This is a genomic window from Ferruginibacter paludis, assembly GCF_030409685.1.
GTDB lineage: Bacteria > Bacteroidota > Bacteroidia > Chitinophagales > Chitinophagaceae > Ferruginibacter > Ferruginibacter paludis.
Genome location: NZ_JAUFQJ010000001.1, coordinates 57672 through 288357, shown reverse-complemented (window position 1 = coordinate 288357; position 230686 = coordinate 57672). Strand labels below are relative to the sequence as shown.

Genomic DNA, 230686 nt, shown 5'->3' with positions numbered 1-230686 from the left:
AAAAAGCACCACACCGAGATGATATAATGAGTATAGAAAACCTGTGAAATCATATAGGAGAACAGAATTGACGAACCCAGCAGCCACATTTTTTTCTGATGCGAAAAGAAAGAAGGAGCAACTGTCGCGATAACATACAGTATACCTCCAACGTCTCCTAGCGCATCAGGGTAATTCTGCCGGTACGAGATATGAGCTCCGTCAATTTGTGCAGAAACATGATTAAACAATAAACACCAGGCCAGAAAAGACGAAACACAAACACCTGTTGCAACCAGCATTTTCAGTAGGCCTCTTCCGCCTGCTCCCCTTTTTTCCAGCATTAATACGGACACCGGTGCCATTACAGGCCAAACAACTTGCGCAAAAAATAAAAACAGGTGGGTAAGTGCGGTCTGAATGATAATGCTGCCTGGCCGGGGAAGTGTTATCCATAAAAAGCCTTCTATAATTTGCTGTATCCCGAAAAGAAAGGGAATACTGGCAAACAAAAGCTGTCGCGGATGCTGCACTTTTTTTATGGTGGCAATTCCTATAGCAGTTAATACCACGCCTGCAGTAAAACTTGCATTTGCAGAAAAACACATGATGTTCAATTTAAAAGATAAAAGGAGCGCAGGCCGAATGAAATAGCAGAATAAATATCTGTAACTGAACTGCGGATAATTTTCAGTTTAGATGTAAAGGGTAAAAAAAAGAAGGCCAGGATAGAAATCCAGCCCCGTTTCTAGTCTAATATCCTATGAAAACCGTCTAACAAAAGTAGAAGGAGCCGTGTTAAAAAAAAATAACCATGGTCAATAAAATGGCTGATTGCGAGCAGGTAAATAATTGCAATAAAAGTACACCCACTAAAAATAATGAAGCATCAGTCTGGAGCTATAAAGAAAAGAATTGACTATTTTACGGATGGAAGCACGATTGTAAATTCTGTGCCTTTTCCAGGCGTGCTTTCAAAACTGATTTTTCCGTTGAGCAAATCAATATATTTTTTCACGATGCTTAATCCCAGCCCGGTACCCGGTATTTCGCCGGCATTGCCTGCCCTGAAAAATTCCGTAAACAACTTTTTTTGATCTTCCAGGGGAACACCCATGCCATAATCTTTTACGATGACTGTGATGTGATCACCGGTAACAATAGATTTAAGCTCTATTTCATTTCCCTCATCAGAATATTTGCTGGCATTGGACAAGAGGTTTAAAAATACATTTTTCAATATTGTCTTCGATTGTTCCACCATCTTTCCGCCGGAATGAGTATAACTTATTCGTTGATTTTTTTTAACTGTCATGCCTTCCAGGTCACCCACTATCGTTTCTAAAAAATCTGGCAGATTGAAAAGCGAATTCTCTGCTTCTACAAATCCTTTTGCCAGTCTTTCCAAAGTAAGAAAATTGGTTAACAGGTCGGTAAGATTTTTTACCGCGGCATTTATGCGGTTGATGTGCACCATCCGCTTTTCCTGCTGGTCAGATTCTGTATACATTTCCAGTAACGAAGAGCTGGAAAGAATGGTTGATAAAGGCGTGCGGAATTCATGTGATGCCATGGAAACAAAATGTGATTTCATTTCATTCAATTCCTTTTCACGGCCAAGCGATTCAGTCAATTCCCGCGTACGTTCTATCACTTTGGCTTCCAGCTCTTCCTGGAAATGTATCTGCCGGGTTATATCAACCACCACAGTTTGGGCGTATGTTTTTTCTGCATTCAATGTTACAAACATACCTGCCCAAAAATGCTGCCCGTTTACCTTTTTCATTTCAAGAACAGCAGTATTAAACTTGCCTTTTGTTGAAAGTGCTCTTAATATTTTTCCCCAATCATCCGGTTTTACAAAATGCTTTACTGAAGCGTAATTTGCTAAAAAATCAGCTTTCGATTGGTACCCAAAAACCTCTACGGCCATATCGTTTACGTCTGCAGCTTTAAAATTCAGCATATCTGTGATATGCATTGACACCAGCGAGTTTTGAAATAAATTTCTGTATTTTTCCTCACTGGCAGCCAGCTGTACGATAGCCTTTTTTTGCTGAGATGTATCAATTATCACTGAATGTGCCAGGCTTTTGTCTACATTTAGTTTCACAAACAGCTTTGCCCAAAAGCGGCTGCCATCGAGTCTTTTAAATTCCTGCTCCAGGTTATTGATCTCACCCTTTTCCCTAAGCGTTTGGATATTGTTTGCCCTGTTTTCAATCTGTCCAAAATGGAGTTTGGGATTGTAACCATTTAATAAACCCTGCTTTGAAGGGTAACCAAAAAGCCGTACACCCATTTCGTTTACATCAATTATGCTCAACGAGTGCATATCGACTGTAAACATGGCTACAACTGAGTTTTCAAAAAAACTCCGGTATTTTTCTTCGCTTACTTTTAGCTTTTCAATTGATAGTTTCCTTTCAGTAATATCTATCATTACCGATTGGGCGATGCTGGTTTCAAAATTCATTTTGGCAGAGGCGATTCCCCAGAATTCAGTACCACCCAATTTTTTGAGCCTCGCTTCCCGGTTTATTATTTCACCTTTTTCGATAATTGTCCGGGCAATACTTTCAACATCTTGCGGATCAGCAAAGTGAGTTTGCAAATTAAAATCTCTTATAAAATGCGCTTTAGATTGATAACCAAAAAGCCGGGCTCCTGTCGCATTTACATCAACCGGCTTTTGTGTCGACATGTCGAGTGTACAAATCGCCGCCAGTGAATTTTCAAAAAGATCACGGTATTTTATTTCATTGAGCTGTAATTCCGATGTGGCCCGTTTCTGCTCAGTAATGTCAGACCGGATGGCCAGGTATTTATAGGGTTTACCCTGTTCATCCAAAAAAGGTACAATGGTAGTGTACACCCAGTATATTGAACCATCCTTTGCCTTATTTTTAATTTCTCCTTTCCAGATTTTTCCGTTGGCAATAGTTACCCATAGATTACGGATGAAATCTTTTGAATGATAGCCGGAGTTTACAATGCGGTGATCCTGGCCAATCAGTTCTTCTTTTGTATACTTTGAAATTTTACAAAAATTTTCATTGGCATATTGTATAATTCCTTTTTGATCTGTTACAGCAACTATATCTGCTGCGTCAAGTGCATATTTATAGTCAGCAATATCTTTGTGTAAATTTTCCAGTGTAGATGTTCCTTCGGCCACGTTCTGTTCCAATCCCTGGTTAAATTGCTTAATAATTCCGTCGGATTTAACAAGCGCTTCGTTTACTACAAGCAATTCTGAAGCCCGTTTTTCTTTTTCGACGTTTTGAAACAGCAATTCCTTATTAGCGACCGCCAGTTCGGATGCCCGTTTTTCTTTTTCCTGGTTTTGAAATGTAAGTTCTTTATTTGCTACATCCAGCTCTGACGCACGTTTTTCCTTTTGCAGATTTTGAAATGCAAGTTCCTTATTGGCAATCATCAGTGCAGAAGCCATTTCCAGCAATTGATTCTGCAGATCGTTGGTTACTTCACCTTTTTTAATATGATCTTTTTGCAGTTGTATAAGCGGAGTTACGTCCTCTACCCGATGGATAATATAAGCCACTTCGTTGCTGGCATTTAAGATAGGCTTATTAACAGCGCTCCAGTATTTTTCTTCAAAAGTGCCATCAGGTCTTCGTATATCGTAGCGCTGAACAGGCATGGCATGCGAGGCTTTATTCTTAACGACAAAATGCATTGCTGCTGTAATATTCGAAACAGCATCTTCAAGTGCAGGATCTGGGTTAACAGGAAATACGTCAAATAAATGTCGTCCGGTTATTTTTTCCCGTTTTGTAAGTGTGGCAGCGGCATAGGCATCACTTACAGCCACAATGGTTAGATCTGGCAGCAGCAAGAGGAATAATCCCGGTGCAGATTCAAACAATGATTTGAAATCAACTTGCTTTTCAACTTTTTCCATCTAAAACAAAATACAACTTTTTGAATACTTATTTTATAGCCTTCCCGAATATTCTATGTTTTTACTGTTATGGATAATTCAGTTTCAATTTTTCCTGTTGTGTATTTTATTTTAAAATATTTTTTCAATGTACTGTTATAACATTGCTGCATGATGGAGTTGCATACTGTCATTTTTTTCTGCGGCAAGAATATTTTCGATTCCCGTCAGCAAGGCGTCAGGGTTAAAGGAAATGCTGTCAATGCCCTGTTCTACCAGGAAGGCCGCATACTCCGGAAAATCGCTGGGCGCCTGGCCACACAACCCAATCTTTACACCCGTCGTTCTGGCCCGTTGTATCATTAAAGCAACCATTTGTTTTGCTGCTTCATTTTGCTCACTGAACAAGTCACTGATGATGGAAGAATCCCTGTCGATACCCAGTGTGAGCTGGGTTAAATCGTTGGAGCCGATAGAAAAGCCATCAAATATTGTTGCAAATTCCGCCGCTAATATCACATTGCTTGGTATTTCTGCCATCACGTATATTTCCAGGTTGTTTACACCCTGCTCCAGCCCGTACTTTTTCATTACAGCAATTACTTTATTTCCTTCGCTGATGGTGCGGCAAAAAGGGATCATCACTTTCACATTGGTTAAACCCATTTCATCCCGCACTTTGCAAATCGCTTCACATTCCAGGCGAAAACCATCCCTGTATAAATCATTGTAATAACGTGATGCGCCGCGAAAGCCCAGCATTGGATTTTCTTCCACCGGTTCAAAGTCCTTTCCGCCAACCAGGTTGGCATATTCATTGGTTTTAAAATCGCTCATCCGCACTATTACATCTTTGGGATAAAAAGCTGCAGCAATGGTAGCCACGCCTTCCGCCAGTTTATCAACAAAATATTTTTCCTTGTTTTGATAGTGATGGGTCAGCGCTTCTATTTTTTCTTTTACGGCAGGGTCTTTCAGTTCATTGTATTTTACCAATGCCATCGGGTGTACCTGCACCGCATGTGTAATGATAAATTCCATCCGCATCAGGCCGACACCGTCGTTTGGATAAAAAGATAATTTAAATGCCTTGTCCGGGTCTCCCACAATCAGCATCACTTCCGTAGCTTCTGGCTTATGAACGTTTGAAAAATCCAGCGCTGTTTCTTTGTAGGCAAGCTTTCCCTTGTAAACAAATCCGGTTTTTCCCTCACAGCAGGAAACGGTAATCATTTCGCCATCTGCAATGGTATCAGTAGCGTTGCCGCAACCAACAATGGCCGGCACGCCCAGTTCTCTTGCAACGATGGAAGCATGACTTGTTCTGCCGCCTTTATTGGTGATGATAGCAGTCGCATTTTTTAAAATCGGATCCCAGTCAGGGCTGGTTAAATCAGTTACCACAATTTCGCCGGGCTGCAATTTAAATGCGTCTGCAGGCGATTGCAAAATTCTTGCTATGCCGGTTGCTATTTTTGAACCGATGGCTTCGCCTGATGTTAATGCTTCTCCTTTATTGACCAGTTTATATTCTTTTACCAGCAAGGGATTTTTTTGTGAATGCACGGTCTCCGGCCTGGCCTGTATGATGAACATTTCGCCGGTATTGCCGTCCTTTGCCCATTCAATATCCATCGGCTTTTTGTAGTGAGATTCGATGATCAGCGCCCAGTTGGCAATCCTGGTAATTTCTTCATCGGTCAGTACAAATTGCTCCTGTTGTTGCTTTGGTGTAGCAATATTTATAACAGGATTTTTTTCATCGCCATAAATCATCGTCTTCGCTTTTTCACCCAGGCGTTTTTGAACAATGGCATTTTTATCCTGCAACAGGGTTGGTTTAAAAATAAAAAATTCATCTGGTGTTACGGTGCCCTGCACAATATTTTCGCCCAGGCCCCATACCCCACTGATGTGTATGATATCCCTGAAACCAGATTCAGGTTCCAGCGTAAAACATACGCCGGAGCAGGCTTTATCGCTGCGCACCATTTTTTGTACCCCAACGGAAAGGGCCACTTTTTCATGCGCAAAACCATTGTCTTCGCGGTACTTGATTGCCCTGTCAGTATACAATGATGCAAAGCATTTTTTTACAGCGGCCAGTAAGGCAGCTTCGCCTGTTATATTAAGAAACGATTCATGCTGACCTGCAAAACTTGCTTCCGGCAAATCTTCTGCCGTGGCACTGCTGCGCACACCAACCTCAATTTCCTTTTCCCCGCACAGGGCTTTGTAAGCCTGCAGCACTACCAGTTTTAACTCTTCCGGCAGCTCAGCATCGAGTATTAATTGCCTGGCTTTCGCACCGATACTTTGCAAATTATTATACGTCGTTTTATCCAGCTGCTGCATCAGGCTTTGTAGATGTGCCTGCAATGCATTTTGTGTCAGAAATTCGTTGAATGCTTCAGCAGTGGTGGCAAACCCGTCGGGAACCGCAATACCTTCTGCGGAGAGTTTTGAAAACATTTCGCCAAGCGAAGCATTCTTACCACCAACAATGCTTACGTCGCCGATGCTTGTTTCTTTAAATTGTTTGATATATAATTTCATTGGATATTGTTTTGGTTCAGGAATGATGTAAGGCCATCACCGGAACATGGCTGTGCAACACCCATTGTTTGGTATGACTTCTATGAATAATTTTATCAATCAGCGAATGACGTTTGGGCAGCACCATCAGCAAATCAATGTTATTTTGATCTGCAAAATCTAAAATACCCTGGTCGGTATTTTCATTGGTAATAAAATGGAAAACAGGGTGGAGCCCTTTCAGCATTTCCCTCAGCATACCCGACTCAAATACAGTATCTGAATTATACACTTCTTGCTTACCTGTATTTAAAACGTGCAGTTCGCAATGAAAGTCGTTTACCATTTTTTTGATTGCATCTACGGGTACAGTGTCGGTTACGTCATCGCAATCGCAGGCGAGCGCTATTTTTTTAATGGTATAAAATGCAACTCCCGGTGGAACCGCTATCAATGGCCAGGATAAATTCTTCATCGCCTGCACAGTGTGGCCGCCTAACAACAACCGCTCAGCGGAAGTGGTTCCCTGGCTTCCCATTACCACTGCGTAAGGACGTATGCTTTCGCACAGATTTTTCAACTCCCTGAAAAAATCACCTTCGATTATTTCAGCTGCAATTTTTACATTGCCATTGGTGCGTTTAAACAAGACTGTTTTTAAATCACTCATATTTGCTTCCGATTCCTTCAGCCATTTATCTATATCAGCTGTTACGGGCACTTCGGTAAAAATTACGGGCACCTGCCAGATATGCAATACAAGTAAATCTGCTTTAATTGCCAATGCCATGTCAGCAGCATAATTGGCTGCGTTGGCTGCAGCGGGTGAAAAGTCGGTGGCAACAATGATCGTTTTCATAAAAATATTTTAGTAATCAGTAATATTGTATCAGTGCAATGTGATCATATTCTTTCAACAGTCCTTCATCTGTAAATTCAACATCACCTCCATTCTCCAACACTTTTTCAATCACATCATCCACAGCGTCTTTTATATAAGAAAATGAATTCAGTGTTTTTCCCGCTTTGCCAATGTCTTCTTCTTTGCCTCCATGCTCTGCCGCGTACATGTAATTTTTTTCTACCACCAACAAACTGCCTTTTCGGTTGGTGGCTTCCCGCCATACATTGCGCATGCCAATGGCTAGCTTTTTATTGCCCGCAGCATTTTGCAACTGGTTAAGAATATCTTTTTGTATCACTTGCTTCCAGTCAGCTACATGCGGCTCCAGCAATACTTTCAATTGCGGTAATGTAGCATCTTCATAATTGCCATGCACATACTCAATGACCGCATCTGCATGTTTGGTTAATTTTTTGAAATGCCCGGCAATCCGCTCCGTTGCCAATACAAACAACGGCAACTGGTGTGCTTTCAATATTATATCCAGCGTTTTATCTACCTGGTGCAAAAACTTATGCATCTGAATTTCCTTTCGTTCTTCCATGTCAGAAAAATTGGCTACCCGCTCAGGCAAATCATTTTCAAGCGCTTTGGACGATTCGCTTGCATTCACCAAAATGCGGATAAAGGTGGTAGAGTTGCCAATGTAAATACTGCTTTCTTTACTGCTCAGCAGCAACACGAGGTATTTGTGAATTTGCTTTTTGCTGTATACCAGGTCGCGTATTTCAAATGAGTCATCTACCACAACTCTTTCCTGTACGGCTATATCCAGGTACAATACTTTTTCAAACAGTGGCGATACATAAATAGCGATGCTCTTTTTATGTGTATTAAAATTTAAGGATTTGATAATGGACCTTAATTTCTGCATCACTAATTCCCGCATCTCTTCAGGGTAATTTTTTTCCAACTCCGCTTCCACCTGGTCGGCAGCAACTTTTAAAGAATAGGTTATTTCGTTTTTCAGCCCCATTTTAGGTTCAAACGGCAGTATAATTGAAACTGCAGGGCGATAGTGTACTGCGTTCAGTACAGTTTGTATTTCCGGCATTATTTGCGTTTTCATTTTCATACTGTTTTAGACAACTAAAATAATACCTGAATTGTGTGAAAACATTGACAGTCATCATTCCAAATCTTGACAGTCCTCAGCTTTAATAAATAGCTGCGGCGGCTTTCCGAAAAATGCAGTTCTTTAATTTGCGTTACAACACTGCAGTCTTCTTAAAAACCCACCTTTTAAACGCTGTATTGTAACATATTACATACATCGCCGCAAAATGAAATATTTCCATGCGGCACGATCTGGATTTCATGGCCAGAAAAAGCAACTCAAATTGAAACCGATATTACCGGAGATATCATCAGGAATATTAGGTTGAACAATGGATTCGTGGATGTGAAGGTATGTTCGGTAGATGAAACCTGGTCAGCGATAAAATTGATTGTTTCCCTTAAAGACAGAAGGGTTGCCCCTTAGTGGAAATTTCAAAATCATTCTGTCATGACTATATCCAACTTCACTTTATTGGCTAAGGCGATAATAAATATTGCACATTACTCTCCGGCTACAATTCGCACCGGGCCAATCAAACCCGAAGACACGAGCGGTGCATCTTTATCAAAATAATTCCACGTAGTAAAACAGTATCTCTTTTTGGAAGGTCTTGGTTGTTTGTTTAAAAACCAGCCAGGAAATTCTTTTAACTGGTAACCGCTGTTATAAAAATACTGGTTAGGCAACCATTCACAATCAGCCGGCTGCTGTTCATCTCCTATCAAGCGGTTGGCCCAAACATTGGTTACTTCAATCACCAGCTGATTACCTTGTTTTTTTAATAAGGCAGAAGGGATCCTGGTGCGCCATGGAGCAGTCCAGATAACGCCCAAATCTTTTCCATTTAACAGTACACGGGCAATATGATTTACAAGGCCCAGGTCAAGATAGATGGTTGACTTATTTCCGACAGATTGGACAGCAGGCGCATCAAATTTTTTTGTATATACAGCCGTACCGCTGTAATATTTTATTCCCTCATCTGCATTGTAAGTCCAGTCCTGCAACGCTGTAAATTCAACAGGTTTGGCCGGCCCTCCCCAGGCTGCATCGAACTTCACCTGCCATGCACCATCTATATTTGCCAAATCTTTTATGGCGGCAAAATTAGATTTTTTTGCAACAGCTGAAGACATCAGTTTTTTACGGAACACTACAAAAAAGCTCTGGGCTTTATCAAAAGGCAAATTGACAGCAGTAAATCCATTGGCTATTTCAAACTGTGGTAACGGACGCATGGTGGAAGTAACCGGATCCCATAACTCAGGCTGCATACCTGCTATCTTAAACCTGCATTGGGCACTCCCTGCCTCCCTGGACGTATTGGCTACAAAATAAATATCAGTATTGTCATCACGGCGATGAATGGATTTTACTTTAATGCTGTCATTGGTAGTAACTGCAAAATCATTTTCCGCCGTAGCAAACCTGCCCCACTGCAATAATGCCTGGCAACGTTGCCAGTAGGCCACCATGGCTTTGGCAGGCTTCCACCAGGTTTGTGTGCGGTCGAAATGAGTACCCCATTGCCCCATGGAATTACCGGGCTTGTAATGTTCATCCCAGGGCTGGTGCACAAAACGGTGCAACACCATGCGGTTAACGCCGGCGCAAAAAGCCGCGTCACCAATGGGTTTCAGCCAGGCTGGATTTTCGCTCCATTTGCTGTCTGCCGGCTGTCCCGTAAACGCCTCCGACTCAATAAGGTTGTGATCCGATTTTCTCAAAGCAGCTACCGTGGGGTCCAGTTCATAAGGTGCGTATACACCTTTTTCCGTCCAGAACTCCGTCATCACATGATGTACTAACGGTATCACATCTTCCTGGCGCCAGGGGCCACCATAAGGTTCGCTCAAAAAAGTAAGGTGCGCTGCTTTTAATTTTTTTGATATGGTGGTATAATAAATATCCCGGTACAAGTCTTTTATGGTGGCATCAAAATCATTTTTAAAACGAAGTGAATCCTGGCGGCTGTTGATAATCCGGCCTGCGAAAGTGGCCAGGTAAGGTGTTAAATCGTACCCTCTTCTCTTTAAAAATTCTGCTTTCATTTTCGGTGTCCATGTCGGTTCACCTGCTTCGTAACTGTCGAAATGTACGTGGGTAAATCCGGTACCTATTAAATCACCCAGGTGCTTTTTTATTTCATTTATAATGTGATCAATATGAAAACTTACCGCCACTTCGCTCATTTTATCGCACTCCAGTCCCACTGCTTTTGGATGCGCCGGCTGAATGAGGGCGCCCATTGTGGTATGTCCAAAACGGTAAATGGTCCAGTCGCCTGCCGGGGCATTCCAATCCAGTTTTCCATCCGGTTGCATCCTGTCAGTAAGGTCATATATTTCGTTGAGATGTACTATACCGCTGGCTGGCAAGGCCAGTACGGCAATGTCTTTGTAATAATTTTTTCTGCCGGGAATAACGGGTTTTTCAGTCAACCCGTTTTCAAGATTAAAAACAGGGAAAGGCATATTGGCTCTTGGATCAACCGCCGGTTTTTCCAGTTTTATCAACGAATTATTGCTACCGTTTACTGGTGTGCTGCTCCAGCAAATTTCCTGCATGGAAAGCTCAGGTGTAATCCATGGGCCGCCGCTGCTCTCGTAACCGGAGCCATTGAACATACCAAAATCCATCCCCAGCCGTTTGGATTCCTGCGCCGCAAAACGGACCAGTTTCCACCACGGTTCCGTCCATGAAATGTATTGAGGTGTGGGTGTTTTACCAATGATTGCGCTCCAAGGGTTTACCACGTCTGCCAGGCTAAACATGGTGGTTCTGCTAAAGCCTTCTTCCTTTAATGCTTCCAGATCTTTGGTAATATTGGATTTACTCATATTGGTACCCATCCACATCCACAGTACGCCGGGCTTAGCTGTGGCCGGGGGGTGCAAAAAAGCCATCTCCGGACTTGTAAAAATAGTGGCGTCGGGTGATTTTTTGTACTGTGCCTGCGCCCTTCCCAATAGCATTATAAAACAGGTTAAAATAGCCAGGTAAGATGAAATGTGTTTTTTGCCTGACAATACGTTGTTAGAAGACATGCCTATTTTATTTATGATTGAATGTAAGGATTGCTGGTGAAAAACTGGTTGATTTTTATTTATGTGACTACCCCTGCGCATTAATTATCTTTTAAACATGACCGGTGTAATATTGGCAATTACCAAACCGCCAATTACCAGTAAACCACTTATTAAATGAATGGTAGAAAATGCTTCACCCAAAAACAGTACGGCCTCAATGGTACTGAATATCGGAATCAAATTACCAAATAAAGCAGTACCCGATGCACCGAGTTTTTGTATAGATGCGTTCCAGCAAAAAAAGGCGATGATAGAGTTGCCGATACCAAGATACAAAATGATTACCAGGATATGAGCATTCCATTTCACCGGTGGCTGGTGCATTGTTTCAAAAATATAAAATGGTAAAAGGCACAAAGTACCAACAGTAAATATGGCGAAAAGAAACACCATTGGCGAAATACCTGCAGGCTTTTTTCTTACCAGGATATTGTAGATGGCAAATGTAAATGCGCTGATAAGTATTAAGACATCTCCCTTACCAAACTTAAAATGGGACAGCGCCGCAAGGCTACCGTGACTAATTAAAAATAAAATACCCATGATGCAAATGATCATCCCGGTCATTCTTAGTTTGCTCACTTTTTCCTTTAAAAAAGCGGCCGCCATCAAAGTAATAAAAACCGGGGACGAAGTAGTACCAATCAACGCCAGGTTGATAGCCGAAGTATAATGACCAGCCAGGTAAATAAAGGTATTGAAAATGCTTACACCGGTTAGTGCTGTCCACAACAGGTATTGTTTGTGCTGAAAAATGATATGTTTTTCCTGGTTAAATTTTTTAAAGGCAATGGGTGCAATGCATAGAGAGGCCAATCCCCACCGGTAAAATGCCAGGCTTACCGGCGGCACTTCGGTTGAAATACCGCGGGCAATAACATAATTACCCGACCAGATAAGGGTTGTAAGAACCGCCAGTAATACACCTGTATAAAAGTTTTTTTGATTGGGTGACAATATGAATGTGTAAAGAATTTATTTGGGTAAAAATAAGTAAAACAAGGGGTAAATCTCAGCGGAAAAATGTAGTAAAGAGACGAAAAGTTTTGTAAATGAAACAAGGCTATGACCGCGGTCAAGTACCCGGTTAACCTTTGTCATAAAAAAATCTATTTGATTCTGGTATTTTTAATCCTATCATACAACAATACGACAGCAAAAAGCCAGAAGTATTTGCGAAAAAAGTATTTTTCAAATACCCGTTAAATTATGTACCAGCTTATTTATTGCTCAATAGCTCGTCCTGGATTGTATCCGGCGGACATAAAAGCGATTTTAAATACATCCCGGAATTTTAACTGGGCCAATGATATTACCGGTTGCCTGATCTATTACAATGATGAATTTATTCAGATACTGGAAGGCAAAAAGTTGACCGTAAAAAAAATGTATGAAAAAATTGAACAGGATGACAGGCACTTTAGCGTAATAATGATGTCGGAAGAAGAAGCGGACGAACGCATTTTCAGTAACTGGTCCATGGCTTAATGCGGTTTTAACGGAGAAGCCAATGGCCGTAGAAATTTTCTCTTTGAACAAAACCCGATTGCTCTCAGTGAACTGGTTGAGAAACCCACACAGACAATTAAATTATTTTTTCATCTGACAAAACTGATGCTGGAAGGGGAATTGAACGACAAAGTGAACAAGCCTAATTGAGCTTTTGTGCCAATTGCTGTAGCTAAATTATTTGCATCAATCCCTGCCGGAGCAGGCGAAGCGTTCCTAAGCAAACTGGTTTCTTCTTCCTTATCATCATGAAAAATAGTAGCAAGGATGGTGGTTTCAGTATAATTGACCAGTATCGCTTACAACCATTTCAAAAAAAAATATTTCAATAGTAACACATTAGTAAAACATATTCCTTACTTTGCAACCAGTTTTCATAGGGTACGGATTAAATCGGGGCACTGTTTCAACAGTTAGCCCTTTTTTTATGCCTCAAAAAAATATTTCTCCTTTATCCGGCTTAAAAATCAACCAGTAGAATCCAGTACTGATTTTTGCACTACGTACCACTCCTGTTATAACTGCGTAAGTTTTGGTATCAGTGAAAATCCCAGCTAAACTGTCTTTAGTCAGAAATACTGCTGCACGGGAATTTAGCTGGTAATCACATTGTACATAGGTAACCAGTTTAGTTGAAGGCTTCTCCCGTGGCTTTTGATCTGTAGCTGTCGTTATGACTACATTAAAATTCACAACCTGTTTTCCTGATTGCAGGCTTCTGATTGTACCATCACTTGTTACTCTTGCTGTCATTTCCATGATTGTAAACTTTAGTTGTGTATAAATATCAATCTAATAAAATGCTTCATTCCTTTACCGATAGCGACCAGCTGTAAGCCTAGGGAGGAGAAACAAGGTTTTTTCAAAAAAATACTTCCCCATCAGGAATTTTATTTTTTGCCGAGTGGAGATTTTTTTGGAAACAGGCTGTCAGCCTGAGTGTATGCAAGTGCAGACCTTATTGCGCAGGCAACAGGACAATTATTTGCTGCACGGTCAGCTGAATAAACCATAATAAAAAGCATACAAAGCATTCGGCTGTTACATAATCACTTTTGGACACTCTGAAAAAAGCCTTTTGCAAATTTTATTGTTAAAAAATAGTCAGCCGTCATTTTGGCTAATAAAAGCTGCAAAACGGCAACATGTTCCTTACTGATACACCGGAAATTTGCAGTCCAAATAAACTATACCATAATGCAAAAGACCATTTTTATTACAGGAGCTTCAACAGGTTTGGGGAAGGCTGCTGCACTGTTATTTCAAAGTAAAGGCTGGCAGGTTATCGCCACCATGCGTAATCCGGAAAAAGAAACCACACTGGATAAATTAGACCATGTCATATTGCTGCCGCTGGATGTTACCAATCTGGAGCAAATCAATTCCACCGTTAAAAGTGTAACGGAAAAGTATTCCGTTGATGTAGTACTCAATAATGCAGGATACGGTTTAATAGGTCCCCTGGAGGCATTTAGTGATGAACAAATTCAACGACAGATAGAAACCAACCTGTTGGGTGTGATCAGGGTTTCAAAAGCATTTACTACGTATTTCCGGGAGAAGAAGAATGGCATTTTTATCAATATCACTTCAAAGTTCGGACTGATGGGTTATCCCACCTGTTCCGTTTACAGTGCTACCAAATTTGCAATAGATGGCTTTTCAGAAAGTATGGCTTATGAACTTGCACAGTTTGGGATCCAGGTAAAGCTGATTGCGCCGGGAGGTATGCAAACTGATTTTGCCGGTCGCTCCATTGACTTTGGACAACATGATGCCTATAACCAGCTCACGATAGAGGTAAGCAAAGGTTACAGTGCGGAGAAAATAGCGGAGTATTCGAAAGTAGAAGAGGTGGCACAGGTGGTATATGAAGCCGCTACGGATAACAAAAATCAGCTCCGTTACATTGCCGGAAAAGATACCATAGAAATGTATCAGGAACGCATGGAGAATGGAGTGGAAACGCAGGTTCAAAATATTAAAGCGATGTTCAGCTTTTAAATTTCCCGCAGCCGGGATGCAGGCAAACAGGCAGTCTTAAAATCAAAAGCTGCCAATGCACCATCAGCTGAAATCAGTGTCGCTACAGAACATTTCCTAATTTTGGTAACAGTAAATACTGCATATAAATGAAAAGTCAACCCAAGATATTCCGTTCTATAACTGAACTGCATAAGGCAATGGGTCAGGCAAGGCCTTTGCATCCGCTGATCAGCATTTTAAATTACGGACAGGCCGTGTTTGACCCAACGGATTTTGAACAGGGAATCATTTTAGATTTTTACAAAATATCCTTTAAAACAAATTTCAGTGGCAAGCTACGTTACGGGCAGGGATATTATGATTTTGAGGAGGGAGGAATGTCATTTGTGGCACCGGGACAAATTTTAAAGATGCAGGATGAAGAGGCCAACTACGATGGTATGTCCCTGCATATTCACCCGGATTTTATCCGGCCTTATCCGTTAAATACGACCATCAAACAATACGGTTTTTTTAATTATTCCGCTTCCGAAGCGCTGTACTTGTCAGACAAGGAAAAGGAAACCATACTGGGGGTGTTCCATAAAATCCAGGAGGAACTTGAGGAACGGCTGGATCATTTCAGCCAGGACGTGATCATCGCCCAAATAGAATTACTGCTCCATTACAGCAATCGATTTTACAACCGCCAGTTCATCACCCGTAAGGCAGTAAACCACGATGTGCTGAGTAAACTGGAGTTATTGCTCCATGACTATTTTAATGACGAAGCGTCGATGAAAACAGGACTTCCTACTGTACATTTTGTGGCTGAACAATTGCACCTTTCTCCCCGTTACCTCAGTGATCTGCTGCGTAACCTTACCGGTCAGAATACGCAACAGTTTATTCATGATAAATTAATTGAAAAGGCGAAGGAGTATCTGTCAAAAGACAACCTTACGGTGGCCGAAGTAGCCTATCTGCTTGGCTTTGAACATCCCCAATCCTTTAATAAACTGTTCAAGAAAAAAACCAATTTCACCCCCACTGCATTTAAACAATCATTTCATCACAATTAGAGGTCGGCCAATACTTAAAGCGGCCGGATAATTGACCACCACATTCATCATCAGACACCTGTCAAATCTGAAGGGTAACAGGCAATTAAAATAAATCAAAGATGTCCTACTGCAGTTACATTGACCACATGCAACCGGAAGAAAGAAGACTGTTGCATAAAAATTACCACGATAATCATTATGGCTTTCCTATCCATCAGGATAACGAATTGTTCGGCCGGCTCATCATGGAAATCAACCAGGCAGGTTTAAGCTGGGAAACTATTTTGAAAAAAGAGACTGCTTTTAGAAATGCCTATAGTGATTTCAATATCAGCAAAATCGCAGCTTATACAGAAAAGGACAGGGAAAGGCTTTTAGCCGATTCGGGGATCATCAGAAATAAGTTAAAAGTAACTGCAGCGATTGAAAATGCAAAAGTCATTATTTCCCTGCAAAAAGAATTTGGCTCTTTTGAAAAATGGCTTGACCACCATCATCCGAAAAGCAAGGAAGAATGGGTGCAACTGTTTAAAAAAACATTTCGTTTTACGGGTGGTGAAATTGTAAATGAATTTTTGATGAGCACAGGATACGTAAAGGGTGCGCACAATGAAAGTTGCCCGGTATATAAAAAAATAATGAAAGCAAAGCCCGCCTGGTCGAGCAAATAACTGCATCGGTCTATTGACAGGTTATAATAAGTTACAGGCGATGGTTTGGCTGCGGTCAATCCTGTTTAGAAACCATCAACTGTGATTTTGCCCGGGTAAAAGCCCCCGTCATTATTGGTGGAAGAAGTATCTTATTTGTTCTTCATCAATCCAGATAGGCCTCAATGGTTTTAATAAGGCCGTCATTATTAACGTTGAATTCAAGACCTCCGGTTTCATGGCCAAAATCTCCGGTAAAATCAACAAGTGCGATGGCATGTTGAGGGGTATCGATCTTAAAAGATTCTGCCCTGGTTTGTGTATGGTAATCAATAAAAAAACGTTCGAGATACCTGCGGACACCCGTGGTGTTCCTGAACGTTTCGCCCACAGAGACATCCTTAATCACTGCATCTTTAGCAAAAAGTGTAAGTAATGCATCGATATCAAATTCATTGGCAGCATTTATAAATTGCTTGATTATTGTCTCAATTTGTACTTTTTTCATAGACTTGTTTTAGTTATTAACGGTTCTATTTACCAATCATTTTCATTGAGATGTTCCATAGTCGGTTCGCATTTCCTTTGTCAAGTGCATACATTGCAACTCCCTGATAATTGGCAGGTCGCTTTGTAACAGTTTCAACTTCGTTACAGTTTTCAAAATAGCGTCCACCAACATTATTGAGCAACGGTGAAGTTGCCAGGAGGATTGAAGTTGCTGCCCCTTGTTGTGGCGTTTTATGAAGTTCTGGTGCAGAACGAAGCTTTCCACCAACGTGTTTTTGAAGATTTGTCAATATGGCTCCAGGGTTCAAAGCATTTACAGTAATTCCGTCCTTTAACCAACGTTCAGTCGCACCAACAGCGAATAAAATGCAAGCCGTTTTTGATTGTCCATAGGAAACCAAAGGGTCGTAAGGTCTAAACAAAAAGTTTATGTCGTCAAAGGCAACAGGTGAAAATAGATGTCCACTTGAAGCTACAACTACTATTCTTGCAGAACCTGCACTTTCCAAAGCATCATGTAATCCAACAGACAAGGCAAAGTGCCCCAAATAGTTTGTCATAAATTGCATTTCAATACCGTCTGGCGTTTTTTGCAAATCTGGTATTGCCATTACGCCTGCATTGTTAACCAGTATATCCAGGGCACCTTTCCAATTGTCAACAAAATTATTTATTGAGCCGAGGTTATCTAGGTCAAGTTGAGCAACGTATATTTTATTATTTCCCGTGGTCGAAATTATTTTATCTGCCACCTCTTTTCCGCCTTCAACATTTCTTGCAGCAATGGTTACTTCTGCACCTGCCTTTGCCAAAGTTTTTACGGTTTCTATTCCAATCCCTGATGCACCGCCTGTTACAATGGCTCGTTTATCTGTCAAGTCAATCCCTTGTATAACTTCATCTGCTGTCGAGAGGAAGCCGAAATTTGTCTTTATTAATGTCATTAATAATAGATGTTTAAATTTTGTGGGAATAATTACCGCTAACAGAATATCTTTTACTACCCGAGCATTTTATTACCACACTACATTGTGACAAAAAAGTATTTACATTTTATTTTTGAATATACCCGGTTGCATCACCCCGTGTGTCATTTTATATTTTGCTCACTACATGATAGATCAGGATTCCTCTTTCATAATGATTTAAAATCTGAATACCCATAATAAAGGAAGTACGCATAATGGCTTTACCCTGTCTGACAAAGCGGTAGGTTTCCAGAACTGATACATAAGGCTCGTTTACATAAATTTTTTCCTGGATCCACCATAACCCCTGTTTTGCAAACTGGAAATCACTCGTAAATCCTCTTTCATGTAAATCAATAATTACAGCATGTTTTGCTAATTTTTTTTTCATGACGCAGCAGCATTTAATGCAAATGCTGAAGTCAATTTGAATGCCATTCATTAAGACTTTAAGAGTCATGTACTTATAAAATAAACCTGCATTTAAAAAAATGATATTTCGCGATTAAGCGAAACCAGTGACGAAATGTAGTGATCTGCCAGGCTGTTTTCTAAATACAGCAACCATTTGACTGAATGCAATTGCAGGAGTCGCTGAATATTTTAAATCTCTATCAGATATCGAATCATTCAATTGACGTCATTTGACATTGAACTTTATAACAAAGTAAATTGAGCCTCATTACAAAGTAAAGCAATAAGTTTTAGCAGAGTTTTGCACAAACAAAAACACAGATTATGCAAATAATAGATAAACAATTCATTAATGGAACATTTATTACGCCTCACGGCATACAGCAATTAGAGCTTGAAAATCCTGCCACGGGAGAAATCATCACCAGGGTAACTTTAGCAGATGAAACAGATACACAAAATGCAATAGCCGCTGCTAATGCCGCATTTAAAATCTATTCGCAAGCCAGTTTAGAGACCCGGCGGGATTACCTGCAAAGGATTCATGATAAAATGACTGAAAGGCTGGACCCTTTACTGGAGATTATCAGCAATGAATATGGCGCACCGCAATGGTTTGCCCAATTCGCTTTACAGGATGCTGCGAGATCCTGGTTAGTAGCCAGGGAGCAGGTAAATCCTGAAACATTCCGTTATAATTTAAAAGAAGGTACCGAGGTAATACTGGACCCTGTTGGCGTTGCCGGTTTAATAAGTCCATGGAATATTAGTGTTTGGTTCATGTGCGTAAAAGCATCTACCGCCCTTGCTGCCGGATGCACCGTTGTAATGAAACCAAGTGAACTCAGTGCCCGGCAGAATAATGCAATGGCTGAAATATTCAATGATGCCGGCCTTCCCCCGGGAATAATCAATGTTTTGCAGGGAACAGGCGATGTTGTAGGCAGCGAGATCACCCGTAACCCGGGCATTCATAAAATCTCTTTCACAGGTTCAACAGCTATAGGAAAATTAATTGCCAGGCAAGCCGTAGATAGCATGAAAAGAGTGACCCTGGAATTGGGAGGAAAGTCGCCATCCATAATAATGGACGATGCGCAACTGGAAAATGCCATTCCTTTTGTGTTGCAGGTAGGACTGCAAAATAGCGGGCAATCCTGTACAGCAGGAACACGTATATTGATTCCTGAAAGCAGGGAGGCAGAAATAATTGAAGCGTTAAAGAAAGGGATTGAAGCAATGAAGGTAGGTCCGTCAACAGACCCGGATTCAGCCATCGGTCCGATTGTTTCAAAAAAACAATACGAACGGATTCAGTCCTATATAAAAAAAGGTATAGAAGAAGGAGCGGAATTATTGACCGGAGGTTTGGCGCATCCGGAAGGTTTGGAGAAAGGAAACTTTGTAAAGCCAACCATCTTTGTAAAAGTCGACAACCACATGACCATCGCTGCAGAAGAAATTTTTGGTCCTGTGCTATCAGTTATTACCTATAAAGATGATGCTGACGCCATCCGGATAGCCAACGATTCTGCTTATGGCCTGCATGCCTATATAGCAGGTGCAGATATTAAAAGAGCGAAAGCCATCGCCGAAAAGCTCCAGGCGGGCAGAATCGCTATTAACGGATTTGTAGATGAGCCGAGAGCTCCATTCGGAGGCTTCAAACAATCTGGTATTGGAAGAGAATTTGGCAAGTTCGGCCTGGAAGCTTTTTTGGAACCTAAAGCCATATTTGAAGTTAGAAATTAGTATACTGATGTTTGGTCTTGACTTAAAATTCAGCTGTACTTATGCCAAAAATAATTCCGACGATTTTGTTATTAAAAGTGGATATTCAACATACATTGATGAGCTGTAAATTTTAAAAGTCCGCCGTCAATGGTGGAATTCGCAGGAGGACCAGCTGCAGCCGGAAATTCCATTAGTATTCTCCGGCGCACTTTTCCAGCATTTACCCTATGGCTGGATGATGAACTGGAAAAGAAATAAAAAAGGGGGAATGCATTGAATATTTTGTGCCATTGCTGGCGATACTTTACATTGTTGTGATTAAGGGAAACGGTGTCAGTTGACAAGTGGTTAAAAAGCCAGATTAAAAAAAAGATAGGCAAATCCATTTTTGACCTCAACTGAAATACTCAACTAAGAATAAGCTACTATAAATTATTGAAAACCTAGAATATTTCTACAGGCTTTCAATTTTTTGCTTGCCAATGCAGGATAATTTAATTTAGTGCTATTAATTCCCGGCAGCTTATGCTTGATAATGAACGGAATCAAGATAGTATTCTCTTGGCTTTGAACACTCAAATCATCCGTATACGCGGTAAGGGAGACATGTTGTACCTGGTACGTGACAGTTTAAAGCAATTCCTTTCCTTTGATGACAGTTTTATTTTGAGGTACAACAAAAATAACAGGACTTGCAGACCGTATATTTTTCATGCAGAAAAAGGCAGATCGGGAAATGCAGAATTTGAATACAATGTTAACACTGAATACCCAATAGACAATGACAGTATAACTGATTTGAACACCCCTGTTGTACAAGATGTAGAATCACTTTTTCTCAGCGGTAATAAAAATGTTTCCTTTATTCATCGTACCGGTATAAAGGAATATGTGGTATTGAAACTGGTGGAAGGAAATGAATTAATTGGATTGTTTGTATTGCTGTCTGAAAACAAAAACAACTTTAACAAGGAAGCCATTGAACTTTTGGAAAAGTTATCTTACCCAATCTCTATCGCTACTGCCAATATTATTGCCAATGAAGATATTGTAAAGAGAGAAGAAGAGAAAACAGTACTCCTTTCATTAAGCAAGGAAATTGCGATGTTGAATAACAGGGAAGACCTATTTGAAGTGGTAAATACAAGAATAAAAAAACTGCTGGAGGTCGAGGAATTTGGCATTGTCCAGATTGATGAAGGTGGGGAAACCTACAGTGCATTTATGTTGGATTTTTTGGACCGGACGAAAAGCATCAGGACATATAATGATCTGGCCTCAGCCAGGTACAGTGTTAATGACCCATTATTTACGCTGGTAATGAATAATGAAGACCCCACCCTTCTGGATTTAAAAGAGATGATAAAAAAACCCGGAATGCCAGGGTATATTAAGTTTTGGAAACCTGCAAGGTACAAGTACTATCTGACCGTTCCGCTTCGGGTAGGCCGGGTAAATATAGGCTTCGTAAATTTTCATATCGACAACCCGGAATCCATTGGTGAAAAAAAGAGTCTAATTAAAGGCATATGTGCGCAGCTCGCCGTTGCCGTTTCAAATATACTTGCCAAAGAAAGAATACAGGCCAGGGACGAAGAAAAAAACCTGCTGCTCTCCCTGAGCAATGAAATAGCGGCACTAAAAAACCGCGAAGATTTATCCCGGGTAGTTAACACTAAAATAAAGACCTTGTTTTCTCTGGAAGAATTTGGTATTGCACAAATAGATGAGGGTGGAGAAACCTACAGTGCTTTCACATTAGAGTTTAATTATAAAACAAAACAATTCTCAGACTATACATCCATCACTTCTGCCAGGTACAGTGTTCATGATCCGCTATTTACTCAAGTGATGCTTTCTGAGGATCCGGTTATGTTTGATGTAGCCGAAATTGCCAAACAGCCAGGTATGCCAGACTATGTTGGTTTTTGGAAAAAAGCCGGATTTAAATATTATTTAACTGTGCCACTTCGTGTAGGCGGAACCAGTATTGGGTTTGTAAATTTTCATTGTCAAGATAAAAAAACAATCGACACAAAAAGCATTTTGTTAAAAGGCATTTGTGCTCAATTAGCTGTTGCTGTATCCAACATTTTGGCCAACGAAGAAATTCTGGCAAGGGAGGCTGAAAAAACCAGGCTGCTGGAGTTTAGTAATGCAATGGCTTCAGTAAGCGATAAACAAATGCTGGCTAAAATTCTGAAAAATCAGCTAAACGAACTATTTGGAATTGAAGATTATGTTATCCATGTACTAAGCAAGGACAAAAGGACACATCGTCCAATTTTATTTGACCCTGAAGCCGAATTTGCCCGACACCCCGATTTTCTGAAACTACTGGAGATTGATACAGATGTTAATGACGGAGTGTTCAATACCATCCTTGCTTCCGAAGAGCTGGTTATTTTTAATGTTCAGGATTGGTTCAGATCTGACACGCCTCCTACCTATGCTAACGCCGCAGCGTCTATCAACCTGAGACAAATGGCCGGTGTTTCAATCAGACATGGCCAGGAGAATATAGGAATAATGAACTTTAAAAAGGATGGAATAAGTGACATTAGTATACAACGACCTTTATTTAAAAGTATTTGTTCCCAGATTGCCATAGCCGTATCTAACATTATGGCAAATGAAAAGATACTTGCACGAAACAAGGAAAAAAAACTCCTGCTTTCTTTTAGCAACGAAATTGCGGCGGTACAAAGCCGGAGAGATCTTTTTAAAGTGGTGAATGGAAAAATAAAGCAGTTATTTGCAATTAAACAGTTAGGCTTTTCAAAAATAGACGAAGGGGGAGAAACCTACAGTGCTTTTTTAGTAGATGTCGGTGAACACATAGAGAGCAACCCTGATTTTGCCAAAATGGTTAATGCAAAATTTGACGCACATGAGGCTGTGTTTAAGGAGGTGATGAATTCTGAAGATCCGATCTTGTATGAAGTATCCGATTTAATGAATAGGCCCGAAAAACCAGCATATGTTGATTTTTTAGCTGCAACAGGAATTGAGCGGATAGTATTAGCCCCTTTGCGAGCTGGTGGCGTTAACATAGGAACTGCGCAGTTAATACTTGAGAATGGTGCTGCGTTCGATATAAAGAGTAACCTGCTTAAGGGAATTTGTTCGCAATTGGCTGTAGCGATTTCAAATATCCTGGCGGCTGAGAAAATTCGTGAAAGCGCCAGCGAAAAGACAAAACTGTTGGAATTAAGCAATGCCATCGCCTCCATTCATGACAAGTTGAGTTTTCTTCAACTCATTAATACTAAACTGACAAAGCTTTTTTCGTTTTCACACGCCATGATAGCTTGTATAAATGAAGACAAAGAAACGTGCATTACCTATTTACTGGAGCCACAGGGAGAAAGCCCGGGAAACTGGGACTATAAAGAAGTTATTGTCGCCAACATACCACTCAAGAACGGCGTGTACGAATTAGCGGCAGAGGGTTTTGTAATTGTAGACCTGGAAAGATTCAGTGAAGCACCGGATTTCATAAAAAGAAACTATGCCATTGGAAGCGTTGAAATGCTACTTGCACCATTGAAAGAGGATAAAAATACTATTGGTTTTTTTATGTTTTTTGCAAAAGTGAAAAATGGATTTGATGCTAACCAACTGAATATTTTATCCGCCGTTTCTCACCAGCTTTCTATAGCAGCAGCAAATATTGTTGCCAACGAAAAAATTCAAAAACAATTAGAAGAAATAAAAAGGTATAAACAACGACTGGAAGAAGAGAATTTATACCTGCAACAGGAGATCGAAACATCAAATAACCATAGCGATATTGTCGGTACAAGTGCCGCAATTAAAACTGTATTCAGGCTTGTATCGCAGGTTGCCTCTTCGGATAGCACTGTTTTGTTGTTAGGTGAAACGGGCACAGGAAAGGAACTTATTGCAAGGGCCATTCATAATGCATCGCCACGGAAGAATAAATTAATGATTAAAATTAACTGTGCTGCGCTGCCAGCTAATTTAATTGAGAGTGAATTGTTTGGTCATGAAAGAGGAAGTTTTACCGGGGCATTTGAAAGAAGGATCGGAAAATTTGAATTGGCTAATAATGGTACTTTATTCCTGGATGAGATTGGAGAAATGCCATTAGAGTTACAGGTAAAATTATTAAGAGCGCTGCAAGAAAAAGAAATAGAACGTATTGGAGGTAAAACCACCATCAAAACCGACGTACGCATCATTGCAGCTACTAACCGTGACCTTGAAAAATTGATGGAAGAAGGCAAATTCAGAAGCGATCTGTTTTACAGGCTAAATATATTTCCGATTCAACTTCCGCCACTCAGAAAAAGACGTGAAGATATCCCACAACTGGCATCGCATTTTACCATGCGGTTTTCAAAAAAAGCAGGAAAGAAAATAACAAATTTCAGCAATAAGGCGCTGGAACAATTACAGCAGTATGATTGGCCCGGTAATATCAGGGAACTGGAACATTTGATCGAGCGAAGCGTACTGCTTACTACTGGTGATACGATTAAAGAGGTAGATCTTCCAAATAAAAAATCCAGGGCGGTAACTGAGTCAGGATCAGAAAGTTTTAAAATCCAGACGATCTTTGAAAATGAGAAAGAATATATTCTAAAAATTCTTCAACATGTCAATGGTAGAATTGCTGGTGAAGGTGGAGCTGCAGAGATCCTGGGAATTCCTCCCAGCACACTGAATTCCCGAATCAAAAAATTGGGCATCCGCAGAGAGCACAGAGGCTGACCACTACCTGATCACCACATTGCTATGCAGAAGCTAATTGCAGCCGGTATTCTGAAGGAGAATGTCCGAACTCAGATTTAAATAACCTGGAGAAATGAGCAATATTTTCAAATCCCAGGGTATAACAAATATCAGTTACAGTCATTTTCGTAGTCACTAAAAATTCCTTGGCTTTCCTTAATCTCCTTTCACGTATCCATTGCGAAGGAGGCATATTATAAGTCGAAATAAAGTCTCTTCTAAAGCTTGATAAACTTCTTCCACACAGGCTGGCAAGTTGATTGATTGACAGCGGATTCAACAAATTATCTTCCACCACAGTGGTGATATTGGGGCGGTAACTTTTTTTAAGATTAAGCAAAAGATCCAGCATTTGTGTATTGGTACTGGCCAGGCAGAACAATAATTCCAGCAGCTTAATGCGCAGCAGGCTGCCTTCAATTTTAGCGGCATCTCCAATATAAGGAGTAAGAGAATTGATGTATACCTGCAGGTGGCTATTCAGTAAACTTACAAATATTTCTGAGGCCTCATCATTGATGATCTGAGATAACCGGGTAATTTTAGTAAACTCTTTAATTAATTCATGACTGATTAGAAAAACAATAAATTCAACTTTACCCCCTTTCTGCTGATCCGTTTCTGCACGAAAATCCACCATCAGATTATTCTTAAGAAATGCCATCTGATTTTTACCAACTGCATAGCTCGATTTTCCATAATTCAAATTAAGCTTTCCATTTACTGTTACCAGTAAAATATTATCATCGCAAAACACCCGGTCCGACTGGCCTTGATCGAAGCTGTAATGCCTCACTGCCGCTTCTCCGTGAAAAGCAGTACCATTTATACCGAAGTTAAAAAGACCGGCTCCAGCGCCGCACTGCCTGAACGATTCCTGTTGTAACATAATTGAGTTTTAATGGTTCAATAGTTCCTGAATACCCACAACAAATTCATAACTAAAATGCGTTATTGCAATCGTTGAAAAAGCTGAGGGTCCAAATGACCGCATAGTAATTTCAAACCAGATGCCAGGTTATAAAATGTTGATTATCTGTTAGATATATAAAACGAAAGAGATTTTAAATAGCGATATTTCGCCATTTCACTATTCAGTGGTTAAATATCGAAAGAGGAGAATCGCAAACAAAGCTGGATGATGCTTGTTGAAGAGGATGAGTATTGGAGAGTAAAAAAATGGAGCAATGTATAATAGCAAAACCGGATGTCATTTCCTGACATCCGATAAAAATTTTATTGTGATTGACCGACTTCAAAGCATTTACTCAATGTCCGCTAAGATGCGCCCTTATCATCCAGGCCATTTTTTCATGCTTTTCCAGTAATTGAACTGCAAAATCGCTGCTTCCCACGTCTTTGTGTTTATCTGCAAAAAGTGTAATCAGCCTACGCAGATTATTTATTATTGTTTCGTGTGAACCCAACAGATTTTTTAACTGATCATTCTGGGAATTAGTGAACGGTTGCTCTATCAGGCTGGTCAACTTCAGGTAATCTTCCAGTCTTCCTTCAGCATAAAAGCCAATGGTGCGGATCCTTTCAGCAATATCGTCAATCATATCATTTATCTCATTCACCTGCCTCTCGTAAAACTGATGCATTTCGCTAAAATTTGAGCCTTCAATATTCCAGTGATAGTTTCTTGATTTAGTGTACAAAATGAACTCGTCTGACAGTAATTTATTCAATTCACTACTAATTACCTGTAAATGGTTTTCCGGGATGCCAAGATTTGGTTTCATATTTTTCTATTGATGCTGCTTGTTAAAAGATGATGAAGTTTTTAGGAATAGCAAATAATTCCTGGCAAGGTAAAATGAAGCTCCTGCAATGACTTTACTATTTCATTATTTTATGTTGATTTTTTGATTCAGCCTGTTGACTGCTTTTTAACCATTGCGAAAGCGGGTGATCAACTTTGGTGAATCTTCATGTTAATGAAAATGACTGCCACAGTCAAATACGCCTCATTCATAATCGCCAATTTTGTAGACGGAATTTATCCTTGGGGGTGCAATGGTAACAGAGATACAAAAAGCAACCCAGTAATGGCAGCCAGGCAATATAAAAAATTACATTCAACACTATGGTTCGTTTTAATAACAGTATCCCAATTCGGGAAGTAAAGTGATCATAAAATCTTCTGGTAGAATTATTATTGGCTATAGATAAACTAATTAATTTATGTCAAATTTAAAAAAGGTCTGGTTAATAACAGGATGTTCACGTGGCATTGGACGTTCACTTTCAGAGGCTGTACTTGCTGCAGGTAACGAGCTCGTGGCAACGGCAAGAAATCCTGAACAAATTAAAGATCTGGCAGAACGTTTTGGAGACAAAGTAAGAGTATGTGCACTTGATGTAAAGAGCGAAACAGATGCCGAATCTGCGGTTAAAACAGCCATTGGTGCATTCGGACGATTAGATGTATTGGTAAATAACGCAGGCTATGGTAATATCAATTCGATTGAAGAAACCACCATCGCTGAATTTCGTGCTGAAATTGAAACCAATTTGTTCGGTACTATCATCGTTACTAAAGCTGTCCTTCCTTTTATGCGTAAACAAAGGTCCGGACATATCATTCAATTCTCTTCTGTGGGTGGCCGCATAGGGCCAATAGGAAGAGGACCCTATGCTGCTGCAAAATGGGGAGTGGAGGGATTTTCTGAAGTACTTTCAAAAGAAGTTACACCACTAGGTATCAAGGTTACAATAATTGAACCGGGAGGTTTCCGTACAGATTTTGCCGGTAAATCTGCTATCATAAAAGAAGGTTTAGCAGATTACGAAAATACAGTTGGCCGAACAGCCCGGTTTCAGCATGACTATAATGGCAAACAACCCGGCGACCCGGCTAAAGCTGCCAATATTATACTCCAGATTACGCAGATGGAACAACCGCCCTTGCGATTATTACTCGGTAGTGATGCAGTGAATGCAGCAGAACAAAATGACCTGGTTAAAATGGAAGCTGATAAAAAATGGCGACACCTTAGTACTTCTACAGATATTAATTAAATGTAAAAACCAGCATCCTAGTGAATTTTGACACCAGGGAATATTATAAAACGAAAGATGAAACAAGCTATTAACGTACCCATAATTTTAAATATAGTTAAAACCATCGGAGATGAGTTTGCCATGGATTTTAAGAAAGAAAGAATACCTGCAGGTTCATCCCAATTTCTCCTGTTATTTAATACAATCGAACAAAAATGCCTGAGTTATATGAAGGATACTATTTACAAATATTATCCCGGAATTCCCTGGGTTGAAGATGAATTGAATTTCGAAAAACAAAAAAAAGCAAATGATTTACCTGACTATTGGATTTGTGATACAATGGATGGTGCAGTACAGTATATGCAGCATTTGCCGGGTTGGACAATCAATCTGGTGCTGATCAGAAACGGTCAACCGAATCTGGCGATAATATACGACCCAATACATAAGGAAATGTTTTGGGCAGAAAAAGACCAGGGTGCGTTTTTGAATAATGTCAAGTTAAAAATAGCTCAAAAAACAGAGTCGAAGTACATGCTGACTTCTTTCAATCACCCTCCTTTACAAAACAGTGTGGATGGTTTAAATGAAAAAACAGGAGCGCTTATAGTAAGATTATTGAATGAATATGGTGCAGTTAGAAATTACGGCCCCTGCGGATTACAGATTGCGAATGTAGGCGCAGGAAGAATCGATCTGTTTTGCCAGGAGGGTTTAGATACCTACAACTGGATTGCCGGAATATTAATAGCAAAAGAAGCAGGAGCAGCCGTATTAAATATAAATGGCGATGCGTGGCAATGGGGTGACAATAGTTTATTGGTAGGCTACTCTCCTGTATTATTAAAGTTGGTAAACACTTTAAGAGAACAAGATTAAAAATAAATAAAAAAGAAAAAAATGATAGAAAAAAATCAAATAACCGGCGCTTATCAAATGAGTGATGAAAGAGCAATTCAACAGGTACTTGCGAAATATGTCAGAGCAGCAGATGCACTTGACGGGGCATCTTTAAGCAGTCTTTTTACTGAGGATGGTAAAGTTGAAATCTATTCTTTCAACAGCGGAAATCCTGTACGATTATTTGTGTTAACAGGCAAAGAAGAAATTGCAAATGCCATTTCCAACCTGATGAAACCGCATCCTGTAAGAGGCTGGAGTCATCACACAACACACGATCACATCATTTCAGTACATGGTGAAGTGGCTTTTATGGATGCTCAATTTATCAGGTTCGACTGCGTTGGTGCCGGTAAGCCTGAAGGCGGCTGGCCGGCAGGAACACTTGGTTTGATGGGTACAATAACTCCGACTGAATCCGGTTATTACAAACCTTCTCTAATTAAAACAAATGGGGAATGGAAGATTACCACTCACAGAATTTACCACGATATGACTTTCGTAATTCCCGGACAATAAAGTCAGCAAGCCATTTGTACCGAATCCCTGAAGCTGTTCCTTTTTACGGAACTGTCGCAGGGATTTTTTATTAGCGAATAATCGTAATGATAATTATCGTGGTATTGGTAGAAAGCTGATGCACCCGTTGCTCATCACTTCAGTAGTCTTTGTTTCTTCGGACAAATATCAAAGCAAATAACAAACAGCCTTCCATTTTCTACAAGGCCAGCTTAAATAGGATTCCCACTGTTTCCTGTAGACTGTCTCCAGGATGATTTTACTTTCGCTCATTAGGCGGAACCAATGTAAAAATTGAATAGCAATATTAGATGAAGTTGAAAGGAGGAAAAATGAGTAATCCGGTTTTGTAAAACAAATGCTGCGCTTAAACTTTCCCATAACCAAAACTATCCAGGTATCCAGGTATCCAGAATAATTCAATTGACATAGTATAAATATCATACAAAAAAATCCCTTAAAATTATACATGACCTGTGACTGTTTTGAAAAAATCCAATGCACCGGAAAGAGGGCTGTAAAACTGAAAACAAAAATGCAATATTCATAAAATAACGCTTTTATATAGTTGCTGTATTGTGCCTCTTGCAAGGAATCCCCTTCATAGATTAATGCACATTTTAAGACCAACAAACTGAACTAAAAAATCAAAAAGTTTGAATATTACGGAAAAATGAAAGCCAACAGTACAGCTGATCTTTACATGGGAAAGAAAACAATAGCAACCGGATAATATGTTTAAGGTATTCTGCCGCAAAACATCAGTGCCTGAGCTGGCACATATTTATAAGTAGATAAAAAATAAATCACCAATTATGAAAAAGTACATGATACTGGCAGGTGCACTGTGTGCAATGGGTTGCACCAATGGCCAACCGTCAAATTCCAAACAACAAAACAACACCGAAATGAAAAATGAAATTGCAGTTGCTGACTATGCAGCCGATCCTTTACTTGACAGTAAAACAAAAGCATTTTTAAAAGCCCTGAATACAAGTGGAGGAAAACCGTTGGAAACTTTAAGTCCAGAGGAGGCCAGGAAAGTGCTGGTTAATGCACAGGCTTCAGTTAAGGTTGATCTTTCAGGTATCGATGAATCCGAAAAAACCATTACTGCTGACGGACATACCATTAAACTGAATATAGTGCGTCCTGCAGGTGTAAAAGGCATCCTGCCGGTATTTATATTTCTCCATGGCGGTGGATGGGTACTGGGAGATTATCCCACCCACAAAAGAATGGTAAGAGACCTTACCGCACTCACTGGTTATTCAGGCGTCTTTATAAACTATACCCCTACTCCGGATGCCAAATATCCCACACAGGTAAATGAGATTTATGCTGCCACAAAATGGGTGGCCGAACATGGTGCAGAAATAAATGTAGACGGTAAAAACATGGCAATTGTCGGCAATAGTGTGGGAGGAAATATGAGTGCAGTAACCGCCATCAAGGCAAAGGAAAACAATGGCCCGGCCATCAAAGTACAAATACTGATGTGGCCGATAGTCGATGCAGACTTTGAGACCGCGTCGTACAAACAATTTGGTAAAGACCGTTTCCTCACTACTTCTGTGATGAAATGGATGTACGACATGTATACCACAGATCCCAAGCAACGCAAAGAAATCTATGCCTCTCCCCTGCAGGCTACAATTGAACAATTAAAAGGCTTACCACCTGCGCTGATACAGGTAGCAGGCAATGATGTATTGCGTGATGAAGGGGAAGCCTATGGGAGGAAATTAGATGAGGCAGGTGTACCCGTAACTGTTGTACGTTACAATGGCACTATTCATGACTTTGGCCTGCTCAATGGCCTGGCTGATTTGCCCGCAACACAATCTGCATTTATCCAGGCGGCGGCGGAATTGAAGAAATACCTGAAATAAAGCGTTGTTAGCAAGGTATCAACCACCATGCCCGCTAAAATCAACGTCCGATTCTTGTTGGATCACCTGATAAAGGGCGTGATAAAACACCTTTTAATCCAAAATATAATCATCATCATTTTCACAAACTACCGTTATGGGTAACAATAATAAATTAATGAAAGCGGCTATTTTAGAAGCACATGAAAGCTCCTTTAAAGTGTCGGAATTAGAGCGTCCATCCGTAGGAGATAGCCAGGTTCTTGTGCGTATTAAAGCAAGCGGAACAAATCCTCTGGATGTAAAAATCAGCAGCGGCAATGCTCCTCATGCCAAAGTCAAATTACCCGCCATACTGGGGATAGATTTAGCGGGCATTGTGGAATCAGTAGGACATGGTGTTTCCAATTTTAAAGTTGGGGATGAAGTCTTTGGAATGACAGGGGGGATTGGCAATGTGCCTGGATCTCTGGCAGAATATGCTGTTGTAGACGCCGACCTCATTGCCAGGAAACCCACCAATTTTACAATGAAAGAGGCTGCTGCCACCCCTCTGGTATTTATTACCGCATGGGAGGGATTAGTAGATCGGGCAAAAATTAAACCAGGGCAAAAGGTACTGATACACGGTGGAGCCGGAGGTGTTGGCCATATGGCTGTCCAGATTGCAATGGCTTTCGGAGCAGAAGTTTTCACCACTATTGCAGCAGAACAGGAAAAAACAATTGCCCATTTCGGAGCAACGACCATAAACTACGAGACTCTTGCCGTTGAACAATATGTGGAAGCATTAACGGGTGGCGAAGGTTTTGATATCGTTTATGATACAGTGGGGGGAACCACACTAGATAATTCTTTTCATGCGGTAAAAAAATATACCGGCCATGTGGTGAGCTGTCTTGGATGGGGCACCCATAAACTTGCCCCACTCTCCTTCAGGGCTGCCACTTATTCAGGGGTCTTTACCTTACTTCCACTTTTAACAGGAATCGGGAGAGCGCATCACGGAGAAATCTTACGGGAGGCAACAAAGCTTGCCGAGGAAGGAAAATTGAAAGTGCTCGTTGACCCCAGAAATTTTACGATGGAAGAAATTGAAGAAGCACATGGGGTGCTGAAAAACGGAAAGAACCTTGGTAAAATTGTAATTGATATTGACTGAATCAACCTAGATCCAATTTCAGGTTAATAGCAGCCAAATAAAAGTAAACATCAAATTAATCACTAAAAAAATATACTATGCCTTTTGTAAAAGTTACGTTGGTAGAAGGAGTATTTACCACCGAAGAAAAACATGCTCTTGCAGCAGCACTCACTGATGTTATGGTAAAATTCGAGGGATCAGAAGCCTTCCGGGAAGTAGTCTGGGTTTTAATTGAAGAACTCCATACAGACGGATGGCATATCGGAGGCCGGCCATTCCAGGGGCCAAAGTCACTGGAAGACACTTTAAGGCGCTCAGCGTCTGTTGTAGAAATGCTGAATGGTCACCCTGTCACCCGTCCGGAATGGGCTGCAGCGGTTCCGGTGAATGAAAAAAAATAATTCCACCATTACTGCGTCTATGCGGCAGCAGAGAAAGACCTTATTTATAGAACTTCCTTTTGTATTGGAGGTGGAGACAAATAGCTACAGGATAAGCAGCAGCGCACTACAATGATTTCATAAAGATGTGAAAATTAATGATCAGATTATGAATAAAGAACAAACAAATAAAATTTCACGTGTTGGCTTTTTACGCAGCGTTGGTATCATTACAGCGGGAACCATTCTTATGCCCAGGAGCCTGTTTGCACAAAACAGCCCGGTCATTACTATAAAAAACGAAGCCGCAAAAGCCAGCATTTCTGTTCAATCCCTTAGGGGGAATATTTACCTGTTGCAAGGTTCAGGCGGAAACATTGCAGTATTTAATGGGCCGGAAGGAATATTAATGGTGGATGGAGGAATCGCTGTATCCCGGAAGAAAATAGCTGCTGCTATTAAAGGCATCAGTACTAAGCCGATAAAATATCTGATCAACACCCATTGGCATTTCGATCATGCGGAAGGCAACGAATGGATTCATAAAACAGGGGCAACGATTATTGCTCACGAGAACACAAAAAAGAATCTGGGAAGCAAGATTACTGTCAAGGACTGGAATTACACCTTCCCTCCTGCACCAAAGGAGGCACTTCCCACCATCATTTTCCGGGATGAACACAAACTGAAATTTAATGGTACAGAAATTCAAATGAAGTATTACAAACCTTCCCATACGGATTGTGACATTTCTGTTTATTTCCCCGGGGCAGACATTCTTCATGTGGGTGATACCTGGTGGAATGCACATTATCCTTTTATTGATCATGATAGTGGCGGAACCATTGATGGCATGATTGAAGCCTCAAATTATAATCTTAGTGTTACAACAGACAAAACAATGATTATCCCCGGTCATGGTGCCGTCGGTAACCGCAACCAGTTACTCCAATTCAGGGATATGCTGGTTGCAGTCAGGGAAAAAGTAGGAGCATTAAAAAAAGATGGAAGAACCATGCAGGAAACTGTTGATGCAAAACCTACCGCTGCATTTGATGCCCAATACGGAAATTTTGTTCTGAATGGAGCTTTTTTCACCAAGCTTGTTTATGCGGATGTGTAACGCTAGGCAGCAAAAATTTAGGTTGTACGTAATTGTTAGTCTTTATTGAAACTGGCCCGTTCAAGGGATGTACAGTGTATGCCCGACAACTATCAATTTATCAAAAAGCATTACGTAAAATATCTGCCATGGAGCAACGACACCCCCTTCCGCCTTTTACATTGGAAAAGGCGAGACAAAAAATACAATTGGCCGAGGATGCCTGGAATAGCAAAGACCCTGTCAGGGTTTCAAAAGCATATTCCGTGGATAGCGAATGGCGAAACCGGAATTTATTTATTAATGGCAGAGAAGAGATTGTGGCTTTCCTGTCTGAAAAATGGAATAGGGAATTAGATTACAGACTAGTGAAAGAGTATTGGGCACATACCGATAACAGGATAGCTGTGCGGTTTGAATATGAATACCATAATGATGAGGGACAGTGGTTCCGGGCTTATGGGAATGAGAACTGGGAATTTGATGAGAATGGTTTAATGACCAGACGTTATGCAAGTATCAATGAACTGGAGATACTGGAAAGCGAAAGAAAAATAAAAATATAAAAGCGTCCGAAAGACATTAAAACAATTCAGATGGGTTCAGCTAAATTAAATACAAGTTTTATTTCGTTTCTTCCCGTTAGCCTTTTTGGCGGAATTCTGGGAATGACTGGATTAACTTTTTCCTGGAGGTTGGCAGAAGCAAAATGGGGCTTCCCGCACTGGATGAGCAAAGCCATTGGCCTGTTAGCTATTGTTCTCTTCCTTGCTTTATTCACTGCTTATCTGGTGAAATGGATTAAATACCCATCAACAGTGATCAATGAGTTTAATAACCCGGTCTCCTCCCCTTTCTTTACCACTTTTATTGTGAGCCTGCTTTTGTTGCCCGGTATTGTACTGCCTTTTTCAGAACGAATTGCCACAGTTGTCTGGTCAGCAGGTGTAGCGCTGATCATACTATTCACGCTGTTGGTATTAGGCAAATGGATGAGGATTCAGCAAAACACATCTGATGCACAGCCATCCTGGTTACTACCGGTGGTGGGGATGCTGGATGTTCCGATTGTGGGAAGCCAGTTACATTTCGCTGGCGCCAGAGAAATCTGTTTGTATTGTTTTGCAGTGGGGGTATTCCTGGCGATCATTATCCTGCCCATTGTCTTTGCAAGATTATTTTTTGGGCCCCCTCTGCCCGAAGCGCTGCAGCCTACCCTTCTGGTATTATTGCTCCCTTTTGCGATAACCTATTCGGATTATGAAGATTTAACCGGGGGCCGGGATATCACGGGATCAATACTTTATTATGCAGGTTTATTTTTACTGGTGTTATTAGCCAGCAAAATCGCCTTATTACCTAAATGCTGTCCGTTCAGGGTATCGTGGTGGTCAGTAAGTTTTCCATTAGCCGCAATAACCATTGCGTCCTTCAGGTATACTTCGCATCCCACACCAATTCCGGTCCAGTGGATTCCCGCAGTTTTGTTACCCCTGCTGACACTGACGTTGCTATACCTGCTGACAATCACTTTTTACCGCATTATAACCAACCAGCTTTTCTTAAACAACAGTACAGCGGAAAATGCCACTAAAGGATTACAAACATCGGTGCGCTAAGACTTCCGGAAAAGCAGGCACATTTGATCCAGGATTAGGCAGAGAATTGCGGCATTCTATTTAAACCAAAATAACATCGGCAAGCTCCAACTAGTCCGTGTAAATTCGTATGGGAATATCGAATATTTTTTATTGAACTACCTACTTGAAGCACACACGCATTTAAATACGATTACATCGCCCTATCATATTAATCAGATCATTTTACATAGCTCAGCAAGCATTCCCCGTTGCAAAGGATGGAGCAGTGATTAAAATTGAAGGAGATGAATTTTAATTTTATCAATAAACATTAATTTAAAGAACAACGAAGGGCTAGGAGCTTCCGTACCAAAGCAACAGTGTACTGAAAGTAGTGTCACTGTGACTTGATTCGGCTTTGAGGTCCTCCCTTATTCCGTAGCAGTCTCATATAGTTTGCATCTTTACCGGTACATACTTTAGCATACAATAAATGTGATACAGGATCTTTTGCAGCATTGCAGTGCCTATTGAAGTTCAAACTAATTTACAGTGCCTGGTTGTTACTCGACGGCTTAATTATTTTATCTTGTTTATAAAGTATCCTGATAATAGGGATGGCAGCAGTGAGGCAAAGCAACACAGCTTGTATTGATCCTTCCGGTCCAAACTGCCCACCAGTCAATAGTTCGGAGCCAGTGATTTGCGTGGTTAACAAACTGCTTGTTTTTTCATTGCCGGAAGTGATGGCACCAAAAATTCCGTTCTGTGTAAAATTCCAGGCAAAATGTATAGCTATGGGCACCCATAAATTTCTGTAATACATATAGGCCGCACCCAGCAGCACACCCACCACGGTGATACATACAATCGATACCAGGGTAACATGCGGGTTAACAAGGTGCAAGCCTGCGAAAATCAATCCCGAAATAGTTAACGCAATCACGCTGCCCCATTTTTCTTCTGTAATTCTAAACACGATACCTCTCAGCAGTATCTCTTCTAATATCGACACCGTAAATGCAACGGTAAAAGGGATGATTAATGTGGCAACTGGGTTGACAGCAATTACCCGGAATCCGCCATACAGATATACCACAACAATAGTGAGGCATTGTAAACCGCTGCCGGTTACGATGCCCGCCAATAATTTCTTCCCGATACCTTTTGCTGATAGTTCCGTAACGATCCTGCTTTCGTACTTACGGTAAAAAAGCCAGTAGCTGCCGATTGTCAAAATGGATACGAAGATGCCTTTTATCAGATTTCTCGGATTGGTGTTGAGCGAATGAATACCGGGTATTTGCTGAAATAGCTGCTGCCCGATAATTACGGCTACCAGGCAGATCAATACGCCGAAAATTATTCTTACTAAAGCAGAATGTAATAGCTGCTGTTTAAAAATGGTTGTTGTCATGATTATTATTTTAGTTGTTTAAAATCTGTTCAGCAATTCGGCTCCGTTATCCGTGATTACTTTATTAAATGTGCATTACTGGTTCTCTTTTCTTCAAACACGCTTCCATCATTCACGAGTATTTTTATATCAGCATACTGTCCTTTGCTGTTTTTCACAAATTCTACCTGGGCATCTTTATCAAGTACAAAAAGATGGTTGGTTATAAATTTCAACTCTGAAACTGCACCGCCGTTGTTATCATTTTTACAATACAATTTATTTTTCTCCGGGTAGATAATCAAGCCCCCATAGGTACCTGCAAAAGGCAGTAATTCCTTTAAAGAAAGCCCCTGATTTGCCACATCTACCAGCAGCGCATTTAGGTAGTATAAATATTTGTTTTTCTCTTTTTGATCGGTTGCTGCTAATAACCGGTTCCTGAATATCATTTCCTGTGCTTTTAAGTAAGCCTTACTGGCAGTAGTTTGTGCATCCGGTATCACACCTTTTCCTTCCCAGTCTGTTTGCGTAACAGGGTTAAGTGAACGGGCGAATGGAATGAATACCATGAAGCTCTGACCAACTGAAAAAGGCATTTGCGGATGGGCGCCACCACCGGTTGTTTCGCCTACCACAATGGCTCTTTTCGCAACCTGCATTCCGTAACTAAAATCCTCTGCTCCTGAAAATGTATGCTGGCTGGTTAAAATGTAAACAGGCATAGAAAGGTATAGACTATCTGCTTTGGCAGGGTCTGCGTACAGAAAAGTGGTGACCAAATTAGTGCGGTTGACCAGGTCATTCATATGCGTCTTCTCTTTAAAAAAATAACTTTCAAGCTGGCTTACCATTTGCGGACTGCCGCCTATATTTTCTCTTAAGTCAATGATCAGCGCATCGGTATTGATTAAAAATTTAAGCACTGCAGTGATGATGGGTTTCGCCGCTTCAATATCATCTGTAAACAAATCAAATGGCAGGTAGCCGATATTACCGGGAAGTATCGCAGCTTTCTTAAACATGTAATTATTTTCTTTCCAGTATTTTTTTACACGCTGCACTTCTTCAGGACTGGATTGGGAAACCTGCTGCGGTATAAATCCGGGATCAAATTTTACCCGCATGTGAGGGTCGTGATACACAACATTTATATCATGGCCTATTTGTTCAGCCAGCTTTTGAGGACTGCTCAGCAAGCCTGCATAAGCGTTCTTATTTAGTTGCGATTTAAGATAGCCGGATATAATGACTGCCTTTTCGGGAAAAATATAATGCCTGTTTAGACTATCTGTTACAGAATTGATTAATTGACTGATGTTAACGGGTTGCGGTTTACTAATTTGTGCGCTACCTGTACACGGTATTATAAAAGCAAAAAGAAAAAGCAGGTGCGTAATTTTAAAAAGTTGCATTTGAATTTATTCATTGATTGTTGTGTGGCTAAATGATTTTTACAAATGGTAGCAGCTTACTGATAAATGCAGATCTTTAAATGACCTGGAATTTTATCTGCATCCCTGAGGCTTTCATAATAAATATTTCATCCCAGGTCTTGATATTGCATTTTATAAAGGACTTATTTCTTTTGCTTCAATCATGTTTCAAGCTTTAGTTTTGTCTCCGGAATGTTCCTTAACGACAACGTTTTTTTGAAACTTGCTATGACATTTAATGTATCTCCTTTTGCCAGGCACAGATCTCCCAACCCATCATAACAATTCGCTGTTCCCGGATAGTTTGCAATATTTAGTTTAAGCAATGCATCTGCCAGAACCAAAGCTGAAAGCGAAATGCAGCCATTACTTCAACGTTTACTCCTACTATTGGCAATACTCTTGGTGTGCGCCGTTTTTTATTCGCTTTTTAAAAAATCATCAAGAATTTTATTAAAAATTTCGGGTTGATCCATTAATGGTAAATGTCCAGCATCTTGAATTAAATGAATCTTTGCATTTGGGATAATTTTAGCTGCTGCTTCACCATATTCAACAGAAAATAATTTATCATCTTCCCCCCAAATGATAAGTGTTTCATTTTTTATTTGCTTTAATAATTCTTCTGATATTTTAGAGACTGCGGTTCCACGCCCTTGCTTAAATGCATTTTTTCCTCCTTTATATTTGAGAACGGCTATTGAGTAGCTACTATGGTTCGGGTCTCTGTTTATAGGTTTATGAAGTATATAACGGGAATTAAAACGATTTGCCATTGATGATGGAAAACTATTCATCCATATTGTTCCAATTAAAGGCCAAAAAGAGACTTTTGCACCTAAACCTGCAGAGTCAACTAAAACAAGCTTATCAACCATTTCAGCATTTTCTATGGCAAAATGCAACGCAATGGCACCACCTTGAGACAATCCGACAATATGAGCCTTTGATATTTTCAATTCTTTCATGAAATCTTTGAGCCAGGTTGAAAAATATGACCTGTTATAAGGCGCATCAGGTTTATCAGATTCTCCATATCCAACTATATCTGGTGCTATTACTTGAAAATTTTCAGAGATAGTATTAATTGATGGATACCAGGTAACAGCACCTGCACCAGCTCCATGCAGGAAAATGACAGGTTTACCATTTCCACATAATAAGTAGGTGGTTTTAATTGTTACAATAGTTACTTCTCTTTGTTCAACTAATCCTTCTATTTTGTCGATTAGAAGTTGCCTATAGTTTTTTTTATTCTCTTTTTTCATGTTTTTCCCTCGTTAGAATTAATGAATGTCAAAAATTGCCGCTAACTTAAAGGTTGGTGTATGCAATTGCCTGCTGTTCTTTAGCGATTCTCTTTATTGGGTAAACTATAAACAATTTTGCCTGTAGGGTCGAGAAAATTTATTTTTGAACCTGCAATAGTGACTATCAATTGTTGAATATTTTTTAAAGTTTATTTTCAAGTTTTTTGATTGCTAATTTATGATACAAAACTACCCTGGCTTTCAGCGCCTCAAAGGACAGCCCAATGTCAGATACAGACATATACAATCATTCGCTTTCCATTTGAATACCGGCAGTGATTCCCGATGGCCTGAATCCTTTAACTACCAGGTAAATGCCCAGCGAGAATTCAAACAGTGCAACCAGTACTGCGGACAATCCTGCCAGGGGCGAATGTTGCCCGATTACACCGAACAGCATAGCTACATAACCCGCCACCAACGGCACTGCTCCCACCATCCCAATGATCGCAAGGCCTCGTGGTACCAGGCGGGACTTGTACAACATGAAACCAAGCAGCAGATCGCATATAGCCGGCATAAAACTTTGCCCGAGTAAAAAGATGCGGTCATAAAGCACTGAAAGTGCATGACCGGTAACCGATGCAGCTGCACCGGATCCTGCTTGTCTTAACGTTACTATTGACAGCAGAAAAGCCACACCAACGAAGATGGTGCCCGATTCAAGAATGCGTGCGGCAACAAGGCCCAATGCGGCACTTTCATTTTGTTTCCTTAGCACCGGGTACAACACCACTGCGGTGCTGATGCCGGCGAGTGCCACGATGATTTCGAGAATGGCACCAATGATGGCAGCGGTATCAGGCCCAGGACCTGTGATATAGTTTGCAGCATGCACCGGACGATAGAGTGCCAACGTTGGGATGGATACAAATGTGAGCAGGTACAATATGCCTGCAGTGAGCGATCTTTTCCGCAGTGAAGTCATCGGCACGCTTGCTGTTGGTACATCCATGCGGAGAGCTATATTTTGAATGGTATTCATGTTGCTATTTTTTAAAATTGATCAACTGTTTTTTGTGAAACGATGGACAACACTGTGTTGAAAGAACGCCGTTAGGAGTATCAATTTCTTCCCAATGGGTTTGTTAACCATGCTTTGGAAAAATGCACACTCACCATCACTGCCCTGTTGTGTATTTCCCTGTCATACGATATGTCGCTTAAACCATAGCTGTACCGGATGTCAATGGCGATTCTTTTTTGTTTAAAAGGAAACTCAACACCACCACCCATCTGAACACCTGCATCCCACCGCTTAAAACCTCCGTCGGTATTATTGAAAGAGAGTTTGGTTGACAGATCGCCCATGGTGTTTTTGCCACTCAGGTTGTAGGCAATGGATGGCCCTGCATTCACGTAAAATCTACCCATGTGTAAACGGCCCAGCAGCGGTAATTCCAAAGTGTTTAAACGAAGGCTTGACTCGTTAGTGGTGATCGGATTGTTTACTTTTAATTTGCCACCTTTCCTCATATAATACAATTCGGGAACAATTGAAAATGCGGGTGTGATACCAGCCTGGAAGGATACGCCAGCCTGTATACCATTGGTTGACTTTTTATAGTCGGCCAGCGATTTGTTGGCATCACCGTAATTGAGGTTAGTGCTTACCACATTGATCATCAAATCCAGGTAAGTGTTGGTTTGACCGAAGGTGTTTGCTGCCAAAAAAATCATACCCGTTACGAGTACTGTTTGTAATTTCTGCTTCATAATAATTTTTTTAAAGTTGGTTAATTATTTAACTGAAGCAAAAGTATAGGAACGGCTGTGGGCGTGCAATTCAGCTATGCAAAGCGAAGAATGATGTCTGCCAACGGGGCTTTTTAATCTTCCAAATTCCGGATGGATTATGGCTTGCTGTTGATGAGTTGAAGGAAGGCTTCCTTGTAGGTATCTGAAACTGGAATCAGCTGATCTGCAATTTTAATCCTGCTGCGTTCGATAGATTCTATTTTATTGATGGCAACCATAAAACTCTTATGTACCCTGCATACCAGGTGAGCTGGTATCAGCTGTTCGAGCTCGCTGAAACCCTGCAAGGTCATGATCTTTTTACCGGGCGTATGAATGCGTAAATAATCTCTCATCCCTTCTATGTAAAGGATGTCATTGATCATTATTTTTTCAAGTCGGTTTTCTGTTTTCACGAAAATAAAATCCAATGATTTTTCCGCTACACGCTTGCTTAAATTTTCCTGTGCTTTATTTACGGCTTGTAAAAAGCGATTGAATGTAAATGGTTTTAGAAGGTAGTCTGTAATGTGCAGCTCATAGCCCTTTAAAGCATATTCCTGGTAGGCTGTTGTAATAATAACCTGGCTGGTTATTTTAGAACTTTCCAGTAATTCTATGCCGGATAATTCATCCATATTAATATCCAGGAAAAGTACATCTACCTTATTGTTGTTCAGGTAGGTAAGGCCACTCAAGGCATTGTCGAACGTGGCGCTTAAATTTAAGAAGGGAACTTTGTTTACAAAGTCTTTTGTTTTTTCCAGCGCCAGTGGCTCGTCTTCAATAATGATGCAGGTATATTTATCCATTGGTAATCGTTAAGTTTACGGTGTATAATTCAGCTGTTTTATGCACTTCCAGCACATGTTTTTCCGGGTAAATAAGTTGTAGCCGTTTTTGAATCAGCTCATTGCCTAAGCCGCTGTCAGGTGGCCGCACGGTCGGTTTCGAATCAAATTTATTTTCACATACCAATTGTATGGTTTTATCATTTATTACGATATGAACGGTGATGGCATTCGCCAGTTTTTTATTGTTGGTATGTTTAAAAGCATTTTCAATAAAGGGAATAAAAACCATCGGGGCAATCATCTTATTACCAATCGGACCGGTTACTAAAAACCGTACATAATTGGCGTTGGATGTTCTTATTTTTTGCAGGGCGATGTATTTTTCAATGTATTCAATTTCCTGCGACAGCAGTATCTGGTCCGCCATTGTCTCGTACAACATAAACCGCATAATGTCGGATAACTTATTTAAGTAGTTGGATGCTTCAACAGCGTCTTTTATAATAAGTGCATCGATGTTATTGATGGTATTGAAGAGAAGATGCGGATCCAGCTTGGATTTAATCAGTGCCAGTTCCATTTCATGGTTCTTCTCTTTTAATGCCTGCTTCAATTTTATTTCGTTGAACCAGGTGATAAAACCTTTAATCACTAACGCCACCATGCCACAAACAGAACCAATAAAAGTCATGATAATAATTACCCTTACAGCAGTAGACCGGCCGTTTTTTCCACCCTGGTCCATGTCGATCACACGGCCTGTCTCTATTAAATAGCGGTGCAGGATGTAGGCTATAATAGATGCACAAATGGATATAAGCAAGCCGACAGCAATGGACTGGAGAAACTTTTTTTGCTGCAGGTATTTAGGAAATAAAATAACATAGTATAAATAAAATGTGATAAAGGAGGGTGTAAAGGCAAACAATAAGATATTTTTAAAAGCAATCACCATGCGGGAGTTGGGCGCACTGGCATACAGGCTGCTGCGATAGTAAACACTTAACATGATTACAATCAAAATAAAATAGCAGGCCCAAAAGCCGATGTGTAATAAGACAATAAAAGACTTTTTCATAATAAGTACTTAAAGAGTATGAAGGTCTCTTATTAATTTCACTTTTGTGAAACTGATATGCAAACAGGCCATATTTGTCTGCAAAATGAGTTGTTGCAAAAAGGCTCCGGTCCCTTCAAAATATGGCAAGATTTTCAGCCATTTAAATATCCTGAATGCCTCCTCCTATGCAGGTATAACTTTCAGGAAGTCTTGTTCAACGATATTTTTGTGCTGCCAAGCCAGGGAATATCGTAGTAAAAACTTTTTTATTGATTCCTTTTTGCAATATAATCAAACCCCTCAAAATCAATGTTCAATAATCAAATCCCCTTGCACAAAATCTCCGTCAACTAATTTCCTTTTTTCGTTGAGCATTATTTTTCCATTTGGTAATAATTCCGGGATAAACTTACCGCTTCCTGCAATTAACACCAGTTGGGTGGTTACATGTTGATAGTTCATCTCCATACTACCGTCATTGCCAACAATGGTAAGTACTTGTCCCCTTACGATATTCTCACCTGAATAATTTGAGCTAAGGATGTTGCCTGTTTGCCTGAATACAAAGAAAGTTTCTGTACTGAAATCACCGCCAGTTTTATTATTAGCAGGCGAAAATATTTTGCCGTTATAATTAATCATAAATGGTCAATACAGATTTATTCAATGAATGCGTAAAAAATTAGATTATAACCATCTGAAAATCATATTTATCAATGGCCTCTTTACTGTTTATATTTAATAATACCGATGCCTGCAGGCCATCCTCAACAGACCATCGTTTTCCCAGTTTAAGGGCGGCCAGCAAAGGTAAGTCTGCATAATATAGACGGGTGTACCTGGTGACCTTGTTATAAAACTGGATATTGCTGGCAATATCATTCAGGTAAACCGCTTTGCTTACACCGTGACCGCTGGTTGTTACTACAGAACCAGCGGTTAAACCCATGCTTACATAAAAATTTGAAGAGGCGTTTTAAAGTACCTCTGCGGCAGGAAAAGGTTGCAGGCTTTGCTGCTAACCTGGAGTTGCGTTTACAGCGATGCCAACAGAAAGCGGAAAATCCACTGCCCTTACCCGCCGGTAAAAATTTAAAAAAGGCTCAATCACAAACACTATTTTTTATAACCTACTATTTGCTACCGGCATTTTTTCAGCATGTCCTTTTTTGACATCAAACTGTCCCTTCGAAGGATGAAAGCCGCTGTAGCTTTGCATCATACGATAACCAATTAAATATAAAAATGAAAAAGAAAGCAATTTTACTCACACAAATCTTCGCATCAACAAGTGCAATTATGTTGCTTTTTCTACTTGGCTCATGCAAAAAAGAATCCTTCAACTCAGGTGCAACAAAAGAGTTTACTTTACAATCTGCTGCAAACGATGCCTCCTATCAAATCAGGGTTGGGTTACCCGCCAATTACAATCCCCTGGTGGAAAAATATGCAACTATCTATGTGTTGGACGGGAATGATATTTTTGATTTCGTCGCTAATAAGTGCAAAGAAATTTCCGATAACCTTGCTGTTAAAAATGTAGTGATTGTAAGCATTGGGTACGGGCAAGACCGCAGTATAGATTACACTCCAACAAAAATTAGCTCAATAACTGGCGGTGCTCCTCAATTCCTGAATTTTATTAAAACGCAATTAATACCCAAAATTGAGCAGGATTATAAGGTAGATACTGCCCGAGCCAGCAGGGTAATTCTTGGTCACTCATATGGAGGTTTATTTGGTGGATATGCTTTTAGTATTCATAATAAATTGTTTGGTAATTATATCTTACTGAGCCCTTCATTTTGGTTTGATGATCTTATTGCTTTACGGCAGGAAAAGGATAACAGGAACGATAATAAAACAAGACAACAACTGGTATTTATGGGCATCGGCGAAGCAGAAAATGCAGGAAGGATGCAAGCCCCTTTTGAGGCATTTTACCAAGCGCTGCAAAAAAACTATTCTGATATTAAACTCGAAAAAAATCATGAAAAGAATTTAGATCATCTGGGGTCAAGAAATCCAAATATAGAAAAGGGCCTCCATTTCTATTTTCAAAACAAGTAATAGCAATCAGCATTCATTTAATTCACTTTCTAAAACATCATTTATATGAAACAGCATAAATTTTTATTCTTCATTATATCAGTGTTAACCTTTAGTAATAGTCTTGCACAAACAGAAAAACAGGCAATAAAAGAAAAACATTTTGCAGTAAGGCAATTAACCATTGAGCTGGGCATTGGTATCCATTCTAATTTTGGAACAGATTTACTCATCACAAACCTGGTTCAATGGAATCCTAAGAAACATCTTGCCTTTGCTTCACATTCGTCTTATAATATCAACAATTTACTTCAGCGAAATTTTAATGGTATCAAAACTGAATACAATTATTCCATTAACCAAAAGTTTGGCGTAGGTACTACATTCTATTCAAAAAGAAGCTCCAATACATTTCTATTAATGGCTGGTATAAAATATACTTCCTTTAAGGAAATTTTACTTAATCCAGATAACAAAAATGTAAGTGCAGGAGTAAACGCTTTAAGTCCTGATTATGGATTGATGTATAGCCTGAAGAAGGGCGTAAAAAAGTATTTTTTCAGTTTTCGTATGTATGTACCACTTTATCCCTGGCCTGTTAAAGCCACTAATATTTCCGCTGTGGATGGCAATATGAATAATATTGCTTTAGAATTTGGTGCAGGCATAAAAATTAAATAAAAACAGTGCTGATAATTTTGTTGAGCCTGAATTTGAGTAACTAAACTACCTGTTGATATAATTGCCGTCAGCGTAACCATAACCAATTCCAACAACGCTTCTAAATAAAACATGATGAAACTTAATCTAACTGTGATATTGTCACTCCTCATCGCTAGTACATTTGCACAGCCCCAAAAAAAGGTGGAGGTATTGACATTGGGGTCATTCCATTTTGCTTTTCACAATTTAGACTTAATAAAAACTACCAAAGATGACCAGATTGATGTACTTGACCCTAAATATCAAAAGGAAATTGAAGACATTGTTGCACGGATTGCTAAGTTTAAACCCACCGTTATCGCCATTGAAGAAGATCCGGAGAAACAAGCTAAATATGACTCATTGTATAATCAATATTTGCAAGGCCACTATAATTTAAAACGGGGTGAAGAAGAACAAATTGGATTCAGGATTGCGAAAATGATGCACCTGAAAAGACTCAATTGTGTTAACGCCTGGGGAACAGACTATGAGGCGCTGAACAAAGTTTTGGAGGGAAAGGACACCATGGAGAATAAAAAATTCATGAACTATTTTAATCAATGTGCGGATACTTTAAAACGATATTTTCCAAAACCAATTTTCAAAACAAAAGGTATTAAGGCAGAACTCATACAAAAAAATGATCCCCAAAATATCAAATCAGATTTGGGCACCTATTTGATTGGTATTTTCAAGTATGAAACCACCGACAATAAATTTTTCGGGCCAGACTTTGTTACAGGTTGGTGGTTCAATAGAAATTTGAGAATTTTCAGAAATATTCAAAAATTAAACACAACACCAGCGGACAGAGTATTGGTTATCTTTGGTGCAGGGCATATGACCCTATTAAATTCATTTTTCGACGCTTCCCCGGAATACCAATTGCTTAAAGTAAACGATTACTTACAATAAATATCCGCTAACGTGAAGGGCTTGCCGATACTTTAAAAATAATTTTTCATTTTCTAACCAAGGTCAACGAAAGCAGTAAATGACTCATCTGCATTAATCCATTGCAATAATTAAATAAAACAAATAACAATGAAAGCAGCCGTCTACATTCAATATGGTTCGCCAGAGGTGCTCCAGGTTAATGATGTTGAAAAGCCAACTCCAAAGGATAATGAAATTCTATTAAGGGTTAAAATCACCGCAGTCAATTCAGGTGATGTGAGATTGCGAAAAGCCGATCCATTTGCAGTGAGATTTTTTTTCGGCTTGACAAAACCAAAAATTAATATTCTTGGAAGTGTGTTCTCAGGCGAAGTTGAAAGTATCGGGAAAGATGTAAAAAAGTTTAAAGTGGGTGACTTTGTGTTTGGTCATACGGATATGAGTTTTGGTTCCTACGCTGAGTATAAATGTCTGCCCGAAAATGGGTCTTTGGCTTTAAAACCTGCTAATATTTCTCATAAGGAAGCAGCAGTAATTCCTTTTGGTGGAGTTACAGCATTGCATTTTATAAAAAAAGCAAAAATAAAAAAAGGGCAAAAAGTGCTTATAGTAGGCGCTTCCGGTGCAGTGGGAAGTGCCGCCGTTCAATTGGCCAGGTCATTTGGAGCCAATGTTACCGGTGTTTGCAGCACTGCAAATATTGCTTTAGTAAAATCGATCGGAGCAGATAAAGTAATTGATTATACACAGGAGGATTTTACCAAAGATGGGGAAACTTATGATGTCATCTTTGATACAGTGAAAACAATACCTGTTTTTCGAAGTTTGAAATCACTTAATAAAAATGGCATCATGATTCTTAGCGCCGCAGGAATGTCAGAAATGCTGCAGGGCTTTTGGGTTTCGATGACAAGTAACAAAAAGGTAATCACAGGTGTAATTAGTCATACAGCAGCAGATATTAATTTTCTAAAGGTGCTTATTGAAGCAGATAAATTGAAACCTGTAATTGACAGAACTTATTCATTGGAGCAAATTGCAGAAGCGCACGCTTATGTTGACAAAGGACATAAGAAAGGAAATGTTGCAATCGAAGTCTAATATAAAAACCTATACGCTATCCATTTCTGAAGAGAAACCATAGCAGCGCAATTAGTAATTTCAGGCATTCGTGTTAAGATAATTGTGCATGCTAAAAACAATATTCCTGACTCCGGAACAATATAGAATATCAATAACCAAAAGTGATTTTTTACTAACAAGTGCAGTCTGGATAAAATAAATTGAAAGGATTACTAAAACTGCAATGAAGGAAATTGTTGATAATAAACGCCTCCCCTTTTTTTATTTTTCCTCAGCCTGTATTTAATCTACACTGATTTATATCATCGCTTAGCACCAACGATAATAGCTTTTTCAATTTGCCAGTTGTCTTCCACTCTGCGTAAAAATATCCATGTCAAAATGGATATTTTTTATTTTCCAACATGCTTATTTTTTTCTTGTCCGTTTTTGACATCAGCCTGTCCTTCCGGCCGCTGAAAGCCGCTCTACCTTTACATCATAAAATAACAACTAAATAAAATAAAAATGAAAAAAGTAGTATTTGCAATCCAGGTTTTTGGTTTATTAGCAATGTTCCCGGTATGTATTACAGCCGAATTAAATCGCGGAAGTGAAACCGTTCCTGTAAATAATACATCCCGGAATATTATTAAGGAGCCAACAAAAACAAGCATCCAATCCAAAGTAAAAACGCCGAAAGAAAATATTGACAAGGTTCTGTTTTTAACGGATTTACTCCACTTTTAAAATTATAAATCATGAAAGCGTTAAAATTGACTGGTGTCATTATTCTCCTACTTTGGCCTGGTTACCTTATGTTGTTTGCCCAGCAAGTAGTAAATCCTGGTAAGGTGCTGGAACAATATATCAGGCTTGGCTTAAAAAATAATTTAGCAATGCAGGAGAAGCAGTTTGACCTTCAGAAATCGCACCTTGCCCTCCAGGAAGCCAGGAGTTTTTATTTACCAACCATTAGTTTTCAAAGTGATTACAATTTAGCAAAAGGAGGTCGGTCAATAGATCTGCCACTTGGTGATTTGCTGAACAGTGCTTATGCAAGTCTTAATAAACTAACTGCGTCAACTGATTTTAAGATGGTGAAGAATCAACAATTCGCTTTGATGCAACCTGTTTTCCAGGATACCAGGATTCAAACGAATGTTTCCCTGGTAAACCAGGAGATCAGGTATTTTAACCTGATACGAAAAGAAGCAATTACAGAAAAACAGGCAGCAGTAAATGTGTATAAGCGGGAACTGATAAAAGATATCCAGGCAGCTTATTATCATTATCTGCTGGCGCAGCAAATGATCGAAATCTATAAAAATGCCGGTGAGCTATTACGGGATAATATCAGGTACACTGAAGTGTTGATCAGGAATGAAAGGGCTTTAAAAAGTAGTCTGCTGAAAGTACAGGTGCAACTCTCAAGCAACGCCGCTTTGCTTTTAGAAGCAGAAAATAAATCGAAGACAGCGGCAGCTTATTTTAATTTTTTGATCAATGCACCACTGGATGCATCGATTGTCACAGACGCTGGTTTTTACCAAACATCTAATCTTGCGGCAAAGGATAATTTAAAAGAAAATAGGTTTGGCAGAGAAGAAATCAGCCTTGTTCAAAGTCTGACCAGGCAATCGGCGCTGTTAGTAAAAAAAGAAAAAGCCGCCTGGTTGCCACAGGTAGGAGCATTTTTCAATGCAGGTATCCAGGGGCGTAATTATAAAATGAATTCAGACAATGCATACCTGTTTGGCGGCGTACAACTAAAATGGACTATTTACAATGGTTCAAAAACATCCAGCCGAGCAAAACAGGCAGCCACCGATTTTCAAATGCTCCAGGTACAATTAACTGAAACAACGCGGCAGATTGAAGTAGAAACTATCAACAAAAAGCTGGAACTAAATTCTGCACTGGCTAAATTAACCGCTTCAAAATCCAATCAGCAACTCGCTTTAGAAATTTACAGGGAAACCCAACTACGGTATCGCCAGGGCCAGGCATTAAGTATCGAATTACTGGATGCCTTTACACAGCTGATTAACAGCCGGCTTGAATTTGAAACGAACCAGACAGACATATTAATCAAGCAAGCAGAGGTTGAAAGAGCAACTGCATCTTACATTTTCCCAAATACATAAACAACAAAAAATGAAAAAGAAACTATTATTAAAACTGGTGGCGATGGTGTTGCTTTTGCAAGCCTGCCACCACAAACCAATTGCAGATAAGCCAAGCCAGCCCATTGCCGTAAGAACACAAAAAGTAGAGTTTAAAGAGTATGCTGTGCCGGTTATCAGCAGCGGAATTGTTAGTTCCGGAAAGGAAGCAAGACTTAGTTTTAAAACCGGTGGAGTTATCTCCCGCATGTATGTTAAAGAAGGCGAGATGGTGCACAAGGGGCAACTGCTTGCCATGTTAAATATGACGGAGGTTGATGCCCAGGTTACCCAACTTCAATCTGCTTACAAAAAAGCAAAACGGGATTTTCTGCGGGCTGATAACTTACTAAAAGACAGTGGCACCACTAAGGAACAATGGGAAAATGCCAATACAGAATTGCAGATGAGTGGAGAATCGCTGAAGATAGCCTCGTTTAACAAACAGTACTCTGCGATTTACTCCACTGTGTCTGGAAGGGTCATCAGTAAATTAGGCAACGAGGGCGAAATGGCGGCGCCTGGTATGCCCGTGTATATCATCAATTCTACCAATGAAGAGGACTGGGTAATTCGCGTTGGCGTAGCTGATAAAGACTGGGCCCGCATTCGTTTAAGAGATAAAGCAGCAGTAACATTAGATGCTTACCCGGGACAAATCTTTCCCGCCACGGTTTCCAACATAGCACAAGCTTCAGACCAGGGTTCGGGAACTTTTGCGATTGAGTTAAAAATCAATCCGGGGTCAAAAAAATTTGCCAACGGCCTCATTGGTAAAGTGCAGATTTTGCCAACAATAACAGACAAAGTATATCTTATCCCGGTTGCCGCAATTCACGAAGCTGATGCAAAAAGTGCGAACGTTTTTTCTGTATCTCTTAATAGAAAAATGGCTACCCTTCACAAGGTACAGGTCGCCTACATATTAAAGGATATGGTTGCTGTCAGGTCCGGTCTTGAAAATGTGCAGGAGGTTGTTACTGATGGCGGTGCTTACTTATCTGACAAGCTCCCCTTAGAAATTCAACATTAATCATCTTAATAATTTAAATCATGAGAATCACGGAATTTTCGGTTAAAAATTACCAGTTTACCATCATCATTTTTGTATTGCTGCTGGCACTGGGTCTCGGATCATTATTACACATGCCAAGAGGCGAAGATCCAACATTCACGCCACCCACATTTGTTGTTGTTTCGGTTTACCCCGGTACGAGTCCAAATGATATGGAGAAACTGGTGGCAGATCCTATTGAAGAAAAATTAAATGAACTGGATAATATTAAAAGAATCCGTTCTGATATCAATGATGGGGTTTGTGTTACCGAAGTGGAATTCATGTACAAAGAAAATCCGGATGAAAAATACAATGAAGTGGTAAGGGAAATGAACGCTTTGAGGTCATCGTTACCTGCGGATTTATTGTCAATAGATATTCAGAAAATTACGGCATCTGATATCAATACTTATCAACTGGCTTTGGTGGGAGACAGTGCCACTTACCGGCAACTTTATGATGAAGCGGACCGTTTGAAAAAAAGCCTGGAAACAATCAGTGATATTAAAAAGGTTAAAATAAATGGCTACCCCCAGGAGCAGGTAAGGATTTCAATAGACCTGGAAAAGATGGCTCAGAACAAACTTTCTCTGAATGCTGTATTGGCCATCGTTCAAAGCGATGCTAAAAATATTCCCGGGGGAAGCGTTGATGCAGGTGGAAAAAAATTCAATATCAAAACCAGTGGCGATTATGCTTCATTGGATGAAATTAAAAATACGGTTGTATTGGCTACAGCCGACCGGATTGTTTATTTAAAAGATATTGCTGCGGTTGAAATGAAACATGCGGATGAGACCTACATAGCCCGCTTCAACGGAAAAAAAGCATTGTTTGTTTCAATCAATGAAAAAGACAAAACGAATATCATTGCCGTCAACAAACAGGTGGAGAAACTCTTGTCCCGTTTTACTGCGACACTGCCAACTTCTGTAAAACTTGAAAGAGGTTTTGTGCAAGCTGAAGATGTAAGCAGGCGGCTGTCTCATTTCTCTAAGGATTTTTTAATAGCGGTATTGCTCGTGCTTATAACACTGATTCCACTTGGTAGCCGGGCATCTGTAATTGTAATGATCTCCATTCCGCTTTCAATAGCAATCGGATTATTCTTATTGGATAGTTTTGGTTATACCATTAACCAGTTGAGCATTGTAGGTTTAATTATTTCATTGGGCTTGCTTGTAGATGACAGCATCGTAGTGGTGGAAAATATCGAACGACATCTACGCAACGGATATTCAAGAATGGATGCTGCAATTAAGGGAACCAAACAAATTGCAATTGCAGTGCTGGGTTGTACGGCCATCTTAATTGTTGCATTTTTACCAATCGTTTTTCTTCCGGAAACCTCGGGCGATTTTATTCGTTGCCTGCCTATGGCTGTTATTTTTACTGTATTGGCTTCCCTTTTTGTTTCCATGACCATTGTCCCATTTCTTGCAAGCAGGTTGCTCAAAAAAAACCACAACCCGGCAGGGAATATATTTATGCAGGCTTTGCAAAAAATAATTGCCGGCTCTTATTCGAAACTGCTCGACAAGGCTTTATCTAAACCTAAAACAACGCTTGGTATTGCCTTATCACTTTTTGTTGGAAGCCTCTTTTTGTTTAAAGTTGTTGGATTCAGTTTATTCCCAAGATCGGAAAAACCGATGTTTCTGGTTAATATAGAAACGCCGCTTGGTACCAGCATTTATAAAACGGACAGCCTTGCCCATGAAGTGGAACATGTAATAGCAGCGCAACAAAAAGTGAAGTCAGTTTCCAGCAATGTAGGTAAAGGCAATCCCCGTATCTATTACAATATTGCTCAAAAAAATGAATCGCCTAATTATGCTCAACTATTTGTGCGGCTGGAAGAAATGGATTTCCCGGAGATTGAACAATTGATTCAGCAATTAAGAAGCCGGTTCAATAATGTGGCGGATGCCAAAATTGAAATAAAGCAATTTGAGCAGGGCCCGCCGATTGAAGCGCCCATTGTGATCAGGGTATTTGGAGAAGACCTGGACTCGTTGAAGCAAATGGCAAAACAAGTGGAAGGGATTATCAAAGCTACCGAAGGAACGATTTATGTGAGTAACCCTTTACAAACCTATAAAACCGATATTAAAGTAGATATTAACAAGGATAAAGCAGCCTTACTGGGCATTGCGCTGAAAGAGATAGACCGTACCATACGTTTAGGTGTTTCAGGTATCAATATCGCCAACTATAAAGATCAAAAAGGAGATGATTATCCTATTTCGGTAAGCCTTAGTAGGGAAAAAAATCAAACATTGGATGTGTTCAATAAAATATATGTGCCATCTTATTCTGGTGCCATGGTGCCCGTCAATCAACTGGCCAATCTTAATTTTCAAACCTCTGTTCCAACAATCAAACACTACAATAAAAAAAGGTACATCATTATTTCAAGTTCAGTAGCCCAGGGATTCAACACCGAAGCCGTTACTAATAAAGTGGTGGAATCACTTGAGAAACTTCGTATGCCTGAGGGCTTTAGTTATATGGTTGCGGGCGAAGTGGAAAGCAAGGCGCATAGTTTTGGCGGCCTTGGAAAAATTATACTCATTACCGTATTTGGCTTCCTGGCAATTTTATTATTGGAGTTTAAAACTTTCAAAAGTACCCTGATCGTGCTTTCTGTTATACCTCTTGGAATCATCGGAGCTGTAATAGCATTATTAATTTCCGGCAACACCCTTTCATTTATTGCGGTCATCGGCATTATTGCTCTGGCAGGCATTGAGGTAAAAAATTCAATCCTGTTAGTAGATTATACCAATCATCTCCGCCGTGAGGGAAAGACATTGGATGAAGCCATTCACGAAGCGGGTGAGACACGCTTTTTACCGATCATTCTAACCACTATGACAGCCATTGGCGGCTTAATTCCACTTATACTGGAGCACTCTCCCTTATATTCTCCGCTTGCATGGGTATTGGTCGGTGGCCTGATCAGTTCATTAATTCTTTCACGGGTTGTAACGCCTGTTCTATACAAATTACTGGCACCAAAAATTTAAAATTTAAAAACTTATAAAGATGAAAAAGATTATTCTATTTATTGCCATCGCTGTATCAATTACAGCAAGGGCACAGGTTAGTTCCGTTTCTTTACAGGCTAGTGGTTTAACATGCAGCATGTGCAGTAATGCAATTAACAAAGCATTAAAAAAACTCGATTTTGTTCAAAAGGTAGACGCCAAAATTAAGACATCCACTTTTGAGATTTCATTTAAACCAAACAGTGTTATCAATTTTGACATGCTAAGAAAAAGCGTTGAAAGTGCAGGCTTTACTGTTTGCGCTTTTGTTGCCCATATTCATTTTGACAATGTCCGGGTGAAGGACCGGCAACCTGTTATATTTCAGGATAAAACATTTCTTTTTGTAAATACCGGAGAGTATATTTTAAACGGTGACAAACAAGTTAAAATACTGGACAAGGGCTTTGTGTCACCAAAGGAATATAAAATGAATTCTTTTATAGCTTCATCTCCTGAAATCTTTCATGTCAGTCTGTAGCCATCAGATTTGTTAATATCATCACTAAAAATTTAAGCAATGACGAAGTTACTTTTATTGGGAATGCTTTTTCTTTCCCTGTCCTGTCATGCCCAGGAATTGTTTTCAATGACGGAACCGGCCAGTAATATGGCCGCAGGAAGTATTGGTTTCAGGATTGATAATTCTATTATGGATGAAACCAACTCTTCAAAAATAAACTATCATCTTATTCCCGAAATACGGATCGGTATATCGAAGAAATTAATGATCGATGCCAACGCCTTTTTTAGTAACCGCACCAAACAACTTAAAAAAGAAGGCGGCGGTATTTATGCCAAGTACCGGTTCCTGAGTAATGATGCAGTACAAAAGCATTTCCGTATGGCTGCTTTTGGAACAATGAGTTTTAATAACAGTGATATTCACCAGGAAGAAATCAATATGTACGGCCATAACACCGGCTTTGAAACAGGCATGGTCGCTACTCAATTATTACATAAGGTTGCTTTGTCGTCTTCCATATCATTGGCAAAAGCATCGGACAACGGCAACAACAACAAATATGTATATGGCACAAAAAATAACAAGGCAATTAACTACAGTTTATCAATTGGTAAATTAATGTTACCGAAGGAATACAGCAATTACCATCAGACAAATATAAACCTGATGGTAGAAACCTTAAGCCAGGTTAACACCGGATCAGGAAAATATTACCTGGATATTGCGCCTTCAATTCAATTGATATTTAACAGCGAAAGCAGAATAGACATAGGCTACAGAAAACAAATAAGCAGCAGTTTATTAAGAACCGCACCAAATGGCTTTTTTATCCGGTTAGAGCATAACATCTTTAATGCTTTATAGTTGTCCGTTTTTGACATTATGATGTCCGTTAGCCTCCCAGGATCCACTATACTTTTACATCATCAAACTGCAGTTAAATAATAACAAAATGAAAAAAATCCTGTTCGGACTAAAGGTTGCTGGCTCTGTTGCTTTATTTCTGCAATGTGTGTCTCTTGAAATAAAGCAAGTACCTGGCAAGTCGCCTGGAACTTTTAATGCTCAAATGTCCAAAGCCGATTCAACATCAAATCTTAAACAGGAAGTATTCAATAATTTAATCAATCAAATTAAAAACAAATAAAATGAAAAAATTTATCATAATAGCTGTCGTCCTATTGTATTCACAGGCTTCAAACGCACAGTCAGACACTTCTAAGATTGAGCAATACTGCCAGCTAATCGCTACCCAAAGAATACTGAGTAATAAAGTAACCATTGATATTGACTTTGGTGAAGAGAAAAGTTTTTGGCGGGATACAAGGCTTAAAACTTATGATGGAAAAATTAAAAAATTTAATACCATTATTGATGCCATGAATTATATGAGCAAAGACGGTTGGGTATTCATTAACGCCTATCCTGTTCGCATTGGTGAAAGTGAGCGGTATCACTTTGCGTTTAAAAAGCAATTTGCAAAATCTGAAATTCAGGACTACTAATTCAATACTTCGTCAATAGAATGGCTGTCATTTTTAGCCGTCTGTTTTTGACGGCTGGTTCTCCGAAAAAATATTAATTACAAGGCATTTTTTTGCCATCAAAAACTATCATCATCGTGAAAATATTTAAAACTTCAGCTTTAGCAGTAAGCTTACTATTGTTAGCAGCACTATGCTTAAATGCCTGCGGCCCTGTTCGTAATCTTACACATCCGCCAGCCCCCTGGCAGGGTGAACGTAATTTTGAGATGAAACAGCTGGTCCATGATGCAGCAAAAAAAAATGTCTTCATCATCGCAGATTCCAGATTGACCGTACTGTTTGATATGTTGGCTCCATTCTATTTATTCAACGCAACTGAAAAAGCCAATGTGTATATCATTACAAAAGACAAAACGCCCATTTTAATAAAGCGGGACCTGTTTGTGGCACCACAGTTAACTTTTGACGAAGCCGACGCTATGCAACTACAAGCTGATGTTATTGTAATTCCGGCCTTATCAACAAGGGATGAACACCAGGATTCGACAATTACCAATTGGATAAAAGTCCATTTTACACCAACCACTAAAATGCTGGCCGTATGTGATGGCGCATCTACCGCAGCTGCCACGGGGCTCTACGATGGCAAACCCTTAACCTGTCATGCATCTGACTTTACCGGTTTGAAAAAACACTTCAGTAAACCGGATTGGATAAAAGATGTTGCGGTTGCAAATAGCGGCAATCTTTACAGTACCGCAGGTGTATCCAATGCCGTGGAAGGCAGCCTTACAGTTATCAATGAATTGTTTGGCAGGGAAACAATGCAAACCGTTTTGAGAAGTATTTATTATCCTGTTAATGCAATTAAAACAACTCATACAAGTGTGGCACTCGGTAGCAGCAATATATTTACTGTGGTTAAAAAAGTTATGTTCAGAAAGAACAGGAACATAGGTATGCTGCTTGAAAATGGGATGAATGAATTTGAAATGGCAAGCATCATAGAGACCTATGGCCGCACTTTCCCTGCATCGTTTACAACCTTCAATTTAAACGACACTACCATCCAAACAAAATATGGACTGACATTGATAAATAAAGGTAAAGCCCGGTTAAAAGGATTAGATGAAGTGCATTTATTGAAGCCCTCCTCATTTCAAAAAGATGCCGGATCGATTTTTAACAATGCTAAAATAATCTGTTACGACACCCTCCAACAGCAATACCCGATTGATATTTGTTTAAAAAGAATCAATGAACAATATGGAAGCCGCTTCGGCGAATTTGTGAAAATATCGCTGGATTACAACTAATAATTTAACGCAAAAATAAAATCAATAAAAAGAATATAATCACTAACGATCAACTTAAATAAAGATTATGAAAAAAGTACACACAGTTATCTTTTTGACTTTACTGTCACTGTTTTGCCAGGCATTTATGGAAGCGAAACATATTTCTCCCAACGAGATTATCGGGATATACTGGTCGCCTAAAAAAGATGCAAAAATTGAAATTTATTTAAAGGGCCAGCAATACTTTGGGAAATTTATATGGCTGGCAACACCCAGAAAGGACACTAAAAATCCGGCGAAAGAATTACAAAACAGGGATGTGCTGGGATTGGAATTATTAACTAAGTTTTCTTACAATGACGGGGTATACAGTGGCGGTGAGATATATGATCCGGAAACTGGTAAAACATACGCCTGCAAAATGAACCTGGAAGGAGACAAACTTAAAGTAAGAGGTTATATCGGGATTTCTCTGTTTGGCCGCACTGAATATTTTGAAAGAATAAAATAAATACATTGACATACTAAACTATAAAACAATGGTTGCAACAATCATCGGAGTTTCTTCGGGGCTTTTAATAATATTATTGATTGGTCTTTTAAAACAACTGGATAAAAAGATAATTTATGGTCTTGCACTTGCAGGAATTGGATTTCTCTATGTTGGATTTGCCTGGACGAATTTGCAGGCACTCATTGTAAATTGTGCGCAGGCAATCCTGTTCCTGTTCCTGGCATATTATGGAATTAAGAAAAGCCTGGTCTTGTTGGCAGCAGGCTATTTGCTTCATGGCTGCTGGGATATTGCATACCACTATTTTCAGAACCCCGGATTAATTCCCCCGCACTACGGTTTATTTTGTTCATCGCTGGACTTCTCCATTGCTGTATACCTTTTGATTCTTAACAAGCGAAACTTGAAAATGAAGGCACATAATTAAAATACCATCGTTATGACTTCAACAACATTACTTATTAAAAACATGGTATGTCATCGCTGCATACTTGCGGTGGAGGACATTTTAAAAAAGGAATCAATCCCATTTCAAAATGTAAATTTTGGTGAGATCAATTTGGCGGAAAAACTGTCGCCGGACCAACAGGAGCGGCTGGTAAATAAGCTGGGTAAAATTGGCTTTGAACTGATTGACAATTATACGGTAGGGCTCATTGAAAAAATTAAGCAGCTTGTCATTAAACGGGCCCGAAACGAAGTCGATGAAAAGGAAAGCAAAATAAAACTGTCACGTTATCTTACCGAAAAAGTGAGTCATGAATACACTTACCTGAGCAGTTTATTTTCTTCTGTTGAAGGAAGAACTATTGAAAATTATTTTATTGAACAGCGGATTGAAAAAGCCAAAGAGCTATTAATTTACGGGCAACTGACTTTGTCGCAAATTGCCTTCGATCTGGAGTACAGCAGTACAGCCCATCTGTCTACCCAGTTTAAAAAAATAACAGGGCTAACGCCTACTTACTTTAAAGAGATCGGCATTGCAAAGCGTAAATCCCTGGATAAAATTTAAACCCAAAATTGTACAACGTTTACCCAAAGTAATGTAACAACCACCCTTCTGTCTCCACCTACTTTTGTGATATCAAATAACAATTAAAAAATAAAAACATGAAATCAACGACAACAAAAAACCAGGCCACACAAAATGTAAAATGCGGTAACCCAAACTGCGACTGTGTTAATTGCAACTGCGGTACTGACTGTACTTGTGCAAACTGTAAGTAAGTTAATCCTGCTGAAGCAACCACCAGCCGTTCCTTAATGGGGCGGCTTTTTTTATGTCTGTTTATGACAGAAGTTTGTCTTCCCGGATTATCCCATTCCGGATAACTTTATGTTCAGAGCACCAGTAAAAATCAAAATAAGTACAGACATAAACGGCACACCAAATAAATACTTATACCACGATAGATGAATGGTCAAAGTAAGGCAGCTGCAAAACGCATATTAAACAGCCTGAAAAAAATATTATTTGATGCCGGAGTAGATTTTGACTTACATGATCCCGTCAAAATTTATGATTAAATGGAAGGAAAATTCCCATACAGAGGAATTTGTAAAAGATCTGAATAACCTGGGATTTAAATGTGAAATTTTAAATTAACTTGAAACAGGTTAGCTTGTAGCAGGGGTAAAATATAAATGAATGAAAAAGAAAATAAACATCTTAATACTCTTTGTCATTGCGAAATTGCTGCTCCAATACATGGTAGTGGGCCAGGAATATGAGTTGCACCGGGACGAGTTTTTACATCTTGACCAGGCAAAACATTTGGCCTGGGGATATACTTCGGTACCTCCTGTTACAAGCTGGATTTCCAGCATCATCATCTTTTTAGGCAACTCCCTTTTTTGGGTTAGATTTTTTCCTGCTTTATTTGGTGCGCTGACAATAGTTGTTGTCTGGAAAACCATTGAAGCATTGAAAGGAAATCTTTTTGCATTGATATCAGGCGCCACCTGCGTATTATTTTCCGCTCTTTTGCGATTGAACTTATTATATCATCCCAATTCGCTGGATGTACTTTGCTGGACCACCTTTTGCTTTGTTTTGGTGAAATACTCCAATGATGAACATCCGAAATGGTTTTACATAGCAATGACTGTGTTTGCTATCGGGTTTTTAAATAAATACAATATCGTCTTTGTGCTGGCAGGACTTGTGCCCGCTCTCTTACTAACAAGGCGCTCGGTTTTTACCAATAAACATTTTTACCTTTCAATTTTGTTGGGCCTCGCACTTATTTCACCCAATCTTGCATGGCAGTACCACAACAACTTTCCTGTATTTCACCATTTGGAACAGTTGGCTAAAACACAGCTGGTTAATGTAAACAGGTGGAATTTTTTAAAAGATCAGTTGCTCTTTTTTATCGGGTCATTGTTGGTGATTTTTTCAGCACTATATGCACTGTTATTTTACCCGCCGTTCAAAAAATACAGGTTTTTCTTTTGGACACTGTGCTTTACGCTGGCAATTTTTACTTATCTGAAAGCAAAAAGCTACTATGCCATCGGATTATATCCAGTTTACATAGCTTTTGGTTCCGTTTACCTCGAAAGGGTTTTACAACCTGGCTGGAAAAAATACTTAAAGCCCCCTGTAATAGCCCTGCCATTATTATTTTTCATCCCTATATACAAAATAATATTTCCAAATAAAAGCCCTGCCTATATTGCAGGTCATCCGGGGGCATATAAAAATTGGGGCTTATTACGCTGGGAAGACGGCAAAGACCATTCCCTGCCACAGGACTTTGCAGACATGCTTGGCTGGAAAGAGCTGGCGTACAAGATTGACTCAATTCATTCAACGCTTCCGGAGCGTGAACACACGCTCATTCTTTGTGACAATTATGGCCAGGCCGGGGCTATTAATTACTATACAAAAAATAAAAACAACAGGGCCGTTTCTTTTAATGCAGATTATATCAACTGGTTTGTATTGGATAAAAAATTTGATAACTTAATCAGGGTAAAAACTGCAGAGGAGAAAGACAATGAATTAAAAGAAACGGGGCCTTTTTTTGACACTGCGTATGTAGCTGGGGCCATAACAAATTCTTTTGCCAGGGAATATGGAACAACCATATTTGTTTTTATAAAGGCTAAGATTGATATAAATAAAAGAATACAGAACGAAATTGATGAAGAGAAAAACGATCGATGATATGACTGCAGCAGCAAAGGAAAGCCATGGATACGGATTCAATTTGTTACCCGGCTGGCAGCTTAAATATTTATCAGGCATTTTTAAAATTTTCATGAAACTGATAGCAATTTAACTGTCTGTAATTGACACCATCTTGTCCGGATCTCAGCAAAACATCTCTTTACCTTTATTAAATAATTTAAAGAACAAAATAATATGCAAAAGGTAGCCTTTATCATCCCTCCTACGGTCGAACTGCTGGACCTTGCCGGACCTGTCCAGGTTTTTACGGAAGCCAAATTTTATGGTTTCGAAATCGAGATGGAATTTTATCAGTACAGCGAGGAACCCGTTAGCACGGCCGGTCTTGGATTTGGCAAAATTGAAAATTATAAAAAAGCAAAATTAAAGGAAGGAGATTTTGTTTTTGTACCCGGCATGGACAACGACTATATTAACAGTATTCCATTCAAGGCCGAAAGGGCATTCTTTAACTGGCTGAAAGAATGTTCGGAAAAGAAAGTAATTGTATGTTCAATTTGCAACGGAGCCTTTGCATTGGGGCATGCAGGACTGCTGAAAGACACCGAATGTACTACGCACTGGAGAAGAGTGAAGGCTTTACAAACGCAGTTTCCACAGGCAAAAGTAGTTGAAGATATCCTATATATAAAAAGCAACAATGTTTACACAAGCGCAGGTATCAGTGCCGGTATTGACCTGGCATTAGCTATTCTTGAAGATTTAAAAGGTGCGCTTTTTACGCATAAAGTCGCCCGTGGACTGGTGGTATATCACAGAAGAAGTGGCAGGCACAAACAACAAAGCATATACCTCGACTACAGGAATCACATTAATCCCCAGGTACATGAGGTGCAGGATCACCTGATTGATAATCTTTCCAAAGAGAACAGTATTGAATCCCTGGCGTCGCTTGTGGGTATGAGCCCAAGAAATCTGAGCAGGGTGTTTAAAGAAAAAACGGGCTCTACGGTATTGGAATATTTAACACTGCTACGAAAAGAGTATGCTAATACTATGCTGAATAATCCTGATTATACTATTGAATATATCGCCTCCCAGTGCGGCTTTAAAACAGCAAGACAATTACAGCGAATCTTAAAAAACTGATGCACTTCAGGTGTTAATAAATTAAAATCCGCTCTGAAATGAATCAGAAATTGCAGGCTTTATAAGTGAAAGTCTAAATTACCCGCAACACCGTATTGCAGGCAATTTAGACTTTGATATGAGTGGCTGGCGCAAGTCAGCCTTCTTCCGGTTTCAAGTAGTTATTCTCCAGCTGCTTTTTTGAAATTGCTATGGCATCATGTAACTTCTGTTGCAGTAATTTTTTGCTGGGCAACTCAGTCAGGTATTCAGCTACCTTAATGCCTGCTTTATCGCTGGCCAGTTGTTCTTTGCTGCTTCGGCTATGTAAAACTCCCGTTTTTCTTTTTTATCAATGCGTATGAGTGTGCGGTAATGTGTCCAGCTGAATTGCGAACGCAGTGCGTTCGTAATTGGAAATGTGCGGCAAAACTGGCGGCACATTTCTAACTGGCGGATGGAAAAGCCACTATCAAACTGCTGCTGAAGCATTTCTGATAATGATTTTATAAGAAACTCGCCGTAACCAGCCCTTTCCTTGCCTTCCTGCTCCTCTTCCAAAATTACCTTGCCTATTTGCCAATACATCAGCACCCGGTCAGTATCAACCGAACGAATGGCTCTGTCCTTTGCGGTGGCAATGATGGACTGTATTTGTTGTATGAGTTCCTTTTTTAATTGCATACTATCTGATTTCCATTTCTTAATGGTAAAGTGTGGTAATTCTATCCACTTATAGATGTATTGAATGGTTGATTATTATCCAATAATTGGCTTAGTATTTAATTAGGCGAAAAGAATTCGAAGCGGCTCCGGCAACGCCACCATGAATTGTTATTGAATTGCTACCGCCTGGCAATTGCTTCTTTTTGTAAACGGGATTTTTTACATTAGGGTAAGCATCAATATTACAAAAGACAATTTTCAATTGTACATTTTTTTAAATCATCACAATATGAAAAAGATCCTTTTAGCTATTGCCTTCATTTCATTGGGTCAATCTATGCTGGCTCAAATCATCAAAGGTAACCTTCCCAAAAACAGCCCTGTTTTAATTAATGCAGTAAGTCAAAATGTTGTAACGCTTTTTAAAGACGACAACTTTGGCGGGCAAAGTAAAACCTTTGGTATCGGCTCATTCGCTTTAACTGATTCCGGCAATCTGGGCAATATGGTTAGTTCAGTTAAAATACCAGCAGGCTTAGTGGCAATTATTTATGACCATGCAGATATCGGTGGCGGGTATGGCGCATCCGTTGATTTGATGGAAGACTGTGCTCAGCTGGGGCAATATAACTTTAATGACAAGACCGCTTATATTACAGTGTTTAACGCAAAAAATACTGATGGGTTGATTTGGGTTAGGGGTAAAATGCTAAATGGACAATTTGTTGCAGGCCATTGGGAAAGGCAAAGAGCCAATGGATTTAACCCCAATGGTTCTGTTGCGGTTGTTGCACCGCCCACTCCGCCACACCAGCCCGACCCAAACGATTTGGCAGTGGCTCCGCAGGCAACCCAGGCTGAAATAGATGAGTTTAATAATATTAATACCAATCAAATGGGTGCAGGTGTAATTGGAGGAACCAATAACCAGCCTTTTTATTATCATGCAAACCAGCCCAACGAAACGGTGTACAAATATCAAAAACTGATCGACGCCTCCAGGTTACCGAGCGGCTTTTTGCAATGGGCTACTGGCAAGGTAGCCGGAATTTCAGTGGTTGGTGGTGCACTGAGTATGATTCCCTATACAGGAAAAGTACTGATAGAATTTGCGGATGAAATAAAAGACTGGCTGTTTGGAAGTAGTTCCACCGCTATGTGGATTGATGCCTGGTATCCGGTAAGTGCCAATAAAGTAACCGTATGCGGAAAGATGAATGAGGATGTATCCATATGCTCCCAGGATTACCTGCATACAAAACTGACTGTTGATAAAGATGTAAATATTGAACTTACTCCTGCCAGCAATTTTTCGTGGGCAACCAACAACAGGTGGTTAAAATCTTCTGAACAAAAAACGACCATTGAGGGTGAGGTAAAAATGAAAAACCTTTATAACATCAATACAGGCAATGGAAATACAAACGAAACAACGAGCCCGCACAATCCTTTGCTGGTAAAAATTTTAAAAGACAGCAATGTTTGCATATATGGTCCGTGGATGGCTGATATCCTGGACTTTCACGCAAAGGCATCTATCCCCCTCACTGGCAGCAGCATTGGTTTGGGAAAATTAGATATCAATACAAACAATGAAATACACCCGGTAAATCAACTTTGGTACAAAGCCGGTAAAGACCTGCAGTTAATTGCGATAGCTGACGGCAACGGCTACTTTGATAAAACAAGCAATGCCGAAATAGCAGCTTCAGGCTTACATCTTACGCGGAGCTTTTATATTCCATTTCAACTTCCAAAACCCGGTTCCAGAGCTGCCACAATAACCGGGTTCACTTCGTACGAATATGATATTGATGGAATTGGTTTTGATTTTACAAACAATACACCGCAAGAAGTAAAAGCACAAACCTTTTCACGTAAATACAACGGAGTCGAGGTATTAAAGGTTGTTGATAATTCTATCATAAAGCTGCAGAAAACCCATGATGTCTTATTTGATAAAATAAGAACCAGGCCCGACGGCTCTATACAAGGTTATATTATCGTTGAAACAGTACCACTTGATCTTCCTGGTGGTTCAATAAATATCACCGTAAGAAAAATTACCAATCAGCAGGGGCCGATCATTCATAATATACATACAGCGGGTGTGGAACAATAATTTTTTATTAAAAAATTTGGTTACGCGTGAAAGCTTTCTTTCCCTCAATAATAACCATTCATGGCAAGTGAAGGTGACTCAGTGGGTGCATTATTATTGTTATCGCATTTGTTCTCTGGCACAAGGATAGCGACGCTTATTCCCACCCTGCGCCTTGCACCAAAGCAAACTTCATTTTTGTAGTCCACTCTTGCAACTGGGGCGAATGGTTTAAGCCGAATAATTAATGCCGCATTCTCATTAATGTCAAAATCGCAATCATATCCCATACAAAATGACAAATGATTATCATTTTTATATTCCTGTATTTCGAGTAATAAAGCGCAAAAATAAGACCGATAAAAAAGGGGCCGATAACATTTATGACCGTACCATACTTGTAATGCAGCAAGCCAAACAGCAGCGAAGAAATGATGATGGAGGCGGATAAATTTGTTAGAATACTCTCCAGCCTTGGCTGTATATAACCCCTGAAAATAACCTCTTCCACAATACCTGCCGTTAGGGCTGTAAAAACAGCCAGCAGGAAATGATCCCGCAAAATACCTACGGTGTCTGCCAGTGCAGTACTTGTTTTGCTTAAGCCCGTTAAAGAGTAGAGAAAGTTAATTATTATCATCCCAATGATGAGAATCAAAAAAATTAAAAAAAATGATCCGATGTATTGCAGAGCGGTATAACTTTTTTCCTTCCAAATTAAAATCGGTTGTTTTTCGATTTTGGCCGCATAAAGCCATAATAAGCCAAGGGCTAACCAATAAATCAACCTGGAAATAAAGAAAGTGGCAGGAGTTAATGTCAACAAACCAAAATGGCTCAGCGACGAAGCAAGTGGGCCAATCAGAAACAGGAATAAGAAAATGAATACAATTCCCCTGATGGAAAAATAGTTACTGTCCTTTGTTGAAAATGTCATTATCAGTTTGGATGGTTTCTATATAAATTGGCAAATAGTAATTCTGCACTTTTATTTGAGTGCGCATGCTGTGCAGGGTAATAACTAATGAACCGGCTTCGTATATTTTTTTTCTCCTGCCAATATCGGAATCTCCAATGCATTTTCTTTTGGCGGAATTGGACAGCTATAGCCGGCAACATAACAACAGTAAGGATTATAGGCTTTATTAAAATCAATTTCCAGTGTATTGTTTTTAATATCCTGCATGGTTAGATCTATATATTTTCCGCCTTCATACGTTTCCACTCCATTGCTTGGATCAGTAAAAGGAATAAACAGGTAATTGCCATAATCTTTTGTAGACATTAAATCTTTTGACTGGTATACAAAAAGGTGGCAGAGGTGATGGTTGATTTTAAAAGTTATTCTGCCATACTTATAATATTGCTGCATTGCTTTGGTTGAGGTTGGCATGCTGAAACCCTGCACATCATTTAGTTTTTCAAAGCTCGCTAATACTTTATAGGTTTCATCCGGAGCAAAGAATTGTAAATATTTCCGGTCTTCTCCTTTTACCACTTCGTGGGTATCGATGTAATTTTTTTGAAACGCTTTTATTGTATCAATATAGGCAGCATGGCTATTACTTTGGGCAAAGGCAACGTTGCCAAGAAGCAGCAGAGCGATTAATGTTTTTTTCATTTGTGGAACTGGTTGTTGTGTTAGTGTTGTTTAATGTTTTGATTTGTTATAGTTGAGTTGAGTGTTGAAAAAATGAATTCAATTGGGGTTAATTCCTTTTCGCTCAGTAATTATGTTATCCTCCCGCCTTTCTACCCGGTACCAGGGTAATTGCAACAAGCCTGGTTTTAATCGTACAAGTACAGAATCTCCAATAAAAGTGTTTTGATAAAACTGCCGGCCAATTTCCACTTTGCTTGGTTCGGTTTGTGGTCCCCATGGACTAAGTTTAATAAAATATCCCCGGCCCCTGCCGGTTGTATACCAATGCCGCAATACTTCAGCCTGGTATAGTTCTGCCGGCTTGGCATCAAAAGCACAATTTATTAACCTTATACTGGCAAAACCATATATTAAACCGGCAACTAAAATAAAAATTACCTGGCCTTGCAGGCTTCCGGCTGCAGCATTTCTACCTCTCAAATACAAGGGAACAATAAGAACAGTAGCCGCAAGCATTGAGGGAATCAAGAGGGGTGCTATATTCAGCAGGGTATACAATTTTGCCGATTTTACAAGCATGCAGACGGAAGACAAAACAATGCCAGGCATAACATATGGGTTGATGCTTCTGTTGCTTGCACCATACAACTTAATCAGGCCTTTGTTACTAAACATTACCACCACACCAATCCAGGGAATTAGCAATAAACAAATATTGCTAAAAGCCGAAGAAATTAACGCCATGACAATGCCTGTTATAATCGCTATAGTATTGTACCCGTATGCAAAGACTTTTGCCCGCTGATAGCTTTTTTCACGTTCTTCCGGCGAATTACCAACGGTGGGATCTTCCAGCATTTGATGGCGAGCTATTGCAAGGTCTTCTGCATTTACATCTTTGAAATTAGCCATTACCCATTTCCGGATATCACTGCTGTTAGCTAAATCAGTATAGTTTCCGATATAGATACGGCCGTATTCCGGCGATGAAGGTTCTATCACGATTGCTTTGGAAGAAACTCTATATCCCCGGATTGATTGTATCGGAAGTTCCCTGGTTGAAAACAGGCTGGTGTATAAAATGCGGTCTTTAGTGATGACCAGTTTCTTTCTCGCTACATTAAGAACAATTAAGCCTGCAAGTAACATTAAAACCGATACAACAGTCAATGAAAATGCTATACCTGCCGGCGAAGGGGTTGAGCCCAGGTAAAGGCCAAACAGGAATATTGCAGCGGACGTTAAACTGTAAAATATTTTAGTAAATCCAGACAACGGGTATTCCCATTCCTCTTCTTCATTCAGGTCTTCCATAGGCGACACTTCTTTGATTTATGTGTTAGATGTTTAGCAGCAAAAGAGACAGGCAAAGGTTGTAATTGTATAATGAAGCAATCAATTTTTCATATTCAACGCCGCAATAATCGCCCTGAAACTTTCAAGCCCTGCTTCCAGGTTTTCTACAATATCCAGTGCCAGCACATCCGGGTCCGGCAGGTTATCCAAGTCAGCGAGGGACTTATCTTTCAGCCAGGTGATGTCTAAAGATGTTTTATCCCTGGCAATGATTTCATCGTAGCTAAACTTTCTGAAACGTCCTTCGGGGTTGGTTGTTGTGTGGTAAGTTTCTTTTCGCTTGTTGCGATTTTTGGGGTTGTAGCATTCTATAAAATCTTTCAGGTCATCCAGCTTAAATGGATTTTTCTTTAGCGTGTGGTGAATGTTGGTTCTGTAATCATATACCCATACGTCTTTTGTCCATGGGGTCTTTGCTGCTGGCTTGCCATCCCAGAACAACACATTTGCTTTTACACCATTGGCATAAAAGATACGCGTGGGTAAACGCAGGATGGTATGACCGTTGGCCTGTGCTGCAAAACTGGCTTTTTCTTTTTCATTGATCTGTTTATCCAGCCGGATGAGGCGGTTGGCAAGTGTGCTGAGGATGTCTTCCTGCGTGTTGCCCATGACTACATTTTGCAACAAATCTTTCAGGCTCATGCCGGGCTTTTTTTCCAGCGGGCGGCTGTCGGTTTTTTGCGATTGCTCCACACCAATGGCATCAATGATCACAAAATGATCTTTGGTAAATTTGGCAGAGGGCGTGCCCGTGGCTTTTAATTGTTCCAGGCTGCAGGTACGGGTGCCACGGCCTTTCATCTGCTCGTAACAGCTGCGGCTTTTTACATCCCGCATAAATACCAATACTTCCAGCGGACGGATATCCGTGCCGGTAGCAATCATATCAACGGTTACGGCTATGCGTGGGTAGTAATCGTTGCGGAACTGGCTGTGCACAGTCTTGGGATCTTCCACACTTTTGTAGGTGATCTTTTTACAGAATTTATTTTCTTCGGCAAATTCATTGCGAACGATTTCAATGATGTCTTCGGCGTGGGAATCTGTTTTGGCGAAGATGAATGTTTTAGGGACTTCAAAAACCGTCTCCGTGTGCCCTTGCCCATCCGGCATGGGAGTTCGAATCTCCCTGGCCCTATCAGGAAACATGGCGGGCAGATTCTCCTTTATGGCTCTGATGATGGTTCTTATGGTGCTGGGGTTTACGATGTCTCTATCCAGTTGTTTGCCGCTGTATTCAGTATCTTCATCTACAGCTTCCCAGAATTTTTTTCTTGTGAGGCGTTCCCGTTTGTCTACGTTTTCACCCATGGTGATTCTGCTGCCTTCTTTGGTGATTTTTGTTTCGATGGTAAATACATTGTAGGGCACCAGCACGCCGTCGATCACGGCTTTTTCATACCCGTAATCGCTCACGATATTTTTATTGAAATAACCAAAGGTTCTGTTATCGGGTGTGGCAGTTAAGCCAACCTGGAATACATCAAAATAATCGAGTACCTGTTTCCATAAATTATAAATGCTGCGGTGGCATTCATCTATCACGATAAAATCAAAAAACTCCATCGGCACTTTTTCATTGTGCACCACTGGCAAAGGTTCCTTTGGCTGAAAGCGTTCATTGGGATTTTGTTCTTCCGCACTTTCCTCCATTTCGGTTCCCTTTAAAATGGCATACATTCTTTGTATGGTGGAAATGTACACCTGGCTATCGTTGGGTATGGAGCTGCTTTTTAACCGTGTTACGCCATAGAGTTCAGTAAACTTGCGGTTATCATCATTGGGCACATAGGCCATGAATTCCTGTTCGGCCTGTTCGCCCAAATTCTTTGTGTCGACCAAAAACAGAATGCGTTTGGCTTTGGCATATTTTAATAAGCGGTAAATAAAAGTAATGGCGGTAAAAGTTTTACCGGAACCCGTGGCCATTTGTATCAGCGCTTTTGGCCGGGCATCTTTAAAAGATGTTTCCAGCTGGTTGATGGCGAGCACCTGGCAATCTCTTAAACCGATTTCAGGCAATGCAGGTATATCCTGCAATCTTGCCCTTAATGATTTATCCTGTTTTATCCACTCCGCAAAAAGTTCCGGCCGGTGAAAAGTAAACACAGGGCTTGATCTTGGTTTGGGATCACGGGAGTCAGTAAACCTGATTACATCGCCAGTACTTTCGTAACCAAAGAATAAGGGTTGATTGTTGAGGTATTTTAGTTTGGCCGTGCGGTAACCTTCTGTCTGTTCTTCATGCATAGTGAGGTGTACGCCTTCTTCTGCACGTTTGGCTTCAATGATGCCTACGTGTTGTTTGTTTACGAAGAGCACGTAATCGGCTGGACCAATGTCTGTTGGATATTCCCGGATTGCAATTCCGGTGCCTGCGTTTAAATTGATTTGATTTTTGTTCTGAATACACCAGCCACTCCGGATTAATTCAGAGTCGATACGATCAAGGGCAAGTTGTTCAGGGTTTTGGTTCATGCTGTGTGTAAGGATTGGACAATTTACAGTAAAATTTATTATGAATTAGAAAACTGTTGACCAGTGGAGTATAACTAGGTGAAAGCGCTTATAGCGAAGGTGAAAAAGCTCCGCTGATGCAAAACCGAGCTTAAGGATGGAAGGAACTACAAAAGCCCCTCATTCGCAAATGAATTGATGTACGCCAAAGTAACTGTTACCATTACATCTTTCTTCCAACGAACCTTATTACCGATCCTTTGCCAATATGATATTTCCCTTCGTTTAATTCAATTTCTTCTTCTTCCAGGATAAGCAGTTCATAGCTACCGAAATCTGCCAATATTTGCCCTTTAGAATACAACATGTCAATATCCTTAGGGCCGCCAACACTGGGGTTGCACTCATTCAGGGCAATATGGTTTTTACTAAAAGCTTCCAGAATAATTAGCCCTCCCGGCTTTAAATATTTATTCAGCTTAGCATGATATACTTCTTTTTTATCGGCTGCAAAATGGGCATAGATAAGCCCGATTGCATCAAAAGACTCATTGTTTAAGTCGAGTTGCTCCAGGTCTGCAACGATATAATCTAGCGTAACACTGAACTCTTTTGCCAGTGCCAGGGCCTTTGCTTTTCCTTCAATACTCAAATCAAAGGAGGTTACCTTCCAGCCCAAACATGCTGCAAAAACTCCATTGCGGCCTTCACCATCCGCAGGCATTAAAATGGTACCGGGTGTAAATTTTTCAAGCCATTCTTTAAAAAAAACATTAGGCCCTTTACCGTAAGCATACGTCGTTTCTTTATAGCGTTCATCCCACATATTTTTATACATTTCATCCCAGCTTTTTTTCATAATTATTTGTTTTAAAATTCTTCTAAAATCATTTTCTTACTTATGGCTATGCCGGCAGTTGTTCCCATCGACACTGCGTTTGCTACGGTCCGCATCCGGCTTACATTGTCGCCGGCAGCATAAATACCTTTTATGGTAGTTTCCTGCAAATGATCCACTTTGATGTATCCATCTTCACTCAGTTCACACCCCAATGATTGTGGTATTGTGCCGTGCTGTTCAAATGGAGCGGGTGCATATAGAAAGTTTAAGGGTGTTGTTGTACCATCGCTGAAAACAATGCTTTCAAGATGCCCTTTAACGTGAGCTAATTTTTCAATTTGCTTTTCAATTATTTTGATGTGGTGACTTTCAAGTTTTGCAGACTGTTCGGCAGATAAGGAGGAAGGTCCATTAGTAAACAAAGTTAAGTCCGTTGTCCAATTAGCTATAAGCCTGGCAAAATCAAAGGCGGCATCACCATTCAAAAATATGCCAGTCTTTTCATTTCTTACTTCGTAGCCGTGGCAGTATGGGCAATGGAGCACAGAAATTCCCCAACATGCTGCAAACCCATCAATAGCAGGAAGGATGTCGCGGATGCCTGTTGCGAAAATTAGTTTTTTTGCTATAAAGGTTTCGCCGGTAGCCACCTGTATTTGAAAGCCTTTTTCAATTTGTTTTGCCGCCACAGCCAGACCATTGAAAAACTCTACAGTTTCATACCTGCTTACCTGCCGGTTGGCCAATGCGGCTATTTCAGTGGGTGTTTTTCCGTCGTTTGTAAGAAAATTGTGCGAATGAGGTGTTTGCCTGTTACAAGGTTTTCCATTGTCGATTATTAATACTTTTCTTAAGGCCCGGCCAAGTGCCATACCGGCAGCAAGGCCGGAGTAACTGCCTCCAATAATGATTACATCAAATTTATTTTCGGGTGCCATGTTATATTTTAGAATTGTTGAAGAAGAAAATGGTAAAGCAATAGTTTGTATTGCAATCGTACCCATTTTTATAAAGTCACGTCTTGATATTTGCATCATAGTAGCGACGCGTTTTATTTTTTCGGTTCTAACTGTTTAGATGAAACTCTTTTAAGTATTGTGTCTATAAATGGCACTACAGCAAATACAATCCAGGGCACCAGGGAAATGGTTAACAGAAATGTTCGCAGGTACAATGGTAATGCAGCCAGCTTTTCCCCAAACAGGTAAAGAAACAAGGTGATAGAAGGATAGATAGCAATCCAGATTTTTAAAGATGCGATCACTTTCATTTTTGTTTTCATGATAAATATTTTTAAGTGAATGATTTCTTTGTTGGCACAAAAGTAGTTTTTGCAGTGGCTTCCGTAGTAGGACAAACGGGCAGTTGTATAGCACATTTTTAAAACCAGTGTAACCAGATTTCGCGGCGGCATCAGCACATAACCTTCATCCACGGCTTTTTTCAAAACTTCAGAAACAATAACATGGGCGGTGCTGCTTCCAGCCTTAAAACTTATTACCAATAATAGGTACCTGATAAAGATGCCCAAATTGAATTATAAAAAATAGCAGAGGGCGTTATTCTGCTATCAAAACATTTGTAAATAAAGAAAGTGTTTTTAAAGAGAGAAACGGGCAGCACACTGTGCAGGGTAAACCTAAAGTAATTTAACATTTAGCATACTCAACATGGTAATCGATACCTTTTTGAGCGTTGTAATACTCAATACAAATGTAAAAAATGAGCCCTGGCTTTTAAAAATCCAGGCTCTTTTTTTAAGCTGATTGAATGTTGTAATTAATAAGGTTTAATTATTTGGCCTGTATTTGCGCCAAATATAGATTTGCGAAACCCATATTCTAATTGCTGCATCGTTACGGGAATGTCGCCTGGAAAATAAGGGAAATATTGAGGAGAATTTTCAATAACAGTTGGACTCACTGCATTAATACGGATACCATTTTCCAACTCAATGGCCGCTCCTCTCACAAATCCCTCTACTGCTCCATTGGCCGCCGATGCATTGGCAAAATTCTTCTGCGGGTCATGTGACAGAGCTCCCGTTATCAATGTAAATGATCCCTTTGTATTAATATAATGCTGGCCTATTAATACAAGGTTTATCTGCCCCATCATTTTCCCTTCCACGCCTTGCCGGAATTCCTTGTCGGTTAATTTTTTCCAGAGACCTACAAAGGTTGGACCTGCAGTTGAAATCAATGCATCAAATGCGCCTACTTGCCTGTACATATTTTCAACGGATGTTGTTGAAGTAATATCTACCTGCACATCACATCCTTTGGAAGCTGCTGTGATTACTTCGTGATCTTTTGCAAAGGCTGTTGTTAAATGCTTTCCCATAGTACCTGATGCACCAACGATGATAATTTTCATTTTTGTAAATTTTAAAAGTTTATTTACGCAAAAGTAAATTCACCGCAAGGCAGTATAACAGGACGATGCCGCAGTTATGCAGGACTTATTTAAAGCTTTTTCTAAACACTTCAGGCGAATGACCTATATGCTTTTTAAAGAATCGGATAAAATAAGAGGTGTCTTCAAACCCTAGTTGGTCAGCAATATCTTTTACCTGGTTTGCAGTTGCTAATAAATATCTCTTAGCTTCCAGAATAATGTGTTCATTGATCATATCTGAAGCCGTTTTACCAATAGATGATTTTGTGATTTCATTTAGCTGGTAGGGAGAGAGGTTCATCAAATCAGTGTATTGGGCAACCTGCTTATGAGTGGCAATATGGTTTTCCAGTAACTCTAAGTATTCTTCAAAGCGCTCCTGTGTATAGGAATTAGCAGCTGTTTGTATTCCCCTGGGATTGGAACTTTGTCTTCCAAATTCAATAAAGAAAATGTCAAGGCTCGATTTTATCACATCCTGGTATCCTTCATCTTTGCAAGTGTATTCATCCAGCATAGAGGACAGAATGTTTTGCAATTTATTAAACCTGCTTATTTCCAATTCGCAGTAGTTTTTATTGCTTGCTTTTCTTAAGCGCTGGATTGATAGCTTGTCTTTAGGGTGATAAAATTCAGCATTGAACTCTACTAAATATCCAGTGCTACATGCTTTCAATTCCAACTGGTGCACCTGGCCGGGGCGTATAAAAAAGACTGAATTATCCATCACATCGTAGGCTGTAAAATCTATCTCATGCTTACCTGACCCTATTTTTAATGCAAGGATAAAAAAGAAGTCATGCCTATGTAGGTCGTGAACCAAATCAGTACCTCCCAAAATATCTTCCACCCGGCGAATTTTAAAACGTTCGGCTAAGTGTAGTTCCTGCTGTGAAGAACCAAGCTGTCTTATGGGAATCTTTTTCATGTTAGCATCTGCCTTTTTGGGTCAGCTTCAAAAACTGTTTTGTTCAATGTCATTTTAAACTATCACTTTTGATGTTGCCAGCGATGACACCATCGAATATAGCGGCTATTCACAATTTAAAATGCAATTAAATGGCAGGTGGTCAACTCATAACCAGCATGAAACAATGTTATATGCTTTTTAGAAGGTAAACAATCAGAAATATACTCACCAACAGAATGAAGGCTGTCAGCACAGTTATCAGTAAGGAAGAATGTTTATAATTGCCTTCATTTAATTGCTTTTCTGACTGCTTATAGCGAATGTAAGATAGTACGGAAGTTACTGTACCTACAGCCACCAGAACAATTCCTAAAATGCCAGAATAACCAGTTTGATGAATCACGGTTTCCTTGCCAAGGATTAATGAAATCTGTTTTACAAATAATGAAAACTTTACCACCACGAAGCCAAACGCCATGATGCCGATGCTGGTGCGTACCCAAGCAAGAAAGGTGCGCTCATTTGCTAAATGATCGCTCGGATTACCGTGCATTTTGTTTTCGTCCATTTGTTAGGTGTATTGATTGGTGCTACGTTGGCAGGTCACTTTAAAGTATGTTGTTTTGACTTAATCAATTTTCCATGATGAGTGGTGACAACTATTGCTCAACAATTATTGAGCCTGTTTATAACAATTCTTTTAACTGGTTGATGAATTTTTCAGTGTCGTAGCCAGCCATGCCTTCATGCTTTAGCACAATTTTACCTTCTCTATTGATAACAAGGGTAGTGGGTAAACTGCCAGTGAAAATTTCAGCAGGAACGGTTCCGGAACGGTAATATAAAGGCAGGATGTAATTGTTTTTTTTGAGATACTGTAGTGCTTTACTGGAATCATCATCTTCGTTAATGAATAAAAAAACAATTCTGTCATCCTGCTTCAGCTGTTGATACAATGCCAGTACCGAAGGCATTTCAGCTCTGCATGGCGGGCACCAGGATGCCCAGAAATTAATGAATACAACCTTGCCTTTCAAACTGGCTGTAGAAGCCGTTTCACCCGCTGCATTTGTAAAATTAAAAGGAGCAACTGCCGGCTCATTTTCAATACCATCTTTTTTTATGTCAGCTTTAAATAAACCAATTGCAACCAGCTGCTGCAGCAACCATGCCTTAGCATCCGGGCTGATTGTTATGAGCAGCAAAACGGCCATCATAAGGATTGTTATTCCGTTTTTTTTTAGCTTAGTAATAACGTAGTTGGACTTTATCACCCTCTTTTGAATCAGTTTGGATAATTATTAAATGGGTTTCAATTAAGTCAATGAAAATTCTTTCTAAAAGATATCATTCACTTAATGAATTTGCTTAGTGTTGTCTTGTATCAAAGCCTTTCAAATATACTTTTAATAATACAACACATCAATATAAAATAAGAATGTGTGCATTTCTCAAGAAGTGTCATTAAAGACTGGCTCATCCTTCCATGGGTAAATATACTTTTATATAACTTGATTTTACAGTTAAAAATTGATAGATTCCTGACTTCCAATCGTTCATATTCTCAAAGAAATTTGTTTAAAGAAATATTGCACTGAGCCAACGCCCCACGCTTGAGGGCGTGGGGCGTTTCCAGGCTTTAACAATCTGATCAAGTAAGGGGCAAACGCAACGTTTGCCCCTTACTTGATCTTAATTATAAAATTCCATCGTCACACCCTTTGCAAAACTCTCACAAAGATTAAAGGCTTTTTGTGTCTTCATTTGCCCTGTTCCGCCAAACAATAAAGATCCGGGAAGAAGTAGCAAAAGAGCAAAAACAACAGCCAACCCAAACTTCCATAAGGGAAACTACCGGGTTTACCGAAAAGCCATTGTTTAAAATCCAGGAAATCTGTTCCCTTTTTAAAGTTACAAAACCTACGATCTATGATTGGATAAAGCATGGAAAATTGAAGAAGGTAAAGATAAGGTCGAGGGTATATTTCCTTGGTAGGGATATCAGGGAGTTGATGAAGGCATGAGTAATTTCGAAGCAGTGTAAAAGGCACTGCTTTTTTGTTATATTCTTGCCTCGTACCGTCTCTTAGTTCTTTGAAATTTGGGAAATCGTACCTTTAAACAGACAACGAGTCAGGTTGAATAAAGACAAGTAAAATAAGGTCAAATTTTGGGTCTATTCGCTTTTTTATAGAATAAAAAATAGAATAAAAAAAGCAAAACCCGCTACCAGAGCGGGTTTTAACAAAATTTGAGCGGACTGGACGGGACTCGAACCCGCGACCTCCGCCGTGACAGGGCGGCATTCTAACCAACTGAACTACCAATCCGTTTCCCTTTTTACAGCAACAAAATTTATTTAAAAACCCTGCTTTGTTTTTCGGGATTGCAAAGATATGTTTTTCAATTTCCTGAGCCAAAACTTTTATTAAAAATTTTGAAGACTTATTTTTGCAACACTGATTTATTATTTTTCACTGCTTACACACAAAGCTGTAAATTGCTCTTATGCCTGAATTTAAAAAACGACAATTCCTCGATTTTGAAAAGCCAATCAAGGACTTATACGACCAGATAGAACAGATAAAAGTATCCGCTGAAAAAAATAAGACTGATGTAAGCGGATATGTACAAACACTGGAACAAAAAATCAATGATACTAAACGCGATCTGACAGCCAATCTTACTCCATGGCAAAAAGTTCAACTCAGCAGGCACCCCGACAGACCTTATACGTTAAAGTATATTGATAAAATGACCGAAAATTTTATTGAACTGCATGGCGATAGAAATGTGAAAGATGATAAAGCCATGGTGGGCGGTTTTGCCCAGTTGGATGGAGAAACGGTTATGTTTATAGGCCAGCAAAAAGGAATCAATACCAAAATGCGCCAGCTGCGAAATTTTGGTATGGCCAACCCGGAAGGCTATAGAAAGGCACTGCGATTAATGCGCCTGGCCGAGAAGTTTAATAAACCTATTGTTACCTTAATTGATACACCGGGCGCTTATCCCGGCATGGAAGCTGAAGAACGTGGCCAGGGCGAAGCCATTGCCCGCAACATTTACGAAATGATGCGGTTGAAGGTGCCTGTGATTTGCGTAATTATTGGTGAAGGCGCCAGTGGTGGTGCGCTCGGCATAGGTGTTGGCGACAGAGTGCTGATGCTGGAAAACAGCTGGTATACAGTAATATCGCCGGAAAACTGCAGTTCCATTTTATGGCGCAGCTGGGATAAGAAAGAAACAGCGGCTGAACAACTGCGTTTAACCGGTCCTGATATGATGCGGTTTGGCCTGGTGGATGGCGTGGTGCCAGAGCCCGCTGGTGGCAGTCACTGGGATTATGATGAGGCTGGCCGGATTTTAAAAGAACATTTGATACCGATTATCAAAGAATTGAAACAGATACCTGCTGAAAAACGTTGCGCAGACCGCATTGTAAAATTTGGAAAAATGGGCTTCTGGAATGAGTTGCCCGCTGAAGCTGCCGGTGTTTAATAATACCAGTTTTTTTATTTTTTTAGGCTATATATTAAACCGCTCTCTACGCTTTGATAAAAGTTGCCCTTTGCTGTTTTTGTACAAGAGTGCGACGCCAATGCAGCTTAATTGAAATACATAAGTTGGGTACATAAAAAATATTAACGATGCCTGGTGATTCTTCAAAAGTGAATATTAACAGTGGCGGTGCTGAAAAACATACCTACGATGCCATTGTGATCGGCAGCGGTATCAGCGGCGGCTGGGCGGCGAAGGAATTGTGTGAGAAGGGATTGAAAACACTGGTGCTGGAAAGAGGCCGTAATGTAGAACACAACAAGGATTATCCCACTGCTACCAAAGACCCATGGGAATTAAAACACCGTGGCCGAATTACAAAAGAAACGTTAGAGCAAAATCCGCTGATTACAAAGGCGGCTGGTTATGGCGAAGACAACCAGCATTTTTTTGTTAATGATAAAGACCATCCTTATGTACAGGAGAAACCTTTTGAGTGGATACGGGGTTACCAGGTAGGTGGCAAATCGCTTACATGGGGAAGGGCCACGCAGCGCTGGAGCGATTTTGAATTTACCGGTCCGCAGCGGTTTGGTTATGGCTGGGACTGGCCAATTCGCTACGCCGATGTGGCTCCATGGTATAGCCATGTTGAAAAATTTATTGGTATTTGTGGTAATAAAGATGGCATTGAATCTATGCCCGATGGTGAATTTTTACCGCCCTTTGATTTAAATGTTGTAGAGCAGCATTTGAAAGATAGTTTCTTGAAAAATTACGGTAACCGCTATTTGGTTCATGCCCGGTGGGCGCATTTAACAAAGCCCAATCCAATACATTTAGACCAGGGCCGTGCGCAATGCCAGGCAAGAAATTTATGCATGCGTGGGTGTCCGTTTGGAGGCTACTTTAGCAGCAACTCTTCTACCCTTCCGTGGGCTGCCAAAACAGGCAATCTTACCATCAGACCTTTCTCTGTAGTGCATTCTATTATCTACGATGATAAGCTGCAAAAAGCAAGCGGCGTAAGGGTTATAGACTCCGTTACAAAAGAAACAACAGAGTACTTTGCTAAAATAATTTTTGTAAACGGCTCTGCATTAAACAGCAATTTAATTCTGCTGAATTCAACCTCTGCAAGGTTCCCTAACGGACTTGGAAATGACAGTGGCATTTTAGGAAAATATGTTTGCTTTCATAACTACCGTGGCTGGATGAGTGGCCACATCGATGGCTTTGAAGACAAGTATGTGTATGGCCGAAACCCGACAGATACCATTATTGCGAACTACAGAAATTTACATAAAATAGATACCGACTTCGTGGGTGGCTTTACCACTTTCGCCGGAGCTTACCGTGAAAGAGGCGATGGTGACCGTTGCCCTGAGCAAATTGGAGCAGTCTACAAAGAGGCGATGACGGAAGCCGGTCCATGGCATGTATATGCTTATGTGCAGGGAGAAACCGTTCCGAAAGCAATCAACCATGTTCGCTTAAGTACTGATAAAAAAGACCAGTGGGGAATTCCGTTGCTGGTTACCTCTGTTGGATATGATGACAATGATGAAAGATTATTGAAAGATTTTTTTACGCAGACAGAAGAAATGCTTACCGGCGCCGGCGTAAAAAATATTACACACAGCGACAGCAAACAGGCGCCGGGACTGGATATTCACGAGATGGGCGGTTGCAGGATGGGGAACGATCCCAACAATTCGATGCTGGACAAATGGAATGCGTTGCACCATTGTAAAAATGTTTTTGTAACAGATGGCGCCTGCATGACAAGTACAGGCAATCAAAGCCCATCGATATTGTACATGACATTAACAGCAAGGGCTGCCAACCATGCGGTGGAAGAATTGAAGAAAGGAAACCTTTAAGAGTTATGAGTTATAAGTGTTAAGTTATGAGTTACAAAATCATAGATTAAAAGTGATCAGTTATAACGAGTCAGATTGACAGGCTCTTTTTGAATTTTTACTTATTTCTTCTGTATTACTGATTCGAACAAATTATTAATTCTTAATTATTAATTTTTAATTAAAAAATATGCCAGGCGATTCAACACAAGTCAACATCAATGCAGGTGGTGCTGCCAAAAACACTTTTGATGCCATCGTAATTGGTTCGGGAATCAGTGGAGGCTGGGCTGCGAAAGAACTATGTGAAAAAGGATTAAAAACGCTTGTACTGGAAAGAGGCAAGAATGTAGTGCATTTAAAAGACTACCCTACCGCTACCAAAGATCCATGGGATTTTACACACCGTTTACACATGCCGCTGAAAGTGGAAAAAGAAAACCCAATAGTAAGCAGGTGCTATGCACTGAGTGAAGCGACTGAACATTTTTTTGTAAAAGATAAACAACATCCTTACGTACAGGAAAAGCCGTTCGACTGGATTCGTGGCTACCAGGTAGGCGGTAAATCTTTGTTGTGGGCAAGGGCTACGCAGCGCTGGAGTAAATACGATTTTGAAGGACCGGGAAGAGATGGATTTGCAGTTGAATGGCCGATTACATATGAGGAACTGGCGCCCTGGTACAGTCATGTAGAAAAGTTTGCAGGCATCAGCGGCAATATGGATGGACTGGACACAATGCCCGATGGCGAATTTTTACCGCCGTGGGAATTGAACACCGTAGAGAAGGAATTACAGCAAAAAATAAATAGCAATTATAAAGACCGCAATGTTATCATAGGCCGTTGTGCGCATTTAACCAAACCCAATCAAATTCATCTTGACCAGGGCAGGCAACAATGCCAGGGCCGAACAATGTGTGACCGGGGTTGTCCGTTTGGCGGCTATTTTAGTTCCAACGCTTCTACCTTGCCGTGGGCTGAGAAGACCGGCAACCTTACCTTGCGGCCTGATTCGGTTGTACACTCCATCATCTATGATGAAAAAAAACAGAAGGCAACGGGTGTACGGGTAATTGATGCACACACCAAAGTTGCTACTGAATATTTTGCCAAAGTGATATTTGTAAATGCAGCCTGTCTAAATTCTAACCTGGTATTATTGAATTCAACTTCAGGCCGTTTTCCGAATGGATTGGGTAATGACAATGGCCTGCTGGGAAAATATGTTGCCTTTCACAATTACCGTGGCACTTTAACAGCGGATGTGGATGGACACCTGGATCAATATTATTATGGCCGTAAGCCAACAGGTGCCATGATGCCGAATTTTAGAAATGTACACAAACAGGAAATGGATTTCTTGCGTGGCTATATGGTTCATTACAGCGCGGGCAGAAGAACCGGTGATGGCAGTAACAAAGAAGATATTGGCGGCGCTTATAAAGATGCGATGTCTGAACCGGGCGGCTGGGGCGTGTTTATGATGATGCAGGGGGAAACGATTCCGAAAGAATCCAATCATCTGCGCTTAAGCAAAGATGAAAAAGATGAATGGGGCATCCCGTTGCTGGTAACCTCAGTTGCTTATGATGATAATGACGAAAAATTATTAAAAGATTTTTTAGAGCAGGGACAGGAAATGCTTACCAAAGCAGGTTGTAAAAATATCCGCACCAACGACAGCAAACAGGCGCCGGGATTGGATATACATGAAATGGGTGGTGTAAGAATGGGTAAAGATCCGGCCACTTCCTTGTTAGATAAAAACAACGCCATGCACCATTGTAAAAACGTTTTTGTTACCGACGGCGCCAGCATGGTTTCAACCAGTACACAAAACCCATCATTGACTTTTATGGCTTTAACAGCAAGAGCGGCCAATTATGCGGTGGACGAGTTAAAGAAAGGAAACCTTTAGATAGTTATAAGTTATAGGTGGTAAGTGATAAGTTGATTTTAGCGAGGTGGAGTATGTGTACGACAGCTTTGTTAATGTGGGCATGTGATGTGAACAGCGTAACAAACTTAATAACTGCACATTAAACGATACAATGGTATCTTTGAACAAAGAATATTGATATGCTTAAAGTGGGTGTTTTAGGAGTTGGCCATCTCGGAAAATTTCATTTAAATAACTGGCTGGAAATAGAAGGCGCAACACTTGTTGGTTTTTTTGACCCCAATGATGAAATAGCCAACGCGGTTATTGAAAAATACAAGTTAGTAAGATTTGATAATGCGGAAGAATTGATGGACGCCTGTGATGCCGTTGACATTGTAGCACCTACTATCACCCATTTTAATTTGTGCAAAGCAGCTATTACCAAAGGCAAGCATGTGTTTGTTGAAAAACCTTTGGCCAACACAATGGATGAGGCAAGGCAACTCGTAAAACTTACCAAAGAAGCCAATATAAAATTCCAGGTGGGGCATGTGGAACGATTTAACCCTGCTTTTTTAGCTTTGAAAAATCGCAGGCTGGAACCCATGTTTATTGAAGTGCATCGCCTGGCACAATTTAATCCCCGGGGTACAGATGTTAGTGTGATACTGGATTTGATGATACACGACATTGACATTATTTTAAGTCTTGTAAAAAGCAATGTAAAATCGATCAACGCCAATGGTGTTGCTGTAATGAGTGACACGCCGGATATTGCCAACGTACGCATAGAGTTCGATAATGGCTGCGTAGCCAACCTTACAAGCAGCCGTATCTCCATGAAAAAAATGAGGAAGATGCGCCTCTTTCAAAAAGATGCCTATATTGGCATTGATTTCCTTGAGAAGAAAACAGAAATTATAAAACTGAGTGCGCCGGATGACACCAATGTATTTACGTTTGATATTGAAACCAACAATGGTAAAAAAACTATTGCCATTGCCAACCCGGTTATTGAAGAGGGAAATGCCATAAAGATGGAACTGCAGGCATTTTACCAGGCCATTGTACAAAATACAGATACACCGGTAAATGTAGTAGATGGTTTCAGAGCAATGGATGTGGCCCACCAGATACTGGATAAAATTGGCGGCGTATAGACTTTCATTTTTTCCATAAGATAATTCACGCTGCATTTTGAAGCAACCCAGGATAAATAGTACCTTATATATACTCAGCGATGCAGGTATCGCCATACTTACATGGCTTTGCTTTTATTTTCTTAGAACCGTTATTTACCACTATCCTTTTACACTACCTGCCGGGTTTTATCTCGGACTGCTTTTATACACCACGGGTTGGTTAAGTTTGCATTTTTTAAGCGGTGCATATGAAGATATCTATCACAAATCAAAATTGTCTGAGGTTTTAAGAACAATTGTTGTAAGCCTGATTGGGACTCTTGTGCTGCTTTTTATCTTTATCTTAAAAAATCCCCAGCAAAATAATTTTAATTATTACGCTGAATTTTACAGCCTGTTGATTCCAATGCTTTTCTTTACCATTGTTTCAAGACTCTTATTTTTAAGAGCCGTTAATTTGCAGCTAAAAAAGAATAAAGTATTTTTTAATGTGCTGCTTATTGGAACCAGTAAAAATGCTGTTCGTTTTTTTAATACGTTTACTACTACCAATTCTCACTCAGGGTATTTAATAACAAGCTTTTTAAATATTAATGGTAATGCAGGTATTGACTTACCTGCCTCAGTCTATAAATACAATCAGCTGTCTGCCATTGATGATATTATTGCCGGCGATGCCATTGAAGAAGTTATTATTACTGTTGAAAAAAACGAGCGGGATCTGCTCGCTGACATTTTAAGACTGCTGAGTGATAAAGATGTCAATATTAAAATCACACCTGATGCTGTTGATATCATAAGTGGTGCTGTGCAGGCAACCAACGTAATGGGGATACCATTAATTGATGTACATAGTGGCATATTGCCATCCTGGCAAAAAAATATCAAACGCCTGATGGATATTTCGATCGCACTTACGGGACTGGTAATACTCTTTCCATTATTATTATACGCCGCCATCAGAACACTCTTTTCATCTGCAGGATCGGTCATTTTTTTTCAGCAAAGAATGGGTTATAAGGGAAAACCTTTCACTATTTACAAGTTCAGGAGCATGAACAAAAATGCGGAAGAAGATGGACCGATGTTAAGCAGTGCCAATGATCAGCGTATTACAAGGTGGGGGAAAATAATGCGCAAATGGCGCTTGGATGAACTACCTCAACTAATCAATATTATAAAGGGAGAAATGAGCCTGGTGGGGCCCCGCCCCGAAAGAAAATTTTATATTGACCAGATTGTGGCTAAACATCCTGAATATAAATACCTGCTGAAAGTAAAACCCGGCTTAACAAGTTGGGGTATGGTAAAGTTTGGCTATGCTTCAACCGTTGACGAAATGATTGAACGCATGCCCTATGACATTATGTATATAGAGAACGTATCCATCATCTTAGATTTGAAAATTATGCTGCACAGCATTCGCATTATTTTATCCGGAAAAGGAAAATAACTGCATGAGGCTTTGTCCTGAAAACATCCGTAATCAAAGTACAACAAAAGTCCTTGGCGCCCGTTGTATCCGTTGTTCACTTGGTGTGAAACCCATCAGTGCGAAACATTTTTATTATTTTTGGATAAACCCCAACTGTCTTGAAAAAAACAATCCTGTTAACGGTTCTTTTTAGTTTTTGTTTTTCAGCAATATTTTGTCAAACTAAGTATTGGCAGCAGCAGGTAAATTACACAATCGATGTTACTTTAAATGACACTGCCCATACACTGGATGGGTATGTAAAAATGGATTATTATAACAACTCGCCTGATACACTTTTTTTCATCTGGATACACGCCTGGCCCAATGCATATAAAAACGATCGAACGGCCTTTAGCGATCAGTTGCTGCAGAATGGACGAACCGATTTTTATTTTAGCAATGAAGATAAACGCGGCTACATTAACCGGCTTGATTTTAAGGTGAACGGACAGCTGGCACCGTTACAGGATCATCCGGAGCACCAGGATATTTTTAAACTACTGTTGCCGCAACCACTTACACCACATAGCACCGCGAAAATTGAAACGCCTTTTCATCTCAAGCTGCCTTACAATTTTTCACGCGGAGGTCATGTTGGGCAGGCTTATCAAATAACCCAATGGTATCCCAAACCGGCGGTGTATGACCGTAAGGGTTGGCATGCGATGCCGTACCTTGATCAGGGTGAATTTTACAGCGAGTTTGGAAATTATGAAGTACAAATAACTTTACCTGCCAATTATGTAGTAGCCGCTACTGGCGAACTAGTCAGTGAGACCACATCACCCGTTGGTTTAAAAACTAAATTTGTACAACAGGTAATTATCACTCCAAAGCATCCTCCATTTCTTAAAAAAAAGAAGGCTCCAGACAATTCCATTCTATCTGCAACCAATACCAAAACCCTTGTTTACAAACAAGCCAATGTGCATGACTTTGCCTGGTTTGCTGACAAATCTTTTATTGTAAAAAAAGACAGTTTGCAGTTGCCGTCGGGAAGAGCCATCCAGGTGGCAACATATTACCAGCCCGGGCAAGCAGACATTTGGAAAAATAGTTTGCAGTATATCAAACAAGCAGTTATTACACGAAGTAGTTTTTTGGGTGAATACCCTTACAGCACAGTTACAGCGGTTGAAGTGGAAATGGGTTTTGACGGCGGTATGGAATATCCAACGATTACTTCCATTTCGCCCGTCAAAAGCAGCGCAGCACTGGAAAGCGTACTGGAACACGAAGTGGGCCACAACTGGAATTATGGCATCCTGGCGACGAACGAAAGAATGCATCCATGGATGGATGAAGGTATCAATACCTATTACGACAACCGCTATTACAGCGCTGGTAAAAACATTGTTCCCCAAAATGAAGATGCAAGAAACAGGAGATATTTGGAAAGCAGGATGCCGGCAGACCATGACCAGTTTATAGCAGCAAATTTATATGATTCAAAAAAAGACCAGCCCATTGAAACTGAATCACAGAATTTTAATGAAACCAATTATAATACCATCGCTTACTATAAAACAGGCAAGTGGATGGAGATGCTGGAAGAGCATTTAGGCAGGGCAATATTTGACAGTTGTATGCATACCTATTACCAGCGCTGGCAATTTAAACATCCTTATCCCGAAGACTTGCAAAAAGTATTTGAAGAAGTGAGTGGCAAGGATTTGGGGGCCGACTTTACCCTGCTCAATAAAAAAGGGCAGCTTCCGCAAAAAGCAGTAAAAAAAGATATCAAATTTGCATCCCTATTTAGTTTCAACAATACGGATAAGCATCACTACGTTTTTGTTGCACCGGCTATTGGTACCAATATTTATGACAAGCTGATGATGGGTGTTTTAATCCATAATTATACTTTGCCTGCCGAAAAATTTCAATTTTTCTTAGCTCCCATGTACGCCACCGGAAGCCGTCAATTGAATGGGCTTGGGCGAATCAGTTATCATTGGTACAATGGCAGTAATGGTGCCAATACAGCAATATCCTTCTCCGGCGAGACATTTAGCAACGATTCCTTCACAGACTCTGCCGGCAACAAAAAAACATTTCGCTTCAGCAAACTGGTGCCTTCTGTAAAATATACTTTCCGCAGAAAAAATGCCTTGAGTACAACCACCAAATTTATTCAATGGAAAACATTTCTTATTGAAGAACAGGGCCTTCTTTTTACAAAAGATACTGTTCAGCAACAAAACATAATCACCTATCCAACTGCCAGTCGTTACCTCAACCAACTTCGTTTTGTGCTGGCAAACAGCAGGGTGCTATATCCATATAACACCGAATTACTTACGGAACAGGGCGAAGGTTTTTTAAGGCTGGCATTTACAGGAAACTATTATTTTAACTATGCAAAGGAAGGCGGCTTAAACCTGCGCTTATTTGCAGGCAAGTTTATTTACCTGGGTGATAAGACTTATTTAAAACAATTTGAAACAGATGCCTACCATTTGAACATGAGCGGACCAAAAGGGTATGAAGACTATACATACAGCAATTACTTTGCGGGTCGAAACGAATTCAACGGATGGGCATCACAACAAATAATGAACCGCGATGGCTTTTTTAAAGTAAGGACCGATTTTCTGAGTAGCAAAGTTGGTAAAACAGATAACTGGCTGATGGCAGCCAACTTTACAACCGACATACCTAAAGCGATCAATATTTTACAGTTGTTGCCGGTAAAAATTCCGTTAAAAGCCTTTGTCGATGTGGGCACTTACGCAGAATCATGGCAAAAAAATGCTGCAACAGGCCGTTTTATTTATGATGCCGGCCTGCAACTATCTTTCTTTAAAGATGTAGTGCAGGTGTATGTTCCACTGCTGTACAGTAAGGTATACAGGGATTATTTTAAATCAACGATACCTGAAAAGCGATTCTTAAAAAATATTTCTTTCAGCATCGACATACAAAACTTCAGCCTTAAGAAAGTTGTTCCTCAAATTGCATTTTAACTGTGCCTGTTCACTATATTCCATATCAGCAAATTGATCAAATAAAATGGGATGCCTGTATTGAATCCGCCCACAATGGCCTCGTGTATGCCCGTTCATTTTACCTGGACGCCATGGCCAAACACTGGGATGCGCTTGTACTAAATGATTATGAAGCTGTAATGCCATTGACCTGGAATAAAAAATATGGCATCGCTTATTTGTACCAGCCGCCGTTTACACAACAACTCGGCATTTTCAGCACAACAAAAAGTGATGACACACTGCAGCAATTATTTATCGCCGGAGCTAAACAACGGTTCAGGTTTGCTGAATTTTTTGTCAACTTCCCAGCTGGCAATGCCCAGGTAAATTTTGTTTTACCACTTCAGCAGCCATACGAAATAACACGGCAGCAGTACAAAAATGATTTACTCAAAAATTTAAAGCACGCAGCAAAATTTCATCTCAGCTATGTTTCGTCACACGATATACAAGAGGCTATACAGCTTTACCAACTTCACTACGCACAAAGAATGCCGCATGTGCATCAGCATGATTATGCACGTTTTTCGGTGCTTTGCCAGTCTGCAAAACAAAGAGGGTTGTTATTGATACGAAAGGTTATAAATGACGATGGCGCTACGATCGCTGTTGTACTGCTGTTGAAGGACAAGCAACGTTTGTACAACCTCATGTCAACTGTTACAAAAGAGGGCAGGCAATGCGAAGCCAATCATTTTTTATTTGATCAATTGATAAAGGAATTCAGCGGGCAGGATTTTGTGCTGGATTTTGAAGGTTCTTCCATCCCCGGCATAGCCGGCTTTTACCAAAAATTCGGAGCTGTTAATGAACCTTATTTCTTTCTGCGATACAATCATTTGCCCTGGCCGCTGAAGTATTTGAAATAGCAACAACCCGCCGGGAAAGATTATTCAGCCAATAGTGTTTCGGCTATTACAAGGTCAATTGGCCGGGTAATTTTGATATTGTCTTCTTCGCCTTCTACCAGGTATACTTTTAAACCAAAAGCTTCTACAACGGTTGCCTCGTCTGTAAATTTATCTTTGTAGTCAATTTTAAAAGCAGGTAATAAAATTTTACTGTGAAAGGTTTGCGGTGTTTGCACGAGCTTTACCCTGTTGCGGTCAAAAGCTTCGTTGTCATCTTCTTTTATCAGGCGGATGCTGTCTTTGCATTCTGTCACTGGCACTGCAGAACCGAATTCAAGGGCCGCCTCGTAACAAACCTTGATTAGCTTTTTTGTGAGCATGCATCTTACGCCATCATGTACAAACACCATGCATTCATCTGTTATCAAAGCAAGCCCATTTTGTACAGAATGAAACCTGGTGCGTCCGCCCGCTGTAATCTGAATTCTTTTATAATCAAAAAATGCATCTATGATTTCCTGGCCTGCCGCAATATGCTCTTCCGGCAGTACCAAAATTATTTCAAGATCTTTGTAACTATCTAAAAACGTCTTCAGCGTATAATATAAAACCGGTTTGCCTTTAATAAGCAAAAACTGTTTAGGAGTTGTATTGTTCATTCTTGTGCCGCTACCACCGGCCACTATTACTGCTACTTTTTTCATTACTGCAAAATTATAATTTTTCGGGTACAATAAAGATTAGTAATTATTTTGCACCCATGCTTTTTAAAAAATACTGCCCCTTTTTACTGCTGATTCTTTATTGTTCAGCCTGCAATAAAAAAGAGCAGCGGCTACAACAGGTAATGGCTTTACAGCAAATGAGCGACCTCGCAACGGTGGAGTATGTTGTGACTAAAATTATAAAAGCCAGCGACAATAAAACCTGGTATAAAATAGGCGACAGAAAAATACTGATGAGTTGTAAAGCCACACTGACTGCGGGTATTGACCTGAGTGCTATTAAAAGTGAACAGGTGCAAATTGAAGGAAAAAATATTACCCTTACACTGCCACATTCCAAAATGATTGCTGTAAACATTAAGCCGGAAGATATTGTGGAGGAATACGAATCCATCGACGTTTTACGGCAACCTTTTTCGGGAGAAGAAAGAAACGCACTGGCAATACAGGCAGAAACCCAGGTAAAAGCAAGTGTAGCTGAACTCGGTATTTTACAAACAGCAGAAACGAATGCTGCTTTGTTTGTAAATAGTTTTTTACACCGGCTGGGATATGAAAAAATAACCATTCACTTTGATAACGCCAGCAGCACAAAAAATTAAATGCGTAAAACTATTACCAGGTATCTGTGGCTTATATTGCTGTTGCTTGCAACTGTTTTTTTGTTGCAGCAAATAAAATGGCTGCCTTCGTTCAAAGATGTATTTACGAGTCAGCCACTTGAAATTGATAACACTCCCCTTGTTATAAAGGAAATAAATGCACTGGCGCAGTTGATTACCATCACGGCCTATAATGAAGTGGTAATTGAGCAAACAATAAAAGGTGCACCTGTTTTTTCCGGCCCATTGGTGCCATCCATACCGGGCATGAGATTTCCTGATAAAAAAATAATACTGATTGGAAAAGGAAAGGTTTTGGCTGGAGTAGATCTCGCCAAACTCTCTGATAAAAACATATTTGTGAAGGGTGATTCCGTTTCGGTGAGTCTGCCCAAAGCTGTGCTATTACAGGTTATTCTTAATCCTTCCGATTTTGAAACGTTTGAAGAAACGGGTGTATGGAGTGACGATGAGGTAAGACTTGTAAAACAAAAATTAAAAGACAAACTGATTATTACTGTTTTGAGACAAAATATTATCCAAAAAGCCGGCGACAAAGCAAAACTGATTATGGAAAATTTTTTACGGGATGCAGGTTTTAAGAAAGTAACAGTGACAGTTGGAAGCTGATTTTTATGTCTGATTTTTTTCATCGCTGATATCTGATTTCTTACGAAACTAAAATATCACAGAACATAGAAGACTCTATTTTTTTGTAACGTTAGTGAGTTCATTTTTTCCCGGCAACCCTAATACAGCACCAAAATCACATCAAAAAATCAGACATCAGACATCCCTGTTATTTTTTCAAGTATGATATCCCGTGTAATCATCTGCATACAAGCATGATCACCTCGGTAACAGGGCTTATTGCCAAATACGGAACAAGGCCTGCAGTATAAATCTGCCTGCACTATATTTTCAGGCAATAAACCCCAGCTGGTAAACCCTGCATAGGGATGAGTAGCGCCCCAAATACTGACTACCGGAACACCAAACAAAGCCGCCAGGTGCATATTGGCAGAATCCATACTGACCATTGTACTTAAATTGCTGATGATAGCAAGTTCTTCTGCAAATGAAAATTTACCAGCTACCGAATGTACATTTTCGAGATCATTTTCCCATTGCTGCAAAACAGCTGACTCTTTTTCGCCACCACCAAAAAGCAATACGCTGTTATTTTCTGCTACCAGTAGTTGAACGACTGCCTGCATTTTTTCAAGCGGGTACATTTTTTCTTTGTATTGTGCAAAGGGCGCTATGCCAATTATTTTTTTACCTGTTTCCAACAGTGTTGCTACTGCCGCAGGAATTCGTCTCTTATTAAAAACAGGTATTTGCATTTTTATATCCACAACAAGTCCAAGCTGTCTGAAAACATCAGCATAACGTTCATGCGTGGTAGTAAGTGGTTGAAAAACTTTATTCTCTTTCCTGGTCAGCGCTTTTTTTTCAGCTCTGCCTTTATCAATGGTGGCTATCTTGTACCCCCCTGATCTAAAAAATAATTTCAGAATAGAAGAACGCAATACATTGTGCAGATCAGCAATGGCATTAATTTGAGCATTTTTTTTAAGCTCTTTATACAACCTGAAAATGCCACCAATCCCCTTGTGCTGTTGCTTTAGGTTAGCCTGATAAAAATGGCAACGATCTATTCCTTCGAAAAGCGGTTGAAAAAAAGCATTGGATACAACCGTAATATTTACCTGCGGATTTTGGGTGAGCACCGCTTTTATTACCGGTACAGTCATTGCAACGTCACCCATTGCTGAAAAACGGATTACCAGTATATGTTGTGATTGCTGCACTACTTAGTTTGCTGTTGGTACAAAACAGGGTTTAATCCGGGATCGTTGTACATTTTCATTTGTTTGTACACTTTCATGTATTTATCGCCACCTGCGATATCTGCAAGCAATGCGTCTATGGCAGCCGAAAGGTCCTTTCGTTGCTCCATTAAAATGGCCAGTTTATCCGTGCAGGCTATGATGTGTTCTGCACTGGCATCGCGGCGGTGTACTTCCACATTCATGTGATAAATTTTAAGGCCGAGTATTGACAAACGGTCAATTGCCCAGGCTGGGCTTTCTGTGTTAATGGTGGCCGTTTTTTTGGGCTGAATATCTTTGTACTGGATTAAAAAATAACTGTCGATATATTCTACCATATCTGTCCGCAATTGGTTGGAGGCATCAATTTTTCTTTTTAAAGAAAGACCGTCTACAGGATCAATATCCGGGTTACGAACTATATCTTCCAAATGCCATTGTACGGTATCTATCCAGTTCTTTGTGTACAATAGGTGCTCTAAAGTAGCCGCAGTATATGGATTTTTAACCTGCATTTCTACACTATCCTCCACATGATAGTCATTAATACTGCGGTCGAAAATAGTATTGCACAATTCACTTATCATCATTCTAAAAAAATTATCCGTTTACCTTTTTATTTCGCACTGCAATATAATAAATAGGGATGCCAATGAGTACAATTATCAGCCCCGGCCAGGTAAATGCCGGTTTAAAAGCAATCAGTAAAATACAAAAAGCGATGGCCATTACAATATAGATGGCCGGCAGTATGGGGTAACCAAAGGCCTTATATGGTCTTTCTGCATCGGGCATCTTTTTTCTTAAAATAAAGATACCTGCAATGGTGAGTGCATAAAACATTACTACCACAAACGAAATCATGTCCAGCAGGTCACCGTACTTGCCGCTTAAACACAGCAGGGCTGCCACCAGGCATTGTATCCACAAGGCAAAACCCGGAACAGCATTTTTATTAAGCGTTGCGGCCTGCTTAAAAAAGAGTCCATCCTTTGCCATTGTATTGTATACTCTAGCGCCCGCCAATATCAATCCATTATTACACCCAAAGGTTGAAATCATGATCATAACTGCAATCACGTAAGTACCAATATTACCCATGATTGCATTACTGGCAGCAACAGCTACCCTGTCTTTATCAGCGTGCGCAATACTATCCATTGGTAAAACTGCCAGGTAAACCAAATTGGCAGAAACATACAATACGGTAACGATCAGTGTGCCTAAAAATAAACTGAGGCCAATATTTTTTTTGGGATTTTTAATTTCGCCGGCAATGAAAGTTACATTGTTCCAGGCATCGCTGCTAAAAACCGACCCCACCATGGACGCGGCAATACCGCCCAGTAATGCAGTACCGGTAATAGTTGCAACAGAAAAACCTGCACTGGAGTTACATACATCCAGCAACGAGGTTTTGGTAGCGTGCCAGGCATTGGCCCAGTTGGCATGCCATATTGCCGGATTGAAAGCAAGCAGGCCGGCAAGGATCAATCCGAAAAGTGATAATAATTTTGCCGAAGTGAAAATATTTTGAATCCATTTGCCTCCCTTTACCCCCTTTGTATTGGTATAAGTTAAAAGCATGATCAGCAATATTGCTACTATCTGCGCTGCGCTGATGCTGAAAAAAACGGGTGCGTTGCAGGCGTCTGTGCCAGTTTGTACCTGGATTATTTTATTGTCTTCGCTTAAGGCTGGAATAAGATAGGCAGCGAATTTAGAAAAAGCTACCCCAACGGCTGCAATGGTGCCTGTTTGGATCACGGCGAAAAAACTCCAGCCGTATAAAAAACCCACCAGCGGGTTATAAGATTCTTTCAGGTACACATACTGACCGCCCGCTTTAGGAAACATAGCACTCAGTTCGCCGTAGCTTAATGCTGCCGTAAGCGTCATAAATCCTGTGATAAGCCATACCGCAATAAGCCATCCGGCACTGCCTATATTTCGTGTAATATCTGCACTTACAATAAAAATACCGGACCCTATCATGGAGCCGGCAACAATCATCGTAGCATCAAACAAACTCAGGGTGGGTTTAAACGAAGTTATTTTTTCATCCATAATAAGCTGGTAAAATCTTGTATAATAAAAAATCCCGCTACATTGTAACGGGAATGAAGATATATAAATTGATCGGAATTATTGTTTAACCGTTTCCTTCATTTGCTGGTTTAAACCTTTAATTACATCATTGGTAATATTTAAGGTTGAATCTTTAAAAAATAAATAATCTAATCCGGTACCAGTTGCTAAAATATAACTGTAGTTTTTTGTTTTATTATATTCTTTCATAAAAGCCCTTACCCGGGTTTGCATATCTTCCATAATTTTAGCCCCTTTTTCTGCCAGTCGCTGACCTTTCACCTGGCGGTTATTTTCAATCTGCTGTTGCTTTTGGCCCAGCTTTGCCTGGAACGCTTCAGCTTCCTGCTGTGTGATGGCATTGCCCTTTTTTAAAAATTCGTCCTTTTCTGCCGTCAGCGAACGGTAAGCATTTTCGTACTCCTGTGCAATGCTTTTTTGTTCAGCCTCCAGTTCTTTCTTACGCACTTTAATAAACGATACATTATTGTTCAGTGAGTCCAGCTCTACATAAGCTACTACCGGAATATTGTCTCCGCAGCTGTCTTTAACCCAATAGTTGCTGGTGTGTTTTTCAGCCTCGGTGAGGTTGCCCTTATTGCCTTCAAAATGCAGGTAAAACAGTACCACCACGGCTGCTGTAAGTAAAATATTTATTGCTAAGGAAAGTTGCTTCATGCGATGGCTTATTTGTGGCAAGTTAACCACAAACTGAGATTTTTCAATAAACAGGTGTGGAGATTTAGGAAAGGGTTAACAGCGGCATGCCAATTGATATTTTAACTTTTATCACACTTATTTTCAATACGTTTTTAAACCACTCAACTATTTTTATGCAAAAGATTAAATGGCCCATTGCGATTGTAACCAGCTATCTGATTATTTACCAGTCTGCGGTACTCCTCGGCTTTTATGATAATACAATCGCCGTAATGTACCTGGCCTCTCCCTTCTTATTACTGTGGATGGTATATAAAATCCTGAAAGATGGTACACCATCAGAACGGACCTTTGACGAATATTTTTATGATGATTATGATTACAAAAGAAATCATAGTGAAGAAACAACCAGCTGACTGTTGGAGGGGTATTATCATCTGACATAGTCCTCTCAACTGCATACTTACGCTGATGCAAGACCTCTTAATTGGTGGGTTCCTTAAGGAGGATATTGACGGAAAGATGACCACGGCATAATAACGGCAATACAATTGCCTCCATGCGTCCCTCGTCAATGCTGTGCTGAAGGTTTGAAGATTTACATGGGGTATTTGGTTGGTACGATAATTCTTTGGCAGTTTTTTTTACTCAGCTGCGGTCACCATTAATAATGTTGTATCCGTTTTAATTATTTAAACCTAAAAATAAACCGGGGAAGCAATCATCATAGAATTTATTGTTCATTATTTAATAAAAGCCTTTATTGCAGCAGTACTATTACCAGTGCTAAGCTTAAAGAAATATATTCCGATTGGTAAAGCTGCTATCGGCACAATCATCCTTTCTGAAGGTTGAGGTAAATACCATTTTTTTTGTTGCATCAATATGCCTGCGATATTGTAAATAGTCATCAAAACATTTTGGTTACCAATTAAGCTAATCTCTGCTATTAAATTGTCACCGCTATTCTCCCTGTACATTTTGGTAATATTTATGAGACTATTTACAGAAGTGGCATCAAAAATATTACTATCCTTTACTCTCTTAAAAAGATAATTGTGGCCTGTATCGTTCGGATGCACCAGGCCGCCAGGGCTCCGTCTGTCCTCCCTGAGCATATTCAGGCCATCCCCAGTCACCAAATCATCCCAAAAATTTATTGCAAAATTTCCAAACTCGCCCAGGATAGAGTCTTTCATTACCAGCAAGGCCTGACGTTGTGCAATATTATAATCGTTCCTTGGCTGAGTGGTGGTGATATAACATTTTGCGCCAGCGGCTGTGACTGTGTTGTACATCAGCCGAAAATTACACATCGTTTCCGTCAATGAAAAACCGGCGCCGACATCGTTGCTGGGCAAATTGATGATAACAATATCAGGATGGAAACCCAGGGCTTTGGTTACATCTGCCAGCGGATCGGGGGAAGGGCGACCCGCCGGTTGGGTATAGCCAGCCGGCAATTCCTGGTAAGTGTTATACCCCCCCACTGCGAGATTGTAAAAAACAGTATCTTCTCCATCCATTTTGTTGATATTATAACTCTCTTCCAACCTGCCTGCCCAGGACAACTGATAGGTACTTGATCCAAAACCAGCAGCCGTTGAAGAGCCCATGATTACCACCTTTTTTTGTGCAGCTGCAGAATACCACGTACAAAAAGCACCCGCACAAAGAAGCTTAAGAAGAAATTGAATCTTCATAACATTATATAATTTTCCAATAAAAAAATAACAGGAAGGACGCAGGTGTAATTGGGTAAGATTTCAGACTCTATAAAGGTATGTAATTTGACTGAAACGGGCAAAACGATGAGCGTATGTATATTGCATGGATTACTTTCGGGTTTCCCGGTATGCCATCAACTACTAGATTAAGCGACGTCGGGGAAACATTGCATGCACAAGGAGGACTTAGTATTTTTATTTAAAGTTCCTTCTATCATCACTGTAAGGGTTAGTAGCATTTGCTGCCGCTGTTGGTGCTGGTGTTCGGAAGGGACGATCATCTGTGGGTTACCTCGCGGCCGTTCCAGTGATCTCAGGGATCTGCTATTGTAAATTCAATTACCGCTGCATATATTAACTTAACTAAATAAAAAAGACCGCAACTTAATCGCTGCGGTCTTCCTTTTTATTTTCACTACAACACTACTTCACTTCTTCAAACTCAGCATCTGTAACGTTTTCTGCATTGGCATTACCATCTCCCGCGGCCTGCTCTCCGCCGGCATTACCCTGTGGTTGTTGCGCACCTGCGTTATCCTGAGTTGCCTTGTACATTTCCTCACTGGCTGCTGTCCATGCTGCGTTCATTTCTGCCACGGCCGAATCAATTTGTGACAGGTCCTGTACCTTATGGGCTTCCTTTAATTTAGTAAGGGCGGCTTCTATTGGTGCTTTTTTACCACTGCTGATTTTATCACCATATTCCTTCAATTGTTTTTCGGTTTGGAATATTAAACTATCAGCCTGGTTAATTTTTTCAATCTTTTCTTTTTCAGCTTTATCAGTCGCTTCATTTGCCTTAGCTTCATTCTTCATCTTTTCGATTTCTTCTTTGCTTAAGCCACTGCCTGCTTCAATCCGTATATTATGACTTTTGCCTGTGCCTTTATCTTTTGCAGTAACATGTAAAATACCGTTTGCATCAATATCAAAAGTTACTTCTACCTGTGGTACACCACGGGGTGCGGGAGGTATATCGGTTAAATTAAATTTACCCAAACTCTTGTTCTGGTTGGCTAAAGGCCTTTCACCCTGCAGTACATGTATTTCAACACCGGGCTGGTTATCACTTGCAGTACTAAAGGTTTCAGATTTTTTGGTTGGAATGGTTGTATTGCTTTCAATCAACCTCGTCATAACGCCACCCATGGTTTCAATACCAAGACTTAATGGCGTAACGTCTAACAACAAAACATCTTTTACATCCCCTGATAATACTCCGCCTTGTATTGAAGCGCCAATGGCAACCACTTCATCCGGGTTAACACTGCGGTTGGCTTTTTTGCCGAAAAACTTTTCTACAATTTCCTGTACTTTAGGAATACGGGTACTACCACCCACCAAAATAACTTCGTTGATATCGTTGATTGTTAAACCAGCATCTTTCAAGGCCAGTTCACAAGGTTTTAAACATCTTGAAAATAACTCATCAGATAATTTTTCAAATTGTGCACGGGTAAACTTTTTAACCAAATGCTTTGGCACACCGTCCACAGCGGTAACATAAGGCAGGTTGATTTCTGTTTCAGAAGAAGAAGATAATTCCACTTTAGCCTTTTCTGCCGCTTCTTTTAAACGCTGCCATGCCATTGGATCTTTACGCAGGTCGATGGCTTCATCTTTTTTAAATTCTTCCGCCAGCCAATCCATGATCACTTTATCAAAATCATCACCACCCAAATGGGTATCACCGTTGGTGCTCTTTACTTCAAAAACGCCTTCGCCCAATTCCAGGATGGAGATATCAAATGTACCACCACCTAAGTCGAATACGGCAATCTTTTGATCCTGGTGCTTTTTATCCAAACCATAAGCCAATGCAGCTGCGGTAGGTTCATTGATAATTCTGCGTACGTTTAAGCCCGCAATTTCACCGGCTTCTTTTGTTGCCTGGCGTTGTGCATCATTAAAATATGCCGGAACAGTAATAACGGCTTCAGTAACTTCTGAACCAAGATAATCCTCTGCAGTTTTTTTCATTTTCTGCAAAATCATGGCACTTATTTCCTGCGGCGTGTACATCCTGCCATCTATGTCTATACGAACTGTATCATTGTCACCTTTTACCACTTTGTAACTACTATGGCTGATATCACTTGTAACTTCATTCCATTTGTGCCCCATGTAACGTTTCACGCTCATGATGGTATTGTGCGGATTGGTAATGGCCTGGCGCTTTGCAGGATCCCCTACTTTACGCTCGCCATTTTTAAGAAAAGCCACAATAGAAGGTGTGGTGCGGCGACCTTCATCGTTCGCAATTACTACAGGTTCGCTGCCCTCCATTACGGAAACACAACTGTTCGTAGTTCCTAAATCTATTCCTATTATCTTACCCATGATTGATTATTTTTTTGTTTCAAGGTAGATGTTCAATGATTATGCCATAAGGTTTTGGGTGAAAAAATGGCAGGTTCATTCCATTTCACTTTCAAGACTTGCTTTAACACCAGCAGTTTATTGGAGATATGGGGTCGCACGAATGCCATCTATAAATGTTCAAAAACCCTTCACAGAGTATCAAAGAGGTTTAGCGGCTGGAAGAAGGGTCATTTTTTACTTTAAATGTAAAATGCTTGCTACTTAAATAGCTAAATAATACACTTATGGCAGTTGTAATAATTTTCGCAACAGTAGGGTAAAAGTGGAAGTACTCTACCAGTAATTTGATAAACAAAACATTGAATAATAAATTGACCATTACAATAACAAAATACCGGAACAATTGGACGTGGCTTTTTACTATCGAGTTGGTCCATACAATGTATTTTGACAATAAAAAACCGATGGGAAAAGTAATGCAAAACGCAGTGAGAAATGCCGCAGTATGTGGCTGAAAGGCAAAGAAACCAAGTTGCAATATTTGCTTTTGAAAAACAAAATTGTAGAATATAAAAAAGAGAAAAATATCTAATGCCATATTGCCGCCTCCACATGCCATGTATCTGAATGTCTGAAGGGGTATTAGCCTCCGAAATGGTTGGTAAAAAAAATCAATCAGCGTAAAAATAAAATTTATCATATCCTTTGTGGCCGCGAAGATATATGTTTAAAAAGCATCGAAAAAGGGCTGTTGGGCGAAAAGATGTTTTTTAACCCTATTACAGATTTGCGACAAACTATTTTCAGCAGAAAAATATATTCCTTCCAGAAAAGACGAAGCTAAACCGGTTGCTACATATTGGCGGACAAGTGTCTATTAAACTTCCTGAAGATTTTTTACTTTAAAAGTAAAATGCTTGTGACTGAGGTAACTGAACAACACTACAATTACGGTAGTCAACACTTTTGCGATAGTAGGATAAATATGAAAAAATTCCACGAAGAGTTTTATAAAAATATAGTTGATAAAAAAATTCATCAGTATAATTACAAAATACCGGAATAGCTGAACGTGCCCTCTCATAGTTGATTCCGTCCAAACAATATATTTGGACGTTAAAAATCCAACAGGAAAAGTGATAAAAAAGGAAGCAATGAAGGCAGCTATGTGAGGTTGAAAACTAAAAAATCCCAAGTGCAACACCTGCTTGCGAAAAACGTAATTAAAAAACACAAAAAACAAACCGATATCCAGCACTACATTAATACACCCGCAGGCAGCATACCGAAAAGTCTGAAGAGGCATCACCTTCTTAAAAAGCGGGTAAAAAAAATCTATCAAGGATATAAGGCCATGTTTAATCATACGTATTATAACGAAGATAATATAAAATCAGTCTGTCGAAATAGCAAAAATATCCAGCTTTCACCGGATATTTTCAAAATTAATGTGTTAAAAGCTTTTAAAATGTGTACCTGATGGCAAACCCGCCCCAGTTTCCGCTAAAGCCGTTGCCATAATTGTTGCCAAACTCAAATGACGGCTGCCAGTCGAGCGACAAATTGATAGGTGCTCCTCCAATTTTATAATCAAGTCCTAAAACACCATCTACCCCTATAGAAGAACCGCCGCCATATTTCGTGTTATAAAATCCCACATGCGCTCCCGGACCGATATACCATTTCAAACCGTCTGCCCCATTGATATTGCCGTGAATTTCATACAGCCCGGTGATTCTTGCACCCCTGTTCCAGAAATATGCCAGGCCTTCCAGTGCAGTATTGTCATTTACGAAATGTTTGATGGTTAAAGCGCCGGGGTAAAATTTAACGCCAACTGCAGTCGTATAACTATCGGATGTGTTATAATCAGTATGACCACCTCTTTGAGCGAAGGCTGTTGCAGAAACAAGCAGCATAACAACTGCACTTAAAATAATTTTTCTCATGTATTTAATTTGGGTTTTTGAATGTTTTGTAAAAATCATGCCAGATCATACAATTGATCTTAATTATCTCAATATCAGAAGCCTGGCAAATAGTAGTGTTAAGTATACAGTTCTTCTTTTAATGCTTTCACCCGTTCATCGGCCAGGTATTCGTCGTAGGTCATCAGCCTGTCAATCATACCCTTTGGTGTAATTTCTATAATACGGTTGGCTACCGTCTGCATAAACTGGTGATCATGCGTGGTTAATAATACAATACCCGGAAAGGTCAGCATGCCATCATTAAACGCAGTAATACTTTCCAAATCAAGGTGATTGGTTGGTTCATCCAATATAACCAGGTTAGGATTCTGCAACATCATCTTGCTGATCATGCAACGCACCTTTTCACCTCCGCTCAATACATTTGTTTTCTTTAAAATTTCATCTCCACTAAATAACATCTTACCCAAAAAGCCGCGGATAAAATCTTCATCCACATCCTTTGTATTTGGTGGTACAAACTGGCGCAGCCAATCCATCAGGTTTAAGCTGCCGGTAAAAAATTCACTGTTATCGTTAGGCAAATAGGCCGATGTAATGGTAGTACCCCACTCATATTTGCCATGATCAGCCTTCATCCTGCCATTGATAATTTCAAAAAAAGAAGTCAGTGCCACATGGTCGCGGCTTAAGAAAGCTATCTTTTGCCCTTTGTTTATATCAAAAGTAATATTGCTGAAAAGGGGTCTGCCATCAACCGATTTGGAAAGTTTTTCTACGTTCAAAATCTGGTTACCCACCTCTCTTTCCGGTTTAAAAATAATGCCGGGATATTTTCTGTTACTTGGCGTGATATCTTCAAAAACCAGTTTGTCCAACGCCTTTTTACGGCTGGTAGCCTGCTTGCTTTTAGAAGCATTAGCACTAAAGCGGGCGATAAATTCCAGCAAATCTTTCTTCTTTTCTTCCTGCTTTTTATTCTTGTCACTCGCCTGCCTTGCTGCCAGTTGAGAACTCTCGTACCAAAAGGAATAGTTACCGGTATAAATTTTAATTTTTTGTTTATCCACGTCGGCCACGTGTGTACAAACCGCATCCAAAAAGTGACGGTCATGGCTCACTACCAGCACAATGTTCTGGTAGTCGGCCAAAAAGTTTTCCAGCCAGCTGATGGTTTCCACATCGAGGTTATTGGTAGGCTCATCCAGCAATAAGATATCCGGGTTACCAAATAACGCTTGCGCCAATAGCACCCTCACCTTCACATTACCACCAATATCCTTCATCATTAGCTGGTGTACTTCTTCTTTTACACCCAACTCATTCAACAGTTGTGCGGCATCGCTTTCAGCCGTATAACCGCCCATTTCGCCAAATTCATGTTCCAGTTCTCCCGCCTTCATGCCATCTGCTTCGGTAAAATCTTCCTTCAGGTAAATAGCATCCTTTTCATTCATCAGGTCCCACATTTTTTTGTGGCCCATCATTACGGTATGCAAAACAGATACTTCGTCAAAACCAAAGTGGTCCTGCCTGAGCATAGCAATACGTTCGCCGGGCGAAATGCTTACCGTTCCCTTGTTGGGCTCAATTTCACCACTCAGTATTTTTATAAAAGTAGATTTACCGGCACCGTTGGCACCAATAACGCCATAACAATTTCCCTTGGTAAAAGAAATATTTACTTCATCAAACAAAACCCGTTTGCCATAGGCCAGGGTCACATTATTTGCACTTATCATAACTTTAAAATGTCGGCAAAGGTAAAGAATAATGGATAATGGATAATGTTTAAATGAATAATCAAATGCATTTTTTTGAGTCCGGGCATTGTTTTCCATGGCAACATACTTGCATCGCCCTCTTTTGCGACAACGCAATTGGCAGCCGTTGCCCATGGATCGAAGTTTAATTTTGAACAGGCCGTTTCAGCATCGCTGGTGATTACCAGCGTAACAACCACAACATCAAAACCATCTAACCTCATTTCATTATTTTTGCAGCATGTCAATTGTAAACACCATAAAATCGCATGTAACGGCCGCATTGTCTGCCCTATACAATCATCCCTATACAGAAAAAGATTTTCAAATCAACCAAACCAAACCTGAGTTTGAAGGAGATTATACCATTGTAATGTTTTCGCTGGTGAAGTCGCTGAAAACTTCACCGGAAGTAATCGGCGACGCATTGGGCGGCTATCTTGTTCAGCACCACCCTGATTTATTTTCTGATTTTAATATCATCAAAGGCTTTTTAAACCTCTCCATACCGGATACTTTCTGGAGCAATCTGCTTCAGGAAAATTATAGCAATGCGGCATACGGCCATAAAGAAAAAAATGGCAAAAAAGTTATGGTAGAATATTCCTCTCCCAATACCAATAAGCCTTTGCATTTAGGTCATTTACGAAATAATTTTTTAGGATGGAGTGTGGCTGAAATTTACAAAGCCAGCGGATACGACGTTATTAAAAGCTGCATTGTAAACGACCGTGGCATTCACATTTGTAAAAGCATGATTGCCTGGCAGAAGTACGCCAATGGCGCCACACCACAATCTACGGGCATTAAAGGCGATCATTTGGTGGGTGATTATTATGTGCGCTTTGAAAATGATTTAAAAGCCGAAAGCCAGATCTTAATCAACAAAATTAACCTGGCCGACCTGACAGATTTTAGCGGACCGGCGCTGGAAAAACTGGATAAGTTACTCATCGCTTTAACCAAGCTGGATGAAATAAAAGACGAAGAAAAAATCGCCAAACTGCACGACGAAATAAAAGAGTTGGCAAGGAACAATACCAAAGTAATAGCCGAAGCCAAACAAATGCTGCTGGACTGGGAAGAAGGAAAGCCGGAAGTAATTGACCTGTGGAAAAAAATGAATGGCTGGGTGTATGAAGGCTTTGACATTACCTACAAGCGCATTGGCAGCGACTTTGATAAGATCTATTATGAAAGTAATACCTACCTGCTGGGTAAATCCATTGTGCAGCAGGGCCTGGATAAAAACGTATTTTTTAAAAAAGAAGATGGCAGCATCTGGATTGATTTAACCGCCGACGGGCTTGATGAAAAACTGGTACAACGCAAAGACGGCACCTCCGTTTACATTACCCAGGACATTGGTTTAGCTCTTCAGAAATATGAAGAATTTAAGATTGACAGCAGCATTTATGTAATCGGCAACGAACAAAATTACCACATGAAAGTGTTGCAGCTGATCTGCAAAAAACTGGGCATGCCAAACGCTGATAACATTTTGCATTTAAGCTACGGCATGGTAGAATTAACCACCGGCAAAATGAAAAGCCGTGAAGGAACTGTAGTAGATGCCGATGACCTGGTAGATGAAATGATCGCCACTTCGCAGCGCCTTACTGAAGAACTGGGCAAAGTAAAAGACTTTACCGAAGCCGAGCTGAGAGACCTTTATGAAACCATTGGCCTGGGCGCTATGAAATTTTATTTGCTGCGGGTAGACCCTAAAAAAACAATGGTATTCAATCCTGAAGAGAGCATCGATTTTCATGGATTTACCGGACCATTTGTACAATACACTCATGCCAGAATTAAAAGCATTTTACGCAAGGAACCAATCATCAGCCAGAACCCAATAGATGCAACCGACCTGCTTAAACTGGAGAAAGATGTTGTTGTGTTATTGGAGCAATACCCCGATGCAATTGAACAAGCCTGCTCAGAACACAATCCTTCAGTGATAGCGATGTATGTTTTCAACCTGGCAAAAACATTTAATTCATTTTATGTAGAGCACTCCATCGCCAATGCAGAAAGCGATGAAAAGAAACAACTGCGTTTACAGCTCGCCGTTATGACAGCCAATGTATTAAAAAGCGGTATGGAGTTAATGGGAATAAAAGTGCCGGAAAGAATGTAGGATAGGCACGCTGATCAGGCGGACAAATACGGATAAATCGGATAAAAAAATCCGTTTAAATCCGTTTAAATCAGCGTCATCAACGTTTCTATCAAGACAACATCTTTTGTAACCCTTCCTTAAAACTCAGTGGCTCATAGCCAAGTTCATTTTTCGCTTTATCTATTATAAAACCAGTAGTAGCGGGCCTTTTAGCTGGCTGGGTAAAAACAGCCGCATCCACTTTTTCAATCAGCGAGGCGTCCAAATGCAGGTATTCCGCTGTGGCCATTGCCATATCATACGGACTTAAAAAATCTTTCCCGGAAATATGAAAAAGTCCGGTGACTTTTTTTTCTGCAATCAGCAAAATACCTTTGGCGAGGTCTTCAATATAAGTAGGTGTGCGCCATTGATCACTTACTACTTTTATCTTCTGCCCCTGCTCCAGGTTTTCTTTTACCCAACTGATGACATTGTTCCGGGTACCAAATAAAATATTGCCGTACAACAGGCAGGTTCTTACAATGGCATAGGGCAATCCGCTTTCAGCAACTGCTTTTTCTGCTGCTACTTTTGTACTGCCATAATAACTTACCGGGTTTACTTCATCCGTTTCTTTATATGGACCATGTATGCCATCAAAAACAAAATCGGTAGAAACAAAAATCATAAAAGCATTGATTTGCTTTGCTGCTTCCACCAAAAAACGGGTGGCCGTCACATTGATCTCCCATGCTTTGATGGGGTCCTGTTCACATTCATCCACCTGCGTTAATGCAGCACAATGAATGATGGTGTCGGGGTGCAATTTTTCCAGCAATAAATTAACCGCCATACCGTCGGTAATGTCGAGCGAATAATAGTGAATACGGCTATCCTGTATTACCAGCCGCGGTTCCCGTTTGCTGGTGGCCATTACCTCATACGAAGTTGTGTCCAGTATCATTTTTACCAGGTGCTGACCCAGTAATCCGTTAGATCCTGTTATTAAAATTTTCATTACAGTTGAGGGGTTACACCCATGTTATAAAAAATGAAAGAATAGATATCGGCCAGTGTTTCAATGTTCTTTTTAGTGTTGCTGGCGCCATGTCCGCTGTTGGTATCAATGCGTATCAGAACCGGGTTACTGCCTTTGTATTTTTCCTGAAGCGTGGCAATGTATTTAAAAGAATGCGCAGGCACTACCCTGTCATCATGATCCGCCGTTGTTACCAATACCGCCGGATAATTGATACCTGATTTAATATTATGCAGAGGTGAAAACGCATACAGGTTTTTAAAACTGGCTTCGTCCTTTTCACTGCTGCCATAGTCCGCAATCCAGTTCCAACCGATGGTAAATTTGTGAAAGCGCAGCATGTCCATTACACCCACCTGCGGAATGGCAACCCTGAAAAGATCTGATCGTTGATTGATAACAGCGCCTACCAAAAGCCCCCCGTTGCTGCCTCCGCGAATCGCCAGCTTTTGATTGCTGGTATATTTCTGCTGAATCAAATACTCACCTGCCGCTATAAAATCATCAAACACATTCTGCTTATTGAGGATCATCCCTGCCTTGTGCCATTTTTCGCCGTACTCGCCGCCACCACGCAGGTTAGCCTGCGCATAAACCCCACCTGCATTTAAAAAAGGCAATAAACTTGCGCTGAAGGCCGGCTGCAGGTTGATATTAAAACCTCCATACCCATACAACAAAGTAACATTGTTGCCATCCAGTTTAACTCCCTTCTTACTGACAATAAACATGGGTATTTTAGTTCCGTCTGTTGATGGATAAAAAACCTGCTTCGTTTCATAATCAGCTGGGCTAAAACTTACTTCGGGCTGGCGAAATACAGTGCTTGTGCCAGAGGCAATATCATATTTATAAATGGTAGGCGGAATAGTAAAAGATGTGAACACATAAAACACAAATTTGTCATCTGCTTTTCCACCTATACCGCCACCATTACCCAGGCCCGGGTATTTAATTTCATTCAATAATTTTCCTGTTAAATCATAAACATACGTGCGGCTGGTAACGTCTTTTAAATAATCAACAAACAGTCTGCCTCCGGCGGTATTGGCACTTTGCAATGGCTCCGGCTTTTCCGGTATAACTATTTTCGCATTTGCAATATCGGGCTTTGCAATGTTCACTGCTATCACTTTACTGTTCGGTGCACCATCATTTGTTTTCAAAAAAAACTGGTCTGCCGTATTGTCTATTACCTGGTAATCGCTGTTGGTAATTTCTTTTACAATTGGGATGAATGTTGTGTCGGTTGCCAGAGAAAGGTCTTTAAAATAAACGGCATTGCCATCCAATCCTTTGCCCCTGTCGCTGATGGTTAAAAATAAATAACGTTCATCTTCACTGGTTGAGGCTCCCACAAAGCGCTGCGGATTTTCTTTGTTCTCATACACCAGTTTATCTTCCTTCTGGTTGGTACCCACTACATGAAAATACACCTGGTGATTTTCATTTTTTGCACTCAGATCACTGCTGCCTTTTTGCGGTTCAGGATACCGGCTGTAATAAAAGCCATTACCCTTCCATGCCGATCCACTAAATTTTACCCAGCTTAATTCGTCCGGCAAATTGGTTCCGGTATTCATGTCACGCACATAATAGGTTTGCCAATCACTGCCTCCTTTGCTAAGTCCTACCGCTGCATAACGTCCATCCTTGCTTAAGTCAAAAAGCTGCAGACGGGTAGTTCCATCCGCACTTAATTTATTGGGATCAAGTACCAGCTCCGGTTTCCCATCCAGGCCAAACTGCCGGTACAATACGCTTTGGTTTTGCAGACCATCATTCTTGTAAAAATAAAACCATCCATTGTTTTTAAAAGGGGCTGAATATCTTGGATAGTTAAATACTTTTTCTATTGCTTCCTGGAAGCTTGCCCTGTAAGGAATTTTACCAAGATAATTTTGCGTAACTAAATTTTCTGAAGTCACCCATTCTTTGGTGGGTTCACTTTTGTCATCTTCAAGCCAACGGTAGGGATCGCTTACTTTGGTGCCAAAATAATCGTCTGTTTGTTCTACCTTTTTTGTAACGGGGTATTGTAATTGCGCATTCACTGTATTCATAATAAAAAATGTTCCTGCCAGCAGAAACAACATACTTTTTTGGGTCGTTGGCATATAATGATTTTAAAAGCTGCGGGAAAGATTTTCAAATTAAACAATTTACTGCAAAGTGAAAAAGCATTTGCTAAAGTAATCTGCGGCTTTGCATTCCGACGACATATTGCAGCGAAAAAACAAATCAAATACGCATCTATCTTTTATCAGGGAACTGTGCTTGTTTCAGGAGTAAGGGAGATAGTTAACACAAATAAAATCTTCTCTTCGCTAAGCGCATCGCTGGCACTTATAACAGGCATGTTGGAAAATTTATCATCCCGGCAATTGATACAGCTTAATACAATATTTTCTTTTTTAAAATTCAGTTTGCCGCTATTATCTGCCAATATTAAACCAGAATTAGCAGAGTTAGCTCCGTAAAACTTAAAGTCGTTGTCATTGAGCTTTATTAATTCATACAGGCTCATGCCGGCATGTACACCACTTTTAAAAAGCCAGTTGTTTTCAGCAACAAAGTTATCTTTTGTAGACAAGCTGGCTAATTTTTGTTGTCCACCGAATAGCAAATGATCAATGCCGCATTTATTAATATCATCTTTCCAGATATATACTACCTGCCGGCTGGTGTTTAAAAATAAAACCGAGCAACGGTTCACTTCGTTTTCAGAAAAGAAATACACATCACTTTTTACATTATTTTTCCCGAAATAATATACCAGCGATTCATGCGATGTAAATGCCAGCAAGTCATCCGCATACACAACATCTTTAGGATTTGGAAATACATTTTTTGACACTCTTAAGTTGAACAATTTTGTGCTGTCGCTTAACGTAAAAAAGGTACGTACCAAATATTGATTGTGTTGAAAAATCAGCGGTTGTGTGGAAAGTGAGTCGGCGGACTGGTTGGTGTAAAACCCCTTCTTTTTTAATTGGTTTACCAAGTCTCCGAATTCAGTAAACTCAGAAGTTTGATAAATAATACAATTAGCATCTTTTAACTGGGCTTCATTTATAAAGTGAAGTGAAGAATCAACCGTTGTATCACCCTTTTCCCTCTGCTTTCTGAACTGATAAAAATTAAATGAAGTGTCGTTTATAAAATCTTTACCGGTATGTTTAAACCCCTTCTTTATGATATAAGATGAAAGTTTAGCCTTAGGTAAATCCGTCATGGACAGTAGATTATCAGCAGACACATCCTGTCCTCTGCCAGCTAGCGCCGGCAGAAATAAAACAAAGAGTATTGTAACGTTCTTAACAACTATTTCTAAACGGATCATTATTAAAACATGTTTACTACAGCGACTGGACAATGTTCGCAGAAAATATAACCGCGTCTTGTATTAAAACCATACAAATATAACAATCAACCGGTGCAAAGCGATGCACCCGTGTGCAAATTCCTTCTTTAATTTAATATTAAGCAACCAATCCACAACAGGAATCACCTGCTTTTTAAACAACCACACTGAAACGACAACGGCTGTATTATATTATCTTAAATATTTTTTGGAAGCCGGAAGTATCAAAGAAACCATAAGGGTGTGCACTGCATCCGATGTACAGGTAATGACTTTGAATGTGATATTTCGGATTGTCAGGCAGCAGAAATTCACATTCATTAATAACCATGTAACTGTACGGGAATCTGACTAAACAACAGCAGTTTATGAAAAAAAATCACCGCGGGCTAAACGACAAAAAATTTGCGAACACCTTTTACCAGGAAGAAAGTTATAATAAATGCCCCGGCAACGTCCATCGAATAGTGAACATGTTGAATCAGAACAAGCACTCCAACTGCTATCGAGCAGGCAAGCACAAACCACTTATCTCTTTTTTTGGGAAGTAGTAAATACACCATAAACAGGTTGCTGGTGTGGCCTGAGAAAAAAAGATCTTTAGTAATAAACAGTCCACGCCCACCATATGTAAGGCTGGTAAGTGGGTCTTTCAATACAATTAATCCCTCTGGTGGATCAAGTGCAAACAGGTAGATCGTGGTAATCCTTAACATCAGCAGGGCTACAGTACAAGCCAGCAAGGGTAAAAAAATTGCCGGCTCCTGCACACTGCGGACAATGGCCAGCAAAAAAACGGACCATATCAAAATAAAAATAGCTACCGAAAAATCACGTGCCGGAATATATTGTAACAACCAGTCATTTAAAACTACCCCATCTCTTTTTTCAATAAAAGCAAAAAAAGAAGGCAGCAAAAGAAGCTGTGTCAGAAAAAGCACAAAGACGATAATCAGCTTTGCACGAAATAACCTGTCCTGCCAGGCGTCGCCCCATCCATAGCTTTTATCATAAGCATAACTCGTTACATTGTTCACGGTGCAAAAATAACTACCTGTTTGATAAAATGTAAAAAAAGATAAAATATTAACAACCAGTTTATAACTTATAATAGTGAGTTTTATTGCAGCACACGGACCTCTTCATAAAAATTGTTGCCGGCATTCATTGTAACCCATCAAGCAACACGCTACCTTTTTTGCAGAATTAAAAATATTTTAAAAAAGGTTTGTTTTATTTTTTCTTTAAGTTTGCACTCTGAAATTTTGCCCGATAGTATAATGGTAGTACTGCAGATTCTGATTCTGCCTGTCTTGGTTCGAATCCAGGTCGGGTAACCAAAGTGGACAAATCGAAATTCGACCCGGTTTGTCCATTTTTATTTTCGCTGAAACCCTTATCCATACTGTATATCAGCTCAACGACTTCGTTCAGTCTAGTGGTTCGATATTGGAATCCGTCAAAAACGAGTTTTTCTGGATATATCGAACCAATTATATCCCGCTTAGATTTATTGTCACCATTTTCATATAAAGTATCCAGACAGGACAGCGTTGTAATCGCTTTATTTAGTAAAGGTTCTATGTTGTTGGTTTGCTTCGAAAGTTCAATTAACCTAGATTCAAGACCTGCAATCTTCCTTTCATAGTCACCTTTTATTGACCTATACTCTGATGGCTCAATCTCATTATTTAAAAGCAATTTTCGGGCATTAGCAAGTTCTGTGTTCGCTTTTTCCAAGGAGTCTTTCACCTGTTTAACATCTTCTCTTTGCAACCTTGTTCTTTCTTTAAATTCTTCATTCAAAACGGTGGCGTAAACTTCTTTCATGCCGGGCTTAGGGATAAGCTTCTTTAATTCCTTAGAAAATAGCTGATTGGCATTCTCAGCTTTAAACCTTGCTCCGCAGGAAGACGTACAGTGATAATAGTAATACTTGCCACTCCTTCCCTTCGAAGCACTACCAGTTAAAATCTTACCACACCTTGGACAAAGCAAATACCCTCTTAGCTGGAGCACATCCATACTTCCGACTTTTGCTCTGTAAGTTCTTTTTTTGCCGTTCAGGTAATCCTGCACCTCATAAAAGAGAGCTTCCGAAATTATGGGTTCATGTAAGCCAGGCACATGACAAGCAAGTTCGTTTTTATAGCCTGAAAGATAAATCCTTCCACAATACACAGGATTTCGTAATAGATTCCAAAAATTCGCCTTGCTGGTTTTTATTCCTTTCTTAAAAGCGGTCTTCATTATTTGCTCAACATTTAATTGACCTTCGTTCAAGGTTTCAAAAGCCCATTTCATTATTGAAGCGTCTGGCTCGGAAGGTGCAATGTATTTTTTTCCATCCTCTGTAATTTTATTGCTATAGCCTACCGGCGCTTGACACATGTACCGGCCTTCCCTTTTTGCTTTTCTCATTCCCAGCAAAACATTCAAAGCTCTACGGTCATTTTCTACTTCAGGTGCGGCCAAATAAAATGCAAGCATTAATTTATTTTCAGGAACCGATAGGTCTAAGGGTTGCTCAATTGCCTGTGGCTCTATTCCTAGCCTCCTTAAAGTACTTATCATTTGATATGCATCGCCAGCATTTCTGCTGAATCTATCCCATTTAGAAAAAAGAACAAAATCGACAACACCTTTTTTCTTTTTCAAATCTATTAAGAGATCATTCCACTGAGGACGATTAAATGTCTTAGCGGAATGATCTTCAAAAATAACCTTACGCACCTTTATCTTATTGTTATCGCAATACTTCTTTAACCTTTCTTCCTGGTCACGTTGTGAATAGCCTTTGTCGGCTTGTTCATCTGTGCTCACTCTGATATACAAATCTGCTATCATGTTCTTTCAATATTGGTTAATGTTAGTCTTGCTAATTTAAACATAAAGTCTAAAATAATACCCGCTTGGTCCAACGAAATATGCACATTGTGCTTTTGTAATATTTCAAGTACTTGTTCTGGTTTCATGGTCCTCATATCATACCTCCTCGTTTTTTATTCTACTTTTTAAATTATTATTTTTAATTCCCTCAAATATATTTTACTGCTATTAAATGAATTTGAAGATGGTAAATAACTGATGTACCCAAAGTCCTGCAAGTTGTTTATACACTTGTTGTAAGTGTACCTAGCATTTATCTTAGCCGTTCTCATAATGATATTCCTATCAATTTCAAATGGATTTACACCACCATTAAGATTCCATTGGTGCAACAAGGCCATGTAAAGACTTATATGGGTACTGTTGATCCTTGCATCTTTTTCAATGGCACTGTAAAACTTAGTTAAAGGCGGAAAAAGCTCCATTATTTTATTGTATTTTTTGATGCGGTTTCTTTGCGTTTCGTTTACCATTGATTCTTTTCTTCTTTAATAAACCACTACCTGATGAAGGCTGGCTATCAACTACTTCGTCAGCCACCTCCGAATTTTCAAGTTGCTTTTTTCGTAGCGAAATTTGTTTTTCCAAAAGTCTGTTTTGCAAAAAGCGGTATGCTTCGTCAATTGAAATTCCTGGCTGCCCTGCTGCACAATAAAATCGCTGAGAGATTTCATATTTAGTTTTGACTGGTGCAATATTTCCAAACAAATCCTGATATGGCAAACCAGCCCAAAATTCCAATTTCAGAGCAGCAGCAACTGATTTACCATTTTCTGATTTCTCTAATGCCTCTAATTTTTCGAGCACCAACTCTATTTCCTCTTCTTTTTTCCACTCAGATTTTTCATTTACTGGCAGGTTCCTCACCGTTGTTAAATCAAAAGCATTTTTCCAGTCTATCTTTGCCATTGCTATTTTGACTTCGCCAATATCAATACCATTTATCAATTGCTCATTCGTATCTGAACTTACTTGAAGAATGGCATCATAATACAAAAGTTCATAAGTAGCAGTCACAACATTCTTTTGAATAAATAATTGAAAGTTCAAGTCACTATTCAGATGAGTAGCCTTGGACACCAGCCAAAAGTTTTTTAGCCGGAACGAAATCTTCTTTAACAGCAGGTATCCCAAATGCTCAAACCCCAATGCTTCGAGTTTGCTGGAAAGTGCTGTAATATTTTGAATATCCATCATTATACTTTTAATAATAAAAAATAAGGTTTAGGAGTTTATGAAACTCCCAAACCTTTCTTGTTGCCTTCCCTTTTTTTGGGTAAAAGGCTTTTGTCATTTTTCTTAACTACTTTTTCCTTCTCAGGTTTAATATCCTGTTTCACTTCTTTTTTTTTATCATCTGCCACATCTTCCTTTACTGCTTTGGCCCGCTTGTCTATTCCAGTTTTATACTGGTCTAAAGATTCTTTTGCCACCATTTTCATATTGGAATCGTATAGGTTTACTTTTTTAAACTGGGGATCAGCTTCGATAAACATTTTGTGGCTGCTTCCGTCCTTTTCAATGGTAACTGACTGAACATTTCCTTTTTGCAGTGATTGCATCAATGCTTTCTCTTTATCAGGTTCCTTTAGTTCAGCTATTGCAAATTTTTCAACCGCAGCCTTTAAATCAAATCCATAATTTTCATGAAACTGCTTTACTTCAGAATTGTTGTTCTTGTCTTTGTTTTCAAAGTCAAGCTGTATCCAGGCCTTGTAAGGTTGGCCTTCCCTTGTAACCAGGTCTTTGTGAACGGCCCTTCCATCCAGCAAATTGAATGCTTCCTTACCAGTAACGCCTTTTCCTTTGTTGAGGTAGAATGTTTGTTCTTCTTTTTCGCCATTGGCTTTTCCAAGCGAAGCATTGTAATTGTTAAAGAAGTACATGTCTGAAGAATCGGATTTGCGAAAGTTCATGGTTACTTCAAAAGGCTTTTTATTGATTTCTGCCTTGTAGTGTAATTGGAACTCCCCTTTGCCCTCTTTCAGATTCTTTTCCAATTCCGGTTTCAGGTTTTCACCGAAACCCATGTACTTGAGGTTATCACTCAGGTACTGAAAATTCTCATTGTTCATAACATCTGTTTTTAATTGTGAATTAAATAATGATTGTTGTTGTTCTATGTGATCTATTAGCGCATCTGTAAAATCGTTGCCTTCATGATTGTAGAGGCCGTTGGCATCTGGATTAGGAAATGTATTTTTTGCATAAGGAATCGCTTTATAAATGTCAAGGATAGAATCAAAATGAACCACATGGAAGTGATCTCTGTCACTGATATTATTATCTGCAAAATCATTTGCTTCGTCCTTTGACCTAAAAAAATACACATCGCTTTTATCGATAAAATAAAGGGAGTCGTTATAAGCCATCCAATGCTCACCTTTACTAAGTGCTAACTGAGCCAGTTCTAATACCTCATCAGATATGGGATGTTCGTTGTTCATTTGAGATCGGGTAAGATGATTGCCTGCATGATTTTTTTATTACTCACTTTTAAAGACAAATGCCTGCCGCCATTTTTTTCCATAATCTGCACAGCCAGGTATTTGGCATCGGGAATTGTGAATTTATCCAATGCAAAAACCATTGACGAAGTGCTATTCGCTTTTACTTGCGAGGTATTCCCGGAGATATGAAGCGGCTTTAAATCTGTTTCCTGGATGGCGGTTCTTTTACCTTTCTTTTTATCACGGATAAAAAAGCGGAGAACATCAATGTCATAGTCAACGGGACTGTTATTTGTAATGTTAAGTTGGTAATACATGATTTCATTTTTTATGTAAATGCCAGAGACCATCGCTTTAATATCCCATTGTTCGTCTTTGATGCCGTGCATTGTCCTGGGATTGTCTAAGATCCCATTTGCATAAGTTGCCAACGTCGCAAACTTGTTTGTTGGCAAATGATACACCCAATTTGCTGGATTATTGTCATAGCATACCACAAAAGAATAGACACTTCCATCATCCGTTACCACGCTAAGATTCGTTTCAGGAAAGCCTTTCTCCGCAGCTTTTACTAATAATATTGTGGGTGATTCTTTTACCTGCTGAGCAAGGATAGCCTGCGTACCCCTGTCCACATGCAATATTGAAAAAGGAAATACCAGGCTGGTTGTTTTTTCAGTTGAAATGCAAAGTGAAGTTTGTGCTTTAAGAGAAACAAAAAACAAACTCGTCAATGCCAACCACACTAATCGTTTCATACGTTTTTATTTTATAGTTGAAAAATATTATTGATTGCTCTTGCTTTTAAGGAGTACTCTATAGCCTTCTTTAACCAGCACTTTTACCTGCTTTACTTTTCTGCTTAGCAATCCTTTGGCAGCACTGATGCCAGCGGCGGCGGCTTGTGCTTTGAATGATGGATCAACAGAAGAAAGCTCCATTAATTGCAAACTGTTGTCTGCGGATTGTTTGGCAACGTCACGGGTAATGGCACCAGGAATATGAATGCCGGACAGTCCATCCAAATCGTACACTTCCAGCTTGACAGGAAATAAAGAAGAGCCATAGCGGATAGAGTTGATTTCTATTTCTAATCTTTCATCATTTAGCGATGCAGAACCATACACAAAGTTTCCCTTCGGAATTAAGGTGCCGTTGATGTAGATATAGGTAGACAAACGAAGTTTAATAATAGCACCATTGACCAGGGTTTGATTGGCATGAACAACCGCTTCTATTGCCGATTCATCATTTGAATTATTGGAAGTTTCACTTGTTCCATAGAAGCCAACTGTCGATTTTGATCTATGCTTTATTGTATCTAACAAGCTGATGTTATCCTGAGTTGGCATTTTTGAAACCGGAAATACAACCTCCCTTTGTTGCGAAGACTTTTCTTTCAGTTTGTCCTTTACCCGTTGTGGATGCTGGATGTCTAAAATTTTATCCAGCGTTCCATTTAATTGTTGCATTTCAGGGTCAGTTTCCTGTTTGTCATCCATCATTTGCATCATCTCCTGCATCCTGTCTACATCACTTGTAAACTGCCCATTGTTTTGATAACGTGCACTCGTATTGTTTAAAGAAGATGCAGTAGTTTCCGGCGCATTAATTTGCTTATTGATCTCATTTATTTTTTGATATATCTTTTGTTCATTGGCATCGGTTCCAGATTGATAGAGGGAAGTGTTCAGGTTACTTGTTTGCTGGTGGGTGTTAGATAAATTTTGGGTTGCATCCATCAAGGAAGCCCTCGATTGCATTGAGTCTTTATAGAACGGATCACTCCTAAGCAGCTCTGCCCGTTTTAAAGAATCTGCATCTGCTTCCATATAAAATGACAACTTATCTAAATTTTTATCCGACTTAAGATTTGCATTTGGCAGTTGGAGATTGAGACCTGATGCTTTGATTTGATCAGGGGCATTTCCTTCAGGCTTTCCTCCACCCAAAGCCAAAAAGGCCATCGTGAGAAATGGGAATACTACAACCGGTAATAACACCATCATTTTCCGTTGCTTCAAAAACTTTACTGAATGTTTGCTTTCCATTGTCTTATTTTTTTTGTGAGTAATAGACTTCTTCAATCATGCTTAAACTATCAAAAAGGCCTGGCCGTTCCTGCTGCAGGCTTGGATGTTTTGCTTTGTATTCCTGCACCTGCTTTAACTCATTTTCTGTAATTGCAAAGCTTTTGTATTGCTGTTGAATATTTTTTGGGACAGCAATGGACTTTGGAATGACGCTGCTGTTAGTGTCCTTAACTCTAAAGGGATTGACAATAGCGATAATGCTTAGTCCCCCAAAAATCAAGCAGACCAAATACAGAAAGATCCATTGCTGTTTGCCTTTCCAGTTTTTTGATAACGACAGCATATATTTTTCAAAACCACTTTGAGTTTTTAAAATGCCTTTCGCTATACCACTAGCAGCTTTATCGGTCACGGTCTCTCTATTAATTTGTTTATTTAAGAATTTCATCTTGTTTCGGTTTTGATATCCCTGTTTTCAATTGTCTCCCATCTTTCGATTAAGAATCCGTGAGGATTGTGGTCAGAACGGGAAACGTTTCTTAAATAGCCTTGGGTTATTAAATTGCGTGTAACGATGCTATTGGGCCTGATGATTTTAATGGTAGCATAGCAATGAAACAAATACGGCTCGGCATTCATGCTTAATGAAATACTATCTACAGAAATTTGTTGGCTAATATTGCCGGAAATAATACCCGAATAGTAAGAGGTCTCCTTAAGATTGTCATACTGTCTTTTAGCAGAACCATCAGCCAGGTATAGTGCCTTCTTGATATTTGATTCTATTACTTTTTCATCGGGATCAAGGGTAAAGAAATCTGAATGAAACATGGTGACATGACTTCGTGCCTCTACTTCAATATTGTCTTTCCGTTTAGATGCAAAGGCTTCCATAGCTTTATCTCCTGAAAGAATATAAATTCTGTCCTGAACCTTTGCAGATAATTCATAACTTTTATACAATACAAATCCACAAAGGATAAAACAACCAAGCACCAATAAAAAGGTAAAAAACTTTATATGCCTAAAAGAAGCATCAATATTTTTCGTTTGTTTGAACATGATTTAAGATTTACCTGATAGTTTGTTATTCATATAGCCGTTTGAGTTTCCACCAGACGGCTTCTCAATAAAATATCCCTCGGTTATTCCTTTCGAAGAAATGCTTCCGGAGGTACTGGCTTTTGCATCGCCAAATGAATCTGCTACCATACCAGCCCCGGATGAAGCGGAATTCACAATGCTCCTTGAACTATTTGATGTCAGACTCGTCACCTTGTACAATAAGGTATTACCGCCGCCAGCATGGACAATATAGTTTGCCACACTCGGCACCGTGAAGTATCCTACGATTCCAATGATCATGAAAATGAGATAAGCTGTATCAGTTGGAGAAAAGAATGTGTCACCGAAATCCTGCACCTGGGCAATGTCAACCTTCAACATATTCTCCTGTATTTTTCCAATGATGCTGCCGAAGATATTGGCGACAGGCAACCAGAGAAATATATTTATGTACCGTGCAATCCACACCGTTAAGGTGTGCTGGAATCCATCAAAGACCGCAATGCCAAAGACTAGTGGGCCGAGTATAGCAAGAACAATAAGATAAAATGTCCTGATGGTATTTATGCAAAGGGAAGCGGCTTCAAATAATACTCTCAATACTTCACTCATCCATTGTTTGATTGAATTTCTGAAATTGTAGGAGGCTTTTGCCATGGCAAACTTGATGTCATTGCCAATCCCCTCAAAAAAGCCTTCGTCTGAGGGACTATCATTTGGATGGGTGTACTTATACCATTTATCCCTATCCCCACTGCCAGTTTCGCCCACATACATTTTCCAAACGTCAGTTTTCTTAATGGCTTCTTCTTTCTTCTGAAGTAACACAGCTATGGCCTTATTAGAATCATCCACCATCGCTGCAGTACCAGTAACAGTTGGGTTCATTACTCCATTAATCATGGCAATTACAGACGGGAAAATAATAACAGCAAAGCCCAAAACAAATGGGCGGAACAGCGGGTAAAAATCAATGGGTTCAGCATTGGCGATATGCCTCCAAACTCTGCTCGCTATATACCAGGTGGCTGCAAAGCCGGCAATACCCCGGCCAACACCAATCAATTTGCTGCACAACGGCAACATTTCTGTATATAGTTGCTCCAAAACTGTATGCAGGCTTTTAACTTCATCTGCAAAACCGCCATTCTGTGCAAATAATAATTTAGGCACTAATGCCACTGCAACTAAAGCGATTACTCTTACGCACTTTTTCATACACAGCTTTTTAATCGATTCAAAAACTAAAGGCCATTCAACTTTTCTGACAACTTTGTGTCAACCAATTCTCTTCCTCTTTGAACTGCCAGCACAGAGCCTTCGTTATTAAAGCCTCTCAAGAAAACCAGCTTGTCAGAGATGTCTTTATAAATTCTGTCGATGGCAGCGATTCTTTCATCATCACTCATTCTTAACTTCCCTGCTGTGATTACGATGCTCAATTCATTAAGGTTCTGAAGGCTTTTATTAAAGAGATTTTTATAAACATCTTCCATGTATGTTATTTCAGACGAATTAAACAGATTGGTGGATTTGAACCGATTAAATGCAGATCGGTATTCCTTAACTATCTGGGCCTGGCAAGTAATAATATCTGCAACCCTTTTGTACTTTCTCACTGTTGGACTTACCTGTAATAATGCATTTAAAAATGCATCGTGCAGGTTGAAATTTCCTTTGGAAATGTCCTTAATGGTATTGTACCCCGTGCTTACGATCTCATAACCTTTTTTCATGTTGCTGAGAATCTTTTTTAGCTGGGCCAATTTTTCTACGTTAAGAAGTAGTTGTTGCGCTTCTGTTGACTGTGCAAACAATGCATTGCTTGAAATTTGAATAGTCAGCAGTAAGAAGATGATTAAGCTTTTCATTTTATATTATTTAATTTTTTTGAGAACAGAATTTCATTTTGTTCATTCATTCGTTGAACGCACAGACCTTTTGTTGTATTCCCATACGACCTGCAGAAAATTTGGTTATCAACCATATCATCATAAATCTTATCAATGGCTTTTATTCGCTCATCATCCTTCATCGTAAGGATTCCATCTGTAATTACATCAAAAAGCTTATCTAATGATTTTGAACAATCACTTAATAGCTGATCAAAAACATTTTGGAGATAGGTTAATTCCGAAAGAGTGAGTTGATTTGATTCCCTGCAATACCGCATAACAGATGCAGTTTGCCTGGCAATATTTATTTCGAGCGAAATAATGTCTGCTACCCTGGTATATCGCTTTATTGTTGGATTTACGGAAGCTAAGGAACTAAAATAGTTTTTATGAATATCAAAATCGCCGTGTTTAATATCCTTGATTGTATTAAGGCCTTTTTTTGCAATCGAATAGCCTTTTGACACATAGCCAATATAAACCTGCAATGCAGCTATTTGTTGAATCAGGTATTTCTTTTGAGTTGCCTTTTGCCTGAACCATTCTGCAAAGGTTTGTGCAGACACAGGTTTTGTTAATGACAGCAACATTGCTATCGCAATTATTATTATTTTCATACTTCACATTTTCACTTTCACACTAATAATTACTACTCTAAACCATAGAGTTTCTTCACAACATCAACATCATTCCGCTCCTTTGAGCGTTGTAAACTAATCCTGATATTTTGCTGGTTAAATTGGCGTAAGTCGCCGAGATTGCGATCTATATTATCCGAAGCACTATGGATAATTGCTAATCGCTTTTCGTCTGTCATTTGGGTTGCAAATGCCGTTACAACCATTTGGACCTGTTCCATATTTTTCAGACTTTCTTCCAGGATGCCGGAATAGACCTGTCCCATGTACTCAATTTCCTGCGTTGTAAAGTTCTTGTCCTGCTTAGAAAGGTTAAAAGCTCTGGAATATTCTTTTACAAGCTGGCCTTGTTTATTAATAATATCTTTCACAGCCTGGTAGGTACCAATTGCACTTTTTACCTTTGATAATTCTTCAAAATATTTGGCATACAATTGTTTCTGCTTATCAGCCCAATCCCCAATTTCTTTAAGCTTTAACTTGGACATTTCATTTTCCAATGTTTTTTGCGCATTCTGTAGCCAGATTGTTTTATTCTGAAGTCGCTGAATCTTTAAATCAACAGCTTTTATTACCTTTTTTACAGCAGCTTTTATAATTTCCAGAATTGGAATTTGCGCATGAATTGTTTGGACAGGCGCAAGACTTGTAAGCAGGATCATTCCTGCAATAATTAATATTCTTTTCATACCCTACATTTTCATTTTCACAAATACTAACTACACTTTACTTGTTGGAAATACGCAAGTATTGCCTGTCACCCAATTGCAAACTTTGTGTACCGCTGTTCCAAACAATTGTTTTCCCCTTCTTCATTTCTGTCAACGTTTGCTTTTCGGGATTGTAATCTAAAGTCCATGTTTCAGTCACAATTTCTTTTGGGAATTCTTTTCCATCCATTTTTTTTATCAATCCTGAATGTCTCTCGATTTGATAAACATTGCCAGTACTGTTTGCTTTAGATAAATTAAGCGTATCATCCGTTTTTCCAAACTCATGTTCGTAAGAGGAAGTATATACACCACTTAAGTCGTCTGTACTTTGCGGACCTTTACAGGAAGCCAATAAAATCAGGGAACAAATAAAAGTATATTTCATAACCTATGGTTTATGTTGTTAACGATGCGATTCCTTTTTCAATACTGCCAAACTTCTGGGCGGCAGCCTGCACTTTCACTTTTTCTTTTTCCTCTGTTGTGTAAGCCAAATATTCTTGCGGCGACACTTCTGTCCTGTACACTTTACTCAAGACGCCACCAAGCGAAATAAATACCTCTTTGTATTTTTTTGTTGGGTCATTGGCTCTATTAATGGACAATACCAACGCCTTTTCCTTATCTGTCAATCCTAACAATTCCTGTATCTGGTCAAACTTATTCTGATACTTACTTTGGTCTAATAAAATCTTACAATCACTGTTATTGATGATTGCCTGTTTTACCACCGGCGATGAAATAATATCTTCCACTTCCTGTGTTACTACAATGGCTTCACCAAAGAATTTTCTTACTGTTTTAAACAAGTACTTGATGTATTCAGCCATACCTTCCTTTGCAATAGCTTTCCAGGCTTCTTCAATCAAGATCATTTTACGGATGCCTTTCAGTTTTCTCATTTTGCTGATAAATACTTCCATGATGATAATGGTTATCACCGGGAATAGTATCGGGTGATCTTTAATATTATCCAGTTCAAAAACAATAAACCGTTGTTGCAACAAATCCAAATTTTCCCTTGCATTCAACAGGTAATCAAATTCACCTCCTTTATAATAAGGCCTCAGCACGTACAAGAAATTTGAAACATCAAAATCCTTATCCTTTACATTATCGCCTTTCAACACTTCAACAAACTCATCCTTTAAAAATTCATAAAAACTGTCAAAGCAGGGAAACAAATCTTTGTTTACACTTACATTATCGAAATATAGCTGTAAGGCGTTTGAAAGGGCAACATATTCACTTCGTTTAAAGGTTTCATTGTCTTTCTTCCAAAGTGCTAGCAACAGGGTTTTGATGCTTTCCTTTTTTTCAGTATCCAATGTATCGGCTTCGCCAATGTAAAACGGGTTGAACTTTATTGGATTGGTTTCGGAATAGGTAAAGTAATAGCCATTCACAATATCGCACAACCCCTTGTAAGAATGGCCCACATCTACCAGCACAATATGTGTGCCTTTTTCATAGTAGCTTCTCACCATATGGTTGGTGAAAAAGGACTTGCCGGAGCCAGAAGGACCGAGGATAAATTTATTGCGATTCGTACAGATTCCCTTGTCCAATGGCTCGTCAGAAATATCTACATGTACAGGCCTGCCGCTCAACCGGTCACCCAGCCGGATGCCAATAGGACTTACCGAGGAACGATAGTTGGTTTCCAGGTTAAAAAAGCAACATGCTTGTGGGGAGAAGGTATCAAAAGTATCATTCATCGGAAAGTCGGCAGCGTTACCCGGAATACCAGCCCAATAAATTTGTGCAGATCCTTCTGTTTCAAGCTTCGGCGTAGCGTCCATTTGCGTAAGCGCCGATGAACAGAGGTTCCTGATATTTTTCAATTCCTCCCTGTTATCTGTCCAGGCTAATAAATTAAAATGTGCTTTAACCGGAAGCCGCTGTTCAGCTATTGCTTCATTCAGAAAATTATCTGTGGCATCTTTTGCAATGGCATTTTCCCTGCTATATGCTGATAGGGATTGAAGCCTCAATCTTTTTCCTTCCAGCTTTTGCATGGTTTTTTGAACGTTCTCAATAAAAACATATTGGTTGTAGATATGATTGCAGGAAAGCAACTGGCCAATGGGCGAAGCAAAGCCTACACTGAACTTTGTCTTGTCGGTTGAGTACTTGTCATAATTGATCCTTGAGCCACACAAAGCAGGTACAAATTCCGCATCAGCCATCGTGTACAACTGGCAATGGTTTTCGCCTATCATCCATTCGGGTTTAAATTCAATATCACGGATAATTTCACCTTCCGTTTTCAGGTTGAGATATTGAATTGCTACATCAGCCAGTTCCGAGTCATTCAATCTTTTCAAAGAGATAAAACCGCTGTCAGATAATATCTTTTCAAATTGTCCAACATGATTTAAAAAATCATGGAAGTGTTTTGGTTGTAAGGTTTCTTCGGGAACGATTGTCTTTCTTAATAAACTGGAGAAAACGGAAGAGGAAGCTTTTCTATTCAAAGGCTTCTTGGTCAGAAATATAAAACATTCATGATTTAGATAAGGTCTCTCATTAAAGAAACGTTCACTGCTCCTGGTTAAAAAACTGGTATCATCATTTGAAAAATCAGCATTGTATTTTGTTTCAGTAAACCAATCTTGCTTATGAAGTAGTGCATTTACCGGCAGCACCTTAATTGCTTTTATCCATGCATGATGAAAAGCTTCATACTCGTCATTGCTCATGGTAAATAACTCCGGCAATTCAACCTTGAAGCCAACAGTGATGTCACCCATTTTTGATAAAATGGAACTGTGTTCAACACCGTATATTGGTAATATATCAAAGAGGTTTTTCATGCTGTAGTTGCTTTCTTAAAAGAGTTATGGAATAGCTTTTAATAACGTTTGGCACTGCCTTTTTTGCTACCTTTTTCATCAGGCCATATTCCCCATACGTCCGGCTCAGTTTATATACATACATGAAGAGTGCTGTTGCCAGGCTGACAATGAGTGCCAAACAAAAGAAAATATTCAAGCCGATAATATAGATGATGGCAAAGAAAATGAGCAACACAACAAGCCCACCGCCAAGCCACCAGATATACTGCGCTTTTAGGCCTTTAAACTCGATGGACTTGTTTATGCCCTTGTTGATTTGATAGACACTGTTGCTCATAATAATTTTTTTACACGCCAAAGAATGATCGAATTACCGTTGCAACGATTACCAAGAAAACGCAACTACCAAACCACGCAGCAGCAACCTTGCCGGTATCATGATCACCACTGTTCCATTTTTGGTAGACCTTTATGGCCCCAATAAGCCCAACAATTGCACCAACCGCATACATCAAATTGGTACCAGAAGCAAAATAACTTCGCACTTTGGTGTTAGCTTCATTAATACCTGCATTCCCATCTTGCGCGGCCGCACAAAATGACACCAGCATCAATATGCTGGTTACTGCGATAGTCTGCATTTGCCGCCTGGTTTTGTTTTTTTCTCTCATACTTTTCATACGCTCTATTTTAAATGATGAAGATTTAAAAGAATGCTCCATTGTGCCAATCTGCACTTACTAAGCCATCCACACTGCACAATGAAGCATTAGTTTTTCAGATCATTGCCAAAGATGCAGAGCATCATTCAGCTGCATGATATTTGGATATCTATTATTGGCTTCCCGGTAAATAAATTCGCTTATTTCATCGCTACATTCTGAGTTCTTGAGTGCCGGATATTTCGTTGCTATCAGTTTCAGCGAATAAAGCAATTCATCTTTTCCGATGCCACTTTCAGCTTCCTGTATATATGCCTGGACTTCATCGGTGAAAGATTGCACCAGCGGTGAAATATCAATATCTGTAGCTGGTTTTGGAAGATAATTGTCTTGGCTTTCACCCTCCATGGAGGATTTAAATTCGGCCATTGAGGGTATGGCGATTGAACTGCCGTCGATCTTTTTGATGCCGATAATGCTGAATATTTCCCACTTATAATACCGGAAGGCAACATAGCTGTAATAGAAAAGTAAAAGGAGAGCAATACTGCTTAGATACTGCCCCCAGGTAATTGAACTTAGCATGACTCTTAAGTTTTCTTGTTCACAAATCAATTTCACTTCAAAGAAGTCGTCAGTAAATTAGTTGCAAATACTTTTCCAAAAGAGGCCTGATGATGGGTAAACGAGGTAGGACAACCTTCTTAAAAAAGTTGAAAATGAAGACACTAAGTTTTAGAGATTAACTGAAATCCTGCTTCGGCAATTCTAATTGAGTGTTAACAGTTCTATGGCAATTATACAGTAAAGTCATTTTTAAAGTCGTTTTCTTTATTGGTACAGTTCAATATAGGGCCACTTTTTATCATCTGCAATAAAAACCTGTCCAGACAAATATGAGGTATCATAGACATCCTTTAAGGTTTTTTAGCCAACGTTTTTTTATCCCTTACTTATACTTTAGTTTATGCTACTATTATAGACTATGCCATGCAATTTCCAAGCGAAACGATCGATATTTTTATCAAGAATTCAATACATGACACAGATAAGTTCAATAAGAAATTAATGGATACAAAAAGGCAGACTTCGATTGTCCGGTTGAGACATGCCAAGTTTCAAACACTGGCAATTTTTAAATTTTTTAGAATAATCCTGATAACTGTCCCCTCGTCTGGCTTACTTTGCAACGCAATATCCCCACCTGCATTTTTTACAAGTTCCTTTACCAGGTATAATCCAATTCCGGATCCTTCCAAAGCATTGTCCAGCCTGAAATACTTTGTAAAAACAGCTTCATGCTTATTTTTTTCAATGCCAATTCCATTATCAGAGATGATAATAACTATGTCTTCGTTTTCCCGAGCTGTTTGAATCAATATAGCAGGTCTTCTTACCGCAGATTTGTATTTTAACGAATTGTTCAGCAGATTATAAATGATGCTTCTGAGTTGTCTTCTGGAAAATGCTATTTCGGAAACCTGTATATCAGCTGTGATAATCGCGTGAGAAGATTTGATGTCTTCACTTAGTGCAAGCCGAACGTCTTCCAGGATATGTTCCAGATTTAATAGTTCATAAAGCGCGTTGAACTATGTCAAGGAAAGTTTCAAATCCCTGCTGGTTCTCCATGCCCATGATTTTAAACTGTTCGAAAGCAAGCCTCAGATTGGTCTGGGGATTTTTTATATCATGTGCAAGAGTATCTAGCAGACACTCATGGTCCGATATTAATTTTTCCTGTTCCTTTAAATCCTTTATCCGCCGTGTAATTTCAACAAAAGTAATAATGACTCCGTTGGATTGCTAGTCTTCTTCCTGAATATAGGGAATGATATTCATTCGATACCAGCGAAAATCAGTTGTTTGAATTTCTTCTTCAAGTATCTCCTTCGTTTCAGCTACTGCCTGAATGTTTTCTATCATGGAAGGGTAGCGGATATTATCCTCAATTTCAAATATGGATTTTCCAATATCACCTGGTGATAAATTGAACTGTTTCATCGCAGGCGGTGTGAATTTCCTCAAAATGAGTTTAGCATCAACAAACAGCTGGGGAATCAGCGTATTTCTAAAATAGTTTTCCAGTTCAGCATTGTGTATGCTAAGATCCCTGATGACTTCATTTTTTGTAGGTATAATTATTCTCTTAAGCTGTAAGGTAAACCTAAGTCAAATTCTTCCACCCCATTTTTTATTAACGACGAAATAAATTGCATGCCCCTACCAGTAAAATATGAGCAGCCCTTGCTCCATATTATGTCCATGACATGAAATATGGAATCAAAAATTTGAAATGCATCGGCACTATTTCTCTCGTTAACGATGGCCGCCGGATATGGGGCGGAGCTGGAATATGACTATTGTTCGGGGTTGTAACAGGTTGTTCCTGACCCTAGTTGAAATCATGTTATTACCAGCATATAGTAAATTTATAAGTGCAGATGAAAACTGTATGCACATAATTGTATTGGTAAACTTTTTGGCTTGGCCCTGCTTAACAGTAATGCGAAAACGATCCGGCCCCAACGTTTGATTTTGGTAGCCCTTAAAATCTGTCTTATAGAATTACCAAAATGATAAAATGGGTTAATTTTTTCCAAGCTCATAATGGAAAATTCAGGTACGGATCCAGGTAAGCAGTATCACTAAAGCACATTAAGCGCTCCAAAATATCGGTTTCAGCATGATAATATAACTCCACATAAAATGAAAAAAGCTGGTACAATACAATATGAAACCCGTCCATCTTTCTTTCAGCTACTTCAACACCATACTTCTTCAGTACTTTGTGTTTTTGTGTTTCTCCTAAAATATTAAAAGCGTACAAGGTCATGCAAAAAAGTTAATAGATTGCCCAGATTTTATCAATTATACATGATTAAATTCCTGAAAAAGTTACGCTTGTTAAGTTACTGAAAAATTGTTTGTCGGGCGAGGATGCATAAATTTATATTCTCCCAAACATAAGGTGCTTTACTACTTCTTAAAATCTGCTGTAAAAGTTAGCCAGAAAAAGGGCTGTCATTAAACAAAATTTCTACTATGAAATTTAACAGGATATTACGGCTTTTATAAACTTTTATTCACGGGGTACTAACGTTCTATCGGCATATTTAAGCATTTGCTTAAATAATTATTTCCAGTACATTTGTTCCATGGAAAATAATACCTGCATCAGGCAATTTGCCGATCATGAACAAATAAAAAATTGTAAAGCAAAACTAAAGACGGCTCAGAAGTCTTTTGGAAGCTTATCCAGTGTACTGGCTTTGGCTGGAAATGAAGTCAGGCTGAAAATTATTTATTTACTGGGAGATGAAAAAGAAATATGCCCATGCGATCTTGCTGATATATTAGGTATGAGTATTCCTGCGATATCGCAACACCTGAAAAAGTTGAAAGATGGAAACATAGTTGAAACAAGAAAAGAAAGTCAGACCATTTATTACTCTCTTAATCATGAAAACATAAAAATATTAAAGCCATTCTTTAAGCATATCAATGTGCAAACTTTAAAACTGGAAACTGCATGAAAAGTCTAAAATCGACTGGTACATTTACCGGTGCTGGTGTAATTTCAGCAATTGCAGCATCGCTATGTTGTATAACTCCTTTTATTGCGATGCTTGCAGGCAGCAGCAGCATTACTTTCAGCTTTTCATGGATAGCACCTGCCAGGCCTTACCTGATGGGACTATCTATTGGCGTATTAGTTTTTGCATGGTATCTTAAATTAAAACCGGCAATAACAAAAGGTATCGATTGTAATTGCTGTATAACAAATAAGACTTCATTCTTTCAATCAAAACGTTTTTTAATTATTGTAACAGTTTTTGCTTTGCTGATAATGACTTTCCCGTTGTATGCAAAAATATTTTCCCTAATTGTAAAAACACAATCGACATCAGTGGCAGTAGCCGATGACAGGCAACAGGTAAAGTTTATCATACAAGGGATGGGTTGTGAGAGCTGCGAAGCAGAAGTAAACACTGAAATAGCTAAAGTAAATGGTGTGTTGGCCTTTCGAACTTCTTATGCTAACCAATGCAGCATCGTTTCTTTTGATAAATCCAAAGTGGATGCAAAAACTATTGAAACGGCAATCAGTAAGACAGGCTATAAAGTGAAGAACTATGACTATGAAAATATCCTTCGTGATAAAAACGCAATAGGAAAGTCATGCACTGATTCCCTGAAATAATGCCGTGAAAAAGAAAAAACAAATGAAAGAAATAATTTTACTCCAATCAATTATTAACTGCCCCAATTGTGGATCTCAAAAAGAAGAGACAATGCCAATGGATGCCTGTCAATATTTTTATAAGTGCACCAGTTGCGGGACTGTCCTAAAACCTCAGCAGGGAGATTGTTGTGTTTTTTGCAGTTATGGTTCAATTAAATGCCCCCCAATTCAGATGAATAAATCTTGTTGTTCTTAAGTAAAAAACATCTCTTCCCAAATATTGCCACTTTTGACTAGCTAAAACTTGGCACTGATACCCAAATAAACACTTCTTCCAATAGAAGGAATAATTCCCGGACCAGGATACTCATCTGTCCTGCGGGTGAAATATGCTTTGTCAGTTAAATTATTAGACCCAATCTTTAGTGCATAATTTTTATACTTGTAGGTGGCGCTTAAATCAAGAACAGTATATGCCGGTATATATCCTGCTATCGGGTCCTGACTTGTTTTTATATTCGAGGCATCGCCATACGCATCTCCCACGTAGTTGACCTGAAAGGTTGTAGAAAAATATTTATCGCTGAATATTAAACCAACTCTGTTGATGGTTTTGGCTGCAGCTTCAACCCTGTTTCCCTTAAATTCTCCGGTTGTATATTGTGCATTGATCCAGGCAAAGGAATTAAATACACTAAGACCATATTTTGATTTTGCATTCAGGTATTTTAAAAGATTAAATTCTATATAGCTTTCAATACCCCAGTGAATACTATTGGCAATATTTTTTCTAATGGAGTAATCATTCCCCGTTACCGTATCTGTTTGAACCAATACACCAATTCGGTTATTGTAAGCCATGTAAAAACCACCAATGTCAAAATTTAGAAAGTTTTTTATAGTTCCCCTGTAACCTAAATCCGTGTTGAACCCATAAGCATCTTTTAAATTGGGGTCTATTCTGGATGTGATACCAAATGGCTCCAACTGACTATAATCAATGGGCCGGTATGCCTGGCTGAAATTACCATAGATACTGGTGTTATGAGTTGGCTTAAATTCTAACCCTGTGCCGAAAAGAGGGAACGTTCTCGTGCGGTTTTCATCTGGTGTTTGCTTTGCGTTATCTACAATTTTATATCCTTTTGCTGTACTTTTTAGATATTCGAATCTAAATCCGGGAGTAATTGTAAACTTGTCTCCGATTCTGAAAATATTTTCAACAAATGGAGCTATGTTAGTAGTTGTGAAATCTAAATCATATCCCCAATTCCCTGTAATGGATAAATCAAAATCACTGTTGGTTGTTCCTTCACCACCTCCTTGCCGTTTGAACCTTGCGTAGCTATATCTGATGCCACCTGCAATGGTGGATTTTTGTTTTCCCAAAGAGTAGCTATTTGAAAAACGCAATTCGGTTGTTGAGTTGTGCATGTCCTCTCTGCCAACTTCCCGCGGAACATAAGTACCCGTGGCCGGATCTATCTCATCAAATGCTTGCGGACCACCATCTTCATTCCGCCACACAAGCGAACGGTTACTGAAAAGATAAGTTGTTTTTATGCTTATCGTTGTATTAACAGACGGTGTAAAGTTTGCATACGCAGTTACTACATTCCATGGGCTCTTTAGCCAGTTTCTTGCCCGGGTGGATGCTTTTGGACTGGCTTCAAACATACTGTCTGTTAAACCACCAGGCATTTTTATTTTATTACGAAGTGCGGAGTACTCAACACCCACATTGGTTTTGGATGATGGTTTATATTGAAACTTACCAAAACCTGACAGCTGCCACTGCCTGCTGTTGGGCCGGTAGCCGTCAATATATCGGTACTGCAGGAACCCATAATAACTGAATTTTTTATAATTGCCACCAATTGAATTGAAAGAGTTAAAAAGTCCGAAACTGCCAACAGTTTGTGACGTGGTAAATTCAAATGGTTTGTTTACCGGTGCATCTTTTGTCACATAGTTTACCAGCCCGCCAAATTGAGAACCGAATTGTAAAGAGGATGCCCCTCTTACCATTTCAATACGACTTACTCCTTCCATTGGAGGAATGTAATAGGCTTCGTTGTACCCGAAAATATCGGCACTGATGTTATAGCCGTTTTGACGGGTATTCATTTCAATACTCTGTATCGGATTCAACCCTCTTGTAGCAATTCCATTGGCCGTAAAACCGCCGCTTTCAGTTTCAACGATATTCAAACCCGGTATCCGACCAAGTATTTGCCGGGTATTGTTAATCGCCTTATTCGCATCCAGGCTGTCAACAAGTATTACTTCATTTTTCTTTCCGGCATAGATAATACCGTCCTTGGATTCCAAAAAATGTCCAACACCGTTTACAGTTTTATATCCGGTCAGGATGACTTCTTTTAAAATTTTGGCACTGTCTGATATTTTAACCTGTTGAGCAATTACCGCTCTAAAACATAGTGTAGCAAATAGCGCTGTAACAATTTTATGCATGATAGTATTGCTGTTTATATTGACGGCAAAAGTGAAACATGTGGGCGAAGAGAGGTTTTACATTCGGGAAAAAAAATGACGCAATGCGGAAAAATAAGCTTCGTTACAATCTTTTAGTGAAAATTAAAAATGCTGCTGAAGAGTAAATTAAATTTCATGGATCAGCAGAAAATATTACTCATTAAAACAAAACTTTCTTTATCCCAGTTTATTGGAGAAATTACTCGCAATGTCACAGCTGTAACAGCCAGTCGGCTAAACCAAATTTTGCATTTAATTTAAAACAATTATTTTTACCGCTTGTAGTTATGGGGTCTGAAATAAAACAAATAAGTAGTAAAGTATGGGCCCTTGTTCTTGATATATTCCTTTTTGGTTACAGGATAATAAAGCAAATCATTTTACCCAATGGAAAATCTAAAGGCAATATCTTGTCGTCCCTGTTTATTTTTTTTCTTGATATTGTAGAAAGGTTCTACCAATTTGAACATGGGTTTTTTAGTATGGCTGCTGTATTTAAACAGCGGTATGTAAAACAGACGCTTATTATCATTGTTGGTGTATTATTTCTCCTGTCATCTTTTGAATGGACCAGCCAACAAGTAGCTACTATCTCTGATATCGGTACCGACAGAGCGCAACTTCCGGCGCCCGTTGTAAAAAAAATAACAAAAAGTGAAAATGAGCAAAGTATATGTTGCTCAAAACATACCCATTTAACTGAAGAACATCCTGCGTTTCAAAGCAATCTTCATGCCTCCATCATAACTTCAACTTCACGACTAAATAAGTACCTGATTATACATAGTTTAAGAATTTGATGCCTGCGTTATTTCTTGCGATATTCCTCATTGAAGGTCGAATCTTATATTACTTAATTGCAAATCAAATTTTAAGTGAAAAAACTAATCATAGCATTGTTACTATTACCTTTCTTTTCCAAAGCGCAAAATTCATTGATGGCTGTTATCAGAACTGAAGGGAAACAGGAGACATTAGCGGGCGTTACTATTACATTTAAAAAATTAAAGCTGGCAGGTATTTCAGATAGCACGGGTAAAGTGCAATTCAATAACGTACCGGATGGAACATGGGAAGTTGTAATAAGCAGCATTGGTTATAAGGAGCTGGAGATGGAGTTTGTTTTTCCAGTAAAAGCTCCCGGTATTATTCAAATTTATCTTGAACCATTACCCGGGGAACTGGAGGAAGTAACCGTAAATTCAACCCGTTCCAACAGAAGCATCAGGAATACGCCTACAAGGGTAGAATTTATTGCAGAGGAAGAAGTGCATGAAGAAGCCAGCATGCGGCCGGGTGATATCAAAATGTTACTGGCAGAAAGCACGGGTATACAGACACAGCAAACCTCCCCCACAACGGGCAATGCGGGCATCCGCATCCAGGGCATGGATGGCCGCTATACGCAAATCCTTAAAGACGGATTTCCTGTCTATTCAGGCGCGGCAGGCGGATTGGGATTGCTGCAAACGCCTCCTTTGGATTTACGACAGGTAGAAATAATCAAAGGTTCTTCTTCTACGCTCTATGGAGGTGGGGCAATTGCGGGACTAATCAACCTGATTACTAAAGTACCGGCAGATAAAATGGAACTGAATTTCCACTTCAATGCAACATCCGCAGGCGGACTGGATATAAACAGTTTTTATGGACAACGTTTTAAAAAAGCAGGAGTAACATTTTTTGTTTCAAGGAACACCAATATGGCTTATGACCCGGCCAACATCTCTTTTTCCGCCATTCCTAAATTTGAACGCTATACCCTTAACCCTAAATTATTTTTGTACTTCACCGATAAAACCAAATTCAACTTTGGCGTTAATACCACATTTGAAAATCGTTTGGGTGGAGATATGCAATTGATTGAAGGCAGGGGCGACAGCACGCACAGTTACTTTGAGCGCAATAAAACAAAACGTTTGTCAACTCAGTTTACTTTAGATCACAAGTTCAACGATAAAAGCAGTTTTAAATTAAAGAATAGTGCCGGTTACTTTAACCGTATCATTAACAGCAGGGACTATTCGTTTAACGGAACTCAATACAGCAGTTTCACAGAAGCCACCTTTGTAAACAAGCGGAAGGCAAGCGATTGGGTAGCTGGATTAAATGTATTAACAGATCATTTTAAAGAAAACCAAACAACACCCGGAATTCTTAGAGATTACAATCAAACTACGCTGGGTATTTTTATTCAAAATACCTGGAATACTTACAGTTGGCTTATTGTGGAAACAGGCTTAAGAGGAGATTATGTAAATGATTATGGGGCTGTTTTATTACCAAGGATTTCTGCATTATTTACTATTACACCTCAGTTAACAAGCCGCATTGGTGGAGGGCTGGGTTATAAAACGCCCACTATTTTTACAGAGGAAAGCGAAAAGTTGTTGTACAAAAATGTGATGCCGGTTAATGCGGCTATTAATAAACTGGAAAAAAGCGTTGGCGCAAACTGGGATTTTAATTACAAAACATCCTTTCAAAAAATATCCTTTAGTCTCAATCAATTTTTCTTTTATACCCTCCTGAAAAACCCCTTATTTATTGAAACTGTTGCTGGTGGCTTCTCCCAGCTGCAAAATATTCCGGGGCAAATTGTATCCAGGGGAGCCGAAACAAATATCAGGCTGGGCTACCAGGATCTGGCATTGTACCTGGGGTATACTTATACCAATGCTGAAATTCATAATAATGGTACAATAACGGAAAACCGGCTTACGCCCAAACACCGATTTAATGGGGCTTTGGTGTATGAAATCGAAGATAAATGGAAGTTTGGTTCAGAGTTCTATTATTTCAGCAAACAAAAGTTAAGTGATGGAACCACCGGCAGGGATTACTGGCTTACTGGATTGGTTGTTGAAAAATTATGGAAGCCATTTTCTCTTTTCATCAATTTTGAAAACTTTGGAGACGTTAGGCAAACGAAATTTGAAAGCATTTTCAATGGTACACTTACCAATCCGGTTTTTAAAGATATCTATGCGCCTCTGGAAGGTTTTGTTGTAAACGGCGGCCTCAAAATCAGGTTGTAGACGGTCAACTAAATGCAGTTGAATAGAATTGATCAATCCGGCTAAATGAAAGAAGCCCTTAAATTAATTAAGAGCTTCTTTTTATGAATGATGGGTTATCTCAACACGAAATCAGTTAAAGCAACATAATGCCTGCCGTTGTCTGCATTCTTCCATATTTTATATCCTGTCGGATAGTTTGTTCCGGATGGCGAAAAATGTGTTGGCTGGGGAAAAGATGTACTAAATAAATTACCACTTAACAAAAATGCTCTTGTTATCATGGGCTCCAGGAAGATGACCTGTCCGTTATTTGAACCGTAAATGAATGTATGCGTAAAGGGTATAAATGCGGGCGGAAGTTCAGGCGAAGCAGGATCTAACCAGTGTGTTCCCATTTGTGGTACTGTAGCTCCCTGGATAACATAGGACGCTGGCAGATAGCCTGGTGAAGGCGCTGCAGTGGGCATTCCTGTGATTTGCATTTGCTCCGCGACAGAAATTTTATAAAAGTGCATATCAAAATGTGGTACATCATAAACCCCGGCAGGCTCATGCCCTGCAGGTTCCCAGTTGACAGTGATGTGATCAAAAGGTGTCACATCCTTTGCTTTTTGATGCAGTTTTAAATTAAATGTACTGGCTGAAAAATCAAGCGCATCGCTTGGCAGTTTGTCCAATGCCGTTGCAATGAATTCAATTCCCATGGCCATCGGAACATCGCCGGTTCTGCTAATATTTATCCACGTACGGGCATGGCCGCTGCCCATCTGCACTTCCGGACCATAAAATGTATTGTAGTCATTCGGGATTTCCCGGCTGCTAAGTGTATTGGCAGAGGGCAGTGTTACCTTTTCTGAAGGGTTTACGGCGACTTGTTGTTGTACGCCCGGATCTTTTTTTTCTTTTTGGCAAGCTGTAAAACTCAGAAGAGACAGCATCACCACGAGGCAATGCAAACGATTTACTTTTTTCATGTTTACTTTTTTGAAGTTAAAAAATTTGACTGAATTTTCTTTGGAATAAAAGTGCAAGAGATTAAACAGGGAGGGATAAAGCTTATAATTATTGGGAATCGTTAATTATTTATGAATATAAACATAAACTTTTAAGCAGATTCAAATTTTTAGTATCCGGCTTCATTAAACTTGTGGCTGGTTCATTTCACAAAATAACTGTCCTTTGATATGGCTCCATACGTATAATTAGTACAACATTCCGTGTAATATGTAGTTTACCTTTCCAGTTATTTCATCGTTCAGTTGCTATAATTAACAGGTAGCAGGCATGCAGAAACGGACCTGAACTTTCGCTTTTAAAATGGATCTTATAAAAGTCACGCGGCAGGTGCAGGCTGGAGGAACAATGAGCACCCAATCAATAATTATAAGCTAGTCGATGCAAAGTAATTAGAAAGCTAGCTCCTTATTAATGACTGAAATAAACTATGTTAGTAACTGGTGCATTTCCATCTGTTTTTAAGATTTACCTTTACACTGACTTTAGGGGTGCCGATAAGGCTGAGATTATACCCTGCGAACCTGATGCAGATAATGCTGCCGAAGGGAAAAGTAGAAACATACTTCCACATTCTGCCATTCCTAAAGTTTTTATTAAATCTATAAAGGGAATGGAAATCACTTTCAACAATCACACACAACAAATTCAGGAGCGTTCCTCTGTTCAAATTATATTAAATGATTTGATTGGTGAAAAGCAAAAAGGTATTGCCGTAGCAGTTAACGAAACCGTTGTTCCAAAAACGCAATGGGATAGTTATGTGCTCCAGACTGGTGATAAAGTATTGGTAATAAAAGCAACCCAAGGCGGATAGTGCCCTACCCTTACAGCGCATTCAATAGTATCAGGACGCTATTGAATAGACAGCTGTTTTTTAGTCAAAAAAATTAATTCATTTAAAAAATAGTTGTATGAAAAAAACAGATAAAGCACCCGTACAGGAAACCATTTCCTGTACACCCTTTGCAGGTTCAAAAAAAATTTATGTAGCAGGTTCACTGCATAAAAATATTAAAGTGGCTATGAGGGAAATAACCCTTTCTCCCACCAAATTGACCAGTGGAAAAATGGAGGATAATGCCCCCGTGATTGTGTACGATACCAGCGGCCCTTACACAGATGAACATGCAAGGATTGATATAAAAAAAGGCCTGCCCCGTTTGCGTGAGCAATGGATACTGGACAGACAGGATGTGGAGCAATTGAAAGAAGTATCTTCTACCTATGGCAGGGAACGGAAAGAAGACGCCTCTCTGGATGCACTTCGTTTTGAACACATCAAAGCGCCATTGCGTGCAAAATCAGGAGGCAATGTTTCCCAGTTGCACTATGCCAAAAAAGGCATCATCACGCCGGAGATGGAATACATTGCCATACGTGAAAACCAGCGCATTGATGGCTTGAAACATAAACTGAACGGGCAGTACGAATTACTGACGCAGCAACATGCTGGTAATAGTTTTGGAGCCAATACCCCCAAAGGCATTATCACGCCTGAGTTTGTAAGGGATGAAGTGGCTGCCTGCCGTGCCATCATTCCAGCAAATATCAATCACCCCGAGCTGGAGCCGATGATTATTGGCAGGAATTTTTTGGTAAAGATCAATGCCAACATTGGGAATAGTGCTGTTAGCAGCAGCATTGAAGAAGAAGTGGAAAAAGCAGTGTGGGCCTGCCGTTGGGGCGCCGATAATATCATGGATCTTTCTACCGGTAAAAACATTCACGAAACCAGGGAATGGATCATCCGCAACTCTCCTGTGCCTATTGGAACGGTACCTATTTACCAGGCATTGGAAAAAGTGGATGGCCGTCCGGAAAACTTAACCTGGGAAATTTACCGCGATACATTAATTGAACAGGCAGAGCAGGGTGTTGATTATTTTACCATTCATGCCGGTGTATTGTTGCGGTACATTCCTATGACTGCAAAGCGCATGACCGGCATTGTCAGCCGTGGCGGTTCCATTATGGCCAAATGGTGCCTGGCACATCATAAAGAGAATTTTCTGTACACCCATTTTGAAGACATATGCCAGATCATGAAGCAGTATGACGTATCATTTTCTCTGGGCGATGGATTGCGCCCGGGAAGTATTGCGGATGCAAATGATGAAGCGCAGTTTGCTGAATTACAAACACAGGGTGAACTTAATAGAATTGCCTGGAAACATGATGTGCAGGTAATGAACGAAGGCCCGGGCCACGTACCCATGCACCTGATAAAAGAGAATATGGAAAAGCAACTGGAATATTGTAAAGAGGCGCCTTTTTATACTTTAGGTCCCTTAACAACCGATATTGCCCCTGGCTACGATCATATCACTTCTGCAATTGGAGCCGCCATGATTGGCTGGTATGGTACTGCCATGCTTTGTTACGTAACACCCAAAGAGCATTTGGGACTGCCCAATAAAAAAGATGTAAAGGATGGGGTAATTACTTACAAGATCGCGGCACATGCGGCCGACCTTGCGAAAGGCCATCCCGGCGCACAATACAGGGATAATGCATTGAGTAAAGCAAGATTTGAATTTCGCTGGGATGACCAGTTTAATTTATCCCTCGACCCAGACACAGCCCGTGAATTTCACGATGAAACGTTGCCGGCGGATGGAGCAAAAATTGCACACTTCTGCAGCATGTGCGGACCAAAATTTTGTTCCATGGAAATAACTCAACAGATACGTGATTTTGCGGAAAAAGGTATGCAGGAAAAAAGTGAAGAATTTATTGATAGCGGAAAAGAAATTTATCAATAAATGTTAGTGCTGATTTCTAATTCAACTGCTGTAGTCGGTGAAACCGCTATCATCAATGTATTGTTTGAAGAAGGATTGGAAATATTGCATGTGAGAAAACCTGGCGCTACTGTTGATGAAGTTAGCAGCTTAATTGAAAAGATAGATTCAAAATATCACCACCAAATCGCCTTGCATCAACATCATGAAATTGCGACTGGTTACGGAATAAAGCGGCTGCATTTTACAGAAGCGGGCAGAAAACAAATGAGTGAAGAAGCATTGATACGGTTGAAAATGGCAAATCATATTTTATCCACTTCCATTCACCGGGAGGAGGCGTATAAAGATTTGCCAGCTTCTTTTGAGTATACCTTTTTCGGTCCGGTGTTCAACAGTATTTCCAAGCAGGGATATACATCATCGATGCCAGCTGACTTCCTATTTCCTGTTAAAAAAAACCTTTCAAAAGTGATTGCCATTGGGGGTATTGATGTAACAAATATTCAGCAAGTAAAGCAGATGCAATTCAATGGTGCAGCGATATTGGGTGCAATCTGGCAAAAGCCCGGAGAAAGTATTCAGCAATTTAAAGCAATACAAAAAGCATGGAAGCAGACAGACCGGTAGTATTAAGCATAGCTGGGTTTGATCCCTGTGCCGGAGCAGGAATACTGGCAGATATCAAAACATTTGAACAACACAAAGTATATGGTATAGGCATTAATACTGCCCGAACTTTACAGACAGAAAATGATTTTATTTCCATCAGCTGGGAAGATGAAAACAGTATTTTACAATCGCTTGAAATCATGTTATCACAGTACGATGTGAAGGCTATAAAAATTGGAATTATAGAAAATATAAGCGCATTGAACAGGATTGTTTCATATGTCCATCAAAAAAATACTGCTATAAAAATTGTAGTTGATACCGTTATAAAATCGAGCAGCGGGTTTAACTTCTGGAATGAACAAATGCAGGAAGCATCATTGATTGAAATTTTGTCTAAAATATTTCTAATAACACCCAATTACAATGAAGTGTTACAACTGATGCCTTCATCCAATGCAAAAGAATCAGCAAAAAAATTATCCGCTTATTGCAATGTATTATTGAAAGGTGGCCACAACAAAGAAGAATTGGGCATTGATTATTTATACACGCAAAACGATATAGAAAGACTGGAAGGCAATAATGATGAAATGTATGCCAAGCATGGTTCCGGTTGTGTATTGTCCGCAGCCATTACTGCCAACCTTGCCCAGGGTGTTGATTTATTCGCTTCCTGCAGCAATGCAAAAAAATACATTGAACAATTTTTATCAAGTAACAAAACACTATTAGGGTACCACCATGTTTAGTAAACTACAATACATATCACAAGGCACCACCGAAGTTGAACAATTAAATAATATTCAACAGGCGCTGGATGCAGGTTGCAACTGGATACAACTTCGTTTTAAAAACGCCACACCAGCAGCAATAAAAGCATTGGCAGCACAAGTGAAAGTGTTGTGCGCTTCCAGCAACGCCGTCTTTATCATCAACGATCATCCGCAGATTGCAAAAGACATACCCGCTGATGGTGTACATCTTGGCTTACAGGATATGCCTGTCATTGATGCAAGGAGCATCACAGGTGATAAGATAATTGGTGGCACTGCCAACACGTTGGAGGATGTGTTGAAACGTATTGATGAAGGCTGCAGCTACATTGGGCTGGGGCCTTTTCGTTTTACAAAAACCAAAGAAAAATTAAGCCCGGTATTGGGTTTGGAAGGATATAGTAAAATTATGGAAGGATTGCGCCAGCACCAAACGCAGGTTCCTGTTTATGCCATTGGAGGTATTGTGTTGGAAGACATAGCAGCCCTCATGCAGACAGGCGTTTATGGTGTGGCCCTGTCTGGCGCCATTACCCATCATCCAGATAAAAAAGTATTACTGCAACAATTAAATACCCTTTTATATGAAACAGTTAACGATAGCGAATAAGCTATTTCAATCCCGGTTGTTTTTGGGAACCGGAAAATTTGGTTCTTCTTTGCAAATGGAAGAAGCCGTGTTGGCATCCGGATCAGAGATGGTAACGGTAGCCTTAAAGCGGGTGGACCTGGAAACAGATACTGATTTGTTGCTGACACACCTGCAACATCCCCACATCAATTTATTGCCCAACACTTCCGGTGTTCGTACCGCCAAAGAAGCAGTGCTGGCGGCGCAACTGGCAAGGGAGGCATTGGAAACAAACTGGGTAAAATTAGAAATTCATCCTGATCCAAAATACCTGATGCCCGATGCTATTGAAACATTGAAGGCTACAGAAGAACTGGCAAAGCTCGGTTTTATTGTATTGCCCTACATTCATGCCGACCCTGTTTTATGCAAACGACTGGAAGATGCAGGCACCGCCGCTGTAATGCCTTTAGGTTCTCCGATAGGAAGCAACAAAGGATTAAAGACATTCGATTTTTTACAAATCATCATCGAGCAAAGCAATGTACCCGTAATTATTGATGCAGGCATTGGTGCTCCTTCTGATGCCGCCCTTGCTATGGAAATGGGTGCCGATGCAGTGTTGGTAAATACAGCCATCGCCATTGCCGGCAATCCTTTACAAATGGCCATTGCCTTTAAACTCGCTGTGGAGGCGGGCCGTATGGCCTTTGAAAACAGGCTTGGAGCTAAAGTAAAGCATGCCATCGCATCAAGCCCGTTAACACAATTTTTACATGAAATGAACCAATAAGCGATAAGTAACTTTTATAGAGACGGTTATCATTTTTAATGGCGAATTACATGTGGCAAAAAACAATTAATAGGAACACATGAAACAGTTTAGAGACATTTACGATCAATATTCTTGGGATGAAGTGAAGACTTCTATCCTCGCAAAAACTTCCAAAGATGTAGAAGCTGCATTGGCTGCCACCCACAGAACACTGGAAGATTTTAAAGCATTGATTTCACCTGCAGCAACACCTTACGTAGAAGAGATGGCGCAGCTAAGTCACCGGATTACACAAAAACGTTTTGGTAAAACCATCCAGCTATTTGCCCCCATGTATTTGAGCAACGAGTGCAATAATATTTGTACCTATTGCGGTTTTAGCCTGGATAATAAAATAAAACGCAAAACATTAACGGCTGCCGAAATTTTACAGGAGATCAACGTTATCAAACAACATGGTTTCAACCATATTTTACTGGTCACCGGCGAGTCGAACCATACCGTGCATGTTGATTACTTTTTGAAAGCCATTGAAATTATCAAACCGCATTTTGCCAATATCTCTATTGAAGTGCAACCTTTGACGCAGGATGAATATGCACAATTACAGGGTGCCGGCATATATTCGGTTTTAGTGTACCAGGAAACTTATCACAAAGAAAAATACAAGGACTACCATGTGAAGGGTAAAAAATCAAATTTTTATTACCGCCTTGAAACCCCTGACAGGATTGGACTTTCGGGTATGCACAAAATTGGACTGGCCGTTTTGTTAGGGTTGGAAGACTGGCGCACCGACTCGTTTTTTTGTGCCTTGCATTTAGATTATTTACAAAAAACATACTGGCAAACAAAATACTCGGTTGCATTTCCACGCATACGTCCTGCAGAAGGAGTGGATATTGCTAACTACCATATCAATGATAAAGAACTGGTGCAGTTATTATGTGCTTACCGGTTATTGAATGAGGATGTAGAGATTTCAATATCTACCCGTGAAACTGAAATATTCCGGAATAATATTATGAAACTCGGGACTACTACTATGAGCGCAGGTTCTAAGACAAATCCCGGTGGTTATAGTGTGGATGAAGATTCGTTAGAACAATTTGAAATAAGTGATGAACGTACCCCTGCCGAAGTGGCCGCTGTTATTACTGCAAACGGGTACCAACCTGTTTGGAAAGACTGGGATAAAATATTTTAATAATGGCAGATTTCACAATAGAAGAAATAAAAAGGTACAGCAGGCAACTGATGCTGGAGGAGGTTGGCGCCGAAGGGCAAATAAAAATCAAACGGGCAAAGGTGTTGGTAATAGGAGCAGGTGGACTGGGCTGCCCTGTGCTGCAATATCTGGCAGCGGCAGGCGTTGGAACCATTGGTATCATTGACTTTGATAAGGTAGAGATACATAACCTTCATCGCCAGATATTATATACTGCTGAAGATATTGGTAAATACAAAGCGCCGGCAGCAGCACAAAAAATCAATGCTTCCAATCCAAATGTGTCCTGCATTGTTTTTAAAGAACGCTTAGAGGAATCAAATGCAGCAAATATTATTGCACAGTTTGATATTGTAGTAGATGGCTCGGATAATTTTTTGACCCGCTACCTGGTAAACGATGTTTGCGTACAACTGAACAAGCCCCTGGTATATGGAAGCATTTTAAAATTTGAAGGACAGTTGGCTGTGTTTAATTACAAGAATAGTCAAAACTTAAGGGATATTTATCCCGAACCACCCAACCCTGAAGATGTACCCAGCTGCAGTGAAATTGGTGTGCTGGGTTTTGTTCCCGGCATAATTGGTATTTACATGGCTGGCACCACCATTCAAATTATATTAGATAAGTATAGCAATGATGGTTTATTACTTTTTAACTTTCTTGAATTCAGTATGATTAAAATAAATACAGCTGCTTAGATCTATTTGCGGGAGGGGAAATATTTTAACCGGTACTTATTGTAAAAATAAAAACTGCAATATTCATTTTCAAGGCGTACAATATTTTTTCTTAACGAAGAGTATTCACCTGTTCCGCCACATCATTCAATTCAAATTTTGTAACACAGCCATATTCGCAACTGATAGCGAAAGCATCTTTAAGTGCGCCTTGCTGAATATAGGCGGTTGCGGCCCGGATAACCCCTGCATGTGTTATAATTAATGCAGCCGAATGACTTGAATTAATGACAGCTGTAATAAACAGTTTTACCCGCTGATAAAGCTGGATAAAACTTTCGCCGCCAGGTACAGTTTCATTTACAAAATCATTCATCCATTTACTTAAATGAATTTGATTAATATCATCCCATTTTTTATTTTCCCATTCTCCAAAATGAATCTCTTTCAATAAAGGGCTGTAAGCAATATCCAGGGAAGGATATTTTTCCAGCTTAATAAATTCTGCGAGAACACCGCAGCGGATTAAAGGACTGCTGTAAATGGCATCAATTTTTTCAGGTAATGACCTTACTATGAGTTTAGCGGACTCTTTAAATGCGGCATCATCAACAACTAAATCAGTTTGCCCATAACAAATATCTTTGTCTATTAACGGTTTGGTATGGCGTACTAAATAAATTTCCATAACGCCAACAGGGATAAATAAAAAATAATTTCACACAATTGCTGTGTTGCCCCCAGGCAGTCGCCCGTATAACCTCCAATCCATTTTTTAAAATACCAGCCTAAATATATTTTCATTGTATAAACTGGAATGATGAGTAAGAAGACATACACATTTTTAAATAACAACAAAGGAAGGATACCAAAAAGTGAAGCGATTAAAAAATGAGCAACTAAAAATTGTTTAGCAACAGGCTTTGCCTTACTGTCTTCATTCTCTCTTACATACTGGTGGGTAAGTATGAAAGAAGCTGCTGCCCATCTGGATATTGCATGAGCTGCTATTAAAACAAAGGTTAATTGTGCCGCGCTAAATGAGGATAGCAAATAAAATTTTATCGAGAGCATAAATATCAACCCGATTACGCCATAAGCCCCTACCCTGCTGTCTTTCATGATCAGTAATATTTTTTCCTTTGTCCATCCACCACCAAAGCCATCACATACATCAGCAAAACCATCTTCATGAAAAGCGCCTGTCAATAATACTGAAACTACCATCGAAAGTATAATGGCAACTGAGGGGCTGAATAAATAATTGGCTCCCATAAAAACCAGGGCGACCGCTACCCCAACTATCCATCCGATCAGCGGAAAATATTTAGTGGCTTTATTTAAATACTCGGCATCATGGTTTACCCAGCGTGGTACGGGTATACGGGTATAAAACATCATAGCCGTTAAAAATATTTGCAATTCTTTTTTCATCAGTTGTTATTGGTTACACCAGCGGTTTCAAAACTTGCCATCTCATTTAAAAAATTCACTGCACTTTGAATTAAGGGAATAGCAATTGCAGCACCAGTGCCTTCTCCCAAACGCATTTCCAATTGCAACAGCGGTTTTGCCTGCAGGTAATGCAGCATTTTTTCGTGCCCCTGTTCACCACTGGTGTGTGCGAATATGCAATTAGATAAAACTGCATCGTTCATTTTATGTGCAATTAGTAAAGCGGCCGTTGCGATAAAACCATCTACCACTATAATCATTTTCCGCTTTGCAGCTTCAAGGTATGCACCAGTCATCATGGCTATTTCAAAACCACCAATTTTTTGCAAGAGTCCAACAGGGTTATCGCTTATTGTATGTAGCTGATGAAGCTGAAATACTTTTTCTAAAATTGTTATTTTTGTTTTTAATTGTTCGCTGGTAGCGCCTGTTCCCTTACCTACGCATCCTGCTATCGGTAATTTTAATATGCTACTCATAATTAAAGCAGCTGATGAAGTATTGCCAATACCCATTTCACCAAAGCCAATGGTATTGCAACCCGTTGCAACTACTTGCTGCAAAATTTCTTTACCTTTTTCTATGGCATAAATAGCTTCCCGATCCGTCATGGCATCTTCTTCCAAATAATTCTTCGTTCCGTATCCAACTTTTGCATTTATCAAATCTTTATACCTGTCATTATTTTGCCAGTAAGTGCATACTCCTGCATCTACGATTTTAATTTTAATATTGTTTTGGTTACAAAATACATTGATGGCGGCGCCACCATTTAAAAAATTGGTTACCATTTGAGCAGTTACTTCCTGTGGGTAAGGATTAACCAGGCCTGTTTTAGCTATGCCATGGTCCGCGGCAAATACAACAATATGCGGGTTAATAATAACGGGAGAAATGGTGTTTTGTACTTCAGCAACTCTAAATGCTACCTGCTCCAGCAATCCCAGGGAACCTCTGGGCTTTGTTTTATTATTAATGGCAAATTGTATAGCATCTTTTAGGTCAGTTATTGGTATCGATGCAGTTTCATCTTTGTCTATTTCAATTGGCATGGCGGGTAAGGGATAAAAAGCTGCTATTTCTTTTATTACAGGCCCGCTATTTTTATGTTTCCAGTTTTGCTGCTGCAACATAGGTTGGTTATTGTAATCAGTAGCAGGTTTACCAATACAAAAATAACCAAGTGCCTTTTCATGGGATGGTAAATTAAGTAAACCGGAAAGCCCGCCATAATCAACAATAGAAACCCAGCCAAGCGAATAGCCATTTTCGGTAAGGGAAAGCCATAAATTCTGTAACGCACAAACACTGCTCCATTCCAGTGTGCTGGCTGTGCCTGTTACACCAATAGCAAAGTCCTTCAATACACTAAAATCAGTCGTTATAATAAGTCCTGTTGGAGCTTCCAGTATTCCTTCTAATTTTAATTGTTTGTATTTATTTAATTTTTCATTATCGTCTATTTCCGTAAAAGTATGTTGTTGTTTTTTTACAAATAGTTCATAAATCTGCTGCCTTAATTCTTTTTTACGGATGATATAAAACCTCGCAGCTTCTGTTAAACCTAATGATGGCGCTTTGTGTGCGGCTTCCAGTGCGGCATGTAAAACATGCACCGGCACTTCCTCATCGGGCAGAAAATGCCGGGTATCCCTTCGTTTATCAATTACTTCCTGCAACTGCATATTACACTTCTTGATTTAATAAATCACAAAACCAAAAACCTTTAGTCCCCGTATCTTTTATAGGTGTGGGGTGATCAGCAAATTTTATGTCTAATGCTTTGTAAGTTTTGGCGCCCGTAACAATATTTATTTTCTTTTTAAAAATGGGCGCTTCAAAACAAAAACTATGAAACTCACCGTTTTCGCCACAAGGGTCAACAGTTTGCGGAAGTTCATCAATAAAAGATTCATCAATCAGTCTGCCGCACCAGCTTTCATTTAAGTAACCGTCATTGATACAGCAGGTAATTGTTTTAAATCCTTTGCTAATAAAATCATTTACCATCCATTTAGTATCTGTTTTCCAGATTGGAAAAACGCACTGCATATTCAACGCTGCCATTTTTTGCTCCCGGTATTGCCTGAGGTCTTCTAAAAAAATATCCCCAAAAATTACATGATGGATATTTTCAGCTCTTGCCTGCAATAGTATTTCCTGCATTTGTTTTTCATATTCGGCATTACTTGCTTCATACACATAAGCTTTCAGTAAAGGAATGCCAATACTTTCAGCCTGGGCTTCTATCAGTTCTTCTTTTACACCATGCATGCTAAGGCGTTTAAAATTCCCATTGATGGTACTAAGCAAATATTTTACATCGTACAATCCTTCTTCGAATATTTTTTGCAATGCATAGCTGCTGTCTTTGCCACCGCTCCAACTAAATATCGCTGGTATTTTATCCATTGTGATTTTCTTTTATTATAACTGGTATTCCGCTTACCATTAATATTACTTTATTTGCTTTTGCGGCTGCATATTGATTAGCCCAGCCTTGAAGGTCAGTAAACTTTCTGCCTACTTCCGTTTCAGCATGTACCCCCATCCCGATTTCGTTACTGATGATGATAAAAGTTCCCGGCATTTTATCCAACGCGTCAATTTGTTCTTTAAACAAAATAAGTGAAGCCCCGATGTCATTTTTACAGTCAATAAAAAAATTGGTGAGCCAGAGTGTTACACAATCAATAACGCAAACTTTGTTTTGGATGGGGAGCTGGCCTACATTTCTTTGTTCTTCATAATTTGTCCATCGTTCATCTCTTTCATTTTGGTGCCGTTTCACCCGCATTTCAAAATCATCATCCCATACTTTTGCGGTAGCAACATACACAGGGTTATCACTAAGCGACAACGCCATTTGCTGTGCATAGCTGCTTTTACCACTCCTGGCTCCGCCTGTTACAAATGTTATCATAGCGTATCTTTTTTAAATCCGTAAGGACAATGCCTGCATCCGTTGTTACAACAATAGCCCCTTTTTAAATGATGCCAGGCAGTGAATACAGAGAACGTCTTTTCCAAATAAAAATCAATACCCTCAATAAAATAATTTGTTTTAGATAAATCTTTCGCAATGTTATTATTCAGCGCTTTTTCTGTTGTCATTTCTGCCAAATAATTATTTACCTTTTCTATTGTAGCATTGTGCAAACAGTCTTTACACATACAGTTGATAAGCGGATCAGGTTTGAATAATGGCGGATAATTATTACACCAGCAGTGACCATTGGCTTCCGTTGCTCCGCATTGAAACAAGGTGTTGCACCTGCTGCATGTTTTATTGGTTATCATTACACTTAACTGGCAAAGGAATATTGTGTAAAAAATTGTTGCGCTTTATCTTCCAAATGCTTCGGTACCGAAAACAAAGACGGGTGAAACAATGCGGCCAGTAATTCTACTCCATCCACCAGTGTGGAAGCTGATGGTTGCGTGAATAAGTCAAAGTCAGCCAGGTACACCTGTTTTGTTTTTACTGCTTCAATGGTATCCCAATTATCTTTTTGGGTAAGCAGGTGCATTTCTTCTTTCGCTCTTTCAATATGGAAACCGCATGGCGCAATTACCAGTATTTCAGGATTGTATTGTACAACTTTTTCCCATGGCGTTACAATGCTGTAGCCTGCAGGATTACTAAGCATATCTATACCACCTGCCTGTGCTATTTGAAATGGTATCCAGTGACCGCAATTATAAATGGGTTCAATCCATTCCATCAGCATTACTCTTTTGAGTGGCATTTGATGAAGGCGGAGTGTATTTAAAATAGCTGCCGTTCTTTTTTGTAAAGCAGCTAAATAGGTATAGGCTGCCGCTTCATGCCCTAGCGCAGTAGCGATGATTACGGCTGTTTGGTATACGTCTTGTAAATTACCTGGCGTAACCGGAATAATCTGTGGCTGCCTTTTTAATTTAGCCACGGCTGCTGTGGTACATTTGGTGTCTATCTGGCAAACCTCGCAGGTATCTTGTGTAAAAATAATATCGGGTTGTATTTGCTCCAGTAATGCTTCATCCACATAATACAAACTCTTACCTTGCGCTTTGCTGGCAGTAAATATTTTATCAATTTCCGCACTGCTGTAGTTTTTCCCTTCCATTACACAGCGTACCACTTTTTGTTTTTCTGCTAATGCTGTCGATGGGCATTCAAATGTAACACCCTGCAGCAAATGCTGCAAGCCCATATCGTATATCATTTGGGTGGCAGCGGGAAGAAAGGAACAAGCAATCATATCCCCATCCCCAGAAGGGGATTCATGAAGATTGTTTACAGTCGTTTGCATATCTTAAATTATATGAAATAAAACTTTTATTGCCTTCCAAAGAACAGAACGTACAAGGGCATATCGTTGGGCGGAACGATGCTTAATAGCAGCATTCGGTCTAGCTCAAAAAAACTATGCTGCATTTAACTGCAACGAAGTATTTTTCACTTTCATCCACTCAAATGCACCGAACATAATACCACTATATACCAATGTGCCTGCCAGAAAATTTCTCATAAAAGGGAATCCCTGAATGTAACACTGCTGAAGCCCCGCCCAATCTCTGCTCAGCGGCTGCATGGTTCTTAAATCTGTTCCACCACCGGCCCAGACTGTAAAGTCGGAAAGAAGCCAATGAGTAAGCGAAGCGGTTACTGCTGCATGCAGTACATTTTTTAAAGTTACCTTTTTTATCAGCCATTTACCAATAAAGGTGATGAATATAAAGATGCCATAAATCCAGTACCATCCGCTGTACATAATGCCGTACTTGCCGTTGAATATAAATGCCTGGATAATTAAATCGCTTGCAAAAAGCGTAAGTAACGGAAACAATATGGCTTTCCATTGTTTGGTAAAATAAGTGCCGCCAAACAAACCCATTGCACCGATGGGAGTAAAGTTTGCCCACGGTGTAAGCTGTGCTGCGTTTGGAATACGCATGGCTGCCACTGCAAGCATAAATATTGCAAGCACTGCAAAACGGGGATTGATTTTTTCTGTTGTCATAATGAGCGTTTTTAACATGAAGCAGGCAGCAGTTAGCCACCTGCTGTAAATATTATAAAGAAAAACTTAAGCCTGTCATTACATTGAACTTTTTGCTATTATACCCAACTACATCAAAATATTGCTGATTGGTAATATTTCGAAGGTCTACAAATACATTGAACTGTTTTGTAAATTGATAACCCAAATAACAATCAATGGTATAATACTGTGGCATTTGTGCCGGCCCTAAATCATATTCTCCTTTTAATCTTGTACCTATAAAACGGAAAGAAGGCATTAATGTAAAGCCTTTTGTGGGTTGTAGTGTAAGCAAACTATTCATGGTAAAATTGGGGCGGCGGTAAAGGTTCTTTACTTTCACAGCATTGTTCATTCCTTCACCATCTACATAAGTAAAATTATTTGTCCAGTTCCCCTTTTTGCCAATGGCAATGCTACTTTCAAGTTCAAAACCGTAATCATGCTGTTCATCACGATTAATGTATAGACTTGCATAAGTTGCCGGGTCGGTATAAAAAATAATCAGGTCTTTAATATCCCTTTTAAACCCAACGATCCTGAAAGAGTTTCTTTTATTGTTACTGAATGTTTGCACACCCATCTCGTAGTTGTTACTTGTTTCGGGTTTTAAATCCTTGTTGCCATACTCACTGTATAATTGATAAAGCGATGGAATTTTATAGGCGGAAGAAATATTTATAAACAGTTTTGTGTTGTCATCAATATTGTAAGAAGGATTGAATGTATAGGTTGTATTGTTTCCATAGATGTCATGGTGATTGTAACGAAAACCTGCTTCCAGATTAAAGCCGCTAACATCCGTTAACACTAAAGAATTGTAAGCAGAAAAAGTGTTTGTTTTAGCGCTGTCTCCCAGTGCTGTTTTATACACGCCATAATCGCTGATACTTAAATAATCCTGGCTGGTTTTCTGGCTGATGTATTGCACACCCGACACCAGGGACAGTCTTTTAGCCAATGTGATGTTGCCAAATAATTCAGTAATGTTGGAATTGCCATTAAAATGACCTTTTGAATATTTAGCGAAACCGCCCACACTGGCACTGTCGTCTGTATAAACCCTTTGCGCTTTTACAAAGCTTTGCGATAAATGTAGCTGCAGTTTTGAAACAGTGTATGCCAGCTCCAGGTTGCTGATGCTATTTTTATTATTAAACACGTCATCCTTGTCATCTTGAAACGGGCCGGCATCAATGCTGGCTTTATATTTTGTAAAACTATAGTATCCTTTTGCTGAAAGACGGTTATTTATTTTATAGCCAAGGTTGGCTTGTATGTTATGCTGGGCAAATTTATCTTTTTCAAAATCTTTCGTTCCCGTGCTGTCATAAGCCGAAGAGAAGCCTTTGCTGTTGGTAAAATTATATCCCACATTGTAGCTGAATTTTTCAATGCTACCACCCATACCTGCATTACCACGAATCGTATTGTAACTACCATAACTAAGCATTGCTGAAGGTGAAATTTTATTTTTACCTCCCTTCTTAGTGATGATATTAATGACACCTGCCACAGCATCGCTTCCCCACAAGGTACTTTGAGCGCCCTTTAAAATTTCAATGCGTTCTACCTGGTCAACAGCAATATTATTTAAATCGAAACTATTGTCTATTTGTGACGGATCTCCAACAGGTAAACCATCTATTAATATCAACGTGTTGCCAGTACCTGCTCCACGGAGATAGACATCCTGGTTGGTACCTAAATTATTATTTGCACCATTAATAAAAATACCTGTTTGGTAGTTGATAATTTCAGTAATTGTTTTACCGGCATTGCGCTGCAATGTGGCTTGGTCAATCACTGTTACTAGTTTGCCTGTAGTATGTTGCTTTTGCTGAAATTTGGTGGCGGTTACGATTAGCTCATCCAATTGTTTGGTGAAGGTAGAATCCTGCGCCTGGAGTTGACTGCTGATGATGACAGCAGCCATAACTAAAAATTTTCTTTTCATTTTACAGAAAATGTTTTTGTTGTGACTGCTTCCGGCAAATAAAAAAGATAGAAATATAAATGCCCCACGGCTATTACATCTCCTGCCTTTCACCCGAAAGCTGAATGATTGTTAATTTAACCGGCAGGTCTTCTGACTTACTCCATTGTTCAAAGCCTTCCCGTCTTTTTCGGACAGTGGCGTGAAGATTGAACAACCTTTTAAGGAGCTTACAGCTACGGGGATAGCTCCGGATTTACACCGGATTCCCTTTTAATCCTTTGCATTGTGAATGCATCGGAACCAATTAGCAGCAAAAGTAACCTTTGGTAATGAATTTGCAAATTGATTTATTACAATGTGCAAAAACCGATTTCAGCAAGTAACCTCAAACTTATCTTGCGTCATTCAGTTTAAGAACTAAAACCATTTTCACCTTTATCAAAGCCAATAAGGCCGTCTTTAAACTATTTGCTATAAAGAAAATGAACTGAAGCAACTTCGCCGTCAGGGTATTATTGATCACAGCGAAAAGATCGTGAAAAAAAAGTTAGACCACAGGCAGGTCACAATGCTTGCATCAGGAGAATTGACGGATATTAAAAAACCGGTGAAAGGATACTCGTTGAACTTTCATCTCTGATTTTCCATAATGAAACAGTCAACCATATGCTGCACTACCATGATTAATATAGCAGTACGAAAGAAAGCTGAACAGGGTGTTTACCCGCTAATAGATAACATCCTCAAATCTTTTATTTTGGTCTATCTAAATCTGAACATAGTTTCTTTTAATAAACAATTCAAAAACTTACACAAAAAATATCTTCACGGCACCGCGGTCAATAAGGATTCTGAGCAGTGGAATTTGCTGTTCTTCAAGAAAGGTAACAACCGGTCGTTGAGCACGTCTGCTGAGGTGATGACATGCTTGATTTTGGTAAAATTTGGCAAAGCAATACGGCTATACGTATCAATAAACGTCTGCTGCTAGATACGGCCAACTCCTTTGATATTGCCCAGCAGTAAATGTCTTGTGAACCAGGATAAACTGGATTTCCGGTTTCTCTTTTACCGAAGGCTTGTCTCTTTTCTTTCTTGGCTTCCATGGCAATAACCTGGGCTTTGACAGGGATAATAAATGTTTTATAAGCGCCTGAATGCAAGTGTGGCAACTTAAAATTAATCGCAATTGTCAGATTAAATATTGACTAGCTCAATTAATAATGTTGAAGTGTTACATCTATCTTTACACAATGATTGTTTTTAGTTATACTCATTCAAATGTTCAGTAGCTCACTTAGCATACAGCTCTTACATTTTATTTTCCGTAGCCAAGGGCAATGTAATGGTAAATACTGATCCTTTTCCTTTTTCACTCTCAACCGATACAGAACCATGATGCCGTTCCATAATCTGTTTGGCGATAAATAAACCTATACCAAAACCAGGATAAGTGTATTCACTTTCGCCTACCGCACGGTAAAAACGTTCAAATATTTTTTCCTGGTCAGCCTTACCGATCCCAATTCCGTAGTCCTTTATACTTACTGATATCTGGTCAGGCGGGGATTGGTGAATGTATACATCTACCGGATTCATGTCATCTGAATATTTAATAGCATTATTGATCAGATTGATCAGCACCTGTGCTATGCGGTCTTCATCTCCGTATACGTTTCCCATAAAATCTACTTGCAGGCGAATAACATACTTAGTATTAATGAACATGATGTCCTGAATTGTTTTGTTCACGAGTTGATCCAGGCTGAACAATTCTTTTCTTAATTCCAGTTTACCGGTTTCAAGCCTTGTAAGGTCCAGCATTTCTGTAATTAACCTGGTTAAACTTATTATCTGGCTGTCTATCCTGTTTAAAAAAGACTCAAGCGGTAAACCTCCTAACTGAGTTTCAGGTACATTTTCCAGCATACTCATCAACATTTGTACATACCCTTTTATGGAGGTAACCGGTGTTTTTAATTCATGGCTTACCATGCCTATAAAATCCCCTTTTCTTTGCTCTTCTTCTTTCAGTTTTTGTATATCGGTCATGCTGCCAATCCACTTAATAACATTACCGTGTTCATCTTTTACAGCACTGGCACGGACAAGGTGCCATTGATAGGTGCCGGTACTATTGCGTATCCGCAATTCCATTTCAAAATCATTACCCGTTTCCACGGAATGCTGCCAGCGTTTTGCTAACCTATCAACTTCATCAGGATGCATCAGCATACTATAACCTTCATTATACAACCGTTCCCTCGAAATACCTGTATAATATTCCCAGTTCCTGCTGTAAAAGGTTACCATGCCCGAAGGATCGGCAGAAATTACTTTATCCGGCATCAATTCAGCCAGTTGCCTGAAGTGCGCTTCACTTTCCTTTAAAATAATTTCCGCTTTTTTTATTTCTGTTATATCCCTGAAGGTCCAGCTCCAGGCATAATAACTGCCATTTTTGGCTGTAACGGGGTAACCATGCCGCTCTACCATTTTACCATCCTTAAATTCAAGTATGTCTGTACTGGTTTCATCAGGGTGGTTATACAGCCATTTTACTTTTTCAACAAACTGCTGTGGGTTTACCAATTGTGTGATAGCAAAAGCAAGGGCAGCTTCATCATTTTTTTGTTCCACAATGTACTGGGGCATATCCCATATTTCAACAAAGCGGTGATTGTAAGAAATTATTTTTCCCTTTGCATCTACCAATAAAAGTCCATCAAAACTGGACTCATTGTGAGCTTCCAGCAATGCTTTGCGGTATTCAAGCATCAATTGTGCAGATTTCTGTTCGGTAATATCCCGGTAGGTAAGTGATACGCCGTAAAAACTTCCGTCTTCACCTATCACTGCATAGTTATGCCGTTCTACTATTTTACCATCTTTAAACTTTAGTTGTATGCTGCCGGGTTCCAACGGATGCTGAAAAATGTATTTATTCAGTTCAATTAACGGACCCGGATCTTCCAGTTGCGATAAGGTATAATTTACAATGGCTTCATCATCTAAAGTATCGGCAATATGCTGTGGCATGTTCCATATTTCAGTGTAACGCTTGTTGAAAGAAATAATTTTCCCTTTATCATTGGTGAGCAAAATACCATCGGCGCTCGATTCATTGTGTGCTTCTAAAAGGGCTTTGCGGTATTTTATTTCTTCTGCTGCCTTTTGCTGTTCATCAATATTGGTGTTGGTTCCAATCCATCGCATCACTCTCCCCTGCTCATCAGTAATGGGGTAGGCACGGGTGAGGAACCATCTGTATTCACCATCCTTTCCACGCAGGGGAAAAGTAAGTTCAAACGGTTCGTTTTTATGCCAGGCTTCTTTTACAAAATTCAGTATCCTGTCCACATGATCCGGATGATGCACTTTTTGCCATCCCCAGCCTTTAATCCCTTCCAGCGTGGTTCCGGTATAATCATACCAACGTTTATTGTACCAGTAAATGAAACCCTCACCATCAGCAAGCCAGGCAAGGTTTTCCATATTTTCAGCCAGCGTGCTGAACTGTTCTTCACTTGCCTCTATATTTTTTCTTGCAGTTACTTTTTCACTCACCTCGGTAACAGTAACTATAATACCCGAAATAGTCCCATCTTTTTCTTTCAGCGGATGATATAAAAAATCGAAATAAGATATTTCGTGCTTCCCGTACCGATTTACGGGAATAGGAACTTCATTACCATGGTAGGACACCCCTGTATTCAAAACACTGTCCAGTAAAGGATGGACAACTTCTTCTACTTCAGGCAATGAATGAAATAAAGGATTGCCTACAAATTCCTTTTCATTTCTATCCAGCAATTGCAGGTATGCATCATTTGCCATTTCCACTGTAAATTCTCTACCCCTCAAAATAGTTATGCCGACAGGAGCTTGTTTAACTGTGTCCCTGAAACGTTGTTCACTTTCTGTTAAAGCTTCTTCTGCTTTTTTTTTGTTGGTGGTTTCAATAACGGTCACCAGCACCCCACCTACTTCTCCATTATCTTTTCTGATGGGGCTGTATGAAAAATCGAAATAACATTCTTCTACAAAACCGTTCCTGTTTAACGGTAACATAAAATCCGGAAAGCCAACCGCTTTTCCTTTCATTACTCCATCAAACATTGGCCCTATGATATGCCATACTTCTTCAAACGTCTGGCGTGTGCCAATCCCCAAAGCGGCGGGATGTTTGGTAGCACCAAGAATGGGGCGGTATCCGTCGTTGTATAACTGGGTATACTCATCTCCCCATGCTATATACATGCCAAAAGGATTGTCAAGCATTACAGCAACCATTGTGCGAAGGCTTTGCGGCCAGGTTGCAGGGTCTCCCAAAGGTGTTTTGCTCCAATCCTTTGCCCTTATCAGTTGCCCCATTTCTCCTCCGCCCATAAGAAAATAATGTCCCGTAGTATTAATACTCATTCAAATAATATGTTTAAGCTTGGATTACATATTTGGCTTTATGCGCAGACTGAAATTGAAACCGGTTTGCAAACGGAAACCTTCGTAAAAACTTCCAGGGCGGTTTTACTACTTCCCCCTTTTAAATTTCTTTGTTCGTAATAAGAGATTGTTTTTTATAAGATTAAAGATATTAAATATTGTGCCGGAATTTTTCTAATAAAAAATACATTTTATTACCTGCCACCTGCCCTGATAAATCATGACTTGTATCCTCATAAACAAAATCATACAGTAACACAAACCCGCTAAACAACTTTGAATAAATCAAATGCTTATTCAGAATCGCTCCGGTTAACAGCCAATTGTTGCTTAATTACTCTACCAACTTCTAAACGTGTTATATTGTTATCAGTACGAATACTTTGTAAATTGATTTGCTCACAAAGTATTTTACATAAAAAGGTATTGTATATTATGCACTCCTTAACAATTTAAAGATTAAGGCAAACTGAACGCATAATAATAAAGTTTCAATAGTAACAAAAAATAGCTCGTAAGTTTCATCTAAACAGAATAAAGTGGAATTAGTTAATGAGCTTATTATAATTGATTTTAAAGAAGAACGAGTATAAACTCACAAATGTTGCGAAAATTATTGCATTGTATGGTATTCAGCTATCAAAAGTATTAGTGAGGTAAGAATGAAGTATTTATCCCAAGATTATAAAGCCCTGGACATTGCGACGAATTTTACTGTTGTGTTTTTATGTTTTGATGTTTTGATCTCTTTTTATAATTCACTTTTAAGACAGTTATTATTTTGGTTCATCAGTCTAATGCTTTTGGGTTCAGGCTGCTTTCTTGATTATAAACGAGACTTGCCGTCAAATGAAAAAACTAAAATGATGAAGGCGGCAATGTTGCGGCTGCATTCTTTTTCCAGCTTTCGGCTGGTGCGGATTTTGTTGAGATATACAGACAAAATTTTAAAAGCACCCCGGGTGCTTACCATGGACGGCCTTCGCTTTTGTGAAGAATACCCGTAAAACCTCATTTTTGAAAATCAAGTTTCTCTATAAATGCGTCCATCAGCGTTATTGCAATATAAGCACATACCCGGGCCATCAGGCGTAATTAAGCAAGTTCGATGCCGGTCGTTTCCTTATATAAACTGCATGCTGTTAAGCGTTAAAACCATACGCCATTTCAGCTATTTACATTGTATATTGGTTTTACTGCAAAGTTTTTTCACAACCTCCCGTTAGCTGCAAATAGTCACCCGGTAATTTAGTTTTTCATCTATTTTATTCTCATTGTGTAGATTACTATTCTCAGCAATTATATTGAAATTACATTAAATGAAAGCTTTGTGAATTGAATAAGGAGATATAAATAATTAAAGTTAAACAAAAAAATTGGGTTAAACTTTGTAACTAATGTTGTCATTAGTAAGTTAAAAACTTTTATGACTTCATTCCCCGATAAAAAAAAAGAATCCTTCTTTGAAAACATCTATGATAATTATAGTGCGCCTTTATATGGGCTCATCTGGGGGATCTCACACAACACTGAACAAGCGGAAGAAATACTGATACAAACATTCCGATCATATTTTCAAATCAATGTAATGACAGAAAATAACCGTACTGTTTTTATACAACTTCTAAGGATAACTATTTGTATTGCTTCAGAGAAAACAAATTTACCAAAACACAAATTAGTTAAATTAATTTTTACAGATTTACATCGCATAAAACAATGCAGCTAATTTGGTGGCGTTGCTTTTAAGTAAGCCGTATTATAACAGCATGGTTTTGCGACGAACACTCTTTAGTAGTTGATTATTTAAATATCTGCTGACAACATCTTCAAAAGCTTACTTAATTTTTTATTACGCCATAGCTGCTGCAGTCTGCAGATAGCAGTTGCTTTTTTACGCCACGCATTCCAATATATTTTTTGCTGTTTCTTCCCATCCCTGTAGTGGCAAGGGATTATAGAGCTGCGGTTTCGGCTCTTGTATGGTTTTTATAGCAGGCAACTGTTCTGGCTACAAATATTTTAATAGCGCCACACATTAATCTATAGCATGAATCATTACATTTATTTAGAGCGGGGTATTTTAGAAACTGTCTTTGTATGCCTTGGTTTGTAATTTATTTTATAGCAATTTTTACACGATTTATACGTTAGCTGTAATAAAAATTATGCAATTATATCCATTACCTAAAAATGAAAAACAACGGTTACAAGCCTTGTATGATTATGGTATTCTTGACACGCTTTCTGAAAAAGAATACGATTCTATTACGAAAATAGCCGCACAAATATGCAATGTACCTGCTTCGTTAATAACTTTTTTGGATAAAGACAGGCAGTGGTTTAAATCTCATTTAGGCATAAGTATAAAAGAAACCCCTCGTGAACTTTCATTTTGTAATTATACTATAATTGATCCTGATAAAGTACTTGTAGTTCCGGATTTAAGAGTAGATGAGAGATTTTACCAAAACCCATTGGTTACAGGCGAGCCCAATGCAGTTTTTTATGCTGGCGCCCCTCTTATTACTCCAGATGGTTTTGTTTTAGGGTCTATTTGCGTATTAGATGGAAAAATTAATAATCTTACTGATGAACAATGTGATGCTTTAAAAGGTTTAGCTCAACAAGTTGTTACCAGACTAGAATTGCAAAAAAAAATAAAGGAACTCAATCTCATACAAAAGAAATTAAAGGAAGCAAATAAGAATCTAAAAAGCTTTGCTCATATCGTTTCACATGACATGAAAACTCCCCTGGCAAATATTTTATTAGTTTCACGTTCTTTCAAAAAAAATTATGAACAGCATTTTGATGAAAATGCTGTTCAGTATTTTGACCTAATTGATAAAAGTGCAAAGGAACTTTTAGTATTTATTGATGAGATACTAATCCAATCTGAGAACATAAATAAAGATGCACGAAGGTCTGAAACGTTAATAGATTCTCACTCCGTCTTAATTAAAGTAATTGATTTAGTGGCTCCGCCAGCAGATATTGAAATAAATTTAAAAGGCGAATTTCCAAAAGTGCCAATGAATAAAATTTCATTGCAACAGGTATTTCAAAATCTAATCACTAATGCGATTAAATACAATGACAAAGAAAAGGGTGAAATTAATATTACTTGTATGAGTGATAATTCTTTCCATTATTTTCAAATTTCTGATAATGGTTCAGGAATGGAAAAGCAGGATTTAGCTAAAATCTTTAAAGAAAGACAAACACTTAATAAAATTGACAGGTTTGGTAATACTGGAACAGGTATTGGTCTTGCATCGGTAAAAAACATATTGGAAACATGCGGAGGTAAAATAATGGTTACTTCTGAAAAAAATACAGGTTCAACTTTTAAAATCTGTATTCCTTTTAATAAGAACTGAAACAATTTTAATCAAGAAAAACAATTTCAAGTCTAAAATAAACACCCAACCCGTCATTGGTCGCGAAGGATTGTTCTATGAGAATTAATCTAAGGGTTTTAAAAAGCGAAGAAACCAGTTATCGACAAAAAATATACAGTATATAAAGTGTAATAGACAGTATTTAATCGGACAATAAAGGGTTTTTAGTTTTATAGGGTCAGGATATATATTGTTTTATGCAGCCGGTGTGACCTGCCCTAAAAACTTCTTCCTTGCTAAGTTAATGGAATCCTTGAAAGTTTCCATCGGGGTTTTACCAAAACAATACCTGCCACTATGGGGTCTCTGATGATTGTAAAACTTTATCCATTGATCAAGGTCCTGTTGTAAATCCTCCAGGTTATCGTACAGTTTTTTCCTGAAAGCAACGGCATAAAATTCCTCCTGTATAGTTCGGTGAAGACGTTCGCAAATGCCGTTACTCTGTGGATGGCGGACCTTTGTTTTGCTGTGATCAATACCTTCAATCTGCAGGTACAACTGGTACTCATGGTGCTCCGGTTTACCGTTGTATTCTGTACCACGGTCAGTAAGGATTCTGAGCAGTGGAATTTCCTGTTCTTCAAAGAAAGGTAACACCCGGTCATTGAGCACGTCTGCTGAAGTGATGGCATGTTTGCTTTGGTAGAGTTTGGCAAAAGCAACACGACTATAAGTATCAATAAATGTCTGTTGATAGATACGGCCAACTCCTTTGATATTGCCCACGTAGTAAGTGTCTTGTGAACCGAGATAACCTGGATGTTCGGTTTCTATTTCACCGAAGGCTTCTCTCTTTTCTTTCTTGCGTTCCATGGCAATAACCTGGGCTTCGGTCAGGATAATACCATCCTGAGCAACACGGGCTTCTAAAGCCTTCAGGCGCTTGTCAAACACTTCCAGATCGTTGCGCAGCCAAACACTTCGAACACCGCCTGGTGAAATAAAAATACCCAGTTTACGAAGTTCATTACAGGCTCTTGACTGACCATATGCAGGAAACTCAAAAGCCATTTTTACAACTGCTGTTTCCACTTCCGGATCAACCCGGTTTTTTAAGATTGGTTTACTGCGGCTAACCTCCTTTAAGGCTGCTTCACCACCAGTATCGTACATCTCTTTGATGCGGTAGAAACTATCCCGGCTGTAGCCCATTACTTTACATGCCTGGGAGACATTGCCTAAATGTTCTGCAAGATTTAGCAGACCTAACTTGGTTTTGATTAATTTCGATTCTTGTTTCATAATCTGACATTTTGGGGTTATTTAAATAAGTGTGGTAACTTAAAATTAATCCCAATTGTCAGATTAAATATTGACTACTTCATATAAAGGTAGGTTACCGAAAGCTTTAAAAGCAGCTGACCCCAACGGTTCGCATTGCGTTCACCTATAATAAAAATATTAAAAAACTCCCATTAATTTGGGAGTTTTTTGCTGTCAGCATCGAAATTACATTTTGTGCTTCATTCCCTTACCCATTTTCATGTGGCTCATCTTTCCGTCCATATCACAGGTTTCTCCTTCCTTCATCATCATGGTTGTTCCATCCTTCATTTTACAGGTGCCATCCATCATACAGACAGTACCATCATGCATGGTCATGTCTTTGTCCATGGCCATCATTTTCCCGTTCTTCATCATCATCATTTTTCCGTCCTTCATCATCACGCAGTCTTTTTTCATACCCATTTTATGACTCATCTTGTGATCTATCTTGTCCATTTTTTCCTGTGCGAAGGCAGTGCCTCCTAAAGTAAAAGCAATAGCAATAATTAGCAATTTTTTCATACCTGCAAGTTTGTGGTGTTGTCAGCGAAGCTGGTATCACCGGTTAAAAAAAATATATCTCAGTTAAATACGAAAGTCTAAATATCCGGGTTGCAATCATCAACCGCTGGTTATTTAAATTTGTGTTAACGGTTTAATCCATCGGGATCTGTAGCAACAACCTGTCTGACAACGACCTGTCAGCAATCCCTTCTGCGCCGAATTCCGCTTGTAAAATTTATTTATAAAAAGCCTTTTTTAATTCGCCTGCGGCAAATTCCTGTGCATCTTTTGCCTCTGGCAAAACAGCCGCCATACCGAAAAACTCATGCGTTACACCTCTGTACATTTTATAGTTTGTGGTAACGCCGGCCTTCTTAAAATTGTCCTTCAGTAACTCACCCTCGCTTCTTAATGGATCATATTCTGCACCAATAATAGTAGTTGGTGGTAACCCGGTTACGTTGGCTGTTACCAGGGAGATCATTGGGTTTTTACCATCCGCCGGGCTATTGAGGTATTGTTGAAAAAACCATTTCATCAGTCCTGAACTCAACGGTTTGGTACTGTCGCTTTCTTTATAGGATGCTGTTGCAAAATCATATCCTGCAATCGGATATACCAATACTTCATGCACCGGCATCTGGAATTTTTTATCCCTCGCCATCATACTTACCGCCGCTGCAAGATTACCACCTGCACTTTCCCCCACTAAAGCAATTCGTTTTGAATCTCCTTTTATAGAGGCGGCGTTTTTTACAGTCCATTCATATGCGGCATAGCAGTCATTGTGTGCTGTTGGAAATTTATGTTCGGGTGCCTGCCTGTAAGCTACTGACACCACTACTGCTTCTGCCTGCTCCGCCATACCCTGCGCTGATGCACCATAGGTATTTAAATCGGCAATAACCCAGCCACCGCCATGATAATATACAATCACAGGGTAGATGCTTTTGCCAGTTTTAGGGGTGTAAATTCTTGCATGTATGGTTCCTCCGGCTACAGCGATATCCTTACCTGTTGTATCTGTATTATCCGGAGGTACTAAAATGTTATGGTCCTTTATAACACCCATAGCTGCGTCAGCGGGCGAAGGCTGTTTGCGGGCTTCGGGAGCGGAAAGCGTTGTTAAAGGCGGCGCACCAAAGCTGCTTAATTTTTCAATTACCACAGTCATCGGATCGGTCATATCTTTTCCCCAGGCTGGTTTCGCTCCGGCTGGTGTAAGCTTTTCCGCTTTACTCATTTTATCCGGATTATTTTTTTCAGTTTGTAAAGCAGTGCTGTCTGTTGCGGTATTTTTATCGGTAGTAGCATTATTTCCGCAGGAGGTAAGCAATACCAGCAAAGAAATGCCCGCTGCGATTGTTTTTTGAAGCATTGAGTAATGTATGCGCATTTTATTTTTTTTGGTTACCATGATATTCCCAATATACATGCCTGATATTCTAACATGCGCTGATAAACCAGGTTTGTAATTTTTATGTGCTGCATATTTTGTTATACCAACGCAGAGAGAAGAAGTGTTTTGAGTTAAAAAAAACCAGGAACACCGTATCCGGAATTCCTGGTTTAAGCTTTTAATTTTATTTTTTAAATATTACTTACGCAAAAAAGGGTGTAACGATGGATACCACCTGCTCTTTGGTAAGCGGCTCATCAAACGCCTCACTGGCATCTTCTGCTGTAATGGCGAAACCATTAATGCCCACCACGTTTACACCAGCCTGGTTGGTTAGCTCTTCACCTGCATAACTTGCATCCACGGCAGGTGTGGCAATACCACTTTGGTTCAATGTTATCCACGGTTGCAACAATACGCCCGGTGGTACAAGAGCACCATAGCGCCTGCGCATTTCGCGTACATGCGCCGCATGCCTGGCTTCAACAGAATGTATTTGTAAAGCCGCCCTTAATATTTCGTTGCTGGATATCAGGTTGCCTGCCTGTCCTTTATAGGCCCTTACGCCAGTGTCTTCAAATGTTTGCGCTACTGCCAGTAGTACACCATAATCTGTAAATACGGTTGGAAACGTCCCTTTAGCGGTATAATCAAAAGAGGCTGCTGTAAAATAAACAGGGGTAGCACCCAGTGAAGTGATGACGGAAGTCAACAGCGCCACGTGTTCCGCCTCATGATCCCGGATAGTGGTTAATGCGCCAATGGCTGCAGCGCTGGGTATAATACCCGATGCTACGACCTGTTTGTAAAATTCCCATTCAATGTACTCCAGCGTAAGTGCAAAATTAAGTACGTCAGTAATGGTGCTGGTTGGGCTGCCCGCGTATGCCTTGTTAAACATACCGCCGATTGCAACAGGTAAAGCAGCGGCGGTAACCTTTCCTGAAAAGTTCAGAAAATTTTTCATTGCACTGCGTCGTCCGTTCAGTTTTTCGTACACTTCCGGATCAACTTTTTCTATTTCTTCTATTATATTTGAAAAATTCATGAGAATAAATTTTAAGAGGTTGGTAAATCTTTTGAAATAATTTTTGTGGATATGAAACCGCTGGCAATGGCCAGTACTTCAGCAGGCGTACGAACAAGGTCGAGGCCATTCATATCCACTGCTGTACTGTCTGCAAAGCTTCCGTAGTTCAGCATATCCCTTAAGGCTGCTGCATGGCGGGCTTCCACTGAAACGATTTTACCCGCAAACAACAGGTAAGTCGCACTCTGTAGCAGCTCTCCGGCACCGTTGTAAGCGGATACGCCCACATCTTCCAATGCCTTTGCCGTACCGAGTACACTGTCCCTGCTATCGAAATTGATGGAACTGAAGTTAACAATCAGTCCGCCAATACGATCATCGCCCAGTACATTCTTAAACCATTCCCGGTGCGCTATTTCATGATCTCTCACATCGCTCAAATATTCCATTTCCTTATCCGAAATGCCTGCATAAGGGGTTTGCAGCGCACGGGTGTAAAAGGCCGCTTCCAGTTGTTCAAGTGCATAGGCGTAATTAAGAATACCTATATCACCGGAGCCAAGGCTTACAACGGCTTTGCCACCGTCTTTTCCACCACCAAGGGAATTAACGTTGGAGGTTAGAGATGGATCCTGGCTGGTTTCTTTTTTGCAGGAAGCAGCAAATAACAATGCACCTGCTGAAAGCCCTGCATAGGCTAAAAATTTTCGTCGCGGCATGGCAGCCTCGACGGATGTTTGAATTAGAGGGACTTCTTTTGAAAGATCATGTGGCATAAAATTGTTTTTAAATGATGGATAATACTTGTTTACGAAATTTTAAATTAGACAGATTCACTTTTAGGGAATTTTTTTAAATATTATTTAACAAATGGCAAACCATCTTTTTAGTATTGATATAATCAAAATACCGGGTATCTTATTCCCGGGTTATTTCTTTTAAATCCCGTTTTTCCCCAACAGTTTAAGGTAATGCGGTACAAGTATCTAAAGATTAAACAGAACAATGAAAGGCGGGATGTAAGACATAAACAGTACTCAATTGTCTAAGTAATCATCTTATCCAAAACTGATTGAGCAGGGTTTTTATAAGAGAAAGAAACGATGATTTAGCAGATACAAGCAAGATAAAAAGACTTTTTTGTGCCTGATAACATCATTACTAAAAGTGCAGCAACTCAATTTAAAAAACTTTAAAATCAACCAACTTCCCCGGCCGTTTTTTCTGCGGTAAATTAACACCAGCCTTTATCCGCATCAATCAGTTTCATCAGCGGCTCTATCCTGCCTGCTTCCCGCAGGGCGCAGGTTTGTTCAGCAAACAAATTGGTTGCTACCGGTTAGTAAGCTATTTTTATACTTCAATACGCTATACCGATATGCCAGTTAAAAAAAATGTTTTGTATTTACTAGCTGCCTGCCTGTTACTGTTAAGCGCCTGCCAAAAAGCGGATATCAGCGGCAACTACGAATACAGAACACTAGGTGTTTCGGCCCGGGACTTTTTAACCGCGGCACCGTACACAACATTACAAATCCAAATAGATTGCATGCCCGGCTTTGCGCCGGATAATGCTGTCATCAGCAATCTCACTACTTTTATAAATGCATACACCAATAAGCCCGGCGGTATCACGGTATTGCAACGACCAATTGCGGCAAGTGGCAAAGCGGCATTAAGCCTTACAGACATTGTAAAAATCGAACGGAACAACCGGATTTTTTTTACCGGGCTTAACACAATAACCTTACACATTTTAATTACTGATGGATATTTCACTTCAACCAACACCTTTGCCACTTCTTACTGGAACACCTCTATCTGCATTTTTGGGCAGGCCATCAATGATAACTCGGGCAGCCAAGGGCTGGTACCAAGGTCAAAACTGCTCAGTACAGTGCTTCAGCACGAAATGGGGCATTTGCTGGGACTGGTAAACCAGGGATCACCCATGCAGTCGCCCCACAGGGATCCGGATAACGGCGCCCATTGCATCAACCCCGATTGCCTGATGTTTTATGGCATTGAAACCAATGCTGGATCAATGAATACCCTCATACCATTGCTTGACGATCATTGTATGAACGATCTGAAAGCAAACGGTGGAAAATAAAAAACCTTCTTTCTGGCTGCATACATTCACAGCATTGTATTAATAGTCGAAAATGGATAGTCTCTTTGTCATCATTGATTATGAATCCAGTAACAACAAGTACCGGAAATACAAATCCTTCCGGATTATTTAATTTTAGCAAATGCCCGAAATGCAGGTGTATTACCAAAATGAGTAGCTTTACCCAGCAGTGGTTGCATACCGGGCCATTTTTAAATATCGCCAATCCGGTGGCCTTGGTTGGTAAATATTAAGAGGCGGTAATGCTTTGCCTCCTAAAAATAATTCTAAACACGTCCCAGTTTCAACAAATCTACCAACCGCATCCAGCCTTAAAAGGATTTGTAAACAATATTATGATACATCAAATAGAATTTGATTCAGGGAAACCTAAATTCAATTTCTCGGTCCCCCCGCTTCCTGAACAAAGCTTATTCTTTTATGTAAGAGATAGTATAGATGCACAAAATACGGCTACAAATCAAAAGGAAACACATTCATCATCAATCATCGTTGGTCCTAACACGAACAGGCGTATCATGACACCCGGGCGTAATCATTTAATTAAAGTTGGCTTTCAGCCGGGTGGGCTATATCGACTTTTTAGGAATACCTATGAACGAACTTTTATGTAAAGATTCGTCTGACTGTAGAGAATTCTTAGGACAGGAGGTAAACGAAGTAAATGATAAATTAAAAGACGCCGTTTCTTTTATAGAAATGAAAACAATTATTGAAGATTTTTTGATTAAACGTTCAGGAAAATTAAAACAGGCCTTACCCGAGGTATTTCTCTTGCTTATAAAGGAACGTGGATTGATAAAAATAGACCAACTGGCATCTCATGCCTGCCTTAGTGCAAGACAATTTGAACGGGTATTCCAGCAACGTATAGGATTACCGCCAAAACTGTTCTCACGTTTAGTAAGATTTGCACAGGCCTGGATAATTAAAGAATAACAGCCGGGCATCAGTTGGATAAAAATTGCTCCTGACTGCGGGTATTTCGACCAGATGCATCTCATACGCGATTTCCAGGAATTTGCTGGTGTTAATCCTTCGCATATTGAATCAGATATTGAATCAGCACAGATGTTATTGTATAACAGTTGATAAACCATTAGATCTACCCTGTACGTTAAATGGGGGATCGGGGTATCGAAGGGAATTTAATGGCCTAAAATGTCGGTTTTGTACTATGTTTTGGCCTTCTCTTCAAGATATCTTTACCTGAGTAATCATTTACATAAAACCTGACCAGGGAATGTGCCTTCGGTTTCGGCTAGCAGTGTATCGCTATTTTCTAATCATTAAATAAAAAAAATGAGAGTTAAAAATATCTGCCGCCGCGTTTTCTTGCTGGCTTTCGTAACATGTATTGGGTTATATGGATTTGCTCAATCAGCCGATATCATTTTAACCAACGGAAAAATATTTACCGCTAATCAACAGCAACTTTACGTGCAGGCGTTAGCCATCAGGGACAATAAAATTTTCGCAACCGGAACCACTGCGGCAATCGAAAAACTTGCTGCTGGCAATACAAAAAAAATTGACCTGGAAGGAAAGACTGTGGTACCCGGTTTCAATGATCAGCATGACCATTTCGCTTTCGCTTTTAGTGCCGCACCGCTCACTTTTGACCATGTTGAATTCAGCGTACCAGGACTCGGTAAAGCTGCCGTACTTGATTCTGTTGCAAGATTATTGGTCAATGCAAAGCCCGGTGAGTGGATTGAAGGTAAAATAGGAACAACTGTCTTTTTTGATACCAGTATGCGCAGATCGCTTGACAGTATCGCACCTGATAATCCTGTATTGCTTCAGGTGCAATGGGGACATGGCGTTGTTACTAACAAGAAAGCATTATACGCAGCTGGGTTAAGTGACACTGCAAAGGATCCGGTTGGCGGCTGGTACGATAGAAACAGCGATGGCAACATTTCGGGTGTTCAGCAAAATGCAGAAGAGCCTTTTAGAATAGCTATCAATATGGCTTATCCTGGAGCAATCATTCCTCTGATGGAGAGTTTTGCCCGGGAGCAATTAAAAGGAGGCATCACTTCAACCCTTTTTATGGGTACCGGATTTACGCATTCATTAGCTACAACAACGTTGCAGCACGCAAACATTCCACGACGTTTGCGCATTGTTGCCTGGCCAAGGTCGACACTCCAGGGCAGGCAGATTTCTGAATGGCCGGTTGTTCCAACACACCCAACTCCCACGAGTACCATATCGGGAATTAAATATTGTATTGATGGCACGCCTTTAGAGGGAAATGCATTGAGCAGCAAACCATATCACAACCGGGGTAATGGAAATGGGCGTTTAAACTATCCGGTTGATACCATACGGCAAATGCTGAAAGAAGCCTTAACAAACAAACGCCAGTTGTTGATACACATCACTGCTGACAGTAGTTTTGGAATTGTTCTTCATCTGATTCAAGAATCCGGAACACCGGAGCAATGGCGGCCATTAAGAGTTAGGGTAGAACACAATACCGCCGGCGATCCCACAAAAGATCAGCGAAAAATTATAAAAAGACTATGGTATTCTGATTATGCATACACCTAAGTTTGCCTTCGACAGCCCGATACGTTCTTTGCTTACAGAAGGAATTTTAGTAGGAATATCACCCGACGGCACTACAAATCCTTTTTGGGATATTATGGTAATTACCAGCCAGCAAGCAAACCCAGATGAAAATATTAGCATAGAGCAAGCTGTTATTGCCTATACAAAGACCAATGCATTTGCCGAGTTTAAAGAAAATGAAAAAGGTATGCTGGTAAAAGGAATGTTGGCAGACTTAACTGTTTTATCCCAGGACATATTCAGTACCAATTCAACAACTCCCGGCAACTACAAGTGTGCTGACTGTGATCGATGGCAAAATTGTATATCAATAGGCAGCCAGATCGTTTGTCAGATATTTCCGTGATAATGCTTATACAGGCAGACCAGTACCGGATATTACAGGTTATCAATAACCTGGTGGCAAATGCAGTAAAGTATTCTCCCGCAACCTCCCGAATATTGATAAGGCTTAAAAAGGAAAATAAAGTAGCGGTATATTCAGTAGAAGATTTTGGGATAGGGATGGCCCGGAGCGAAGTGGACAAAGTGTTTGATAAATTCTACCGGGCAGAAGGAAAAAATATGCATACTTACCCGGGCCTGAGCTTAGGCCTTTTTATTACTAAACATATCATAACCAAACATAGGGGCCTCATTTGGGTAGAAAGTGAGGAAGGCGAAGGAACAACCTTCTTTTTTAGTTTGCCGCTGAAAGCATAAATTAATAATATTGCACCCGTTTCGTCCATCCATGCCGTAGATAACTCTTTCAATTTTGCTTATAGTATTAAAGGTCCTCTTTGATATTTGCATAAGGTTTGGTTACTTAATACCATTTTTTGCTAATGTTTTGGATTGATATCTGATTATTTAATTTTATGCCGTGCAACAACTAACCAACAACCTGCTTTCGCTAGCCCTTCTTCGGGACTTGTTCGACATATGTTCGATAAATAATGAATCTGTATCGAAGCATTCCCGAACAAGAACCGAACAATACACACGTCATTACGACCATTTGTGCGCTTCCCCTATATGTTTTCACCAGGGCGTTGCTGGTGCAAATTGCTTCATTCTATAAATAACCTTTTGCTCATTCTCACTAAAAAGTAAGTCCATACAATTTAATAAGTCCTGTTTTTTAAGAAACATTTCAATAAATTACAATTTGGGGTGTTTGTTTATACTCTGAGAAGCACTTGAACGTTGTAAAAGCGATCAACGAATGCTTACTGTAAACAAGTATCTAACTAAATTATTTTATTCAACTATAACTATGATGCCAGAACCTGCTATTTATCAATCGGTTTTCGATAATTCGTATGTTGCTATTTTATTAACACAACCCGACGGCACCATAATTAAAGCCAATAAGGCCGCCTGTAAATTATTTGCTTATACTGAAGATGAACTAAAGCAACTGGGCAGGCAGGGTATTATTGATCAAAGCGAAAAGATAGTGGAGGAAAAGTTAAAGGAAAGAAAGGATAATGGTTTTGCGACTGGAGAATTTACGGGAATAAAAAAAAATGGCAGCAGGATCAAGCTTGAATTTTCTTCAACCCTTTTCTATGGCGGCGAAGGGGAGGAATTGACGTCAACCACAATGTTGGATATAACGGATAGAAAAAAAACAGAGCAGGAAATGTCGTTGCTAATCAATAATACAGCAGAAGCATTTGTGTTAGTGGATAAAGAACTTTATATTATTTGTTTTAATAAACAATTCAAAAATCTATATAAAAAATATCTTCTGTTGGATGTGCAAAAAGGACGGTCAATACTGGATTATGCCCAGCCCGAAAGACGCGAAGAACTGAAGAAACTATATACCAGGGTGCTCGCCGGCAACACTGAAAAATCAGAGGTTATTGTTACTGGGCCGGATGGAATGACTTGCTTTTTTGGTATTCAATTTTCCCCGGCTAAAGATGATAGCCATTCTACCATCGGAGTTTTTATAACAACAACGGATATTACAGAAGATAAGAAACTGCAGCAACGGCAAGATGAATTACTAAAAGAATTGTCAGAACGGAATGCATTTATTGAAACCATTCTGCAGCACCTGCCCATCGGCATTGCTGTCAATAAAATGGATGATGGTAGCGCCACGATCGTTAATACTAAATTCAGTGAAATTTATGGATGGGATGCAGGTCAATTAACAGATACTGACAGTTTTTTTAGAAATGTATATCCCAAGGAAGGCTATCGAAAACTCATCACAAAAAGAATTATAGATGATATACAAAGCGGTGACCCGGAACGGATGGACTGGAAGGGTATCGGTATTACTACCCAAAACGGCGAACACAAATTTGTTAATGCCAAAAATATTCCTCTTCCACAACAAAACCTGATGATATCGACCGTGATGGACGTTACACATGAATTTGAACAGGCTGCCAAAATCAATCGCAATAAACAAAACCAGGAAGCCATTATCAATGGCACTCAGGATCTGATCTGGTCGGTAGATAAGAATTACTGTATTATTACCGCTAACAAGGCTTATTTGGAAATGCTGCAAATAGCCACTGCGAATGTGCCCGAAGAAGGCGACCTGGTTTTTGTTGAAGCCTTTGGTGAAGAGTTAAATAATAAATGGAAGGCATATTATAAAAGAGCCTTATCCGGCGAAAGGTTCACTGTCAAAGAACAAGTATATAATCCGCTAAAACAGCAGGTGGAGTATGGATTAATTTCCTTTAACCCAATGTATGATAGTGCCGCAGAAGTTTTTGGCGCAGCCTGTTTTTCTAAAGACATTACCGCCGAAACCCTGAATATACAGGCACTTGCCCGGGAAAAAGAAAAAATGGATACAATAATGGAGTCTTCGTTGGATATAATTTGCGCAGTCGATGCCAATGGGCTCTTTGTACAGGTGAGCGCTGCGGCTGAAGCAATATGGGGCTATACCCCGGCTGAGATGATTGGCAAAGGCTTTATTGATTTTGTATATGAAGGCGACCGCACTGCGTCCCTGTTTGCTGCCGCTGAGGTAAAGGCTGGGAATAGTAAAAATAACTTTGAAAACAGGTATGTTAAAAAGGATGGGTCGTTGGTAACCATGCAGTGGTCAGCAAAATGGGATGAGAAAACACAAACCCGGTATGCTGTAGCCAGGGATGTAACGGAAAAGAGAAAGCAGGAAATGATGCTGCTTGAATCTGAAAAGAAATATAAAAACCTTTTTGAAAACAATCCCGCCCCCATGATCATCTGGGATTTTGAAACCCTGCAGATTATTGACTGCAACGAGGAAGCCTTACTAAAATATAATTATACCCGGCCGGAATTTTTACAACTAACCATAAAAGACTTAAGGCCTGAAGAAGATATCCCACTGATTGAAGCAGCGGTAATATCAGAGCAATATTATGGCACTATTCATAAAAAAATATGGCGCCATAAAAACAAAAACGGCGAGATACTATTCATGGATGTGAACGGGCATCTGATGGAGTATAATGGCAGAAAAGTATCACTGGTTATGTTGAATGATTTAACTGAAAAATTAAAAGCCGAAGAACAAAAAGAATTTGAGAAAAGGGATAAAGAAGCACTTATTAACAGCACAGATGACTTAATCTGGAGTGTGAGCAAAAATTATAAACTGATTGCTGCAAACCAGGCGTTCCTTAAAAATTTTCAGCTGCAGACAGAAGCGTTGCTTAAACCCGGTGACAGTTTATTGCTGGAAACTTTTTTTCCGGAAGACTTGCTGCTTTTTTGGAAAGCCGTATATCAGAGGGCATTGTCTGGAGAAGCTTTTAAATTAGAATTGTACAGCCCGGCAAAAGGTGAGATAGATGAAGCCTGGTGGGACATTAATTTTAACCCGATATACAAAGAGCTGTGGGTGGTTGGTATTGCCTGTTATGCCAGGAATATAACGGCATACAAAATATCAGAAAAGAACATACAAGATAGCGAATTTCGCTACCGTACCCTTATTGAGCAGGCTACTGATGCAATCTGTATTACAGACGCTCACATGAAGTTTATCGATGCCAATCCCGCCTGTTCCAGACATACAGGATACTCCAGAGAAGAAATATTAATGCTTTCACTACCTGATATTTTATTTGAAGAAGATCTTATTGCCAATCCTTTCAAAACGGAAGAAGCGGCTTCGGAAGAAACAGTAAGAAGCGAGCGGAGGATAAGGCGAACAGACGGCATGGCTGTCGATATGGAATTAAGCACTAAAAAGCTGGAAGATGGAAGGTTTATTATATTTGGGCACGACATATCTGAACGTAAAAAAGCGGAACAGGCATTACAACATTCAGAAGAAAAATATCGCCTCTTATTTTACAACAGTCCGTTACCTAAATGTATTTATGAAGTTGGATCACTTGATATCATTGATGTAAATGAAATGGCGGTTATGCGCTATGGTTATAGCAGGGAAGAATTTCTCCACATGAATGTTAAAGATTTACAACTAGCCGGTGATTTGCATCAGGCAATGGAAATAATTGACGACAGGAAAATTGCTACCGGTGTATTTCATTCACCCGTATTCAGACATCGAAAAAAAAATGGAGACGTTATCCATGTAGAAGTGACAGGGCATCAGCTCTATTACGAAGGCCGGGATTGCATGTTAGTGTTATGCAATGATGTTACTGAAAGAGAACTGACGCTGAATGTACTAATGGACAGGGAAGCCAAACTGGAGACGGCGCAGCAAATTGCCAAATTGGGTTATTGGCAGCTTGATTTAGATAGTAATGCATTGTACTGGTCGAACGAAGTATTTAAAATTTGGAACAGGGAAGAAAAAAATCAGCCGTATTTTAATACATTTCTTTCCACCATACATCCTGATGACCGCAAAGCATTTTTGACGGCTCAAGGGGCCGCAATAAATGATGGCAAGGAACTGGATTTTCAGCACAGAATACTATTAGCTGACGGATCGGTAAAATGGGTTCATGAAAAAGGGCAGCCGGAAAAAAATAGTGCTGGTAAAATTATTGCTTTAACAGGAACTGTGCTGGATATCACGACACAAAAATCACTCGAGATATCATTGGAAGAAAGCAACCAGCGCTACCGGTATGTTACCCAAGCTACCTCAGATGCAATCTGGGACCGGAACCTGGCTACAGGTATGATATATTGGGGGGAAGGACTTGAAACTATTTTTGGTTACTCTCTGCTGGAAATTAATGGCGATTACAACTTTTGGAAAATTAATATTCATCCGGAAGACAGCGAAGCGGTATTAAAAGATATTTATGCCGTTATTGACGGGAACCTGACTAACTGGGAGGCAGAATACCGGTTTCTAAAGTCAAATAAGACTTATGCGTACGTGTCAGACAAGGGTTTTGTTATAAGAGATAGCCAGGGTAAAGCTATTCGCATGGTGGGTGCGATGCAGGATGTGACCAGACAAAAGCAAAAAGAAGAGCACCTTAAATTATTGGAATCGGTGATAGTCAATGCCAATGATGCCGTTATGATAACCACTGCAGAACCATTCGATGAACCGGGGCAGCAAATTATTTTTGTGAATGAAGCCTTTACCAAAATGACGGGTTATACGGCTGGCGAAATAGCAGGCAAATCACCCAAAATATTGCAGGGACCTAAATCGGATAGAAAAGAGCTGAAACGTTTGGGCGAAGCGATAAGACGATGGGAATGCTGTGAAATTACAACCATCAATTATAAAAAAAATGGTGAACCTTTCTGGATCAATATGTCAGTAAGCCCTGTAGCAAATGATAAAGGTTTAGTTACCCATTTCATAGCAATTGAAAGAGATGTAACGGTTCATAAAAAAGAAGAAGCCGAAAATGTTTTACTGTCTGAAGTAAGCAAGCTATTCAATGAACCAATTGTCTTAAATGAAATATTGCAAAAGTTAGCCAGGCAACTGGTAGTGTTTGGAGAATTCAGCATTTCCGAAATCTGGTTAGTGGGTACAGATCAAAAGAAAATTAACCGGGTTGCCAATTTTCCTGTTGATACATCCATAAAAGACTTTTATGATGACAGAGATGATCCAATAAGTTTTGCAAAGGGCGATGGTCTACCTGGCATTACCTGGCAAACCAACACTACCCAATTGTGGCAAATATTGGAGGATGAAAAACAACTCATTCAAATTGATACTTCCCAAAAACCCGGATTGCATAGTACTTATGGTTTACCCATCACTTACAAAGGTGAAGTAATCGGGGTTTTCGTTTTATCACTTTCTAAAGATGAAGCGGCATCAGGTGTATTAGCTCCTTTGTTTAACAATCTGGGAGCATTTACGGGTGCAGAGATACGACGTAAACAACTGGAGCAGGAATTACACCAGATATTTAATGCTGCTCCGGATGTCATCTGTGTAATAGGCACCGACGGATATTTTAAAAAAATCAATCCTGCCATCTGCCTGATACTTGAATACACGGAAGCGGAGTTGCTATCGGTTCCATTCGTTCAGTTTATTCATCCGGAAGACAGGGAGAAAACAGACAATGATGTAAAAACCCTTGGGAAAGGAGTGTCATCACTATATTTTGAAAACAGGTACATCACCAAATCCGGGAAAATTAAATGGCTGGCCTGGAGTGCAACCCGTTCCGCGGAAGATGGGGTTCTTTTTAGCGTCGCAAAAAATATCACGGATAAAAAAGAATTGGAAAATCTATTAAATAAAGCCAATACTCTGGCGAGAATAGGAAGCTGGGAATTAGACCTTGTAAATAATAAGCTTTTTTGGTCGGCTATCACAAGGGAAATTCATGAAGCTGTCCCTGCCTTTGAACCGAACATGGGCACTTTGATTATGGCTTATAAGAAAGGTAAAAACCGGGAATTAATGACCCAAAGTATACAGGCAGCAATTAAAAATGGCATTCCGTGGGACGTAGAGCTTGAAATAGTAACGGAAAAGGGAAAAGAAAAATGGATACGTAATATTGGGGAAACGGAGTTTGTCAACGGCAAATGTGTGCGGCTCTATGGCAGTCTCCAGGACATTGATGAAAGAAAGAAAGCGCAGGAAAACATAAGACTCAGTGAGGAAAGAAGGGAACTTATTATGAATTCGGCGCTGGATGCCATTATTTGTATCGATAAGAAAGGGCTGGTTACTTTCTGGAATCCGCAGGCAGAAATCATTTTCGGATGGAAAGAAAGTGAAGTGATGGGGCTGGTGCTTTCGGATCTTATCATACCCGAAATTTACCGGTCACGTCATAACGAAGGAATGATCAACTATTTGAAAACAGGGATCGGGCCAGCCCTTAACGTATTACTTCAATTATATGCCGTTAATAGAAAGGGTGAAGAATTCCCGATCGAACTGACGGTACTGCCGATTCAGCAGGAGGGTGAAGAATTCTTTTGTGCTTTTATCCGGGATATTACTGAACGGAAACTTTCAGAAAATCAAATGATCGAACTGAACGAAAATCTGCAAAAGCAGGCGAAAGCCTTATCAAATTCCAATAAGGAACTGGAACAATTTGCATTTGTTACTTCTCACGATCTGCAGGAACCGCTCCGCATGATAACCAGTTTTTTAGCACTTCTGGAAAAAAAATATGGTAATATCATTGACGATAATGGAAAAAAATACATTGATTTTGCTGTAGACGGTGCTAAACGTATGCGACTGATCATTCTTGACTTACTTGAATTTTCAAGAATTGGAAGGATGGAACACGAACTTGAAAATATTGATTTGAGCGGCTTGATTGATGAAATACTTGTATTATTTAGAAAACAGGTAGAGGAAAAAAATGCTGTGATCAATGTTGCCCCGCTACCATTGCTGAAGTGGCACCGTTCTCCACTGCAACAGGTATTTCAAAACCTTATTGGAAATGCTTTAAAATATGGAAGCGACGCCAGACCTGTTGTAATTGATATTAAGGTGAAAGAATTAAAAGATAGCTGGCAGTTTTCTATAACTGATAATGGCATAGGAATAGAGCAGGAATATTTCGAAAGAATCTTTATCATTTTTCAACGGCTGCATAATAAAAATGAATATTCGGGAACAGGTATGGGGCTTGCTATTACTAAAAAAATCATCGAAAATTTTGGAGGCAGTATTTGGTTGGAATCGGAAGTAGGTAAGGGCAGTACTTTTTACTTTACCTTTGCGAAATAATCCAATCGATGAAAAAACCCGCTATTCCTGAAAACGAATCAGAAAGACTAAGAGTGCTGGAAAGTTTCGATATTTTGGATACACTTTCTGAAGCAGAGTTTGATGATATTACCAGCATTGCATCCACTATATGCAACTCGCCTATCTCGGCGATTACGTTGATCGACAAAGACAGGCAATTTTTTAAATCCAAAATCGGACTGGAAGTATTACAAACACCAAGAGACATCGCTTTTTGCGCACATGCCATTAATGACCCTTCAGAGCTGATGATTGTTCCTGATGCCAGGAAAGACATCCGTTTTGCAGACAATCCGCTGGTTACCGAACTTCCTCATGTAATTTTTTATGCAGGCGCCCCGTTAGTAACAACCGATGGATATGCATTGGGGACCCTTTGCGTAATAGATCATCAACCTAAAGAACTTTCTGTTAATCAGAAAAAGGCGCTGCACAGTTTGGCTAACCAGGTCATGCTGTTATTTGAACTCCGGACTAAAAATAAGTTGCTCCGAATGTCTGAAAAAAAGGTAGAAGCACTGGCCAAAGAAATGGAATTATTCGTCTATGCAGCTTCTCACGATCTGCAGGAGCCTTTGCGGATGATAACCAGTTTTATGGATTTGCTGAAAAAAAATTATGGGGAACAGTTGGATGAGAAAGCCAATACATACATCAATTTTGCAACCGACGGCGGCAAACGAATGCAGAAACTGGTGGCTGGTTTACTAGACTTATCACGGACAAACACTGCAAATAAGGAGAAAACGTTAACGAGCCTGGATGATACATTGAAAGAGGTCCTTCAAAATATTTCAACCCTGCTTAAGGAAAGAAAGGCTGAAATAATTATTTCTACACCATTACCTGTATTGGAGGTTTATGCAGAAGACATGGGCCGGCTCTTCCAAAATCTTCTAAGCAATGCTATTAAATTCAGCAATGCAAATGTTCCTCCCATTGTTAAAATAGCTGCAGTTGAGCAGGATAAAGGATGGCTGTTTAGCATCCAGGACAATGGTATTGGAATGAAAGCAGCAGACATCGAAAAGATATTTGAAATCTTTGCCCGGTTGCATTCCCAGAGCGATTATCAGGGCAGTGGAATTGGCCTGTCTATTTGTAAAAAGGTTGTTGAGCGACATGGTGGCAGAATATGGGCAACGTCTGAAGAAGGCAAGGGAAGCGTTTTTTATTTCACCATCCCCCATCTATCAAAATAAAAATCAGCGAAGAAAATTAAGCTAATTTTTACCAGTTCATCTATCCAATGTTGACGAAGGGTATAAATTTATCATGCCGCTATAATACATAATAAAAAGGTTGAGGCGGCAAACCATTCGAAACTTCATCCGTTATTCTTCGCACTAATTACTGGCAAATATTTGCAGGGGCCACGTGCAACATGCATCATCAATTTTAATTTCTGTATGATAAATTACCAAAATCAACATAGGAGAAAATCCAATTAACTCATCTTCTATTTTCATGTTATTTTTCTATGGGAAACCGTTGTTTTACTAATAAGCTATAGGGTTCTTTACATTTTATGATCAGCTTAACTTAATTCCTTTCAAAATAATGCCTGGCTAAAAAACAATCTATAGCTCTGATTCATCTAATTTTGTTTATAGCACTATAAGAAAAATATTTTTACCTGCCATTTAATAAGAATGAAAAAATACTATCCTCCTGTTCGTACCCTTCACCTATACATCGGCTTATTTGTCAGTCCATTTGTGCTTATCTTCAGTATCAGTGTGCTGGTGTTAAATCACGCAGGTTACCTAAACAGTGTTATGCCTGTAAAACGTTTACCGGTTATTAAAAGCCACCTGGATAAAATCCCCTATGATGCATCTGACCTGCAAACAGCTAAAGCGATTACACAAAAACTGGGAATTAATGGTGAAATAGATTTTATCTCACAAAATGATGATCATATTTCTTTTCCCGTAACCTTGCCGGGAGAAAGAACAAAGATTGAAGTAAATAAACACACCAATGACGTGCTAATTACAAGAGATGAGGAGGGCGTTTTCAGGGCCACCAACTACCTGCATAAAATGCCCGGGCCACACAATACAACAATTCGTGGCAATACCGTATTCATGAAGACCTGGAGGTTGCTGGCTGATATGGTAGTTTACTTACTGCTGTTTCTTTCTGCCAGTGGCATTTTTTTATGGTATTTTCTAAAAGCAGAAAGAAAGTTAGGTTGGCTGGCCATTATATCTGGAGCTATTATTTTTACAGGACTTTTATTATTTATTATCGGATGAGTTACAAAACGCTGATTAAAAAACTTACTTATTCAAACCGCCGCCTGCACATCCATATTGGATTATTTCTGGTGCTGTTTATATGGCTATTTTCATTTTCCGGACTGCTATTAAATCATGGGAACTGGAAGTTTGCCAGCTTTTGGGACGAGAGAAAGGAGAAGAGAACAGAAATAACCGTCAGTATTCCTGCTGGCCTGGATAGCATACAGCTATTGAAAACTATCTTATCTCAGTTGAAAATTGCTGGCGAAGTCAATAATGTAAAGATGACAACGGATAGCGTTGATTTCAGTGTTGCTTATCCGGGGCACGTCAGTAACATTCATGCAGATTTAAAAAAGGGTACTGGTATTCAGAAAGAACTCTCCTACAATGTCTGGGGAAAGCTAAGAACACTTCATACTTTCAACGGTGCCAACAGGGACAATGCGGATGTTGAGCCAAACTGGCTGCTTACCCGGGTCTGGCGATTTTCAATGGATGCAATTGCAGCAGGGCTTATCTTTTTATCTGTCAGCAGTTGGATTATGTGGTATAAAATCAGGCAAAATTATTCATGGGGATACTTAGTTTTAATTGCAGGATTTGTACTTGCCGGCTGGTTTGTTTATTTATTAAAGTTATAAAGTAGTGAGACATCCGAGCATTCTTAATTTATTTTTTCAGGTATTTTTAATTTTAAACCACCAGCTTTACTTACTGAACTCCTCTATAATTTTTTTTCACCAGATGCTGTTTTTTGTTCCTGTGGTGATATTATACCTCTTCCATAAAAATGTAAGGTTATTCCATAATTTTAAGGTGACTGTTTAAGCAAGACCGAAGCACCAGCCCAAAGGATGGTTATACCATGGTATATAATGTTTACTCTTTTGATAGAAACTGCGGTTAAGGTAACATAAGTACAATGGAAAATATTATTTATACTTTAAGAGACTTTTATCCAGTAATAAGCTTCTTTCCATTTTGTTACCATCTTTCCAAAAGGCAAGAACTAAATGACCTGACCGATTGCAGATAAAATATTGTACGCATGTAATGAATATCAGAGATCTTTTTGTTTTACAGAACTGCCTTGTGACTTATAAAACATTCTTTAGCTGCAAACATCTTGTACCGCGAATTGGCATGAGTGTTGACATTTTATAACTTTTAACTTCAAAATCAATTGACATGCTTGACCAAATTTTGGATTTTGTAAAAGAACATATGCATAATAATCCTGAGGTAGCAAGTGTAATTCCAGCTGATCAGCAAGACGAAATTCATCGTGAAATTGCTACCCATATTAATAACGGATTGCAAAATCAAGCTTCTTCGCAGTCAGGATTAGGCGGAGTGCTGTCTACATTGAGCCATATCCTTGGATCAGGAGCGGACATAGCATCTGCAATTGAAGGAGGTCTGGTCAACAGTCTTGCAAGTAAATTTGGATTATCACCGATGATAACCGGAGCCATCGCTGGCACGCTTCCGGGTTTAATAAATAAGTTTGTCCAAAGCAAGAGTAACAGCACGCAGAATAATGTTGTACGAGGGTCTTAATTACTAATGAGTTTTACATCATTGCTCTCTGGTTGAGTGGCAACTGCTATCTTATCCACATACTATTTTAAACTCATAAAATAACGGAGTAGCTATTTTTCACTCCCAAATCAGTTGTACCTATAATATACAAACTTTAAATTCCTTTGTAAATGATAGTTAAGTATATATGTTTTAACCTACGGCGACTGAAGATCAAAAATAAATTATTATCAAGCAAGGGTGTACAACACCAAATTTTGTTAATATTTAAAAAGTTAGCTTTTGACAATAATTACATTTTTCTAACCTATTGGTCATTTGCATTCAACTCCCGTAGCCGTAACTTTACTGCTTTTGGCAGTCTTTTCTTCTTTCTGTTAAACACCTGTTTATTACTAAACCAACATCAGCTATGGTTATTCTTCGCATGCACAACGACTAAAGAAGATCTGTTACCCTTTTATACGACACTGCCTGGTGGCATATCTAAAATACCCAATTTGGGGCATGCCTAGAACCATGGTGTGCAACATTATTAACTTATGCTGCCAGCGGCAAACTAAAAAAGAAGGTTGCACCTTTTCCTTCTTCACTTTCTGCCCAAATAAGTCCTCCGTGTTTGGTAATGATATCTTCAGCAATAAAAAGACCTAAGCCTAAGCCAGGGTAAGTATGCATATTTTTTCCTTCTGCCCGGTAGAACTTATCAAATACTTTATCCAGTTCGCTTCTGGCTATCCCAATCCCAAAATCTTCTACCGCACATACCGCTATCTTATCTTCCTTTTTAAGCCTTATCAATATTCTGGATGCTGCCGGAGAATACTTCACTGCATTTGCTACCAAATTATTAATAACCTGCAATATCCTGTATTGGTCTGCATGTACAAAAATGTCTTCATTAGCTTTTAGCACCAGTTGGTTGGAAGGAGTTGTACGCTGGATATCCTAGATAATTTCTTTTAATGCCTCCGTTAAATTCATGCTGGCTTTGTTGTAAACAAGTCCACCCTCCTGTACCCTTGTTACATCAAGTAAATCTTTAATTAAAACGGTGAGTTTTGTTATCTGTAGTTGCATCTTATCATTCAGGTAAGAGAGTTCTTTATTGCCATCTCCATGCATGGCTGATAGTAATTCCGCATAGCCTTTTAAAGAAGTTACCGGTGTTTTCAGCTCATGGCTGGCAATGCTTAAGAATTCATCTTTTTGCCGGATCAATTTTTCATTCGCCAAATTGGCGGCCTGCAATTGCAGGTTAGATTTTAATAAGCTTTCATTACTTTGTTCCAGCTGTTGTGTACGTTTTGCTATGATTTCTTCCAGCATCGATGGAGATTTCAGCTTAAGTGCATCGGGCACTATCCGATATAGCCCGATAACCGCCATCCATGATACGATTGCAGTTGCAAATAAAACCATTGCAGATACCCTGTAAGCCGGTAGCCAGAATACCAATGCGTCCATGACATGCGTAAGGCCACATGCCAGAATAAAAAGCAGAAATAACCAGAATACTTTTTTAAATGGTAACTTATTCTTTGCTTTCCTGATAAGGTAATAAATGAGAATGGGTATGGAAAAATAGGCCATGGCAATCAAGATGCTGGAGATAATATATAACCAGCCATGGAAGGGAGTCCACCTGCCGCAGTACCACCGGGCCGGCCACTTGACACACTAAACAGTTTGTTAAAAAATTCAGATACCTGGTTTATTAATGGTTTTTTTGGACGCAATTGAAAATGATATTCTAACGACAATAAAATTAAACCAAAAAAATAAGGTAAAAATTATTATGTGACTCCAACTGCAGGCCGGGGCGACGCAAGCGTAGCTTCAAAATGGTACATGCTTGCGTTGGAGGACGATACAGTCATAAAAAACCAAAAAATTTGGAACTATTTTAAGAAGTTTGTATCAGGCGAAAGAAAGCCTGTGACGATGTTCAACGATTGCTTATTTTATTTTCTTCCGATAGCCGCTGCCATTCAAAAATTTACACCAGATCGTAAAAAAACTCCTCAACTTAGTTAAGGAGCTTTACCGGCAAGCAAGGCTGCAATTGTAACCTCAAATCCTTGGCGAGGCTGCTACAATCTCTTCGCCCACCTCATTTTTATATTTTTCAAAATTGGCAATGAACAGAGCGGCAAGTTCTTTTGCCTTTGCATCATAGTTTGCTTTATTGACCCAGGTATTTTTAGGGTTTAAGATTTCCGCAGGTACACCTGCACAGCTTACAGGCATCAGTACACCAAATACTGGATGTTCTATAAATTCAATCGCCGATAATGTCTCATTCAGTACAGCGGCGATCATCGCCCTTGTATAATTCAATGGGATTCTTTTGCCAATTCCATAAGGCCCCCCGCTCCAACCGGTATTGACCATCCAGACATTCACCTTGTTTTCTTTCATTTTTTTGCCCAGCATGCCCGCATATCTGCCAGGGTGCAAAGGCAGGAAGGGAGCACCAAAACAAGCGCTGAATGTAGCTTTGGGTTCTGTAATACCTGCTTCTGTACCTGCGATTTTTGCCGTATAACCGCTGATGAACTGGTACATGGCCTGTCCTGCAGTAAGCTTACTGATGGGTGGCAGGATGCCATAGGAATCGCATGTAAGAAAGAAAATATTTTTAGGAATACCTCCGACGGATATCTCCAATGCATTGCTGATAAAATGCAAGGGGTAACTTACCCTTGTATTTTGTGTTATCTTTTTACTTGCAAAATCTATCCTGTTAGTGCCCTCTATAAAAGTGACATTTTCTACCATTGCCCCCGGCCTGATCGCACGGAAAATTTCCGGTTCATTTGCTGCATTCAAATCAATTGTTTTTGCATAACAACCGCCTTCAAAATTAAATACGGTATCACCCGTCCATCCATGCTCATCATCACCAATCAGGTAGCGGTCCGGATCGGCACTCAACGTTGTTTTACCAGTACCGCTTAATCCAAAAAATATTGCCGTGTTACCATCATTGCCTGCATTGGCTGCACAGTGCATACTTAGCACGTCACTATCCTTCGGCAATAAGTAATTCAACACGGAAAAAATACCTTTTTTTATCTCGCCGGTATACCCTGATCCACCAATTAAGATTATTTTTTGAGAAAAATTTACTATGGTAAAATTGGAGCGGGGCACACCATCCGTCAAAGGATCAGCTTTAAAACAGGGTGCATGAATGACATGCCAGTCTGGTGTAAAGTTTTCCAGTGATGTTTCACCGGGTCTTAAAAACATATTGTATGCAAAAAGATTGCTCCAGGGATTCTCATTTATCACACGGATGTTAACCCTGAAGGCTGGATGAGCACAGGCATAGCAATCCCTTATCCATATTTCTTTACCTGCCAGCCAGGTGACCATCTTAGCATGCAACTGATTAAAATATTTTGCTTCAATCGCGTTGTTAAAATGGTTCCAGTCTATTGTACCAGCTGTCAATTCATCTTTAACGATAAATTTATCATCAGGGCTACGACCAGTAAATTCACCAGTTGAAATTACCAATGCGCCGGTATCATTCAACACCCCTTCGCCCCGCTGTACCGTTTGCCGGGATAATGTTTCGGGGGGTAACTGGTAGTAAACGGGCTGGTTAAAAGGAAAACCCATACTGGTTAAAATACTTTCCGGCATGGCCGGTTTTGTTTTAAAGGACATCACATGAAGGCTTTTGTTAACAATCGTTATTTATATAATGAAGGTAGCAGGTGTTTTTTTTATTGCAGTTGGCAAAACCGGTTTGAAATCGTGTATTTAATTATTTTATTGCGCCTGTTGCGAGGAATTAATTCAGTGCATTCGTTGACATTTTGAACAGGATTTAACAAAGTGCGACAATGATTGAAAGAACTGTATTTTTTTATTTTTTATCGTGTAAGGCGTACGCAGCTGAAATAATTTGACTGCTTTTATTCAGGTACTTTAGCACCAGATTTAAAATAACGTGTCGTGATGCCGATCAACAGAAAAATACAAACGCTGGATGAATTTACCATTCAGCAACTGCGCAATTTCCCCCATGCAACCGGCGAACTTTCCGGGTTATTAAGGGGCATTGGCCTTGCGGCCAAAAGGGTAAATGGAGAAGTGAACAAAGCCGGCCTGGTGGATATTTTAGGAGATGCGGGTGTGGTAAACATACAGGGCGAGGCAGTAAAAAAGCTGGATGTATTTGCCAACGATCAGTTTGCAGGCGTCCTGCGGCATGGGATCAGCTGTGCAGGGATTGCCAGTGAAGAGCTGGACGAGATACTGGTATTTGACGATGCGATCAGTAACAACAGTAAATATGTGTGCCTGTTTGATCCGCTGGACGGCAGCAGTAATATAGATGTGAATATAGCCGTTGGCACTATCTTCACCGTATTGCCGAGGATAACACCCAAAGGTACACCCGTGACTGCAGCAGATTTTTTACAACCGGGCATCAAACAGATAGCAGCCGGGTATGTTATTTATGGGTCTTCTACCATTTTAGTATATGCCACCCGCAGGGGTGTAAATGGTTTTACCCTTGATCCTTCCATTGGAGAATTTACCCTGAGCCACCCTGATATACAATGCCCGCCGGCAGGAAAAATATATGCTGTCAACCACGGTAATTGCTTTCAGTTTCAGCCAGGGGTGCAGCAATATATTACTGCCTGTCAGCAAAAAGATGACACCACGGGTGGCCCCTACACACAGCGTTATACCGGCAGCATGGTAAGTGATATGCACCGTAATTTAATTAAGGGCGGCATTTTCATGTATCCTGCCATTGCTAACAGGCCGGAAGGAAAATTGAGGTTGTTGTATGAGTGCAATCCGTTTGCATTTATTACCGAGATAGCCGGAGGTAAAGCAACAGATGGCAAAAGCCGGATACTGGAAATTCAACCAACAGCAATACATCAACGTACACCGTTTTTTGCAGGCAGTACCCTGATGATGGAAGAGTTGGACAAGTATATTAAAGCAGACTGAAAGTGACTGTATAAAATCTTTACCTGTTCACCCGTACCAATGCATTCCGGGAATTAAATACCGGTCTGGCATATACGATAACGTCACCCCTTGCCTTTCTACAATCAGTGTTGTTTTATATCGGGCCATTCACCGTGCACACAATCTGGCCACTCCTTAGGGAACCGTACCATTGCAAGCGTTTTTTACCACATTTTTTTCTTCTTTATAGCAGCTGAATACCATACAAATGAAATGGCCCTGCCAATAGGCATTAAAAAATATTCCCGAATGATAAACCCTAAAACCCAGTGCTGCGATAGATTTGAAAAATAATATTAAAAAAATGAAGTAATAAACGGTCTATCTGGTTGACGCAAGATTTCATCATTGTCTTGTGGCTTCTTGCAACGTACAGAAATTATATCCATTTAAATTAACTTTTCCATGAACTACGTAATCGAAAGGTTTGATCAACTCATTGCCGCACTAGCATCCCCTGATAAGAGGATGCCTTCCATAAAAAAGAAATCGGACGACGAACTTGCGGCAGAATGCAGGGCAGAAAAAGAAAGAATACGAATGCAAATTATGGCGGAAGTATTTACTTGCCGGGATGAAAAAGCGCTGGCGCTGATCATAGAAAAATATCAGTCAACTTTTATAAGAATGATTGATCAACTTTACCCAGGCCCGCAAGCCAATGCAAAACATGATGACCATGCTTTTTTGATTGAAGCATTGCATAGCTGTCTCAATGAACTACTCTGTTTCATACAGGTACATTTTGCTAAATATTTCAACCATTTTCAGAAATTACCTTTAACAAACATGGAAGGCATTAAAACAGAACTAAAGCCGGAACTCGACAGATTTATTACAGCTGTTCAGGTAAGAGCGGCGAATGAAAAGCTGATCCGGCTTATTGTACAACCGGTGGAGCAATTTATTTCAGGCAATACGATTACGTATGCGCTATCACAATACATGAAAGGGATAATAGATGAATTGCTGACAATCGATTTGACCTTACCAGCCGATGCTGTGACCGCTGCATTAAAGAAGATTTTAATTAGCTTCAACTTTAATTCTCCGGATGTCACAACTTATTTAATTAATGAACTTGATTTGCTCATAACCGCTGAAGAAAGCATACAGGGCAAACTAAGGATTTTAAAATACAAGTTGAAAGAGATGAACCAGGTAATTGTAAAACCTGACTATGAACTGCATAGCAATTATCCTGGTCTGAAAGACCAGCTAATTTACTGGTTAAATGAAGAGTTTTCTTTCTATCAAACCGAGCAGGCTGCATTGATTGCAACGCCTGACTCCAACATAAACGATGGAAAAATACATACTTCATTATCGGTAGCAAAACTGGCATTGATAATAAAACTCTTGGTTGCTGATAAAATCATCATCAACAGAACGGTGGCTCCTATGCTCAGGGTAGCGGCCAAAACTTTTACTACGCTTCAGAAAGAGGATATTTCTTTTGGGAGTTTGGAAACTAAATATCATGCGCCGGATAAATCAACAACCAGTAACGTAAGAGATATGCTTTTCAAATGGATAAACATTGTCAATAAACTGTAAACTGCAGGTTAAGCAACAACAGCCTGAGTGCTGTACGGAATTGCCAACGCCGCAGACTGCCACTAACCATTTTACCATAAATTTAAATTAAGTGCAGCTTTCATCAGGCCGGCTGTATTTTTCACCCGTAATTTAAGAATCAAATGTTGCCGGTGGCTGTCAACCGTTCTCTTGGCAACAGATAATTGATGTGCAATCTCATCATTGGTCATTTCAAGAGCAATAAGCCGCAACACTTCCCGCTCACGGCGGGTCAGCTGCTGACCCGCCTGCCAGATCCTGGCATTCTGATCGTCTGTAAAATGAATTAATTTTACCGCTACTTCACTGCAGTAGTAAAGTCCACCGGCAAGAATCGTTTTAACCGCACGCAGCATTTCCGCAGGCTCGATATTTTTTAGTACATAGCCCCGGGCGCCGGCATCCATCATGCTTTGAATGTAGGACAGTTCATCATAGTTACTCAGGGCAAGAATTTTCATGTCCGGTTTAAATCGCAATATCCGGTAAATGATGTCTGCCCCGGACATACCTGGCATCTGATAATCGAGTATCAGCAAATCAAAACGTTGCCGGTTCACTTTCGCAATGGCATCTGCACCATTGTCCGCTTCCTGTACTTTAAACAAAAGGGCATTGTTTAAAGATGCCAGCATTACCTTTAAACCGTCCCTGACCATTTTGTGATCATCAACAATTAAAACCTGTACAAGCGGTTTATTTTTATTGGTTGTTGCAGTCATAGCTGTTTGGTTAACGGAATGCTGATTTTAAAACAAGTGCCTTTGCCAATATTGCTTATCATATTTAATTCGCCCTTGTGCGATCTTATCCTGGATTGAACATTTTGAAGCCCCATGCCGCCGCTGGATTGATGGATGTTAAATCCTTTACCATTGTCTTCCAGCAATATTTTCAATATGCCGTTCAGGTAACTAAACCGGATGGAAATTTTATTGGCGCTTCCATGATTGATGGCATTGGTGATAAATTCCTGAATGACCCGGTACAAATCAACAGCCAGCTCCCTGGACAGTTCCGGCAAAGGGCTGGTTTGTGCGATGATAAATTTTGCTTTTTTCTGATACAGAAAATGATTGCAAAACTCTTTCACTGCCTGCAGCAAGCCAAATTCCTCCAGTGTCTTTGGCATCAGGTTGAAACAAATATTTCTCATGTCCGTGATCACCGTGGTAAGGGCATCATTTGATTTGAGCAGGATGTTTTTTTCCCGCGCACTTTTTACCGACTTGACGATGGAAGCAATGTAAAATTTAATGGCAGACAGTTGCTGGGTGAGGCTGTCATGCAGGTCTTTTGCAAGCCTGCGTCTTTCTGTTTCCTGTGTATCAATGATGGCCCTGATGACCAGGGCCTCCGCTTTTTTCTGATAGGTTATATCGCACGCTGTTAACAGGATAACCGGCTGCTGCTGATGTACCTCTTTAAAGTACGTTGCAGAAATACTGACAGGAATAGCCGCACCTTCGCTGGAATGTAAAACGCTGCTGTCAGCTATCAGCGTATGGCCCTTTTTTAATTCCCGGATGATGCTCCGGAGAAAAGACCCGGTGCCGCGGTGCAGGTCGTTGATCGATTTACCAATCAGCTGCCCCGTTTTATATTGTAACTGCGCTTCAGCAGACGTATTCGCATCTGCGATAACGCCCTTGTTGTTTAAAATAAAAACCATGTCCGATACCGAATTAAAAATATTGGTAAAATAGTCGCGGGAAATGGTTACAGCTTTTAACTCTTCTCCAAGCATATTAATGCCGTTGATGATGGCATCCACTTCATCCAGGCGGGGAGACAGCGGTATATTGTTATCAAATTTTCCTGCGGAATATTCGCTTAACCTGGTACTGATTTCTTTGAGACGCTTATCCATGAAAAGGATTTGTGTTTTAAACAATGAATTTTTGTAACCACTTTTCGGCACGGGAAACATCAGCGAACTGCTTTACAGGTATTTTGGTTTTGGTAACCGAGAGAAAAAAATTACCCAGGAAATTGCTGAACTCTGTATGAACAATGATGGCGCAGGCCGAGAGCCCCTGTATACCTTCATCAGAAGAAAAATATTCCCTCGCCGGTTTATCTATACTCACTACACCTCCGCTAAGAATGAGGGAGGGTACTTTTCTTCCGCCGGTGAAAGACAAACGGGTACGGACAATTTGCTTTGCAACAGCCAGATCAATATGCAGATCCTTCTTATAAGTCCCTACCAGGATATTGTCTTTCATGCAGAGGTGTACATAGGGTGTATCGAGCTCCATTCCTTAAAGTTAACAGCATTATTTCAAAAAAAAAATCCGTCTTTATACCTACGCAAATGCTATATCAGGCAAATAAAAAAATCAGTATTTCATGGGTTATTTATGAGGATCAAAAATTTCAAGTTTGATGAAATTTTTTCTTCATCAAAAAATGAAACAATCTATGAGCAAGCACCATTCATTTTACACCACTGTTGACCAGATAGTAAGCTATGGGGTTGAAAAAGGTATTTTACACCTGTACACCGGCAATGAGCCATTTAACGGCATCCGCATTCTGCTGAACGGAAAACCGGTTTTAAATTTCGGTTCCTGCAGCTATCTCGGACTGGAATTTGATCCGAGAATAAAAGAGGGGGCGAAAAAAGCCATTGATAACTATGGAACCCAGTTTTCTGAATCCCGTGCCTATGTTTCCCTGGGATTGTACAAAGAGCTGCAGACATTGCTGGAGCACATTTTTGATGCATGGTGTGTCATAACCCCCACTACCACGCTGGGACATATCGCCGCTATACCCGTACTGATTGAAGATACGGATGCAGTCATTCTTGATCAGCAGGTACACAATTCCGTACAAACAGCCGTACAGCTGGTCAAAGCCAGAGGAGTTCATATTGAGCTCCTGCGGCATAACCGCATGGATTTACTGGAAGAACGGATTGCTGTGCTTCGCGGAAAACACAAGAAAATCTGGTACATGGCTGATGGCATTTATTCAATGTTTGGCGATAGCAGCCCGGTAGACGAAATATATGCTTTACTGGACCGGTATCCGGAATTGCGGTACTATGCCGATGATGCCCACGGCATGAGTATACATGGAAAAAACGGCAGGGGGTTTTTGCTGAGCAGGCATAACATACATCCCCGGATGGTAATGGCAACTTCGTTAAACAAAGCCTTTGCCTGCGGCGGCGGCGTATTGGTATTTGCTGATAAAGAATTGGCCAGAAAAGTAGGCACCGTGGGAGGCCCGCTGCTTAGTTCAGGCCCAATGCAACCGGCAGCCTTGGGGGCTGCTGTTGCTTCAGCCAGGATACACCTGAGCACGGAGATCTCTGCTATACAGGCACAACTGCGGGATAATATCCAGTTTGCAAGAATGATGCTCGAAAAATACAATTTACCGGTAATATCAGAAGCCGGCGCTGCCATATTTTTTGTAGGGGTAAGCCTGCCCAAACTGGGCCATAACCTGGTTAAAAAAATGCTGGATGCCGGATTTTACGTAAACCTTGGTATTTTTCCAACTGTACCCATGAAACAAACCGGTATCCGTTTTACCATTACACGGCTCCATACATTTGCTGATATTGAAAAAATGATCGCCACCCTGGCAAGTCTGTTTCCCATTGCCATGCAGGAAGAAAATAGCCGGCTTTCTGAAATTTACAAAGCCTTTAAAGTGCCTGTGCCCGAGGAGATGCAGTTAAACAAATCCGTTGCAAGTGTTATCCGGCAAACACTGGATCTTCAGCTGCAGCATTATACGAGCATACAGGATGTTCCTAAAAGCGAATGGAACAGGATGTTTGAGGGCCGGGGAACTTTTGACTGGGAGGGTCTCAACCTGCTGGAAACCGCTTTTACAGAGAATGAATTACCGGAGGACAACTGGGAGTTTGACTATCTGCTGGTGAAAGATCTTCAGGGAAATGTAGTAACAGCTACTTTTTTAACAACAGCCTTGTGCAAAGACGACATGCTCTCACCCCGGGAAGTATCCGGAAAAATCGAGCTGCAAAGAAAAACAAACCACTATTACCTGACAGGCAAAATCATCTGCAGCGGCTCCCTGCTCACTGAAGGGCAGCATCTTTTTATCAATAAAAATGCCCCCTTATGGAAAGATGCCCTTCAGCTTATTTTCGAAAAAATATATTCTTTGCAGGAGCTTCACCAGGCCAGTCAAATTGTTTTCAGAGATTTCCAGGACACAGATAGGGATTTTGATAACCTGATGGTGGACAATGGCTTTTTTAAAATCAATATGCCTGATTGCCACTCAATAGAGTCTCTTCACTGGAACACCCCGCAGGAATTTTACAACTCACTTTCCGCAAACGGACGCAATCATTTGCGGAAAAAAGTATTGCGCCATGCGGGTCATTTTAAGGTGGAAGTCATTCATATCTCAGATTGGGAAGAGGAAATTGACCACTGGTACCAGCTCTACCTGAATGTGCAGCAAAAAAGCCTGGAGCTGAATACATTTCCTTTACCCCTTAAATTATTTAAGCAACTGGCAAAGAACGAACACTGGGAAATGCTGCAGCTTACATTAAACAATGGAACTGTTGCAGCTGACAAACCCTGCTGCGTTGTTTTCAGTTGCCTGGCAAAAGAGAGTTATATCCCGATGATCATCGGCCTGGATTATACCCGCAATGAACGCTTTGGCATTTACCGGCAGGCTTTGTACCAGGTGGTACTGAGGGCAAAAAAACTGGACAAGCAGCGTCTCCTGCTGGGATTTTCGGCTTCTGTTGAAAAACAGAAACTGGGGGCAAAACCTGCTGCCACGTTCGCTTATGTGCATTTAAAAGACAGCTATCCGGCGGCGGTGCTGGCTGCAGTTTCGGTGCAGGGGAATGGTTAACATAAAGTGGTGGCAAACGTCTCTTATGTCCTGACATTCTAATTGTCTTGGGTGTTATTGCAAATATGTTTATCGCATGAAAATAACGAGAGGAGAATATTGCCGGTTCTCTTTACAGGGACGGGTGCAGTTATTGTGCTGCTGCGGCAGATATGTTTGTTCTGCCGCCATCGAAAATAAATACCTGATTGTATATAAGCTGCCTGACTTTTATGTTGAGGTGCTGACAGACCTTCACAATCATACTATTGTCCACGCCCGTCCGGTTTTGTCCCTGCAACTGATTGCTTTTTACAAAAAGATTTCCTTTTGATGAAACGGCTGTTATTTACGCTACACTTTCAAATATCCTTTTGAAAAAAAACCCAGAAATGCTTAGCCATCGTTTTAAAATCAGTTTTTAGGATATGTATGCTTAGAAAGGAATGCCTGCATTGAGGGTGTTCTCCAAAATAGCAAACACAAAAATTAGCCAACTTAAATTACTTTTTATGAAAACAGTTGCTTCTATCCATGCTCCTGAAAAACACCCGCCTTCTGTCATTAAAGCCGTGTATCAGGCTAGGGATCTGATGACAGCTGACATCAGTTTTCACCTGGCATTAAAAAGCCTGGCAAGGCAGGCCGGTACCAACGAATATACACTTAAGAAGGGGTTTAAAGCAATTTTTAAAACCTCGGTATACCAGTATCTGCTAAGCATAAGAATGGAACGTGCGCTGAAACTGATTACGGAAACAAATCACAAAGAAGCTTCCATAGCAGAGCAATGCGGTTATGAAACGCTCTCCGGCTTCGTTACCTCTTTCCACAAATATTATGGCCAAAAACCGGGTGATATCCGAAAAAATGCACAATAACATTAAATGGAAAAGCCACTTCATATCATGCTGCAACACGAAGACCAGGCTGGGAGGCAGCAGAAAACGCAGGTGGCCGGCAACTACCTCTACCGAATTCCTTTTGCCAATGCCGCTGTATGTGAAGGCACTGCCGGCAGCCTGCTTTCACAGGCTTTCAACGGCGCGGATTACTGGATCGAACTCCTCTCCTTTTTCCTGTACGATAGCGATGCCGCTTTTTTACAGGCGCCAGCAGCTTTGGCGGGATTTGTATTTTTACTGCAGGGCAATCCCGGTGAACAAAGTTTGGCAGGCAAAATGACCAATGCCCTTGCAGGAACCTATTCGGCTTTTTATCTGCCCGCGGGACAATATCCGCTGACATGGCCCGCCGGAGAATATCACCTGCTATGCCTGCTCCCTCCCCCCGCATATTTAAACAGCATGGCACTTGAACATCCGGATGTACAGGCAGTTTTACACCTGCTGGCAACAAATGCTTTGAATGGCTTTGTCAGCGAACCATTTTATTTTCCGAAGGCAGTATTGCGCATCATTAAAAGTATGGAAAGATGCACCAAACAGGGCGCTGCGCTTGACCTGGTGCTGCGCAGTTACATCCTCAAACTACTGTCTTTTTACAATCAGCAATTAAAAGACAGGGCATTGCACCCGCATTTTCAAACCCACGAGCAAACAGCCTTCGCTGTAAGGGAATATATCCTGGCCAATACAGGCACTGGCAGCCCGGGCAGACTAAAAGAAATCACCCGGCTCTTTCCCATCACGCCCAAAACCCTTACGCGGGAGTTTAAAAAATTATTCGGCAAAACGGTGCCGGAATTTATCCGCGATGAGCGCCTTGACCTGGCCCACCGCTTGCTATCCCTGCAAAACAAACAGGTACAGGAAGTGGCCCTTGCCGTCGGTTACGATTACTTTTCCCACTTCAGCAGGGAGTTCAAAAAAAAGTTCGGATACCCGCCGGGAGCAGTATTAAAGCAACACGGAGAGGGCGACTTGCCCTCTGTAAATCCTCCTGCTGGCCCGGCGCTGAATGAAACAACCTGCCCCCGTTGAAAGTGTGCTGCCCTTGCTGAAAGTTAAATAACAAAGTCTCAAAATGGCGTTTTATTTCCCTGCGGCATGTGCAACCTTTACAGTAACAAAATGAAGCGGCAAAAGGGATTTGTAACAGGATAATATCCGCGGCCTTCATGAGGCAGTGACCGTTGATTAAAATCCGCAGTACAGAACAGGGCTTTTTCTCAAATACAATTTCAAAAACTATTATGGCGCTACCATAGGCTCATCACAGGCCAGGCAGAATGCTGCCCGGGCGTAACAGGAGACAGCCTGCAACTGACCATTTATACCATTCCATCATGGCAAACAATCATACGTATACCAGGAAAAAAGTGCCTTCGAAAACAGTGCTAAGGGCAGCGGATGCCATCAGTGCTGCCCTGCTGCTGTTGTTATTGTATGCAGCAATCAGCAAACTGGCTGATCATGCAGGCTTTACATCTTTATTGGGCAGGTCGCCCCTCCTGCATCCGTTTGCCGGCATCCTTGCCTGGCTGTTGCCTGGCACCGAACTCGCTATTGCAGCGCTGCTGTTTTTTACGCACACCCGGTTAACAGGTTTATATGCAGCCCTCCTGCTGCTCAGCAGCTTTACAGTATACCTGGGGTATGTACTGCTTTTTTCATCCGATATTCCCTGCAGTTGCGGCGGCGTACTTAAACAGTTAAGCTGGCCGCAGCACATTGTTTTTAACCTGTTTTTTATCCTGCTCTCCGTTATTGGCATCGTGTTGTACCGGAAGCACCGGGAAGCCATACCACCCACCCCACCCTAATTCCGCAAGGAATTAAACAGCAAAACGCAGGAGACTGACCCTGACAGCGTCGGGGAAAGCAGCCGGATGAAAGAACGGTCCATCCTATTTTTTATGCTTAAATAATCTTTTATGAAACGTTATTTTTTTGGCCTCCTGGCCATTGTAGCTGCCATTGGTGCAGCAGCATTCACCACACCGAAAGTTGCCACCAATAAATTGGCAGATTCTTATTTCGAGTTTGACTATGCCCACTATAGTCCCACGGTAGCCAATGTGGAAGATGAATCCAAGTGGATCAATGTTACCGACCTGGGTACCTGTAACAACAGTGCAGTAAAAGCCTGCCGGATAGAGGTCGCAAGCACGTATGTAAGCGGCTCCACTTTATTGTCAACTGCGGCAATACAGGCTACTACCTCCTCTCCCAATGTGGCCTATGTAACATCCGGTAATATTGTTACCATCCGGAATAAAAATTAATCATGCCCGGTATCAAAAAAAGGAAAGCTGTTTTTTTACAGCTTTCCTTTTGCGTTTAGTTCTGCTGCAGACCCGCTGTTTCAATGATATCCTGGGGTAGCTGCAATGCATAGCGGTTGTCGTTGGGCGGCAAAGTAACATATTCACCGGCAATAAACCGCCGCGGGGTAATGTTTTCATTTTCCCTGTTCAGTCTTTTAATATCCATCCAGCGCAGACTGCCCCTGAAGACCAGTTCTTTTCGTCTTTCTCTCAAAATGATGGCCAGCACTTCCGGGGCGGTATTCGCTGCAACAGGAACATAAGTTCCCGAAAGCCACCTTTTCGACAATAATAGATTGATGTCTTCCAGTGCGGCTGTCGTGTTACCGGCACGGGCATAACACTCCGCCCTGGTCAGCCACAATTCATCGGTTGCTATGCCGCTGAAGGTATCAAAATAATCTGCCGCATAATTTCCCTTAAAGCTGTAATAGCTGCCGGCAGCGGTAAAAAAAGCTGCTCTGCGCAAATCGTTGCCATCATAGGCAGCATACAAATTGGTATCCACCCGGGCATTGTTCATGATCGGATGGTACAGGGCGATGTAAGCATTCATGGTGGTATAAAAAACAGTCTCTGCGTTGAAGCGTTTAAAGGGATTTCCCGCAGCCACCTCCACTTCTCCGGGATTGTTGTAATCCATTAAAGTGTTTTTGATCTGCAGGGCAAGACCCGCATATTTACCAGCACTGTCGTACTGCCGCATGGATAAATAAGTCCGGGCCAGTAGCGCATAGGCGGCGCATCTTGACGGTCGGGTCGACTGCTGCGGATTATCCGGCAATAAAGACGCAGCCTCGCCGGCATCCTGAATGATTTTTTCGTAAGAAGCTTTTACTGTTGCTCTTACTGAGGGAACATTAAAGTCAGAACCGGTGCGCAGCACAATGCCCGGGTCGGTTTGTGCTGTTGAACTGTCATACCCTTTTGCAAACAACCAGGAGAGTTCCAGGAAATAATAGGCCCGGTAAAATAAGGCTGATCCTTTAATGGGATTTAACTGCTGCAGGTTATTGGGTGCGGGTGCAATCAGCCCTACCCTTTCCAGGCATACATTGGCATTGTAAACGGCCCTGTAGGCAAGGGACCAGTCGTTGGGATACCGGTAGGGATAAGGTATCCACTGGTATACATGCTTCCCAAAAACGGTATTGGACATAAAAGTAGCATCATCCATAAAAAAATCATCCGCCGAAGATGCTCCCAGGGCGGGGGTATTGTAATTCATAAAAGCCGCATCATCCAGCAGTGCCTGTAAATCGCCGGGGGTAGCGGGCACCACCAGAGAAGCATCTGATTTTGCAGCAAGGTATTTTTTGCACCCGGTACAGTTCAGGAGCACAACCAGCAAAAGAAAATAAACCAACCATTTATACGGTTTCATATTGATAAGTTTTAAGTGTTAAAAATTGCATCTTATTCCAAAGGCCCATATGGCTGCAGGCGGCAAAGTTGCCGGGTAGTCCGGGTCAAGCTGTTGTTTATTGGCCCGCCATAGTATACCCAGGTTGGCTGCGTTGGCATACAGCTCAAGCCCCGTAAAGGGAAGGTCGTGGCGGAACTTAATCCCGGGTGTATAGGCAAGGTTAATGTACTGCAGCCTTAAGTGCGCTCCTTTCAGGTAATTGATCTCCGCATTGCCATAAAAATTATCCCGGCTGTAATCGTTGGGATAAATAAACGAAGGAACAGGGGTAGTTTTTTCATCACCCGGCTTTTGCCACCTGGCGGCGTACTCTTTATGGCCGGCGCCGGAGTAGATGAGCGCATCATAATTGATGGAAGATTTTAAAAAATAATACCCCAGTTTAGCGGAAATATTGATGGACAGGGAAAATTGTTTCCAGGAAAAAGTATTGATCAGCGACCCGAAACAATGCGGCGTGCCGGAGCCGATGTATACAATGCTGCCGCCTTTCAGTTCCTTTTCTGCTACTTCAGTGGCGATGGCATTGTAGTCGGTGCTCAGCTTACCATCCACATAACCCTGCGGGTTGCCGGTGGCATCCAGCCCGCCCCATTTGTAAGCCACAATACCATAAAGCTCTTTCCCCACCACCGGAATGATGGTATTGCCTCCTCCCAGTAAAATATCCGCCTGGTTGGCATACTGCCCGTAATACCGGGTGGTAATGGTTTTATTGTAACTGAACAGTACACTGGTTGACCATTTGATTTTACGATCGATGTTTTTACTGCGCAGTATAATATCAATCCCCGTTCCTTTTGTGTTGGCTGCATTTTTTGTTACATAACTGCTTAAGCCCGAAGCAGTATAATCAAAAAGGGTTTCCCCGTACAGGTCCGTACCCCATTTGCAGTACCAGTCAACCGACCCCGACAGTACATTGCTTTTCAGGGCGAAATCGAGGCCGGTATTAAATTGCCTGGATTGCTCCCAGCGCAGGTCCGGATTGTTCAATACCTGTATGCGTGAAAAAGGGTAATTGGTATTGCGGTCGTTGCCCACATACCGTGCTACCGGCAGGGCCGTTTTTGACAAATCAACATTGCCGCTGTACCCATAGGTTACCCGCAGTTTTAAATAATTTACCAGCGCACTGTTGTAAAAATTTTCCCCGGATATTTTCCAGCCTGCACCAGCCGACCACAAAGGCTTCCACCGGTCATTGGTATTGGCGCCAAAAATATTCGACCCGTCTCTTCTGGCGCTGGCAGATACGCTGTAGCGTTCCTTGAACGTATAGGAGGCATTGCCGTAGAGAGAAGTGAAGCGGTAGATGGTGGCGGAAGACCTGGGCTGACCGGAAATGGTATTGGGATAGCCCCGGATAAAATCGGGATAGCCATTTACAAAGTCTGTTGCAGCAATGGTCAGCGGATCAGCGGTATAGCCATAGCTGGTAAACTCATCGGTGAGCCCTTTAACCTCTCTTTGTTCTACACCTGCTATCGCATTGACACCATGCAATCCCCATGCTTTTTTAAAATTCAGTTGCCCCCTGAATGTGTGTGATTGTGTTACGGCGTTGCCGAGGTTGCGGATACCGCCGGGAGGAATGATATAGGTCACTACCCCGCTGGCCGGGTCAAACTGGCTAAAAGCATTGATGGTGTTTCTGGCTTCGTAACTGCTGATATCCTGCAGCCGCTCGCTCCTGGCAGTTTGGTGTTGGTACTGGTATTTTACATCGGCGGTCAGGGTATTGCTGAAGGCATAATTGATTCCAAAATTGGCATAGAGTTCCTGCAAATCAACCGTTGTGCGGTCATGCCGGTAATCGTCCAGCGGGTAATATTTCCAGTCCAGTAATTTTCCGCCAGCGGCCGTATCGGTAAAACCAGGGTTGTAGGTGGTAGCCACCGGCAATGCGGAACCGTTGTTGTCTGCAATGCTGTAATAAGGTGCATAGCGCTGACCCGGCCGTACAGTGCCATAGCCCGGCATCCCCGAAACGGAATGACTGTTGGTATAGTATACTCCCACGTCCAGCTTTACATTTTTTACCGGCTGAAAAACATTTTCCGCTTTAAGGTTCAGTTTGTTAAACCGGCTGTTGAGTTCGCTGGTATTGTTATCGTAGCTGGCGGCAAATGTATACGCATTGTTGCTATTGCCCCCGCGGATATTCGCTGCGTATTGCTGCGTTACCGCAGGCTGGTAAACATACTTGTTGTACTGGTTGCGGGCATCTGTTGCCTTCAGCGCTGCCAGTTGCTGGTTCGCTTCCGCAGCCGTAATGGTATTGTTCCTTCTGTTAAGCAATACTTCCACGGCAGGCGTTAAGGCCAGGTAGGGCTGGTAACTGACCTGGTTATCAAAATAACCATTGTTAAACAACAGCTCCTCCACATTGATATAATCGGCAGACGCCATCTGCGGTAGATAAAACAGGTTGGGTTTTTCCTGAACAATCACCGTGGAGTTGACGCTCACCGACATCTTTTGGTTCAGGCTCCCTTTTTTGGTAGTGATAACAATCACCCCGTTGCCGGCCCTTGCTCCCCAAACGGAGGCAGCCGCGGCATCTTTCAGGATGGTTACATTTTCAATATCATTGGGGTTGATGTTGCTGATATTGCCCTCGTAAATAAATCCGTCCAGTACAATCAAAGGATCAAGCGGCCCGTTGATGGTACTCAGGCCCCTGATGGAAATACCGGTGTTGTTTTGCGAATTGCTGTTGCTCTTGCCAATGTTGAAGAGCAAACCACTCGTAACGCCGTCCAGGCGTTTTAAAATATTGGTACCCACCTGCCGGTTCAGGGTTTTGTTATCAACCAGTACTACGGCACCGTTTACCTCATTGGGCTTTACCGACTGGTAACCGGTACTGGCTTCAACCACCACCGCTTCTGCCGTAAACACTTTGGTAACGGCGTTCAATAGCCCCAGCTCACTGCGGCCGTTCACCCTTATTTCAAAACTACGGATTCCGGTACCACTTACCAGCAGCACCGCATTGGCGGCTACCTGTTCTAACAAAAACTCCCCTGCGGCATTGGTAGCCGTTGCTTTTTTTGTTCCCTTTACGGTTACGGTTGCCAGCACCGCCTCCTTTTTTTCGTTTACTATTTGGCCTTTTACGGCCGGCAAAACAGGCGGCCCCTGCTGGGCCCGGGCTGCGGTGGTTATGCAAAGCAATGCAAGGCCCGCCCCGCAGATACAACAAATCATTTTTTTCATGTAATAAATATTTTTAAGTTAGTAATAGTATTAGCTGCTATCAAGGGATAGGGCAGATTACCCCTACCGGTATGGTACGGGCGGTTTCGCTTACCAGCAGGCCATAACCCAGTAAAAAGGCTTTTACCTGCTGCAGGTTGTAGGTATAAAAATCATAGGGAAAAGTGATGTCGATGTGTGCCTTCAACCCGGTTTCATCTATCCAGGGTTTGTTTAAAATCATGCTTAGCGTGGCCGTAAGGTCAGCCACCGTTCCATTGCGGATGTATTTGTTGAGCGACGCTTTATCCAGATCAGCGGCAGGTGTACCACCCCTTGTTTTGCAGTTGCCCCCCTGAGCAGTGGCTGACAATACATAGCAACTCATGGAACGCTTTTCCCTTTTTGCCGTGGCATTAAAATACCGCTCCAGGTCGGCACGCATGTCATGCGTTATTTGCCGGGGCTCCACAGGCCTTGTACTCAAATCGTAGCAGTATAGTTTTTTGCTGCCGCCCTCTTTGTTTTCAAAAAAAAGCGGTTTCAATACAGGGTCAATAAAGATCAGCTCAGCCGGCAGGGATTGTATCTCCGCAAACGCCAGCTGGTACAATTGCAACAGGGAATAATTGACAACGTAGTACCGGGATACGTTTCCATCTGTTGTTGCTATTTTCCCAATCACCGCCCCCAGGTCTTCTTTGTACCCGGTAATGAGTGACCGGTATAAAAAATCCTTCGCGGCCGCGGAATCAGTTTTTACCAGGTCGTTTTTGGCAACATCAAAAAGCAGGTCATCATTTTTTACATGCAGGGCAAGGGGCTTCCCCTCCAGCAATGCCTGAATGTTAGTTTCGGTGAGTTCCTCCTGCCCGGTGATGGCTGCTACCTTCTGCTGCTCATCCAGCCAAACATAGTGTGGAATGGACCTGTAGGGAAAATATTGATTTAAAACCGTATCCTGTAACAGATAGGATAAGGTAAACAACTGGCCGCTTCTTTTTTTCCTGGTACGCATAAAACGCTCCACCCGTTTGGCATCATCACCGGGATAATTGTTTACCATGATCACCTGCAGGGCCCCGGCAAATTGTTGCTGCAGGGCATGCATTTCGGGAAAAGATTCCAGGCAGGAGCCACACCAGGTACTCCAGAAATCGAGTATCACCCCTTTGGCTTTAAGTTGTGATACAGATACGGAAGCCACCGGGTAATTGTACAATTGATTCAGGACAATATCCGGCAGGCGGTCTCCGACAGTAAGGGGATGCAAAGGTTGCGGAGGTACTTGCGCAAGGCCGTTCATTACCGGCCATAGCATGGCCAGTAAGCAATATTTGAGTGTTTGCATGGCAGATTATTTCAGTAAAAAAGGATGGATGTAAGGCTACGGCTGTACGCCCTAAGTAGGATTTTTAGGCTTGATGGCAAACAGTGTTTTTACCAGGTGAATCTGTGTGTTGATAGTGAGCTCGTTCATAGTGGCGGATCAGTTTATGGGGTGGTTTTTCTTATCATCATTTTGTACAGGGCGAAAGGGCGGTACTTTTACCGCCGGCCGGTCAAATATGGTGGCCTGCCGCCAATATTTACAACGGTTTAGCAGGTCGGTTTTTAGTACTTGCCGCAATTGCGGTCTGGGCGCCAGCCCGTCCATGGCCTGCTGATCCTGCAGTACCTGGGTTGCCAACAGTTCTGCTACTGCTGCATTGTGAATGATGCGCCTTGCATAGCGTTGCAGCAGCGGATGGTAATAGGCAAATGTAGGTTCGGGAGTGGCCGGATTGGTGCTCATTGTTGTATGTTTTTGCTATCCATGGAATGCAATACACCCCCTGAATATTTTTTTGGAATACAGGTTAAATAATTTGAGAGGCATGCAATCATAATATTAAGACTGCCGCCAGTGTATGCAATTGCATCAGGATGTTTTGAAGAGGGAATGTGTTGAAAGCTGCCAGGTATATCAATGCCCTGTACTTCGGCATTGCCGGACGTTAACGAAATGCAGAGATAAAGAGCGGCGCCCACTGTTTCATTACTGAGACCTGAGAAAATACCCCTGTAACAAAATGGGCCACCGCTCCCTAAGAACTTGTATGTTGGTTTCAATCTCATGTTAGCTGGAATTTCTCAGGTTCGCAGTAATGAGATTATTTTTTGAAAATTATCTTAAGTCTATTTGCTTGTAAATATAATTAAAAAATTATACAGTACACATACGTGTATCAAAATATTTTTGATAATAGTTCAATTTCCCTGTTAGAATGGAACTTGGAAATAAGGAACATACAAAATTAAAACTGGCAACTTGCTTCAGGATTATCCTCAAGCAGAAAAAAAGTATTGGGATAAAAAATAAGGCTAATAATATTGAGGACATTAGACTTGTTGATTCAATGAGACAACTAGAGGCAGAATCAGGATTAAGTTATACCATCATTCAAAATACATCGGCGGGTAAAAGAGATATCCAATTCACAACTTTGCTAACAATGATCGAAAATCTTGGATTGTCTTTTACTGAGTTTGCGAAACTGTATGATAAAATAACTGAAAAACAGATTTTCGATGAAAAAACTGAAATAGATAAGAGCAAGAAACCAAAAACTAAAAAAAGAGTAAAAAAGTCACTCCCTAATCCTTAAAAGATTTTATTCTTTCGACTGATATTCGCTCTACAATTTCCTCCATCCTTTTAACCCTTGAAAGCAATTCTCTAAATTCGCTTTCAGTTATTATATAATCATCCTTATATCTTGCATCGATATAACCTCGCTTAAGTAAATCAAATAAATGTGTTTCAAATTTATCATCCACAGGAAATGGAAAAATAGAAAAAATCTCTTCCGACAGAGGTTTGGAATATTGTCTTAATTTTTCAAGGTTATGGGTTTTGGGTTTGTAAGATTTAAAGACTAACAAAATAGTGTTATAAAGCTTTTCACAAGCTTGGTGCAAAAGAAAAGCTGCATCATTCAACGGCTTTTTCTCCAATAGAAGAGTATTAAAAGCATCATTTGCAAAACGAACAAAATTGAATGCAGATGCAAACCATTTATCAAAATATCGTTGACCGATAATTTTCATTTCAGATGAAGACAATTGCCTGGGAGCAGAAAAGTTTATAGAATTATTGTCTTGAAGCAATATTCCTTCCTTAACAATATCTGTAAAAAAATACTGGCCTATTTCGAGACCTTCATTAACGTAACTGACATCGTGAATAATAGCGTTGACGGGTGTTCTAAATAAATTCCTACTCTGGTTAAGTATTTTATCCAGTATATCATATTCCTTTTCGACACGGTTTTTTGTAACTATTAAAAAATCATAGTCGCTAATATATTCATAGTTTGTCCCGTTCTCAAAATATTTATCTTCTACCCATGTGCCGGTAGCATAACTGCCGAACAAGATAATCTTTTCAGGATTTGCTATTTCCTTGATAATATCAACAACCTGCAAGATTTGGTCCTGCTTTATTTGGGGAAGATATGAGAGTGATGTTTTCAATGTAAAATGTTGCTTGCAATCTAATTATATTTTTTCAAATAAATATTTAAACGAAAGTTTAATCTCCATTTATAAATACACAGATTGATCTACACTTATAATGAATAAAAATTCATAAAACTAATTTTGTAAATATAGAAGCTATTGTCTTAAACTGTCTCCACAGCTTTGGGTAAAGCCTTAGGCGAATGAAATTGTAAAGGAAAATCCGAGTATTAGTAATAGTGCCTTGCGAGAAAAAAATAAAGAATTTGAATTCGTGATTCAAGTTTTTGATAAGGTCCGGAGAACTACTTATAAACCTTCTAAACAAATGCCAAATAAAATAAAGAGAGTAGTACCAGATTCTTATTGATTGGCTGGCTTGATATAGTTAAGGTTAGTGAGTACTTCAGTATTAAAAAATCTCCTTTATATATCTGGGATTTGTTTCAATTCTTTGAATATCAGTTTCAAGAAAAGTTGCAACAAAAGTCTTATCACTTTCTGACATTTTATTTAAAAGATTGTTGTTTGTATTTGCAACATCAATTATGTTTTCTTGTTTAATTTTTCTGGCTACATGTATCATGCTATTAAGAAGGTTTTCAGTATCTGAAAATCTTGTACCATACTTATGATTGGATAGAGCATCGCAAACGCATTGTTCTAATAATACACTTGAAATTGGAAGATCATTTTTATCTCTGTATGATTTCATTAACTTAATTGTTCTCCGGGCAGCAGGCAAGTTTGTTGTAGCCCTTTGTTGTAAACTAACATTTGTTTTAAATGAAGAACCTCTCTGCCATGCCCAATCGCGTCGTACATATAAATTTAGATCTTTTGTGTTCTTATAATCGTTGATCTCTCGTCCAGGAACAATATCGAAATGTATTGGTAAACCATTGTGTTCAAAAGTTAAACCAATAGCTTTTGTTTGCTTACTTACTACTGCTTGATTTCCAAAATTTCTTTGCAATACTTCATGTACATCGTAATACATTTGTTCAAGGGTAGTATAGCTGCTTCTCTTAAATGGCAGTATAATATCCAGGTCGCAATTCGATATAATTGCAGTACGTTTAAAAAAAGAACCAGCATCTTCCGGCTGATAGGCAAGTTTTTGGGCAAATTTTTCGCGAAGCCATTTCTTTACCTCTGATTTATAAGAAAGATATTTTTTTAAAAGGACAGGATCAGATTTTAAGTTTTCTTCTGATAATACTTTTCGTAAATGTTCATCTGAATTAAATGGATGGTTAGATTCATCTGAGAGTTTTGATTCGTAGGCTAAATAACCTATTCCTGCACCTACGGCGCTTCCGATAAGTGCATGCTTTAAAGTCTGCTTGCCATTATAGCTATTCCAGGTAAAAGGCATGCCTCTTTGCCAATGTTTAAACCATTGAAATATAATATCTCCTGCGGCAATCCCTACAAAACCTATTACTGCACCATTGGCTATATATTTTTCTTTTCTTCTCATTATTTATTCGGTTGAGTATTTTTCATTTACAGCCCATTTTGTATGTGCACCGATTTCATATTCCATTTCTTTTTTTCTTTCATCAAATCCCAATGAATTAATAAGGGTTTCATCCGCCCACTTTACTCTATCTGTATCTCCGTTTTGGTATAATTCATCCAGAACTTTTATCTGTTCATCATTAGGAATTAAGTCAAATATTTCATAGATAAGAATTTCTTGGCACGATAAATTTTTTGCTTTTTGGATGGGAGTTTGAACAGTAGTGACATATTTATAATCGATGTAACGAAAGCTGTGCTTGTCTGTAATGATATTTGTAGTAAGCAACTCTTCGCAAAATTCCCTCCACTGTGAAATTTCCCTATCTTCCCTTGAATTAAACCATCGAATAATTTTCATAACATTTCTTCCTGGCAAACGAAATCGCAAATCATTCTTAGCTATACCATGTTCAGTTTCGAATCTTTTGTCAGGCTTAATTGAATTCTCTTTAAATACCTTTTCAGCTCCGGGGAGCGTTTTATAAGCACCGCCTACTAATTGGTAATAGTTGCCTTTTCTATTTTTTACCAAAAGGTATTTCCCATTACTTTTTATTCTAAACAAATATGAAATAGATAATCTTACGTCTTTTTTCCTATACCATACTTGAGTTTTGAATATTAATGGGAGTTTTCTTATACTATAAATTCCTTCAACAATGCCAACATATAAAGGTGTTGTAATGATATTTACTGCTATTGCTATTAATAGTGCCGGGAAAGGTTGCGTTGTATCCTTGTATATAAGGATATAGGCAATAAGTGCAATGCCGGATAAGAAAATCAAAGCTTCTGCAATATTTTTTCTCATATTATTTGGGGGCTTGGTTTTACTCGTTTAATTACGTTTTCAAGAACTTCAAATGACAAGGGTTTATTAGGAAAACTTTCGGCAACTGCTTCTGGAAGAATTTTCAATGTTAAGTCTGAAAAAGAATATCCCAGCCCATTATTTTTATCCGGGCCAGTTAATTCAACAAGTTTGTCAAATTCTTTGTCCTTAATTCCTGTTCCATCCAGTGTCTTTGTAAATAATTCTTTTCTTTCATTTTCATCTGGCCTTTCAAATTCCATAATTATTGCAGCCCGTCTAATAATAGCTTCGTCAATAAAATGAAGTCTATTAGTTGACATAAATATAATTGCACGGCCATTTAAACTTCTTATTTCATCAATTTTTTGAATCAACGTATTTACAGCGGCCTTTTCTTCCTGGTGCATTTGGTGTGTAGATCTTGTAGTTGCAATTGCATCAGCCTCATCAATAAATAAAAATGCAATCCTCTTTTTACCAGCTTCTTGTTTTAGTCTGTCGAATGCATTATTTACTAAATTCCCCATTTGTCCATGTAAGCCTTCGCCCCTTACCCTGGTACTTAACTTAAGAAAAAAGCCGTCTTTGCCTAACTCCCTTACCATTCTATCTGCGATTCCCTCTGCTGATACAGTTTTGCCTGTTCCTGCATCACCTGCTAATAATACAAGAGGGTACCTGTCTAATATTGTTTCGAGAACAGGTAGTTTTACTTTATGGTGTTTATTGCTCCATTCTATTAATCCTTCCTGATCAATTAGGAGTTTCAAATTATTATGTACTCTTTCAAATCTTTTATTAAAGCCAACTAATGCATCTGCCCTTCTTTTTACATCGGCATTCGGCAGTTCAGTGATGTTGTCAAATATTGTAGAATTGTTCATGTAGAATTTATTTATAGTTAGCCTTATTTAATTCATAGCCGTTGCTTGCAAAGTTTTGCGCCGCCTGTTTGGAAAGGTTAGGAAAGTTATTATCAATAGACGATGAAGACCATCCAATTTGAAAATTGTTAGATTGTTGAAAATTGTCTTTTTGTTGTTGAGTTAGCAGATGCCAGGCTGAAGTGTAACTAACAACAACTTGAAGATATGTACTTGGCAAATTGTTCCAGTCATTTCCACCAGCTCTATCACCGGTGATCGAAGTGCCTGCTTCATTTACGGTGTATTTAGCCGCACGTATTGGTATAGTTGCTGTATTTAATAAAACAATATCTACAGTCTTCAAGTATTTAGCCTCAGCCAGTTTTACGATATCATGAAATACTTTGTCAACGTAATCTGATGCCCACTTTTCTGTTCGTTTGGCAATCATTCTTAAATCAGCTTCGAAGCCTTCAAAAGTTTTTCTAATGTCAACAACTGTATAAGTGGATGTCGCGGTAATTGTATTATAGCTCATATTTAATCTTCTGATTTTATGTTAAAAGATGATCCGAAAACATACTTCCATTCCTCAATGGTGTCGCCTTCGAAATTTTTTGATTGTGCAATATTTAATGCTTCAAAGGCACCATTTGCTTCTTTCTTAATTTCGTCCCAATTAATATCATTTAATTTTTTGGAAGCATTATTTTCATTGTTTGTTGGGTCAGCAACATAAAATTTAGAAATAGGTGCCGGTAATGAATTGATTGCATTCTTGAAATTAATCGCAGGAAAAACTGGATCACTTACGAATTTGAAAAATCGAATGATTCCCTCTTCAATATTTGTTTCGCAGCCCTTATTAGTTTCCAAATATGAAACTATAAGCTCAATAACAAAAGATGATAATTGATCCAATTCTTTATAATTACGCCACCATTTTAATGCTCTTACAATAGATGTATATGAACCATTTTGGTTTCTATAACTTGTAGCAAATTCAAGTTGCTTAACCACGCTTGTAACGTATTTTCCACCGCCACCCCCACGTTGCGGTTGCCAAACATAATCTGCAGGTTTCTCCATTGGAACTACCGGAACAATATCTACTTCTAGACCGGTGCCAATAAATTTAATCTTTATGGACTTTGTTTTTCCTTCGGCATCTACATCCCGTAAAATATCTTTATTAGGATATATTTTTTTAAGATAATCCACTATTAAATCATGCAACCTTTCAAGATCATTTTGAAGGTTAGCTTCTCCTTCTACATACAAAATCAAATCGATGTCGATCGGGTTCTCTCCAGTAGCTCTTAAAATAGTTCCCTTTTTCCAGGAGCCTCCGATTATTACCCTTGTAACTTTAATACCTGTACTAGTATCAGAAGTAATATATTTTTCGAGATCTTCTTGTAGATTGGTTACCTGCGTTCTGTAGGTTCCCATATTTTCTCTTTTCAATTTTATTCTGGCTATAAAATTCTGCAGTTGCGAATTTGTCAATTTCATATTCCGTTTATTTTAACTCATTTTAGTATTAGTGTTTGGTATCTTTCGGTGGCATGGGATCATTGCCATAAGAGTCTTTATCTCTTATTCTGCCATCTGCTCCATGAATAACTACTTCTGATTTTTGATGCTTGGCTATTTCTTTAGCCGCATCAATTGACTGTTTTTGAGTGTCGGTAACTTTTGTTGCTTTTTCGTTACCGGCGCCCTTAACCTGCCATCCACCACCTAGATGTTTGGTCACATGCTGATTTTTGCCCATTGTTTTTTTAATTTGATTTGGGTCAATAGATTATCTGCCCACAAGTAGCTTGCGGTTTAGTGGACATCGTAGCCGTAAAGTCAGTAAGAAAGGAAGCTATCTGTGCAGCTTATAGCAATAATTGCTGGTTGGCGTAGGCGAAACAGCAGGTATTGTTTATTTACAAAACAACACCTACCTTCGCAGCACAAAATTCAAAAAATGCCGGAATTGAGTAACTTTAAACTCTTTTCCCGAAAGCCTTAGGTCTAGTCCCCTAAGGCTTTCACCTTCTTATAAAAATTTGTTAATATTTTCAAAAATCAAGCCCTTTAAATTTTTTTACTGAAACATGACAAAATTACTGTAAAAAATTACGTTGTTAAATTTTTTAGCCAAGTTTTGCTAATTTTTTGTGTCAAAAATCATCATATTAATGACATTTCTGCCTACTCAATCTTCCCATCATCATACTCTAATAATTTTTTTGGATCAATAACTGGCAACACAACCCCATTCAAAGAAGTGCTTTGAGTTCTGGTATAGATTATACCCCTTACCGTCGAATATGCAATTCCGACAAGCGTAGCTACCATCAATGGATCTATTGCCGGTGTATCATCTTCATTGTTATCTTTTTCCAAAAAGTCTTCGAGATTTTCCACATTAAAAGTAAAGTTATGGGTGTAAGAAGCGCTGATCCCAATCGGCTCATCCTTTGCATCAAGCGCCTCAATATCTACGGTCAACTTTAGTCCGATCAGGCTCTCTTCTTCGTTTATTCCCGTGCCCAGGGAATGATCAAATCTATATCCCTTTATCTGTTCCGGATCAGCATCTGGTGCACTCTCAATATTACCCTTAATGGTCTTAATGTTAAGTACATGTATTTTATCCGGTATAATCTTTCTTTCTTTGTTCATTATACTACTTCTTTCAGACTTTCATTGTTATTTTCCTTCACCTTCATATACACTAATTTGCAATAGGCAGGGGAAGTGTTGTACGGTTTATACACTTTGGAACTAACGCTCCCCATTTTAATAATGGTTGTAACCTGAACACTTTTTTGCAAATGTTTGGGTGTACAAATAATGGTAGCGCCCAAAGCTGCTTCCAGTTTTGATAAAGACCGCAATGTAAAATTGTGCATGCCTGCAAGCCATTTGCTTACCTCGGCTTCGCTTTTACCCAGTCGGTCTGCCAGCTCCTTTTGTTTCAATCCTTTCTCCTGTAACAGATACACTAGGTAATTTGCTATTTCCAAAGATTTATCTACAAAAATTTTACTCTCTTCCGTCATACCAGCGATGGAAGATTCAAACTCAGGAACCTGCTCCTCAGCCAGTAATTTTTTTTTCTTAATCATAGCAAGCTTTTTAAATTATACAATCAGTTCAAAATCTTGTTCCACTTCTATTTCTCTAGCACTATCATTAATCTCTATATAGCCATCAAGTATTGCTGCATTAATCTTCCGGGCTATCTTTCTTGCCAAGTCAAAATGACGATAACATTTTTCACAATCTTTTACTTTTAACGCCGTCTTTCTATCGCCATTAAGGAGTATGACAATTCCTGTTGTTAATCTTATACAATACAATCGCAATCCAAAATCATTTACGTCCTCCGTTTCTATAAACTCATGATACGGCGGTGGTAACCGTTCCGCTGCATCTTCTGGTTTAAAATGATTTTCGCTGGCACCATATTTTTCTCCAATCTGTTGAATATACCGGTTAATTTCTGCCAATTCTACCGGGCTATGCTGTGCAGCTCTTTGAATAAAATCCCTGAATTCAGAGATTCCTTTATTCTCAAGGAGTACAGTATAGTAACGTACTTTTTCAAGTGCCAGTGACGGTATGGGTAAAAGATGAACTACCAACTTAACTTATAAGTTAAGATAAAGGTATAATTAGTTTTTGATATTTTCAAATTCATCATAAAAAATTTATTTATTTTAGTTCTTGATTAGTTTTAGTTTGTTGGTAATAATAAATTTAGACATAATTCTGCAGGTCTAGCCGATGCATCTTCCATTCAGAAAACCTTTTCTTCCCATTGTCCGGTATCTCTAGTCTTCAGACGCTGGAATGTTAATTAGGCATGTGTGTGTCCTTGCTCTGCCTGGCATCTAATCGCTTTCGATTTTCATAATAGTTCGCCAGCCACATTGAAAATCCCTGATAGGAACCGGCTTCTCCCCTTCCCTTTTTTACGACCGCCCAGTTGTAAGGCGTTACGGGAAATCTCATCGCTTGCCATTCGCATTAAAACTTCCAGAATTATATAAGCATACACTAGGATAGTTTATTTTCTGTCTGCATCTCGCTCAGCACCGCATAAAAAAGTTGTTGGATGCTCAAAGAATGTGTTGCCATTAATACAAACGCTTCCTTAAATAGCTGATATGTTTTTTTAATTGTTTTATAATCCATACCGGTTAATAAGCTTTTCAAAAGAAGCATGACCGTGATATCTCTGATGCCTGGATTTGTTACCTGCTGTAAATATAAATGTCGTAAAAACGTAATAGCTTCGAAAATGTGGTTGCCGTCTGGATTCCAGCCATAATTTAAATTTTCTATACAAATCTGAAATCTATTCTCCTGATTTAAATTCTTTTTACTAAACTCATCTATTAACATTTGCGAAGTGATCGGCAAGCCTATATAATTATGGCGTAGCATAAAAGAAACAGCAGCCATTTTATGTTGAGGGAAATATTTTTCGACGTATAAAAAGGGACTTACAAACACATTTGTACTTCCTTTAAAATGCCGGTAATGAAATACATCATTTGTTAACATTACATGTTCTGGCCGGTTTGCAAGCATATTGGATTCAACAATTACATTAAATATCAAATCCAGATGTCTTAGGTCGTTATCATTGTCATCGTGCTTTTCTGTAATTAGGTTTAGGCGTTCAGGAACATCTTCCAGTAAACAATTTCTATCCACCCAATTTAAAATATTTTGAAAAAGCTCTGTTCTACGCTTCTTAAATCCGTCATCGTAAAAATAGGGTATGACTCCATCTTCTGTGATTGATATAGATAATTTAGATTGCGGCTCTATTTTTATTTCTTCCAGGTTATGTGCAATTCGTTCTCTAAGTAGGGCTGATATATAAAATTTATCAGGAAATAAAAAGCCCAATTCATTTGAAAGATCATAAAAAAGACAAATGCTTGTAAAGTCCAGAACGAACTTGGTTTTAGAAGAAAGCTGAACGTTTGAATTTACTGAAGGAGCTACAGCCCTGTAACATTTATTTTGTTCATTTATTAGAGTAAAATAGGCATCGATGGAATTTTGACCAAATACACTAATAACAATCTCTGTAAAACTTATTCTGCCTTCATAATACAAATCAAATTGCCTGGTCACCCTTTCTTTCCGCAGACTACCTTGTAATCCAAAATTGTCAACAAAACTTTTTTGCATGCCCTCAGGACTTGAATCTTCAAATTTAAAACTTTGAACAACGTGGCCCAGCAGCGGATTTTCTGTCTCCAGCATTAGTTCTTCAAACAACGCACTGTACTTATCAAAAATCCTCTCAATTGTAATTTCTACCAATAAATCAGTCAACCTGTTTTTAATTGAAAATGTGTCGCCGATCTTTTTACCGAGAAATAAGGCACCCGGATTATATTTAATATTTTCTTCTGTAAGTTCCAACACTTCGCTTTTGTTACCTATTTGGTATTTTACGAAACTGCCGGCACCTGCAATTTCAAAATCCTGTCCCATCTTTTCAGGATGGACAAGCAAGATCTGAATATACTTGTGACGGCTTTGAAGATTTTGTTTTAAGATTGCATGCTTATACAATAAATCGATTGAATCGCGGTAACAACCTGCGCCATGCAATGAAATAGCAATATTTATTGCCATTTCTTCATTTTTAAATACTCTATTTGTAACTAAGTGTACATAGTCAGGAATAGCGTTATTTTGAAAATCATTTTTAAGTGAAATGAATAAAGCATGAATAAAATATTCAGAATCCGGAAAAAATTCCAATGCCTTATGCGATATAATTATAGCTTCTTTCCATTTATGCTGAAGTGTTCTAAGGTCCAATTCCATTTGCAGAAGAACAATGTCGGGCCTGGGGCTGTTTTCTCTCCAATACTTCAGTATTTCAAGCAGTTCAGGCTTATCTCCATTTGTTTCATAAAGAACCTTGCAATAAAGCTTTAAAAGCTTTGAATATTTTCTTGTATCAACTTTAGGTTTGAGGTATTGCTTGGCGATGTCGGGCTTTTTTATCAAGCAGAACGCAAGTGCCACTTCGTATTGCATGTCCTCATCAAATGCACCGATGTTTTCCTTAGCCTTTTCAATCAATACAACCAATTCTTCCTCAGAGAAAGAACCGATTTCCAGATTCGTGAAACAAAAAACCCTAAATAAACTTTCGTACTCCAACGCAGCAAAAGTTTTATGCATTAGCGATTGCACAACCGCCTCTTTAAACGGCTGCGGAATTTGCGGAAGCTGTGTTCGAACAAATGACAGAAAATTCATAAAAAAGAGCCTGTCAACAATGGGCTTCATATTTATGTATTTAATAAAAGCTTTTATCTGCTTTTCCTTTTCATCTATAAGTGAATAAAGATTTGCCTTAAAAAGCGTTATAATTTCATTTTCTGATGTGCTTAAGTTTTCTGCAATCTCAAGAGCCCGCAAGTCATAGTCCCGGGTACCGAATGCGATATATCCCTGAAGCATATGAACAACTAATTCGTGGTCCTTAACCTTTACCGCTTCGAAGGCTTTGCCCATTAAATTGATATATTCCTTATTTTGTGTTAGTACAAATTCACAATAGAAGTAGTAGAAAAAATAATATTGATACCCATTTTTTATTTCAGAAGTGAATAAGTTTTCATGAATTTTTTGCAGGATTTGAAATCCGTATTTAAATTGAATATCTGCATGAGCATTGGAATAACACAAATTCGCGGTTATTTCGGGATTTCTATTAAAAAAACTAACGAGCAGATATTGGGCTAAAGTTAATTGGTAACGCAGGTTCCTGTGCGATATTTCCACAGGTTTATTATAGTCAATATCAAAATGTAAATTGAAATAAGCAAAGTCATCCACTTCTTTTATTATTCTCCTAAAACTCAACCAATAGTAAAGATGAAGTCTGAATATATTTTTATTTCGAACACTTAAAGGAACAGTATTTAAAACTTCTTCAAAATTTTTATCTGCAATAAATATTTTGACGATCCATGCCACAATATTGAATTCATTTGAAGATAAAATTTCATCCGCTAATTTATTCGCTTCTGCCACATTTCCCAATACATAATAACTCTGGGCAGCATTCGATTTGTAATCTTCATTCTGTGGCTGAAGTTTATATATTTTAATCAACAATTCTGCATGATCAGTTTGAATGCCGGATTCACCAAACATATCCATACAAGTTGACTTTAACCAAAGTAAGCGGGCTATCAATTTATTGTTGAAAACACCTGTGTCAGAAATTCTTTTTTCCAGTTTGGTCAGCCGTGTTACTGCAGAATATGCTTTGAAACTTTTAAGCTCATCTGAAATTTCATCAAGTTGAAAATTCCACTCTTCCATTAGCTCTGCGGACACTGCCACTAATTTAACCTGGGCTTTCAAGTCCCGGATTGACTCGTCAAATTCGTTTCTTAAAGCATTTAACGCCTCACTAATTTTAAAAATCTCTTCCTTAAAATTAATTTCGCTGTTTAAGAATTTCAATTTTTTTGACGTATCAATTTCTTTATTAAAAATATTTAGAAACTCTTCCAGTTCATTAGCCGTAGGTGAGATTATTCTTTCATCTTTGTCCAAAGTATTTTTAACCAGAGACACATCTAATTTTTTGGTAAATCTAAATTCTAAAAATAATTCTAGCAGATTTTGGGATTGATAAAAGGGTATCTTTTCAGTTTCTGCAATTGGAAAACTTTTTGCATATTCAACGATAGTCTTTTGTATTATTTCATAAAGTTCCTGCTCATATAAATTAGACTTATTCTTTAAAAAACTATCATACCCGTATTTAGCAAGATTATTAAAAATATATTTAGCGGTAGCAGTTAATATAAGTTCCAGGGCCATCTGTGATATTTATTTTCGTAAAGCTAAGGACTTCTCACGCCTTAGCTGTTCCTAACGTTTTGTTTATTATGAAAAATATTTTATAGTAAATCTGCATCCGTGGTTGGTGCATCTTCCATCACCGAAAACCCTTTCTTACCGTGGTCCGGTATCTGCCCCGACCATCCCTTTCTTTAGTATACTTCACCAAATGCCTTTGTATCCTAAATTCATCCACATGTTGTTCGAAAAACATGGCTGTTGAAAATCTGTATTCAACAGGATGATTATTGCATCATAGCCAACGTGGCAGCAGGAATACTTTTCCGGTATAATGAAATTCATGCGTGTTCAACTTTCTATAAACACCAACCTGCCATCCTTCTCCAAAACAAACCCATTATCATTTGCCTTAGCAATCCCTTTCCGCATAGCAATTTCCACATTAGTCCCAGATCTGGCAAACCCAAATAGCTTAGATGCTTCCCTAACTAAGTCCTCGATTGGTAGACTAACCTGGTGGCTCAAAATATCTTTTATGCCGTTCGCAATTTCTTCTGCGGGGATATCTTCTGCATCCCGCTTTTGGCCGTTGCTGGTTGTTACCCGGTAGTCAGTATAATCATTTGGATCCAGGGAGTTATTCCAAAATACAAGGTTGCTATCTGTGCCAGTTTGCTTTAAATTACATTCACTTAGCAGCTTTTCAAATTGCGCATTGATCCGGGTACCCAATTTTGAAATACCCCAGGCAGACAAAACCCGTTTGGCCAAAAGGTTTCTTACAATGGGCGCTTCTATGTCCAGCACCTGCTTAATCTGGTCCCTGATCTTTTGCGTATTGTGGTATTGCAAAAAGTCATCGGATGAAGTGGAACGCACGATGTCAAGGTTACAGATGGTGTAAAGATTACCTGCAAAATTGCTTTTGCTTTCAACTACAACTTCAGCCGGTTGAAAGTTATTTAGTATCAACGGTTCACCCTTTTCTAATTCAGGTGTATAGCTTTGAACAGGCTCTGCTTCAATGATTTTATCATTATTTTCCTCCGCATTCTTTATGGCTTCCAGTGTGTCATCCATCACACGGTTGGCATTTTCCCACCAGTCGGTTGACCATATTTTATGGATATTCCAGCCCAATAATTTTAATACTTCCTGCTGAATGATTTCCCGATCCTTTGCAGTTTTAGCCGAATGATAATTATTGCCGTCGCATAAAATGCCGAGGATATATTCTGAAGGCTTTAGTTTATTTACAATGCCAATATCAATACGGTAGCCGGAGCAGCCGATATTGGTATGTACTTCGTATCCGTGTTGCCTGATTTTCTCCGCCAGTGCTTTTTCAAATCCTCCTTCCCTGGATTCAACCGTTGATTTCCTGGTGGCTAACATAGAACGACCTTTCTCTGCATATTCCAAAAAGGCCTTGATGCCTGCCACGCCTTCAGAGGCAGAACGCGTAATGTCAATCTGGTCGGCTCTTAGTGTTGAATACACTTTCATTTCATACCGGGCACGGGTAACAGCTACGTTCAGTCTGCGCCATCCGCCTTCCCTGTTTAGCGGGCCAAAGTTCAGACTCACCTTTCCTTCTTTATCAGGTCCATATCCTACCGAGAACAGTATTACATCCCGTTCATCTCCCTGTACGTTTTCAAGATTCTTAATAAAAATAGGTTCCGTACTTTCCATGGCCACGGCTTCCAGGTGCGGATGTGTTCTCAGCAATTCATCAAACATGTTCTGCATCAGGGTTTGCTGCACCGAACTAAAACTTACTACACCGATACTTCGTTTCGATAACACGGGATCGCTTAACCTGCGTTTTATTTCATCAATGACTGCTTTGGCTTCAAAACTATTTTGCCTGGTTTTACCACGGTCATAATAACCTTCAACGGGTATAAAGTTTACTTTATTGGCAATATCATCTGGCGATGGAAACGTGAGTAATTTATTATCATAATATTTTGAATTGCTAAAGGCGATCAGGCTTTCATGTTTGCTTCTGTAATGCCACAATAAATGTTTGGAAGGCATAGATAATGCCAGGCAATCATCGAGAATACTTTCAAGGTCTTCCTTTTCAATATTGTCTTCATCAATGTTACTGGCCGAAGAAAAGAAACTGGTTGGTGGCATTTGTTTTGGATCGCCAACGATAATCATATTGGCAGCCCTCGCAATGGCACCCACGGCTTCGCAGGTAGGCATCTGCGATGCTTCATCAAAAACTACCAGATCGAATTTGGGACCTGCTGCATCAAAGTATTGTGCTACCGAAATAGGGCTCATCAGCATGCAGGGAGCTATCCTCGGAAGCAGATTAGGAATGGCATCAAACAATTTCCGGATGGGCATTGCACGGCCATTATTACCGATTGTTTTTTTCAATAAACCAATCTCCGATGACTGGGCAGCTTCCTTTGTAAAGTCAGGTATTTTGGAAGCCAGTTTTGCATAGAGTTCTTCTTTGGTGAGCTTCTCAAAATACGCACTCATTTCTCTGAACCGGCGGATCTTATCCTCAAACAACCTGCCATTAAAAATATTCAATGCCGCTTCTTTCTGTATCATGTAGTTAGCGCAGGAACGGTACAATCCTTTTTTATAAGCATCGGTTACCTGCTTACTTTCTATCCGGCCAGTTTCGTATGCTGCAATAACAGGTGCAAGCCCGGCTTGCAGGGCGCTTTTTTTTGCATTCAACCAGCTAATCCAATCCTTCAATTGTTCAATGGCTGCCAATGCCTTTTCTAAAATGGTGGTCGCATCGGTAATGAAATGATTGGCCGGTATTTTTATTTCAGTAAGATCAATACCCAAACTCTCTTTTAGTTTTCTTTCGAGGGCCTTTACCTGCAAATGCAAACCGGTAAATGGTTGCAAGTATTTTCCATGTATCGCAAGAAAATTATTGGCGCCTTCATTCAGTTGATTACCCATATGATTCCGCCACTGTCTGGCACTGGTTGCACTACCGGTTACAAGGATTATTTCCCGGTTAATATGAATCACCGTATTTGAAATAAGCACCAGTTGCTGCCAGTTACACTCGCCTCCCTTCCAGAGAAATCCAAGCAGGGGAATTAAGAAGGGTTCATTCCGGTCAATTACCTGTTGTACTTTCTGGAAGGCTATAATTTGTTCCAGCAGTGAGGTGATTTCGGTATGATCAATTTTGCCATTTAGTGAAATAACTTTCAGCGCATTCTTCACATTTTTTTGTTGAAAGTATTTTGGCAGAAACCATTTGGTAGCGGCAATATTCCATTGAGTCAATAATTCGGTGGCATTGATTGTTAGAATGGGCTGCTGAAAATGCTTCAATAATTCAGCCCTCATCCCATCTCTTTTATTGCCTTCTTCACACAATGCTATCAACTGTCCCAGCACCTGTTCTACATTATCTGTAGTGAATATCGATGCAGGTATATCGGGCAACGTAGTTAGTAAACGGGCAATGCTGTTCAGTGATTCAAATTGCTCCCGGTTAATGATAGGAGTAGTGATTTGTTGCCTGGCACAAAGGGTTTCACCTGCAATGTCATATGTCTTATATACCTGAATTATTTCGCTTAATAATTCCTTTGATTCATTTTTAAGTTGCTGAGAATATACCTTTGTTGTTACTGGTTGCAGTGGATGGTTATAGGGATGGGGCAGCAATGAACCTGCGGCCTGTATTTCTTCGGCCACATCATTCCAGTACGTTACATCGGTTCTGCTGAGTGTTTCAATTGCTGCATCCGTAAATTTTATTTCGTTTGGTATCGCTTCCAATTGTGCATCTGTAGAAAAGCAATCATACACCGAAAATCCGAAAGGATATTTTTTATGCAGCGCCAACACATACCCATTCAATTCGGTCCTGATCAAATGAATTCGCTCTGCTTCCGATCTGTAATTTTCAGGAGCGATCACTTTTGTTACAGCAGAGGTTCTTTTTAATTGTTCCAATACTGCGGATTTTCTGGATTTATTGGAATGTAATTCCAGGCAAAATGCGCCAAGTCCTATTTTTTCAAGCCGATCTCTTACAACAGAAAGTGCCGCCATTTTCTCTGCCACAAACAATACCTTTTTCCCATTGTATAATGCATTGGAAATAATATTGGTAATAGTTTGCGATTTACCGGTGCCGGGTGGGCCATGCAATACAAAACTTTTATCTGTTGCTGATTCTGTTATGGCTTCCAGTTGTGATGAATCAGCACTTATAGGTAGTACAATAGTAGCGGGATGATGCAACTCATCAAAATTGATAGTGTCTGATATGAGTTCGGGAATATCCCATTCTATCTTACCTGAAATTAAACTGGCTACTATTTTATTTTGAGAAAGTATTGCTGAGTTTTTATGGATGTCATTCCACATGATAAACTTGCTGAAAGAAAAAATGCCCAGGAATATTTGTTCTTCTACATCCCACCTTTTTTTTGTCATAATACCCTGCCGGATAATATTGAACACCATCTTTAAATCGACACCACTTTCATCTTTGGGTAAGTTTTCCAGACCACCAATATTAATATCGAAATCTTGCCGGAGCATCTCCAGTAGGGTAATGTTCATCATTGTTTCTTCTTCCCTGGTACGAATAACAAATCCTTTTGAAGCAGATTTACGAACGATCTCAACCGGCATTAATAATATTGGAGCAAATCGGGGTCGTTCACTTTCCGGTGTTTCAAACCATTTCAACATCCCTAAAGAAACATATAAGGTATTAGCTCCGTTTTCTTCTAACGATAAACGGGATGACCTGAATAAATGCGTAAGGCTCGCAGTTAGGTCATTTTCTGTAAGATAGGACCTCAGACGTTTTTGAGCAAATTCATGGTTAATTAAATCAGCAATTGGTTCTGATACATTAATCGATTGGTACACCCCTGCGCTGCGAAGTGGATTATCCCAGTCCGTAGGTTTTGGAAGAATTTGAAACTCATTACCTGCTGCAAGCTCATCTTCCAATTTATGCAGTTGGGTGAATATAAGCTGTACAGTATTTTTTGTTATTCTTAGATTCAGCAGGTTATTTCGTAATGTGAGGTCCAGTAATTTTCTTTCCCACAATTGCTTTTTAGAAACCTCAATGCGACTTACATCTACCAATTTTCCGGTGGATACAATTTCATCAGGAATATGACTGTTTCTATTTTGTGTTGGTTGTTCTACAAATTCTACACCATTCAAAGTTTGTACCCTTAATGGTAAAGGCCTGATGCCACTAAATCTCGCACGTCTAATATCAAGAAAGAGTAGGAAGTCATCTTCTTTCAATAATTTATAATTGGCGGCCTGTACTGCAGCATCAAAGCCTCCAGTATTCCCCGCATTCATGAAAGTACCCTCCAATAACACTATATCATTTATTCCATCAGCTGTTCTTTTGGTCAACAAGGAAAGATCATCATTAACACTGTCAGGAAAAGACTCGTCTGTAAGCCAGCCTCCAACAAATGCATGGCCTTTAACAACTATCAGGATGGGATGTATGCCAACTGCTTCCAGGCAACTCGCATACAGCAACGAGATATCGAGGCAATTCGCCATTTTTTGACTGAAGATTGTGTCACACATACGCACCCGCTGACCGGTATCTTCAAAACTGGCAGGCACTGTACAATAAACCAGATTCAATTCAGCAATGGCTTCATAAATTGCCGCCATTTGCTTTCTCACCCTGTCAGGGTTCTGACTCTGGTATTCGTCGAAAGAAGGCTTGCCCGTCCATTGTTGTAAAACGGCCGAAGCTCTTATTATAATCTTGGCTATTTCCGGGTGATTGGGCGTAACGAATGCCGCCAACATTTCCGGAAGAATTCCTATTCCATTCCACTGCTCATAGGCCAATATATTGATGCTGTATACTTCATTGTAGATTATTTCATTTTCGGATTTAATTGTCAATGAAAGGCTGCCAACGATTCTCTCTGTTAGTGCAGCCAGATATCTTGTAATGGATTTAATATCGACCGGGCCTAAGTCAACCATATCATCTTTGGGTAACAAATCAATTTTTTTATTCCAGGGAATAGCAAACTCAGGCTCTGAGATTATTTCAATTGAAAGATTGGCCAGTGCATCCTCACCAATGTTTTTGATAGTTAGTTTTCGGACAACCGGCACATGATTTTGCTGCATGGCAAAATTCACGATCGGGCTATAGATCAGATCAGCTTCTATTTTGGCGGTTAATTCGTTCATTGGGCAGGAATATTCTTTTTAAATTTAGTACAAATTTATTTTTAACTATTACCTCTTCATATGAAATAAATATTAGGGATGTATAAATGTACTTATTTCCAGTGAAGATTGATATTTGGATATAAAGGTTTATCTCCTGATGCAGGACTTCTTCCATTAGTGCACGCAACCTTCACTGGAATTGAACAGATGGCCCGCTTTTACTGGGTCTCTGCCACACAGTTTTATCATTGTTTTGATTATTTCATTTTCCAATTCCAACTCCATCAGACGCATAGCATCAGCAACGAGGAGGGGATGTTTTATTGCTGGCATCTGTTAGAACATTCCCTAGATATATAAAGTGCAGCTATTGCTGGGAGAGATAAAAAGGTTTTCCCTGTTCGACCTCGTAGGTTGCTTTACTTATTTTGCACAGGCATTCAATGGTTAGCAGTGCTGTAACCGGTTTGTGGGCAAAGAGTTTAATTGACCGTTGTAAATCATGCAGGTTATCCGGAGCCCTGTTGGTGTAAAACAGGCCGGTTCCCTCATCTGTAATTTGTTGTTCCGACCACTCCTTCCAGTGAAATCTGTAAAATAGAAACACCATTCCAAACCCTTTTAGCAAGCAATATTAAAAATAGCAAAGTCAATATGTTTTAAAGGGAGGACATACAATTGTGCCGGCTGATAGTATAGATGAAGAGAAACTTTTGTCTCAACTCAATAATAAAAGTAGTTTACAGCATCCGGTTTACAGGTGCAGTTATTTGCCAGCCATCCGGATGGCAAACAAACCCGCTAAGATGGCAATGGCTATCACGGCGAGCCTGACAATCCATTTTAAAATGGTGAGTTGTACTGTATGCTCTTTCATATGCGGGGCTATGTTTTATGGATAGTAAAAATACAGTCAGCATAGCGGTTATATTTTAAGTGTGGTAACTCAAAAATTCCTTGTCTATGCTCACTTTCTTTACTTACATAACTGGCAACTTGGGTTAATTAAGCAACTCATAACAATCCAATGTTCAGCCTTTAGTATTAGAGCTATTCCTGCAACTTGTTTCGTTCAATCCTTTCTCTGGCTTCCGTTAGTATACTATGAATCTTTTTTTCTAATTGTTTCTTCGGTGGCAATTCTGTCCAATATTCTGCCACCATAATACCATCTTTGTGCATTTCCAACAATTCGATTTGTTCCCTGCTGCTTTCAGCACATAAGATCAATCCCACTGGTGGTAGCTCACCTTCCTTCTTTTCGTATTTATCCAGCCATTTTAAATACAGTTCCATTTGTCCTTTGTGCCTGGCTTCAAATTTTCCTAATTTCAGTTCAACCGCTACCAATCGTCTTAGGTTACGATGATAAAATAAGAGGTCTAAGTGAAAATCTTCTCCATCTATTATCATCCGTTTCTGCCGCTCTATAAAAGCAAATCCTTTGCCTAATTCTAATATGAAAGCTTCCAATTCCTTAAGAATTGCCAGTTCCAAATCCTTCTCTAAGTAGGCATTTTGCAAGCCTAAAAAATCCAGGAAATACGGATCTTTAAAGTTGTTATGGATGGCCGGATGGTTGCTGGTATTTTGAAGGTTGGCTATTGCTGTTCTTTCAAATTCTTTACCGGAAATATTCTTTCGCAACTCCCTAACCCCTAATCCTCCTTTAACTACAGCATTTGCATAAAAAAGCTTGGCCTCAGCATTTTTAAGAGGCAATAAAATCAAGATATGTGACCAACTCAATTGTCGTGACAGTGTAACGACAATTGAGTCATCCCTGAATTGCTCTGCAAATTGTAGCATTCTGCGAAGATTTTTTTCTTCAAAGTTTCTTCCGTACTTCTCTGTCAATTGTCGTGACAACGTAACGACAATCTGTTTTCCATAATCAGCCCGTTTATTTTGAAGTATGTTTTGATTAACACGGTCGCCAATATGCCAGAAAAGCATAGTAAGAGCACTATTTACCTGTGCTACAACTTGCAGCTGGCTCTGCTCAATAAGCTGTGAAAGCTCATTGAACAAAGCTTGCTCTGTTGATATTTCATTCTTTTTTTTAACCATAAATTTCATTTTTTATCACTCGATTCAACCCTGAAAGGACATTTGCTGAACCTGATTTTTCCTGCAGAATAAGTATAAGATCCTCCCAGTACTTTGATAACAAAACTTGTTTTAGCCCTTTGCAAATAAGAAATGATAGCGTTTCTTCAAAATGGTTCCATTTCACGTTATATATTATTTCATTTCGGGCGGAATACCAAGATTGTGCCTATACGTTTTTGATTCAACAATGGCTATCACCCCGGGCCTGAAAATCCATTTTAAAACGGTGAGTTGTTTTACGTCTTCTTTCATATGCAGGGCCATATTTTATGGATAGTAAAAGTACCCAAAAAAAAGGGCTGGCTGTTGAAACAGTAACTATATACAACATACAAAGTTTATATTCGCTGTCTACTACACAATCCGTAGTTAATCGCAATCTGGCATTTATTCTCAAAGCTGTTATACAATACAACTATCTGGAAGATTTCAGATAGAAAATACAGTTTGTTGGGTGGTATTCCATTGCCGAAATTAAGAAGCAGTTTGATATTTCTGCATCCGTGGTTGGTGCATTTTCCATTACCTAAAATCCTTTCTTTCCGTGGTCTGATTTCTCTACGATCCGCAATATTGTTTGTAAAACATTGCCTACGAAAATCCTATAATCAACAGGATCAATGTTACTGAACAGCCAATGTGGCTGCACGGGTTCATCCATCCGCCTGAATGATACCACCTGCAGGCATCTAATGCAATTTTTCTGCAGCCATTTCTTTGCTGGTGATGCTTATACCATGCAACAACGTAGGAGCAGTTGAATGTTATCAGAAATTTTTCAGCAATGAGGAGGAGCAAGTTTTACTGTAAGCATTTACTGAAACATTCCAGGGATATAAAGTGTAGCTATTGCTGGGAAAGATAAAAAGGCTTACCCCGTTCCAGCTCATAAGTTGCCTTACTTATTTTAAAAAGTCCTTCAATTGTCAGCAATGCAGTAGCCGGTTTGTGGGCAAAGAGTTTGATAGTTCGTACTAAGTCATCCATGTTATCCGGAGCCTTGTTGGTATAAAAGATGCCGGTTCCCTGATCTGTAATTTTTTGTTCCGACCACTCCTTCCAGTGAAATTTGTAAAATAGAAAAACCATTCCAACCCTTTTTTGCAAACAATATTAAAAATAGCAATGCCAATATGTTTTGAAGGGAGGATATAAGATTGTACCGGCGGGCAATATACTTTTTAAGCGAAACGTTTTGTTTTACACCCGTCATTAAAATTAGTATAATACACCCGATACATAAACCATTTATGTGCCAGCCATCCGGATAGCAACCAAACCAGCAAGGATGGTAATGGATATCACCGCAATCCTGATGATCCATTTTAAAATGGTGTGTTGTACTGTATCTTCCTTAATACGCCAGGCAATATCGTACTGATTGTAAAAATAAATAAAATAAAATGCCGGCTGTTAAACCAGTATCCAATTTAAACTTTAATCAACCCGGTAAGATAAAAAAAGTTTTATAGATTAATAGCAATGGTATATTTCACTTCGGCAACCGGTATTAAAGCCGGTTCAAAATCCATGTAGTTTTACACACCAGGGACACACGGGGAAATTAAAATTAAAAGTCGGTTGGGTAGCAGCAGATTGACACAAAGCAAAATTTACTATTAAAAAAAAAGTGGGGTCACTATTTGATATTTACAGGTAACAATTCAAAAAGAAAACAACTGTACTGACCGGGATTTCTGTTCCGGTCCCCCTTCGTAACACAGACATACGAGTTATCTTCAGTTAAAAGTCTCCGCACTGTTACAGACCTGCAATAGGTTTACAACTATTGCATGCAGTTTACGACAGATTCTGATTCAGCGACTGTTAACAGTTTATTCGGTTGATGCATTCCTGCGTTTGCTGAGTTTTATAAATGGTCAAACTGATTGATAATTTTCCATAAAGGAGCGTAATTAGATCGCATGCAAATGTTTTGGACCCTGCAAGTTTTATTTTTTTGTTCCATTTATATTTTTAAATCGCAGCATGCCTCGTCCGTGATATTGTTGGATTTTCAAAACGCCGAAACCCGTCAACTAACCCTGATTTAATCAAGGTTGTGAAGCACCCCGCCTTCCAGATACGGATAAGGAGAAAATAAAATAAGGCTGCAACTGGCAACCTTTTAAATTTATTAAATGAAGTGTTATTGGTTATTTAAATCGTCAATTGCCTAAAGATTTTATCAGCCATCATGATAGCAGCGAATCCGTCTCAAAAGAGATTGCCGAAATAATTCGTAGCTGTCGCACAAGCTGGAGTTATTAACGATTAAGCTTGGCATGGCTGTTACTTGATAGTTATCAAAAAACTTTGCGTTATTTTTCCGCCTCCCTGATCAAAAGCATCTATGATGATGTAGGTATTGACAGTAATGCCCGTAACAAGGTATGAGAAATCATATTCATTTTTATTTTTTGCAGTGGCATCATCAACAAGAAAAGGAGTTGTTTGCCCCTCTTTTGTTAACACAACTTTACTCAGGCTAACTGCCGAACTGATATGACCTTTGATGGTGTATTCGCCATTTGCATTAGCTATACCCTGGGCAACATTATTAGAAAAAGTAAGCTGAGGATGGCTACTTTGTTTTTTACAGGACACAATAAAAAACAGGGCAAACAAGACCATTACAAGAAACGATTTGGTTTTCATTGGGTGGTTTTTAGTGATTTAATGGTAAGACTAGCTAACAACGACCAATGTTGTATGATATTGCAGCCTTTGCTTCTGTTCATCCACAGCGCCCTTCTTTGCACCTCCCCCGCGGCAGAGATATATTTTGTTTTGGTCTGCTTCGATATTGCTTCGGCACTGCTTCGGTAAATACCGAACAAGGGTAAAACAGCAGTAAAATAAACAGCGAAGCAACCCTTGCCCCGGCAGCCTGTTACCTGTCTGTAGTAAATATCGCAGGCTGTAAAACGGTGTGCAAAAAAGTGCATCGCTGTTCAGATTTGCATAGCCACAAAATAGCCGTAAACGAGCTCCGTTTTAAGAAACCTACCCATTGGAGCGCGAGCGTTGGCCCATTGCCTGCTTCAATTGTTGAACCTTTTTTAAAACTAATTTTTATGGAAATAATTAGAATGGAATACCCGGCGGATGCTCCTGTAAGGCAGGCAGTATTGCAGGCTGCAACCGGGAAGGCTTCGATATAGGTGCAGCAAAAAGAACTGCGATAACTTTACCACTACAGGCGTGCAGGCAGCCCTGCCATCCTAAGAAGGTCATTTGTTGTTGTTGTTGTGCTTCATTTAATTCACGGATCAGGTTAATCTTACTTTTATGGCTAACCTTTTAACTGTTGCAGTAAGTTGCCAAATGTCAAAAGGTTTAGCAAGAACTGCATCCGCATTGCACAACTCAAAATCTGCTAATTTTTGTTGATCTGCAGAATAAAGCAGTACCGGGATATGTTTAAATGCGGTGTTGGATTTTAATTCTTTACAGAAGTCCCTTCCGTCATGCCCGGATAGGTTTACATCTAAAATGATTAAATCCGGAATCGCATGATGTAAAATCGCCACGGCCTGATTTTTGGTAGCAGCAGTTAGTGTTTCAAAGTTTTCCAAACTCAATGCGATCGAAACCATTCGCAGTAAATCAGGTTCATCATCAACGATTAGGATGGTCGTCATGCAGAAGGTATTTAAAGTGCAGCAGGCAATTATCCAAACAGTATTAAAGGCAGGCTTCGAAGGAAACTGCTTTAATTAAAAGTCAGACGTCTAAGTCAAAAATAGATAAATCGGCAAATGTTGAAAGTTGTGTTTAACGATTGCACTGGTAACGGCCGGTTATCATTAATCAAAGATTTTTAAGCAATTCTGTTCTGCCGTCCTTGCATGCTAAATATACCGGTTGGAATCTTGTGTTGTTTTGCCAGCGGCGATAGAAAAGACCGCATGTATTACTAAAGGTGAACTGTATAAATGGGTAAGTGAATATATAAGGCCCTGCCCCTAATCAATTTTACAGTTGCTGCGAAAATGAGCTTTATTGCAATCATCTACCCTGGTTATAATTGCTCATATACCCTAAGCAATTATTTAATATAAATTGTGCAGAAAGAATTGATATTAAGTATTTGATAACCTTGCCTATCTTCACTTTATTGTTATTTTGAAAGATAAAAAAGCGAATCTTTAATTGCTGTATATACAGAGTTCAACTCTTCTTCTTTAATACAGTAAGGCGGCATGATATACACAATATTACCCAGCGGCCGCAGAAAAATTCCTTTGCTTAAATAATACTGGTAAGCGGTTATTTGAATATTGTTGAAATATGAGCTGCTTTCGCTTGTGCTGAGCTCAACAGCAAGAATAGTGCCTTGTTGCCTTACCTCTTTCACAAAAGGGTGGCTACGAATAGTATCAGCAAAAATTCTGTGGCTGTTAGTTATCCATTGTATTTGCTGCTGGCACTTTTCTGCAATCAATAACTCTGTACTTGCATTGGCAGCGGCACAGGCTAAAGGATTGGCTGTATAGGAATGTCCATGAAAAAAAGTTTTTGTTGTATCATCATCATAAAAAGCATCAAAAATTTGTTGAGTGCAAACTGTAACACCCAGCGGCATAAAACCGCCCGTTATCCCTTTGGACAAACAAATAATATCCGGTTCATTTTTCAAATAATTGATGGCGAAATTTTTTCCTGTTCTTCCAAAACCAGTCATTACTTCGTCCGCAATACAAAGGATATTTTTTTCCCTTGCAATGGCAATGAGCGCATCTAAGTATTTTGCTTCATACATCAGCATACCAGCAGCCCCCTGTACCAATGGCTCAAAAATAAATGCTGCTATGTGCTCTTCTGCTGCCCAGGCATACAATTGCTGTTTAATGCTGTTACTATTATTTTCATTGGGAAGCGGCAGTCTTTTTACATCGAACAGGAATGGCTTGAATGCTGCATTGAACTCATTTCTTTCTGCCACGCTCATTGAGCCAAAAGTATCGCCATGATAAGCATTTTCAAATGCAATGATGGTTGTCTTATTTTTTAAGCCTTTGTTATACCAGTATTGTATGGCCATCTTTAAAGCTACTTCGACTGAGGTGGAACCATCATCAGAAAAAAACACTTTGGCAAAATGAGCGGGTAAAATATTGATTAGTTTTTTTGACAACTCGATAGCTGGTGTGTGGGTAAATCCTGCAAAAATTACATGCTCCAAAGTTCTTGCCTGTTCAGCAATAGCATTGGCAATATATTCATTGCAATGCCCGTGGATATTGACCCACCAGGAAGCAATGGCATCAATGTATTCTTTTCCATCATCCGTGTACAACGTGCAGTTTTTTGCCTTCACAACATGCAATGGCGGCTGAGCAGTTTTCATTTGTGTGAAAGGGTGCCAGATATAATTACTATTCACTGTTGCCATGTTTACAAATTTATAGAAACCGTTTTTGCAAAGTTTGCTATTGTATCACTGTCAATTTTTTCAAACAGAGGGATAGAAAACAATACTGGAAGTTGTGTATGTTGCAAAATAAACGCTCTTGTTGACTCAACTGCTTCCCCGCTAAATACCAGGCCTTTTATAGCAATATTTTTTTGCAGTAATGCATTAACCGTTAACAATGTATGGTTAATACTACCAAGATAATTGTTGCTTACGAGAATTACAGGCAGGTTGAATTGTTGTATTAAATCTATATTTAAAAAATTGTTTGAAAATGGGCTCATGATACCGCCTGCGGTTTCAATTGCTAAGGGCTTTGTGGTTTTAGGTAAAATAAAATCCGATGGCCTAATTTCTATTCCGTCCTGTATTGCTGCATAATGAGGAGAAGCAGGAATACTTAATCTGAATCTTTCCGGGTGTATAAAACAATCCTCGTTTGTGACATTTTTTTTGATGAACAAACTATCGGAGTTGGCTAAATCCCCTGCCTGTACGGGTTTCCAGTAATCATAACCAAGTGCCTGACAAATAATTGCTGAGCAAATAGTTTTACCAATACCAGTATGAATGCCTGCGATAATAATGTTCATTGTATTATGTATGACCGGATAAATAAAATTGTTTCATTTAAGAAATCGTCTATTTGCTTTTTGTTATTAAAACTGTGCAAACAAATCCTGATTCTTTCTTTACCTATAGGAACAGTGGGTGATAATATCGGTCTTACAAAAAATCCTTTATCAAATAAATGATTGGCCAACATCTTTGTTTTAAAATTATCCCCCACCATAATACCCTGGATGGGAGAATAGCTGTCAAGAAAAGAAATATTACTGATACGGCTGATAGTGGCTCTAAAGTAACTAATCAACTCATTTAATTCATTTCTGTCAGCAGTTGGTAATAAACTGTATGCTTTTTGTAATTGCAAATAAATGTGTGGTGGCAAGGCTGTGGTGAAAATAAATGACCTTGCCTGGTTAAGTAAATAGTTTCTCAATGTATTACTACCAACCACCACTGCACCATGCAACCCAATTGCTTTTCCGAACGTGTGTATGGAAGCATAGACTTCCCTCTCCAAACCATATTTACAAACAAGGCCATCTCCCCTGTCACCATAAATTCCGGTGGCATGTGCTTCATCCACTATTAGTAACGCTTCGTGTTTTTTACAAAGCATTGCTATCGCTTTCAATGGTGCTTCATCTCCATCCATCGAGTAAATGGATTCAACGGACACAATTTTCTTACCGGTAGCCACCTGTAATTTTTTTTCAAGATCAGCAAGGTCATTGTGTTTAAACCGGACACGGTTGGCATAACTTAGCCTCATGCCATCAATAATACTGGCATGTATGTATTCATCAGAAATGAACGTATCTCCTTTAGAAGCAATACAACTGAACAAACCCACATTGGCCATATACCCAGTGTTGAAAATCAATCCTGCCTCCCGGTTGTGAAAGTTAGCTATCAGTTGTTCTGTTGATTCTGCCAATTCAGAATTGCCTGTAATGGAACGGGAACCTGTTCCGCCGGACGGAACATTATTTGTTTCAGTTTGATTGAGTATACTGCTTTGTGCAAAACCGAAATAATCATTGGAACTAAAATCAATCTTATCAGTCGCATGTATCAGCGTACGGATTGTACCGGCAGATTTTTTCTCTTCCAATTTTTGCTGAAGGGATGTGTCAAAATTTTCGTTGGCAGTCACAAACAGGTGGTTTACTATAAAATGTATAAAAAAGGCAAGTTCTAAAAAATTAATTTCACTTGGTAGTGCATGACGGTTTCATCCTTCGGGATAAAGAACAAGGCATAAGTTTATGCAGTCTTTTCAACCAGTTCTTTTTCCTCCAATCCTTTAAAAGCCTTACGGGGAGTAAGCCCCAGCATCTTAAACATTCGCATATCTGTATCAAAATCCGGATTGGGTGTGGTCAATAATTTTTCACCGGCAAAAATAGAATTGGCACCTGCCATAAAACACAAAGCCTGTTCAGCAATGGTCATTTCATTTCTTCCTGCACTTAATCTTACCACACTGGCCGGCATTAATATCCTGGCAGTAGCAATCATCCGGAGCATTTCATCTATACCAATACGTTCATTGCTTTCCAATGGAGTTCCTTTTACTGCCACCAGTGCATTGATGGGAACTGAGTCAGGATGCTGTTGCATTGTAGATAAGGTGTGCAGCATTTTTATTCTGTCCTCATCTGTTTCGCCCAATCCAACTATACCGCCACAACAAACACTTAATTTGGCCTTGCGTACATTGTTCAATGTATTTATCCTGTCTTCAAAAGTTCTGGTAGTAATGATGTTATTGTAATTATCACTGCTGGTATCAATATTATGATTGTAGGCAAAGCAGCCCGCTTCTTTTAAACGTTCGGCCTGCTCATAAGTGAGCATACCCAATGTGCAGCATACTTCCATGCCCATATCGTTTACTTCACTTACCATTTCGAGCACCCGGTCAAAATCTTTATTATCTCTCACTTCCCGCCATGCCGCCCCCATACACAACCTGGATGCTCCATTGGCTTTTGCCACCGCAGCTCTCTCTTTTACTTTCTCCACGCTCATCAATGGTTCAACTTCTATGGCTGTATGGTAACGGGCTGCCTGCGGACAGTAAGCACAGTCTTCTTTACAGCCGCCAGTTTTGATAGAAATCAGGCTGCTGATCTGTACTTCGCTGTACGTTTTATTGCCGCGGTGTATAGTGGCTGCCTCATAAATTAAATCCAGTAGCGGACGGTGATAAATATTTTCAATCTCAATTAAAGTCCAGTTGGTTTTGATATTCAAAGTAATAATTTTTAATGCATGCAAATATAATGGTTCATAAGTGCAGTATTGCGTTAGTTTCGTTCTATGCAGGAAGCAGCTTCTGTTTCCTCATCCAAACTTCTTCCCATATCCTTTCCTCATCTTCTATCCGTAAAATAAGTGTCAGGCAATATCTTTCCCATCGGTGACAGCCTGCCTAGCCAATTTTAAATATACCTGCAGATTTTATTCTTGGGACTGTGTCATAGTATCCTTCAAAATTTATCTACTACCAATATTTTAAAAGTTCCTGGTATTGTAGATGGTCTAAAAGTTTTGGGAGTTGTTGCCTGAAATTTTGCAGTGGGTAAATAAATCTTGTGTGTACTTTGATCTACCGTTAAAGTCCTTGCACCTTTTTCTGTTTTTAGATTTTCTTTTACAACAAACTTATCAGCTGATAATTCATTTATTATTGTTAAGGTACCTTCACCATTTGATGAATAAACAGTTTTAAGTTTCTCGTCAAAACCTACTGCATCGCATCCATCTCCAATTGCCAGCCTGGTAATAATTTTACCATTTTTAGCATTCATTACAACAAGTAATTTATTACCACATCCAATAAATAAACGCATCGTATTTTTATCCATTGCTAAACCAGAAGGACCTGTACCGGGAGCGACCGGCCATCTATCTATAATTTTATAAGTTTTTGCATCGATCACATCAATTTCACTTTTCTCGGAATTATTGACATAAATTTTTCCCACTCCATCACTTGTAGCTGTTTCTGGCCAGCCGGTTAATTGTATGGTTGCAGCCACACTATTAGTTGAAGGATCAATTACTGTCATATTCTTACTCATTCCATTACAGCTGATAACTTTCTTTGAAAAGACATCATAAAATATACCATCTGCAAACTTACCTGTCGGAATGTGTGCTATTACTTTATTTGTCTTTAAGTCGAAGACAATAACACTGTTTAAACTTCCGTTGGTAATATATCCTTTACCTAACTCATGAACGAGGGCAATTCCATGCACATCTTTTTCGCCTTCAATTACGCCTATTGAGTCCCCGTTTAGCTTATTTAAAATATTCACTTGTGAACCATGCGAGATATATAAGTTGTCTGATGCGGAGTCGACAGTAAGGTAATCATAACCCCCGCCACTTTTTATGTGGAACGTCTTATCAATACGGTAAGCTGTTTTGCTTTGACTGTAACCGGAGATAAAAGAAAAAACTGAAAGCAATGGTAAAATCAGTGGCAACTTTTTCATTTAAAATTATTAAAGTGTTTTTAAATACCAATATAACCAATAGTATGAATAATTTATCACTAGTTTTTTTGCATCTACCAAACACCTTTTTATCAATACTTGTATTGTCGCAATGCTATATCACTAAACTTGCGGCAGTTAAACCAAGATACAACGTATTTTCGAAAATTAAA

201 protein-coding genes, 2 tRNA genes, 1 pseudogene and 2 riboswitches (1 of these 206 running past the window's edge) are annotated in these 230686 nt (G+C 39.7%); of the genes and pseudogenes, 82 read left to right on the top strand and 122 right to left on the bottom strand.

What is annotated here, in order from left to right; translation table 11 throughout:
- The 7 genes from QWZ08_RS01255 to QWZ08_RS01225 all read right to left on the bottom strand — a co-directional run.
- Positions 1 to 587 carry the 5' portion of a DUF6629 family protein gene (locus tag QWZ08_RS01255; protein ID WP_290335347.1) on the bottom strand. 103 nt of this gene lie to the left of the window's left edge, so the window shows 587 of its 690 coding nt (coding positions 1-587); it begins with the start codon at positions 585 to 587; the stop codon falls past the left edge of the window.
- 311 nt (positions 588 to 898) lie between these two features.
- Positions 899 to 3904: a sensor histidine kinase gene (locus QWZ08_RS01250; protein ID WP_290335346.1), complete on the bottom strand. Its 3006-nt coding sequence runs from the start codon at positions 3902 to 3904 to the stop codon at positions 899 to 901.
- A 135-nt stretch (positions 3905 to 4039) separates the two neighbouring features.
- Positions 4040 to 6439, bottom strand: a complete 2400-nt coding sequence (ppsA, locus tag QWZ08_RS01245; RefSeq protein ID WP_290335345.1) for a phosphoenolpyruvate synthase — start codon at positions 6437 to 6439, stop codon at positions 4040 to 4042.
- Positions 6440 to 6455: 16 nt separating this feature from the next.
- A complete protein-coding gene (locus tag QWZ08_RS01240) occupies positions 6456 to 7277 on the bottom strand; it encodes a universal stress protein (protein WP_290335344.1) in 822 nt (273 codons plus the stop codon).
- Positions 7278 to 7293: 16 nt separating this feature from the next.
- On the bottom strand, positions 7294 to 8391 hold the full coding sequence (locus QWZ08_RS01235; protein ID WP_290335343.1) for a baeRF3 domain-containing protein: 1098 nt from the start codon (positions 8389 to 8391) through the stop codon (positions 7294 to 7296).
- A gap of 491 nt (positions 8392 to 8882) precedes the next feature.
- The gene (locus QWZ08_RS01230; RefSeq protein ID WP_290335342.1) at positions 8883 to 11429 is read right to left on the bottom strand and encodes a glycosyl hydrolase; all 2547 of its coding nucleotides are present in this window, start codon (positions 11427 to 11429) and stop codon (positions 8883 to 8885) included.
- 84 nt (positions 11430 to 11513) lie between these two features.
- Positions 11514 to 12428 (bottom strand): DMT family transporter, encoded by a 915-nt coding sequence (locus tag QWZ08_RS01225; protein ID WP_290335341.1) that lies wholly within the window; start codon positions 12426 to 12428, stop codon positions 11514 to 11516.
- A gap of 252 nt (positions 12429 to 12680) precedes the next feature.
- On the opposite strand from QWZ08_RS01225, the gene QWZ08_RS01220 reads away from it, so the two are divergent.
- Positions 12681 to 12959 (top strand): BLUF domain-containing protein, encoded by a 279-nt coding sequence (locus QWZ08_RS01220; protein WP_290335340.1) that lies wholly within the window; start codon positions 12681 to 12683, stop codon positions 12957 to 12959.
- 453 nt (positions 12960 to 13412) lie between these two features.
- On the opposite strand, the gene QWZ08_RS01215 is transcribed toward QWZ08_RS01220, so the two are convergent.
- Positions 13413 to 13733, bottom strand: coding sequence for a hypothetical protein (locus tag QWZ08_RS01215; protein ID WP_290335339.1), 321 nt, complete (start codon positions 13731 to 13733; stop codon positions 13413 to 13415).
- A 444-nt stretch (positions 13734 to 14177) separates the two neighbouring features.
- On the opposite strand from QWZ08_RS01215, the gene QWZ08_RS01210 reads away from it, so the two are divergent.
- From QWZ08_RS01210 to QWZ08_RS01200, 3 genes are all read left to right on the top strand, one after another.
- A complete protein-coding gene (locus tag QWZ08_RS01210) occupies positions 14178 to 14984 on the top strand; it encodes an SDR family oxidoreductase (RefSeq protein ID WP_290335338.1) in 807 nt (268 codons plus the stop codon).
- A gap of 128 nt (positions 14985 to 15112) precedes the next feature.
- The gene (locus QWZ08_RS01205) at positions 15113 to 16027 is read left to right on the top strand and encodes a helix-turn-helix domain-containing protein (RefSeq protein WP_290335337.1); all 915 of its coding nucleotides are present in this window, start codon (positions 15113 to 15115) and stop codon (positions 16025 to 16027) included.
- A 101-nt stretch (positions 16028 to 16128) separates the two neighbouring features.
- Complete coding sequence (locus QWZ08_RS01200) at positions 16129 to 16680, top strand: DNA-3-methyladenine glycosylase I (protein ID WP_290335336.1); 552 nt, start codon at positions 16129 to 16131, stop codon at positions 16678 to 16680.
- A gap of 145 nt (positions 16681 to 16825) precedes the next feature.
- On the opposite strand, the gene QWZ08_RS01195 is transcribed toward QWZ08_RS01200, so the two are convergent.
- From QWZ08_RS01195 to QWZ08_RS01185, 3 genes are all read right to left on the bottom strand, one after another.
- On the bottom strand, positions 16826 to 17167 hold the full coding sequence (locus QWZ08_RS01195) for a nuclear transport factor 2 family protein (protein ID WP_290335335.1): 342 nt from the start codon (positions 17165 to 17167) through the stop codon (positions 16826 to 16828).
- 25 nt (positions 17168 to 17192) lie between these two features.
- Positions 17193 to 18113, bottom strand: a complete 921-nt coding sequence (locus QWZ08_RS01190; protein WP_290335334.1) for an SDR family NAD(P)-dependent oxidoreductase — start codon at positions 18111 to 18113, stop codon at positions 17193 to 17195.
- A 151-nt stretch (positions 18114 to 18264) separates the two neighbouring features.
- Positions 18265 to 18528 (bottom strand): hypothetical protein, encoded by a 264-nt coding sequence (locus QWZ08_RS01185; protein WP_290335332.1) that lies wholly within the window; start codon positions 18526 to 18528, stop codon positions 18265 to 18267.
- Between the two features lie 347 nt (positions 18529 to 18875).
- Between QWZ08_RS01185 and QWZ08_RS01180 the strand changes: the two genes are divergently transcribed.
- Positions 18876 to 20303 carry an aldehyde dehydrogenase family protein gene (locus QWZ08_RS01180; RefSeq protein ID WP_290335331.1) on the top strand — a complete coding sequence of 476 codons (1428 nt, stop codon included), beginning with the start codon at positions 18876 to 18878 and terminating at the stop codon, positions 20301 to 20303.
- Positions 20304 to 20852: 549 nt separating this feature from the next.
- On the top strand, positions 20853 to 25022 hold the full coding sequence (locus QWZ08_RS01175; RefSeq protein ID WP_290335330.1) for a sigma 54-interacting transcriptional regulator: 4170 nt from the start codon (positions 20853 to 20855) through the stop codon (positions 25020 to 25022).
- A 22-nt stretch (positions 25023 to 25044) separates the two neighbouring features.
- Here the strand turns inward: QWZ08_RS01175 and QWZ08_RS01170 are convergent, their stop codons facing one another.
- Together QWZ08_RS01170 and QWZ08_RS01165 are read right to left on the bottom strand one after the other, a co-directional pair.
- Positions 25045 to 25932, bottom strand: coding sequence for a helix-turn-helix domain-containing protein (locus QWZ08_RS01170; RefSeq protein WP_290335328.1), 888 nt, complete (start codon positions 25930 to 25932; stop codon positions 25045 to 25047).
- A gap of 379 nt (positions 25933 to 26311) precedes the next feature.
- Positions 26312 to 26788, bottom strand: a complete 477-nt coding sequence (locus QWZ08_RS01165; protein ID WP_290335327.1) for a Dps family protein — start codon at positions 26786 to 26788, stop codon at positions 26312 to 26314.
- Positions 26789 to 27230: 442 nt separating this feature from the next.
- Between QWZ08_RS01165 and QWZ08_RS01160 the strand changes: the two genes are divergently transcribed.
- From QWZ08_RS01160 to QWZ08_RS01120, 9 genes are all read left to right on the top strand, one after another.
- Positions 27231 to 28067: an oxidoreductase gene (locus tag QWZ08_RS01160; RefSeq protein ID WP_290335326.1), complete on the top strand. Its 837-nt coding sequence runs from the start codon at positions 27231 to 27233 to the stop codon at positions 28065 to 28067.
- A gap of 57 nt (positions 28068 to 28124) precedes the next feature.
- Positions 28125 to 28931, top strand: a complete 807-nt coding sequence (locus tag QWZ08_RS01155) for an inositol monophosphatase family protein (protein ID WP_290335325.1) — start codon at positions 28125 to 28127, stop codon at positions 28929 to 28931.
- Between the two features lie 21 nt (positions 28932 to 28952).
- The gene (locus tag QWZ08_RS01150; protein ID WP_290335324.1) at positions 28953 to 29471 is read left to right on the top strand and encodes a nuclear transport factor 2 family protein; all 519 of its coding nucleotides are present in this window, start codon (positions 28953 to 28955) and stop codon (positions 29469 to 29471) included.
- A gap of 815 nt (positions 29472 to 30286) precedes the next feature.
- Positions 30287 to 31363: an alpha/beta hydrolase gene (locus QWZ08_RS01145; protein WP_290335323.1), complete on the top strand. Its 1077-nt coding sequence runs from the start codon at positions 30287 to 30289 to the stop codon at positions 31361 to 31363.
- Between the two features lie 136 nt (positions 31364 to 31499).
- Positions 31500 to 32504: a zinc-dependent alcohol dehydrogenase family protein gene (locus tag QWZ08_RS01140; protein ID WP_290335322.1), complete on the top strand. Its 1005-nt coding sequence runs from the start codon at positions 31500 to 31502 to the stop codon at positions 32502 to 32504.
- A gap of 77 nt (positions 32505 to 32581) precedes the next feature.
- A complete protein-coding gene (locus tag QWZ08_RS01135; protein ID WP_290335320.1) occupies positions 32582 to 32887 on the top strand; it encodes a tautomerase family protein in 306 nt (101 codons plus the stop codon).
- A 148-nt stretch (positions 32888 to 33035) separates the two neighbouring features.
- Complete coding sequence (locus QWZ08_RS01130; protein WP_290335319.1) at positions 33036 to 33989, top strand: MBL fold metallo-hydrolase; 954 nt, start codon at positions 33036 to 33038, stop codon at positions 33987 to 33989.
- Between the two features lie 128 nt (positions 33990 to 34117).
- Positions 34118 to 34534 carry a nuclear transport factor 2 family protein gene (locus tag QWZ08_RS01125; RefSeq protein ID WP_290335318.1) on the top strand — a complete coding sequence of 139 codons (417 nt, stop codon included), beginning with the start codon at positions 34118 to 34120 and terminating at the stop codon, positions 34532 to 34534.
- A 30-nt stretch (positions 34535 to 34564) separates the two neighbouring features.
- Positions 34565 to 35587, top strand: coding sequence for an SLAC1 anion channel family protein (locus QWZ08_RS01120; protein ID WP_290335317.1), 1023 nt, complete (start codon positions 34565 to 34567; stop codon positions 35585 to 35587).
- A 508-nt stretch (positions 35588 to 36095) separates the two neighbouring features.
- On the opposite strand, the gene QWZ08_RS01115 is transcribed toward QWZ08_RS01120, so the two are convergent.
- The 9 genes from QWZ08_RS01115 to QWZ08_RS01075 all read right to left on the bottom strand — a co-directional run bounded on the left by QWZ08_RS01115 (position 36096) and on the right by QWZ08_RS01075 (position 44230).
- On the bottom strand, positions 36096 to 36965 hold the full coding sequence (locus tag QWZ08_RS01115) for a CPBP family intramembrane glutamic endopeptidase (RefSeq protein ID WP_290335316.1): 870 nt from the start codon (positions 36963 to 36965) through the stop codon (positions 36096 to 36098).
- 56 nt (positions 36966 to 37021) lie between these two features.
- Positions 37022 to 38359, bottom strand: coding sequence for a S41 family peptidase (locus tag QWZ08_RS01110; protein WP_290335315.1), 1338 nt, complete (start codon positions 38357 to 38359; stop codon positions 37022 to 37024).
- 440 nt (positions 38360 to 38799) lie between these two features.
- Positions 38800 to 39648, bottom strand: a complete 849-nt coding sequence (locus tag QWZ08_RS01105; protein WP_290335314.1) for an alpha/beta fold hydrolase — start codon at positions 39646 to 39648, stop codon at positions 38800 to 38802.
- A 289-nt stretch (positions 39649 to 39937) separates the two neighbouring features.
- Positions 39938 to 40675, bottom strand: a complete 738-nt coding sequence (locus QWZ08_RS01100) for a DUF4386 domain-containing protein (RefSeq protein WP_290335313.1) — start codon at positions 40673 to 40675, stop codon at positions 39938 to 39940.
- Positions 40676 to 40755: 80 nt separating this feature from the next.
- Positions 40756 to 41406, bottom strand: a complete 651-nt coding sequence (locus tag QWZ08_RS01095) for a porin family protein (RefSeq protein ID WP_290335312.1) — start codon at positions 41404 to 41406, stop codon at positions 40756 to 40758.
- Between the two features lie 137 nt (positions 41407 to 41543).
- Positions 41544 to 42239: a LytR/AlgR family response regulator transcription factor gene (locus tag QWZ08_RS01090; protein ID WP_290335311.1), complete on the bottom strand. Its 696-nt coding sequence runs from the start codon at positions 42237 to 42239 to the stop codon at positions 41544 to 41546.
- A complete protein-coding gene (locus QWZ08_RS01085) occupies positions 42232 to 43299 on the bottom strand; it encodes a sensor histidine kinase (RefSeq protein ID WP_290335310.1) in 1068 nt (355 codons plus the stop codon). The genes QWZ08_RS01090 and QWZ08_RS01085 overlap by 8 nt, the downstream gene beginning before the upstream one ends.
- Before the next feature lie 288 nt (positions 43300 to 43587).
- Positions 43588 to 43923, bottom strand: coding sequence for an avidin-fold protein (locus QWZ08_RS01080; protein WP_290335309.1), 336 nt, complete (start codon positions 43921 to 43923; stop codon positions 43588 to 43590).
- 40 nt (positions 43924 to 43963) lie between these two features.
- Positions 43964 to 44230 carry a hypothetical protein gene (locus tag QWZ08_RS01075; protein WP_290335308.1) on the bottom strand — a complete coding sequence of 89 codons (267 nt, stop codon included), beginning with the start codon at positions 44228 to 44230 and terminating at the stop codon, positions 43964 to 43966.
- A 296-nt stretch (positions 44231 to 44526) separates the two neighbouring features.
- Between QWZ08_RS01075 and QWZ08_RS01070 the strand changes: the two genes are divergently transcribed.
- From QWZ08_RS01070 to QWZ08_RS00985, 18 genes are all read left to right on the top strand, one after another.
- A complete protein-coding gene (locus tag QWZ08_RS01070) occupies positions 44527 to 45351 on the top strand; it encodes an alpha/beta hydrolase (RefSeq protein WP_290335307.1) in 825 nt (274 codons plus the stop codon).
- Between the two features lie 45 nt (positions 45352 to 45396).
- A complete protein-coding gene (locus tag QWZ08_RS01065) occupies positions 45397 to 46011 on the top strand; it encodes a hypothetical protein (RefSeq protein ID WP_290335306.1) in 615 nt (204 codons plus the stop codon).
- Positions 46012 to 46122: 111 nt separating this feature from the next.
- Positions 46123 to 46950: a DUF5694 domain-containing protein gene (locus QWZ08_RS01060; RefSeq protein WP_290335304.1), complete on the top strand. Its 828-nt coding sequence runs from the start codon at positions 46123 to 46125 to the stop codon at positions 46948 to 46950.
- Between the two features lie 129 nt (positions 46951 to 47079).
- A complete protein-coding gene (locus QWZ08_RS01055) occupies positions 47080 to 48033 on the top strand; it encodes an NAD(P)-dependent alcohol dehydrogenase (protein ID WP_290335303.1) in 954 nt (317 codons plus the stop codon).
- Between the two features lie 489 nt (positions 48034 to 48522).
- Entirely contained in the window at positions 48523 to 48744 is a 222-nt protein-coding gene (locus QWZ08_RS01050) for a hypothetical protein (protein ID WP_290335302.1), read from the top strand.
- An 11-nt stretch (positions 48745 to 48755) separates the two neighbouring features.
- The gene (locus QWZ08_RS01045) at positions 48756 to 50141 is read left to right on the top strand and encodes a TolC family protein (protein ID WP_290335301.1); all 1386 of its coding nucleotides are present in this window, start codon (positions 48756 to 48758) and stop codon (positions 50139 to 50141) included.
- A 10-nt stretch (positions 50142 to 50151) separates the two neighbouring features.
- A complete protein-coding gene (locus QWZ08_RS01040) occupies positions 50152 to 51192 on the top strand; it encodes an efflux RND transporter periplasmic adaptor subunit (protein ID WP_290335300.1) in 1041 nt (346 codons plus the stop codon).
- 20 nt (positions 51193 to 51212) lie between these two features.
- A complete protein-coding gene (locus tag QWZ08_RS01035) occupies positions 51213 to 54245 on the top strand; it encodes an efflux RND transporter permease subunit (RefSeq protein WP_290335299.1) in 3033 nt (1010 codons plus the stop codon).
- Positions 54246 to 54264: 19 nt separating this feature from the next.
- Positions 54265 to 54747: a heavy-metal-associated domain-containing protein gene (locus QWZ08_RS01030; protein ID WP_290335298.1), complete on the top strand. Its 483-nt coding sequence runs from the start codon at positions 54265 to 54267 to the stop codon at positions 54745 to 54747.
- Positions 54748 to 54786: 39 nt separating this feature from the next.
- Entirely contained in the window at positions 54787 to 55596 is an 810-nt protein-coding gene (locus tag QWZ08_RS01025; protein WP_290335297.1) for a hypothetical protein, read from the top strand.
- Positions 55597 to 55684: 88 nt separating this feature from the next.
- Entirely contained in the window at positions 55685 to 55879 is a 195-nt protein-coding gene (locus QWZ08_RS01020; RefSeq protein ID WP_290335296.1) for a hypothetical protein, read from the top strand.
- 1 nt (position 55880) lies between these two features.
- On the top strand, positions 55881 to 56237 hold the full coding sequence (locus QWZ08_RS01015) for a hypothetical protein (protein WP_290335295.1): 357 nt from the start codon (positions 55881 to 55883) through the stop codon (positions 56235 to 56237).
- A gap of 116 nt (positions 56238 to 56353) precedes the next feature.
- Entirely contained in the window at positions 56354 to 57535 is a 1182-nt protein-coding gene (locus QWZ08_RS01010) for a DJ-1/PfpI family protein (RefSeq protein ID WP_290335294.1), read from the top strand.
- A 67-nt stretch (positions 57536 to 57602) separates the two neighbouring features.
- Positions 57603 to 58028 (top strand): DUF2147 domain-containing protein, encoded by a 426-nt coding sequence (locus QWZ08_RS01005; RefSeq protein WP_290335293.1) that lies wholly within the window; start codon positions 57603 to 57605, stop codon positions 58026 to 58028.
- A 28-nt stretch (positions 58029 to 58056) separates the two neighbouring features.
- A complete protein-coding gene (locus tag QWZ08_RS01000; protein WP_290335292.1) occupies positions 58057 to 58458 on the top strand; it encodes a DUF6010 family protein in 402 nt (133 codons plus the stop codon).
- 12 nt (positions 58459 to 58470) lie between these two features.
- On the top strand, positions 58471 to 59046 hold the full coding sequence (locus QWZ08_RS00995) for a helix-turn-helix domain-containing protein (RefSeq protein WP_290335291.1): 576 nt from the start codon (positions 58471 to 58473) through the stop codon (positions 59044 to 59046).
- A gap of 636 nt (positions 59047 to 59682) precedes the next feature.
- Complete coding sequence (locus tag QWZ08_RS00990; RefSeq protein ID WP_290335290.1) at positions 59683 to 61206, top strand: ArnT family glycosyltransferase; 1524 nt, start codon at positions 59683 to 59685, stop codon at positions 61204 to 61206.
- Positions 61207 to 61404: 198 nt separating this feature from the next.
- Entirely contained in the window at positions 61405 to 62319 is a 915-nt protein-coding gene (locus QWZ08_RS00985) for a GlxA family transcriptional regulator (RefSeq protein ID WP_290335289.1), read from the top strand.
- Positions 62320 to 62571: 252 nt separating this feature from the next.
- On the opposite strand, the gene QWZ08_RS00980 is transcribed toward QWZ08_RS00985, so the two are convergent.
- Positions 62572 to 62982 (bottom strand): DUF1016 N-terminal domain-containing protein, encoded by a 411-nt coding sequence (locus tag QWZ08_RS00980; RefSeq protein ID WP_290335287.1) that lies wholly within the window; start codon positions 62980 to 62982, stop codon positions 62572 to 62574.
- Positions 62983 to 63253: 271 nt separating this feature from the next.
- On the opposite strand from QWZ08_RS00980, the gene QWZ08_RS00975 reads away from it, so the two are divergent.
- On the top strand, positions 63254 to 65086 hold the full coding sequence (locus QWZ08_RS00975) for a hypothetical protein (protein ID WP_290335286.1): 1833 nt from the start codon (positions 63254 to 63256) through the stop codon (positions 65084 to 65086).
- A 223-nt stretch (positions 65087 to 65309) separates the two neighbouring features.
- Here the strand turns inward: QWZ08_RS00975 and QWZ08_RS00970 are convergent, their stop codons facing one another.
- The 11 genes from QWZ08_RS00970 to QWZ08_RS00920 form a co-directional block, all read right to left on the bottom strand.
- The gene (locus QWZ08_RS00970) at positions 65310 to 66002 is read right to left on the bottom strand and encodes a CPBP family intramembrane glutamic endopeptidase (RefSeq protein ID WP_290335285.1); all 693 of its coding nucleotides are present in this window, start codon (positions 66000 to 66002) and stop codon (positions 65310 to 65312) included.
- An 84-nt stretch (positions 66003 to 66086) separates the two neighbouring features.
- The gene (locus QWZ08_RS00965; protein ID WP_290335284.1) at positions 66087 to 66686 is read right to left on the bottom strand and encodes a DUF1684 domain-containing protein; all 600 of its coding nucleotides are present in this window, start codon (positions 66684 to 66686) and stop codon (positions 66087 to 66089) included.
- Between the two features lie 78 nt (positions 66687 to 66764).
- Positions 66765 to 67982 (bottom strand): hypothetical protein, encoded by a 1218-nt coding sequence (locus QWZ08_RS00960; RefSeq protein ID WP_290335283.1) that lies wholly within the window; start codon positions 67980 to 67982, stop codon positions 66765 to 66767.
- Between the two features lie 81 nt (positions 67983 to 68063).
- A complete protein-coding gene (locus QWZ08_RS00955; RefSeq protein ID WP_290335282.1) occupies positions 68064 to 70505 on the bottom strand; it encodes a DEAD/DEAH box helicase family protein in 2442 nt (813 codons plus the stop codon).
- 202 nt (positions 70506 to 70707) lie between these two features.
- Positions 70708 to 71343 (bottom strand): class I SAM-dependent methyltransferase, encoded by a 636-nt coding sequence (locus QWZ08_RS00950; protein ID WP_290335281.1) that lies wholly within the window; start codon positions 71341 to 71343, stop codon positions 70708 to 70710.
- A gap of 11 nt (positions 71344 to 71354) precedes the next feature.
- The gene (locus QWZ08_RS00945) at positions 71355 to 72362 is read right to left on the bottom strand and encodes an NAD(P)/FAD-dependent oxidoreductase (protein ID WP_353960469.1); all 1008 of its coding nucleotides are present in this window, start codon (positions 72360 to 72362) and stop codon (positions 71355 to 71357) included.
- 14 nt (positions 72363 to 72376) lie between these two features.
- Complete coding sequence (locus tag QWZ08_RS00940; RefSeq protein WP_290335280.1) at positions 72377 to 72607, bottom strand: putative antibiotic biosynthesis monooxygenase; 231 nt, start codon at positions 72605 to 72607, stop codon at positions 72377 to 72379.
- A 497-nt stretch (positions 72608 to 73104) separates the two neighbouring features.
- Positions 73105 to 73701 (bottom strand): short chain dehydrogenase, encoded by a 597-nt coding sequence (locus QWZ08_RS00935; RefSeq protein WP_290335279.1) that lies wholly within the window; start codon positions 73699 to 73701, stop codon positions 73105 to 73107.
- An 85-nt stretch (positions 73702 to 73786) separates the two neighbouring features.
- Positions 73787 to 74650, bottom strand: coding sequence for a helix-turn-helix domain-containing protein (locus QWZ08_RS00930; RefSeq protein ID WP_290335278.1), 864 nt, complete (start codon positions 74648 to 74650; stop codon positions 73787 to 73789).
- 169 nt (positions 74651 to 74819) lie between these two features.
- The gene (locus QWZ08_RS00925) at positions 74820 to 75200 is read right to left on the bottom strand and encodes a YidH family protein (protein ID WP_290335276.1); all 381 of its coding nucleotides are present in this window, start codon (positions 75198 to 75200) and stop codon (positions 74820 to 74822) included.
- A 118-nt stretch (positions 75201 to 75318) separates the two neighbouring features.
- Positions 75319 to 75849 carry a TlpA family protein disulfide reductase gene (locus QWZ08_RS00920; protein ID WP_290335275.1) on the bottom strand — a complete coding sequence of 177 codons (531 nt, stop codon included), beginning with the start codon at positions 75847 to 75849 and terminating at the stop codon, positions 75319 to 75321.
- A gap of 537 nt (positions 75850 to 76386) precedes the next feature.
- Here QWZ08_RS00920 and QWZ08_RS00915 point away from each other — a divergent pair.
- Positions 76387 to 76656 carry a helix-turn-helix domain-containing protein gene (locus QWZ08_RS00915; RefSeq protein WP_290335273.1) on the top strand — a complete coding sequence of 90 codons (270 nt, stop codon included), beginning with the start codon at positions 76387 to 76389 and terminating at the stop codon, positions 76654 to 76656.
- 232 nt (positions 76657 to 76888) lie between these two features.
- On the opposite strand, the gene QWZ08_RS00910 is transcribed toward QWZ08_RS00915, so the two are convergent.
- A tRNA-Asp gene (locus QWZ08_RS00910) sits at positions 76889 to 76962 on the bottom strand.
- A gap of 178 nt (positions 76963 to 77140) precedes the next feature.
- Here QWZ08_RS00910 and QWZ08_RS00905 point away from each other — a divergent pair.
- The 7 genes from QWZ08_RS00905 (at position 77141) to QWZ08_RS00875 (ending at position 88358) form a co-directional block, all read left to right on the top strand.
- A complete protein-coding gene (locus QWZ08_RS00905) occupies positions 77141 to 78133 on the top strand; it encodes an acetyl-CoA carboxylase carboxyltransferase subunit alpha (protein ID WP_290335272.1) in 993 nt (330 codons plus the stop codon).
- Between the two features lie 149 nt (positions 78134 to 78282).
- Entirely contained in the window at positions 78283 to 80016 is a 1734-nt protein-coding gene (locus QWZ08_RS00900) for a GMC oxidoreductase (protein WP_290335271.1), read from the top strand.
- 169 nt (positions 80017 to 80185) lie between these two features.
- Positions 80186 to 81916 carry a GMC oxidoreductase gene (locus tag QWZ08_RS00895; RefSeq protein ID WP_290335270.1) on the top strand — a complete coding sequence of 577 codons (1731 nt, stop codon included), beginning with the start codon at positions 80186 to 80188 and terminating at the stop codon, positions 81914 to 81916.
- 161 nt (positions 81917 to 82077) lie between these two features.
- The gene (locus QWZ08_RS00890; protein ID WP_290335269.1) at positions 82078 to 83040 is read left to right on the top strand and encodes a Gfo/Idh/MocA family protein; all 963 of its coding nucleotides are present in this window, start codon (positions 82078 to 82080) and stop codon (positions 83038 to 83040) included.
- 37 nt (positions 83041 to 83077) lie between these two features.
- Positions 83078 to 84475 carry a sugar transferase gene (locus QWZ08_RS00885; RefSeq protein WP_290335268.1) on the top strand — a complete coding sequence of 466 codons (1398 nt, stop codon included), beginning with the start codon at positions 83078 to 83080 and terminating at the stop codon, positions 84473 to 84475.
- A 140-nt stretch (positions 84476 to 84615) separates the two neighbouring features.
- Complete coding sequence (locus tag QWZ08_RS00880; protein WP_290335267.1) at positions 84616 to 87465, top strand: M1 family metallopeptidase; 2850 nt, start codon at positions 84616 to 84618, stop codon at positions 87463 to 87465.
- Positions 87466 to 87467: 2 nt separating this feature from the next.
- A complete protein-coding gene (locus QWZ08_RS00875) occupies positions 87468 to 88358 on the top strand; it encodes a GNAT family N-acetyltransferase (RefSeq protein ID WP_290335266.1) in 891 nt (296 codons plus the stop codon).
- Between the two features lie 20 nt (positions 88359 to 88378).
- Here QWZ08_RS00875 and QWZ08_RS00870 read toward each other — a convergent pair whose 3' ends face one another.
- Positions 88379 to 89044 (bottom strand): 2-C-methyl-D-erythritol 4-phosphate cytidylyltransferase, encoded by a 666-nt coding sequence (locus tag QWZ08_RS00870; protein WP_290335265.1) that lies wholly within the window; start codon positions 89042 to 89044, stop codon positions 88379 to 88381.
- Positions 89045 to 89100: 56 nt separating this feature from the next.
- Between QWZ08_RS00870 and QWZ08_RS00865 the strand changes: the two genes are divergently transcribed.
- Positions 89101 to 89667: a DUF4230 domain-containing protein gene (locus tag QWZ08_RS00865; RefSeq protein WP_290335264.1), complete on the top strand. Its 567-nt coding sequence runs from the start codon at positions 89101 to 89103 to the stop codon at positions 89665 to 89667.
- Complete coding sequence (locus QWZ08_RS00860) at positions 89668 to 90297, top strand: DUF4230 domain-containing protein (protein WP_290335263.1); 630 nt, start codon at positions 89668 to 89670, stop codon at positions 90295 to 90297. It begins immediately after the preceding gene.
- Positions 90298 to 90446: 149 nt separating this feature from the next.
- On the opposite strand, the gene QWZ08_RS00855 is transcribed toward QWZ08_RS00860, so the two are convergent.
- From QWZ08_RS00855 to QWZ08_RS00840, 4 genes are all read right to left on the bottom strand, one after another.
- Positions 90447 to 91481 carry a glycosyltransferase family 9 protein gene (locus QWZ08_RS00855; protein ID WP_290335262.1) on the bottom strand — a complete coding sequence of 345 codons (1035 nt, stop codon included), beginning with the start codon at positions 91479 to 91481 and terminating at the stop codon, positions 90447 to 90449.
- Positions 91481 to 92092, bottom strand: coding sequence for a DUF4254 domain-containing protein (locus QWZ08_RS00850; protein ID WP_290335261.1), 612 nt, complete (start codon positions 92090 to 92092; stop codon positions 91481 to 91483). The genes QWZ08_RS00855 and QWZ08_RS00850 overlap by 1 nt, the downstream gene beginning before the upstream one ends.
- A 10-nt stretch (positions 92093 to 92102) precedes the next feature.
- Entirely contained in the window at positions 92103 to 93569 is a 1467-nt protein-coding gene (locus tag QWZ08_RS00845) for an APC family permease (RefSeq protein WP_290335260.1), read from the bottom strand.
- Positions 93570 to 93647: 78 nt separating this feature from the next.
- Complete coding sequence (locus QWZ08_RS00840; protein ID WP_290335259.1) at positions 93648 to 94268, bottom strand: OmpH/Skp family outer membrane protein; 621 nt, start codon at positions 94266 to 94268, stop codon at positions 93648 to 93650.
- A gap of 155 nt (positions 94269 to 94423) precedes the next feature.
- On the opposite strand from QWZ08_RS00840, the gene QWZ08_RS00835 reads away from it, so the two are divergent.
- Positions 94424 to 94666, top strand: coding sequence for a hypothetical protein (locus tag QWZ08_RS00835; RefSeq protein ID WP_290335258.1), 243 nt, complete (start codon positions 94424 to 94426; stop codon positions 94664 to 94666).
- Between the two features lie 327 nt (positions 94667 to 94993).
- Here the strand turns inward: QWZ08_RS00835 and QWZ08_RS00830 are convergent, their stop codons facing one another.
- The 7 genes from QWZ08_RS00830 to QWZ08_RS00800 form a co-directional block, all read right to left on the bottom strand.
- The gene (locus QWZ08_RS00830; protein WP_290335257.1) at positions 94994 to 95953 is read right to left on the bottom strand and encodes an SGNH/GDSL hydrolase family protein; all 960 of its coding nucleotides are present in this window, start codon (positions 95951 to 95953) and stop codon (positions 94994 to 94996) included.
- A gap of 447 nt (positions 95954 to 96400) precedes the next feature.
- Entirely contained in the window at positions 96401 to 98317 is a 1917-nt protein-coding gene (dnaK, locus tag QWZ08_RS00825; protein WP_290335256.1) for a molecular chaperone DnaK, read from the bottom strand.
- Between the two features lie 190 nt (positions 98318 to 98507).
- Positions 98508 to 98918 carry a GtrA family protein gene (locus QWZ08_RS00820; RefSeq protein ID WP_290335255.1) on the bottom strand — a complete coding sequence of 137 codons (411 nt, stop codon included), beginning with the start codon at positions 98916 to 98918 and terminating at the stop codon, positions 98508 to 98510.
- 258 nt (positions 98919 to 99176) lie between these two features.
- Complete coding sequence (locus tag QWZ08_RS00815) at positions 99177 to 99641, bottom strand: GtrA family protein (protein WP_290335254.1); 465 nt, start codon at positions 99639 to 99641, stop codon at positions 99177 to 99179.
- Between the two features lie 121 nt (positions 99642 to 99762).
- Complete coding sequence (locus QWZ08_RS00810; protein ID WP_290335253.1) at positions 99763 to 100248, bottom strand: hypothetical protein; 486 nt, start codon at positions 100246 to 100248, stop codon at positions 99763 to 99765.
- Positions 100249 to 100346: 98 nt separating this feature from the next.
- Positions 100347 to 101972 (bottom strand): ABC-F family ATP-binding cassette domain-containing protein, encoded by a 1626-nt coding sequence (locus QWZ08_RS00805; RefSeq protein WP_290335252.1) that lies wholly within the window; start codon positions 101970 to 101972, stop codon positions 100347 to 100349.
- Entirely contained in the window at positions 101969 to 102217 is a 249-nt protein-coding gene (locus QWZ08_RS00800) for a hypothetical protein (protein WP_290335251.1), read from the bottom strand. The genes QWZ08_RS00805 and QWZ08_RS00800 overlap by 4 nt, the downstream gene beginning before the upstream one ends.
- 17 nt (positions 102218 to 102234) lie before the next feature.
- Between QWZ08_RS00800 and argS the strand changes: the two genes are divergently transcribed.
- Positions 102235 to 104133: an arginine--tRNA ligase gene (argS, locus tag QWZ08_RS00795; protein ID WP_290335250.1), complete on the top strand. Its 1899-nt coding sequence runs from the start codon at positions 102235 to 102237 to the stop codon at positions 104131 to 104133.
- Between the two features lie 91 nt (positions 104134 to 104224).
- On the opposite strand, the gene rfbD is transcribed toward argS, so the two are convergent.
- From rfbD to QWZ08_RS00775, 4 genes are all read right to left on the bottom strand, one after another.
- Positions 104225 to 105115, bottom strand: coding sequence for a dTDP-4-dehydrorhamnose reductase (gene rfbD, locus QWZ08_RS00790; protein ID WP_290335249.1), 891 nt, complete (start codon positions 105113 to 105115; stop codon positions 104225 to 104227).
- Positions 105115 to 107253, bottom strand: coding sequence for a prolyl oligopeptidase family serine peptidase (locus QWZ08_RS00785; protein ID WP_290335248.1), 2139 nt, complete (start codon positions 107251 to 107253; stop codon positions 105115 to 105117). The genes rfbD and QWZ08_RS00785 overlap by 1 nt, the downstream gene beginning before the upstream one ends.
- A 146-nt stretch (positions 107254 to 107399) precedes the next feature.
- On the bottom strand, positions 107400 to 108371 hold the full coding sequence (locus tag QWZ08_RS00780) for a hypothetical protein (protein WP_290335247.1): 972 nt from the start codon (positions 108369 to 108371) through the stop codon (positions 107400 to 107402).
- Positions 108372 to 108889: 518 nt separating this feature from the next.
- Positions 108890 to 109537 (bottom strand): phosphatase PAP2-related protein, encoded by a 648-nt coding sequence (locus QWZ08_RS00775; protein ID WP_290335246.1) that lies wholly within the window; start codon positions 109535 to 109537, stop codon positions 108890 to 108892.
- Positions 109538 to 109766: 229 nt separating this feature from the next.
- Between QWZ08_RS00775 and QWZ08_RS00770 the strand changes: the two genes are divergently transcribed.
- Positions 109767 to 109840, top strand: a tRNA-Gln gene (locus QWZ08_RS00770).
- 736 nt (positions 109841 to 110576) lie between these two features.
- Here QWZ08_RS00770 and QWZ08_RS28165 read toward each other — a convergent pair.
- From QWZ08_RS28165 to QWZ08_RS00680, 19 genes and pseudogenes are all read right to left on the bottom strand, one after another.
- Positions 110577 to 111347 (bottom strand): annotated as a pseudogene (locus QWZ08_RS28165) (recombinase family protein); the annotation flags it as partial.
- 471 nt (positions 111348 to 111818) lie between these two features.
- Complete coding sequence (locus QWZ08_RS00765) at positions 111819 to 112586, bottom strand: hypothetical protein (RefSeq protein ID WP_290335245.1); 768 nt, start codon at positions 112584 to 112586, stop codon at positions 111819 to 111821.
- Between the two features lie 35 nt (positions 112587 to 112621).
- Complete coding sequence (locus QWZ08_RS00760; protein ID WP_290335244.1) at positions 112622 to 113836, bottom strand: hypothetical protein; 1215 nt, start codon at positions 113834 to 113836, stop codon at positions 112622 to 112624.
- Positions 113833 to 114597, bottom strand: a complete 765-nt coding sequence (traN, locus tag QWZ08_RS00755) for a conjugative transposon protein TraN (RefSeq protein ID WP_290335242.1) — start codon at positions 114595 to 114597, stop codon at positions 113833 to 113835. The genes QWZ08_RS00760 and traN overlap by 4 nt, the downstream gene beginning before the upstream one ends.
- 27 nt (positions 114598 to 114624) lie before the next feature.
- Entirely contained in the window at positions 114625 to 115890 is a 1266-nt protein-coding gene (traM, locus tag QWZ08_RS00750) for a conjugative transposon protein TraM (protein ID WP_290335241.1), read from the bottom strand.
- A gap of 4 nt (positions 115891 to 115894) precedes the next feature.
- Positions 115895 to 116320: a hypothetical protein gene (locus tag QWZ08_RS00745; protein WP_290335240.1), complete on the bottom strand. Its 426-nt coding sequence runs from the start codon at positions 116318 to 116320 to the stop codon at positions 115895 to 115897.
- Entirely contained in the window at positions 116317 to 116934 is a 618-nt protein-coding gene (traK, locus tag QWZ08_RS00740; protein ID WP_290335239.1) for a conjugative transposon protein TraK, read from the bottom strand. Before traK ends, QWZ08_RS00745 begins: the two co-directional genes overlap by 4 nt.
- Positions 116935 to 116937: 3 nt before the next feature.
- Positions 116938 to 118155 (bottom strand): conjugative transposon protein TraJ, encoded by a 1218-nt coding sequence (gene traJ, locus QWZ08_RS00735; protein WP_290335238.1) that lies wholly within the window; start codon positions 118153 to 118155, stop codon positions 116938 to 116940.
- A 26-nt stretch (positions 118156 to 118181) separates the two neighbouring features.
- Complete coding sequence (locus tag QWZ08_RS00730; RefSeq protein ID WP_290335237.1) at positions 118182 to 118808, bottom strand: TerB family tellurite resistance protein; 627 nt, start codon at positions 118806 to 118808, stop codon at positions 118182 to 118184.
- Positions 118805 to 119449 carry a hypothetical protein gene (locus QWZ08_RS00725; protein ID WP_290335236.1) on the bottom strand — a complete coding sequence of 215 codons (645 nt, stop codon included), beginning with the start codon at positions 119447 to 119449 and terminating at the stop codon, positions 118805 to 118807. Before QWZ08_RS00725 ends, QWZ08_RS00730 begins: the two co-directional genes overlap by 4 nt.
- Positions 119450 to 119481: 32 nt before the next feature.
- Positions 119482 to 120159, bottom strand: coding sequence for a conjugal transfer protein TraI (locus QWZ08_RS00720; RefSeq protein WP_290335235.1), 678 nt, complete (start codon positions 120157 to 120159; stop codon positions 119482 to 119484).
- Between the two features lie 37 nt (positions 120160 to 120196).
- Positions 120197 to 120568 (bottom strand): hypothetical protein, encoded by a 372-nt coding sequence (locus tag QWZ08_RS00715; RefSeq protein ID WP_290335234.1) that lies wholly within the window; start codon positions 120566 to 120568, stop codon positions 120197 to 120199.
- A gap of 10 nt (positions 120569 to 120578) precedes the next feature.
- Positions 120579 to 122999 (bottom strand): TraG family conjugative transposon ATPase, encoded by a 2421-nt coding sequence (locus QWZ08_RS00710; RefSeq protein ID WP_290335233.1) that lies wholly within the window; start codon positions 122997 to 122999, stop codon positions 120579 to 120581.
- Positions 122983 to 123318 carry a DUF4133 domain-containing protein gene (locus QWZ08_RS00705; protein ID WP_290335231.1) on the bottom strand — a complete coding sequence of 112 codons (336 nt, stop codon included), beginning with the start codon at positions 123316 to 123318 and terminating at the stop codon, positions 122983 to 122985. Before QWZ08_RS00705 ends, QWZ08_RS00710 begins: the two co-directional genes overlap by 17 nt.
- A 10-nt stretch (positions 123319 to 123328) precedes the next feature.
- Entirely contained in the window at positions 123329 to 123703 is a 375-nt protein-coding gene (locus tag QWZ08_RS00700; RefSeq protein WP_435387573.1) for a DUF4134 domain-containing protein, read from the bottom strand.
- 60 nt (positions 123704 to 123763) lie between these two features.
- A complete protein-coding gene (locus tag QWZ08_RS00695; RefSeq protein WP_290335230.1) occupies positions 123764 to 124228 on the bottom strand; it encodes a hypothetical protein in 465 nt (154 codons plus the stop codon).
- A 533-nt stretch (positions 124229 to 124761) separates the two neighbouring features.
- Complete coding sequence (locus QWZ08_RS00690; protein ID WP_290335515.1) at positions 124762 to 125115, bottom strand: ATP-binding protein; 354 nt, start codon at positions 125113 to 125115, stop codon at positions 124762 to 124764.
- 334 nt (positions 125116 to 125449) lie between these two features.
- Complete coding sequence (locus QWZ08_RS00685) at positions 125450 to 125731, bottom strand: PAS domain-containing protein (protein WP_290335514.1); 282 nt, start codon at positions 125729 to 125731, stop codon at positions 125450 to 125452.
- A 517-nt stretch (positions 125732 to 126248) separates the two neighbouring features.
- Positions 126249 to 126479, bottom strand: coding sequence for a hypothetical protein (locus tag QWZ08_RS00680; protein WP_290335229.1), 231 nt, complete (start codon positions 126477 to 126479; stop codon positions 126249 to 126251).
- Positions 126480 to 126801: 322 nt separating this feature from the next.
- Here QWZ08_RS00680 and QWZ08_RS00675 point away from each other — a divergent pair, with 322 nt between their 5' ends.
- The 3 genes from QWZ08_RS00675 to QWZ08_RS00665 are packed head-to-tail and all read left to right on the top strand — an operon-like array spanning position 126802 to position 128085.
- A complete protein-coding gene (locus QWZ08_RS00675) occupies positions 126802 to 127179 on the top strand; it encodes an ArsR/SmtB family transcription factor (protein WP_290335228.1) in 378 nt (125 codons plus the stop codon).
- A complete protein-coding gene (gene merTP, locus QWZ08_RS00670) occupies positions 127176 to 127847 on the top strand; it encodes a mercuric transport protein MerTP (RefSeq protein ID WP_290335227.1) in 672 nt (223 codons plus the stop codon). Before QWZ08_RS00675 ends, merTP begins: the two co-directional genes overlap by 4 nt.
- Before the next feature lie 22 nt (positions 127848 to 127869).
- Positions 127870 to 128085, top strand: coding sequence for a GDCCVxC domain-containing (seleno)protein (locus QWZ08_RS00665; RefSeq protein ID WP_290335513.1), 216 nt, complete (start codon positions 127870 to 127872; stop codon positions 128083 to 128085).
- A 41-nt stretch (positions 128086 to 128126) separates the two neighbouring features.
- Here the strand turns inward: QWZ08_RS00665 and QWZ08_RS00660 are convergent, their stop codons facing one another.
- Positions 128127 to 130304: a TonB-dependent receptor family protein gene (locus tag QWZ08_RS00660; RefSeq protein ID WP_290335226.1), complete on the bottom strand. Its 2178-nt coding sequence runs from the start codon at positions 130302 to 130304 to the stop codon at positions 128127 to 128129.
- 503 nt (positions 130305 to 130807) lie between these two features.
- Here QWZ08_RS00660 and QWZ08_RS00655 point away from each other — a divergent pair.
- The gene (locus tag QWZ08_RS00655) at positions 130808 to 131125 is read left to right on the top strand and encodes a hypothetical protein (protein ID WP_290335225.1); all 318 of its coding nucleotides are present in this window, start codon (positions 130808 to 130810) and stop codon (positions 131123 to 131125) included.
- Between the two features lie 75 nt (positions 131126 to 131200).
- The gene (locus QWZ08_RS00650; RefSeq protein ID WP_290335224.1) at positions 131201 to 133363 is read left to right on the top strand and encodes a TonB-dependent receptor; all 2163 of its coding nucleotides are present in this window, start codon (positions 131201 to 131203) and stop codon (positions 133361 to 133363) included.
- A 95-nt stretch (positions 133364 to 133458) separates the two neighbouring features.
- On the opposite strand, the gene QWZ08_RS00645 is transcribed toward QWZ08_RS00650, so the two are convergent.
- A complete protein-coding gene (locus QWZ08_RS00645) occupies positions 133459 to 134319 on the bottom strand; it encodes a DUF5602 domain-containing protein (protein WP_290335223.1) in 861 nt (286 codons plus the stop codon).
- Between the two features lie 517 nt (positions 134320 to 134836).
- A riboswitch (TPP riboswitch) is annotated at positions 134837 to 134927 on the top strand.
- A 45-nt stretch (positions 134928 to 134972) separates the two neighbouring features.
- Between QWZ08_RS00645 and thiS the strand changes: the two genes are divergently transcribed.
- The 8 genes from thiS to QWZ08_RS00605 all read left to right on the top strand — a co-directional run bounded on the left by thiS (position 134973) and on the right by QWZ08_RS00605 (position 141766).
- The gene (gene thiS, locus QWZ08_RS00640) at positions 134973 to 135176 is read left to right on the top strand and encodes a sulfur carrier protein ThiS (protein ID WP_290335222.1); all 204 of its coding nucleotides are present in this window, start codon (positions 134973 to 134975) and stop codon (positions 135174 to 135176) included.
- 97 nt (positions 135177 to 135273) lie between these two features.
- The gene (gene thiC / locus QWZ08_RS00635) at positions 135274 to 137124 is read left to right on the top strand and encodes a phosphomethylpyrimidine synthase ThiC (protein ID WP_290335221.1); all 1851 of its coding nucleotides are present in this window, start codon (positions 135274 to 135276) and stop codon (positions 137122 to 137124) included.
- Positions 137125 to 137733, top strand: coding sequence for a thiamine phosphate synthase (locus QWZ08_RS00630; RefSeq protein ID WP_290335220.1), 609 nt, complete (start codon positions 137125 to 137127; stop codon positions 137731 to 137733).
- On the top strand, positions 137712 to 138467 hold the full coding sequence (locus QWZ08_RS00625) for a hydroxymethylpyrimidine/phosphomethylpyrimidine kinase (protein WP_290335219.1): 756 nt from the start codon (positions 137712 to 137714) through the stop codon (positions 138465 to 138467). Before QWZ08_RS00630 ends, QWZ08_RS00625 begins: the two co-directional genes overlap by 22 nt.
- Positions 138460 to 139101 carry a thiamine phosphate synthase gene (locus QWZ08_RS00620; RefSeq protein WP_290335218.1) on the top strand — a complete coding sequence of 214 codons (642 nt, stop codon included), beginning with the start codon at positions 138460 to 138462 and terminating at the stop codon, positions 139099 to 139101. The genes QWZ08_RS00625 and QWZ08_RS00620 overlap by 8 nt, the downstream gene beginning before the upstream one ends.
- Complete coding sequence (locus tag QWZ08_RS00615) at positions 139076 to 139855, top strand: thiazole synthase (protein WP_290335217.1); 780 nt, start codon at positions 139076 to 139078, stop codon at positions 139853 to 139855. The genes QWZ08_RS00620 and QWZ08_RS00615 overlap by 26 nt, the downstream gene beginning before the upstream one ends.
- A 79-nt stretch (positions 139856 to 139934) precedes the next feature.
- Complete coding sequence (gene thiH, locus QWZ08_RS00610; protein WP_290335216.1) at positions 139935 to 141044, top strand: 2-iminoacetate synthase ThiH; 1110 nt, start codon at positions 139935 to 139937, stop codon at positions 141042 to 141044.
- Positions 141045 to 141046: 2 nt separating this feature from the next.
- Entirely contained in the window at positions 141047 to 141766 is a 720-nt protein-coding gene (locus tag QWZ08_RS00605; RefSeq protein WP_290335215.1) for a HesA/MoeB/ThiF family protein, read from the top strand.
- A 91-nt stretch (positions 141767 to 141857) separates the two neighbouring features.
- Here the strand turns inward: QWZ08_RS00605 and cobC are convergent, their stop codons facing one another.
- From cobC to QWZ08_RS00555, 10 genes are all read right to left on the bottom strand, one after another.
- Positions 141858 to 142433, bottom strand: a complete 576-nt coding sequence (gene cobC / locus QWZ08_RS00600; RefSeq protein WP_290335214.1) for an alpha-ribazole phosphatase family protein — start codon at positions 142431 to 142433, stop codon at positions 141858 to 141860.
- A complete protein-coding gene (locus QWZ08_RS00595; RefSeq protein ID WP_290335213.1) occupies positions 142418 to 143179 on the bottom strand; it encodes an adenosylcobinamide-GDP ribazoletransferase in 762 nt (253 codons plus the stop codon). Before QWZ08_RS00595 ends, cobC begins: the two co-directional genes overlap by 16 nt.
- Positions 143179 to 144885, bottom strand: a complete 1707-nt coding sequence (gene cobT / locus QWZ08_RS00590) for a nicotinate-nucleotide--dimethylbenzimidazole phosphoribosyltransferase (protein WP_290335212.1) — start codon at positions 144883 to 144885, stop codon at positions 143179 to 143181. The genes QWZ08_RS00595 and cobT overlap by 1 nt, the downstream gene beginning before the upstream one ends.
- A 1-nt stretch (position 144886) precedes the next feature.
- On the bottom strand, positions 144887 to 145612 hold the full coding sequence (locus QWZ08_RS00585; RefSeq protein ID WP_290335211.1) for a Dph6-related ATP pyrophosphatase: 726 nt from the start codon (positions 145610 to 145612) through the stop codon (positions 144887 to 144889).
- Positions 145605 to 146123 carry a bifunctional adenosylcobinamide kinase/adenosylcobinamide-phosphate guanylyltransferase gene (locus QWZ08_RS00580; protein WP_290335209.1) on the bottom strand — a complete coding sequence of 173 codons (519 nt, stop codon included), beginning with the start codon at positions 146121 to 146123 and terminating at the stop codon, positions 145605 to 145607. Before QWZ08_RS00580 ends, QWZ08_RS00585 begins: the two co-directional genes overlap by 8 nt.
- Positions 146120 to 146314, bottom strand: coding sequence for a C1orf53 family protein (locus tag QWZ08_RS00575; RefSeq protein ID WP_290335208.1), 195 nt, complete (start codon positions 146312 to 146314; stop codon positions 146120 to 146122). The genes QWZ08_RS00580 and QWZ08_RS00575 overlap by 4 nt, the downstream gene beginning before the upstream one ends.
- A 191-nt stretch (positions 146315 to 146505) precedes the next feature.
- Positions 146506 to 147495 carry an ABC transporter substrate-binding protein gene (locus tag QWZ08_RS00570; RefSeq protein ID WP_290335207.1) on the bottom strand — a complete coding sequence of 330 codons (990 nt, stop codon included), beginning with the start codon at positions 147493 to 147495 and terminating at the stop codon, positions 146506 to 146508.
- A gap of 114 nt (positions 147496 to 147609) precedes the next feature.
- Positions 147610 to 148206: a DUF6580 family putative transport protein gene (locus QWZ08_RS00565; protein ID WP_290335206.1), complete on the bottom strand. Its 597-nt coding sequence runs from the start codon at positions 148204 to 148206 to the stop codon at positions 147610 to 147612.
- 52 nt (positions 148207 to 148258) lie between these two features.
- Entirely contained in the window at positions 148259 to 150184 is a 1926-nt protein-coding gene (locus QWZ08_RS00560) for a TonB-dependent receptor plug domain-containing protein (protein WP_290335205.1), read from the bottom strand.
- Between the two features lie 105 nt (positions 150185 to 150289).
- Positions 150290 to 150486: riboswitch (cobalamin riboswitch) on the bottom strand.
- Positions 150487 to 151477: 991 nt separating this feature from the next.
- Positions 151478 to 154588: a PAS domain S-box protein gene (locus tag QWZ08_RS00555; RefSeq protein ID WP_290335204.1), complete on the bottom strand. Its 3111-nt coding sequence runs from the start codon at positions 154586 to 154588 to the stop codon at positions 151478 to 151480.
- A gap of 2189 nt (positions 154589 to 156777) precedes the next feature.
- Here QWZ08_RS00555 and QWZ08_RS00550 point away from each other — a divergent pair.
- Positions 156778 to 157992, top strand: a complete 1215-nt coding sequence (locus QWZ08_RS00550) for a GAF domain-containing sensor histidine kinase (RefSeq protein ID WP_290335203.1) — start codon at positions 156778 to 156780, stop codon at positions 157990 to 157992.
- 216 nt (positions 157993 to 158208) lie between these two features.
- Here the strand turns inward: QWZ08_RS00550 and QWZ08_RS00545 are convergent, their stop codons facing one another.
- The 5 genes from QWZ08_RS00545 to QWZ08_RS00525 form a co-directional block, all read right to left on the bottom strand.
- On the bottom strand, positions 158209 to 159258 hold the full coding sequence (locus QWZ08_RS00545; protein WP_290335202.1) for an IS481 family transposase: 1050 nt from the start codon (positions 159256 to 159258) through the stop codon (positions 158209 to 158211).
- A gap of 207 nt (positions 159259 to 159465) precedes the next feature.
- Positions 159466 to 159804: a DUF6799 domain-containing protein gene (locus tag QWZ08_RS00540; protein WP_290335200.1), complete on the bottom strand. Its 339-nt coding sequence runs from the start codon at positions 159802 to 159804 to the stop codon at positions 159466 to 159468.
- A gap of 217 nt (positions 159805 to 160021) precedes the next feature.
- Positions 160022 to 161182: an alpha/beta hydrolase gene (locus tag QWZ08_RS00535; protein WP_290335199.1), complete on the bottom strand. Its 1161-nt coding sequence runs from the start codon at positions 161180 to 161182 to the stop codon at positions 160022 to 160024.
- A gap of 205 nt (positions 161183 to 161387) precedes the next feature.
- On the bottom strand, positions 161388 to 162233 hold the full coding sequence (locus tag QWZ08_RS00530; protein WP_290335198.1) for a ferritin-like domain-containing protein: 846 nt from the start codon (positions 162231 to 162233) through the stop codon (positions 161388 to 161390).
- An 11-nt stretch (positions 162234 to 162244) separates the two neighbouring features.
- Entirely contained in the window at positions 162245 to 162991 is a 747-nt protein-coding gene (locus tag QWZ08_RS00525; protein WP_290335197.1) for a ferritin-like domain-containing protein, read from the bottom strand.
- A 623-nt stretch (positions 162992 to 163614) separates the two neighbouring features.
- Here QWZ08_RS00525 and QWZ08_RS00520 point away from each other — a divergent pair.
- From QWZ08_RS00520 to QWZ08_RS00475, 11 genes are all read left to right on the top strand, one after another.
- A complete protein-coding gene (locus QWZ08_RS00520; protein ID WP_290335196.1) occupies positions 163615 to 164328 on the top strand; it encodes a zinc metalloprotease in 714 nt (237 codons plus the stop codon).
- Positions 164329 to 164591: 263 nt separating this feature from the next.
- The gene (locus tag QWZ08_RS28160; RefSeq protein ID WP_353960468.1) at positions 164592 to 164963 is read left to right on the top strand and encodes a DUF6597 domain-containing transcriptional factor; all 372 of its coding nucleotides are present in this window, start codon (positions 164592 to 164594) and stop codon (positions 164961 to 164963) included.
- Complete coding sequence (locus QWZ08_RS00515) at positions 164944 to 165288, top strand: hypothetical protein (RefSeq protein WP_290335195.1); 345 nt, start codon at positions 164944 to 164946, stop codon at positions 165286 to 165288. Before QWZ08_RS28160 ends, QWZ08_RS00515 begins: the two co-directional genes overlap by 20 nt.
- 363 nt (positions 165289 to 165651) lie before the next feature.
- Complete coding sequence (locus QWZ08_RS00510) at positions 165652 to 166908, top strand: amidohydrolase family protein (RefSeq protein WP_290335194.1); 1257 nt, start codon at positions 165652 to 165654, stop codon at positions 166906 to 166908.
- Positions 166895 to 167275: an amidohydrolase family protein gene (locus QWZ08_RS00505; protein ID WP_290335193.1), complete on the top strand. Its 381-nt coding sequence runs from the start codon at positions 166895 to 166897 to the stop codon at positions 167273 to 167275. The genes QWZ08_RS00510 and QWZ08_RS00505 overlap by 14 nt, the downstream gene beginning before the upstream one ends.
- 2 nt (positions 167276 to 167277) lie before the next feature.
- Positions 167278 to 167631 (top strand): sensor histidine kinase, encoded by a 354-nt coding sequence (locus QWZ08_RS00500; protein WP_290335192.1) that lies wholly within the window; start codon positions 167278 to 167280, stop codon positions 167629 to 167631.
- A 556-nt stretch (positions 167632 to 168187) separates the two neighbouring features.
- The gene (locus QWZ08_RS00495) at positions 168188 to 175048 is read left to right on the top strand and encodes a PAS domain S-box protein (protein WP_290335191.1); all 6861 of its coding nucleotides are present in this window, start codon (positions 168188 to 168190) and stop codon (positions 175046 to 175048) included.
- An 8-nt stretch (positions 175049 to 175056) separates the two neighbouring features.
- Entirely contained in the window at positions 175057 to 176271 is a 1215-nt protein-coding gene (locus QWZ08_RS00490) for a sensor histidine kinase (RefSeq protein ID WP_290335190.1), read from the top strand.
- A gap of 450 nt (positions 176272 to 176721) precedes the next feature.
- Entirely contained in the window at positions 176722 to 177330 is a 609-nt protein-coding gene (locus QWZ08_RS00485) for a PepSY-associated TM helix domain-containing protein (RefSeq protein WP_290335189.1), read from the top strand.
- Positions 177327 to 177959 (top strand): hypothetical protein, encoded by a 633-nt coding sequence (locus QWZ08_RS00480; RefSeq protein ID WP_290335188.1) that lies wholly within the window; start codon positions 177327 to 177329, stop codon positions 177957 to 177959. The genes QWZ08_RS00485 and QWZ08_RS00480 overlap by 4 nt, the downstream gene beginning before the upstream one ends.
- Positions 177960 to 178506: 547 nt before the next feature.
- Positions 178507 to 178878 (top strand): hypothetical protein, encoded by a 372-nt coding sequence (locus QWZ08_RS00475; protein ID WP_290335187.1) that lies wholly within the window; start codon positions 178507 to 178509, stop codon positions 178876 to 178878.
- 522 nt (positions 178879 to 179400) lie between these two features.
- Here QWZ08_RS00475 and QWZ08_RS00470 read toward each other — a convergent pair.
- Positions 179401 to 179775 carry a sensor histidine kinase gene (locus tag QWZ08_RS00470; RefSeq protein WP_290335186.1) on the bottom strand — a complete coding sequence of 125 codons (375 nt, stop codon included), beginning with the start codon at positions 179773 to 179775 and terminating at the stop codon, positions 179401 to 179403.
- 33 nt (positions 179776 to 179808) lie between these two features.
- Positions 179809 to 180474, bottom strand: a complete 666-nt coding sequence (locus QWZ08_RS00465; protein WP_494337709.1) for a sensor histidine kinase — start codon at positions 180472 to 180474, stop codon at positions 179809 to 179811.
- Between the two features lie 186 nt (positions 180475 to 180660).
- Here QWZ08_RS00465 and QWZ08_RS00460 point away from each other — a divergent pair, with 186 nt between their 5' ends.
- Positions 180661 to 180897, top strand: a complete 237-nt coding sequence (locus tag QWZ08_RS00460) for a hypothetical protein (protein ID WP_290335183.1) — start codon at positions 180661 to 180663, stop codon at positions 180895 to 180897.
- 36 nt (positions 180898 to 180933) lie between these two features.
- Here the strand turns inward: QWZ08_RS00460 and pckA are convergent, their stop codons facing one another.
- A complete protein-coding gene (gene pckA, locus QWZ08_RS00455) occupies positions 180934 to 182514 on the bottom strand; it encodes a phosphoenolpyruvate carboxykinase (ATP) (RefSeq protein ID WP_290335182.1) in 1581 nt (526 codons plus the stop codon).
- A gap of 318 nt (positions 182515 to 182832) precedes the next feature.
- On the opposite strand from pckA, the gene fbp reads away from it, so the two are divergent.
- Positions 182833 to 183846 carry a class 1 fructose-bisphosphatase gene (gene fbp, locus QWZ08_RS00450; protein WP_290335512.1) on the top strand — a complete coding sequence of 338 codons (1014 nt, stop codon included), beginning with the start codon at positions 182833 to 182835 and terminating at the stop codon, positions 183844 to 183846.
- A 426-nt stretch (positions 183847 to 184272) separates the two neighbouring features.
- Positions 184273 to 185424: a hypothetical protein gene (locus QWZ08_RS00445; protein WP_290335181.1), complete on the top strand. Its 1152-nt coding sequence runs from the start codon at positions 184273 to 184275 to the stop codon at positions 185422 to 185424.
- Positions 185425 to 185495: 71 nt separating this feature from the next.
- Here the strand turns inward: QWZ08_RS00445 and QWZ08_RS00440 are convergent, their stop codons facing one another.
- From QWZ08_RS00440 to QWZ08_RS00430, 3 genes are read right to left on the bottom strand one after another with little or no spacing between them, the layout of a single operon-like run.
- Entirely contained in the window at positions 185496 to 186167 is a 672-nt protein-coding gene (locus tag QWZ08_RS00440) for a response regulator (protein ID WP_290335180.1), read from the bottom strand.
- Positions 186164 to 187315: a PAS domain-containing sensor histidine kinase gene (locus QWZ08_RS00435; RefSeq protein WP_290335179.1), complete on the bottom strand. Its 1152-nt coding sequence runs from the start codon at positions 187313 to 187315 to the stop codon at positions 186164 to 186166. The genes QWZ08_RS00440 and QWZ08_RS00435 overlap by 4 nt, the downstream gene beginning before the upstream one ends.
- Before the next feature lie 16 nt (positions 187316 to 187331).
- A complete protein-coding gene (locus QWZ08_RS00430) occupies positions 187332 to 187706 on the bottom strand; it encodes a DUF7793 family protein (RefSeq protein ID WP_290335178.1) in 375 nt (124 codons plus the stop codon).
- A 151-nt stretch (positions 187707 to 187857) separates the two neighbouring features.
- Here QWZ08_RS00430 and QWZ08_RS00425 point away from each other — a divergent pair, with 151 nt between their 5' ends.
- The 6 genes from QWZ08_RS00425 to QWZ08_RS00400 all read left to right on the top strand — a co-directional run bounded on the left by QWZ08_RS00425 (position 187858) and on the right by QWZ08_RS00400 (position 193474).
- A complete protein-coding gene (locus QWZ08_RS00425) occupies positions 187858 to 190308 on the top strand; it encodes an aminotransferase class I/II-fold pyridoxal phosphate-dependent enzyme (RefSeq protein ID WP_290335177.1) in 2451 nt (816 codons plus the stop codon).
- A 76-nt stretch (positions 190309 to 190384) separates the two neighbouring features.
- On the top strand, positions 190385 to 190621 hold the full coding sequence (locus QWZ08_RS00420) for a hypothetical protein (RefSeq protein WP_290335176.1): 237 nt from the start codon (positions 190385 to 190387) through the stop codon (positions 190619 to 190621).
- 178 nt (positions 190622 to 190799) lie between these two features.
- Complete coding sequence (locus QWZ08_RS00415) at positions 190800 to 191168, top strand: helix-turn-helix transcriptional regulator (protein ID WP_290335175.1); 369 nt, start codon at positions 190800 to 190802, stop codon at positions 191166 to 191168.
- A 6-nt stretch (positions 191169 to 191174) separates the two neighbouring features.
- Positions 191175 to 192230 (top strand): helix-turn-helix transcriptional regulator, encoded by a 1056-nt coding sequence (locus QWZ08_RS00410; RefSeq protein WP_290335174.1) that lies wholly within the window; start codon positions 191175 to 191177, stop codon positions 192228 to 192230.
- A gap of 305 nt (positions 192231 to 192535) precedes the next feature.
- Positions 192536 to 193012, top strand: coding sequence for a MauE/DoxX family redox-associated membrane protein (locus QWZ08_RS00405; protein WP_290335173.1), 477 nt, complete (start codon positions 192536 to 192538; stop codon positions 193010 to 193012).
- Positions 193013 to 193123: 111 nt separating this feature from the next.
- The gene (locus tag QWZ08_RS00400) at positions 193124 to 193474 is read left to right on the top strand and encodes a hypothetical protein (RefSeq protein ID WP_290335172.1); all 351 of its coding nucleotides are present in this window, start codon (positions 193124 to 193126) and stop codon (positions 193472 to 193474) included.
- Positions 193475 to 193529: 55 nt separating this feature from the next.
- On the opposite strand, the gene QWZ08_RS00395 is transcribed toward QWZ08_RS00400, so the two are convergent.
- The 5 genes from QWZ08_RS00395 to QWZ08_RS00375 form a co-directional block, all read right to left on the bottom strand.
- Positions 193530 to 194900, bottom strand: a complete 1371-nt coding sequence (locus QWZ08_RS00395) for a RagB/SusD family nutrient uptake outer membrane protein (RefSeq protein WP_290335171.1) — start codon at positions 194898 to 194900, stop codon at positions 193530 to 193532.
- A gap of 18 nt (positions 194901 to 194918) precedes the next feature.
- Complete coding sequence (locus QWZ08_RS00390; protein WP_290335170.1) at positions 194919 to 198164, bottom strand: SusC/RagA family TonB-linked outer membrane protein; 3246 nt, start codon at positions 198162 to 198164, stop codon at positions 194919 to 194921.
- Positions 198165 to 198204: 40 nt separating this feature from the next.
- On the bottom strand, positions 198205 to 199494 hold the full coding sequence (locus QWZ08_RS00385) for a redoxin family protein (RefSeq protein ID WP_290335169.1): 1290 nt from the start codon (positions 199492 to 199494) through the stop codon (positions 198205 to 198207).
- Positions 199495 to 199632: 138 nt separating this feature from the next.
- Positions 199633 to 199938, bottom strand: coding sequence for a hypothetical protein (locus tag QWZ08_RS00380; RefSeq protein WP_290335168.1), 306 nt, complete (start codon positions 199936 to 199938; stop codon positions 199633 to 199635).
- Positions 199935 to 200261 carry a hypothetical protein gene (locus QWZ08_RS00375; protein WP_290335167.1) on the bottom strand — a complete coding sequence of 109 codons (327 nt, stop codon included), beginning with the start codon at positions 200259 to 200261 and terminating at the stop codon, positions 199935 to 199937. The genes QWZ08_RS00380 and QWZ08_RS00375 overlap by 4 nt, the downstream gene beginning before the upstream one ends.
- Positions 200262 to 200410: 149 nt before the next feature.
- On the opposite strand from QWZ08_RS00375, the gene QWZ08_RS00370 reads away from it, so the two are divergent.
- Positions 200411 to 200791, top strand: a complete 381-nt coding sequence (locus tag QWZ08_RS00370) for a hypothetical protein (protein WP_290335166.1) — start codon at positions 200411 to 200413, stop codon at positions 200789 to 200791.
- Here the strand turns inward: QWZ08_RS00370 and QWZ08_RS00365 are convergent.
- From QWZ08_RS00365 to QWZ08_RS00250, 24 genes are all read right to left on the bottom strand, one after another.
- Positions 200781 to 201659, bottom strand: coding sequence for a HEPN domain-containing protein (locus tag QWZ08_RS00365; protein ID WP_290335164.1), 879 nt, complete (start codon positions 201657 to 201659; stop codon positions 200781 to 200783). The two genes, QWZ08_RS00370 and QWZ08_RS00365, sit on opposite strands and share 11 nt — an antisense overlap.
- A gap of 397 nt (positions 201660 to 202056) precedes the next feature.
- Entirely contained in the window at positions 202057 to 203127 is a 1071-nt protein-coding gene (locus tag QWZ08_RS00360) for a nucleotidyltransferase family protein (RefSeq protein WP_290335163.1), read from the bottom strand.
- A gap of 3 nt (positions 203128 to 203130) precedes the next feature.
- Complete coding sequence (locus QWZ08_RS00355; RefSeq protein ID WP_290335161.1) at positions 203131 to 203982, bottom strand: SMODS-associated NUDIX domain-containing protein; 852 nt, start codon at positions 203980 to 203982, stop codon at positions 203131 to 203133.
- The gene (locus QWZ08_RS00350) at positions 203979 to 204869 is read right to left on the bottom strand and encodes an ATP-binding protein (RefSeq protein WP_290335160.1); all 891 of its coding nucleotides are present in this window, start codon (positions 204867 to 204869) and stop codon (positions 203979 to 203981) included. Before QWZ08_RS00350 ends, QWZ08_RS00355 begins: the two co-directional genes overlap by 4 nt.
- Before the next feature lie 7 nt (positions 204870 to 204876).
- On the bottom strand, positions 204877 to 205389 hold the full coding sequence (locus QWZ08_RS00345; protein ID WP_290335159.1) for an HORMA-1 domain-containing protein: 513 nt from the start codon (positions 205387 to 205389) through the stop codon (positions 204877 to 204879).
- Positions 205390 to 205391: 2 nt separating this feature from the next.
- Positions 205392 to 206366 carry a CBASS oligonucleotide cyclase gene (locus QWZ08_RS00340; protein WP_290335158.1) on the bottom strand — a complete coding sequence of 325 codons (975 nt, stop codon included), beginning with the start codon at positions 206364 to 206366 and terminating at the stop codon, positions 205392 to 205394.
- Between the two features lie 28 nt (positions 206367 to 206394).
- The gene (locus QWZ08_RS00335) at positions 206395 to 206610 is read right to left on the bottom strand and encodes a DUF2188 domain-containing protein (RefSeq protein WP_290335157.1); all 216 of its coding nucleotides are present in this window, start codon (positions 206608 to 206610) and stop codon (positions 206395 to 206397) included.
- 446 nt (positions 206611 to 207056) lie between these two features.
- Positions 207057 to 207530, bottom strand: coding sequence for a hypothetical protein (locus QWZ08_RS00330; RefSeq protein ID WP_290335156.1), 474 nt, complete (start codon positions 207528 to 207530; stop codon positions 207057 to 207059).
- Positions 207530 to 207976 (bottom strand): helix-turn-helix domain-containing protein, encoded by a 447-nt coding sequence (locus QWZ08_RS00325; protein WP_290335155.1) that lies wholly within the window; start codon positions 207974 to 207976, stop codon positions 207530 to 207532. The genes QWZ08_RS00330 and QWZ08_RS00325 overlap by 1 nt, the downstream gene beginning before the upstream one ends.
- Positions 207977 to 207991: 15 nt before the next feature.
- The gene (locus tag QWZ08_RS00320; RefSeq protein WP_290335154.1) at positions 207992 to 208495 is read right to left on the bottom strand and encodes a hypothetical protein; all 504 of its coding nucleotides are present in this window, start codon (positions 208493 to 208495) and stop codon (positions 207992 to 207994) included.
- A gap of 415 nt (positions 208496 to 208910) precedes the next feature.
- Complete coding sequence (locus QWZ08_RS00315) at positions 208911 to 212729, bottom strand: PIN domain-containing protein (protein WP_290335153.1); 3819 nt, start codon at positions 212727 to 212729, stop codon at positions 208911 to 208913.
- Between the two features lie 330 nt (positions 212730 to 213059).
- Positions 213060 to 218924 carry an anti-phage protein ProA gene (proA, locus tag QWZ08_RS00310; RefSeq protein WP_290335152.1) on the bottom strand — a complete coding sequence of 1955 codons (5865 nt, stop codon included), beginning with the start codon at positions 218922 to 218924 and terminating at the stop codon, positions 213060 to 213062.
- Between the two features lie 349 nt (positions 218925 to 219273).
- The gene (locus tag QWZ08_RS00305; protein ID WP_290335151.1) at positions 219274 to 219516 is read right to left on the bottom strand and encodes a hypothetical protein; all 243 of its coding nucleotides are present in this window, start codon (positions 219514 to 219516) and stop codon (positions 219274 to 219276) included.
- Between the two features lie 440 nt (positions 219517 to 219956).
- Positions 219957 to 220976, bottom strand: coding sequence for a PDDEXK nuclease domain-containing protein (locus QWZ08_RS00300; protein ID WP_290335150.1), 1020 nt, complete (start codon positions 220974 to 220976; stop codon positions 219957 to 219959).
- A gap of 888 nt (positions 220977 to 221864) precedes the next feature.
- Positions 221865 to 222107, bottom strand: a complete 243-nt coding sequence (locus QWZ08_RS00295) for a hypothetical protein (protein ID WP_290335149.1) — start codon at positions 222105 to 222107, stop codon at positions 221865 to 221867.
- Positions 222108 to 223310: 1203 nt separating this feature from the next.
- Positions 223311 to 223676: a hypothetical protein gene (locus QWZ08_RS00290; protein ID WP_290335148.1), complete on the bottom strand. Its 366-nt coding sequence runs from the start codon at positions 223674 to 223676 to the stop codon at positions 223311 to 223313.
- Complete coding sequence (locus tag QWZ08_RS00285; RefSeq protein ID WP_290335147.1) at positions 223673 to 223966, bottom strand: hypothetical protein; 294 nt, start codon at positions 223964 to 223966, stop codon at positions 223673 to 223675. Before QWZ08_RS00285 ends, QWZ08_RS00290 begins: the two co-directional genes overlap by 4 nt.
- 139 nt (positions 223967 to 224105) lie before the next feature.
- Positions 224106 to 224255 carry a hypothetical protein gene (locus tag QWZ08_RS00280; RefSeq protein ID WP_290335146.1) on the bottom strand — a complete coding sequence of 50 codons (150 nt, stop codon included), beginning with the start codon at positions 224253 to 224255 and terminating at the stop codon, positions 224106 to 224108.
- A gap of 35 nt (positions 224256 to 224290) precedes the next feature.
- Positions 224291 to 224662 (bottom strand): response regulator transcription factor, encoded by a 372-nt coding sequence (locus QWZ08_RS00275; protein ID WP_290335145.1) that lies wholly within the window; start codon positions 224660 to 224662, stop codon positions 224291 to 224293.
- A gap of 479 nt (positions 224663 to 225141) precedes the next feature.
- A complete protein-coding gene (gene bioA / locus QWZ08_RS00270) occupies positions 225142 to 226416 on the bottom strand; it encodes an adenosylmethionine--8-amino-7-oxononanoate transaminase (RefSeq protein ID WP_290335144.1) in 1275 nt (424 codons plus the stop codon).
- 2 nt (positions 226417 to 226418) lie between these two features.
- Positions 226419 to 227030 (bottom strand): dethiobiotin synthase, encoded by a 612-nt coding sequence (gene bioD / locus QWZ08_RS00265; RefSeq protein ID WP_290335143.1) that lies wholly within the window; start codon positions 227028 to 227030, stop codon positions 226419 to 226421.
- Positions 227027 to 228160 carry an aminotransferase class I/II-fold pyridoxal phosphate-dependent enzyme gene (locus tag QWZ08_RS00260; RefSeq protein ID WP_290335142.1) on the bottom strand — a complete coding sequence of 378 codons (1134 nt, stop codon included), beginning with the start codon at positions 228158 to 228160 and terminating at the stop codon, positions 227027 to 227029. Before QWZ08_RS00260 ends, bioD begins: the two co-directional genes overlap by 4 nt.
- 110 nt (positions 228161 to 228270) lie before the next feature.
- Positions 228271 to 229263 carry a biotin synthase BioB gene (gene bioB / locus QWZ08_RS00255; protein ID WP_290335141.1) on the bottom strand — a complete coding sequence of 331 codons (993 nt, stop codon included), beginning with the start codon at positions 229261 to 229263 and terminating at the stop codon, positions 228271 to 228273.
- A gap of 236 nt (positions 229264 to 229499) precedes the next feature.
- Positions 229500 to 230513, bottom strand: a complete 1014-nt coding sequence (locus QWZ08_RS00250) for a YncE family protein (RefSeq protein WP_290335140.1) — start codon at positions 230511 to 230513, stop codon at positions 229500 to 229502.
- Between the last annotated feature and the right edge of the window lie 173 nt (positions 230514 to 230686).

Bases quoted from the DNA above. Each gene is read 5' to 3' on its own strand.
- QWZ08_RS00940 (WP_290335280.1), bottom strand. From the start codon at position 72,607: ATGAAAACAAAAATGAAAGTGATCGCATCTTTAAAAATCTGGATTGCT.
- QWZ08_RS00400 (WP_290335172.1), top strand. From the start codon at position 193,124: ATGAAACGTTATTTTTTTGGCCTCCTGGCCATTGTAGCTGCCATTGGT.
- QWZ08_RS00905 (WP_290335272.1), top strand. From the start codon at position 77,141: ATGCCTGAATTTAAAAAACGACAATTCCTCGATTTTGAAAAGCCAATC.
- QWZ08_RS00595 (WP_290335213.1), bottom strand. From the start codon at position 143,179: ATGAAAAAAGAATTGCAAATATTTTTAACGGCTATGATGTTTTATACC.
- QWZ08_RS00570 (WP_290335207.1), bottom strand. From the start codon at position 147,495: ATGCAAACGACTGTAAACAATCTTCATGAATCCCCTTCTGGGGATGGG.
- QWZ08_RS00765 (WP_290335245.1), bottom strand. From the start codon at position 112,586: ATGATGGATATTCAAAATATTACAGCACTTTCCAGCAAACTCGAAGCA.
- QWZ08_RS00565 (WP_290335206.1), bottom strand. From the start codon at position 148,206: ATGACAACAGAAAAAATCAATCCCCGTTTTGCAGTGCTTGCAATATTT.
- QWZ08_RS00525 (WP_290335197.1), bottom strand. From the start codon at position 162,991: ATGCCACATGATCTTTCAAAAGAAGTCCCTCTAATTCAAACATCCGTC.
- QWZ08_RS01095 (WP_290335312.1), bottom strand. From the start codon at position 41,406: ATGAAGCAGAAATTACAAACAGTACTCGTAACGGGTATGATTTTTTTG.
- QWZ08_RS00965 (WP_290335284.1), bottom strand. From the start codon at position 66,686: ATGAAAAAAACATTAATCGCTCTGCTGCTTCTTGGCAACGTTGCCTTT.
- QWZ08_RS00785 (WP_290335248.1), bottom strand. From the start codon at position 107,253: ATGCCAACGACCCAAAAAAGTATGTTGTTTCTGCTGGCAGGAACATTT.
- QWZ08_RS00850 (WP_290335261.1), bottom strand. From the start codon at position 92,092: ATGATGATAAGTGAATTGTGCAATACTATTTTCGACCGCAGTATTAAT.
- QWZ08_RS00665 (WP_290335513.1), top strand. From the start codon at position 127,870: ATGAAAGAAATAATTTTACTCCAATCAATTATTAACTGCCCCAATTGT.
- QWZ08_RS00580 (WP_290335209.1), bottom strand. From the start codon at position 146,123: ATGATAACATTTGTAACAGGCGGAGCCAGGAGTGGTAAAAGCAGCTAT.
- QWZ08_RS01115 (WP_290335316.1), bottom strand. From the start codon at position 36,965: ATGACAACAACCATTTTTAAACAGCAGCTATTACATTCTGCTTTAGTA.
- QWZ08_RS00660 (WP_290335226.1), bottom strand. From the start codon at position 130,304: ATGCATAAAATTGTTACAGCGCTATTTGCTACACTATGTTTTAGAGCG.
- QWZ08_RS00515 (WP_290335195.1), top strand. From the start codon at position 164,944: ATGAACGAACTTTTATGTAAAGATTCGTCTGACTGTAGAGAATTCTTA.
- QWZ08_RS00675 (WP_290335228.1), top strand. From the start codon at position 126,802: ATGGAAAATAATACCTGCATCAGGCAATTTGCCGATCATGAACAAATA.
- QWZ08_RS01055 (WP_290335303.1), top strand. From the start codon at position 47,080: ATGAAAGCAGCCGTCTACATTCAATATGGTTCGCCAGAGGTGCTCCAG.
- QWZ08_RS00890 (WP_290335269.1), top strand. From the start codon at position 82,078: ATGCTTAAAGTGGGTGTTTTAGGAGTTGGCCATCTCGGAAAATTTCAT.
- QWZ08_RS00625 (WP_290335219.1), top strand. From the start codon at position 137,712: ATGGAAGCAGACAGACCGGTAGTATTAAGCATAGCTGGGTTTGATCCC.
- QWZ08_RS00385 (WP_290335169.1), bottom strand. From the start codon at position 199,494: ATGCAAACACTCAAATATTGCTTACTGGCCATGCTATGGCCGGTAATG.
- QWZ08_RS01065 (WP_290335306.1), top strand. From the start codon at position 45,397: ATGAAACAGCATAAATTTTTATTCTTCATTATATCAGTGTTAACCTTT.
- QWZ08_RS01040 (WP_290335300.1), top strand. From the start codon at position 50,152: ATGAAAAAGAAACTATTATTAAAACTGGTGGCGATGGTGTTGCTTTTG.
- QWZ08_RS00500 (WP_290335192.1), top strand. From the start codon at position 167,278: ATGCTTATACAGGCAGACCAGTACCGGATATTACAGGTTATCAATAAC.
- QWZ08_RS00485 (WP_290335189.1), top strand. From the start codon at position 176,722: ATGAAAAAATACTATCCTCCTGTTCGTACCCTTCACCTATACATCGGC.
- QWZ08_RS01030 (WP_290335298.1), top strand. From the start codon at position 54,265: ATGAAAAAGATTATTCTATTTATTGCCATCGCTGTATCAATTACAGCA.
- QWZ08_RS00300 (WP_290335150.1), bottom strand. From the start codon at position 220,976: ATGGTTAAAAAAAAGAATGAAATATCAACAGAGCAAGCTTTGTTCAAT.
- QWZ08_RS00410 (WP_290335174.1), top strand. From the start codon at position 191,175: ATGGAAAAGCCACTTCATATCATGCTGCAACACGAAGACCAGGCTGGG.
- QWZ08_RS00840 (WP_290335259.1), bottom strand. From the start codon at position 94,268: ATGAAGCAACTTTCCTTAGCAATAAATATTTTACTTACAGCAGCCGTG.
- QWZ08_RS00585 (WP_290335211.1), bottom strand. From the start codon at position 145,612: ATGGATAAAATACCAGCGATATTTAGTTGGAGCGGTGGCAAAGACAGC.
- QWZ08_RS00490 (WP_290335190.1), top strand. From the start codon at position 175,057: ATGAAAAAACCCGCTATTCCTGAAAACGAATCAGAAAGACTAAGAGTG.
- QWZ08_RS00560 (WP_290335205.1), bottom strand. From the start codon at position 150,184: ATGAAAAGAAAATTTTTAGTTATGGCTGCTGTCATCATCAGCAGTCAA.
- QWZ08_RS00925 (WP_290335276.1), bottom strand. From the start codon at position 75,200: ATGGACGAAAACAAAATGCACGGTAATCCGAGCGATCATTTAGCAAAT.
- QWZ08_RS00805 (WP_290335252.1), bottom strand. From the start codon at position 101,972: ATGATAAGTGCAAATAATGTGACCCTGGCCTATGGCAAACGGGTTTTG.
- QWZ08_RS00715 (WP_290335234.1), bottom strand. From the start codon at position 120,568: ATGAAATATACTTTTATTTGTTCCCTGATTTTATTGGCTTCCTGTAAA.
- QWZ08_RS00655 (WP_290335225.1), top strand. From the start codon at position 130,808: ATGGCTGCTGTATTTAAACAGCGGTATGTAAAACAGACGCTTATTATC.
- QWZ08_RS00705 (WP_290335231.1), bottom strand. From the start codon at position 123,318: ATGAGCAACAGTGTCTATCAAATCAACAAGGGCATAAACAAGTCCATC.
- QWZ08_RS00355 (WP_290335161.1), bottom strand. From the start codon at position 203,982: ATGAGAAAAAATATTGCAGAAGCTTTGATTTTCTTATCCGGCATTGCA.
- QWZ08_RS00280 (WP_290335146.1), bottom strand. From the start codon at position 224,255: ATGACCTTCTTAGGATGGCAGGGCTGCCTGCACGCCTGTAGTGGTAAA.
- QWZ08_RS01240 (WP_290335344.1), bottom strand. From the start codon at position 7,277: ATGAAAACGATCATTGTTGCCACCGACTTTTCACCCGCTGCAGCCAAC.
- QWZ08_RS00830 (WP_290335257.1), bottom strand. From the start codon at position 95,953: ATGAAGATTCAATTTCTTCTTAAGCTTCTTTGTGCGGGTGCTTTTTGT.
- QWZ08_RS00345 (WP_290335159.1), bottom strand. From the start codon at position 205,389: ATGAGCTATAATACAATTACCGCGACATCCACTTATACAGTTGTTGAC.
- QWZ08_RS00360 (WP_290335163.1), bottom strand. From the start codon at position 203,127: ATGAGAAGAAAAGAAAAATATATAGCCAATGGTGCAGTAATAGGTTTT.
- QWZ08_RS01015 (WP_290335295.1), top strand. From the start codon at position 55,881: ATGAAAAAATTTATCATAATAGCTGTCGTCCTATTGTATTCACAGGCT.
- QWZ08_RS00645 (WP_290335223.1), bottom strand. From the start codon at position 134,319: ATGAAAAAAGTAAATCGTTTGCATTGCCTCGTGGTGATGCTGTCTCTT.
- QWZ08_RS01110 (WP_290335315.1), bottom strand. From the start codon at position 38,359: ATGCAACTTTTTAAAATTACGCACCTGCTTTTTCTTTTTGCTTTTATA.
- QWZ08_RS00945 (WP_353960469.1), bottom strand. From the start codon at position 72,362: ATGATGCAAATATCAAGACGTGACTTTATAAAAATGGGTACGATTGCA.
- QWZ08_RS00340 (WP_290335158.1), bottom strand. From the start codon at position 206,366: ATGAAATTGACAAATTCGCAACTGCAGAATTTTATAGCCAGAATAAAA.
- QWZ08_RS00900 (WP_290335271.1), top strand. From the start codon at position 78,283: ATGCCTGGTGATTCTTCAAAAGTGAATATTAACAGTGGCGGTGCTGAA.
- QWZ08_RS00760 (WP_290335244.1), bottom strand. From the start codon at position 113,836: ATGAACAACGAACATCCCATATCTGATGAGGTATTAGAACTGGCTCAG.
- QWZ08_RS01000 (WP_290335292.1), top strand. From the start codon at position 58,057: ATGGTTGCAACAATCATCGGAGTTTCTTCGGGGCTTTTAATAATATTA.
- QWZ08_RS01135 (WP_290335320.1), top strand. From the start codon at position 32,582: ATGCCTTTTGTAAAAGTTACGTTGGTAGAAGGAGTATTTACCACCGAA.
- pckA (WP_290335182.1), bottom strand. From the start codon at position 182,514: ATGCCGGAAAGTATTTTAACCAGTATGGGTTTTCCTTTTAACCAGCCC.
- QWZ08_RS00920 (WP_290335275.1), bottom strand. From the start codon at position 75,849: ATGATGGCCGTTTTGCTGCTCATAACAATCAGCCCGGATGCTAAGGCA.
- QWZ08_RS01155 (WP_290335325.1), top strand. From the start codon at position 28,125: ATGAAACAAGCTATTAACGTACCCATAATTTTAAATATAGTTAAAACC.
- QWZ08_RS00975 (WP_290335286.1), top strand. From the start codon at position 63,254: ATGAAAAAGATCCTTTTAGCTATTGCCTTCATTTCATTGGGTCAATCT.
- QWZ08_RS00710 (WP_290335233.1), bottom strand. From the start codon at position 122,999: ATGAAAAACCTCTTTGATATATTACCAATATACGGTGTTGAACACAGT.
- QWZ08_RS00895 (WP_290335270.1), top strand. From the start codon at position 80,186: ATGCCAGGCGATTCAACACAAGTCAACATCAATGCAGGTGGTGCTGCC.
- QWZ08_RS00810 (WP_290335253.1), bottom strand. From the start codon at position 100,248: ATGAGAAAAATTATTTTAAGTGCAGTTGTTATGCTGCTTGTTTCTGCA.
- QWZ08_RS01090 (WP_290335311.1), bottom strand. From the start codon at position 42,239: ATGGATAAATATACCTGCATCATTATTGAAGACGAGCCACTGGCGCTG.
- QWZ08_RS00620 (WP_290335218.1), top strand. From the start codon at position 138,460: ATGTTTAGTAAACTACAATACATATCACAAGGCACCACCGAAGTTGAA.
- QWZ08_RS01180 (WP_290335331.1), top strand. From the start codon at position 18,876: ATGCAAATAATAGATAAACAATTCATTAATGGAACATTTATTACGCCT.
- QWZ08_RS00435 (WP_290335179.1), bottom strand. From the start codon at position 187,315: ATGGATAAGCGTCTCAAAGAAATCAGTACCAGGTTAAGCGAATATTCC.
- QWZ08_RS01230 (WP_290335342.1), bottom strand. From the start codon at position 11,429: ATGTCTTCTAACAACGTATTGTCAGGCAAAAAACACATTTCATCTTAC.
- QWZ08_RS00820 (WP_290335255.1), bottom strand. From the start codon at position 98,918: ATGGCATGTGGAGGCGGCAATATGGCATTAGATATTTTTCTCTTTTTT.
- QWZ08_RS28160 (WP_353960468.1), top strand. From the start codon at position 164,592: ATGCTTTGCCTCCTAAAAATAATTCTAAACACGTCCCAGTTTCAACAA.
- traJ (WP_290335238.1), bottom strand. From the start codon at position 118,155: ATGAAAAAGTGCGTAAGAGTAATCGCTTTAGTTGCAGTGGCATTAGTG.
- QWZ08_RS00630 (WP_290335220.1), top strand. From the start codon at position 137,125: ATGTTAGTGCTGATTTCTAATTCAACTGCTGTAGTCGGTGAAACCGCT.
- QWZ08_RS01210 (WP_290335338.1), top strand. From the start codon at position 14,178: ATGCAAAAGACCATTTTTATTACAGGAGCTTCAACAGGTTTGGGGAAG.
- traN (WP_290335242.1), bottom strand. From the start codon at position 114,597: ATGAAACGATTAGTGTGGTTGGCATTGACGAGTTTGTTTTTTGTTTCT.
- cobC (WP_290335214.1), bottom strand. From the start codon at position 142,433: ATGGAAATTTATTTAGTACGCCATACCAAACCGTTAATAGACAAAGAT.
- QWZ08_RS00505 (WP_290335193.1), top strand. From the start codon at position 166,895: ATGCATACACCTAAGTTTGCCTTCGACAGCCCGATACGTTCTTTGCTT.
- QWZ08_RS00530 (WP_290335198.1), bottom strand. From the start codon at position 162,233: ATGAATTTTTCAAATATAATAGAAGAAATAGAAAAAGTTGATCCGGAA.
- QWZ08_RS00575 (WP_290335208.1), bottom strand. From the start codon at position 146,314: ATGACAACAGAAAAAGCGCTGAATAATAACATTGCGAAAGATTTATCT.
- QWZ08_RS00475 (WP_290335187.1), top strand. From the start codon at position 178,507: ATGCTTGACCAAATTTTGGATTTTGTAAAAGAACATATGCATAATAAT.
- QWZ08_RS00430 (WP_290335178.1), bottom strand. From the start codon at position 187,706: ATGGAGCTCGATACACCCTATGTACACCTCTGCATGAAAGACAATATC.
- thiS (WP_290335222.1), top strand. From the start codon at position 134,973: ATGGAAATCACTTTCAACAATCACACACAACAAATTCAGGAGCGTTCC.
- fbp (WP_290335512.1), top strand. From the start codon at position 182,833: ATGCCGATCAACAGAAAAATACAAACGCTGGATGAATTTACCATTCAG.
- QWZ08_RS00695 (WP_290335230.1), bottom strand. From the start codon at position 124,228: ATGCTAAGTTCAATTACCTGGGGGCAGTATCTAAGCAGTATTGCTCTC.
- proA (WP_290335152.1), bottom strand. From the start codon at position 218,924: ATGAACGAATTAACCGCCAAAATAGAAGCTGATCTGATCTATAGCCCG.
- QWZ08_RS01140 (WP_290335322.1), top strand. From the start codon at position 31,500: ATGGGTAACAATAATAAATTAATGAAAGCGGCTATTTTAGAAGCACAT.
- cobT (WP_290335212.1), bottom strand. From the start codon at position 144,885: ATGCAGTTGCAGGAAGTAATTGATAAACGAAGGGATACCCGGCATTTT.
- QWZ08_RS00720 (WP_290335235.1), bottom strand. From the start codon at position 120,159: ATGAAAAGAATATTAATTATTGCAGGAATGATCCTGCTTACAAGTCTT.
- merTP (WP_290335227.1), top strand. From the start codon at position 127,176: ATGAAAAGTCTAAAATCGACTGGTACATTTACCGGTGCTGGTGTAATT.
- QWZ08_RS00495 (WP_290335191.1), top strand. From the start codon at position 168,188: ATGATGCCAGAACCTGCTATTTATCAATCGGTTTTCGATAATTCGTAT.
- QWZ08_RS00955 (WP_290335282.1), bottom strand. From the start codon at position 70,505: ATGAACCAAAACCCTGAACAACTTGCCCTTGATCGTATCGACTCTGAA.
- QWZ08_RS00970 (WP_290335285.1), bottom strand. From the start codon at position 66,002: ATGACATTTTCAACAAAGGACAGTAACTATTTTTCCATCAGGGGAATT.
- QWZ08_RS00330 (WP_290335156.1), bottom strand. From the start codon at position 207,530: ATGAACAAAGAAAGAAAGATTATACCGGATAAAATACATGTACTTAAC.
- QWZ08_RS01025 (WP_290335297.1), top strand. From the start codon at position 54,787: ATGACGAAGTTACTTTTATTGGGAATGCTTTTTCTTTCCCTGTCCTGT.
- bioD (WP_290335143.1), bottom strand. From the start codon at position 227,030: ATGAACATTATTATCGCAGGCATTCATACTGGTATTGGTAAAACTATT.
- QWZ08_RS00380 (WP_290335168.1), bottom strand. From the start codon at position 199,938: ATGAGCACCAATCCGGCCACTCCCGAACCTACATTTGCCTATTACCAT.
- ppsA (WP_290335345.1), bottom strand. From the start codon at position 6,439: ATGAAATTATATATCAAACAATTTAAAGAAACAAGCATCGGCGACGTA.
- QWZ08_RS00325 (WP_290335155.1), bottom strand. From the start codon at position 207,976: ATGATTAAGAAAAAAAAATTACTGGCTGAGGAGCAGGTTCCTGAGTTT.
- argS (WP_290335250.1), top strand. From the start codon at position 102,235: ATGTCAATTGTAAACACCATAAAATCGCATGTAACGGCCGCATTGTCT.
- traM (WP_290335241.1), bottom strand. From the start codon at position 115,890: ATGGAAAGCAAACATTCAGTAAAGTTTTTGAAGCAACGGAAAATGATG.
- QWZ08_RS00960 (WP_290335283.1), bottom strand. From the start codon at position 67,982: ATGGAAGACCTGAATGAAGAAGAGGAATGGGAATACCCGTTGTCTGGA.
- QWZ08_RS00615 (WP_290335217.1), top strand. From the start codon at position 139,076: ATGAAACAGTTAACGATAGCGAATAAGCTATTTCAATCCCGGTTGTTT.
- QWZ08_RS01100 (WP_290335313.1), bottom strand. From the start codon at position 40,675: ATGAATACCATTCAAAATATAGCTCTCCGCATGGATGTACCAACAGCA.
- QWZ08_RS00295 (WP_290335149.1), bottom strand. From the start codon at position 222,107: ATGGTTTTTCTATTTTACAAATTTCACTGGAAGGAGTGGTCGGAACAA.
- QWZ08_RS01080 (WP_290335309.1), bottom strand. From the start codon at position 43,923: ATGATTAATTATAACGGCAAAATATTTTCGCCTGCTAATAATAAAACT.
- QWZ08_RS01145 (WP_290335323.1), top strand. From the start codon at position 30,287: ATGAAAAAGTACATGATACTGGCAGGTGCACTGTGTGCAATGGGTTGC.
- QWZ08_RS00990 (WP_290335290.1), top strand. From the start codon at position 59,683: ATGAAAAAGAAAATAAACATCTTAATACTCTTTGTCATTGCGAAATTG.
- QWZ08_RS01250 (WP_290335346.1), bottom strand. From the start codon at position 3,904: ATGGAAAAAGTTGAAAAGCAAGTTGATTTCAAATCATTGTTTGAATCT.
- QWZ08_RS00835 (WP_290335258.1), top strand. From the start codon at position 94,424: ATGCAAAAGATTAAATGGCCCATTGCGATTGTAACCAGCTATCTGATT.
- QWZ08_RS00285 (WP_290335147.1), bottom strand. From the start codon at position 223,966: ATGCACTTTTTTGCACACCGTTTTACAGCCTGCGATATTTACTACAGA.
- traK (WP_290335239.1), bottom strand. From the start codon at position 116,934: ATGTTCAAACAAACGAAAAATATTGATGCTTCTTTTAGGCATATAAAG.
- QWZ08_RS01070 (WP_290335307.1), top strand. From the start codon at position 44,527: ATGAAAAAGAAAGCAATTTTACTCACACAAATCTTCGCATCAACAAGT.
- QWZ08_RS00290 (WP_290335148.1), bottom strand. From the start codon at position 223,676: ATGAAAACCAAATCGTTTCTTGTAATGGTCTTGTTTGCCCTGTTTTTT.
- QWZ08_RS00440 (WP_290335180.1), bottom strand. From the start codon at position 186,167: ATGACTGCAACAACCAATAAAAATAAACCGCTTGTACAGGTTTTAATT.
- QWZ08_RS01165 (WP_290335327.1), bottom strand. From the start codon at position 26,788: ATGAAACCAAATCTTGGCATCCCGGAAAACCATTTACAGGTAATTAGT.
- QWZ08_RS00445 (WP_290335181.1), top strand. From the start codon at position 184,273: ATGAACTACGTAATCGAAAGGTTTGATCAACTCATTGCCGCACTAGCA.
- thiC (WP_290335221.1), top strand. From the start codon at position 135,274: ATGAAAAAAACAGATAAAGCACCCGTACAGGAAACCATTTCCTGTACA.
- QWZ08_RS00985 (WP_290335289.1), top strand. From the start codon at position 61,405: ATGCAAAAGGTAGCCTTTATCATCCCTCCTACGGTCGAACTGCTGGAC.
- QWZ08_RS00870 (WP_290335265.1), bottom strand. From the start codon at position 89,044: ATGAAAAAAGTAGCAGTAATAGTGGCCGGTGGTAGCGGCACAAGAATG.
- QWZ08_RS00480 (WP_290335188.1), top strand. From the start codon at position 177,327: ATGAGTTACAAAACGCTGATTAAAAAACTTACTTATTCAAACCGCCGC.
- QWZ08_RS01160 (WP_290335326.1), top strand. From the start codon at position 27,231: ATGTCAAATTTAAAAAAGGTCTGGTTAATAACAGGATGTTCACGTGGC.
- QWZ08_RS00555 (WP_290335204.1), bottom strand. From the start codon at position 154,588: ATGAGTATTAATACTACGGGACATTATTTTCTTATGGGCGGAGGAGAA.
- QWZ08_RS00800 (WP_290335251.1), bottom strand. From the start codon at position 102,217: ATGAGGTTAGATGGTTTTGATGTTGTGGTTGTTACGCTGGTAATCACC.
- QWZ08_RS01185 (WP_290335332.1), bottom strand. From the start codon at position 18,528: ATGAAAAAAAAATTAGCAAAACATGCTGTAATTATTGATTTACATGAA.
- QWZ08_RS00415 (WP_290335175.1), top strand. From the start codon at position 190,800: ATGAAAACAGTTGCTTCTATCCATGCTCCTGAAAAACACCCGCCTTCT.
- QWZ08_RS00390 (WP_290335170.1), bottom strand. From the start codon at position 198,164: ATGAAAAAAATGATTTGTTGTATCTGCGGGGCGGGCCTTGCATTGCTT.
- QWZ08_RS00680 (WP_290335229.1), bottom strand. From the start codon at position 126,479: ATGACCTTGTACGCTTTTAATATTTTAGGAGAAACACAAAAACACAAA.
- QWZ08_RS01235 (WP_290335343.1), bottom strand. From the start codon at position 8,391: ATGAAAACGCAAATAATGCCGGAAATACAAACTGTACTGAACGCAGTA.
- QWZ08_RS01045 (WP_290335301.1), top strand. From the start codon at position 48,756: ATGAAAGCGTTAAAATTGACTGGTGTCATTATTCTCCTACTTTGGCCT.
- QWZ08_RS00370 (WP_290335166.1), top strand. From the start codon at position 200,411: ATGGAACTTGGAAATAAGGAACATACAAAATTAAAACTGGCAACTTGC.
- QWZ08_RS01075 (WP_290335308.1), bottom strand. From the start codon at position 44,230: ATGGGTTTAACCGCTGGTTCTGTAGTAACAACCAGCGGTCACGGTGTA.
- QWZ08_RS00420 (WP_290335176.1), top strand. From the start codon at position 190,385: ATGAAAATAACGAGAGGAGAATATTGCCGGTTCTCTTTACAGGGACGG.
- QWZ08_RS00535 (WP_290335199.1), bottom strand. From the start codon at position 161,182: ATGCGCATACATTACTCAATGCTTCAAAAAACAATCGCAGCGGGCATT.
- QWZ08_RS00315 (WP_290335153.1), bottom strand. From the start codon at position 212,729: ATGGCCCTGGAACTTATATTAACTGCTACCGCTAAATATATTTTTAAT.
- QWZ08_RS01005 (WP_290335293.1), top strand. From the start codon at position 57,603: ATGAAAAAAGTACACACAGTTATCTTTTTGACTTTACTGTCACTGTTT.
- QWZ08_RS01105 (WP_290335314.1), bottom strand. From the start codon at position 39,648: ATGAAAAAAGAGAATAAAAAAAACTATAGGCAACTTCTAATCGACAAA.
- QWZ08_RS01205 (WP_290335337.1), top strand. From the start codon at position 15,113: ATGAAAAGTCAACCCAAGATATTCCGTTCTATAACTGAACTGCATAAG.
- dnaK (WP_290335256.1), bottom strand. From the start codon at position 98,317: ATGGGTAAGATAATAGGAATAGATTTAGGAACTACGAACAGTTGTGTT.
- QWZ08_RS00425 (WP_290335177.1), top strand. From the start codon at position 187,858: ATGAAACAATCTATGAGCAAGCACCATTCATTTTACACCACTGTTGAC.
- QWZ08_RS00405 (WP_290335173.1), top strand. From the start codon at position 192,536: ATGGCAAACAATCATACGTATACCAGGAAAAAAGTGCCTTCGAAAACA.
- thiH (WP_290335216.1), top strand. From the start codon at position 139,935: ATGAAACAGTTTAGAGACATTTACGATCAATATTCTTGGGATGAAGTG.
- QWZ08_RS01215 (WP_290335339.1), bottom strand. From the start codon at position 13,733: ATGACAGCAAGAGTAACAAGTGATGGTACAATCAGAAGCCTGCAATCA.
- QWZ08_RS00350 (WP_290335160.1), bottom strand. From the start codon at position 204,869: ATGAACAATTCTACAATATTTGACAACATCACTGAACTGCCGAATGCC.
- QWZ08_RS01200 (WP_290335336.1), top strand. From the start codon at position 16,129: ATGTCCTACTGCAGTTACATTGACCACATGCAACCGGAAGAAAGAAGA.
- QWZ08_RS01120 (WP_290335317.1), top strand. From the start codon at position 34,565: ATGGGTTCAGCTAAATTAAATACAAGTTTTATTTCGTTTCTTCCCGTT.
- QWZ08_RS01150 (WP_290335324.1), top strand. From the start codon at position 28,953: ATGATAGAAAAAAATCAAATAACCGGCGCTTATCAAATGAGTGATGAA.
- QWZ08_RS00700 (WP_435387573.1), bottom strand. From the start codon at position 123,703: ATGGAGCATTCTTTTAAATCTTCATCATTTAAAATAGAGCGTATGAAA.
- QWZ08_RS01035 (WP_290335299.1), top strand. From the start codon at position 51,213: ATGAGAATCACGGAATTTTCGGTTAAAAATTACCAGTTTACCATCATC.
- QWZ08_RS01170 (WP_290335328.1), bottom strand. From the start codon at position 25,932: ATGTTACAACAGGAATCGTTCAGGCAGTGCGGCGCTGGAGCCGGTCTT.
- QWZ08_RS00935 (WP_290335279.1), bottom strand. From the start codon at position 73,701: ATGAAAATTATCATCGTTGGTGCATCAGGTACTATGGGAAAGCATTTA.
- QWZ08_RS00510 (WP_290335194.1), top strand. From the start codon at position 165,652: ATGAGAGTTAAAAATATCTGCCGCCGCGTTTTCTTGCTGGCTTTCGTA.
- QWZ08_RS00545 (WP_290335202.1), bottom strand. From the start codon at position 159,258: ATGAAACAAGAATCGAAATTAATCAAAACCAAGTTAGGTCTGCTAAAT.
- QWZ08_RS01220 (WP_290335340.1), top strand. From the start codon at position 12,681: ATGTACCAGCTTATTTATTGCTCAATAGCTCGTCCTGGATTGTATCCG.
- QWZ08_RS00305 (WP_290335151.1), bottom strand. From the start codon at position 219,516: ATGGTGTTTCTATTTTACAGATTTCACTGGAAGGAGTGGTCGGAACAA.
- QWZ08_RS00275 (WP_290335145.1), bottom strand. From the start codon at position 224,662: ATGACGACCATCCTAATCGTTGATGATGAACCTGATTTACTGCGAATG.
- QWZ08_RS01130 (WP_290335319.1), top strand. From the start codon at position 33,036: ATGAATAAAGAACAAACAAATAAAATTTCACGTGTTGGCTTTTTACGC.
- QWZ08_RS00375 (WP_290335167.1), bottom strand. From the start codon at position 200,261: ATGAGATTGAAACCAACATACAAGTTCTTAGGGAGCGGTGGCCCATTT.
- QWZ08_RS00845 (WP_290335260.1), bottom strand. From the start codon at position 93,569: ATGGATGAAAAAATAACTTCGTTTAAACCCACCCTGAGTTTGTTTGAT.
- QWZ08_RS00730 (WP_290335237.1), bottom strand. From the start codon at position 118,808: ATGAAAAGCTTAATCATCTTCTTACTGCTGACTATTCAAATTTCAAGC.
- QWZ08_RS00395 (WP_290335171.1), bottom strand. From the start codon at position 194,900: ATGAAACCGTATAAATGGTTGGTTTATTTTCTTTTGCTGGTTGTGCTC.
- QWZ08_RS01050 (WP_290335302.1), top strand. From the start codon at position 48,523: ATGAAAAAAGTAGTATTTGCAATCCAGGTTTTTGGTTTATTAGCAATG.
- QWZ08_RS01060 (WP_290335304.1), top strand. From the start codon at position 46,123: ATGATGAAACTTAATCTAACTGTGATATTGTCACTCCTCATCGCTAGT.
- QWZ08_RS01195 (WP_290335335.1), bottom strand. From the start codon at position 17,167: ATGAAAAAAGTACAAATTGAGACAATAATCAAGCAATTTATAAATGCT.
- QWZ08_RS00980 (WP_290335287.1), bottom strand. From the start codon at position 62,982: ATGCAATTAAAAAAGGAACTCATACAACAAATACAGTCCATCATTGCC.
- QWZ08_RS00745 (WP_290335240.1), bottom strand. From the start codon at position 116,320: ATGAAATTCTTAAATAAACAAATTAATAGAGAGACCGTGACCGATAAA.
- QWZ08_RS00550 (WP_290335203.1), top strand. From the start codon at position 156,778: ATGCAATTATATCCATTACCTAAAAATGAAAAACAACGGTTACAAGCC.
- QWZ08_RS00930 (WP_290335278.1), bottom strand. From the start codon at position 74,650: ATGAAAAAGATTCCCATAAGACAGCTTGGTTCTTCACAGCAGGAACTA.
- QWZ08_RS00725 (WP_290335236.1), bottom strand. From the start codon at position 119,449: ATGAAAATAATAATAATTGCGATAGCAATGTTGCTGTCATTAACAAAA.
- QWZ08_RS00950 (WP_290335281.1), bottom strand. From the start codon at position 71,343: ATGAAAAAAAGCTGGGATGAAATGTATAAAAATATGTGGGATGAACGC.
- QWZ08_RS00540 (WP_290335200.1), bottom strand. From the start codon at position 159,804: ATGAAAAAATTGCTAATTATTGCTATTGCTTTTACTTTAGGAGGCACT.
- QWZ08_RS01190 (WP_290335334.1), bottom strand. From the start codon at position 18,113: ATGACATTAATAAAGACAAATTTCGGCTTCCTCTCGACAGCAGATGAA.
- QWZ08_RS00995 (WP_290335291.1), top strand. From the start codon at position 58,471: ATGACTTCAACAACATTACTTATTAAAAACATGGTATGTCATCGCTGC.
- QWZ08_RS00605 (WP_290335215.1), top strand. From the start codon at position 141,047: ATGGCAGATTTCACAATAGAAGAAATAAAAAGGTACAGCAGGCAACTG.
- QWZ08_RS00780 (WP_290335247.1), bottom strand. From the start codon at position 108,371: ATGACGGATTTACCTAAGGCTAAACTTTCATCTTATATCATAAAGAAG.
- rfbD (WP_290335249.1), bottom strand. From the start codon at position 105,115: ATGAAAATTTTAATAACAGGATCTAACGGATTACTGGGTCAGCACCTG.
- QWZ08_RS00860 (WP_290335263.1), top strand. From the start codon at position 89,668: ATGCGTAAAACTATTACCAGGTATCTGTGGCTTATATTGCTGTTGCTT.
- QWZ08_RS01125 (WP_290335318.1), top strand. From the start codon at position 34,118: ATGGAGCAACGACACCCCCTTCCGCCTTTTACATTGGAAAAGGCGAGA.
- QWZ08_RS01085 (WP_290335310.1), bottom strand. From the start codon at position 43,299: ATGAAAAAGTCTTTTATTGTCTTATTACACATCGGCTTTTGGGCCTGC.
- QWZ08_RS01020 (WP_290335296.1), top strand. From the start codon at position 55,685: ATGAAAAAAATCCTGTTCGGACTAAAGGTTGCTGGCTCTGTTGCTTTA.
- QWZ08_RS00865 (WP_290335264.1), top strand. From the start codon at position 89,101: ATGCTTTTTAAAAAATACTGCCCCTTTTTACTGCTGATTCTTTATTGT.
- QWZ08_RS00250 (WP_290335140.1), bottom strand. From the start codon at position 230,513: ATGAAAAAGTTGCCACTGATTTTACCATTGCTTTCAGTTTTTTCTTTT.
- bioA (WP_290335144.1), bottom strand. From the start codon at position 226,416: ATGGCAACAGTGAATAGTAATTATATCTGGCACCCTTTCACACAAATG.